We start from the raw sequence: 230,686 nt of genomic DNA, 5'->3' as shown, positions 1-230,686 counted from the left end.
CTGCGCCAGCGTACGGAACAGAGACTCAGTCAATTCGATCAGGTCTTTGTAGTCCGCATACGCCATATAGAGTTCCATCATGGTGAACTCAGGATTATGGCGCACGGAGATGCCTTCGTTACGGAAGTTACGGTTAATTTCGAATACGCGTTCGAAGCCGCCAACCACCAGACGCTTGAGGTACAGTTCCGGTGCGATACGCAGGTACATGTCCAGATCCAGCGCGTTGTGATGGGTGATAAACGGACGGGCAGACGCGCCGCCTGGGATCACCTGCATCATCGGCGTTTCGACTTCCATAAAGCCGCGAGCAACCATAAACTGGCGAATACCGGCCAGGATCTTCGAACGGGTTTTGAAGGTGTTACGGGATTCATCGTTAGAGATGAGATCCAGATAACGCTGGCGATAGCGCGCTTCCTGGTCCTGCAGGCCGTGGAATTTATCCGGCAACGGACGCAGCGCTTTCGTCAGCAGGCGCAGTTCGGTGCAGTGGATAGACAGCTCGCCGGTTTTGGTTTTGAACAGCTTACCTTTCGCGCCGAGGATATCGCCAAGATCCCACTTCTTGAACTGCTCGTTGTAAACGCCTTCCGGCAGATCATCGCGCGCCACATACAGCTGAATGCGGCCGCCTACGTCTTGCAGGGTAACAAAAGAGGCCTTACCCATAATACGGCGAGTCATCATACGGCCCGCGACGGACACTTCAATATTCAGCGCTTCCAGTTCTTCAGCTTCTTTCGCGTCAAACTCTGCGTGCAGTTGGTCTGAGGTACGGTCACGACGGAAATCGTTCGGGAACGGGATACCCTGCTCACGCAGTGCAGCCAGCTTCTCGCGACGTGCCTTCATTTCATTGTTAAGATCGACTACCTCGTCAGCGCCCTGTGCGTTTTGTTCAGACATGTTGATTCCTCATAGCCCTGCTTTCAAACTTGCTTCGATAAATTGATCCAGACTACCGTCCAGTACCGCCTGTGTATTGCGGGTTTCCACCCCAGTACGCAGGTCTTTAATGCGGGAATCGTCCAGGACATAGGAACGAATCTGGCTTCCCCAGCCGATATCGGACTTAGTGTCTTCCATCGCCTGTTTTTCAGCGTTCTTTTTCTGCATCTCCAGTTCATAAAGCTTCGCTTTCATCTGCTTCATGGCCTGGTCTTTGTTTTTGTGCTGCGAACGGTCGTTCTGGCACTGCGTCACAATCCCGGTGGGAATATGGGTGATACGCACTGCGGATTCCGTACGGTTAACGTGCTGACCGCCTGCGCCAGACGCGCGATAGACGTCGATACGCAGATCCGCCGGGTTAATGTCGATATCGATATCGTCGTCCACTTCCGGGTACACAAACGCGGAGCTAAACGAGGTATGACGGCGACCGCCGGAGTCAAACGGGCTTTTACGCACCAGACGATGTACGCCGGTTTCAGTGCGCAGCCAGCCATAGGCATATTCGCCGGAGATTTTGATAGTCGCGGACTTAATGCCGGCGACTTCCCCTTCCGACTCTTCAATGACTTCCGTCTTGAAGCCGCGCGCTTCCGCCCAACGCAGATACATACGCAGCAACATGCTGGCCCAGTCCTGCGCTTCAGTACCACCAGAACCGGCCTGAATATCGAGATAGCAATCGGCGCTATCGTACTCGCCGGAGAACATCCGGCGGAATTCCAACTGCGCTAGTTTCTCTTCCAGCGTATTCAGCTCCGCGACGGCTTCGTTAAACGTCTCTTCGTCGTCAGCTTCTACCGCCAGTTCCAGCAGCCCGGAAACGTCGTCCAGCCCCTGAGTCATTTGATCAAGCGTATCGACGATCGCTTCGAGCGATGAACGCTCTTTTCCTAGCGCCTGCGCGCGCTCAGGTTCGTTCCAGACATCCGGCTGTTCCAGCTCGGCGTTTACTTCTTCCAGACGCTCTTTCTTAGCATCGTAGTCAAAGATACCCCCTAAGAACGTTGGTGCGTTCCGTGAGGTCCTGAATGCGGTTATTCACCGGGTTAATTTCAAACATGGTCTGATTTCTTTTATTTGACTTGTCAAAATGCGGTTATAAGGGCGAAATATTAGCGGATTTCGCCCCTTAATTACAGCGAAAGTGTTGTTAAATCGCCCCGATCATAGCGGCCAAATATCATCGATAATAATCTGTAAACTACGGTTGCCGCGAAACTCGTTAATGTCCAGTTTATAAGCCAGTTCTACCTCCCGCACGCCGTTATCCGGCCAACAGGTCGTATCAATATTAAATGCGATGCCATCCAACAGCGGGCCGCCGCCGATGGGCTCCACCATCACCTTGAGGTGGCGCTCGCCCACCAGACGCTGTTGTAGCAGACGGAAACGACCATCGAATAACGGTTCCGGGAACATTTGCCCCCACGGTCCGGCATCCCGCAACAGTTGCGCCACTTCCATAGACATCTCCGCCGCGCTTAATGGACCATCGGAGATCACTTCGCCTTGCAACAGGGCAGGATCGAGCCATTCCGTTACTAGCTCGCCAAAACGTTGCTGAAACTGCTCGAATTTATGCTCTTCCAGCGACAATCCCGCCGCCATCGCATGACCGCCGAACTTGATCATCAGATCAGGGTAAAGCGTATCCAGCCTTTCCAGCGCATCGCGCATATGCAACCCCTGAATCGAACGGCCTGAGCCTTTTAGCGTGCCGTCGCCCGCAGGCGCAAAGGCGATCACCGGGCGGTGAAAACGCTCTTTAATGCGCGACGCCAGAATTCCGACCACGCCCTGATGCCATTCAGGATGATACATCGCCAGACCGCCCGGAAGCGTTTCACTACTGCGCTCAAGCTTTTCGCACAGGATAAGCGCTTCCGCCTGCATCCCCTGCTCTATTTCTTTGCGCGTCTGGTTAAGCGCATCCAGCTCGCTGGCCAGAACACGCGCTTCGCCGAGGTTGTCGCACAACAGTAACGCCACGCCAACGGACATATCATCCAGCCTGCCGGCGGCATTCAGGCGAGGCCCCAACGCGAAGCCTAAATCACTGGCGGCAAGCTGCTGCGGATCGCGATTCGATATCTCCAGCAACGCTTTAATTCCCGGACGGCATTTCCCGGCACGAATACGACTTAGCCCTTGCCAGGTCAGAATACGGTTGTTAGCGTCCAGCGGCACAACGTCTGCTACCGTTCCCAACGCCACTAAATCCAGCAGCTCCGCCAGATTCGGCGGCGCGATGTTGCGCTCGTCGAACCATCCTTTGTCGCGCAAAAATGTTCGCAACGCCAGCATCAAGTAAAACGCCACGCCGACGCCCGCCAGCGACTTAGACGGGAATTCGCAGTCGCGCAGATTGGGATTAATAATCGCTTCGGCATCCGGCAACGTGTCGCCAGGCAGGTGGTGATCGGTCACGATCACCGGAATCCCCAACGTCTTTGCATGCGCTACGCCGGCGTGGGATGAAATGCCGTTGTCTACGGTGACGATAAGCTGTGCGCCGCGCGCCTTCGCCTGATCGACCACTTCCGGGCTTAAACCGTAGCCATCTTCAAAGCGATTAGGCACCAGATAACTGATGTTGTCACATCCCAACGCACGCATTCCCAATACGCTTAGCGCAGTACTGGTCGCGCCGTCGGCGTCAAAATCGCCAACAACAATAATGCGGGTACCTTCGCGAAAGGCGTTGTAGAGGATCTCCACCGCGTTATCTATGCCGCTAAGCTGTTGCCAGGGCAGCATTCCTTTCACGCTGCGCTCCAGTTCGTGGGCGCTACGAACGCCCCGGCTGGCATATAGACGTCGTAGTAATGGAGGAAGATCGGCGGGGAGTTCCGCCGTCTCATCAGCCTCACGCCGACGAAGTTGTCTCTGTTGTTTCACGCGTATTATTTACCACTGGTCTGTTTTTGATGCTCATCAAGAAACGCTTTCATCTCTTTCGGTCCCTGATAGCCAGGCACCACATAGCCGTTACTCAATACAATGGCTGGCGTACCGCTAACGCCCAACTGCACGCCCAACGCATAATGATCAGCAATATTCACGTCACAGCTTGCCGGTTTCACGCCCTTACCTGCCATGGCGTCATCAAACGCTTTGTTTTTGTCTTTGGCGCACCAGATAGATTTCATATCCTGCTCCGCCTGGCTTTCCAGCCCCTGGCGCGGGAAGGCCAGATAACGTACCGTGATCCCCAGCGCGTTATAATCTTTCATCTCTTCATGTAGCTTATGACAATAGCCGCAGGTGATATCGGTAAAAACAGTAATGACATGTTTCTCATCCGGCGCTTTATAGACGATCATCTCTTTTTCCAGCGCATTTAGCTGGCTCATCAGCAGTTTGTTCGTCACGTTTACCGGATGCGCGCCGCTCACGTCATACATCGGCCCTTGAATAATATGTTTGCCGTCATCAGTGACGTACAGTACGCCGCTGTGAGTGAGGACGGTTTTCATCCCTGCCACTGGCGAGGCCTGAATTTCCGTACTCTGAACGCCCAGCTTAGCCAGCGACTGACGGATAGCCGCATCATCCGCATGGGCCACGCCTGAAAACGCCGCCGCCAGTAAAGTGAACATCATAAAACGCTTTTTCATAAACTATCCTTTCCTGTCAGCACTCATGCCCGCGGATGGTGCTGTTGATGAAGTTGACGCAAACGCTCCGTTGCGACATGCGTATAAATTTGTGTCGTCGAAAGATCGCTATGCCCAAGTAGCATTTGTACAACGCGCAAGTCGGCGCCGTGATTCAGCAAATGCGTGGCGAAAGCGTGACGTAAAACATGCGGCGATAGTTTTTCGCTATCGATTCCAGCCAGTACCGCATAATGTTTAATACGGTGCCAGAAGGTCTGCCGCGTCATCTGCTGCGCACGCTGGCTGGGGAATAATACGTCAATTGATACGCCATTGAGTAACCAGGGACGCCCATGCTCCAGATACGTTTCCAGCCAATATACCGCCTCTTCACCTAACGGCACCAACCGCTCTTTATTGCCTTTACCGATAACCCGCACCACGCCCTGCCGCAGACTGATATCGCTCATTGTCAGCCCCACCAGTTCCGACACGCGCAAACCGGTGGCATACAGCACTTCCAGCATAGCTTTATCGCGCAACTCCAAAGGTTGATCAATAAGCGGTGCCTGCAAGAGCCGTTCAACCTGCGCCTCGCTAAGGTCTTTCGGTAAACGCTGCGGAAGCTTAGGCGAGGCCAACTGCGCGCTCGGATCATCCTCACGATACTTTTCACGGTACAGATGCTGGAAAAAGCGCCGCATAGCGCTTAACAGGCGTGCGGAGCTGGTCGCTTTGTATCCGCCCTCCACCCGTTCAGCCAGCAGCGTTTGTAAATCATCAGCCTGCGCCGTCGCAAGCGTTTTTCCACGATGATGCAACCACGCAACGACCATCGATAAATCGCGACGATACGCGCTTAATGTATTTTCCGCCAGATTTCGTTCCAGCCACAGGGCATCCAGAAACTGCTCAATACGCGCTAAATCCTGTTCCATTCGCGCTCCCTACTTCACGCTTACTTTTGGTGCATTATGCCTCATTGTGCCGTGAATGCAGCGATTCTGTTACACTACCCGCAACGCTATAGCAGAATCGAGATGTAACGTAATGAACATGGGTCTTTTTTACGGTTCCAGCACGTGCTACACCGAGATGGCCGCAGAGAAAATTCGCGATATCCTCGGCCCGGAGCTGGTGACATTACATAACCTCAAGGATGACGCCCCCGCCTTAATGGAGCAGTACGACGTGCTCATTTTAGGCATCCCCACCTGGGATTTTGGCGAAATTCAGGAGGACTGGGAAGCCGTCTGGGAGCAACTGGACGATCTCAATCTGGAAGGCAAAATCGTTGCGCTTTACGGTATGGGCGACCAGCTCGGCTACGGTGAGTGGTTCCTGGATGCGCTGGGTATGTTGCATGACAAACTTGCCCTCAAAGGCGTTAAATTTGTCGGCTACTGGCCCACAGAAGGCTACGAATTTACCAGCAATAAACCGGTCATTGCGGATGGGCAACTGTTTGTCGGCCTGGCGCTGGATGAAACGAACCAGTACGATCTCAGCGATGAGCGTATACAGACCTGGTGTGAACAAATTCTCGGCGAAATGGCCGAACACTACGCCTGAAGCCTTACTCGCTGTATTTCCCTCTCGACGGAACCGCGTTTACGCCGTTCCGTCAGTGTTGGCGCGATATCGGCTGCTGTAACAGTATCCGACGCAACTCACGCCATTCCGCTTCTTCCATGCTATCCGCCGCCAGCCATAAATGCTGATGACGTCCAGACTCTGCGCGTAAACGCAACACCATCCCGCTCTTCAGTAACCAGGGCGGACGCAAGAGCGTCCAGTCATGCCCCTGCCAGCGTAAGCGCCCGTCCATGAGTAGCTTGATCTCTCCCTGGCAGGTATTAATCCTGCGCTGGCTACGTACACAGTCAAACACGACCAGCGACAGTAGTATCATCCATAACGGGGTATAACTCAGCGGCCAGGGCATCAATAAAATCACCGCGGCAACCAGCCCATGAATGAGCAATGAGATCCACTGAGCGCGCCATGAGACGCGTAAATCAGATTGCCACAGGACCACGTTCCCGATTCCGTGTCTGAATGAGTCGGACCATCTGTTCCAGTTCAGCGTCAGCCGGTTTACCGTGATTCATTAACCAGTTAAATAAATCCGGGTCATCACTCTGCAACAAACGGACAAAAATACGCTTTTCTTCATCACTTAAACTATCGTACTCATGTTCAAAAAACGGCATGATGGAAATATCAAGTTCGCGCATACCGCGACGACATGCCCAGTGAATACGTGCTTTATTGTGAATATCCATGTTCTTCCTGCCTCGCGAAAATGAAGTACCGGGCTATTGTAACGTGTTTTTGGCGTTGTTTTACGGGAATCTCAGTAATCTGGAACGCGATCGCGAAATAAAAGGCTGGGAATCAATATGTTCATCCATTTTGGATACCGCCTCGCAAAACGATCAATCCGCTCTCAATGGGCTATTTAAAGCACTTGCAATGACCGATGGCTCTTTTACCATTAACCATTATTGTTGCAGCTAACCAGGACATTATTTATGGCTTTTATCTCCTTTCCGCCACGTCATCCTTCATCGTCAGCCCGCCTGCCGCTGACGCTGATCGCGCTTGACGACTGGGCGCTGTCGACCATTACCGGCGTAGACAGTGAAAAGTATATTCAGGGCCAGGTCACCGCTGACGTAAGCCAGATGACTGAACAGCAACACCTTCTCGCCGCCCACTGCGATGCTAAAGGTAAGATGTGGAGCACTCTGCGCCTGTTCCGTGAGCGCGACGGTTTCGCCTGGATTGAACGCCGTAGCGTGCGTGAAGCACAATTAACGGAGCTGAAAAAGTACGCCGTATTTTCCAAAGTGGTCATCGCGCCGGATGACGAACGCGTATTGCTTGGCGTGGCAGGTTTTCAGGCCCGCGCGGCGCTGGCTAATGTCTTTAGCGAACTGCCCAATAGCGAAAATCAGGTGGTCAGAGACGGCGCCTCCACGCTGCTATGGTTTGAACATCCTGCGGAACGATTCCTGCTTGTCACCGATGTCGCGACGGCCAACATGTTAACAGAGAAGTTGCATGGCGAAGCCGAACTGAATAACAGCCAACAGTGGCTGGCATTGGATATTGAAGCAGGCATTCCGGTGATTGACGCGGCGAACAGCGGTCAGTTTATCCCCCAGGCGACTAACCTACAGGCGCTGGGCGGCATCAGCTTCAAGAAAGGCTGCTACACCGGACAGGAGATGGTCGCACGGGCAAAATTCCGCGGTGCCAATAAACGCGCGCTTTGGTTGCTGGCGGGCAAAGCCAGCCGGGTACCGGAAGCAGGAGAAGATCTGGAGCTACAGATGGGCGAGAACTGGCGTCGTACCGGCGCTATTCTGGCGGCGACACAGTTGGACGATGGTCAGTTACTGGTTCAGGCCGTCATGAATAACGATTTAGAAGCCGAAAGCGTCTTCCGTGTTCGCGACGATGCCAACACCCTGCATATCGTCCCGCTGCCTTACTCGTTGGAAGAGTGATATCACGTTAAAAGTCGGATAGCCTGATAGCGCAACGCCATCAGGCTCGCACGTGCTGCTCTCGTAGGCCGGATAAGGTACGACAGCGCCGCCATCCGGCACGGGCATCCGGGAATTACGCCTGTCCCACATACAAATAGATGGCCAGGAAGTGGCACACGCTGCCGCCCAGCACAAAGCCATGCCAGATGGCGTGGTTATAAGGTATGCGTTTGCAAACATAGAAAATTACGCCCAGCGAGTAAACGACGCCACCTACCGCCAGCAGCGTCACGCCGCCTATCGCCAGCTTAATCGCCAACTGATAAACCACTATCAGCGACAGCCAGCCCATTGCCAGATACGTAACCAGTGAAAGCACTTTAAATCGGTGCGCAATCGTCAACTTGAAGAGGATACCGAATAGCGCCAGGCTCCAGATCACAATCATTAGTCCGCGCGCCAGCGGCGAATCCAGACCTACCAGCAGAAATGGCGTATAGGTTCCGGCAATGAGCAGATAGATAGCGCAGTGATCAAATTTCTTTAACCAGATTTTTGCCCGCTGATGAGGAATGGCATGATAAAGCGTTGAGGCAAGAAAAAGCAGGATCATGCTCCCGCCATATAAACTGTAGCTGGCGATAGCCGTCATACCCGCATTCGCCTCTACCGCCTGAACCAACAACAGCACCAGGCCGACAATACCAAATACCAATCCAATGCCGTGGCTAATACTGTTGGCGATTTCCTCAGCCAGCGAATATCCCTGCGTCATTAATGGTTTTTGCACCATAACTTACTCCGGAGAAACGTTCATAACGATGAACTGCGCCTCTAGCGTAACTGAGAATGGTTCCAGTGAACACATGTTAGCTAAAATAAATTCGCAAAATTAAATTTTGTTTATTATTCAATAAGTTAATTACAAAAACTCAACTAACACGCGTTCATGTTTATCAAAGGCATTTAAAATCAATCACATAAAATTGCGTCTGGTTGGGATAGATTTCAGCAATGACCCGTTTCAGCTCATCAAGCGACATATTTTCCTGTTGCGCATGTTTTTCGTTCAGCGTATCCAGCGTCACAGTTGACGTTCCTGTCACTTCGATTGTGCAAAAATAGCCATCATCTTCGAACCGCCCCACGCGTAGCACATCGCCTGCTTTAAAGTGGGACTCGGAGGCATCACGAATAGTGATGGTTTTACGCCCTGCCAGAATGTCATTCTGGAAACGTTGAAAGAAAGTAATGTCATTTGGCTGCATGTGGTTATCCCCCTGAATATGGCCCCTTGAAGTGGATGTTACGATCTGAATGTGTTCTTGCCCCGACACGCGAGCACCCTGGAATTTTGCGTACGCTTTACATGTCATTTGGTGCAGAATGAATGATAACAGACTAAATAAATTGAGATTATGCAACAATGAGAAAACTCACCCTGCCAAAAGATTTTTTATGGGGCGGCGCGGTTGCTGCACACCAGGTTGAAGGCGGCTGGAATAAAGGCGGTAAAGGCCCCAGCATCTGCGACGTGCTAACCGGCGGCGCACACGGCGTGCCACGCGAAATTACCCAGAATGTCGTTGCTGGCAAATACTATCCGAACCACGAGGCGGTGGATTTTTACGGACATTACAAAGAAGACATCCGTCTTTTCGCCGAAATGGGGTTCAAATGCTTCCGTACCTCTATTGCCTGGACGCGTATCTTCCCGAATGGCGACGAATCCCAGCCAAACGAGGCCGGTCTGAAATTCTACGACGACATGTTTGATGAATTGCTCAAATACAACATCGAACCGGTCATCACCCTTTCCCACTTTGAAATGCCGTTACATCTGGTCCAGCACTACGGCGGCTGGACCAATCGTAAAGTCGTTGATTTCTTTGTCCGTTTTGCTGAAGTCGTGTTTGAACGCTACAAGCATAAGGTCAAATACTGGATGACCTTCAACGAAATTAACAACCAGCGAAACTGGCGCGCGCCGCTGTTTGGCTACTGCTGTTCCGGCGTGGTGTATACCGAGCATGAGAATCCAGAAGAAACCATGTATCAGGTCTTACATCATCAGTTTGTCGCCAGCGCCCTGGCGGTGAAAGCGGCACGTCGTATTAATCCACAGATGAAAGTTGGCTGTATGCTGGCGATGGTCGCGCTGTATCCCTTCTCCTGCAAACCAGAAGATGTGATGTTTGCTCAGGAATCGATGCGTGAACGCTACGTCTTTACCGATGTACAGCTGCGCGGCTATTACCCGTCCTATGTGTTGAACGAGTGGGAGCGCCGCGGATTTAACATCAAAATAGAAGATGGCGATCTTGAAGTGCTGCGCGAAGGCACCTGCGACTATCTTGGTTTCAGTTATTACATGACCAACGCGGTCAAAGCCGAAGGCGGTAGCGGCGATGCTATTTCCGGTTTTGAAGGCAGCGTACCGAACCCCTATGTTAAAGCCTCTGACTGGGGCTGGCAGATTGACCCGGTGGGCCTGCGTTATTCATTGTGTGAACTGTACGAACGCTATCAAAAGCCGCTGTTTATTGTCGAAAACGGTTTTGGTGCTTACGACAAAGTAGAAGAAGATGGCAGCATCAACGACGACTATCGCATTGACTACCTGCGCGCCCATATTGAAGAGATGAAAAAAGCGGTGACTTACGATGGTGTCGACCTGATGGGCTACACGCCGTGGGGCTGCATCGACTGCGTGTCGTTCACCACCGGGCAGTACAGCAAGCGCTACGGCTTCATCTACGTGAACAAGCACGATGACGGTACGGGCGATATGTCGCGTTCGCGTAAGAAGAGCTTCAACTGGTACAAAGAGGTGATTGCCAGCAACGGCGAGAAGCTTTAACTCCTGCACGTTACCCGCCAGTCGGCGGGTAACACTTTGAACGAGTCTTACCAGGTCTTACCTATTTTAAATTCCCAGCGTACATCTTCCATTTTGGTTGGCGACTTCGCTTCCTGCATTACCGGGAAGAAGGCTCCGGCACCAAACCATAATTTCAGTGAATCGACGGCAATATTAAATGACGGACCAACAACCCATTCGGTAGTTCCAGAATGGTTATTAATTACGCTGCCATTAGACAGTTTTTTCGTTCCAGAGGCATTATTGCTGTAGGCACTTTCCAGACCAAGATCCAGCGGTAAATCGCTAAACATATACCGCACCTGGGTATTCCACTGGAATTCGTTACCTCGTTTCACGTCCTGGTTACCGCGCTCAAATGGTCCCTGATATACAAAACCCATATCCCCTTTAATGTTAGGAGTAAATAATTTTGTTAAAGTGAGTGTTACTCTTCCTCCCCAGGCGCTATTCCCAGGCAAATGATTATCTCCATCTTGCCCGGTGGGTAGTAATAATGCCCCACCTACCGTAACCCAAAACGGATCACCTCTTCGCTGGCTCATTAAAGCATAATTGACCCCCACCGATTGGTCGCCCATTCCCTCTATGTGCTCAGGAGACAGATTGTCTCGTTTGTTATTGATATACGACCCCACAGTTGATAATTCCAGTCTGTCGGTCAAACCGTAACGAATCTTCAATAACCATATCTGGGAGTAAACATCCGGACTTCCGTGCCCCTCGATTTGATGATCTTTATCGCGAAATGAGCTATTCACGGCGGTTAATAACTTTCCTTCCGGCAATACTGAACCACCAGAAATAGCGGTATTAACTGGTGCACCTAATAGATTACTGGGATTATTTTCTCCGTTAGCTGCCATTGCATTCATTAATAGAAAATATGTCATTAATGGCAGAAATATAAATCGTTTCATTATTCCCTCCAGGTATAAAAAACAAAGCGCTAAGTTAATAAATATTTACGTTATTTATGTTTATTTTTAATTTATAATTTAAATTAATAACTTGATGAATTTAATATACGGAAATTTTTGTAACTATATTGAGAGGTAAATAACGATTCCGGAGAGAAACTATTTGTAACTACATGTAAATACACCGTGTTATTTTGATTAAATAACAGCAAGGTAAAAATGATGCACAATGAATCATTAGACTCTAAAAAAGCGGTAATTTAATTCTGGCTAATACACTGATACAAACGCCAGGTTGCCTGACAGGAGCCAACGATTTACTGTAATATATTGAATTAGTAACACTTTGTAGCCTGAATAAGGCACTCACACTGCATCCGACATCAACAAAGCGCACTTTATTAACAAGCTGAAAAGGCGCCGAAGCGCCTTTAGAAGACAGTCGAATCAGTAAATTACTGGTAGTCGCTAATCGGTACGCAGGAGCAGAACAGGTTACGGTCGCCATAAACATCATCCAGACGTTTCACCGTCGGCCAGTATTTGTCTGCCACGCCTGCCGGGAATACGGCAACTTCACGGCTGTACGGATGCGCCCACTCGGCGACCAGTTCGTTCTGAATGTGCGGCGCGTTCACCAGCGGGTTATCTTCCAGCGGCCAGACACCGGCTTTCACCTGGTCAATCTCTGCGCGGATAGCCAGCATCGCATCGATAAAGCGATCCAGCTCGGCCTTACCTTCAGATTCCGTCGGCTCTACCATCAGCGTGCCCGCCACCGGGAACGACATGGTTGGCGCATGGAAACCGTAGTCGATCAGACGCTTGGCAATATCCAGCTCGCTGATGCCGGTTTCTTCTTTCAATGGGCGAATATCAAGAATACATTCGTGCGCCACACAGCCATCGCGACCGGTATACAGTACCGGATAGGCATCTTTCAGACGGCTGGCAATGTAGTTAGCGTTAAGAATCGCGACCTGGCTTGCCTGCTTCAGGCCTTCTGCACCCATCATGCGGATGTACATCCAGCTGATTGGCAGGATAGAGGCACTACCGAACGGCGCCGCAGACACCGCGCCCTGACGGGTTAACATGCCTTCGATTTGCACCACGCTATGACCCGGTACGAACGGTGCCAGATGCGCTTTCACGCCGATCGGTCCCATGCCTGGGCCGCCGCCGCCGTGCGGAATGCAGAAAGTTTTATGCAAATTGAGGTGCGAAACGTCTGCGCCAATAAAGCCCGGTGAGGTGATGCCGACCTGGGCGTTCATGTTCGCGCCGTCAAGGTAAACCTGACCGCCGAACTGGTGCACAACTTCACACACTTCACGGATCGTTTCTTCATAGACGCCGTGGGTGGACGGATAGGTCACCATGATGCAAGAGAGGTTCGCAGCATGTTGTTCTGCTTTTGCTCGCAGATCGTCCAGGTCGATGTTGCCGTTCTTATCACACGCCACAACCACCACCTGCATTCCTGCCATATGTGCAGAAGCAGGGTTAGTGCCGTGAGCAGAGGCCGGAATCAGGCAGATATCGCGATGCCCTTCGTTGCGGCTTTCGTGATAGTGACGAATCGCCAGCAGCCCCGCGTATTCCCCCTGTGCGCCGGAGTTAGGCTGCATACAGACGGCGTCGTACCCGGTGAGTTTCACCAGCCAGTCAGAAAGCTGGCTAATCATCTGATGATATCCTTCGGCCTGTTCCGGCGGGCAGAACGGGTGCAGTTCAGCGAATTCCGGCCAGGTGATAGGAATCATCTCGGCGGCGGCGTTCAGCTTCATGGTGCAGGAACCCAGCGGGATCATCGCCTGATTCAGCGCCAGATCTTTACGCTCCAGCGAGTGCATGTAGCGCATCATCTCGGTTTCGCTGTGGTAACGGTTAAATACCGGATGCGTCAGAATCGCATCGTCACGCAGCATACTTTGCTGAATGGAACGGCTATCAAGCGCCACGTCTTTATCCAGTGTTTCAATGTTCAGACCGTGGCTGGCGCCCAGCAAAACATTGAACAACTGCGCCACATTCTCACGGGTGGTGGTTTCATCGAGCGTAATACCAACCGCGTTATGAATATCGCTGCGCAGATTGATCTCCGCCGCTTCCGCACGCGCCAGTACCGCAGCTTTATCAGCCACTTCCACACACAGCGTGTCAAAGTAATGCGCATGACGCAGCTTTAAGCCTTTCTGCTGCAGACCTGCCGCCAGAATATCGGTCAGGCGGTGGATACGATTAGCGATGCGCTTCAGACCGACCGGACCATGATAAACGGCATACAGACTGGCGATGTTAGCCAGCAGTACCTGCGAGGTACAAATATTGGAGTTCGCTTTCTCACGACGGATATGCTGCTCGCGAGTCTGCATCGCCATGCGCAGTGCGGTATTGCCCGCCGCATCTTTTGAGACGCCGATAATACGGCCTGGCATGGAGCGTTTAAATTCGTCTTTAGCGGCAAAGAACGCCGCGTGCGGGCCACCGTACCCCATCGGTACGCCGAAGCGTTGCGCAGAGCCGAAAACAATGTCCGCGCCCTGTTTGCCCGGAGCCGTCAGCAGCACCAGCGCCATAAAATCGGCGGCGACGCTGACCACAACTTTACGGGATTTCAGCTCAGTAATCAGTGCGCTGTAGTCGTGAATTTCACCTGTGGTGCCTACCTGTTGTAACAGCACGCCAAACACATCCTGGTGATCCAGTGCTTTCGCCGCGTCATCTACAATGACGTCAAAGCCAAAGGTTTCGGCACGCGTACGCACGACGTCCAGAGTTTGCGGATGGACATCAGAGGCGACAAAGAAACGGTTGGCATTTTTCAGTTTGCTGACGCGCTTTGCCATCGCCATCGCTTCAGCGGCGGCGGTCGCTTCATCCAGCAGCGAGGCGGAAGCCATGTCCAGCCCCGTCAGGTCCAGCGTCACCTGTTGGAAGTTGAGCAGCGCTTCCAGACGCCCCTGAGAGACTTCCGGCTGATAAGGAGTGTAGGCGGTATACCAGCCTGGATTTTCCAGCATGTTGCGCAGGATAACCGGCGGTAGCTGCACGGCTGTGTAGCCCATGCCAATGTAGGACGTGAAGCGCTTGTTACGCCCGGCGATGGCTTTTAATTCCGCCAGTGCGGCATATTCGGTTGCCGCCTCGCCAACCTGCGGCGGAGTCGCGAGCTGAATGTCTTTCGGCACAATCTGACCTGTCAGCGCGTTTAACGACTCGGCACCAACCGCATTCAGCATCTCTTGCTGCTGCGCGGCGTCCGGTCCGATGTGGCGTTCAATGAAAGCGCCGCGGTTTTCAAGCTGGCTTAACGTCTGTGTCATGGGCGATGGTTCCTGAAACGTGCAGTGAATCGTAGGTGTCTCTAACTCAATTGCCCGGTGGCGCTGACGCTTACCGGGCCTACGCGTGCGAAAACGAATACGCAAAATCATTCGCGTTGCAGTGAGTAGGCCGGATAAGCATTAGCGCCATCCGGCACAACATTATTCGTCTTCTAACAATGCCTCATACGCGGTGGCATCCAGCAGCGATTCAAGTTCGCTTTCATCGCTGGCTTTGATTTTAAAGATCCAGCCACCGGCATACGGTTCGCTGTTCACCAGCTCCGGGGAGTCGCTCAGCGCATCGTTTACCGCCACGATCTCGCCGCTTACCGGCGCATAAATGTCGGACGCCGCTTTTACGGACTCCGCCACGGCGCAGTCGTCGCCCGCGCTTACGGTCGCGCCGACTTCCGGCAGATCAACAAAAACCATATCGCCCAACAGCTCCTGAGCGTGTTCAGTAATGCCAACGGTGTAAGTGCCATCCGCTTCTTTACGCAGCCATTCGTGTTCTTTGCTGTATTTCAGTTCTGCGGGTACGTTGCTCATCAATTAATCTCCAAAAAAGGATGAATCACGCGACGGCTTTGCCGTTACGCACAAAAACAGGTTTAGTCACTTTTACCGGCATTTCACGGTTACGAATTTGTACAATCGCCGTCTCGCCGATGCCCGCCGGAACGCGCGCCAGCGCAATGCTGTAGCCCAACGTTGGGGAAAACGTCCCGCTGGTGATAATGCCTTCTTGCTGATTGCCCTGCGCATCGGTAAAACGCACCGGCAGTTCATTACGCAATACGCCTTTCTCGGTCATCACCAGACCGACAAGCTGCTCATGGCCTTTTTCACGCTGCATCTCCAGCGCCTCACGGCCAATAAAGTCGCGGTCAACAGGTTCCCAGGCGATAGTCCATCCCATATTAGCCGCCAGCGGAGAGATACCTTCATCCATCTCCTGACCGTACAGGTTCATGCCTGCTTCCAGACGCAGCGTGTCGCGCGCGCCAAGACCGCACGGCTTCACGCCCGCCTCCACCAGCGCACGCCAGAAATCCGCCGCTTTTTCATTCGGCATGGCGATTTCATAGCCTGCTTCGCCGGTATAACCGGTGGTGGCGATAAACAAATCGCCCGCCTGAACGCCGAAGAACGGCTTCATACCTTCTACTGCATGTCGCTGTTCGTCAGTAAACAGAGTCGCCGCTTTTTCCTGCGCATTCGGCCCCTGTACCGCAATCAGCGACAGGTCGTCACGAACGGTGATGTCGATGGCATAAGGTTCAGCGTGTTGGGTAATCCAGGAGAGGTCTTTTTCGCGGGTGGCGGAGTTAACAACGAGACGGAAGAAATCTTCAGTGAAGTAGTAGACGATAAGGTCATCAATCACGCCGCCCGATGCGTTAAGCATACCGGAGTAGAGGGCTTTACCCGTCTTCGTTAGCTTCGCGACGTCGTTTGCCAGCAGATAACGCAAGAACTCCCGGGTGCGGCTGCCATGAAGATCGACAATGGTCATATGCGATACATCAAACATCCCGGCATCGGTGCGCACAGCGTGGTGTTCATCAAGCTGAGAGCCGTAATGCAGGGGCATCATCCAGCCATGAAAATCGACCATGCGGGCGCCGCATAGCGTGTGTTGTTCGTACAAAGGCGTCTGTTGGGCCATCTTTTCCTCGTTGAATTAGCGGGGGCTAACAACCATTTTCATGGGAAATCTTCGCCACGAAACCTGGCATCGACGCCCTTTTTCCTGCGCCGACGCAAACGTTCTCTTGCTCCTGAACTTACCACCGAACCAGGCGCTAAACCATAAGGCTGAATTTACCATCACATTAGCTTATGACTAAAAAACGCTAAAATCCCATCAGCACAAAAAACCACTATTACGCTAAATAACCGTCATAAAAAGGAAGCTGATACGATTTACCACAACATAAATTAATATTAAATGCGGAAAAAATGTCGAAAATCGCGTTCGCCAAAAATAGTGGCATTAGAAAATATAATGCGAAATAAGCGGTGAAATTAGATTATTTCAAACGAGGAAAGCCCCCCAGCGCGATAGCCGGGAAAGCAAAGTGTGACGGGTTTCAAACTCTTGCTGGCGTGCAGTCAGACACTTAACGAAGCCATTGCGGAAGGTCGTTTAGCCCCATTGCCTGGCGAAGCAGTTGGGGTTTGACGCCGGGGAGCGTATCCGCCAGTTTCAGCCCGATGTCGCGCAGCAATTTTTTTGCCGGGTTTTCGCCGGCAAACAGGTCACGAAAACCTTGCATCCCGGCAAGCATCATCGCCGCGCTATGTTTACGGCTACGCTCATAACGACGAAGATAAAGATGTTGACCAATGTCTTTGCCCTGGCGCTGAAGCCGGCGCAGATCGTCCACCAGTTCGGCCGCGTCCATAAAGCCGAGGTTGACGCCTTGCCCTGCCAGCGGGTGGATGGTGTGCGCGGCATCGCCGACCAACGCCAGACGATGCGCGGCAAACTGGCGAGCATAGCGGCCCGTCAGCGGAAAAACCTGCCGTTCGCTTTCCAGGCGGCATAAGCCCAGCCGATTATCGAAGGCGATAGTCAACGCCTGGTTAAACGCCTCGTCGCCGCTCTGTTGCATACGCTCCGCATCCTGCGGAGAAAGCGACCAGACAATGGAACACAGATGCGGATCGCTTAACGGCAAAAACGCCAGAATACCTTCACCATGAAACACCTGGCGAGCAACCGCGCCGTGCGGCTCTTCGGTGCGGATAGTCGCTACCAGCGCATGGTGACGGTAGTCCCAGAAAGTTAAGGGAATATCCGCTTTGTTACGCAGCCAGGAGTTGGCGCCATCCGCGGCAATCACCAGACGCGCGGTTAACATCGCGCCGTCTTTTAAAGTCAGGAAGGCGTCGTTCTCCCCCCAGGCGACCTGCTGTAACTCCGCTGGCGCCATTAAGGTGATATCCGCCGCTTGCTGCGCTTTTTGCCACAGTGCATAGTGAATGACGCTGTTTTCAACAATATGCCCCAGATGGCTATATCCCATGCTTGCGTCATCAAACGTAATACGGCCAAAGCTGTCTTTATCCCAGACTTCCATACCGTGGTAGCAACTTGCCCGTCGCGCCACAATGTTTGACCATACGCCAAGACGGGTAAGCAGTTTTTCGCTGGCGGCATTAATCGCCGACACCCGAAGCTGAGGCGGCGCATCGTTCGCCAACGGCTGGGGAACAACGTGATCCAGTACCGCAACGCGCAAACCGCTCCCCTGCAAGCCGCAGGCGACAGCCAGTCCCACCATGCCTCCGCCAACTATTGCTACATCAACACTTTGCACTATTTACTCCTGGAAACCGGAACAATCAAACCGTAGGCCGGATAAGGCGAAGCTGCCATCCGGTATTTTTATGAACACGATGCCGGATGGCGGCGTAAATGCCTTATCCGGCCTACAGATCTGCTTAACGCGCAACCCAACCTAAGGTCCGCTGTGCCAGCGCATCGCGCGCAGGCGGTAATAATTCCATCGCCATTAAACCGATATTGCGCCCAATAACCAGCGGCGCCCAACGATTTGCAAACAGATGGACCAGACCGTTCGTTACGCCAATCGTCGTATCCCGGTCAACCTGACGACGCTGCTGATAGAGCGATAATACGTGCCAGGCGCCAATATCCTCGCCCGCGTCCTGTGCCGCGACCAGCGTTTCCGCCAGGCTCATGACATCGCGCAGACCGAGATTAAACCCTTGTCCGGCGATAGGATGCAACGTCTGCGCCGCATTGCCGACCACGACAGTCCGGTGAGTAAACACTTTCGCCGCCGTAGTCAGGGCAAGCGGATACGCGCTGCGCTTCCCCGCCTGAGTAATTCGCCCCAGCCGCCAGCCGAACGCGGCCTGCAACGCATGACAGAACTGCGCGTCGGACCAGCTCAGCACCTCATCGCGCTGGTCGAGCGGGTGACACCAAACCAGCGAACATCGGCCATGCGACATCGGCAACATCGCCAGCGGGCCATTGGGAGTAAAACGTTCAAAGGCGCGTCCCTGATGCGGGATAGCGGTCGCGACATTCGCTATCACCGCTAACTGTTCGTAAGGCTCCTGATGCCAGTCAACGCCGCAGGCTGACGCGAGCGCGGAGTGGGTACCGTTAGCCGCCACCAGCACGCTGCCAGCTATCACATTGCCGTTTTCCAGAGTGACGTTAACCTGCTGTTGGGTACGCGACACGCTGGCTACGCGCTCCGGGCAGTGCAGCGTAACGCCTGGCGCTTTACGCAAGAGCGCAAACAGACGCAGCCCGATATCATGCAGCTCCGCAACGTGCCCCAACGCTGCCAGACTGTAGTCCTGCGCGTCGAGAGTCACAAATCCGGCATGGCCGCGATCGCTGACGTGTACGGTGTTGATTGCCGTTGCGCAATCGGAAATCGCCTGCCAGACGCCAATTCGCGCCAGTTGCTGGCAAGTGCCCGCCGCCAGCGCAATCGCTCTGGCGTCAAAGCCGGGATGACCGTCGGCTTCAGGCGCTTTCGCTTCAATCAGGTGTACCGGCAACGTCCCATGACTGAACTGAGAGATGGCTAGCGCCAGCGTTGCGCCTGCCATGCCGCCGCCAACGATAATGACGCTCATTGCTGCCGCGCCGCCGCCATTAATGCCTCAATGTCATCCGCCTTCTTCACAACACTAGCGGTCAGGTTTTCATTACCGGTTTCGGTAATGACAATGTCATCTTCAATTCGAACGCCAATGCCGCGATACGCTTCCGGCACGTCGGCATCCGGCGCGATATAGAGGCCTGGCTCTACGGTCAGCACCATGCCCGGCTCCAGGATGCGGGAGCGATCCGGCCCATAAACGCCGACATCATGAACATCCAGCCCCAGCCAGTGGCTCAAGCCATGCATAAAGAAAGGACGATGCGCATTTTCGGCAATCAGTTGATCAACCTCTCCTTGCAAAATCCCCAGCTTCACCAGCCCGGTTATCATGATGCGCACGACTTCGCCGGTCACCTCCTGAATAGAGGTACCAGGACGGAACAGTCGCAGGCTGGTCTCCAGCGATTCCAGAACGATGTCATAAATTTCACGCTGGGCTGGCGTAAATTTCCCGTTCACCGGGAAAGTACGCGTGATGTCGCCCGCGTAACCTTTATATTCACAACCTGCGTCGATAAGCACTAAATCGCCGTCGCGCATTTCACTTTCGTTTTCAGTGTAATGCAGGATACAGCCATTTTCGCCGCTGCCGACAATGGTGTTATAGGAGGGATAGCGCGCGCCGTGGCGATTAAATTCGTGGTGAATTTCCCCCTCCAGCTGATACTCAAACATCCCCGGACGGCATTTTTCCATCGCGCGGATATGCGCCAGCGCGCTAATTTCCCCGGCGCGGCGCAGGACAGCAATCTCTTCCGGCGATTTGAACAGGCGCATCTCATGGACGATCGGTCGCCAGTCAGTCATGGTGGCCGGCGCGGTCAGATTCTGGCGGGAGCCTTTACGCAGCTTCTCCAGCGCAGCCAGAACAATCTCGTCGGCATACGCATATTCGCCCTGCGCGTGGTACACCACATCCAGACCATTAAGCAACTGAAAGAGTTGCTGGTTGATTTCGCTAAACGCCAGCGCCCGGTCAACGCCCAGTTTTTCCGGCGCGGCATCCTGTCCTAAACGGCGACCAAACCAGATTTCCGCCGTCAGGTCGCGAACGCGGTTGAACAAAACGCTGTGGTTGTGGGTGTCATCACTCTTAATCAGTACCAGCACGGCTTCCGGTTCGTTAAAACCGGTGAAATACCAGAAGTCGCTACTCTGGCGATACGGATATTCACTGTCTGCGCTGCGCGTCGCCTCCGGCGCGGCAAAGATCAGCGCGGCGCTGCCGGGCTGCATTTGCGCCAGTAATGCCTGGCGACGGCGTTGGTATTCCTGCTGAGTCATGACATGGCCTCCATTTCGTTTTTTCTTAGTGTAGCGTCGGTTTACGCACTTCCGGCGCGGTCGGCTGTTGGCGCGTGAAAGTGTCATGACATAACAGCGCCGCAACACGGACATATTCGATGATCTCTTCGAGCGACATCTCCAGCTCTTCCTGATCTTCGCTCTCATCATAACCAAGCTGCGCAATATTACGCAGGTCGTCAATCGCTTCACCCGTTTCGCCGGTGACTTTATCAAGTTTAGGCTGCGTTACGCCGAGGCCAAGCAAAAAGTGGTTAACCCACCCGGCTAAGGCATCTGCGCGATCGAATACGCTGACATCGTCGCCTTCAGGCAGATAAAGCTGAAAAAGAAAGCCGTCGTCTTCCAGCGCGTCGCTGGTCGCCGCGTGCATTTTGCGCAGCGCCTGAGCAAGCTCATGCCCGAAGGCCAGACCTTCGTTCGTCAGGTCGTGCAACAGCGGCTGCCATGAGCTGTCGTTGTTGCCGCCGCAAATCATCCCGCTGATTAAACCATGCATTTCAGCCGGGGTCAGACCGGCCCCTTGTTGATTCAAAAACCGGTTCATTTCGTTGTAACCAGGCATTTCGTTCTGTATAGACATAAGCATTCGTCATCAAAGGGAGGATATTCATGATATGCTACCACTTTGGACCCTGGTGAACCAGAAAAGGGCTTGTATCTTCACACCAGGGTAGCTATAGTGTCGCCCCTTCGCGGACCCTGGGTCTGTAGACGAAGGCAGCGCAGTCAATCAGCAGGAAGGTGGCATGTCTGCACAACCCGTCGATATCCAAATATTTGGCCGTTCACTGCGAGTGAATTGCCCGCCTGACCAAAGGGATGCGTTGAATCAGGCTGCGGACGATCTGAATCAGCGGTTGCAAGATCTGAAAGTTCGCACTAGAGTCACAAATACTGAGCAGTTGGTTTTCATTGCCGCATTGAATATCAGCTATGAGTTAACTCAGGAAAAAGCGAAGACCCGCGATTACGCGGCGAGCATGGAACAACGTATTCGGATGCTACAACAGACCATCGAACAGGCGTTGCTTGATCAAGGTCGCATAACCGAAAAAACGGGCCAAAACTTTGAATAACACTTTTCGCTTTACTATGGTAAAGTGATTGTGAAAACAGAATTTCTCTGAGATGTTTGCAAGCGGGCCAGTCCCCTGAGCCGATATTTCATACCACAAGAATGTGGCGCTCCGCGGTTGGTGAGCATGCTCGGTTCGTCCGAGAAGCCTTAAAACTGTGACGACACATTCACCTTGAACCAAGGGTTCAAGGGTTACAGCCTGCGGCGGCATCTCGGAGATTCCCCTTCTGACTGGCGACAGCCATGACGCAACTTCCCGAACTCTCTTTATCACGACAAGAAATCCGCCGAATGATTCGGCAACGTCGCCGTGTGCTAACGCCAGAGCAGCAACGCCGTTTTGGTCAACAGGCCGCCGCCCGAATGCTCAGCTTTCCTCCCGTCGTGATGGCGCACACTGTCGCCGTGTTTCTCTCCTTTGATGGCGAACTCGACACCCAGCCGCTGATTGAACAGCTATGGCAAGCGGGCAAGCGCGTCTACCTTCCGGTTCTTCATCCCTTCAGCCCTGGCAACCTCCTGTTCCTGCACTATCATCCGCAGAGTGCGCTGGTGACCAACCGCTTAAAGATCCGGGAGCCACGGCTTGATGTCCGCGACGTATTACCGCTGGCAAAGCTGGATGTGCTGGTAACGCCGTTAGTGGCGTTTGACGAAGACGGGCAGCGCCTGGGGATGGGCGGCGGATTTTATGACCGTACGTTGCAAAACTGGCAGCAGCATAAGATCCAGCCCGTGGGCTACGCGCATGATTGCCAGTTAGTAGAAAAGCTGCCGGTTGAAGAGTGGGATATCCCGCTGCCTGCGGTGGTGACGCCGTCCAAAATTTGGGAGTGGTAGCCGTGTTTTGCCGATTGACAGCGTCGCTTTTTTGACCTAAATTTCTCGGTGAAGGGTGAGGGAGGCGAACCTCCCTCCTGCGTACTCTCTGTTAATATGCTGGCGTAGCGATGATTAACAGGATCAGCAGCATGATGACGTATCTCATCATCGTCCCTTTCCTTTTTAGAGCCCCTGCTTCGGTAGGGGCTTTCCCGTTTCAGCGCTATGCTGAGCCCTTATCGTAAATTCCTTTTATTGCTGTACAACACGCAACGCTGCCTTTAATTACCAATTGCGGCAAGGCTCGAAAACAGAATGTATGCGTTACACGAAGAGATGTTGAGGCAGGGAAACCAGAAGAAAGGATGGGCAGGTCATCTCCTGCCCATTTAGAGGAAATTAGTACAGCAGACGGGCGCGAATGGTGCCCGGAATCGCCTTCATCGCCAGCAGCGCTTTCTCCGCCACATCGCCATCGGCTTCTATATCAATTACCACATACCCCATTCGGGCGGAGGTTTGCAGATACTGTGCGGCAATGTTAACGCCCTGCTCGGCAAAGATCTGGTTAAGCGCGGTCAATACGCCCGGGCGGTTTTCGTGGATGTGCATCAGGCGACGACCGCCGTGCAGCGGCAGCGACACTTCCGGGAAGTTCACGGCGGACAGCGTCGAGCCGTTATCCGAGTACTTAATCAGTTTTCCTGCGACTTCCAGACCGATGTTTTCTTGCGCCTCCTGCGTCGAGCCGCCGATATGCGGCGTCAGGATCACGTTATCGAATTCGCACAGCGGAGAGGTAAACGGATCGCTATTAGTGGCCGGTTCCGTCGGGAAGACGTCGATAGCCGCCCCCGCCAGATGTTTCGTCGCCAGCGCGTCGCACAAAGCTGGGATATCCACCACCGTACCGCGCGCGGCGTTAATCAGCAACGAACCCGGCTTCATCAGGGCTATCTCTTTTGCGCCCATCATGTTTTTGGTGGAGGCGTTTTCAGGTACGTGCAGACTGACCACATCGCTCATATTCAGCAATTCAGACAGGTGCTGCACCTGAGTTGCATTACCGAGCGGCAGTTTATTTTCAATATCATAGAAATAGACATGCATCCCCAGCGATTCCGCCAGAATGCCCAACTGCGTTCCTATATGGCCGTAACCGATAATGCCAAGCTTTTTACCGCGCGCTTCGAACGATCCCGCCGCCAGTTTATTCCATACGCCGCGGTGCGCTTTGGCGTTCGCTTCTGGCACGCCGCGCAGCAGCAGCAATAGCTCGCCAATCACCAACTCCGCCACGGAACGGGTATTCGAGAATGGCGCGTTAAAGACCGGAATACCGCGTTTTGCCGCCGCATTTAAATCCACCTGGTTGGTGCCGATGCAAAAACAGCCAATCGCCACCAGCTTCTCTGCGGCGTTAATCACTTCTTCTGTCAGATGAGTACGGGATCGCAGACCGATGAAGTGGGCATCGCGGATGGACGCTTTCAACTGTTCAGCGTCCAGCGCGCCCTTGTGATATTCAATGTTGGTGTAACCTGCCGCACGAAGGCTTTCCAGCGCCTTTTGATGCACCCCTTCAACCAGCAGAAATTTAATTTTATCTTTCTCCAGCGATACCTTTGCCATTTCCCCGATCCTGTCTTTTTTTGCCATCTGATGTTGTGTGTGGATTTGCATCCGTCCTTCAACATATCAAAAAAAATTATCACGGCAATATGAACGTTTGCGCCAGCGTCGTGAAGGAATCGCATACAGCGGGAAATAGCAGATGAAAATACCGGGAATAACTTTTTCTTTGGAGGGATCGGCAGGGCAAACGATTAAACGTGATACATGTCACCAAATTTGCCCTGACCGAATTTTTTACGCGGCAGGAAATACGCCTGGCGGGATCATTTTACGATGGTTTTCACCCCGTCCGGCGTGCCGATCAGTGCGACATCGGCGCCACGGTTGGCGAACAACCCTACGGTCACGACGCCCGGAATCGCGTTAATGGCGTTTTCCAGCGCGATGGGATCAAGGATTTCCATACCATAAACATCCAGAATCACGTTGCCGTTATCCGTGACCACGTTCTGACGGTACTCCGGACGCCCGCCCAGCTTCACCAGTTGACGAGCGACCGCGCTGCGCGCCATCGGAATCACTTCGACCGGCAACGGGAATTTGCCAAGAATATCCACCTGTTTAGAGGCATCCGCAATACAGATAAATTTCTCCGCCACGGAAGCAATAATTTTCTCACGGGTTAATGCCGCGCCGCCGCCTTTGATCATCTGCATATGACCGTTGATTTCGTCCGCGCCATCGACATAGATACCCAGGCTATCCACTTCGTTGAGGTCAAACACATGAATACCGAGGCCTTTGAGTTTTTCAGTCGAGGCGTCCGAGCTGGAGACCGCGCCTTCAATCTGGCCTTTCATTGTGCCCAGCGCATCAATAAAGTGTGCGGCCGTTGAGCCTGTACCAACGCCCACAATGGTGCCGGGCTGTACATACTGAAGTGCCGCCCATCCTACCGCTTTTTTCAGTTCATCCTGCGTCATAGATCGTTTCGCCTGTGGTGTGAAAATACAGCCGCATTATAGAACATTGTCGGGAAAAATCTCCGTGTCCGTACACAGGCTACGGATTTCATCTGTACCGACGGCAAATTTATGTCATAGTGCGGAAAAAAATAACAGGAGCATGACACAACAATGAAACGTCCGGACTACAGAACACTACAGGCGCTGGATGCCGTTATACGTGAGCGAGGATTCGAGCGCGCCGCCCAGAAGCTGTGCATCACGCAATCCGCCGTCTCACAGCGCATAAAACAGCTTGAGAATATGTTCGGACAACCTTTGTTGGTGCGTACCGTTCCTCCTCGCCCCACGGAGCAAGGGCAAAAATTACTGGCTCTGCTGCGTCAGGTTGAACTGCTGGAAGAAGAGTGGCTGGGCGATGAACAAACCGGCTCTACGCCGTTGCTGCTGTCGCTGGCGGTTAACGCCGACAGTCTGGCGACCTGGCTGCTTCCAGCGCTGGCGCCGGTGCTGGCGGACTCCCCTATCCGTCTCAATTTACAGGTGGAAGATGAAACGCGCACGCAAGAACGTCTGCGGCGCGGCGAGGTGGTGGGCGCGGTGAGTATTCAGCATCAGGCGCTGCCCAGCTGCCTGGTAGACAAACTGGGCGCACTCGACTATCTGTTTGTCGCGTCAAAGCCGTTTGCCGAGCGCTATTTCCCCAATGGCGTTACCCGGTCGTCGCTGCTGAAAGCGCCCGCCGTCGCGTTCGACCATCTGGATGATATGCATCAGGCCTTTTTACAACAGAATTTCGATCTACCGCCCGGCAGCGTGCCGTGCCATATCGTTAATTCATCCGAAGCGTTTGTACAGCTTGCGCGTCAGGGCACGACCTGCTGCATGATCCCTCACCTGCAGATTGAGAAAGAGCTGGAAAGCGGCGAGTTGATCAACTTAACGCCTGGTTTGCTACAACGCCGGATGCTTTACTGGCACCGCTTTGCCCCGGAAAGCCGGATGATGCGCAAAGTGACCGATGCGCTGCTGGAGTACGGGCACAAGGTGCTGCGTCAGGATTAGCCTCTCTATGAATGCCGGATGGCGGTGTGAACGTCTTATCCGGCCTGCATGACCCATTATTCCCTCGTCACTTCTTTGAAATTCATCACAAAATCATTGCGTTCAGGCGGCAAAAAACGACACGCCATTGGCTATTTTTTGCTGGCGGCAAGGCGATTCAAAACGCTCACCGTATTAGCAAATCTTCATTTCATTGCGTAATACGGAGTAAAAAACGCGAACATCGGGAGAAAACTCGGCCTGGAAGCGCCCAGGCCGGGCGAGATTACTGCGTGCTGGCGGCCGTGGTCGACGTCTGCCCTGTTCCAGGTTCAAGCTGGAATACCACATCGACCTGATCGTCGAACTGAATGGTCGGCTGCTCGTAAGTTTCCTGCGCGGATACCGGCGCAGCATCTGCGGCTTTCATCATTCGCACCACCGGACTCGGCTGATAATTAGAGACATGGTAACGAACGCTGTAAACCGGCCCCAATTTGCTGTTAAAACCGGCTGCCAGCGCTTGCGCCTGATGAATCGCGTCATCAATGGCGGCTTTGCGGGCCTTGTCTTTATAGGCGTCCGGTTGCGCTACGCCCAGCGACACCGAACGAATCTCGTTCAGACCCGCCTTCAGCGCGCCATCCAGCAGCGAATTAAGTTTATCTAACTGACGCAGCGTCACCTCAACGGTTCGCACCGCGCGATATCCTTTCAGAATGCTTTTACCGTTTTGGTAATCATAATCCGGCTGCGTGCGCAGATTCGCCGCGCTAATGTCTTTTTTCGCAATCTGATTTTGCTCAAGGAAGGAAAGATATTGCGCCACGCGCTCATCGGCCTGCTTCTTCGCCGTCGCCGCATCCTTCGCCGCGACGTTCACTTCAATCGCTAAGGTGGCGATATCAGGCACAGCATCGACGCTTGCCGTACCGGAAGTCACGATGTGCGGGCCTTCCGGCAATTCGCTTGCCTGCGCCGACATTGCACTTAAACCCACTAATGCCGCCAGGGCCATCACTTTGAACTTCACAGTCTCTCCTCCATATTGCAGTCATTGCCCTGATATACAGGGCGCATGCAGGCAAGCTTAGCGGATATCGGCCTGTTGTCCATCAGACAACGCTTAGTTGAAAAGCGCGTGCATATGCGCGACGCCTTCCCGCGCCAGTTGGAAGGCGATAAGCCACATCACCACCCCTACCAGAATGTTGATAATGCGTTGAGCTTTCGCCGTACGCAGTCGAGGCGCAAGCCAGGCCGCCAGTAGCGCTAACCCAAAAAACCACAAGAACGATGCGCTAATCGTGCCGAGGGCGAACCAGCGCTTTGGCTCCATAGCCAGTTGCCCGCCGAGACTGCCCAACACGACAAACGTATCCAGATAAACGTGCGGATTCAGCCACGTTACCGCCAGCATCGTAGCAATAATTTTCCAGCGCCCCTGCTTCATAACCTCGGCGCTGGCCAGCTCCAGATTACTGCTCATTGCCGTTTTCAGCGCGCCAAAACCGTACCATAACAAGAACGCGACCCCGCCCCATGTGACCAGCGCCAGCAGCCACGGCGACTGCATCAGCAACGCGCTGCCGCCAAAAATACCGGCGCTAATCAGGACTAAATCACTTAACGCGCAAAGCAGCGCTATCATGAGGTGGTACTGGCGGCGAATTCCCTGATTCATCACAAACGCATTTTGCGGGCCAAGCGGAAGGATCATGGCGGCGCCAAGGGCAAGCCCTTGAAAATAATAAGATATCACGTTAACTACCCTGAGCTGTTTTTCTTAAAGGCAGACTATAGCGCGGGAATATTATTAGCGGAAATTGATAATTTTAATCACTAATAAGAAAAGCTAATGAAGAGACTGAATAACGGATGGCGGCTACGCTTATCCGCTCAATAACCAGAGAATACTGGAGGCGGATAAGCGCAGCGCCGGCAGGCAGCACGGGAGGAAAATTACTCCGCGGCGTTATCTTTCACGCGTTTAAAATTGACGTCCATCTGCGGGTACGGGAAGCTAATACCAGCGGCGTCGAATTCACGTTTAATACGTTCCAGCACGTCCCAATAGACATTTTGCAGGTCGCTGCTTTTACTCCAGACACGCACCACAAAATTAATTGATGAGGCGCCCAGCTCATTCAAACGCACCGTCATTTCGCGATCTTTTAAAATACGATCGTCGGACTCGATAATCGTCGTTAGCAGCTGTTTCACCTGATCGATATCCGAATCGTAGGCCACCCCAATAATGAATTCGTTACGGCGAACCGGCTCACGAGAATAGTTGATGATATTTCCCGCGATAATTTTGCCATTCGGAATCACAATAATTTTGCCGTCTACCGCGCGCATTGTCGTGGAAAAGATTTGCACGTTCAGTACCGTACCGGCAACGCCGCCCAAATCGACATACTCACCGGCGCGGAACGGACGGAACATAACCAGCAATACCCCAGCCGCAAGGTTAGAAAGCGATCCCTGTAATGCCAGGCCAACGGCTAAACCAGCGGCGCCCAGTACGGCAATAACCGAGGCGGTTTGAACCCCCACGCGACCCAGAGCCGCAATCAGCGTAAAAGCGATAACCCCATAGCGCACCAGCGCAGAAAGAAAGTCGGCTACTGTCGCATCAATATGACGCGCACGCATCAGACGATTTACCGTATTGGAGATCACGCGCGCTACAATCAAGCCGATGATGATAATAGCGATAGCCGCAACAATATTCACAGCATAGCTGAGCAATAACGCCTGGTTGCGTACCAGCCAGGTGCCCGCACCATTTATGCTGTCGACAACATTCAAATCTTCCATTCAATATTCCTTGGTCATAGCAAAACAAGCAAATGAGATCATTCTCACGAAAAGAACTTTTTAAAGGTAAACAAAAACAGAGGAATATGCCATTTTTCGGCATCATCCCAAAACCAAAAAAGGCAGGTACATTGTGAGTTGGCCGGATGAAAGCGCTAACTAACGCCGCTCTCCGGAAATAACGATAAAAAAATGGCTTCCCGAGGGAAGCCATTTCAATCAGCAGACTATATTACAGAACGTCAATCGCGTTCAGTTCTTTAAATGCTTTTTCCAGACGAGCGATCATCGAAGTCTGGCCAGCACGCAGCCATACGCGCGGGTCATAGTATTTCTTGTTCGGCTGATCTTCGCCTTTCGGGTTGCCCAGCTGACCTTGCAGATACGCTTCGTTTTCTTTGTAGTAGTTCAGAACACCTTCCCAGGTTGCCCATTGGGTATCGGTATCGATGTTCATTTTCACTACGCCGTAGCTTACGGAGTCTTTGATTTCCTGAGCAGTAGAACCGGAACCGCCGTGGAAAACGAAGTTCAGGCTGTTGTGCGGCAGGTTGTGTTTCTTAGAAACATAGTCCTGAGAATCACGCAGAATGGTCGGGGTCAGAACCACGTTACCCGGCTTGTAAACGCCGTGTACGTTACCGAAGGAAGCGGCAATGGTGAAACGCGGGCTGATTTTGCTCAGCTCAGTGTACGCGTAATCAACGTCTTCCGGCTGGGTGTACAGGGCAGAAGCGTCCATGTGGCTGTTGTCCACGCCGTCTTCTTCGCCACCGGTGCAACCCAGTTCGATTTCCAGAGTCATGCCAATTTTGGACATGCGCGCCAGGTATTTGGAGCAGATTTCGATGTTTTCGTGCAGAGACTCTTCAGACAGGTCAATCATGTGAGAAGAGAACAGCGGTTTACCGGTAGCCGCGAAGTGTTTTTCACCCGCGTCCAGCAGACCGTCGATCCACGGCAGCAGTTTCTTCGCGCAGTGGTCAGTGTGCAGGATAACCGGAACGCCATAATGTTCAGCCATCTGATGAACGTGATGCGCGCCAGAGATAGCGCCCAGGATTGCCGCGCCCTGAGGTACGTCAGTTTTCACGCCTTTACCCGCGATGAAGGACGCGCCGCCGTTGGAGAACTGAACGATGACCGGTGCTTTAACTTTTGCAGCGGTTTCCAGAACAGCGTTGATGGAATCAGTGCCCACGCAGTTAACTGCCGGCAGAGCAAAATTGTTTTCTTTTGCTACCTGGAACACTTTCTGTACGTCATCACCAGTGATCACGCCTGGTTTTACGAAATCAAAAATTTTAGACATGTTTCGTTGTCCTGTATCGTCGGGCTTTGGGAAAAAACACGGGCCGCCCTGAATGTCAGATCGGCGATAAATCAACGGGCAGGAATCCCTGCCCGTAACGATTACTTCTTAGCGCGCTCTTCGAGCATCGCTACGGCTGGCAGAACTTTACCTTCCACGAATTCGAGGAATGCGCCGCCGCCAGTAGAAATGTAGGAAATTTTGTCAGCAATGCCGAACAGGTCGATTGCCGCCAGGGTGTCGCCGCCGCCAGCGATGGAAAACGCTTCGCTATCAGCGATGGCATTCGCCACGATTTCAGTCCCTTTACGGAAGTTCGGGAACTCAAACACGCCAACCGGGCCGTTCCACAGAATGGTTTTGGCATTCTTGAGGATTTCAGCCAGCTGCTGAGCGGAAGCATCGCCGATATCCAGGATCTGCTCGTCTTCTTTCACGTCGTTAACGGATTTCAGAGTCGCCGGTGCGGTTTCGGAGAACTCGGTGGCAACGCGAACATCGGTCGGAACCGGGATATCGCAAGTGGTCAGCAGACGTTTTGCTTCGTCAACCAGGTCAGCTTCGTACAGGGATTTACCGACGCTGTGGCCCTGAGCGGCAACGAAGGTGTTGGCGATACCGCCGCCGACAATCAGCTGGTCAGCGATTTTAGACAGGGAATCCAGAACGGTCAGTTTGGTAGATACTTTAGAACCACCAACGATAGCCACCATCGGACGAGCCGGTTCTTTCAGCGCTTTACCCAGCGCATCCAGTTCAGCGGCCAGCAGCGGGCCTGCGCACGCAACATCAGCAAATTTGCCGATACCGTGGGTAGAAGCCTGCGCGCGGTGCGCGGTACCAAAGGCGTCCATCACGAATACGTCACACAGGGCGGCGTATTTTTTAGACAGCGCTTCGTCGTCTTTCTTTTCGCCTTTGTTAAAGCGAACGTTTTCCAGAACCACCAGCTCACCTTCGGCCACGTCAACGCCGTCCAGGTAATCTTTGACCAGGCGAACCGGATTAGACAGTTTGTCTTTCAGGTAGTTAACAACCGGCAGCAGAGAGAATTCTTCGTTGTACTCGCCTTCGGTAGGACGACCCAGGTGGGAAGTTACCATCACTTTCGCGCCCTGTTTCAGAGCCAGTTCAATGGTCGGCAGAGAAGCGCGGATACGCGCGTCGCTGGTCACTTTCCCTTCTTTAACAGGTACGTTCAGATCCGCACGGATAAAAACGCGTTTCCCGGCCAGATCCAGATCGGTCATCTTAATTACAGACATGGTGAATCCTCTCAATGATGCTTAAAGTTTTGTCGACGCTGACGCGTCGAGCCTGAAACCAACTGCGGCCATCGCTAACGTGGTGTCGAGCATCCGGTTAGCAAAGCCCCATTCATTATCGCACCAGACCAGCGTCTTGATCAGGTGGGCGCCACTGACCCGGGTTTGCGTGCCATCAACAATGGCGCTGTGCGGGTCGTGGTTAAAATCTATCGAGACCAACGGTGATTCCGTATAGTCAACTATACCATGAAATGCACCTTGTGCTGCTTTTTGCAGCAACTGGTTGACTTCACTGGCTTTTACTGGTTTTTTCACCGTCACGCTTAAATCGATCGCCGTCACATTAATGGTTGGAACGCGCACCGCAATCGCCTCAAAACGATCGTTAAACTGCGGGAATATACGCGTAATGCCTGCCGCCAGTTTTGTATCTACCGGGATAATCGACTGGCTGGCCGCGCGCGTGCGCCGCAGATCGGAGTGATACGCGTCGATCACCTGCTGATCGTTCATCGCGGAGTGGATCGTCGTGACGGTACCAGACTCGATGCCGTAAGCATCATCCAACAATTTAATGACGGGAATTATGCAATTCGTGGTACAGGACGCGTTTGAGACAATACGATGTTCCGCACGCAGTTGGTTCTGGTTCACGCCAAAAACGACGGTGGCGTCAAGATCGTTGCTGCCCGGATGAGAAAAGAGCACTTTCTTCGCGCCTGCGGCAATATGCGCCTCACCATGCTCCCGGTTGCCATATACGCCCGTACAATCCAACACGACATCCACGCCCAGTTCGCGCCACGGCAGATCCGCCAGTGTTCTTTCATGCAGAATACGAATGACGTCGTCACCGACAAAAAGCTGCTCGCGCTCGTGGCGAACCTCCCATGCAAAACGCCCGTGGCTGGTATCGTATTTCAACAAATGCGCCATGCCTGCGGCATCCGCCAGCTCGTTGATGGCCACCACGGTAATTTCCGCCCGACGTCCGGATTCATACAAAGCACGAACCACGTTACGCCCGATGCGACCAAAGCCATTAATCGCTATGCGTACGGTCATAGGTCTCCTGCAAGGCTATCCCGATTCAGATGAGGCTGACAGAGTAATGCAGCTCATCGTCGAGTAAAACCTCACCTGTCGCAAACTGCGACTGATTGGTTAATTGTCGAACATTTAATTAACTGAAACGCTTCAGCTAGAATAAGCGAAACGGGGAATAAAAGGAATGTTTGTCCAGTCGAAGAAGACAGTTATCTGACCTGCATCACATTTCATGGCCGCTTACGCTGCAATTTATTCCATATTTAAGAATCACCAGTTCATCCGTCAGATCTTTTCATCGTCGCGTCACAAATACTGATTTATATCAGAAAGCGCTGTCGCCAGCGTCTATATTATCAGCGCCACGTCCGAGTCTCGGAGTCCTGTAACGATGACTGTATCTCACCACAATGCCTCTACAGCGCGCTTTTACGCGCTTCGTCTGCTTCCCGGCCAGGAAGTGTTTTCCCAATTACACGCCTTTGTGCAACAGAACCAATTACATGCCGCCTGGATAGCAGGGTGTACCGGCAGTCTGACCGATGTTGCGCTGCGTTATGCCGGGCAAGAGGCGACCACATCGCTCACCGGCACGTTTGAAGTTATCTCGCTAAACGGCACGCTTGAATTGACCGGCGAGCATCTGCATCTCGCGGTATCGGATCCCTACGGGGCCATGCTCGGCGGCCATATGATGCCAGGGTGTACCGTGCGTACCACGCTGGAACTGGTTATCGGCGAGCTGCCAGCGCTGACGTTCAGCCGTCAACCGTGCGCCATTTCCGGTTATGACGAACTGCATATTTCTTCCCGTTAATTGACGACTCTTTAAGAGGTACTTTATGGCGCGTCGCCCGTTTTCCAGCCAGTCTCTGGTGCTGATTGTCATCGCTATTGCCATCAATATGATTGGCGGACAGCTTATTAGCATGTTGAAGCTGCCTATTTTTCTCGACTCGATCGGCACCTTAATTAGTGCGGTGCTGTTAGGGCCGTTCATCGGCATGTTGACTGGGCTTCTGACCAACTTGCTGTGGGGGCTACTTACCGACCCTATCGCTGCCGCGTTTGCCCCGGTAGCGATGGTTATCGGTCTGGTCGCCGGGTGGCTGGCGCGCGCAGGCTGGTTTCGTACCCTGCCCAAAGTGATCGTCAGCGGCGTCGTCATTACGTTAGCGGTGACGCTGGTCGCCGTACCGCTTCGTACCGCGCTTTTTGGCGGCGTTACCGGCAGCGGCGCTGATTTATTCGTCGCCTGGATGCATTCAATGGGCCAAAACCTGGTGGAGTCGGTCGCGATTACCGTCATAGGCGCTAATCTGGTCGATAAAATTCTGACGGCGATCATCGTTTGGGTGCTGCTGCGTCAGCTACCGTTACGTACGACACGGCATTTTCCTGCGATGTCAGCCGTACGCTAAATGCATCCGTTTACCTCGTTAACCTTATGGGCGTTGGCGGCCTGCACCACGCTGCTACTCCCTGCGCAGACCGTGCTCCCGGTTTATAGCGCGGCGGCCTTCCTCTGTCTGCTGGCGCTGAAATCAACGCGGCGGCGGGCGAAGTATGTCGCCTGGCTGATGCTGTCTTTAGGGTTTGGGCTATGGCTGGTACATGGCGGTTGGCTAACGGAATGGATAAGCGGGCAGCCTCGCGATCCGCAGCGCTGGGTATATGCCGTTACGCTATGGCTACGTCTGCTGGCGATCGTGTCGACGTCGCAGCTATGGATGCAGTATGTGCCGGTTCAGCGATTTATTCGCGCCCTGTTCGCTTCACGTCTGCCGCCCGGCATCGCTTACCTGTTCGCTGGCCCGCTGCTGGTCGTCGAACAGCTCAAACGACAACTGACGATCGTTCATGAAGCCCAGCGCGCGCGCGGCGTACCGCTGGATGAAGGCTGGTATCAGCGGCTACGGGCTATGCCTGCGCTGATCGTGCCGCTTACGCAAAATGCGCTTAACGATCTGACAATACGCGGCGCGGCGTTGGATATGCGGGGGTTTCGGCTGCATCGAGCCCGAACCACGCTGTGGGCGCCGAAAGATAGCATGTTACAACGGGTTGCGCGGTATGGCATGGTACTGCTAATACTGGCGGAAGCGGGAGTGTGGATATGGTTACGTTAGAGCAGTTTCGTTATCTTCCGTCCGATGCGACACGCCCGCCGGCATGTTTTGATTTCCACTATTCAACACCCGGAATAGTGGCGATAGTCGGCGATAACGGCAGCGGAAAAAGTACGCTGGCGCAACTGATGGCTGGCTGGTATCCGGATTATCTTCCCGGTGATATTGACGGCACAGGCTTACTGCTTGGCGTCCCTATCGGGCGGCTACCGCTGGTAGAACAGTCGCCCACCATCCAGTTGGTGCAGCAATCGCCATATTTACAGCTTTCCGGCTGTACCTTTAGCGTAGAGGAAGAAGTGGCGTTTGGCCCGGAGAATCTCGGCCTCCATGAAGCAGAAATTCTACGGCGCATTGACGAGGCGCTGACTCTGACAAACTGCCAGTCGTTACGCCATCGCCATCCCGGCACGCTCTCCGGCGGCGAAACGCAGCGGGTAGTGATTGCCAGCGCGCTTGCCATGCAGCCCAGACTATTAGTTCTTGATGAAGCCTTCAGTCGGCTGACGTCAGCGGCCACCGGGACACTGCTGGAACGGTTACAACAGTGGGCGCTGGAACGTCATTCTCTCATTGTGCTTTTTGAACGTAATCACTTTCCTTTTCTGACGCGATGCCAGCGGGTATGGCAATTGCGCGACGGAGCGCTAACCCCATTATGTTGACGTTAAATCAGGTCGCTTATCGTTGGCCGGATGCCGCAGCCGACTGTCTGCACGCCATCTCGCTTGAACTTCGTGACGGCGAATGGCTGGCGTTGACCGGCGATAACGGCGCGGGAAAATCAACGCTGTTACGGATTATGGCCGGCCTGCTTTCCCCCACTTCCGGCTCGGTAACGCTTAATGGAGAGCCGATTGCGCAGCTTAAAAATCGTCAACGCGCCGCCGCTATCGGCGTACTCTTTCAGGAAGCGGAAAACCAGATTTTCCACAGCAATGTCGCACAAGAGGTCGCTTTTGGGCTGAAACTACAACGCTTATCGGCGGAGGAAATTTCACGGCGCACGCAGGCCGCGCTGCGGTTATGCCAGCTAACGGACGTCGCCGAGGCGCACCCGCTTGATCTGCACGCCGCGCAGCGCCGGATGGTGGCGGTCGCCAGTCTGGAGGCGATGGCGCCGCCGGTGTTATTGCTGGATGAACCCAGCCGGGATTTTGACGCCCACTGGCTAACCGTATTTGAACACTGGCTGGCGACATGCCGGGCACGGGGAGCCAGCGTCGTGGCGATTAGCCATGACGCTGCGTTTGCCCGGCGTCATTTTTCACGGGTGGTACGGCTGGAAAACGGCAGGTTGTCAAAGGGGGAATAAAAAACGGGTCGCCGAAGCGACCCGTTTTATGCCGTATTAAGGATTACAGCAGCGCTTTCGCTTTGGCGATCACGTTGTCCACCGTGAAGCCAAACTCTTCAAACAGCAGCTCTGCCGGGGCGGATTCACCGAAGGTGGTCATCCCGACAATAGCGCCGTTCAGGCCGACGTATTTGAACCAGTAGTCAGCGATACCCGCTTCAATCGCCACACGCGCAGAGACCGCTTTCGGCAGCACGGATTCACGGTAGGCCGCATCCTGCTTGTCGAATGCGTCGGTGGACGGCATGGAAACCACGCGCGCCTTCACGCCTTCGGCAGTCAGTTTTTCGTAAGCGGCAACCGCCAGCTCAACCTCAGAACCGGTCGCAATGAAGATAATCTGCGGCTGGCCCGCACAATCTTTCAGTACGTAACCACCGCGGGCGATATTCGCCAGTTGCTCTTCAGTACGTTCCTGCTGCGCCAGGTTCTGACGGGAGAGGATCAGCGCGGTTGGGCCATCCTGACGCTCTACGCCATATTTCCACGCCACCGCGGATTCCACCTGGTCGCACGGACGCCATGTGGACATGTTCGGCGTTACGCGCAGGCTTGCCACCTGCTCGACCGGCTGGTGCGTCGGGCCATCTTCGCCCAGACCGATGGAGTCGTGGGTGTAAACCATCACCTGACGCTGTTTCATCAACGCTGCCATACGCACTGCGTTACGGGCATATTCGACGAACATCAGGAAGGTGGAGGTGTACGGCAGGAAACCGCCGTGCAGGGCGATACCGTTGGCGATAGCGGTCATACCGAATTCGCGCACACCGTAGTGAATATAGTTACCCGCTGCGTCTTCGTTGATAGCCTTAGAACCGGACCACAGGGTCAGGTTAGACGGTGCCAGGTCAGCGGAGCCGCCGAGGAATTCCGGCAACAGCGGACCGAAGGCTTCGATGGCATTCTGGGACGCTTTGCGGCTGGCGATTTTCGCCGGGTTAGCCTGCAGTTTAGCGATGAATTCATTCGCTTTCGCATCGAAGTCAGCCGGCATGTCGCCTTTCATACGACGAGTGAATTCAGCAGCTTCCTGCGGGAAGGCTTTCTCATAAGCCGCGAATTTCTCATTCCATGCAGACTCTTTCGCCTGGCCGGCTTCTTTCGCATCCCATTGGGCGTAGATTTCAGACGGGATTTCGAACGGCGCGTATTTCCAGCCCAACTGTTCGCGGGTCAGCGCGATTTCCGCGTCGCCCAGCGGCGCGCCATGGGAATCGTGGGTACCCTGTTTGTTCGGCGAACCGAAACCGATGATGGTTTTGCACATCAGCAGAGACGGTTTGTCAGTCACGGCGCGAGCTTCTTCCGTGGCGCGTTTAATGGCGTCGGCATCGTGACCGTCAATGCCACGGATAACGTGCCAGCCGTAGGCTTCAAAACGTTTCGCGGTGTCATCGGTGAACCAGCCTTCAACGTGACCGTCGATAGAGATACCGTTGTCATCATAGAACGCGATCAGTTTGCCCAGTTTCAGAGTACCAGCCAGAGAGCACACTTCGTGAGAAATGCCTTCCATCATGCAGCCGTCGCCCATAAAGACGTAGGTGAAGTGGTCAACGATATCGTGGCCAGGACGGTTAAACTGCGCCGCCAGAGTTTTCTCGGCAATCGCCATCCCGACGGCGTTGGCAATACCCTGACCCAGCGGGCCAGTAGTGGTTTCAACGCCAGCGGTGTAGCCCACTTCCGGGTGACCAGGGGTTTTTGAATGTAGCTGACGGAAATTCTGCAGTTCGGACATCGGCAGGTCATAGCCGGTGAGGTGCAGCAGGCTGTAAATCAGCATTGAGCCGTGGCCATTGGACAGCACGAAGCGGTCGCGGTCGGCCCAGGACGGGTTGGTCGGGTTGTGGTTCAGGAAATCACGCCACAGGACTTCGGCAATGTCAGCCATACCCATCGGGGCACCCGGGTGACCGGATTTGGCTTTCTGTACTGCGTCCATGCTCAGCGCACGAATAGCATTGGCAAGCTCTTTACGTGAGGACATTTTGACTCCAGATCGGATGTTGAAAGGCCATGCCCGTAACGACTTGACGACAGCGCGTTTTGGGCTACGCCGGAAAATTTGCCAACAATTTACCCCAAGCCGCGCGTCATGTACATGGAACATCCTTTTACCGCTTCAGAAATCTCCGGATCGTGCTCGCATGTTGCGCAATTAGCTAACTTGCCTGCCACGCTTTTCTTTATACTTAACCCAGGCGCTAATTCATCTGCAACGGGCGCATTTCAAAATAATATTAATTCGTATGGAAGAGAAAAATGAAAATTCGCGCTTTACTGCTTGCTTTGGGCATGGCGACGGTGCTGACCGGTTGCCAGAATATGGACTCTAATGGACTGCTTTCTTCGGGTGCTGAAGCTTTTCAGGCCTATACGTTAAGCGATGCGCAGGTAAAAGCGCTGAGCGATCAATCCTGTCAAGAGCTCGACAGCAAAGCGAAAATCGCGCCGGCGAGCAGCGAATACGCTAAACGACTGGCAAAAATTGCCGCTGCGCTGGGGGATAACATTAACGGCCAGCCGGTGAACTATAAGGTTTACGAGACGAAAGACGTCAACGCGTTTGCCATGGCGAACGGTTGTATTCGCGTCTACAGCGGACTAATGGATATGATGACCGACAACGAAGTTGAAGCCGTGATCGGCCATGAAATGGGCCATGTCGCGCTGGGTCATGTAAAGAAAGGGATGCAGGTCGCGCTGGGCACTAACGCCGTGCGCGTCGCGGCGGCATCGGCAGGAGGCGTTGTCGGCAGCCTGTCGCAATCACAGCTTGGCGATCTTGGCGAAAAACTGGTGAACTCGCAGTTCTCCCAGCGTCAGGAGTCCGAAGCGGATGATTATTCTTACGATCTGTTGCGCAAACGCGGTATCAGTCCGGCAGGACTCGCCACCAGCTTTGAGAAACTGGCAAAACTGGAAGCGGGTCGTCAAAGCTCGATGTTCGACGATCACCCGGCGTCCGCCGCACGCGCACAGCATGTGCGCGATCGTATGAGCGCAGACGGGATCAAATAACCCCCGAACAGTGCCGGATGACGGCGTGAACGCCTTATCCGGCCTACACAGGCCCGGTAAGCGTAGGCCGGATAAGCGCAGTGCCATCCGGCAAAACAACTTACTCGCCCTTCTTCGCCGCCTGGATATAGAGCATTTCTAATGCCAGCGTCGCGGCCGCCAGAGCGGTGATCTCCGACTGATCGTAAGCCGGCGCGACTTCCACTACATCCATACCGACAATGTTCAGATCTTTCAGACCGCGTACCAGTTTAATGGCGCGATCGGAGGTCAGGCCGCCGATCACCGGCGTACCGGTACCAGGCGCAAACGCCGGGTCCAGACAGTCGATATCAAAGGTCAGATAGACCGGCATATCGCCGACGATCTGTTTCACCTGAGCGAGAATATCATCCACGCCGCGATCGTTGACCTGGCAGGCATCCAGCACGGTAAAGCCATTGTCTTTGTCAAACTCAGTGCGAATACCGATCTGTACCGAATGATGCGGATCGATCAGGCCTTCTTTCGGCGCGGTGTAGAACATCGTGCCGTGATCGAATTCGCAGCCGTTAGCGTAGGTATCGGTATGCGCGTCAAAATGTACCAGCGCCATTTTGCCAAAATGTTTCGCGTGGGCGCGCAGCAGCGGCAGCGTGACGAAGTGGTCGCCGCCGAAAGAGAGCATACGCTTGCCTGCAGACAGCAGTTTTTCAGCGTGCGCCTGTAATTTTTCGCTCATTTCACGGGCATCGCCAAACGCATACACCAAATCGCCGCAGTCCACGACGTTCAGGCGCTCGCGCATGTCAAAATTCCACGGGAAACGGTGATGTTCCCAGGCGAGGTTGGTCGACACCTGACGGATCGCCGCCGGGCCATGACGGCCGCCAGCGCGACCGGACGTTGCCATATCAAACGGTACGCCAGTGATCACCCAGTCGGCATCGCTGTCATACGGCTGGAAGTTCATTGGCAGACGTAAAAAACCAAACGCATTAGAAACCAGTGAGTTATCGTACTGATGACCTAAGGTGCTCATGGCAAAAACCTCTTCTTAGTCAATATAAAAAAACCCTCCCGCGTCGTTAGGCCCGACGAGGAAGGGTTTGAATTTGTTTACGGCTCAAAGTTTACTCTGACAGACCGCATTATTGAAGTCAGTTTAGCCAGGTACTGTAGACAACGCCCGAAAAAAATATATATCCAGCGCAAATCAGTAGGCTCATACGTCCATCGCGGTCAGTTAAGAGGCCTTAGGGATTTGCCGCTGTAAAAACTCAAGCACTAATGCGTAAAACAGCGGTGTTTTTCCTGGCGTCTGGAAAATGGCGTGACCGCTACCGGGAATGAGGGTCATCTCCGCCTGAGGCATTCCTTTACCATAAAAAATTTCCATCCCCTGCATGTAATGGGCCGTAGCAAAGCGATGCGTTGCGCCGCCGACGATAGCAACGCGCGCTAGATCTGGGTATCGGCTGGTTAACTTCAGAACGACCATGCCGCCATCGCTGTAACCCATCACCAGCGGTTTTTCCAGCTTCAGCGCTTTAACAAAAGCCGCCATATCTTCCGCCATCAGATCATAGCTAAACGTTCCTTGCGAGTTATTGGTTAATCCATGTCCACGACTGTCCGGCATGATGACGCGAAAATATCGAGATGCCTCTTTCGCTAATCCCTGCCAGCTTTTCGCCGTCAGACCACCACCGTGAATCAACAGCAGCGGAGGCCCCTCGCCCTCTTCAACGTAATGAATTTTGATACCATTCGCTTCCACAAATTTATCTTTGTCCATCGTTGTTGCTGAAGCATTTATTAAAAATATAGTATTGATAATAAAAATAAATGCGAATTTAAAAATATGATTCATAACACCTCGCCAATCACTTTCCGTGTAAAAGACCATATTATTCAGATTGAACAAAAATAATATCAAAATCGATTTGTATCATTTTCACTTATTTACCGTGGAGACCCCGCATCATCTTTTTACAGAACGTAAAAAGCCTTTCCGCGATTAGCCTCAACGCGAAAAGGCTCTGAAGTCAGAAAAGTGCCACCTTATTCATTCTGGCTGCAATTCAGGATGACTTGAAGGTCTCTTCCTGAATTGCATTTGGCGCTTTCTTTATTCCTTCGTCTGACAGGGCAAGCTTGACTCGCTAAATGCCGTGGCCGGAATTTTCACAATCGCTTTTTTAACCGGCGCAGGTTTACCACGCGTACAAAGCGGACGGTGGATCTGGTTGGGATAAAAAAGCGCGAAATCGCCAGGATTTAATGTAACGAACTGCTCATTAGCGACACATTCAGGAAAGATGATGTCATCAGGAAGATGCTCAAGCTCCTTTATCCTGGTATCAATTTTGTTGGAATAGCCAATCTCCTCATAACCGCTTAGTAAAATCTGAACATCGATATATTTTTTATGAAGTTCAGCTTTGCGGTTTAACGAAGAGTGTGTTTCTCCTTCGCTTATCATAAGAAATGACTCCGGGAAAGAAAGTTCATATCTACCAGCAGGCTGGTCTTCAGCTATCTTCACCGCTTCGATGATAAGTTTTTTAATAATGTGGTTAACGTAAGGTAATAAAGTAAGCTGCTCTATATTTCCATATAGCATACTATAGTTATCCTAAATAATGGTCGTGATTATAATTATCAGCCAATCAGGTACTGGTAAATACCCTCAGCCACAGGAATACCTTCTTTTAAACATTTTTCTTTATAGGCGATTTGCGGATCGTTTGGCGCCAGCACTTTATCAACACCGGGCATCGGTTTTACAGCCCTTAGCTCATTGACCATTGTGCTCATTATTGAGGAAAACAGCGGATTGCCCAACATCTGCGGATCAATAACGATAACCAGACTCGCTAACTTGCGCATCTTGTCATAGTCGCCATACATCCGAACAATATGGTTGCTAAAGTTTGCCCCCATCAGGACGCCCGTGAGCGCATCAATCGCCAGGGCAATACCAGAACCTTTGTGTCCGCCAAAGGGCAGCAGATTTTCAATTTTATGCGGATCGATAGTGATATGTCCCTCTTTATCCAGCGCCAGGCCATGACCTATTGGTTTCCCGGTTTCTTTGGCGTGCAGAATTTTACCAAACGCAATAGCGCTGGTCGCCATATCGACGATCATCGGATGGCTGTCTTTAACGGGGAAGCCGAAGGCGATTGGGTTAGTCCCCAGAAAGCGCTCCGCGCCGCCATACGGCGCAACGCAGGTATCCGTTTGCGTCATGGCGATAGCCACCATTCCCTGGCTTGTCGCCTGCTCAATGAACCACGAGAGCGCGCCGCAGTGGGACGTATTTTTGACGCTGACGAAGCCCAGCCCCGTCTCTCTTGCCAGACTAATAGCGTGGTCTGTCGCCTTTATCAGCGCGCAGTGTCCCATTCCATCATCAGAGTCCAGAATAGCGACTGAAGGCGAAATCTGTTCGATGCTGAATGTTGCTTTTGGATTGAGCCCGCCTGCGTTCAGGCGGGTACAATAGTGCTCTACGCGAATAACGCCGTGGGAGTGAACGCCGGTAATATCGGCATGAACCAAAACGTCGGCTACCTGCTGCGCCGTTTGCGCGTCAAGACCCGCCTGGGTGAGTTTATTAAACGCCAGCGCTTTCAATTCATTTTCTTTGACTAATATTGTTGACATAACTATCCCGCTATTAAAATTTGATAACGCCTTTAACCAATTTTTTGTTTTCTACCACGTTCTTCTGGTACTGGTTGCCGAACGTATAGAAATCGAATTCCTGGTTTTTCATCATTGTTTCGCTAATAGCGCCCTGAGCCATTAGCTCAATGACACATTCGAAGTCTTCCCGCGTCGCGTTACGGCTGCTCAATAGCGTGGTCTCTTTTTTATGGAAGGTCGGATCGTCAATGACGAGCTCGCCGATATACAGCCCGATGAAGACGATTTTTCCGCCGTGACGAATCAGATCGACAGCGCGGCTCATGGAGGATTTATTGCCGGTGGCATCAAGCACAGTGCCGGCTAATTCACCGGAGAAACAGGCTTTCAGCGCATCAATATAGTCGTCTGACGACGGATCGAGCGTTGCAACGCCTACCTTTTCGGCTACCAGACGACGGCGTTCGGCGTCAATATCAGCTACCGCGACGCGAGCGCCTTTGGCTTTTGCTATCGCGGCGGCGGCCAGCCCAATCGGCCCGGCGCCGACCACCACAATGTTTTGCTGCGGCTTCACGTCAGCGCGGCGTACTGCGTGGGCGCTGATGGCGAAACACTCAACCAGCGCGCCCGCGCTGTCGGTGAGGTTATCCGACAGTTCAACCAGATTTTGTTCACGAACGGCCAGATATTCGCTAAAGCCGCCGTCCTGGTGAACGCCATACAGCGAGACGTTCTCACAGCAGTTGGTTTTTCCTTCCCGGCAGGCTGCGCAAGCGCCGCAAGGAATACAGGGAATAACGCTATAGCGTTGGCCGACCTTCGCCGTGCTGCACGATTTACCCAACATTTCCGCCACGCCGCAAATTTCATGACCCAGCACGCGCGGATAGGCAAAAAAGGGCTGGCGGCCAGCAAACGCATGGATATCGGTGCCGCAAATACCAACCGCTTTAATTTTTAACAGTACTTCATCGTCTTTTAAATGAGGAATATCCCTTTCAATGTATTCGATATTTCCCGGATTATTACAGATAAGCGTTTTCATACTTAACCCTTTGAAGATAAACGGTGAATGGTGGCCGTGACGCCATGTAATTCAATATGGTTAAAGGCCTGCTGAATGTTGTTTAAAAAATCTGCGTTGTCGCCGGCCAGCGTTCCAAAGATGCTATTTATCTGCAGCAAAGACAGCGCTTGTTCCCATCGCGTGTTTTTATTTTTAATAGCCGCATTGAAGGTATCATTGAGCGGGTCGGCCACGCTCTGCCCCTGAGAGAGCGTATTAATGACGTAATGGAGCCAGCCCGCAATCAGCGTCGCCAACGCCCTGCCCTTAACGCCGCGCGCCTGGAGCGTCAGATAAGGATCGACGGCCCGCTGAGGCAACTTCTGAGAACCGTCCATCGCAATCTGTCCGGTCTTATGTTTAATGTTCGGGTTGCTGAATCGCTCAATGAGCAACTGCGCATATTGATGTACATCTACCGCCAAATTCGGGCGCAGCGATTTTGCCTGCTCTTCCGTCATTAAATGATGTACGGCGGTTTTAAAAGCGTCGTCTTCCATGCACTGATAGATAAACTCATATCCAGCCAGGCTGCCGTTATAGGCGAGAAACGAATGGCTGCCATTCAGCATACGAAGTTTCATTTCTTCATAGGGAAGCACGTCCGAGACGAACATCGCCCCTGCTTTATCCCAGTCAGGACGACCGGCAACGAAATTATCTTCGATAACCCACTGACGGAAATCCTCGCATACGATGCCGCAGGGATCGGCAAAACCGATCTGGTCTTTAATCATGTCAAATTGCTCTGGCGTCATTGCCGGCACGATGCGATCGACCATGGTGCCAGGAAAGGTGACATGCTTCGCTATCCAGGCCGCCAGTTGCGGATCAAGATTATCGGCAAACGTAACGATCGCCGTTTTGGTCAAATGACCGTTTTCCGGAATGTTATCGCACGACAGTACACTAAACGGGAGAAGCCCTTGCTGGCGGCGTATCCGTAGCGCTTCGACGATCAGTCCGAGTGCTGACCGGGGATGTTCAGGATCGGCAAGATCGTGTTTGATAAGCGGATGGCTGAGATCGAGCGTTCTGGACCGCGGATCGGTGCAGTAACCTTTTTCCGTTATCGTCAACGAAACAATTTTTACCTGCGGCTCAGTTAGCTTCTCGATCGCCGCCTGAATACCTGACTTCGGCGTATGCAACGCGCCGGTGACGGTACGAACCAGGCGACTATTGATGGCGCTGGCTGACGTTTCCACCACTGAAAACAGCCCCTGTTGCGCATTTAGCGCATCCACCAGCTCCGCATCGCCGAACAGATTCAGTTCAAAAATCCCCCAGCGGTTGCCGGTTATCTCATTCGTGAGATCGTTATAAACAGCCTGATGACCACGGTGAAAGGCGCCAAATCCAATATGTACGATGTTGGCTTCCATTCCCTGACGTGAATAAGTCGTTTTGAATTGGTGCCTTGCGGCGTCTAACTGGCGAGCTATGGTGTCCATGAATTTTTCCCACTCCTGTTTTGTTTACCAATTCTGCTTAAACAACATACCAAAATCCGTGAATATGATCACACTCACGGCACCATATTCTTTACCCTGGTATGCTGACTAATAGCCAATAAATAAAAATAATTTATTTATCAATTAGTTATAAAACGCGCTTGTCAGGATAAATTTTACGATTCACAAAAGCGTGAGTTTGATTAGAAAAATCGGCCACGAATTGGCATACCACCCATACAACTACCAATCATTAAACACCATAAAAAACAATAACTTATTGAATAACACGCCCGCTGCGAGCGTATATGTCACGCATGATTGGTTCAATAATTACCCGAAATACAGCAAACCAAATCTGATAATTTGTCTAGTGAATTAATGAACTCAATTTATTATCAGCATCAACGTTAACCTAAGAACATCAGTTACGGTTTTGATCATCCGGGTCGCTGCTAAAGCGATGGGGAGTGAGCCGCCTTTAGACGTAATTGGCAAATTAATCCATTGATTAAAAACAGGAAAAAATTAATGAAGACGCAGATTAGGCACGTTGAAACAAAGCTTTCAAAGCCCCTCTGGCCGAGGTCTTAGTTAACGCGAAACATGGCATAATAGCCATTTCGAACTGGTAACCACGACGATTACGCTGGAAGACGGTTCAACTGGCACCGGATATTCCTATACCGGCGGAAAGGGAGGGTATGCAATTAAAGCGATGATCGATCACGATCTTGCCCCGGTACTGTCAGGGAAAGAGGCGCTGCGATTGACGATATCTATGACTTTATGGAATAGCATATTCACTATATGGGTTGCGGAGGCATCGCGTCGTTTGCGATGTCTGCGGTGGATATCGCCCTTTGGGATTTGAAAGGCAAACGTGAAAAACTGCCGCTGTGGAAAATGGCTGGTTGAAGGCGGCGCGTCTGTCGACGAATAGCGGTCGTTTGGTATGCTCGCTCGGTATGCAGGAATTACACGTCAGACTGGTTTCCGCATTCGAGACTGGCTGACTGGAGGTTCACAGTTTCCCGATCGATCAATATACCAAACATCCGCTGGTGGTCGACAATTATCGCGCCGTGGCACCGGACACCTACGGCATTGGCGTAGAGTTTGACTGGGATAAGCTGAGCGTTTACGAAGCCTGATTCCCTCTCTCCGGGCTTGTTTTTGGCGGCAGGCCCGGTTAATCGCTGACAAAAATGTCATCCGCCTGAAAATAGCCGTCAGGTGGCGAAGAAAAAATCATCAAAATCTTCCAGCGAATCATCCTGTTGGAAGATTTTTACCAGCTCATTTTTACTGTTTTCAAGATGGTTCCACGAGGCCTGTCTGGCCTGCTCAGCATCGCGTTTTTGCAATGCAAGGAAGATACTACGGTGATCTTCCACCCATTTCATTCTTAACTCTTTCTTATGTAAATACTTATAGTTTAACTGCTTCCAGCGCGGATTTTCGGTCCTGACAGCCCGCCACAGCTCGGCAGATTGTTTCATTAATACACGATTTTGCGTGGATTCCGCGATGATATTGTGGAACTGGCGATCCAGTTCTTCAAATTTGTCGCTGTCGCCGCCAATCTGCTTTTCCTGCTGCTCAATAATACGTTTAAGCTGCTTAAGTTCATTAAATCTTATTTGCGTAGCGGCAAAACCGGTGATGTTGCTTTCGATGACCTGCCGGGCCTGTAGCAATTCAAAGGGGCCAATGTCTGAGTAAGGCAAGAGCGCTTTTTGATTGATTTTCTCCAGACTATCAATAAAGTAAGTGCCTGCGCCTTGCTTAACCTCTACCACTCCCTTCAGCTCAAGCATAATAATCGCCTCACGAATCGTCGTGCGGCTGGTTTGAAAACGCTCGCTGAGTTCTCTCTCCGCCGGAAGTCGCTCGCCAGCTTTAAATACCCCTGAATAGAGTAGTTCTTCTATTTGCAGCCCTATATCAAAATAGCGCCGCTTGGTTAAAATTTGTTCCATGCACATACCTATGTAGACAGCAATTGCTCCACTTGAGGGTAGTGTAAACAAATCCTAATGTTTATGGTAAACAATTTCCCTGCCAGAGAGTGGTCGTTTCTTTCCCGCAACCTACGGCTATGCGCGTCACACAGTCCTTCCCCACCAGACTCGGCAGGAAAGGCGCTGATTCCCATAACGCATATTTGACGTTTGATGCCGGGTTTATTTGCGGCAGGGCGGCGGCGCATACCCGTTGTTGTCTGCCGGGAAAGCCTGCGAGGAACAAGGCGGTAGCGTATTTGTTGCTTTACCCTGCAATGCAAAGGCGGCAAAGCCGATGACACCGATGTTGCGTACATCGCCCTGCGCGGAGTGGGCCGCATAAGCGTCAGCTACGTCGGCGAACTGGAATGCCGCCTCAGTGTGTTTATCTTTGCGAAACCCTTTAATCGCCAGTGAATCGCCGGCGTTAACAATATAGCCATGATGATTCAGCGAGCCTGCTTTTCCGTTCAACACGTCCAGGCCATCAACCGTTGCGACGATTTCGTAATTGGTATCATGACTGTAATTACGGATATATAACTGATAGTTCATCCCTGATCTTGCAGGAATACTATATTGCCATTGTCCCATTGATGCGTTGTAGCGACGAGTAATTGGAATCGAATTAAAATTAGCGTCGCGCACAGCATATTCAAGATCGCTGATACGTATACTATAAACTTTATCGTAACCTGACGGATATTGAGTGGAGTAATTTATTACCACCATTTCGGCAGGTTCTCGATCGGCACGTTCTACCGAAACGCTTTGTACCGATGAATGCACGTCGCCGCCCCAGGCGGTGCCGACGTCGGATGAAGAGCCATTATTAGATTGCATTCCGCTGGAACAGCCGCCTAACAGCAAAAACAAGCCAACAATGACGGCATTAAATTTAAATTTGCTCATACTCATACCCCTTTTTAATTATTAGGGGGATTGTAGGCCCATAAAATCACATAGAGAAGCGGCACCGCTGATAATTAAGAATTTATAAAATATAAAAGGGTCGACTTAAATAATTAAATCGACCCACAAGCGGAATACTCTTAATTACTCATCTTCAAGATAAGTATAACCGTACAGTCCCGCTTCAAATTCCTCAAGGAACTGCTGCTGCAACGCATCGTCCAGATCCGTCTGTTTTACCTGGTCGCGGAAATGCGTTAACAGCGTTTTCGGATCCAGTTGCACATATTGCAGCATATCCGCAACGGTATCGCCTTCGTCCGACAGTTCAACCTCGACGCTACCATCCGGGAAGACAAACACGTCAACCGCTTCAGTATCGCCAAACAGGTTGTGCATGTTACCGAGGATCTCCTGATAGGCGCCGACCATAAAGAAGCCGAGCATCGGCGGATTCTCTGGATCGTATTCCGGCATCGGCATCGTCGTGGCGATACCGTCGCCATCGATATAGTGGTCGATAGCGCCATCGGAATCACAGGTTATATCCAGCAGCACGGCACGACGTTCCGGTACCTGATCTAACCCTTCCAGCGGCAGTACCGGAAAGAGCTGATCGATTCCCCACGCGTCCGGCATCGACTGGAACAGCGAGAAGTTGACGTACATTTTGTCCGCCATCCGCTCTTGCAGTTCGTCGATAATTGGACGATGCGCACGGTTTTGCGGGTCCAGTTGCTTCTGCACTTCATGGCACATGCTGAGATAAAGTTGCTCCGCCCAGGCGCGCTCCTGCAAACTAAACGCGCCGGAAGAGTAGCCGATATGAATATCGTGCAGATCCATTTGGCTATCATGCAGCCATTCACGCAGCGAGCGGCGGGTGCCAGGCTTATGCATCTCCTGCCAGGTTTCCCACAGATTTTGCAGCGCGCGCGGCGCATCTTCAGCAGGGGCAGTCGGATCCGTGTATTCGTTACGCTCCACGCCGATAATGTTAGAGACCAGTACCGTATGGTGCGCAGTGACGGCGCGGCCAGACTCGGTAATCACCGTCGGATGCGGTAAACCATGCTCTTCGCAGGCATCGCCAATCGCCCAGATGATGTTATTGGCATATTCGTTCAGGCCATAGTTCACCGAACAGTCGGACTGCGAACGAGTACCTTCATAATCCACGCCCAGACCGCCGCCCACGTCGAAGCACTGGATATTAACGCCCAGCTTATGCAGCTCAACATAGAAACGCGCGGACTCGCGCACGCCGGTCGCGATATCGCGAATGTTCGCCATCTGCGATCCCAGGTGGAAGTGCAACAGTTGCAGACTGTCCAGACGCCCGGCGTCACGCAGGGTCTCCACCAGTTGCAGCACCTGGGTCGCCGCCAGGCCGAATTTTGATTTTTCGCCGCCGGAGGATTGCCACTTACCGGACCCCTGAGAGGCCAGACGCGCACGCACGCCCAGGCGAGGAACCACGTTCAGGCGCTCGGCCTCTTCCAGCACAATCGCGATTTCAGACATCTTTTCGATGACCAGATAAACCTTATGGCCCATCTTCTCGCCAATCAACGCCAGCCGAATGTATTCACGGTCTTTATAACCATTACAGACGATCACGCTACGGGTCATGCCGGCATGCGCCAGCACCGCCATCAATTCCGCTTTTGACCCCGCTTCCAGCCCCAACGGTTCACCGGAATGGATAAGGGACTCGATCACGCGGCGATGCTGATTGACCTTAATCGGGTAAACGAGGAAGTAGTCGCCGTTATAACCGTAAGATTCACGCGCACGCTTAAACGCCGCGTTAATTGAACGCAAACGGTGTTGCAGGATCTGCGGGAAGCAGAACAGCGCCGGCAGACGCTGACCTTGCGCTTCGCGCGCTTTCACCAGTTTGGCAAGATCGACACGCGCTTCCGGTACGTCGGGATCGGGGCATACGCTAATATGGCCCAGCTCGTTGACGTCGTAGTAGTTATTGCCCCACCAGGCAATATTGTAAGTGCGCAGCATCTTGCTGGCTTCCTGGGAGCTCATTGCAACCTCCTGCATGGAGCGTAGTACACCCTGTTCGCCTGCTGACGAAGGCGAACCCATAGACATGTCGTCAGACATAGCGAACCTCAATTTTTATTAGCAAGTGTAAAACAGTTGACTACTATCGCAATCCGAAGACGCGATAACAACCCATAGACAAGCGGATTTTCCAGCAGATAGCGCTGATGCTCCGCCTGCGCGACCGGTTTCTTTTTCATATCATTGTAAACACGTAACCGAACTCACAGATAACGGTTCGGCGAAACCACGAGAAAACTCTTGCGTTAACAAGAGCGCCCTTGTTCAGTCTTCAGCGCCATTGCCGGCTCTGGAATCCTGAGAAGCGCCGAGATGGGTATAACATCGGCAGGTATGCAAAGCAGAGATGCAGATTGCGGGGGACATGCGCGCACCAGAACGATGCGACAGATTCAGCAGAATACAACGGTTCATTATCTCGTATCACCTCCACGGCCGCCTCGTAAGACGAACCCACAAGCCAAAGCAACGTTTTAACCCGGCTGGAAGTGGCGACACGAAGAAAACGTCGTGTGCTTTTGTATGAGCCGCGCGTCGCGTTTTATACCCAGAACGCAGAAAAAAAGCAAAGCATAAATGCGCATAATGTCAGCATTATCAGAAACGTTTACCGCCTGATTTTGACCGACATTGCGACGGCCTTCAAAAAAAGCTGGAAATTGGGCGAAGAAGTGACCTAAAATAGCCGTCCAGATGTTAATCCATCCATACTGATTAACACTCAGACTGCCAGTGTCAGTAACCTTCAGACTCATGGTAGAATCTTCTGTCATGACTATTCCGCACAACAGTTTGAGCTAACTAAATTCTCCTTAGGTGAAATTAAATATGGCAAAACACCTTTTTACGTCTGAGTCCGTATCAGAAGGGCATCCTGACAAAATCGCAGACCAAATCTCTGATGCCGTGTTGGACGCTATCCTGCAACAGGATCCGAAAGCACGCGTCGCCTGTGAAACCTACGTTAAAACCGGCATGGTTTTAGTTGGCGGTGAGATCACCACCAGCGCCTGGGTCGATATCGAAGAGATTACCCGTAATACGGTGCGCGAAATTGGCTATGTGCATTCCGACATGGGCTTTGACGCCAACTCTTGCGCGGTACTGAGCGCAATTGGCAAACAGTCTCCGGATATCAACCAGGGCGTTGACCGCGCAGACCCGCTGGAACAAGGCGCGGGCGACCAGGGCCTGATGTTTGGCTACGCGACAAATGAAACCGACGTACTGATGCCTGCGCCAATCACCTACGCGCACCGTCTGGTACAGCGTCAGGCTGAAGTGCGTAAAAATGGCACCCTGCCATGGTTGCGTCCGGATGCAAAAAGCCAGGTCACTTTCCAGTATGACGACGGCAAAATCGTCGGTATCGACGCCGTGGTTCTCTCTACGCAGCACGCAGAAGATATCGACCAAAAATCGCTGCAAGAAGCGGTGATGGAAGAGATCATCAAACCCATTCTGCCGTCTGAATGGTTAAATACGTCCACTAAGTTTTTTATCAACCCAACCGGGCGTTTTGTTATCGGCGGCCCGATGGGCGATTGTGGTCTGACCGGTCGTAAGATCATCGTTGATACCTACGGCGGTATGGCGCGTCACGGCGGCGGCGCCTTCTCCGGTAAAGATCCGTCTAAAGTTGACCGTTCTGCAGCTTACGCTGCGCGTTATGTCGCGAAAAACATCGTGGCGGCAGGTCTGGCGGATCGCTGTGAAATCCAGGTCTCCTACGCTATCGGCGTAGCGGAGCCGACGTCCATCATGGTGGAAACGTTCGGTACTGAAAAAGTGCCTGCTGAACAGTTGATTCTGCTGGTACGCGAATTCTTCGATCTGCGCCCGTACGGCTTGATTCAGATGCTGGATCTGCTGCACCCGATCTACAAAGAAACTGCGGCTTACGGCCACTTCGGTCGCGAAAACTTCCCATGGGAAAAAACCGACAAAGCGCAACTGCTGCGCGATGCTGCCGGTCTGAAATAATCGCCCGCGCCTGACGCTGTTTTTCAGTCAGGTAAACCATACCGTACTTATCAAGGCCAGCGCCCTGCTGGCCTTTATCATTGCTGATACACGCAACGTTATCAGATATTCCAGCGTGAATTTATACTGACCTTTTTGTGATGCGCAGCACAATCCACTCTCCCCTTTCGTTTCTTCGACTACACTTTTTATCATTCAGTTTCAGTCATCATGAAAGCGGTTACATTCATTTTCATTAAGAACTGACCGCATCACTATCGGTATGCTAATTCTGCGATGAAAATATTACATAATTTTTCAACTTTGTCTGAATACCAGGCGATTGATATGGTTATAAGATTATTAAAACTATTATTTTTCAGATAATTAAATAATCACCGAGATAAATAGTAGTGTAAACGATTACACCATTGTGATTAGCCTCACATCTTTTTACGGCGTACTCACCTACTCTTAACATCGATAAAATTGCTAACCCAACCGGAGGGCATAATGCCTGACAATAAAAAACAAGGGCGTTCCAACAAGGCCATGACATTTTTTGTCTGCTTTCTTGCAGCCCTGGCAGGATTACTTTTTGGCCTGGATATCGGCGTTATCGCCGGTGCTTTACCCTTCATTACCGACGAGTTTCAGATTACCGCACACACTCAGGAATGGGTGGTCAGCTCCATGATGTTTGGCGCTGCCGTCGGCGCTGTCGGCAGCGGCTGGCTCTCCTTTAAGCTGGGTCGTAAAAAAAGCCTGATGATCGGCGCTATCCTGTTCGTCGCCGGTTCGCTGTTCTCCGCTGCGGCGCCTAACGTTGAAGTCCTGATTATTTCTCGCGTGCTGCTGGGTCTGGCCGTCGGCGTCGCTTCCTACACTGCACCGTTGTACCTGTCCGAGATCGCGCCGGAAAAAATTCGCGGCAGTATGATCTCAATGTACCAACTCATGATCACCATCGGGATTCTGGGCGCTTATCTGTCCGATACCGCGTTCAGCTACAGCGGCGCATGGCGCTGGATGCTCGGCGTGATCATCATCCCGGCCATTCTGCTGCTGATCGGCGTCTTCTTCCTGCCGGACAGCCCGCGCTGGTTTGCGGCGAAACGCCGTTTCCATGATGCTGAACGCGTCCTGTTGCGCCTGCGTGACACCAGTGCGGAAGCAAAACGTGAGCTCGATGAAATTCGCGAAAGTTTGCAGGTTAAACAGAGCGGTTGGGCGCTGTTCAAAGAGAACAGCAACTTCCGCCGCGCCGTGTTTCTTGGCATTTTGTTGCAGGTCATGCAGCAATTTACCGGGATGAACGTCATCATGTATTACGCGCCGAAAATCTTCGAACTGGCGGGGTACACGAATACCACGGAGCAGATGTGGGGCACCGTTATTGTTGGTCTGACTAACGTGCTGGCAACCTTCATCGCTATCGGCCTGGTTGACCGCTGGGGTCGCAAACCTACCCTGACGCTGGGCTTCCTGGTCATGGCGATTGGTATGGGGATTCTGGGTACGATGATGCACATCGGCATCCATTCGCCGTCTGCGCAATACTTCGCTATCGCTATGCTGCTGATGTTCATCATTGGATTTGCGATGAGCGCTGGTCCGCTGATTTGGGTACTGTGCTCCGAAATCCAACCGCTGAAAGGCCGCGATTTCGGCATCACCTGCTCCACCGCGACCAACTGGATCGCCAATATGATCGTCGGCGCAACGTTCCTGACCATGCTGAACAATCTGGGTAACGCCAACACCTTCTGGGTCTACGCTGGCCTGAACGTGCTGTTTATCCTGCTGACCCTGTGGCTGGTACCGGAAACCAAACACGTTTCGCTGGAACACATTGAACGTAACCTGATGAAAGGTCGTAAACTGCGCGAAATCGGCGCCCACGACTAATCCCTCCACGCTTCCTCCTGCCACAGGAGGAAGCGTTTTTCTTGCAGTCCCTCTTCCGTCGCACTATTCTCTGCCGCTATGAAAACCCCTCGTCTCCCTATCGCTATCCAGCAGGCCGTGATGCGCCGTCTGCGGGAAAATCTCGCCCAGGCGAACCTCAAGCTCGATAGACATTATCCGGAGCCGAAACTGGTGTATACGCAACGCGGCACCTCGGCGGGCACCGCCTGGCTGGAGAGCTACGAAATCCGCCTCAACCCGGTGTTACTGCTGGAAAACATCGACACCTTTATAGCAGAGGTCGTGCCGCATGAACTGGCGCATCTGTTGGTGTGGAAGCACTTCGGACGCAAGGCTCCGCATGGCAAGGAATGGAAGTGGATGATGGAAAGCGTGCTGGGCGTTCCGGCCAGACGTACTCATCAATTTGCGCTGCAATCCGTACGGCGCAATACCTTTCCCTACCATTGCCAATGCCAGCAACATCAACTCACCGTCCGCCGTCATAATCGGGTAGTACGCGGCGAAGCGGTTTATCGTTGCGTTCACTGCGGCGAACCACTGGTCGCCGGGTAGTTTCCCGAAACGTCCGGGAACTTTCCTGAGCGGACTGATTGCATACAGACACAACTTTCGTTACGTTGCGGGCTCGTTTTGCTATGGAGTGTGCAATGTACCGTAATTTCTCTTTTGCCGCTGTGTTGCTGGCCGCAGCGTTTTCAGGCCAGGCCCTGGCCGATGGCATTAACAATTTTTCTCAGGCCAAAGCGGCGAGCGTCAAAGTCAATGCCGACGCGCCCGGCAGCTTTTACTGCGGGTGCCAAATCCGCTGGCAGGGTAAAAAAGGCGTCGTAGACCTGGAGTCCTGCGGCTATAAGGTGCGTAAAAACGAGAATCGCGCCAGACGCATTGAGTGGGAGCACGTTGTCCCCGCCTGGCAATTCGGTCATCAGCGCCAGTGCTGGCAGGACGGCGGGCGAAAAAACTGCGCTAAAGACCCGGTCTACCGCAAAATGGAAAGCGATATGCATAACCTGCAACCCGCGATTGGCGAAGTGAATGGCGATCGCGGCAACTTTATGTATAGCCAGTGGAACGGCGGCGAAGGTCAGTACGGGCAGTGCGCCATGAAAGTGGATTTCAAAGCGAAGCTCGCCGAGCCGCCCGCCCGCGCCCGTGGCGCAATCGCCCGCACTTATTTTTATATGCGCGACCAATACCAACTGAAACTTTCCCGCCAACAAACGCAGCTTTTTAACGTCTGGGATAAGCAGTACCCCGTTACCGCCTGGGAGTGCGAGCGCGATGCGCGTATCGCGAAGGTCCAGGGTAATCATAATCCCTATGTGCAACGCGCTTGCCAGGCGCGAAAGAGCTAACCTACACTAGCGGGATTCTTGTTAACCCATGCCCTGGATAGCCAAACGCCGGGGCCATGACGCGGATTTTTTTATTATGCGTATTCCCCGCATTTATCACCCTGAATTGTTGACGTCCGGTACGCAGATTTCGTTATGCGAAGATGCGGCCAACCATATTGGTCGTGTACTGCGCATGGGACCGGGACAAGCGTTACAGCTGTTTGACGGCAGCAATCAGGTATTCGATGCTGAAATCATTAGCGCCACTAAGAAAAGCGTTGAAGTGCAAGTGATGAAAGGCGAAATCGACGATCGTGAATCGCCGCTACATATCCATCTGGGCCAGGTGATGTCGCGCGGTGAAAAAATGGAATTTACTATCCAGAAATCGATCGAACTAGGTGTAAGCCTCATTACGCCACTGTTCTCTGAGCGCTGCGGCGTTAAACTGGATAATGAACGTCTGAACAAAAAGCGCCAGCAGTGGCAAAAGATCGCCATCGCCGCCTGCGAACAATGCGGGCGTAACCGGGTGCCGGAAATTCGCCCGCCGATGGCGCTGGAAGCCTGGTGCGCCGAGCAAGATTCCGGGCTGAAGCTCAATCTTCATCCGCGCGCCCATGCCAGCATCAACACTCTGCCGCTGCCGGTTGAACGCGTCCGACTGCTGATCGGCCCGGAAGGCGGGCTGTCGGCGGACGAAATCGCGATGACCGCGCGCTATCAGTTTACTGATATTCTGTTAGGACCTCGCGTTCTGCGTACTGAGACAACCGCGCTCACCGCCATTACCGCGCTACAGGTGCGTTTTGGCGACTTAGGATGAAGCGTTAACGGAGAAAATAATGATCAAGCTCGGCATCGTGATGGACCCCATCGCACACATCAACATCAAGAAAGACACCAGTTTCGCTATGCTGCTGGAAGCCCAACGTCGTGGTTATGAACTTCATTATATGGAGATGGCCGACCTTTATCTGATTAACGGCGAAGCCCGCGCCCGCACGCGAACGTTGAGCGTGGAGCAAAATTACGATAAATGGTACGAGTTCGGCAGCGAGCAGGAGATTAAACTCGCCGACCTCGACGTTATCCTGATGCGTAAAGATCCGCCGTTTGATACCGAGTTTATTTATGCGACCTATATTCTGGAACGCGCTGAAGAGGAAGGGACGCTTATCGTCAACAAACCGCAAAGCCTGCGCGACTGTAATGAAAAACTGTATACTGCCTGGTTTGCCGATCTGACGCCGGAAACGCTGGTAACGCGCAATAAAGCGCAGCTCAAAGCGTTTTGGGAAAAGCACGGCGATATCATTATGAAACCGCTGGACGGTATGGGCGGCGCGTCCATTTTCCGCGTTAAGGAAGGCGATCCTAACATAGGCGTTATTGCCGAAACGCTGACCGAGCTGGGCAACCGCTACTGCATGGCGCAGAACTATTTGCCCGCGATCAAAGATGGCGATAAGCGCGTCCTGGTCGTCGACGGCGAGCCGGTGCCTTACTGCCTGGCGCGTATTCCGCAGGGCGGCGAAACCCGCGGCAACCTGGCGGCAGGTGGTCGCGGCGAACCCCGTCCGTTGAGCGAAAGCGACTGGGAAATCGCCCGCCGCGTTGGGCCGACGCTTAAAGCCAAAGGGCTTATTTTCGTCGGTCTGGATATTATCGGCGACCGCTTAACGGAAATTAACGTGACCAGCCCAACCTGCGTGCGTGAAATTGAAGCGGAATACCCGATCTCTATCACCGGGATGTTGATGGACGCCATCGAAGCGCGTCTGGCGAAGTAAAGGTTTATTGCCCGGTGGCGTGCGCTTACCGGGCCTGAGCAATCACGCCGCCCCGGTCGGATAAGGCGGCGCATCAGCGTCGCTATCCGGCAATCTATTGCCCGATAAGGCCGCCGTCCTTTGGCAAAAGACGGCTTATATGAGTGACAACCGTCCGCTTTCCCCACATACTGAACGCTGTCGTTTTTTTGAACCAGGAAACAGAACCTCTGACAATGAATTTACAGCATCACTTTCTTATTGCCATGCCTGCGCTCCAGGACCCGATTTTCCGCCGTTCCGTGGTGTATATTTGCGAGCACAACCAGGACGGCGCTATGGGGATTATTGTTAATAAGCCTTTGGAAAATCTGCAAATTGAAGGGATTCTGGAAAAACTAAAAATTACGCCGGAACCGCGCGATTCGGCAATTCGTCTTGATAAAGCCGTGATGCTCGGCGGCCCGCTGGCGGAAGATCGCGGATTTATTCTCCATACTCCGCCGTCACGTTTCGCCTCCAGCATTCGTATCTCAGACAATACCGTGATTACCACCTCCCGCGATGTGCTGGAAACGTTAGGAACCCAACAACAGCCTTCCGATGTGCTGGTCGCGCTGGGCTACGCCTCCTGGGATAAAGGCCAGCTTGAACAAGAGTTGCTTGATAACGCCTGGCTTACCGCGCCCGCCGATCTCAATATTTTGTTCAAAACGCCCATTGCCGAGCGCTGGCGCGAAGCGGCAAAACTTATTGGCATTGATATTCTGACCATGCCTGGCGTTGCGGGGCACGCCTGATGAGCGGCACCTTACTGGCCTTTGACTTCGGCACAAAAAGCATCGGCGTTGCAATAGGACAACGCATTACCGGCACCGCCCGTCCGCTTCCGGCAATCAAAGCACAGGACGGCACGCCCGACTGGACGCTCATTGAACGTTTGCTGAAAGAGTGGCAGCCGGACGAAATTATTGTCGGGCTACCGCTCAATATGGATGGCACTGAACAGCCGCTGACGGCGCGCGCACGTAAATTCGCCAACCGTATTCATGGGCGTTTCGGGGTAACTGTCACGCTGCACGATGAACGACTCAGCACCGTTGAAGCACGCTCCGGTCTGTTTGAACGAGGTGGGTATCGCGCACTGAACAAAGGCAAAGTGGACTCGGCCTCCGCCGTGATTATCCTCGAAAGCTATTTTGAACAGGGGTATTAAAGCCGTTTTTGTCAGCAGGCGGATAACGCGGTCACGGTTGCCAGGCTTACTGGGCAATAAGCTGGTTTAATGCCTTCAACGCCTGTAAACGCGCAGCCGCCTCCGCCTCATCAATCCGCCACATTCCCGCAAAGGCCAGCGCTGCGGCGTGCTTGTCTAGCGGTTGCGCCATAGAAACTTCACCATCAGCGTGATGCCACAGCACGTATCCCCGCTGGCGCTGCTGCGCCACATGCGGCGCCAGATTACGCCACTGCTCCGGAGTAAAACGCTGCATTAGCGCCTCATCGCTTTCTGCCGCCAGTAACGCCACTCCTGTTACCGACTGCCAGGCCGGGCACATGCGAAACCCCGCCAGCGCCTGACTTCCCTGCGAACCCGGCGTAGAGTGATAAATATAGATAATCTGGTCTTCCCATAGCACGCCTAATGCCACCACGATGTCTTTGGGCGCATGGCGTTCAAGGATAGGCAACGCATGGGAGAACAGCGCTGAACCACGAATCGCCTGCGCCGCCAAAGCATGAATGCCTGGCCCGGGTAAATAGCGTCGGTGCTCATCCTGCATCGTGAGTCCAATAGAGGCCATCGTCATTAACAGGCGATTAACGCGCGTGGTATTAATATCCATCAGCCGGGCAAGCTCGCGACATCCGATAGCACGGTCGCTGGAAACCAGATATTGCAGACAGCGAATGCCATCTATCAGGCTTTGATTCGGTTGTGATGACATCGTTAAATGGCTTCGCTGTGGTTTTAACAAAGCTGCGATTTTAACGCCGGTTCGCCAGGATACAAGCCTGCATGCCGTTCAATCCACCGCGCCAGTCAACACTTTCCTCCCCCCTCTACGCCGCCATCTTCGCTACAGTCGTCCCTGCGCCTGACGCCATTGCGCGCTCTGGGCGAATGTCATCATCCCCTGCTGCTGCCCGGTTTGTATCACGTGGGCCAACTGATGGAGTTTGCCTTCACGGATCAAATTCCCTGTGGCTGGCGTATTAATCAGTAATTCAAACAACGCCACGCGCCCCTCCTGCCTGTCGACCTCCAGTTTTTGCGATAGTACAGCGCGCAGACTACCCGCCAGTTGACTGCGTACCGGTTCTTTTTCCTGCGCCGGAAAACTATCCACTAATCTTTCCACCGCCTGCGCCGCACCGCGAGTATGCAGGGTTGCCAGTACCAGATGCCCCGTTTCCGCCGCCGTCAGCGCCAGGCGAATGGTCTCGCTGTCACGCAGCTCTCCCAGCAAAATGACATCGGGATCTTCACGTAACGCCGCGCGCAGCCCGGCGGCAAAAGTGGCGCAATGCTGGCCGATTTCCCGCTGCTGTATCAGGCAACGCTTGCTGGTGTAACGGTACTCAATAGGATCTTCCAGCGTCAGGATGTGTTTATCGGCATGTTGATTAAGATGTCCCACCATCGCCGCCAGCGTGGTGGATTTCCCGCAGCCAGTAGCGCCAGTGACCAGAATCAGTCCGTTCTCGCTGGCAAGCAGTGCGGGTACTATCGGCGGCGTCTGGATTTCCGCCAGATCAGGACAACGCTCGGGCAATAGCCGTAGCGCCAGCGACGTTCCCTGTTGATGTGTGAACGCACTGGCGCGCAGGCGCCGCGTGCCAGACAGCGAGACGGCGAAATCAAGCTGGCCGTGCGTTCGCCACTGATATTGTTGCGCATCATTAAGCCAATCAAGCAGAAGCCTGTCGACATCAGGCGCGGTAAAAGGCGCGTTCTCCATGCGTCCTTGTTTGCGCCATCGCGCAGGCCAGGCGTTACACAGGTGTAGATCCGAGACGTTATGCTTTACACTAAGCGTCACAATTTCTTCCATATTCATATAAACATCCTCGGAAAATGAACGATATCGCGCATAACCTGGCACACATCCGGGACAAAATCTCCGCTGCGGCGACGCGTTGCGGCCGCTCTTCAGAAGAAGTTACGTTGCTTGCAGTGAGTAAAACCAAACCTGCGAGCGACATCGCAGAAGCCATTGCCGCCGGACAACGGGCATTTGGTGAAAATTATGTACAAGAGGGGGTGGAAAAAATCCGCCACTTTCAGGAAGCGAAAGTGGAAGGCCTGCACTGGCACTTTATTGGCCCTTTACAGTCCAACAAAAGTCGGCTGGTGGCCGAGCATTTTGACTGGTGTCATACCATCGATCGCCTGCGTATCGCCTCGCGTCTGAGCGAACAGCGTCCGGATAATCTGCCGGCGCTGAATGTTCTGATCCAAATTAATATCAGCGATGAAAACAGCAAATCAGGCATTCCGCTGGCGGAACTGGATGAGCTGGCCGCGGCGGTGGCAACACTGCCGCGTCTGCGGCTTCGCGGACTGATGGCGATCCCGGCGCCAGAGTCAGATTATGTAAGGCAGTTTGAAGTCGCACGTCAAATGGCTGTAGCATTTGCCGGGCTGAAAGCGCGCTACCCTGACGTTGATACCTTATCTCTGGGTATGAGCGACGATATGGAAGCCGCGATTGCGGCAGGTAGCACAATGGTGCGCATCGGCACCGCTATCTTTGGTGCTCGTGATTACACAAAAAATTAAGGAAAACTGAGGAACGCCATGAATACGTTGACCTTCCTGCTCTCAACGGTAATTGAGCTGTATACCATGGTGCTATTATTGCGCGTGTGGATGCAGTGGGCCCGCTGTGACTTTTACAACCCTTTCTCCCAGTTCGTGGTGAAAATTACGCAGCCCATCATCGGACCGCTGCGTCGTATTATCCCAGCAATGGGGCCGATTGACAGCGCTTCCCTGCTGGTGGCGTTTATTCTTAGCGTTATTAAGGCGATAGTGCTGTTTAAGGTCATTACGTTTCAGGCGATTATCTGGATTGCCGCGGTGCTTATCTTGCTTAAAACAATCGGCCTGCTGATCTTCTGGGTGCTGCTGGTCATGGCTATCATGAGCTGGGTGAGCCAGGGTCGTAGCCCGATTGAATATGTATTGATTCAGCTTGCCGAGCCGCTGCTCAGCCCGATTCGCCGTATACTGCCTGCGATGGGCGGCATCGACTTCTCGCCGATGGTTCTGGTGCTGCTGCTGTATGTCGTTAATATGGGGATCGCTGAAGTCTTACAAGCGACAGGCAACATGTTGCTGCCGGGGCTGTGGATGGCGTTATGAGTGCTGTGACTCGCTGCGAAGACGGTCTGGTGTTACGGCTTTATATTCAGCCGAAAGCCAGCCGCGACAGTATTGTGGGCTTACATGGCGACGAGGTGAAAGTCGCCATTACCGCCCCGCCGGTTGACGGTCAGGCAAACAGCCATCTGATCAAGTTTCTCGGTAAACAGTTTCGCGTGGCGAAAAGTCAGATCGTCATCGAAAAAGGCGAGCTGGGCCGTCACAAACAGGTAAAAATTATTCACCCGCAACAGATCCCGCCGGAAATTACGGCGTTAACTGAGTAGGTATTCCATGCAAAAAGTTGTTCTCGCAACCGGCAACGCCGGTAAAGTGCGCGAGCTCGCGTCGCTGTTAAGCGATTTTGGGCTTGATGTGGTAGCGCAAACGGAACTGGGCGTTGACTCCGCGGAAGAAACCGGCCTGACGTTTATTGAAAACGCGATTCTCAAAGCGCGCCATGCCGCTAAAATGACCGGTCTGCCCGCCATTGCCGATGACTCCGGTCTGGCCGTTGACGTTTTAGGCGGCGCGCCGGGTATCTATTCCGCGCGCTATTCTGGCGAAAACGCGACAGATCAGCAAAATCTGGAAAAACTGCTGCATACTCTACGGGATGTTCCGGACGACAAACGCCAGGCGCGATTCCATTGTGTACTGGTTTATTTGCGTCATGCCGAAGATCCCACACCGATAGTCTGTCACGGTAGTTGGCCTGGCGTCATTACTCGCCAGGCGGCCGGAAATGGCGGATTTGGCTATGATCCCATTTTCTTCGTACCGTCTGAAGGCAAAACCGCCGCAGAACTGACCCGTGAAGAAAAAAGCGCGATTTCCCACCGTGGACAAGCGCTCAAGCTGCTGCTGGATGCGTTACGCAATGGCTAAACTACCGCCGCTCAGTCTTTATATTCATATTCCCTGGTGTGTACAAAAATGTCCATATTGCGACTTCAATTCCCATGCGTTGAAGGGCGAGGTGCCGCATGACGACTACGTCCAGCATCTGTTAAGCGATCTGGATGCCGACGTCGCCTGGGCGCAAGGGCGTGAAGTAAAGACCATTTTTATTGGCGGCGGTACGCCAAGCCTGCTTTCCGGGCCGGCGATGCAAACGCTGCTGGACGGCGTGCGTGCGCGCCTGAATCTGGCGGCGGATGCGGAAATTACTATGGAAGCGAACCCCGGCACGGTCGAAACCGACCGCTTCATCGACTATCAGCGCGCCGGCGTAAACCGGATCTCCATTGGCGTGCAGAGCTTTAGTGAGCCTAAGCTGAAACGTCTTGGCCGTATTCACGGTCCACAAGAGGCGATGCGGGCAGCAAGACTGGCAAATGGGCTTGGACTACGCAGCTTTAACCTCGACTTGATGCATGGATTGCCGGATCAAACGCTGGAAGAGGCGCTGAATGATTTGCGACAGGCGATTGCGCTTAATCCGCCGCATCTCTCATGGTATCAATTGACGATTGAACCCAACACTCTGTTCGGTTCGCGTCCGCCGGTTTTACCGGACGATGACGCACTGTGGGATATCTTTGAGCAGGGCCACCAGTTATTAACCGCCGCGGGCTATCAGCAATACGAAACGTCGGCCTATGCCAAACCCGGTTATCAGTGCCAGCATAATCTGAACTACTGGCGCTTTGGCGACTATCTGGGTATTGGCTGCGGTGCCCACGGTAAAGTCACCTTCCCGGGCGGCAGGATCCTGCGCACCACCAAAACCCGTCACCCACGCGGTTATATGCAGGGACGTTACCTGGAAAGCCAGCGTGACGTGAGTGATGACGATAAACCCTTTGAGTTCTTTATGAATCGTTTTCGGTTGCTGGAGCGCGCGCCTCGCGCCGAATTTGTCGACTACACCGGGCTTACGGAAGCGGTTATTCGTCAGCCAATCGACGAGGCTATTGCCCAGGGCTACCTGACCGAATGCGAGCAATACTGGCAGATTACCCGTCACGGTAAACTGTTTTTAAACTCTCTTCTTGAGTTATTTCTCGCGGAATAACAAGGAATAAGCCTGTCGCGCCAGCGGGTAAAATACCTGATAGCGCGACGCTTACCGACCTGTGGCGGTTAATGCGCCGCCGGCAAGCGCATTATTTAATAACGCCTTTACGACGTAAATCGTCCGTATCTTTTTTCCAGCGCTCGTAACCGTCATTAATATCCATGATTTTCATGCGGATATCACTCTGTTGCATCTGAAGTTTCTGTACCGCTATATTCAGCGGATATTGTCCTTTCTCTAACGTTATCCAGTCATTCTGCGCTTTTCGACGCAGCTCTTCTGATTTCAAAAATACCTGCCGCCGTTGCTCGTGTATGTCTAAATCTCTTTTCTGCTGAATAGCCGCTTCATTGCACGGCTCACTCTGCTTACGGCACGCGTCTAATGCCGGTTGATAGACCTCTTTTTCGTATTTCTCGGCATATACGCTGCTATCGTTGGCTTTTACATAATCATCGCGCTCTTTTAACGTCTTTTTAAACGCCTCGGCGCGGGTCAACGGTTTCCCATCAGCGCCTTTTCCCCAATACGCGTCCGCTTCTTTTTTAGCTACCGCTATTTTCTTATCCAGGGCAGAGAGTTGTTCTTCAAGACCGGGGATCGACGCTTTCTGCGCACGCCAGGAGGCTTCAATGTTGCCAAACCGATAATTAAAGTCATCACTGTTGACGATCAGGTATTTATCATTCGTTTTAATGTCGTCAATAGCCCGGCCCTGATCGCTGGCTGCCATTTGTAATGAGTAATAGTTCACCGTCCAGCCAGAGGCTGGCGTCCCTTTACTGGTTAACATGGCAGAAAATTTAACGGGACGATCTTTGGTCCAGGTTTTTTCAACAAAATAATAATCCGCCGCCATACCAACGCCGGTATACATATCTTCACGGGAAGAAATATCCCCTTCGGCAGACCAGGTGGCCTGATTGCCCGTCGAATCAAGATTTTTTAAGGTAATGGAATCCAGTTTAAGTATGCCGTGGTACTGCTTACTAAACTGTTCTTTTAAGATGTTATCGGAGGGTTGAGCAACCTCTGCCCAACTATAGCCTGAAATCAGGGCAAACAGCGCTGCGCCAGCAATCCATTGTCGAACCACTTGTGGACCTCCCGTCCAGAGACATGACGCCCACGATTATCATAACCAGGATGATAATTAGCAAGATAATAGTGTTGGTTGTGCGAGAGGTCTTCCAAAGATAGCCCCGGCCTTCCGACCGGGGCATTATCTTTAATACTGATTGAACATCGTCTGGATCTGTTTTGGATCTTTAGTCTGGGTTAACGCCAGTTGCAGTAAGACACGCGCTTTTTGCGGGTTCAGCGTGCCGGAAGCGACAAAGCCGTATTTTGCATCGTCAACTTCCGCATCCTGCGTGGTTGCGCCAGTCGGCACACGTGAAGAACGCACCACTACCGTACCGTTGTGCGCGGCGGTCGCCAGGGTATCAAAGACCGTTTTATACAGGTTGCCGTTACCCACGCCTGCGCTCACGATCCCGTCATAACCCGCGTCTACCAGCGCTTTTGCCGGCAGATCGGACGCATTCGCATAGTTATAAACGATACCGACTTTCGGCAACGCGGTCAGCTTCGACACGTCGAACGGGGTGGAGGTGGTATGTTTACGCTCTGGCGTACGCTGGTAGTCAATTTTACCGTTGTGGATATAACCCAGCGGGCCGTAGTTAACCGCTTTAAACGTCGCCACGTCAGTCGTATTGGTCTTAGTGACGTCGCGTCCGTCCATGACGGTATCATTCATTACCACCAGCACGCCGCGGTTGGCAGACTGTTTATCAGCCGCTGTTACTACCGCATTATAGAGGTTGAACGGGCCATCTGCGCTCATTGACGTGGAAGGACGCATCGCGCCGACCAGTACCACCGGTTTATTGCATTTCACGGTCAGATCGAGGAAATAAGCGGTCTCTTCCATCGTATCAGTACCGTGGGTGATCACGAAACCGTCGGTGCTGTCGCACTCGGTATTGATTTTTTTCGCCAGCGTGAGCCAGACTTCATCGTTCATATCCTGCGAGCCAATGTTAACGACCTGCTCGCCTTTCACTACCGCAATGTCCTTCAATTGAGGAACGGCATCCACCAGATTTTCGACGCCGACTTTACCTGCCGTATAATTTGATTTTGTTGCTGAATCACCGCCACCAGCGATCGTTCCGCCGGTCGCTAAGATGGTGATATTCGGTAAAGCGAACGCTGCGCCGCTGAAACCCATTACCAGAGCAGCTAATGCCGTTTTCCTGAAAAACTCCATGTTATATCTCCAGTTATGTCAACTGGTCGCATTATCTCTATATTGCAGACGAATAATGTGACGCCATACGATTAACCAGCGATATATATCCGACAGAGAGTATTTTTTAGAGATGGATAACAAAATGTAGGAAAAAACAGAATAAAAAGGCGCAGATACGATCTGCGCCATTGTTTAAAAAGGAAAGATTACTTCAGGCTGCCAACCAGCGCTTTGCGGCTATCTTCTAAGGTCACTACGCGGCTACAGACATCTTTGCCAAACTGCTGGAAATCTTTCTCCTGGTTTTTCCATTCGTTCTGGATAGCGGTTTGCAAACCACCGAGACTGCCCATCACGCCCTGTAAAGGATTGCCGCCGCCTTTAAGCACCGCTTTGGCGCCCATTTCGTTAATGCTGTCCTGCAAAATACCGCCCATCGCCTGATTCACCAACTGCTGACCGTCGGCACGCACCTGGTCGATAGCCTTATAGTGGAACGTCAGGCCGTCCGTACGATGTTCGATAATGCGGTTCATTTGCGCTTTTAATTGCGCATCAAGCTTCGTCAGACGGCTACGCATGTTGCTGCTTTCGCCCACCTCTTTAGCGATGATTTTATCCAGCGCCACGCGGCCTTTTTCGACGCGCGATCGGGCGCCCTCATCAATCCACGGCAGCGCGCTTCGCAGCTCCGCCTGGTAATCTTTCGCTTGCTCGCGCTGCGCGGCGCTAAGGGTGTACTGCTTACCGTTGTACATCACATTGCCGTCCGGCGTGATCACCAGGTTGCCGTTTTCACCTTTCACCTGCACCGTTTGTGGACTCAGGATCACATCGTCACGCGGCGTGACGCTGCATTTGTAATCTGCATGAGCGGCCATCGCCGTCAACGTTAGCACTGCCGCCAGCAGCGTTTTGCGCATCATAACTTTCCCTCAAGACAAAGCGGGCCGGCATTTGCCGACCCTGTACTTATTAGTCCCACCAAACGTCGAAAAGTTCGCTGGTTCGGACTTCTTCAAGGTTGCGCGCTTCCAGCCATTTACGCACAATCGCCTGATGTTCTTCGGTACATTTACCAATTTCCTGCATACAAATCAGCCCTTCCCAGGCCAGGTAGCCGCTGCCGTCAAACGCCAGTTTATTAGGCTCAATAACGTCATTAATAAAGTCATCGACAGTCTTATCGACCTGCTCTTCAGATGTACCTTCCGGAAAACGCCATGCCACCGAAAATCCTAATTCCTGGAATTCGTCAATGTGCATTTTTTTACGCAGACGACGACTACGGTTCTTTGCCATTATTTCACCCTCTCGAACATTAAGTCCCATACGCCATGACCAAGACGATGGCCACGTTGTTCAAATTTCGTTACCGGGCGCGATTCCGGGCGCGGTACATAATCATTGCTCTCTGACAGATTTTTGTACCCGTCGATAGAAGACATGACTTCAAGCATGTGTTCCGCATACGCTTCCCAGTCGGTCGCCATATGGAAAACGCCGCCCAATTTCAGCTTGCTCAATACCAGTTCAGCAAACGGCACCTGAACGATACGGCGTTTATTATGACGCGCTTTATGCCACGGGTCAGGGAAAAAGAGCTGAACCATCGATAAAGAATTGTCAGGAATCATTGTATGCAACACTTCTACCGCGTCGTGGCACATGACGCGCAGGTTTTCAACGCCCTCTTCATGAGCGGACGCCAGACACGCGCCGACACCGGGCGAATGTACTTCAATGCCGAGGAAATTCTGCTCCGGGCGCGCTTTCGCCATCGCCACGAGAGACGCCCCCATGCCAAAACCAATCTCCAGCGTCACCGGCGCTTCGCGACCAAACAACGTGGCGAAATCTACCGGCGCTTCGCTGAACTCGACGCCCATCACCGGCCAGTAGTTTTCCAGCGCGTGCTCTTGCCCCTTTGTCAGTCGCCCCTGGCGACGAACAAAACTACGAATACGGCGCAGCGGGCGACCGTTTTCATCAAATTCCGGTGAAATGACGTCGTTTTTCATAAAAGTGTAGTCTGCTGTGTTTGAGTTCTGAAAACGGGCATTATCCAAAGTTAGTTGCCGGATGCAAGCATGAAGCGCACTGCGGAAAGTTCCGGTTTACACCCTGCGGCCTCTGTGCTGCAATCTTGCCCCCGGCAATAATGAATGAGTTTCCATGCAAGCGTCTCAATTTTCAGCCCAGGTTCTGGACTGGTACGACAAATACGGGCGGAAAACGCTGCCCTGGCAAATTAACAAGACGCCTTACAAAGTATGGCTCTCGGAAGTCATGTTGCAACAAACGCAGGTGACGACGGTGATTCCTTACTTTGAGCGATTTATGGCGCGCTTTCCGACGGTGACGGATTTAGCGAATGCGCCGCTGGATGAAGTGCTCCATTTATGGACCGGGCTCGGCTATTACGCCCGCGCGCGTAATTTGCATAAAGCGGCGCAACAGGTGGCGACGCTTCACGGTGGAGAATTCCCGCAAACTTTTGCCGAAATCGCCGCGCTACCCGGCGTCGGGCGTTCAACCGCCGGCGCAATTCTCTCCCTCGCGTTAGGTAAACATTATCCGATTCTTGATGGAAACGTTAAACGTGTGCTGGCTCGCTGTTATGCTGTTAGCGGCTGGCCTGGAAAAAAAGAGGTGGAGAATACGCTGTGGACGCTGAGCGAGCAAGTGACGCCCGCACACGGCGTGGAGCGTTTTAATCAGGCGATGATGGATCTGGGCGCGATGGTTTGTACGCGTTCAAAGCCAAAGTGCACCCTGTGTCCGCTGCAAAACGGTTGTATCGCCGCTGCGCATGAAAGCTGGTCATGCTATCCGGGTAAGAAACCGAAACAGACGTTGCCGGAGCGGACGGGTTACTTTTTATTGTTACAGCATAATCAGGAGATTTTCCTGGCGCAGCGCCCTCCCAGCGGTTTATGGGGCGGACTCTACTGCTTCCCGCAGTTCGCCAGCGAAGATGAATTACGTGAATGGCTGGCGCAACGGCATGTTAACGCTGATAATTTGACCCAGCTTAACGCGTTTCGCCACACATTTAGCCATTTCCACCTGGATATTGTGCCTATGTGGCTTCCCGTGTCGTCACTGGACGCCTGCATGGATGAAGGCAGCGCGCTCTGGTATAACTTAGCGCAACCGCCGTCAGTCGGACTGGCGGCCCCCGTGGAGCGCTTGTTACAGCAGTTACGTACCGGAGCGCCAGTTTAACGCCCCGGTCGATGAAGAGGATGACTTATGAGCAGAACGATTTTTTGTACTTACCTGCAACGCGACGCTGAAGGGCAAGATTTTCAGCTCTACCCTGGCGAACTGGGAAAACGTATCTATAACGAGATCTCTAAGGACGCGTGGGCGCAGTGGCAGCATAAGCAGACCATGTTGATTAACGAGAAAAAGCTCAACATGATGAACGCCGAGCACCGTAAACTGCTGGAACAGGAGATGGTGAGCTTCCTGTTCGAAGGCAAAGACGTTCATATCGAAGGTTATACGCCGGAAGATAAAAAATAGGCCCGTTGCTGAATGAGGCTGCGCTTATTCGGCCTGTGAGTTATGCCGGATAAGCCCTTAGCGCCGCTGCCCGGCAACATGGCATAACGACAACACAACATGCACTCCCGGAATGATGAAAAAATTACTCGCGCTTGCTGTTATTGCGCCGTTGCTCATCTCCTGCTCCAGTTCGACCAAAAAAGGCGAGACGTATAATGAAGCCTGGGTCAAGGATACCAACGGCTTTGATATTTTGATGGGGCAATTTGCCAACAATATTGAAAATCTGTGGGGATATAAGGAAGTCCTGATCGCCGGGCCGAAAGACTACGTCAAATATACCGATCAGTTCCAGACCCGTAGCCACATCAACTTTGATGATGGGACCATTACCGTTGAAACCATCGCCGGGACGGAACCTACCGCACATCTGCGCCGGGCCATTATTAAAACGTTGCTCATGGGTGACGACCCAACCTCCGTCGATCTTTACTCCGATGTCGATGACATAAAAATTTCTAAAGAACCCTTCCTGTATGGTCAGGTCCTCGACAATACCGGCCAGCCTATTCGCTGGGAAGGCCGCGCCACGACATTCGCGGATTACTTGCTGAAAACGCGGCTCAAAAGCCGCAGTAACGGCCTGCGTATTATTTACAGCGTCACCATTAATCTGGTGCCGAACCACCTTGATAAACGCGCGCATAAATACATTGGCATGGTACGCCAGGCCTCCCGTAAATACGGCGTTGACGAGTCGCTGATTCTGGCGATTATGCAAACGGAGTCCTCGTTCAACCCGTATGCGGTCAGCCACGCGGATGCGCTGGGCCTGATGCAGGTGGTGCAACACAGCGCCGGGAAAGATGTTTTCCGTTCTCAGGGTAAGTCCGGCACGCCAAGCCGTAACTTCCTGTTCGACCCCGCCAGCAATATCGATACCGGCACAGCGTATCTGGCGATGTTGAATAATGTCTATCTGAGCGGTATTGAGAATCCGACGTCGCGGCGCTATGCGGTCATTACTGCCTATAATGGCGGCGCAGGCAGCGTATTACGCGTATTCTCGAACGATAAGATTCAGGCCGCGAATATGATTAACCGCATGTCGCCGGGGGATGTGTACCAGATATTAACCACCCGACATCCATCTGCGGAGTCGCGCCGCTATCTGTATAAGGTGAATTCCGCCCAGCGATCGTATCGCCGCCGATAAACCATCGCATCCCGCCTCTGGCTGGCAAATGACAGAGGCGGGAAAGGCAAAAGTGTTAACTCCGTCACTCTTTTGCTTTGCAATCAGAAATTGTTTGCAAATATTTGTCACAGGTAACAAAAAAAGCCCGCCTCTCATTGATAGAATCACACCAAATCACAACGGCAAATGTGCCTTTTAAAACATTCATCCGCTCTCAGGTGTGAGGAAATTAACATGAATCTTAAGCTGCAGCTTAAAATACTCTCTTTTCTGCAGTTCTGTCTGTGGGGAAGCTGGCTCACTACCCTGGGCTCGTATATGTTCGTCACCTTAAAATTTGACGGCGCATCTATTGGCGCAGTTTATAGTTCACTGGGGATTGCCGCCGTCTTTATGCCGACCTTGTTAGGCATTGTGGCTGACAAATGGCTGAGCGCGAAATGGGTCTATGCCCTGTGTCATGTCGTCGGCGCCATCACGCTATTCATGGCCGCGGAAGTCACTACGCCTGGGGCGATGTTCTTTGTGATCCTGCTTAACTCGTTGGCCTATATGCCGACGTTGGGCTTGATCAATACCATATCGTATTACCGCCTGCAGTCTGCCGGCATGGATATTGTGACTGACTTTCCGCCTATCCGTATCTGGGGCACCATTGGCTTTATTCTGGCGATGTGGGGCGTGAGTTTCTCCGGTTTCGAGCTGAGCCATATGCAGCTTTATATCGGCGCGACGCTTTCCGTTCTGCTGGTACTGTTTACCTTTACCCTGCCGCACATTCCGGTGGCGAACCAACAGAAAAACCAGAGCTGGACATCAATGCTGGGCCTTGACGCTTTTGCGCTGTTTAAAAATAAGCGGATGGCGATTTTCTTCATCTTCTCCATGATGCTGGGCGCGGAACTGCAGATCACCAACATGTTTGGCAACACCTTCCTGCATAGCTTTGATAAAGATCCGCTATTCGCCAGTAGCTTTATCGTGCAGCACGCCTCGGTGATGATGTCGATTTCGCAGATTTCTGAGACGTTATTCATCCTGACCATTCCGTTCTTCCTGAGCCGTTATGGTATTAAGAACGTTATGCTTATCAGTATTGTGGCGTGGATGCTGCGTTTCGGCCTGTTCGCTTATGGCGACCCGACGCCGTTCGGTACCGTTCTGCTGGTATTGTCGATGATTGTGTACGGCTGCGCCTTCGACTTCTTCAACATTTCTGGCTCGGTGTTTGTCGAAAAAGAAGTACGCCCGGAAATCCGCGCCAGCGCGCAGGGGATGTTCCTGATGATGACCAATGGCTTCGGCTGTATCCTGGGCGGCATTGTGAGCGGTAAAGTGGTGGAGTATTACACTCAAAACGGCATTACCGACTGGCAGACCGTGTGGCTCATCTTCGCAGGCTACTCGCTGGTGCTGGCCTTCGCGTTCGTAGCCTTGTTCAAATACAAACACGTTCGCGTTCCGGCAAGTTCGCAACCCGTTGCACATTAATCCTTGCCCTGTTTCGCAGGCCGGATAAGGCGTAAATGCCTTATCCGGCCTGCAGGCAACGTTACTTTAAAACATATCCATACAAGCGTTGAATTCCATCGGCATCGGTCTCGCTATACACTCCCTGCAATTCCGGCGAAAAACCGGGCAACAGATTGATGCCCTCTTCCAGCGCCAAAAAATAACGCTGCGCCGCGCCGCCCCAAATCTCCCCCGGCACCACGCACAGTACGCCCGGCGGGTATGGCAATGCCCCCTCGGCAGCAATACGCCCGCCCGCCTCGCTGATACGCACCAGTTCTACATCGCCGCGAATAAAGGCGCTGTTGGCGTCCTGTGGGTTCATCGCCACATGCGGCAGGCTTTCTTTGCGGAACATCGCTTTTTGCAGATCCTTAACGTCAAAGCTAACGTACAGATTGTGCATCTCCTGACATAGCTCACGCAGGGTGTAATCGCGGTAGCGCACCGGGTATTTCTGAAAAACCGTCGGCAATACATCCGCAAGCGGCGTATCGTCTTCAATGTGTCGTTCAAATTGCGCCAGCATCGCGACCAGCCGCGCCAGTTTCTCTTCGCTCTCGGCAGGTGTCAGCAAGAATAGAATCGAGTTGAGATCGCACTTCTCAGGCACAATACCGTTCTCACGCAGATAGTGGGCGAGAATGGTCGCCGGGATACCGAATTCGGTGTACCGCCCACTATCGGCATCAATACCTGGCGTGGTCAGTAACAGTTTACAGGGGTCGACAAAATACTGGTCATCCGCATAACCCTCAAAGCCATGCCATTTCGCCCCGGGCTCAAAACTGAAGAAACGACGATTGCTGGCAATGGTCTCCGTCGGATATGCCTGCCACGGCTTGCCGTCAACCACCAGTGGGATAAAGGGCTGAAGCAGTTTGCAACGGGCGAGAATGGCTTTACGCGCGTCAATGCCCAGCGCAACGCACTCCGCCCACAGGCGGCGACCGCTCTCCCCTTCGTGGATTTTGGCATTGATATCCAGCGCCGCAAACAGCGGGTAGAACGGGCTGGTCGAGGCGTGCAACATGAAGGCGTTGTTCAGGCGTTTGTGCGGGCAAAAACGCGCCTGGCCGCGAATATGGTTATCTTTTTTGTGGATCTGCGAGGTTTGTGAGAACCCCGCCTGTTGCTTATGTACCGATTGGGTCACAAAGATCCCAGGGTCGTTTTCATTAAGCTCCAGCCGCAACGGCGAGGTATCCGCCATCATATTGATAAACTGCTCATAGCCTACCCACGCGGAGTCAAACAGAATGTAATCGCAGAGATGCCCGATTTTATCCACCACCTGACGGGCGTTGTAAATAGTGCCGTCATAGGTACCCAGCTGAATGATCGCCAGGCGGAACGGACGCGACGCATCGGCGCTTTCCGGCATCACGTCACGAATCTGGTCGCGCAGGTACGTTTCATCAAAACAGTGCGCATCAATACCACCGATAAAACCAAACGGGTTACGCGCCGCTTCAAGATAGACCGGCGTCGCCCCGGCCTGAATCAGGGCGCCGTGGTGGTTGGATTTGTGATTATTACGATCAAACAGCACCAGATCGCCGCGCGTCAGCAAGGCGTTGGTGACCACTTTATTCGCCGCCGAAGTTCCATTCAGCACAAAGTAGGTTTTATCCGCATTAAACACTTTTGCCGCAAATTTCTGCGCGTGTTTGGCAGAACCTTCATGTATTAGCAGATCGCCAAGTTTCACATCGGCGTTACACATATCCGCACGAAACAGGTTTTCACCAAAAAAGTCATAAAAATGGCGGCCTGCGGGATGTTTTCTAAAAAACTCGCCATGCTGGTGCCCCGGGCAAGCAAAGGTACTATTCCCCATGTCGACATACTGGGTCAGGGTGCCATAAAAGGGCGGCAGAAGTTCCGCTTCGTAGCGACAGGCTGCGTTTTCCAGCTCCAGCCATTCCTGCGCGTTCCCGCCTATTACCGCCGTAACGCCGACAGGCGCGCTGACGGGTTCATCCGCAAGCATAAACACCGGCAGGTGAAAACCGGTGCGTTTAAGCAACGCCAGAATACCGCTACGGCTGTCGGCAGTGGTAATGACGACTGCGGCCACATCGGTAAAGTCGGTACTGTCCAGCGCCACTACGTTTCGGTGGGTGGAGAGACGGGGGATGAGTTCACCGCTGGCGGCAATATTCATTGATTTCATAAGCGCAAATACCCGTTTCGGGAGTAGAGTAACCCCGGACAAGGCCGATGCCTTGCCCAACGAGATGCCGGGTCAAACTGGATACCAGCTCCGACCGCCAGACATCAGTAAAAACAGACTGTTTCTGATTTTACTGTTGTCCTGCAGTGAGCGTGCGCTGCCCTCACCGCATAGCGGGGATGACAAAAAAAAGGAAAGAAAGGGGCAAACCTCGCGCAGTCAGGCGACAGTGAAGACAATATAAAGGCGCTATGTTCATCCCGGCGAGCCCCATGCTGGCAGGAGAAATTTCGCGCAATCATGGCACCTTTCACCAGACGGCGCAAGGTAAAATCAGCGCTCTATACGTCACAGATAATCAAGCTATTAACAGCTTAATCGCGTGATAATAAGGCAATTTGAAAGACAAATAACAGGAGTCATTGTGGTAATTGGACCTTTTATTAACGCTGGCGCAATTTTATTCGGCGGCGTTATTGGCGCGCTGTTAAGTCAGCGTCTGCCAGAACGGATTCGCGTCTCAATGACGTCTATTTTTGGTCTGTGCTCTCTGGGAATTGGCATTCTGCTGGTGATGAAGTGCGCTAATCTTCCGGTGATGGTGCTGGCGACGCTGGTCGGCGCGCTTATCGGCGAGTTTTGTTTGCTGGAAAAAGGCATTAATGGCGCAGTCGCGAAAATCCAACAATTATTTATGGCATCGGGTAAGAAGCCAACGCACGACTCATTTATTCAAAGTTACGTCGCTATCATTGTACTTTTTTGCGCCAGCGGCACCGGTATTTTCGGCGCGATGCATGAAGGGATGACCGGCGATCCAAACATTTTGATCGCTAAATCTTTTCTGGATTTTTTCACTGCCATTATTTTCGCCTGTTCGCTTGGCATCGCCGTTTCGGCGATTTGCGCACCGATGTTGATTATCCAGTTAACGCTTGCCGCCTGCGCCACTCTCATTCTTCCACTGACTACGCCGGCAATGATGGGCGACTTTAGCGCTGTGGGCGGACTGCTGCTGGTGGCAACCGGCTTGCGTGTATGTGGAATCAAAATGTTTCCGGTAGTGAACATGCTCCCGGCGCTGTTGCTGGCGATGCCGATCTCCGCCGCATGGGCGATGTTTTTTGCCTGACTCTGCGTGCAATAACAACAAAGTGGTGATAGATTGTGCAGTCTACGTTGATTTGAAGAAATTTCGTTGACGAAGCGAGGCGATTACGGTTTAATGCGCCTCGTTGCCCGGATAGCTCAGTCGGTAGAGCAGGGGATTGAAAATCCCCGTGTCCTTGGTTCGATTCCGAGTCCGGGCACCACCTTTCCTTTTTATGCTTCCTGATAAATCCCCTTGTCTTTTTAATTCAATGAGTTAGCGTGAAAATCTTTTCAGGTGCGTTTTGATTTATCCCTACGTATCCGGAAAATTGTGGGTCAGATTAAGGGTTCATTCAGTTCGAGGAACGGAGAAACCCTCATATTAACTGATAGCAAGATCTGCGCCGCGCCTCCTCGAAAAACCCTACAAAAATCACCGATTCACAAATTCTGTACCTGACGGCTCTAAGCTATGGTATTTCCGCTATCGCTTCGGCGGTAAAGAAAATCGTCTGACTTTCGGCCCCTATCCGCAGGTTACGCTTGCAAAAGCCCGCGAAAAGCGCAATGCCGCGCGTAAGCTGCTGGTATCCGGTATTTGCCCTTCCCTGCCCCGCAAAGCGGAAAAAGCCGCCGTTGACGGCACACGCACCTTTCAGTACATCGCCACCGCATGGCACACCAGTTGCCTGAAACTCTGGTCGGCTGACCACGCCGATAAAATCCTCACCTGCCTGAAGCGCTATGTCTTTCCCGATATCGGCACAATGGACATTACGAAGGTTGAAACCCACCATCTGGCGCAGCTTGTAAAATCCATCGATGATAAGGGCGTGCATGACGTTGCCGGGCGGGTGCGCCAGCATCTGACCAAAATCATGCGTCACGCCGTACAGCAGGGAACGATTAAATATAATCCGGCTTACGATCTGGATGGCGTCGTGACCCCGGTTGTGACCCAACATCACCCCGCCCTGCCCCTGAAACGCCTGCCGGAGCTGCTGGACAAGATTAATGGCTACAAGGGTCGGGAGCTGACCCGTCTGGCGCTGGAGCTGAATCTGCACGTTTTCCTGCGCTCTAGTGAGCTACGTCTCGCCCGCTGGGATGAGTTCAACCTGAAAGCCCATATCTGGACGGTGCCAGCAAAGCGCGAAGCGGTTAAAGGTGTAAGATTTTCATCGCGTGGCGCAAAGATGAAGGATGAGCATCTGGTGCCGTTATCCGCGCAGGCCGTTGCCCTGCTGGAGCAGATAAAGGAAATTACCGGGGAGTCTGTTTTCGTGTTTGCGGGGGCGCACTCCATGAACAAGCCGATGAGTGAAAACACTATCAACAAGGCGCTGCGCGTTATCGGTTATGACACCAAAACCGAGGTCTGCGGTCATGGCTTCCGCACAATGGCCTGTAGCGCCCTGAACGAGTCTGCGCTGTGGTCTAAAGACGCCATAGAGCGCCAGATGAGCCACAAGGAGCGCAACGGCGTGCGTGCGGCGTATGTGCATAAAGCGGAGCATCTGGAAGCGCGTATGGAGATGATGCAATGGTGGTCGGATTATCTCGATGTAAGCCGCGAGGGGTACGTTGCGCCGTACATTTATGCGCGGCGGCATAAGGCGGCCTGAACCAGCGGCAATATAATTTTTTAATAATGAAAAAGCAGATCCTGATTGAATCCGGATCTGCTTTTTGTATTAAAAGGTACGGACTTCGTTTATTCGGTTATTCATCGGAAAATGCCCGAATTTATATGGGCCCGTATAAATTCGGGCATTCTTCTATTAATTCCTCACCAATTAATAGGTAAATATAGAAAATTATTTGAGGAGAATAATTTCAGGCGAGAACAGCCAGACAATCTGCACCAGAAACTGATTTGCCGATACGCCATAACTGCACCAGATCAAAATCACCGTTTATCTGCACCAGCCTGCCTATGTCAGGATTGCGCCAGATATAATCGGATAAACATCAAACTGCGCCAGTGTTAAGGCCCTTTCAGCCTTTTGGCCTTTTCCGGTCTGGCGCTGTTACCCTTGGCCGCCCCTTACCCTTTCCGGCCTTTTTCCTTTTGCTGGCGCAATCATCAAAAAAATACCGTAATGCTGCACCAGAATCCTGTTACCAGGCTATACCGTTCGTAAGTACCGTTATTAAGAGGAAACCGTACAAAAAATTTCTACGTAGAAATTTTTTCGGTGGATAACGATGAATAAAGGGTATTTTATAATATGATGGCTATCAAAAATCGACCACCCAAACATAATTCATTGATTTATAATTAATAATCATAATTTTAATAGCCGATGATTATTGTTCTTGTCAGTATTGATAGGAAAGTATACAAAAAATTTTGGCCCCAAAATTTTTTGTACGAAAACCAATGAATAGCGCGAGATTAATAGGAAACTACCCAAAATTATTTGGAGCAAATAATTTTGCCCGAAGACCGATGGATAACTCGATCTTTTCAAGGCAACGGCTATCAGTAAGTATCCCTTCGCCCGTAAACCTGCGCCACATACCGCCCGCGCCCGTCGCCGTGGCCCAAATCCATCGCCGTCATTGCCAGCGCTTCCTTCTCACAAAACCCCTGCGCCAGATAATGACGGATCGCATCCTGTGCCCATGCATAGCGCAACGAGTGCGGAGAATATGCCCCTGTTAAACCGAGACGTGCCGCCTGGCTGTGCCAGTATTTCATCGCGCTTTTCAGATCCGGCTTATCTATCAGCCTGCCGTGGCGATCTTCGGCCACAACCAGCGCATTATCCAGCGCTTTTCTGACAGCGCCAGTATCAAGAATAATCGTCTCACGGGGTCGCCCGCCTTTGGTGCCAAAGACCACGGTTAAACGGGTATCACCACGATCCAGCGCCTGCCGCCACGTTTTCAGCGACTGTACGCTCTGCACCGTCTCCTGCGAACGCAATCCCATCAGCCTTGAGAGTTCCAGCGCTGCCGCCAGTCCCGGATCTTTTGCACGGGCCATCTCCAGCACATCACGATAGTGCTCCGGCGTGATAGCCAGCTTTGTACCGTTACGGGATGCGCCAGACAGACCAAGAGAACGGTTGTTCAGTCGCTCACTCTGCGCCAGCCTGTCACGCCCGGCCTGTTTCAGAATGCAGCGCACCGCCGCCATCTCATTTTGCAGGGAACGTTTTGTAATGCCCTGCGCGAGTCGTTCACGGATATAACCCTCTATATGCCGCGCCTTAAGCTGTTCCACCCGGCGGATCTGCACATTCTGCGCCAGCACCAGACGCTCACAAAACCGCTGCGCCAGCTTAATGCGATCGTGAACGGTCTTGTGACTGCCGCCTGCCTGCTGCGCCAGTCGCTTCATTTCCTGCTCCAGTATTCCCATACATTCCCCTTTTCATGAATGCCGCAAACTCATCCCAAAAAACCAACACTGATACAGCTTTCCCCGGCGCACAGGCCGATAGCCCCTGTTTTTTTGTCGGGGCTGCGAACGATACCTGAGCGCCGGGGCGGTCGCCGTTGAGGTGTGGTGGGGCTTCGGTTGTGCTCTCTGAGCAGCCGCCCGCGTTAGCGGGTTATCCCCCGGATCGTCCTGATCCCCCTCTGGTATCGGTTCATGTTCTCCTTATGAGTAAATGGCCTGAAAAGGCAGTGTCAGGATCCAGCCGTGAGCTGGCGCAGTTGAGTTTTCTGGTGCAGGTCGAAAAGGCTGCGTGCGTCACTTTCCCGCTCTGCGCGGTTAAAGTGACGCACTGGACTGGTGCAGTGTCTGAAAATTTATCGTTGGTGCAGATTCAGACCAGCAGGCTGGCGCAGTAAAAGGACGTATCGTGTCAAAACTCAGGCCTCCGTCGCGATGTTCTGCGACCCGATGTTTGCAGAGGTCTGCACCGGTAAACGGATCAACCGTCCTGATAACAGGCGCTTCTTTCAGGTTGCGAAGCGTTGGGCGCTGTCAACGACAGCATGGAGCAGGAGGGAGACTATGCCAGTACCGCTGGCGCAGAAAGGAAAAACTGTTTTTGCATCAAAAAGGTTATTTGCGAACCTGAACTGCCGCGCTTCGCTTGCCTTCTCCCGATCTTCTGACAGCAAAGCCATCAGAAGATCGGGAGAGATGATTTAGCCATTTTCAGGCTTACGGTAGCGGGAAGGCCAGATTTGCTCTGGCGCAACGCCCAACGCTTCGGCGATCAGCCTTTCACCTTTAGGCCAGTGGCGGTTTAGGGCGTTTGCCAGTGTGGAGGAAGCCAGCCCGGCCTGACGGGACAGCGCCGCCAGCGAAGTGCCCCGTTTTCTCAGCCCGGCGATAATGTCGGCGGAGTGCCAGTCCTGCGGCATCATGCGGTCACCTCATCGATAAACCTTACGCCGTCGGCGGTACGCAGCCAGCGCGGAGCCTTGAGTTCAGCAGCAAAGCACCAGACCAGCTCACACAGTAATCCGGTCAGCGTCCGCTCCATTGTCGGCAGTAGCGCCCGCCCCGTCAGAAGCTGCGCCAGCGTGAGTGAGTAGTCGCAAAGTAATTCGGAACCGGGTTCAAAGTAGGTGGAGCTGGAGGGAAGGGTATTGGTGGTCAGACTTTCGATCAGGTGGGGCGGAATGGGGTCGTTCAGCGTGGGACGCAGCAGGGAGAGGCAGGCGGCAAGCCGTCCGCAAAGTGCCAGCCGTAACGCCGGATCGTCGCTTTCAATGAGGGTGTCGGCGAAGTTTTCGCAGTGGCTGGCGAGGACGGTGAAGTCCGTGGCGGCGTTGAAGGGAATAGCAAGTAACGGGTGTGTTTGAGTGGGGATCGTAGCCATAGTGGCAGCCTCCAGTAAGTGATTAATTGAACCACCACCGAAGAGACCAATCTTGCGGGTGGTGGAACCGGACGGAGTTGGTCTTACCGGCCTTACTGGACACCGGCGCGTCTTGCGACGCCTCCGCCCGGCCCACCATTGAAATGTAGCCGGATGAACGACATAAAAAAGACGCAAAGCGCGTCATATGTCGCCAGTAAGGAATATCTTCAGGAGACCAATCCCGGCACCTGAATTTGCAGGTGCGAATGAAGGATACTGCGATTAGTTAACAGTGGCAAGAGGCTACATAGCCTCTTTTGGTATCGTCTACGCCAAAAAATGAAGCCCCGTCACTAAAAGCTTAAATGTATTTTTAAAAACAAATGCATTCACGAAATTATTATTTCAACAGAGTTTTCGATTAAATTCTCAATCTGATTTTTTACTGTTGTATAAAGATCAACATCAGCTTGTGGTGCATGTATCGAAATAATTAAACTGTATTTAGCTTCGGAATCATAACGTTCCAACGCACCTCGCGTTCTCCACCATCCCTGAGCTGGGTAGACTGCCAGATAACCACAACTGGCCAATTCTGCTGCGGTACCTTGCCAAATATCCTGATGCAATGAGCCTTTATGCCTCTGCGTGGCGCCTAATGCCCAGCAGTCATCATTACCTGTCGCGCTATGGTCGCTCTCTTCTGATTCGGCAGCCGCATTGATTCGGGTAGTGAATTCCTCTAATGACTCAGTTTGCCGTTTCATTGCAAACCGAAGACGGTGTGAAGGATAGTAAAACTTAGAGGCCGCCCCCCGAGCTGATGGATTCGGCTCAATGAAATAAGACAGCGTAACGCGCAACTCAACATTGACGTTTTGCAGCTCCTGAAGCTGCTCCAGAGGCCAGGGCAGAGTGTGTAAATTAAGATCCCGCGTTTTAATCCCCTTCGAGGTTTTGCGATAGGGGTGCAACACGTCTTCCGCAATCAGTATAAGGCTGTTTTTGACGCTCCATAGTGCCCGTTCAATATCAGGAACGCCCCAACCACAGTGACGAATAAGCTGCGCATATCCACTTTTATTCCGTGGCGGATACATATCCAGCATGGCTGGTGTCCATCGGGCTGAATGGGTGATCAATGCGCGAATAGTTTCGGGACGCAAAGAAGGATATTGCGCCATTAATTGAGCAGCCATTCGGGAACACTGCGCAGATGCCGCACTGGTCGCATTAGTTGTCCAGAACAGGCGGCGTTGTGGAGCAGAATTCGTTGTCAGTAGTTCCAGGCTGGCAAAGTTGTCAACAAACGCCGTATTTGATGCTGCATTTCCGCCTTCAAAAACGACATCAGGTTTCAAGGGCCAAACTGGATCCCATCCACTTGATGTTGTTGTAAATGGACTTAATGCTCCTTGTCTGGCAACAGGGGTAAAGCCAGCCTCATTAACGTCAATCTTATTGGTAAATGCGCCTACCGTTATGGCATTCCATGCCTGTCCTGGATCATGGATTTGATTCACTGAAAGGCTTCCGGGGTAAGTGGCCCAATGAGCGGGGTCGATAGTATTTCCCGCTGAAAGCACAAACAGACGAGGAAAGGGATCATCCGCCAGAGCATCAACAGCAAGCGAATCAACCATCGATGACCACGCAGAGGGGCGACCAAAATCACGATAATCCGTAGCCGTTACGGCAGAGCTAAAAATACGCCGACGCTGACCGTTTAAAATTTCCGGGCGAGTTACGGCAGTACTAAACAAATAAGCATGCTGTTTAGCATCACCAACATTCGCACCTTGATTAGGCGTGAGCTTTACCGACTCAAGACGATGACCAATATTAATAGCATCAACAGATGTTAATGTTTCAAACATATCACCATAAGCAGCAACCCCCGCTAAACCTGTCCCATGATTGGCGGTATCATTCGAACCCCAGGCATCATTGACTGTATGAACATCCTGATGGCTCAAGACGGGCGCAAGCATTGGATGCCCTCGATTAACACCTGAATCGAGCAGACAGATATAAGGAACATCGCTATTGTTCACAGGACACTGTAGCCGTTCAAGCGCTTCATCAGACCAAAGTTGCTGTTCAGTGACTTGAGAACCGACAAAAAATTCTGCGGTATCTTTTGCGCGCCTCAGCTCTGCTACACAATTTAAAACCATTTCGGCCTGAGAGAACTGACGCAGAGAACCAAACATCCAAGTAACTGTTCGTTCAGGAAAATCAACCTTATGTTCACTTACACGGCATTCTGTTAAATGACTTATCCGATGAAAGTCAGCAACAACTGCATTCCTATTCCCTCTGACGGGAAGCCAGACTTCCCACCAAAACTCTTCATCTAAGTCGGCAGGCAGAAGATTCAAATCATCAGTCCATAACGACTTGATTCCAGCAAGGCGTATAACTGAAAGCGTATTTATTAATGACTTGTGATCTGCCGCGACACCATCTACACGGTGCTTTTCTGTTAAATAGTCCTGGATGTAACCTTCAAAATGGGCGATTTTTCCTTCAGGGATGAACACGTTTGCCGAAGTAACATTTCCGGCTGTATGGACACTAAGCACTTCGATATGCTTAGCTTCATTCTTGCCCCTCTCATTCCCTAAGCTTTCAAATGCAAGAGCGACATCAGGCTGACCAACAAACTCAACCTGCACACCAATACCGCTTCTTAATGCGAGTAGGGTTTGTTCTTCATGTAAGCGAGCAGCAATGGCTTTTACCTGCTGTAATTGTACACTTAGTGCCTGCCCGTGCGCCTGACGATCCAGCTCAGGAACAGTTGGTGATGAGCCACCGCCACTAGAGTGTGCTTTATATAATTGGGAAGTGGACGTTTTTGGAAGGGTAAGATGCTGTCTTTTATCGTTCGTTTGTTCCGTCATGGTTTGACTTATTTTTTTCGTTAATGGATAGCTTACGACTGATTAAACGACGCTCTTCTAAAGCTTGTTTTAAAAGAGCAGGATCGACCTGAGAATGCTCGTTCATAATGGCATCTTTTATCGATTCATCAACCGCTCTGCAAATTTCGGCATAACTTAAACCAGACACATATTTTTCTAAACCACTTTTACGGAACGGTTTCGGTGAAAAAGACCCTAAACGCGATTTAATTAAATCCAGTGCTTGCTCTAATGTTGGCAAGTGATACTCAATAACATCGTCGAAACGCCTGAACAAGGCATAATCTAATATTTCTGGATGGTTTGTCGCAGCAATAATTATGCTATTTGAGGTGTCCTGCTCAATCATTTGCAAAAAGCTGTTCAATACGCGACGAATTTCACCAACATCGTTGGCAAGACTACGCTGAGAACCTATCGCATCAAATTCATCAAAAAAATACACCCCACGAATATCAGCAATAGCATCAAATACTTGCCTTAGTTTGGCCGCTGTTTCACCCATGAATTTTGTAATCAATGCATCAAAACGAACCTGGAATAATGGTATACCCAGCTCACCAGCAAGTGCCGACGCCGTCATGGTTTTTCCTGTTCCTGGCGGGCCTACAAGCAACACTTTTCGTCGAGGTGATAAGCCATGCTCCTTAATGCGAGACACCATTCGTTGTTCCCGAACAAGTCTTTGAAGCTGTGCAAAGGCAGAATCATCCAGTACAACATCAGACAGACGATATGCAGGTTGGCTAACATTCAGTAAGTTACCAAGATCGGTGCGGTTTTTAGCAGCATTTGCTAACGGAACTAACTTACCACTTTTATCATTAGCCAATTTTGCCTTAGCTTTATCCAAAAGATTCAGCAGCTCTTCCGCTAATCGACCGTGGCCTTGTTTAGCTTCGTGCGCAGCAACCTGCATAGCCACCGAGAAAAAATGGCTATCATCGCGACTAATGTGCGATTTGATAAGTGCTTTGAGCTGCTCTGCGCTTGCCACGTTAGTAATCCTGTCTTTTACATGCCTGAATTTGACTTACACCTATGCACCAGTTTAGCAAGTAAGGTGATGGAGAGTAAATGTAATCCGCGTTTTAGCGCTCTTCAAGCGCCATGGATGAAGGTAAGGATTATGCTGTGCCCTTATTACCGCCTGCTGTGTGTGAGTATTTTATCCCCGCCACGTCCTACAACAAACTGTCCGACAGATAGATCTGCTGACATTGCTGGCCGCCTTCATCATGCACAAGATGAAATCAATCGTTTTATGCGTGATTCACAGGTATAAACTGGTCCTGCCAATTGTTCCCCCAGCCATATGGCATAATCCTTTTAAATAACAGGGTTTTTATGCTTGTACTCCAGCCCATTCGCGGTATCATTTTACGATCTCTCTTCCAGTTTTATGCTTACCGCCTTTGCCGCACGTAGAACAATGCCGGGAAGCATTATCAGTGATTAAGGGCACGGAATGGGCTTCTGGATATTCGTTATTGCACTGGCTGTTATCTGGCTTCTGTTTTCCAAAAAGAAAAAGTCGCCGCCTCCCAAAGTAAACAGCAAAATCATCACCAAAATAAATCATTCATCTCAACACAAATCTCTCAATCAACCAGCCAGCAGCGTGACAAATATGCATTCTCAGTCATCCGATGATGACGAACTGGCAACCTTCAGTTTTGTTAGTGGACAGGCGGTTGAATACAGCACCAGCCGCCAGCCATCGCGAGAAAGCGCCGCCCGTAGCAATACCACGCCAGCGCGATGGGTCAAACCGGGAGAAAGCATCACCATTCAAAACGTCGTCATTAATCACGGTTATTTTTATTTCGGCGGGCGGTTAAAAACACATTCATCAGGAGAATATGGCTATCTTTATAACGATGGCTCTGACGCTTCGCTGGTTAATGACGCTTTTCCCATCGAGCCTGGTTCACGGCATTATTATGATGAATCGCTGGGATACTGGCCCAGCTTTGCCACACTCACCCCTCGCTGCCGTGGTGCCTATCTTGACTGGCTGGCAAGCGATCGCAGCGATGCGAACTGCCCCGTTGGCTATGTTTTTATCTATTTTTACGGTCTGGAACGCCGCATACTAGCGGATGGCACACAAGAGGCTATTTCTGACGATGAATTCAAAGCATTATTCGAAGAGATATCACGCCTGAGAACCGTATTTCAGGCCAGCGGTTCCTTCCGGCATTATGCAACGCAGTTGCTGGAAATGATGATCATTCTCAGACCGAAGTTACTTTCTATACATACCGAAAACGAATATTTCTCGTCAAGGAGTTCATTACTGTTCAGACTGAATCTGGCGACGGTGGTTGAGAAAGGACAACCTGTTTGTGCCGATCTGGCACTGGCATGGATACACTATTTTCCTGATTATACCCTGCGTACGCCTGCCCGTCGATGTCATGCTGAATTTTCCGCGTTATTCAAACAGCGTTATACCCAAAAATACGGTGACGGTATTGTCGTCAAACCCAATAAAACACGGTTGCATCTAAGCTATACCCCCGCCAGTGGTACGCTTCGGGAACTTCAGGTAAAAAAACAGATGGATCTTCCCGATCCCAGCGTTTTAAAAGCCCCAGTTCAGAAATTAATTTCTGTTGCAGAATCCTGTATCAATGCGCTGGATGCCTACAGTCGCTATCTCGGTAAAAAAGATGCCTCAGCAAGTGATGTCGCCGCCATCATGCTGCTTCCCGATGAAATACTGACCGAAGATGCAGAACGTCTGTTTGCTGAATTTAAACACTGGGCAGATGAGAAAATCCGTGAACATTCAGGACTGGCGGCAGTGGCTGATTTCTGGGCCAGACTGGGTATGCCTGTACCGGATAAGATTAATAAGAAAGAAGCCGAGCTGATGCAAAATTTCGCCAGGCGAGCAGGCTACGGCATTGCGCCGGATATGCGCTATCACCTTGTCCGGCCAGAACCAGAAGGACATATTGTTTTATTTCCCGAAGGACATGCGGAATTCTACGTACCGTCGGCGGAATTTACATCAGTCTCTGTGGCGCTTCGGCTGGGCGCCATGATTGCACAAATGGACAAGCGCGTGGACGTTGCTGAACAGGCTGCGCTGGAGAGAACGATTAATCATAACGACGCGTTGTCACCAACAGAAAAACGTTCGCTGCACGCCTACCTCACCTGGCGGCTCAATACGCCTGCAAATCAGGCCGGCTTGAAAGGTAAAATTGAGCAGCTCAGCGATAAAGATAAGTCCACTATTGGCAACGTGATTATCAGCGTCGCCTGCGCGGATGGAAAAATCGATCCGGCTGAAATTAAGCAACTGGAAAAAATCTATACCAGCCTCGGCCTGGACAGCAGTACCGTCACCAGCGATATCCACCGTCTGTCAACCGCAGAAACAACGCCGACGGCTACGTTACAAACCCCATCAGCGACGAGCGGCGCGTTTTCTCTTGATGAACGGATCCTTGCCCGTCATGAGTCTGATACCACGGACGTACGCCAGTTACTGAACACCATCTTCACCGAAGATGAACCCGCAGATGAATCCCCGGCGGAGATCCCACCACATACTGGCGCAGGTCTTGATGAGGCACATCACCAGCTTTACCAACGTTTGCTGGAAAAAGAGCGCTGGGCGCGAAACGAAGTCACTGAGCTATGCCAGCAGTTTAATTTGATGCTAAGCGGCGCGATTGAAGCAATTAATGACTGGTCTTTCGAACAGGTTGACGCCCCGGTGCTTGATGATGACGATGATATTTACGTTGACCTGGAAATTGCACAAGAGCTCAAAGGATAATTTATGTCTGGCATTCGTATTCGTCTCAAAGAAAGAGACGCTATTATTCAGTCACTGAAGTCAGGCGTTACGCCTAAAATTGGCATTCAGCATATTCAGGTTGGCCGGGTTAACGAGATAAAAGCGCTGTATCAGGATATTGAGCGTATCGCGGATGGCGGTGCAGGATTCCGGCTGATTATCGGGGAATACGGCTCAGGTAAGACATTCTTTTTAAGCGTTGTGCGCTCAATTGCGCTAGAGAAAAAGCTGGTGACAATCAGTGCCGATTTATCCCCAGACAGGCGTATCCACGCGACGGGTGGACAGGCGCGTAATCTCTATTCCGAGCTAATGAAAAATCTGTCCACGCGCAATAAGCCGGATGGAAACGCATTATTAAGTGTGGTTGAGCGCTTTATCACGGAAGCCAGAAAAGAAGCAGAAAATACAAATGTGCCGGTACCGACGATTATTCACCAAAAGCTCGCTGACCTGTCTGATATGGTTGGCGGTTACGATTTTGCCAAAGTCATTGAATGTTACTGGCAGGGCCACGAGCAGGATAATGAGACATTGAAATCAAATGCCATCCGCTGGCTAAGAGGTGAATACACCACGAAAACCGACGCCCGTAACGATCTGGGTGTGCGTACCATTATTTCTGATGCCTCTTTCTACGATTCGCTAAAGCTGATGAGCCTGTTTGTCCGTCAGGCCGGTTACGCCGGTCTGCTGGTAAATCTGGATGAAATGGTCAATCTTTATAAGCTCAGTAATACGCAGGCGAGGGTTGCGAACTATGAACAAATACTGCGTATTCTGAATGACTGCCTGCAAGGGACGGCTGAATATATCGGCTTTTTACTCGGCGGTACGCCAGAGTTCCTGTTCGATCCACGCAAGGGGCTATACAGCTACGAAGCGCTCCAGTCACGGCTGGCGGAAAACAGCTTCGCCCAGCGTGCCGGGGTGATTGATTATTCGTCCCCTTCCCTGCATTTAGCCAGCCTGACGCCGGAAGAGCTCTATATTCTGTTGAAAAACCTTCGTCACGTTTATTCCGGCGGCGATGCGGATAACTATCTGGTTCCTGATGATGCGCTGACGGCATTTTTACGCCACTGTAGCAACACTATTGGCGATGCCTATTTCCGTACGCCACGAAACACGATTAAAGCCTTCCTGGATATGCTGGCCGTGCTGGAACAAAACCCGTCCATTCAGTGGTCGCAGTTAATTGCCGGTGTTGCGATCGCGGAAGAAAAACCCAGCGATATGGATGAAATAACGTCGGCAGAAGATACTGACGAGGACGGTCTGGCTGATTTCCGATTATGACGAACGAATACCAGCGGCTGGATCCACGCATACAGAAGTGGATATACCGGCAGGGATGGGCTGATCTCCGGGAACTGCAAAAAAAAGCCGTTCCACCGATATTAGCGGGCGATCGGGATGTCCTGATCAGCGCCGCGACTGCCGCGGGTAAAACAGAAGCTTTTTTCCTGCCCGCCTGTTCTGCCATTGCGGATATTCAGGGCGGTTTTGGCATTTTATACATTAGCCCACTTAAGGCCCTGATTAACGATCAGTATCGACGGCTGGAAAGCCTCGGCGATGCACTGGAGATACCGGTCACCCCCTGGCATGGCGATGTTGCGCAGAGCAAAAAGCTGAAAGCGAAGAAACACCCTGCCGGTATTTTGCTTATCACTCCGGAGTCGCTGGAAGCAATGCTGATCCGCAATGCGGGATGGTTAAAGCAGGCTTTCGCCCCACTGGCGTATATCGCCATTGATGAATTCCATGCTTTCATCGGTTCTGAGCGGGGTATGCAGCTTCTCTCTCTGTTAAATCGAATCGATCACCTGCTCGGAAGAATCGACAATCCAGTTCCTCGGGTCGCACTCAGCGCAACGCTGGGAGAACTGGAGCGAGTACCGTTATCTCTGCGGCCAAATCAATGTCTGCCCTGCGACATTATTACTGACAGCCAGACTCACGCTACGCTAAAAGTGCAGGTGAAAGGTTATCTGGAACCGCTGACCACCTCGGGCCAGCAACCGCCGCCGTCGGCAGAGACGCAAATCTGCCATGATATCTTTCGCCTCTGTCGTGGTGATTCCCATCTGGTGTTCGCTAACAGTCGCAAACGGACCGAAAGCATTGCCGCTACGCTTAGCGATCTGAGTGAAGCGAGCATCGTTCCCAACGAGTTCTTCCCTCATCACGGATCGCTGTCCAGAGATCTGCGTGAAACGTTGGAACAGCGGCTTCAACAAGGCAACTTACCTACCACCGCCATCTGTACGATGACGTTAGAGCTTGGCATCGACATCGGTAAAGTCAGCTCCGTCGTGCAGGTTACCGCCCCCCATTCCGTAGCCAGCCTGCGCCAGCGAATGGGGCGTTCCGGTCGGCGCGACTCGCCTGCCGTATTGAGAATGCTGATTGCCGAACATGAACTGACGCCAACATCAGGTATTGTCGACCAGCTCAGGCTTCAGCTTGTTCAGTCGCTGGCCATGATCCGCTTACTTATTGGCAGCAAATGGTTTGAGCCAGCCGATACCCGGCAGATGCACTATTCCACCCTGTTCCATCAGATCCTGGCGATCGTGGCGCAGTGGGGAGGCGTACGAGCCGATCAGATCTGGTCACAGCTATGCCAACAAGGTCCATTTCAGAAAGTCCGGATCGATGACTTCAAAACGTTATTGAAACATATGGGGGAGCACCAGTTTCTGACCCAGCTATCAAGCGGCGAACTGGTTCTGGGCGTCGAGGGCGAACGTCAGGTAAATCAATACACCTTCTACGCCGTGTTCAGCACGCCGGAAGAGTTTCGCATTGTGGCGGGGAGCAAAACACTGGGCTCCATTCCCGTTGATTCCCCACTGATGCCTGACCAACACATTATTTTCGGCGGTCGACGCTGGAAGGTAACCGATATCGATAGTGATAAAAAAGTTATTTATGTCGAGGCGACAAAGGGCGGGCAGCCGCCGTTATTTGGCGGACAAGGGATGTCAATTCATGACGTCGTCCGCCAGGAAATGCTTACCATTTATCGGGAGGGAGACTACCGCATCACCGTTGGCGATCGCAAAGCCGATTTTGCCGATACCACGGCCAGAAACCTGTTTGATGAAGGGCTGCACTGTTTTCGCAACAATAATCTGGCTTCGGAATGTTTTATTCAGCAGGGGCAGCATGTCTACATTCTTCCCTGGCTTGGCGATCAAACCGTAAATACGCTGTCGGCATTACTTATCCAGCGCGGTTTCAAGGCGGGCTCGTTTGCTGGTGTGGTTGAAGTAGAGAAAACTACGGTCTCGGAGGTTAAACAGGCGTTATTCAGCGCACTTCAGGAAGGGCTACCTTCCGAATCCCGTCTTGCCGAAAGCATCGTTGAAAAGTGCCTCGAAAAATATGATGAGTATTTACCGGAGGCGTTGCTGACGCAGGAGTATGGGTTACGCGCTTTTGATGTTGAGCGCGTGGAGGAGTGGTTGCAGGGGCATTTGTAGGCGAGCAAACCCAATACTCTCCGACAAAATCAACGAACGATAAATGAATCAAAAAGCAACTGATAATAAGACCGGGATATTCGACTAAACGCTCTGGCTCCCAGAATATAAGGACAAGGTAAAATACAATGTCAAAAAGAGAAATTTTACGGTTGCCTGATGCTATTCATCAGGAAATTACGAAAGCAAGGAGCAATGCAGGTAAGTTCTATGCTTTTAGCGAATCCGAAACCCCATTATTAATTCAGTCGCAAGATGGTACATCCAGCGGAAAAACCTATAATGTTTTTTATCAATACATACAAGGTGTAAATTCCGCAACGTTACCCGGAAATGGGCATCGTAACCTGGTTTTTATCACCCCTTTAAAATCGCAAATTGATATTCCCTCAGAACTTGTCGAGTTGGCCAGTTCGAAGCAAATTTTGATACTCCCCTATCTCTCGCTACGCGATGTTGCGGACTTAAGTTTTACCACTTGGGTGAAACAAACGGATGGAGACGAAAAAGATAACCAGCAACGTTATCTCGACTGGATACACACTGGCTGTAACATACTAAAAGACAATACTCAGTTGATTTTTGAACGTCTGAGATCCGATGTACAGGCAAGAGTTACACTTGAACTACGGCTTAAAGCGGAAGTAAGAGCCGGAGCCACCGACGAACAGGTTAAAATAGAAGAAGAATTACTCACCAGCGGCTATAAGCTCACAGGACGCCTACAGGAAGCGGCCATCGCATTACTTAATACCCTCAATACCGATTTCGAAACATTGCTGGAGAGAGCTGGCCAAGACAAACTCGCGGGTTTAGCAGTAGAAATGGTGAAACATCTTTTCCCATTTCATATCGCACTGTACAGGCGATGTATTCTGTTAGCGACAACTAAAAAATTTGACGGCAGCGTACTTCTTCTGAAACGAGATAATGAAGGAATTTATCATAAAAGCAGCCAGTCACTTGATCATGTTCTTGGGCAAAAAAAACACCAAGATAAAAATCCTCTGGAAGAATTAACCTCAGTTACATCGGCAGAACGTCTTGAAAAATTAAAACAGGAATACTGGGTTCATGATAGCGACTCGCCTTATGCACAGCGAGATATTCGGTTTACTTTAGTACTTGATGAAGAACACGAAGCCTACAAAATTTTCCAACAAACAGTATGCAAAATATTACTTAATGACGATCTGCAATTACCATCAATTCTTGCAACATTACATCGCGTTCTCGAATATATAGACGAGTGTAGAGGGAATGAACGAGCTCCTGGGTATGAGCCATTAGATGAATATGTTTGTGAAATAAATAACGCACTCTTGCGGTGTGATTTACGCCCCGGTTTTGATCTAAAAAAAATGACTCAATTGTTTAGCAATAATATGCTTGATGTCGTTGTTGATAGCCGGAATACAGAACAAGTGATAGCGCTTATAGGTAATGTTTTCAGCTATCAAATCCAACGCTTCTACAGAGAAGATGATCTTCGCCATATACGACTTCGTAGCCACGGACGACAATCCTATACGGAAATTTACGTAAGCGCCGAGGACGATGAAGATGCTGGAAATGATTTTAGCCTCTATGAATTATACCAAACAATCACCGCAATCCTTGCTGCTTCGGCAAAGCTTAAAAATCCATCGCGAGTTCAGCAAATGCTGTCGCAACAAGATCAGGCTAACCAAAACAATCCACTATCATTATTTATAGGTAAAGCACAGCAAATTAAGGGGGAAGCTTCATATCTTTTATCAGGAAGCTCAACGGACGAACAGTTGATTGATGATTTTTTTACTTACTTTCAACCTAAGACGCTTTTTTCATTAGCCCCTAGGGAAAAGGTTATTATTGAATCCAGCCAACTAAAGGGTTGGGTTTTACTCAAATTCCGTATGGAACTTATCAAGGAACTTCCTGAAGTCGCTCTGCTTCGTGTTCTGTATCAAACACATAATACGGTGATCCTGCTATCAGCTACCGCAGGCTTCCCTGGTACTTACAATGGGCAATATAGCCGCCCCTTTCTTGCCGACTATGCACGCCATCTCGGCTACCAGATTAGGTGCAGAGATATGGAGTCAGCCGCTCCGTTAGCAACTATCCGTGAATTAAGAAATATTCATCGTCCTGTTAATATTGAAATATTCGACGATCAAAAAAGCGAGCTTTCTCCATTAATTAATGACCCCATATTCAAAAAAGTGCTGAAGATATGGGAAGGTCATCTTGAACACTATTTAACGTATATACAACGTCATCGCTATCGTAAACGCGAATTTCATCGCGAGCTACAAGCAATGTTACTCGCAGCCTATACCACCCGGCATACTTTGTGTATTGGCCTCAGTGCTCGCTTTTTCACAGTCTTAGGTAAATTTCTGCAAGCGACGCTCAATAGCTCTACTCCTATGAACGGATTGAAAATTTTAGACACTGATAATCGGCGTGGAAATGATACACCTCGTGTATTTGAAATAACACCTTTCGACAACCTGCATACCCTACGAGTCGTCATGTTTGACTCAAAACTTAACCGTGAGGATCCCGTCCGGGACTACTTGCGTATTAATCAGCCTAATTTGACTTTTTTTATGATTTCACACTTCAAAGGGGCAGGAACCGGTCTCAACTACTACATTGCCTATCCGGAAACGGATGCTGGAGGAAAATCGCTAGAAGTTGATTTTGATGAACTTGCGATGGTATGCGATAGCTTCTGGAGCCAGGTTAACACCGCAGGCACACGCAACACACTGGAAAACTATGTAACATTACTTAAGCACTACGCTCACGGAAGTATGCTTCGTCGCGCAAATGACTTTGAAACCGACCTAGTAGATTCAGATGCAGCACGAATGCTTGATGATGAACATATAGTAGAACTTCATAAAGTAGCCATGCAGACCATTGGCCGGACTGAACGTCGCGATGCAAAAATGCAGGGGACTATCAGGTTACCTTCTGGTGTACATTTAAATGCGATACGCGTCTTCCGCGATCTGGCGCGGCATCCCGATGCCAGATCTCTGCTCGCATCACTCAGCCTCCATAACAATCGTTGGTTTGAAGAAGCGCGAAACGATTTAGAAAAAGCCAGTTTCAATACGGATAAACAGCGTACTGATTTCGAACAACGCGTGCTAAATGCCAACGCAATGTATAATGATTTTGAAATTGAGTTTGTCGAAGTAATTTTAAAAAACGCCAGAGCCGGTGACAAAAATGCTATCCAGCTTAACGAAGACTTACGCCATTCAGATAGTTTTCAAAACCCTCAAAAATATATCAAACGAATAAAACGCAATCCTATAATTAAAAACAGCGATTATATGAAATTATGCATTGAGAATTTCTTTCTAGAACGCACCGCCGATTTGGAAAATATTATTTTAGCAAGAACAATGCAATCAGATGGCCTTACAGATATTTCTGCTGGTAGTTCACCTTATGAGCCTGAACACTGTTTACCTCAATATCATGAGGGTATGAGTGAAGAGTATGATGAACTCGAAAAACGCGTATTCCCAAGCCTATTAAGATTAGAATCCGAGCCATTAAAGAGGTTTATTCCTATCCCAGCATTAATCCCATTGCTCATTGGAAATATTGGAGAGTGGCAATTTCATCAAGTATTAAAAGCGGCAGGAATAAAACCCTTAACACCTGAACAGATAATTTTACAGTTAGGTAGCGAGTGCTATGAACTTTTTGATATCTACTTAATCAAAAAAGATCATCTATTCGCTATAGACGTTAAAAACTGGATGATGGGAAAGAATAATCGTGATATTTCGAAAAAATTGCACTCAAGTGCTTTAAACAAAGTAGAAATATTAAATAAGGTTGTCAGCGCCAGCTCTTCTCTGAATAAAGTTTCTGCTGTCTACCTTAATACACGGCATGGACTCAACTGCCTAAATGATCGCGCGGAGAAATTTAAATCCACACAAATCTTTTACTTTAATCTTTTAAAAGTTGTTTCTTATTATGAAAAAGACATTAGTTCAAATCGGTACGAATCAAAAATAAGTAGAAAGATACTAATTAACCGTACACTTATGAATATGTTAGGATATGAAAATGAGTGAAATAATGGAATTAAATCAAACCAGAAATGCAGTTATAACAATGTCCTCTGAATGGGACATTCACCCTTCTCCCTATGCACCGCTAGCCAGAACACAATTGTTCGACATTGCTGAGCAAATAGAGAGTGTATTGGAAAAAGTTCTTAAGTTACCTTCATCAGATGGATGGGGTATCGATGTAGCATATATTAGAAAACCTAAACCACTTGAAATTAGCTATGATGAATACATCAGCGGGGTTCATCGAGACATTAAGAAACTCTTAAGCGAGAAATTACATTTAGACGCCCCTAAAAAATTACGCTATCACTCCTTTTCATTGAAAGATTACCATCTGGCTTTATTTCTCACTCCCAATCCAAGACCCTACAGCCAATGGGCTACTGAAATAATAAAGTTAGGTTTTGATCACTATAGAATAGCTCAGGAGGTTATTGCGCTACGTCTTAAGTTAATACTACTAAAGAACGCCGCCCAATATTTCTCTTTATCGCCAATTTCTTATAATAGTGATTTGTATTTTTCAGCAAGCTTACAAAGTGATAAGCCAAACAAGAATAATGAATATTACATTGATGCTTTAAAATTTTCCATTTTTTATTCAAAGCATAATGATGTGACATTTGAGCTGAAGGCTGTTTGCTTTCGAGCTCAAGCAGAAGCATCAGGAATTAGTACAGAGCTTGGCCGATTGCTCATTAATGATAACAAAAATATTGACCTTATAGAAATAGTGAATGCTAAGCAATTTGGCAATTTGCCTTATATGCGCTTTGCAAACAAACCCTACTCTGGATGCCAGAACCACGCAGAAAATCTAATACAAAAATTAATCACTGAAATTCTGGCCTCAGCAAACATTGCATTCACTCCGCGTGTTTTTCAAGCATCCCATCGACAATTAGAGTTTTTAGAAACGCCACATACTGCGCTTCACCGTCCTCTTATTATCATTGATAATCTAAAAAACAATGAAGATGAAGAAACACACCAAAATTATCTACATTACCTCCAACAAGAATTAAATGCGGAGTCCGTAGTTGATGCTCAGGATATAATCCACCTTAATAAGGATAAAAACTATTTAGTTCTCAATAGCTCGCAGCAAAAGAATGGATCAAGTATTACAATAGAAATCATTGATGATGACGGTGAGGTTAGAAACAATAGCTTCAACACGACCTGGCAGGCTCTCGACCTTGCAAAACAGGGTAAATATGAACAACTGGATTACTACTCTAAGCTTAAAGTCGACTTCATATTAGATTTTAGTAATAATTATCAACGCGTCATTCAAGGATGTAATGTTGATTCAATACTACGCTCCCAAAAAGATCCTGAAACAGGAATTACTCGGAAAATATTAAAAAAAATAGAACCGTCCAAGTTAGCAATGCTCCGCAGCGAACTTTGGCTCAAAGAAGCAATACGAGGAATGGGTAAGATATCGGGACTCCAAGTAGCTGATGGCTATTTTACGTTAGTAGCAACCCGTTGTCCGTGGGAAAAACGGCGTAGACAAAAAGCCTTTTATGCTGCTGTTACGCCCATAGAAATTAAAAATTGCACACTGACGATCCAAATGCCTAAGCTTTATGAACGGGAACAGGAACTACGCCACGCCGTCTCTGGTATGACGCAGGCATGTGTAGAGCAAATCAGAGACAACGACTTTTTTCTTATCGATCATCAACGTAATGTTGTCCTGTGGCGCTATAACACAAGCCGCGTTCCACGCTTAATAGGTGCAGCGGATCGCTGTTCCCTACAGGCAGCAGAGTTCAATAATGGTGTGTTAAATAAGCGAGGCGCCGCTGATGAGACATACCTTCCTTACTACCTTACTCCCAAGCCAAAAGGTCACCGCCCAAATCAGTACCAGCAACTGTTTATTGAAGATAATGGCTATAGCGCAAATTTGTTTTGTACTCGTAGCAATCAGCCAAATCAAAACATGGACAAAGCAGTACTGGTGTACAATCTGATGGCAAAAGATTTTGAAGGTTCTGCCATAAAAGTCATGGCAGAACCTGCTACAGAATTATTGTTGCGCACGTTTACTTATGACCTGATACGCCGCCATGAAGTCAGTCAAAGCTCTCTGCTAGAAAAGATCGCTCGTATGATGTTACACAATTAAGATTATGTAATCAGGAGCAAAGCCTTCCAACATGGATTGTATCTCCTCAGTTTAAGTTGGACAGGTTTTCCCCTGATAAATATGAATACAGAAAATAAACATACTGCATCCTTAATTCGCAGCATAATCAACATCACAATGCTACTGAAGGAATCGAACTAAAGGATCGAACCAACCCGTACCTCCACACTCTGGTACAGTATTTTGATTTACAAGAAGAAATGAGGGTCGACCTCTGGGTCTTGACAATGGATAGCAGAAGAATTTATGATGAAAATCAAATTGGTAAGTAACTGAATGTTCCCGAGTCCGGGCACCACCTTTCCTTTTTATGCTTCCTGATAAATCCCCTTATTTTTTAATTCAATGAGTTAGTGGAAAAACTCTTCCCAGCGAATTTCTATTTATCCGCCCAAATCAGGGGCTTTTGGTGGTCAACTCGGTGCTCAGTCCGGTTCGATAAAGGTGTGACACCCCAAATGGCATTAACCGACAAACAAGCCCGTAGTGCAAAGCCTTCTGATAAACCCTACAAACTCGCTGATACACTCAGCCTGTATCTTCTGGTAAAACCCAACGATTTTCGTATCTGGTATTTCAAATATCGTTTTGAGAGAAAAGAGTCCAGGGTATCATTCGGTTCTTATCCCGAAACTTCACTCGCCCTTGCCCGCGAAAAACGCGATGCCACCCGGTGCGTACTAAAATCCGGCTTTACCCCTTCTCAGCAGCGCCGGGACGAAAAAAGGTTGTCAATGAATTAGAACGTTCCAGTACATCGCTAGATTGTGGCATACCGGCTGCCTGAAACTCTGGTCAGAAAGTCACGCCAATAAAATTCCTGTCTGCCTCCAACACTACGTTTTCCCTGATATCGGCGCAATGGGTATTTCGGCGACTTAAACCCTACATCTCGCACGACTGTCAGAGACATTGATGATAAAGGTGTGCATGTTGTTGCCGGACGTATACGCCAGTATCTGACCAAAATTATGCGCCACGCCGTACAGCAGGGAACGATTAAATATAATCCGGCATTCGATCTGGATGGCGTTGTAACTCCTGTTATAACCCAGCATCACCCCGCCCTTCCCCTGAAACGCCTGCCTGAATTGCTGGGCTATATCGACACCTACAACAAGGCCGGATACCGGCTATCGACACTTTCCGGTATGCCGCACTGCCAGGACAACACCAAACGTGAGTTCACACATCTGGTTAGAGTTTCTCTGGCTTACCGCAAAATTGAGTGGGAACACGTTTCAGCAGGCACTTCAGGTGCTGATGACTGGCGTGCGCCGCTGGAAGCATAAGAGTAAATCCACAGCATTCCGCCTTAATGGTGGGATGCTGTTTTTGTCCGGGAACGGAGACAAAAAGCCCGTGCCAGCAATGAATTACGTCTGTTACGTTTCATATATGGGAGATGGTGGATGCCGGAAACTTTGGCGGTAGCGTGCCTGAAGCGGCTGTCCTCCCCCCATTGCCACTGCCACGGGCGGACCGTGGTTCCTTTTTCGCCAATAAATCCAGAATAAGGTTATGTCACAAAATGGCCTGCGTTTTACGCTGGATGTGGACGGATTAACGCCGACGGCAACCACTGTCGTCAGCTTCATCCTCCAGAGGTATCAACAGTTCAACAGGTGCAAGCTGGAATAAGAATGAAAGACTAAAAACACCAGATGATGCATCCAATGATAGCATTAAATCAGGCCATGGTTCACAGGAGGAAATATTACCATCTTACCTTTACTTAATAAGATCATTTTTAATGAAAATAGGTTTATCAATAAAACAAAAAATATTCTTGACAGCGAAATTACATCTTTTCTTGCATCTTCAAGTCAGGAAGGATTTGATTTAGTGGATGATAACAATAATTATCTTTTTGATCGCACAGTTAAAAAATTAGGCGCATTAGCTGATAATGAAATGTTTGGTTTGGAACCTGCATACATTTTGGGCGGGGAAATAAAAAAGTTTTCTTTATTCAAAAAATTGAATTTTCTGATGGGAAGATTATCATTGATAATGAATCCGTGTCATGGTCACTAAAAAAATTTAGTACACAAACAGAATACTCATGTTATATCCAAATTCATAAAAAAAGAAAGAAAAGCTTTATTTAATAACAAATTTTAAAAAAATCAGCAGTGCATTGAGAAAACCAATACATACATTCCCAGATGGAATTATGCCATCAAATCGAAGAGAAAATGAATTAATTAATATCCTGGATTCGCATAAAAAAGATTCAGAGTTTAGATTTTTATCAAAAGAATTAATTATTTCTATTGGAGTTGCAGTAAGTACAATGATCCTATCACTTATTAACTTCTAATAAATAATTGTTCTTATTTTCCAGGATAATCTCACAACTTATTATTTAGTAATGAAGCTATGGAGAAAAATGCCCACAACCGCCCGACTCAACGATAAAGGCACCCAGTACGACGATTATTACGAGACCGTGATTATAGCGGGTCTCCCCACGGTATTTATTGACGGCCTGCCCGTTGCCAGAATGAGTGATGCGGTGGACTGTGGCGGGGTGGTTATATGACTCGAGTGAAATCAGGTAAGGCATCAAAGGTTAGAAAAGTTGACAGAGTCGGAAAACGGAGGTTCGAGCTTCATCATATAGATGAAGTTGCAAATAGAGGCGATGTTTACAATGTAGACAATCCCCGTGTGAACACCATATTGACATACACAGGCGATTTATGAAATTAAAAGAAAATATTAGTGATTATACGGAAAGTGAGTTCATTGATTTCTTGAGAGTGATATTTTCTGAAAACGAGTCGGATACAGATGAAACATTAGATCCATTACTTGAGTATTTTGAGAAGATCACTGAATACCCAGATGGAACAGATCTTATCTATTATCCTGAAACGGAAAGTGATGGAACACCTGAGGGCATTCTGAACATAATTAAAGAATGGAGAGAATCTCAAGGTTTGCCTTGTTTTAAGAAAAGTAAATGAAAATCAGGTGTAGGGAAATGCCCAGAGTTACTGGCGTAGTTTAGTAAATCGAATCAAACTTTGATAAAAAGAGGTCGAGCGCCGTACACCTTGATAAGGCAACAAGTCGGAGGTAGGTGGGCTTATGAAATTTACCACGTTGGAAAGATCCAGTATGGAGGAATGGTGTTTGATGTTGATAACCTTAGGATAAACACCCCTAAAAATCATATACGATTGCATAAGTAAGGTTTGAGGTGAAAATGGAACTAAAAAATAACCTTGAAGATTATACAGAAGATGAGTTTATCGAGTTTTTAAATAATTTTTTTGAGCCTCCTGAAGAGTTGACTGGAGATGAATTATCGAAGTTTATTGATAATCTTCTACGCCATTTTAATAAAATTACTCAACACCCTGATGGCGGGGATTTGATATTTTATCCATCAGAGGAACGAGAAGATAGTCCTGAAGGAGTTATTGAAGAGCTAAAACGCTGGCGGAAGTCTCAGAGACTCCCCTGTTTTAAGGAAAATAAGTAGCGATCAGTGGTGAGGAGTTTGTCAACCGGAACCGGGATGATAATGCAGTGACCGTTAAAAGGCAAAAATATGTCAGTTAAGGGAGTAACTATCAAAGGCATAATTCTGAGTGTTTTTACACTGAACCGTAGTGCCAGAGGATATATTTATCTGACGCGAATCGTATGAAGTGAGAGCTTTACGTACGGTTTGTGAGAGGCTGTAGGGAAAGATCCTACGGCCTACTCACTAAGTAATCTATTTTTGCACTAAATAATTCACATTTTTTTGCACGATAATCAAGATTGTCTTTTAGGTAATATATATGGAGGAATGGTATTTCCAAAAATACCATGAATATTTATGAAATTATGTTTTTTAACTCTGATTTGCATTGTGTTTCCCATGATTGTTTCATGTTCCGGAAACACGATAAAGTATCAACCTGACGAACTCTCACCCGCTAAATTTGGCACAACTTACAGCAAACAAGTTGAGCTAACGGGTGGACTTGTCAGTAGATTGTATTATATTATTCATCCAAGTTATGCTGGGGTATTTAGGACAGAAGAATTTTCACCTGCGTTGGAGAACCCTCGAGATATAAAAGAAAATTGGGATGGTATTTATATAAAATGTATTGGAGGCGACGAGCATAGATGTAATACTATCGAAATTAAAGGTAATATTAATGTTGAGGAAGATATCGTTATCGAGCTTGATGGTTACACGATGGGATCGGGATGGTCTTCTGGAAAAGAAAGCCACAAGACATTCACAATACATGTTGAAAAATAATCGGTTACGGGAGATTTTTTATTAATTCTTCCTTGGGGAAATACTTCCAGGCCACGCAAAGTCTTGGTTTCGAGAGAGAATAGCGGTTATGCCTCCAAAGGAAAGATATCGATGAGATATTAACATGGGATTATTTATTTAACAAAGCCTAAGGATACCTCGTATAACCGATTTATGGAAAGGTAAGACAGAATATTAGCGAATAACCATAATGAAGCGAATGTAATTATCATTGATGACAATAAGGATCTAAAATATACCCACAGCAGCCCGACTCAACGATAAAGGCACCCAGCACGACAGTTATTACGAAACCGTGATTATTACGAGCTCCCTCATGATATTTATCGACAGATTACCCGTCGCCCGGATGGGCGACCCGCTGACGCCACACTCCAAACCGGAGCATCCGCCCCATCCGCGTAAAATTGCGGGTGGCTCCTCCACGGCATTTATCGACGACCTTCCCGCTGCCAGAACGGGTGATGGGATGGACTGTGACGGGGTGGTTATCGGCGGCGGCACGGTAAATACAGGCTGAACATTCAGGGAGGGCAGACATGTCCCGGGAAGGTCTTCGTTCCACGCTGGAGGCTGACGGCCAGGAGTCGGACACCTTTGCGGTGGCGAATTTACATCCGTTCAAAAAAATCTAATGTAAGAGATAGATGATATGGCTAAATATATATTCCTCTTTATCTGGATTGTGACATTTTCTGTCAGCGCTGGTGAGCGAGGATATTATTTATTCGTATGGGGTAACCCTGAAGGGAAGGAATATTTTAAAGAATATAGAGCTGATGAAAGGATATATGCGGTCAATAAATCCTGTTGGAATGAAAGAGCGGGGAACTCTATACGAATAGTATATGTTGATACTTATCCTCATGGAATAACCGATTCTTTAATTAATTCCTTTTTGGCTGGGAATAATAAATCCATAATAAATATTAGAGTATCATTGATTAATTTTAGTGACGATCAAATACTTCATGGTTTTGATGGCATGTTAATAATAAATAAAAAAAATGAAGAGATTGAGATTTTTACTATTCCAGTAGTTGGTGCTCATTACTCATATAAAGATAAATTTTTAGTAAACGTCCATGATTTTGAATTATTTGATGGAAAGATCTGTAACGCTTTGATGCCTATAGATAATTATTTTTCACCATAATAAGGGTTGTTGAATAAATCAAATTACCCTGTACCGTCAAATGTACCTACAGTCGACACGGGTAACGGTTCTACATCTTCTGGGAAGCAAAAGGCAACAACAAAAGATACGGAACAATTGCCGATAGTGGGAAATAAAATCGTGGAGGGCCTATAGCTACGGACTGAGATTATCTGTTCATGATATGTATGCCACACACGTTACCATAATATCATTGAATGTATCAAAAATGCCTACGCAGCAAACGGGCATTACAGGATGCAGGATCATTTTAGTCTTGACAGTAATGATATAACACATTGGCTTTATAGCCATTGGGATGTCTTTAAAATTTAGTTTGTACTTCAACATTATGAGAAAGAGGGGTATGAGTTTAAGCCATTTATACACAAAATCATTCTAGATGCATCGCGGCGGCAAGGGAAGAAATCCCCGGGAGCATAGATAACTATGTGACCGGGGTTTCTGAGCGCAGCCAACAAAGAGGCAGCTTAAAGGATGAAGTGTATATTACAGAAATAAATACCACCGTAAAAATCTCAGGTGTCAGAGGATATTACTCCTGATTTGGTATGTATTGTCGGCAAGGTATTTGTTTGTATTGTTAACATAGCATAGTCCGATATTTTACATAAGGAATGTGATTGTGTCATGGGTAATAACGAAAAAATTCATTTATATTGTGACAATCGCCATATTATTTTGTTCTGTTGTTATATACTTATGGTCAGGCAGACCAGTAGAAATCGTGGATGTCCATTATTATTCAGGTAAAGACATTAACATTCTTGCCAGGCATTTCCCCATTACGGACAGGGGGAAACTGAATTGGTGGAGAGAAAATGAAAGAAAAATTCTGGAAAAATATAATCTCCCTGGAAATGATTTTTCGGTATATATATGGGATTTTGGTGACGGTTATCAAAAATTATCGCCCTATGATGCCGAGGATGAATTTTATTGTTTTCCTGATATAAAATCAGAATCAAAATGTATCAAAAAAGATATATATATGTCTGCTGAATCTGGTGGTAATTATTATCGGATGTTTTTATTTTCTGGTTCTGGTTATTTTTATCAACCGAAAAAAGATGATGATAAGCTTATCGAATCAAATAACTCCACCAGGCTCAACCAGGATAAAGGCCATGAAAAAAATCACTATCATTAGTTTGTTTCTTATCTTACCTTTGAAAGCAAATATTATTCCATCTATATCATTACCAGACAAATTAAGTGAGTCGAAATATTCTGTAAGAATGCTTCGCATTGATGCAAGGATTGACTATCGCGTGGAAACCCCTGAGTGTAAGAACGTAAAATTTAATGATTACTTTTTCTTAAATAAAAATATTAAAGATCTCAATGATAAAAACCATGTTTATGATCCTGAGTTTTATCCAATTACATTATGGAGTTGTTCATATAGCAGAGAGGTGTATGATGTTGGTGAGTATGGCTCACATATACAGCACATCGTTTTTGATAAAAATAAAAACATATGGGTGTTAGATGATGATGCAACAAAAACAAATAATAAATTTAAACCATCAGTTTTATATAATATAAGTTCAGTGAATGCACAGGGTTTCTTAATCATTGATGAGAATATTTCGGAGATGGATAAAACAATATACGAAGATGATAACATAAAAAAGAAATTTTATTTTTGTATGATTGATGGCTCACATGCTTTATGCGGCGCAGGCAGTTTAATCAGAAAAATAGATAATCAGTTGATTGATTTTACGCCATACATATTAAAGTCACTGGAAAGTATGGAGATTGGCGTTAATTAAAAAAGAATATCCGATATTAATATACTCTAAATAATTTGAGTTACAGGAATGCAGTAAATTTCCAGGAGTCTGGATGTTGGATACTGAGATGAGCGTATCATTAATGACGAGGTTACTCTGCGTTATTTAAGTGGTTCATGCCGCTTTAGTTCTGTCTTTGACACAGACGAGTAGCTTGAAATTCCAGGTGAGAGCAATTATCATTTTTCTGTTCCACTTGATAATATGTATCATTTTTATCAGGTCAGCATCGTTATAGTATACGTACAGTGGATTATTTAATCGTTGATAGAAACTGGCCTTCAAAACAAGAAAATTACTATCATGCGCTACGCCTGTTGACGTTTACGCCTAATAAGATATGCCAGAAAACAGATAATGGCAGGGTTATTCTTCAGCATAAAATTAACTGTCATAATAATGGTAATGGCGACACAAAAAGAAAAACCATGAAATATAATGAAGGTACTTTTAAATATATGCTCAAAAAAATCATTGGCGCTCTCGCGTCAATTATTGGTGGGCTACTTGTTTTTTTATGTGTCTATTGGTTATTTCGTCTGGATACCTGGACAGAACGAGGGATTTATATAGGCGCCTCTATATTTTTGTCTCTTATTCTCATAAAAATACTATCATTCTTCAATGACGAATAGACGGCAGAAAAAACCGTGAGTGTCTCACACCGATTCTTACTGGGTGTCAAATTTCGAAAGCCTGCCCTGCTGATACCCTATACAGAAGAACTGGTTCAACAATTATCAGACAGTAGCAGGAATCAAACCCACACCGGGAAAATCATGTAGATAATTCTGTAATGGTTAGTTTTGTAGTGGTCTTGATAAACGGTCAAAAATAGCTTTAACAGTCCATTAGCCCAAAGGACTTCTCCAAGTCCGGGCACCAACCCTTCAGATGTGGATGCCCTAAATTGTCCGCTTACCCTCATAAAATCAACATGTTACCACATCCTTCATATTCACTACTGTTCATTAAAATATACTGGCAGCCACCGCTTTTTGTGGGTAAAAACGCCGGTTTTCTGCATAGCGCATGACGCTATTGAAACGTTATTTAGCAAATCCTGTCTGAACCAGAAATTAAGTCTCTGTTAACCTGCGCTATTACAGAAAATCATAGAACAGTCATCTCAAAAGAATATCGTCCTGAAGGACGAGAACCCACGGCATTTTCAGGAGATGAGTCAACCGCGACAGAAAAAAAATTATATTAATAATTTTTAATTATTTTTTAGAAAGCCAGACAAGATTTAAATTAAAAACATTTATTTTCAATCGGTTATAAAAAATATCGCAACACACGTCACATTATTAACATGTGAATGATTGTGTTAATCGAATGTAAATTGTATGTTTCAACATACCACTATTTTACTGCGTCCCGACGCGCTCATCCGGATGGAAGGAGATAACATGTCAGCCTTATCAACTACTGGCCATAATGACGGGATCACTCTCCATTGCTTACAGAGCATTGCGCAACTCATTCCTCTGTCGTCGGCGGTTTTTTATCGTGTTAATGCTTATTTAAAGCCAGAAACCTATGTTTTACATAACATTTCTAATAGCACACACCAACAATATCTGGAGCATTTTCAACCATTAGACCCGCTATCGCCTTCCCGGTTCGGCCAACAGGTTGTTACCGTAGCGACGATGACGCCCGGTATCTGTGCCCGACATCGCCATTATTATCATGAATTTATGCTACCTAATCATGTGTGCGACATGATTGAGATCTTTATTCGTCGGGGCCATCGTATTATCGCGGGCATTTCATTAATGCGCGATATACCTTTTTCCAGCGAAGAGCGTTTGCGAGCCCAGGCAGTACAACCATTACTGGGACTGGCGATTCATGATTCTCTTCAGGAAGACAACGATCTGGCGTCAATATTGACCGCCAAAGAGCGTGAAATTGTGGGAATGGTCTGCGAAGGGGCCAGCAACAAATTGATTGCCCGTCAGTTGAATATTTCTCTCTCAACAGTGAAAACACATTTACGTAATATTTTTGCTAAAACAGAAGTGATAAATCGCACGGAACTGGTTTCCCGAACCAGAATGTCCTCGGTACAACATTCACTGAATATGTGAAAGCGTTCTTTTTAACCCGCGTCAATTGCGGGTCTTTTCCCCATATGTCATATATGCCTGAATTAATACCACCCTCTGAGCTGATGCCGCAATAAAATGTCATATTATCTGGCGTCGGTATCCTGTTGCAGCCATTGATTCATGGCCTGATTGATCATATTTATCACACTAAGCAGAAGAACACGCTGGTGCCGCTCAAGCCGCAGATAACGGCGCAGCGGCGGCATTTTACAAACCACTTCGCTAGCAGCCCATAGCTCAATGCCGCAATACCATTCCTTATGATGTAAAACCAGCGTAAACCGACGATAATCCAGTTCACTCAGTGCCTGTTGTAAATTGGGGAAACAATTAAGATAGTTAATCAGCCCGGCGGTACTTTTGCTGCCAGTAAAAATGACGGGATAACGTTTCAGCCATCCGGGCTGATGAACGCGAATTTTGCCCTGCAAAGGATAATTGATTGTGCCTTTCACCCTGAATTCACAACTGTGAATACTGGCCATGAATAACCGTTTTTGCTGAACATGGCAGATAACCTGGGTAAATGCATTCAGATGCAGCACGGCGCTATGTTCGGTCAATTTTTCACAACGCCAGCCGCTCAAATCACGTAACACCATATTCATTAATGCGTTCTTAAACCAGGGGACGGAGGACATCTGGCGTCATCTCTTCATTGTTTCGCTTTTCATAATTGCCCATAGCCCGTTCCACGACCTCTTCTACCGGAAGCGGGAGGAAAGGATTAACCCGTTGCACACATAATGTCCAGAATAAGGCATAGGCGGCAGTCAATCCAAGCATAATACCGAATGGTATAAGTACATCCCGACTGTTCATTCCTGGAGGCGCGATATTAATAATGGCGATAATAATACCCACGCTCGAAATAATCTGAGGTAAGGGAAACCAGGGGGCCCGGTAAGCGCGTGGTAAATCGGGGCGCCGAATACGTAAGATAACGACCGATAACGTTACCAGCAGATAAGCTACTCCCCAGGCGCAGACCGCAGCGAGGATCAGCGGAACAATGTGGTCGATATCACCGTTCAGATACCAGGCATGTAAACAGGGAATCGCAACACCGAATGCGATGGCGATGACCGGTGTTTTAAAGCGGGGGTGCAACCAGGTCAGAAACCGCGGCAAAGCGCCGTCCAGCGCCATGCCGTATATAATACGCGGTACTGCCGCCATTAGCGTATTAATCGTCGCACATCCCGCTAACAACAACCCCACGCCCAGCCAGTATTGCCCGACATGTCCCATGACACGATTGGCAAAGGCGGGAATAGCCATCGGCGTATCCAGTAAAAAGATATGGTTTGCCGCATCGACAACCACATTATTTACTTGCCGGTTAATCGCAGCGCCATAGAGGAACATACAACCTGCCACCGCTAAAAGGCCAAGCGCCATCGCTCTGGGAATCGTACGATGCGCTTTTTTAATTTCCGGCGCCATTGGCGTGACCAGTTCACAACCGACGAACATAAACATCGCCATGCCAATATAACCAAACAGACCAGAAAGATTACTGACATCAAGCGGTGCGCCAAACCACCCGGAATGATGAGTGACCGGGGATAACAGGATCCCGCATAAACCGAAGATGGTCAGGGTAGTCCACATACCGAAAGTAAGAAATACCTCCACCTTGCCAAATACTTCAACACCAATGGCATTCAGTATCCCGAAAACCACTACCATGCCGACACCAACCATCCAGGTATTGTGCTGCATGGCCACGTGTTCGCTAACAGACTCAAAGTTCACCAGCGCCATGACGCCAGCGAGAATCGTTTCTGCCGTGCCGGCAAAAATGTGTACGATCAGGTAAGCGCAAAGCGCACCGGTGATAGCGAAAAAACGCCCCATTCCGCAGGAGATATAGTCGTAGACGGAGCCAGTCGTGGGAATAAGCGTTGCCGCTTCGGCAAAGGTGGTAATCTGCGCTTGCATCATAATAAATGCCAGTAATACCGCAAGGGCAAAGGTATCTCCCCCTGAGCCAAAACCACTGGTCACGGTCAGGATCACCGGGCTTGCCATAATCAGCCCGACGGAGCTGGCAAGCGTCGTGGGGAAACCAATAACGCCACGTTCAAGATGGCTGGCAAGTCTGTTTTTAAACATGGTCAACCTCTTCACTATTATTACAACAATAAATTACCGCTCCGGAATAACGTTTATTTATGGCAGGCAGCGCATCTAACAGGTATCGTCCTGAAGAGGGATAACGGTAAATAACGTTGTGACGCCGTCCCCGCATGCGCTAATAGCAAGTGGGGAGCGCGTTATTCTCCCCACTGATGCCAACGCTACTGACGAACAATTAAAGGATTCAACCCTGTTTGTGGCTTTCGACGTTTGCCAGATAATGTTTTACAAAACGGGGCGTTAAAACTTTCCATGCCACTTCGGTTCCCTGTTCAACAAACCAACTATCGCCTGGTGAAAAACGTATCGGTTCCTGACCCGCAACAGTGAGTTCCACTTCCCCTTCCAGCACGGTTGCGTGCTCGGTAAAGGGATAAATCATCGTGAAACCGCCGCGGGTCGATGAAAACAGTCCACAGGTAAATACGTCCTCAGGTTTACCGTAAATCATCGCAACGGCGACCTGGGGATCGCCTTCTGTTGGCAACGCCCCCAACAGGCTGACACTCCCGATTGGCTGTAATTCAGGAACAGGTTGATTGAGTTTAAAAGCGTGCATTAATGTTCTCCTGGTTAATTCCGGCCTTTCCAGAAACCGGCTGTTTGATGTATCAGTTTTCCCGCACTGACCAGCAATAGACGTAGACTGTCGCGACCATAAATTGTCGCGTGGGGAATGCTACTCATCAGACGATACCGCTCGGAACCGCCATTTATTCCTTCGGCCAGGATTTTGCATACAATATGGGAAGGCGTGACGCCAAATCCGGAATAACCCTGAACATAAAAAACATTATTGTGTTCACGAAGCGTGCCAATCTGCGGAAACAGATTCGCGCTACAGGCCATCGGTCCGCCCCAGGCAAAATCGATTTTAACGTCTTTCAAATAAGGAAAGACCTCCGTCAACAGAGTGCGGTTCCAGGCAGCAAAATCGTGCGGGGTATATTCAAGAAACCTTGTGGCGCTGCCAAAAAGCAGACGGTTTTCTTTTGTGAGACGGTAGTAATTTATCACCGGGCGGATATCACTAAAAGCCCCGCGCAAGGGACTGATCCGCTCAACAAGCTCGCTGGAGAGAGGTTCTGTAGAGACCTGATAAGAATAAGTAACCAGCGTTTTCTTATAAATTTCTGGTTCCAGATTATTGAGAAAACTATCACAGGCCCACAGCAATTTGGCCGCTTTTACGCTGCCCATCGCAGTACGTACCCGCACTGTCTTACCGTAACTGACCTCAACCACTGGTGAATATTCGAATATCTTCACCCCCAGCGAATTTGCAGCCTGAGCGGAGCCCAGCAATAAATTCAGCGAGTGGACATGCCCTCCCCCCATATGCTTGAGAACACCGCAGTAGACGTCGGAACCAATAACCTGCTGCACGTCTTTACCGGTATAGAGTTCAATATCATCTTCCGGCGTGGCGGCTTTGAATTCTTTTTCCCATTGTTGCAGCGTTTTTAACTGCCGCTGGTTGTAGGCCAGATAACCATATCCGGGAACAAAATCAGCATCAATATGGTATTTACGAATTCGCTCCCGAATAATACCCGCGCCGAGGTTCGAGATTTTAAACAGCGTCTCCATTCCCGCTGCGCCTACATATTTTTTAACGGCTTCGATGTCGTGACCTATACCGGCCATCACCTGACCGCCGTTTCGTCCGGTGCCGCCATACCCAAGATGGCGGGCTTCCAGAACGACAACATTAGTGATCCCCTGCTCCGCCAGTTCCAGCGCGGTATTGATGCCTGAAAAGCCACCGCCAATGATCACCACATCGGCATCAATATCGTCTTGCAGAGCAGGAAAATGCAACGGGTATTTTTTCGTCGCGCCGTAGTAATTCAACGCATCGATTTTTGTATTCATCGCGTTACCTTGTCATCACGCTTGACTAAGACCGCTATCACAGCACGGTAACGTTTTACAAAATATCGTCCGGAAGAATGACGTTCTTTGGAACGATATTCAGCCCCGAAAAAGTATGTTGGGATGAAAAAACGTACATTCCTGACCTACAGGCACTTCTGATGAGCGATGTGACATTACTTGCCGAAGTAACCACTTTTTTACGCCAACGACACGGACAATTTATTGCAGGTGAACGTCAGGCCGGAAACGGCACGAACTTTTCGGTCACTAACCCAGCCACCGGCAAAATTATCGCCGACGTTGTGTCGGCAACCCCTGCGCAGGCAGAAGAGGCCATGCAGAGCGCCAGACGGGCGTTTGATGTCTGGCGTAAAATGCCAACGTTACAACGCGGCGCATTACTGCTGAAACTGGCTGATACTCTTGCCGCTCATCGTGAAGAGTTAGCTCAACTGGAAAGCGTCTGTTCAGGTAAAACGATTACGCTGTCGCGCGGTCTTGAACTCGATCAGTCAGTGGCCTTCCTGCGTTACTTTGCCGGTTGGGCAGGAAAAATAACCGGTGAAACGCTGAATGTCTCCCTGCCATCAATGGGAGAAGAGAGATACACAGCGTTTACCCAACGCCAACCCATTGGTGTGGTCGTCGGTATTGTGCCGTGGAATTTCTCAATTATGATTGCTATCTGGAAACTGGCCGCAGCGCTGGTATGTGGCTGCACCATCGTCATTAAACCAAGTGAATATACCCCGCTGACACTGCTGCGAGTCGCTGAGCTGGCTAAAGAGGCAGGTTTCCCTGATGGCGTAATTAACGTGGTAAACGGTGCTGGCGGTGAGATAGCGCAACAGCTGATCGCGCATCCAGATTGCGCCAAAGTGAGTTTCACCGGGTCAGTTGCGACAGGTGAGAAAGTCCGGCGTTCGGCAACATCGTCAGGAAAACGCGTTACCCTCGAACTGGGAGGGAAAAATGCGGCGCTGTTTCTCAATGATCTCACGGCACAAGCCATGGTCAACGGTATTCTTGAAGCCGGTTATCTGAATCAAGGACAGATTTGTGCTGCCGCAGAGCGTTTTTATCTGCCCCAGGAAAAACTGGATACGGTCATGACGCTCCTCAGGCAACGGTTATCGGAGATCGTGCCCGGCTCGCCTTTAGATGAAAAAACGGTGATGGGCCCGCTGGCGAATCAGGTTCAGCTTGAAAAAGTGCTGCGTCTGATTCAACGCGCACGGGAAGAAGGGGATACCATTGTTTACGGCGGTGAAACTTTACCCGGCGAAGGGTACTTTTTACAGCCGACAGCAGTAAAAGTGCGTAGTAAAAACAGTACGCTGATGCACGAGGAGACCTTTGGCCCTGTCTGTAGCTTTATCGGTTATCAGAATGAAAAAGAGGCGCTTTCGCATATCAACGCTTCGCCATTCGGCCTTGCTGCAAGTGTGTGGTCGGAAAATATGTCTAAGGCATTACGCTACGCTGAAGATATTGATGCTGGCATGGTGTGGATCAATATGCATACCTTCCTCGATCCCGCGGTACCCTTTGGAGGGATGAAAGGATCGGGTAGTGGTCGTGAATTTGGCAGCGCGTTTATTGATGACTATACCGAACTTAAATCGGTCATGGTCCGTTATTAACCATCCTGAAAATGATGCAGGCAGATCAACCATACCGAAAGGTGGACTGTCTGCCTGATTATCAGGTTCGTTCGCTGCGTTTTATTGCTTGTGGGTAATGTTAAACGCCCGGCCCGGCGTTCCTTCCTGCATTACTAGCGCCATCTACCGTTAGAGTAGGCTATCTCCAGTCTTAACGGTTCAGACTCATCCTGTAACATCGCTTCCAAAGACAACGCCAGCGTCTGATGATAGGCATCTTTTACACTGACTTTCAGCATGTTGATGCTCGGTTCATAACGTAAAATAGCAGCGCGAAGCTCACGGCAAAACCAGTTGAGAACCCGTTTGTCACCCACATTCACCTCGTGCCATTCCGGCATACCCCGAGTGAGCAGCGGCGGTAATGTCTCGCCACCTGGCACGGCGCAAGAGTTGAATAAACACATTAACTTGCAGCGTACCAATTCATGTGGGCTTATCCCCTCAACCAAGAGCCTGTCGAATAGCGCGACCGGAATGGTTGGCGTCATCATCATTTCCCTATCTGGTCCATCGCCAGATCCCATACTGACGCTCTGGACTCCTGTTGAGCGCCGTCTGATTTCTCGGCAGTGATTTGCCATTTGATTTTCGTGAAGTTCAGCGACATCGTTTCCACCGGCTTACCGCCGGCGCCGCCGCTAACACTGAGTTGTGATATCAGCACGTTTGTCAGGGTATAAACGATAAGCGACCGCATTTTGCCGTCGTCATTGCGGCACAACGTCAGCACCGCGGTTCTAATTAGCCTCCCGCTACAGCAGTACTCATTGAGCACAGGCGTGGCGAGGTCGACAAATTTGGTGAGCGACATTTCACCAACATGCGCACGCCCGGAAGTCCGCTCGGTGAGGCTAATATCGTTATTTACCTGCATTGCCACATTGTGGCTATAAGACATGATCTCTATCTGATCTTCAAAGCCTTCAACCTGGCTTTCGCCTTTGATATTGTCGAGCTTTAAAAAAATCGCATCCATGATTTATCTCCTTGTTGATCAAGTGGCAGTTCAGCAGCCAGACGAATACCAGCGGCCAACGCTTGTGACTCTTATTAAAAGCGCAACTACCAAAAAACACAGCGTGAAAAACGCCAGGTTTGCAGGGATTTTGCCAACGTTTACCCACGTCTGATGAACGTTATTCCGCTGGTTGCAATGCAATAGAAGGTTTTGGCCCGCTGTGGCCAAATACAATTGAGGTTATACTGAACGCTCTCTGCCATATTCAATCCCTTTTATCGCAAAGTATCCCTGGTGCCGGTATCACAGCGTCGTTATTCAAAAATTGACATTTCAGAATAATAATTAGCTATATATAAAAAACACATCAAAAAGCAAATATCAACTTAATTTTTACTTATTTAATAAAAAAATCCAAATTGATTTACATCAATTAACACATACAAAAACATTAAAAATCAAAGCGTTAAATAAAAATTAATCACTATGGAAATTTTATTTTTCTTAATACTCACATTATAAATGTTATTTGCTTATTTTCCTGTGAACACTAAAAAATGATTTAAATCAAAAAACAAACTATTCTCGTTGATTAACGTTTTGACCGAAATAAAAAAGATTTTATACGTCCCGGGATAGTCTCCCTTTCTGATGGACAATATGCATTAACGAGCGGGCAAACAGGTAACTTCTGCCCGGGTAATCCGTTACCCGACTGATATTAACATTGTCATGAGGTGATATCATTTGCCTGGCCAGCCATAATCATCCGGAACCGGCGCTACGCCACGAACATCAGGACGGAGCATTTTTTGTCGATCCTCTTCGTCATCCACCCAGACACTGGCTATCTCTTCACAGGTTGCAAACCATACGCCATCATGCCCTTTAATATGTTCAATCAAACGTGACAACATCATCATATGATGCCCATGACCGATTATCTGCGGATGAAGAGCCATCGCATATAAACCGTTTTCCTGATGGTTATAAGCATAGGTAAAAATATCCTTCCAGCGTCGCAGAACACCGTCAGTATCGCTCATCCCCTCCTGGTTGCCGGTATACGCCAGTGCGGGAAAATCATCCAGATACCAGCTAACAGGAATTTCCAGAATCGCGCTGGCCGGGCCTGCGATATTTCCCGTTTCCCAATTCACCTGCCAACGTTGAGGATGGTAAGGCACAAGATCTCTCGCCATCAGGCTACTGTCATAGAGAAAACCGGCTTCCTCCAGAAGATCCAGCGTATTCTCGCTATAATCCCAATAGGGAGAACGGTATCCCACAGGGCGTATGCCGAAATGTCTTTTATAACAGGCGAACGCCAAATCCATTAGTCGGCGTTCTGTATCACGATTCACCAGCGTCGGATTTTCATGATAGTAGCCATGGTGAGCGATTTCATGCCCGGCATCAAAAATCGCTTTACTGATTTCCGGGAAGGTGTCTACAGTGTGTCCGGGAATAAAAAAGGTGGTTTTGATATTATTTTCTTTGAACAATTTCAGAAGCCTTGGTACGCCAACTTGTGCACCAAACTCTCCCCGTGACATAAAGGATGGCGACGGTCGATTAAATCCGCCCAGCCATAAAGACTGAGCATCTACATCGACACCAAGATTGACCGCAATCCTTTTACCCTCAGGTAATTTTAAATATCCCATAACGACCTCCAGCTAATACATAGAAGGGACACATTCTGTTATTTAATGTGTGATGGCCAGATATTATATATGCCTGCTTTTCTGCGTCTGTCCTTGAACGTTGTTGCTGCCCCCCCAAGTCTATTTTCATATAGAACATCGAGGTTAATTTCTCCTGAAATGACATCCTCTTGATTGACGTGCGCCTCTGCGATAATACCTTGTGGATTTTTCCACACGACATCACAGGGGCTTAAAATTGAACTTCGGGCCCAGCAGCCTGGCAGTGGCCCGCCCGGGTTTCCGCCCAGGCAACAGTGAACAAGATAAATTTGATTTTCAATACAACGTGCGTGGCAACAATGCCTGACTCGCCAAAATCCCTGTTCAGTAAACGTAGCGGAAGGCGTTAAAATTAACTCTACACCCTGTTCCGCCAGCGTCGCGGCACACTCCGGTATTTCTGCTTCATAACAAATATTAAAACCCACCTTTGCAAATGGCAGTTGAAAAACAGCCATTTTATCGCCTTCCTGAGTATACCAACCCCGTTCAGCCGGGAAGATATGCGTCTTACTGTGAGCATAATGTTCGCCATCGGGTCCCCATATATGCGCAACATTCTCATAGCGATCTGCTCCAGTCTGCTCCAGATGAGAGCCAGCAATAATGAACTGTCCTCTTTCTTTCGCTTCCTGTTGAAAAAGCTGCTTATAGGCATCCGTAAACTGATCAATTAAAGTTAGGTGTGAAATGGGTCTTTCTTGCCATTTTTTCAATAGTGTAAATAACTCAATGGTAAATAGCTCCGGGAAGATAACGACATCAGCCCCCTGACTTTTATTAAGAAGTATCCTTACCTTTGTTATGAAATCTTCAAAAGTGTTTATTTCAGTAACAATATACTGACAGGCTGAAACAGTAAAATTACGTGACATCGTGATATCCCCGGCATGAAATTTAAACTTAAATTAACGTATAGCGCATGGAGAATATTAGGGAGCGGACATTACGACATCAGGTTATTTTTTGTGAAGCTGCGCAAAATATATGGAGAAAAGAGTAGAAGCATTGAACCTTTATTTACATAAAGGGGACTTTATCGATGATCGCAGCGAGACAGAGAGTCGATAAAAATCCAGGCGAAAAACAATAACCCTTACCACAATATTATTTTCAGCATCTGAAAATAATCAGGCAAACTAAATGATAACGCGCTGGTATAAAACCAACGCGTATTTTTACCGATAAGGGTAATGAAGACGGCCACCCGAAGGTGGCCGTTAGAACCCGGTAGCGCTTCGCTTATCAGGCCAGTGAAACCGAGACAGCTTTAGCGGTGAGACGCCAGCGGCTGTTCCGTCATTGGCGGGTGGTGCTTTTCCGGATCTTTAATCAGTACCCACAGGATGATGGCGCCGATAATATCGAACAGACTGAGTGCAATGAAGAACGGGCCGTAACCGATAATAGCGACCAATGCCCCCATAAACAGGTTGAAGCTTAACTGTCCCATCCATGCCGCAGATCCTGCCAGACCGGCAACCGTCGCGACCTCATTTTTCTTGAACAGGTCAGCGCTCATGGTAATCACGACGGTAGACAGCGTCTGGTGCGCAAAACCGCCAATACTCATCAATGCAATGGCGACATACGGGTTAGTCGTAATGCTGACAAAACCGATCGAAATCATCAAAACAGCGCCGATGGTAAAGCTACAACGACGCGCATTGATCGTGGTCATGTGCATCTTTTCCATGAAGAACTTCGCCAGGAAACCGCCTGCAACGCAGCCAAAGTCCGCCGCCAGGAACGGCAGCCAGGCAAACATGGCGATCTCTTTTAACGGCAGATGCATCACGTTAATCAGATACAGCGGCATCCAGAAACTCAGCGTTCCCCATGCCGGGTCAGCCAGAAAACGGGTAATCGCCAACGCCCAGAAGTTACGCTTTTTAACGATCTCTTTAACGGCCGGTTTTTTATTATCGTCCTGGAGATAGCTTTCCTGGCCGTCTTCGATATAACGCAGCTCTTTGTGGGTGATCCACGGGTGTTTATTTGGCGAGTTATAAATCAGGAACCAGGTGATGGCGAACAGCACGCCGATCCCACCGGTAATCACAAACGCCATTTCAGTACCGATGCCGCTATCAGCAAAGGTCAGCATCGCCCAGACCACCAGCGGCGGCGCCAGCATCGCGCCAATTGAAGTACCGATATTAAACAGGCCCCCCGCAATACCGCGTTCTTTCGTCGGGAACCATTCGGCGCTGGCTTTAATCCCGGCCGGAATCGCTGACGCTTCGGTTAGCCCCATCAGACCACGCAGAAATGCCAGACTTATCCAGCCGCCGGCCAGCGCGTGCGCCATGTTGATCAGCGACCATAACAAGGCAAAGATAAAGAAGCCGATTTTCAGTCCGATGACATCCATCAAATAGCCGGTGATCGGCTGCGCAATGGTGTAACAAAGCTGGAAGGCGCTCACCACCCAGGAATATTGTTGCTCATCAAAATGGAGTTCTTTCATCATCGCTGGCGCCGCAACGCTAAGCGAGCTACGGGACAGGTAGTTTACGATGGTCCCTACGCAGACCAGGCCGATAATCCACCATCTTAATTTTGTCATCTTCATGATAAAGCCTCGTTAAAAAACATTAGCTCCGCGCCGTCTGACCTGTAGCGGGAAAACTGAAATCACAAAAATTGGTTGACCAATCAATATTTTCTCATCCGGACCGGTCAAAATCTGGCGGCAACTCCCGCCCTTAATATTCTTGAAATAAATACATCAACTCATTTCAAGTTGAATGGTGAATGCTTTTCACCCAGCAAAAATTGACACAGATCAAATAAATAAAATTGGCAGACCGTGAATGATGATATTTGTGATTTGGTTAGCCAATTTAGACAATAAGGTTGACATGAGAAAAATTTTGGTTGAATTTAGGGGTCAGAACGGGTTTACAAAGCACGTTTCGATGTTGGCTGGCAATGGGTCAACCACGAAAACGTTATCGCAAGAAGAGGAAACGAGATATGAAACAAACCTGGCGCTGGTACGGACCTAACGACCCGGTAACGCTGTCAGATGTACGCCAGGCTGGCGCAACCGGCGTGGTAACGGCGTTACACCATATCCCGAATGGAGAAATTTGGTCGGTAGACGAGATCCAGAAACGTAAAGCAATCGTTGAAGAGGCGGGTCTGGAGTGGTCTGTGGTAGAGAGCGTACCTATCCACGAAGACATCAAAACCCACACCGGTCAGTACGATTTATGGATCAAAAACTACCAGCAAACGCTGCGTAACCTGGCGCAATGCGGTATCTATACGGTTTGCTATAACTTTATGCCGGTGCTGGACTGGACACGTACGGATCTGGAATACGTATTACCAGATGGTTCAAAAGCGTTGCGTTTTGACCAGATTGAATTCGCCGCGTTCGAACTGCATATCCTGAAGCGTCCGGGAGCAGAAGCCGACTATACGGCAGAAGAGATTGCTCAGGCAGAGCGGCGTTTCGCCACCATGAGCGAGGAAGACAAAGCACGTCTGACCCGCAACATTATTGCCGGTTTACCTGGCGCGGAAGAAGGCTATACGCTGGATCAGTTCCGTCAACACCTGGCGACGTATAAAGATATCGATAAAGCAAAACTGCGTGAACATTTTGCCTATTTCCTGAAAGCCATTATTCCGGTTGCCGACGAGGTTGGCGTGCGTATGGCCGTTCATCCTGACGATCCACCGCGCCCTATTCTCGGCCTGCCGCGCATTGTCTCTACCATTGAAGACATGCAATGGATGGTGGAAACCGTTAATAGCATGGCGAACGGCTTCACCATGTGTACCGGATCTTACGGCGTGCGCGCCGACAACGATCTGGTTGATATGATCAAACAGTTTGGTCCGCGCATCTACTTTACGCATCTGCGCTCTACGCTGCGCGAAGAGAATCCGAAGACCTTCCACGAGGCCGCCCATTTGCACGGCGATGTGGATATGTATGAAGTCGTTAAAGCGATTGTGGAAGAAGAGCACCGTCGTAAAGCCGAAGGTAGCGACGATCTGATCCCAATGCGCCCGGACCACGGTCATCAGATGCTGGACGATCTGAAGAAGAAAACGAATCCGGGTTATTCCGCCATTGGCCGTCTGAAAGGGCTTGCGGAAGTCCGCGGCGTCGAACTGGCTATCCAGCGCGCTTTCTTTAGCAAATAACCTTCTTTCGCATGGCGCGACGCGTCATGCGATTTCCCCTACTCAATGCAATAGCAACATGCCTCGCCCCGGAGATCGCGGGCGAAGACGTCGAATGACAGGAGTTTGCAATGGAACAGAATATCGCCACCGCCCAGGTTTCCGTCGCCCGCCCAAACTGGGACAAATCACGTCTGGTATCCCGTATTGTGCATCTGGGCTGCGGGGCGTTTCACCGCGCGCACCAGGCGCTCTTTACCCATCATCTACTGGAAAAGAGCGACAGCGACTGGGGCATTTGTGAAGTGAACCTGATGCCGGGTAACGACGCGCGGCTGATCGCGAACCTGAAAGCGCAAAATCTGCTGTACACCGTTGCAGAACGCGGCGCAGAAAGCACCGAACTGAAAATTATCGGTTCAATGAAAGAAGCGCTGCACCCTGAATTCGACGGCCATGCAGGGATTCTGGCGGCAATGGCGCGCCCGGAAACCGCCATCGTCTCCTTAACCGTGACCGAAAAAGGCTACTGCACCGACCCCGCCAGCGGCGAGCTTGATGTCAATAACCCGCTGATCCAAAACGATCTTGCCCATCCACAGCAGCCTAAATCCGCCATTGGCTATATTGTCGAAGCGCTAAACATGCGCCGGGAGCAAGGACTGAAAGCTTTTACCGTGCTGTCGTGTGATAACGTACGCGAGAATGGTCACGTCGCGAAGGCTGCCGTCCTCGGCCTGGCGAAAGCTCGCGATGCCGCCCTCGCCGCATGGATTGCCGACAATGTGACCTTCCCCTGCACCATGGTTGACCGCATTGTTCCGGCGGCGACCGAAGAGACGCTACAGCTGGTTGCCGACCAGTTAGGAGTTTATGATCCTTGCGCTATCGCCTGCGAACCCTTCCGCCAGTGGGTCATCGAAGATAACTTTGTGAATGGTCGCCCGGACTGGGACACCGTCGGCGCGCAATTCGTTGCAGACGTCGTACCGTTTGAGATGATGAAGCTGCGTATGCTTAACGGCAGCCACTCTTTCCTCGCCTATCTGGGTTATCTCGGCGGGTATGACACTATCGCCGATACCATGACCAACCCGGCTTACCGGCGCGCGGCGCTGGCGCTGATGCTTGATGAACAAGCGCCGACGTTATCAATGCCGGAAGGCACCGATCTGGAAGGGTATGCGAATTTGTTGATCGCGCGTTTCACTAACCCCTCGTTGAAACACCGCACCTGGCAGATCGCGATGGATGGCAGTCAGAAACTGCCGCAGCGTTTGTTGGACCCGGTGCGTCTGCACTTGCAACAGGGCGATGACTATCGCCGCCTGACGCTGGGCGTCGCCGGATGGATGCGTTACGTCGGCGGTATCGATGAACAAGGTAAAACCATTGATGTCGTCGATCCGCTGCTAGCGCAGTATCAGGCGATTCATCAGCAATATCAGACGCCGGAAGAACGCGTTCGCGGGCTACTGGCCATCGAGTCTATCTTTGGCAACGACCTGCCGAAGAACCACGAATTTGTGCAAGCCGTTACCGACGCTTACCAACAGCTATTGCAGAATGGCGCGAAAGCCACGGTAGAAGCGCTGGCTAAGTAAGGAGATAAATCATGGCTACGTTTATGACTGAAGATTTTCTACTGAAAAACGACATTGCCCGCACGCTGTACCATAAATACGCCGCGCCCATGCCGATTTATGACTTCCACTGCCATTTAAGTCCGCAGGAAATCGCCGACGATCGCCGTTTCGATAACCTCGGTCAGATCTGGCTGGAAGGCGACCACTATAAATGGCGAGCGCTACGAAGCGCAGGCGTGGATGAGTCGCTGATCACCGGCAAAGAGACCAGCGATTATGAAAAATATATGGCCTGGGCCAATACCGTACCAAAAACGCTGGGCAATCCGCTGTATCACTGGACGCACCTTGAACTACGCCGTCCATTTGGCATTACAGGTACGCTGTTCGGACCGGATACCGCGGAAAGTATCTGGACGCAGTGTAATGAGAAACTGGCGACGCCGGCCTTTTCCGCGCGCGGTATTATGCAGCAGATGAATGTGCGGATGGTCGGAACCACCGACGACCCGATAGATTCTCTGGAATATCACCGCCAGATAGCCGCCGACGACAGCATTGATATTGAAGTCGCGCCAAGCTGGCGCCCCGACAAAGTTTTCAAAATCGAACTGGACGGCTTTGTCGATTACCTGAGGAAACTGGAAGCGGCGGCAGATGTCAGCATTACCCGTTTCGACGATTTACGTCAGGCGCTCACTCGCCGTCTCGACCATTTCGCCGCCTGCGGCTGCCGCGCGTCCGATCATGGCATTGAAACGCTGCGATTTGCGCCGGTGCCCGACGACGCGCAGCTTGACGCCATTCTGGGCAAACGTCTGGCTGGCGAAACGCTGAGCGAACTTGAGATCGCCCAGTTTACCACGGCGGTGCTGGTCTGGCTGGGCCGTCAGTACGCCGCGCGCGGCTGGGTGATGCAGCTACATATTGGCGCGATCCGTAATAATAATACCCGGATGTTCCGCCTGCTGGGGCCGGATACCGGCTTTGACTCCATTGGCGATAATAACATTAGCTGGGCGCTCTCCCGTTTGCTCGACAGTATGGATGTGACCAATGAACTGCCCAAGACTATCCTCTATTGCCTGAACCCACGTGATAACGAAGTCCTGGCGACCATGATCGGTAACTTCCAGGGGCCGGGAATTGCCGGAAAAGTGCAGTTTGGTTCCGGCTGGTGGTTTAACGATCAGAAAGACGGGATGCTGCGCCAACTGGAGCAACTGTCGCAAATGGGACTGTTAAGTCAGTTTGTCGGGATGCTGACCGACTCCCGCAGTTTCCTTTCTTATACGCGACATGAATATTTCCGTCGTATTCTCTGTAACCTGCTGGGACAGTGGGCGCAGGACGGAGAGATTCCTGATGATGAAGCGATGCTAAGCCGTATGGTTCAGGATATCTGCTTCAATAATGCCCAGCGTTATTTCACGATTAAATAATCGCTATTAATCTGTGAGCACAGGTCTCAGGTATTTCGAGGGGCAGGAAGGCGGTAAGAGAGTGAGAAATTTAGCAGTAACGCACTTTTCCAGCCAAAGTCTGGCCGCCGATAAAAAGCAAAGATGTTGCTGATTAATCCCGAATCACTTACTAAGGTAAGTGATTCGGGTAAACAAACACAGCCATCTTTTGCGTCATGCTTTTTTTCTCTGTCCGGAATAACTCCAGTGCAGAAAGTGTGATACATCAGTCCTGTTGATGATGGCTCCTGTTGGTTATACGGTAATAACTCATGACTTCACACTGTGGTTTCCTTTAATAAATCGACAGCCAGCATTTCCAGCTGGTTAACCACCTCATTACTGGATCGCTCCATTCTGTCGAGTTCTTGCGACATCGCATTCATATCGCCTGCGGCAAAATAGTTCAGCGCAGAGTGACCAGCGGTATGCACCTCTTTATGCGGCGCTTCCAGACTACGGAAACTGTAGTAGTTGCTAAACTGCTGCCCTTCAAAACCGTAGTACCATTTCCCCAGCCGACACTGATCGTGCATCGTTATTTTACTGTTTATGTCTTTATTTAAGAGTAATTTGTAGACTTCCATTTTCCAGATAACATGGTCAACTTTGACAATATTCAAAAACTGCACCGTAGAGATGTACTGCATGACCGATTTCATGCTCAGCGATTTATCGATGACGATGCCAATAGACTCCACAATTTGATTTATGTTAGTCGTAATATTATCAATAACCGGCTGTTGGTTATCCAGCACCTCACTCACTCTGGCCGTATTATCTTTGATTACAGAGGTTAACGTACTGACGCTTTTCGAACTGTGTTTAACATCTTCGGACAGGTTTTTCACCTCTTTCGAAATAACGCTAAAACCACGCCCGGCATCCCCTACGCGCGCGGCCTCGATCGCGGAGTTAATCGCTATCAAATTGGTCTGGTTAGCGATCTTCTGTATCTCTTTAATACACGCATTAATTTGCGTTAAGGAGGTATTTAAGTCGCCCATACGACAGCCAATATCCGACGAAGTCGTGCCAATTTCGGTGATAAATTCCACGAGCGATTTTAATGAACTTCTGGCTTTATCATTCTGTTCGTTAAGTTCATTAATGCGTTCTTTTTCAATGTTGAGCTGCTCACAGGACTTAATGATGGCATTACGAATGATATCGATCGTCGAGATCCCCATCAGAATTTTTTGACACAGTATCCGCTCATAAGGCTCAGGAGTATCCACCACCACGTCAGACGCATTAGCGCCAGATTCTGCTGCTGGCGGCGGTATTTTTACAACATTATTATTCCAGTGGCGCAAGCCTAATACTTTTTTAAACATATACCATTCTCCTTATTATATGTGGACATCCTGATCTATGCCTGGATAAAGTATTATCAACTCATGCTAACATAATGAAAAATCGGCTGTCATCTGCCATAACCATACGCTCACCAGAATAAGACAAAACGTCCACCAAACTTAAATAATTACAAAGTAAACTATTCAACAATACCATTAACAGTCATGATGGAAGTCGCTTCGCTTTATACGGAAATATTATTTACAAGGCTGACAACAATAGCTGAATAATAATTAACTGCATTTACTTAGGTGTAGCTATATCTCGCCACGAAGATTGCAGACAGGGTTTAAACGCAAACTTTTGCAATAGAAAAATAACCTAACGTAAACTTTTTATATGACCAATAATATCATTTGGACTCATCAATATATTATGCTGTCCGTTTACCAGCCAAACAGGCATGACCTAAATCCAAAGGAATGGGCGCAGCGTAACCAGCCGCAAAAAGTATCGAGTAGTCGAAAATCAGGAAACGGATGCGCCAACGCGGCGAGCGTCACCGCCTGTGTCAGAAAAGTTAAGAATAATTTGTGATATTATTTCTCATATGTTACCAGTAAATGGCAGGCTGATAGCCGTTCGCTGGTAAACACAACAGGCGGGATATCGGCACACACGCCGATATCCCGACGAGAATGCCCCCGTTACGCTTTGATGACGATTAACGGTTCAATATCGCTCTCTTTTTTAATGACTAATGAATCATCGCCGCGCAGGCACGTACCGCCGTAGTTACCGCCCACGGTAAACGTACAGACCTGAATATACTTCCCGGCGACCTTCGGCAGGCACCACAACTGCTGATAGATATTTTTCTGCGTGGCGAACTTGCCGCTGGTTTTATCCAGGAGCTCTTCCTGATGGCTCACCAAATCAATATTACTACCGCAACGTCCGGCAATCGGTTTTACCGCATAGCCGGTCTGCACCAGCTCATCGTTAACGGTAAAATCCGTGTCGAGCAAATAGCGATGATGCGGGAAGAGCGACCACAGGATGGGCAGGATCGCTTTGTTACCCGGGATCACCGTCCACAGCGGTTCAAACACCAACACTTCCGGGCGCAGTAATACATCAATCAGCCGGACTTCATTTTCCGGGTGCCCGGTACGAATAGGCACTGCGGCATACTCCGTCTCGCTGACTTCGCGTATCTGCTCCATCGCCGTTTCCCACGCCCAGGTTTTCCAGACACAATTCACCAGCCGTCCGTCGCCATCGATCAACTGCCCGGCGTCATCCCAGCGCAACTCGCCCAGCCCGCGGAGAATTTTGCTCGCGAAACCGGCCTGATGCAGCGCCTGCTGCATAAACTGCGCGTGATAGTCCTCCTCGATATCATCATCCTGCATGATATGGACGAAAGGACGCGCTTTACTGTGTTTCCAGGCGCCTGCCAGCTCGTTAATTAAGCCCTCCGCCGGGTTATGCCCTTTACCGGTATAGCCCTGCTCAGCCCATTTTTCGAGAATTAATCCCGCTTCGGTATGGCATGATGCGGAATCGGCATTGTATTCATAGACTTTCAGCCCGCGTTCATCCATGCAGAAATCCATACGACCGGTGATCATATGGTGACGACGGCGCTGCCAGGAGAGACGCAGGCGCGGCCAAAGAATTTTGGGGATATCGAATAGCGCCAGCAGATTATCGTCTTTTAAAACTTTGTCCGTGGCGTGCAGGTACATCAAATGCAACTCATTGGTCGCTTTGATAAGCTCCTGTTCAGCGCTCTCGGTGATGGTAAAATACTGGTACGGGTCCTGATTGATAACGTGCCCGTTCGCCTGTACATAGGCTTTTTGTAACGGATCGCGCTCATCCAGCCACTGACCGTCAAACTGACCTTTCTCTGGCAGTCTTGCGCCGCGAATCGCCAGCGACTGATTCGCGATGTCAGGCTGTGACAAACTGTATTGCGTGTCGTCGGTCTGGATCATCCAGCCTAAAATCGTCGTGTCATCAAAGGTGTCGCGCAGGGTGTAACACCCGTTTTCTACGACCATTTCCAGTTCGCGAGTCCACTGCTGCCCTGGCGGCAATGGCGTGTGGATAACGTTTTGCTCAGCAATACGAATTTTGTTATCCAGGAGTTGGGTGATAATCGCGACGTGCCCGGTTTCGTTAAACTCGCCGCCCTTTTGCCAGATGAGCAGCGCCCCAGCCTCCGGCGCGCGCGGCGAACCGTTCGGGAAGGCCTGCAAAGGCAAAATATTGTCATTCACCACCTCGCGCAGAAAACGTAGCGAGAAGATTTCCCAGGCCATGCCGACGTCAGTAAAAACAACGCCATAATTCAGAAAGAGAAAACGGCGGGCAAATTCCACGCACTGCCATTTATGCCCCATGTATTCATCGTCGATGTAGCTACGAAAAGCTGCGTCGTCGTCGTCCCACGGATCGAGGGAATTGTAATCTGAAGAGTAGATCGCTACGCCGCCGGGGGCGTAACCCAATAATGTCCCGAAGGGGGCATCCTGACTGGTGGTTCCTTTGCTCATGCACTTACCTCAAAACAAGACCGCCTGAGCAGCCTGGCGTGATTTCGCTCTGATTGTCTGCTCTGTGACACTAACCGGACAGAGGTCGACATAATCATACACCTCAATAAGGCACACTGAGGCCAGAAGGTTAAAATTTCACTCGCCGGAATGTCCCAATCGGTTAAATGTCCGACTAGCAAGCTGCTACACTGCTTCAACACCACCACTGTGAAGGCAGGTCAATATGGCAGATAATACTTATCAACCCGCAAAAGTCTGGACGTGGGATAAATCCGGCGGCGGCGCGTTCGCTAACATTAATCGCCCGGTTTCCGGCCCGACGCACGACAAAACGCTGCCCGTCGGCAAACATCCGTTACAGCTTTATTCGCTGGGGACGCCTAACGGCCAGAAAGTGACCATTATGCTGGAAGAACTCCTGGCGCTGGGCGTGACCGGCGCCGAATATGACGCCTGGTTGATTCGCATCGGCGAGGGCGATCAGTTCTCCAGCGGCTTTGTTGACATCAATCCGAACTCAAAAATTCCGGCGCTGCGCGATAACTCACACAACCCGCCGATTCGGGTTTTTGAGTCGGGCGCAATTCTTGTTTATCTGGCGGATAAGTTTGGCCATTTCCTGCCGCAGGATCTGGCTAAGCGCACAGAAACCCTTAACTGGTTGTTCTGGCTACAGGGCGCGGCGCCGTTCCTCGGTGGCGGTTTCGGTCATTTCTATCATTATGCGCCGGTAAAAATTGAGTACGCCATTAATCGCTTCACCATGGAAGCCAAGCGTCTGCTGGACGTGCTGGATAAGCAGTTAGCTCACCACCCGTATGTCGCGGGAGAAGAGTACACTATTGCCGATATGGCCATCTGGCCGTGGTTCGGCAACGTGGTGCTGGGGAATGTCTATGATGCAGCGGAGTTTCTGGATGCCGGAAGTTATCAAAACGTACAACGCTGGGCGAAACAGGTAGCCGAACGTCCGGCGGTAAAGCGGGGGCGCATTGTCAACCGGACCAACGGCCCATTGAACGAACAGCTTCACGAACGCCATGACGCCAGCGACTTCGAAAACCATACCGAAGATAAACGTCAAAGTTAAACCATAATGCCGGATGAGGTAGTAATGTCGTCATCCGGCATGGTATTCCCTGCTGACGCTTCGCTTATCAGTTCTGCGAGTGTGTCATATTCGCCGCTTCACTAAACCCATGTTGCATGAGAATCAACCTCGCCCGTGCTGATAGTAAAAAGTCGGCAAGCGTTTTTCCCTGCTCGCTCAGGCAGGCAAAGCCATATTCAGCCACGGGATTATAAGGTTCCGGGATATCAACCACTCGCAGCGAATTAACCTGCCGTAGCCTGGGAGCATAGCTGGCATAGCCGATAAAGATATCGGTGTAATCATGATTGATGAGCCATTCCGCCGCCAGCCGGCCCGCCGGTAACGGCAAAGTCTGTCTGCCGCCAACCAGCGCTACCGCGCGTTTTCGGACCGCTTCGCCCTCCTTGCCCATCCGCGAAAAAAGCTGCTGCGTATAATCGCCGGAAGGATCGCAACCTGCTGTTGAGGTGCCGATCCGCAGATCCCGCCGGGTTAATAGCGACAGCCAGTCCTCGCCTTCACGCATCGCCTGTGCCCGCACGCTCAGACACAAACGGTTCGTCGTAAAAGGCGCGACCCGCAGCGCCCGCCCGCTTTCCAGCAGCGCCTGCGGATGCGCCAGGTTCGCCGAAGCAAAAAAGTCGCACGCTTCGCCCGCTTCGATGCGTTCACGTAACAGCCCCGCCGGACCGAAATCACATACCGCATCCGCCTGAAATGCCGCCATTAGTTGCGGCCAGACGACGCGCAAGCTCCCCGCAGCCAGTATTCGCATTACTGTACACCCTGATAGTCAGTACGGTAAAAACGTTGATACCAGTCGTTAGCGGCCTTTTGCATGTCAATATCGTGGAATTTTTCCGGATAGAGTTTTTTCGCCATCCACAGTTCGCCGATTCCCACCGCCTCCGGCATCGGATATCCCCAGGCTTTGGCATAATCCGGCATCAGGTAAACCCGATGATGCTTCACCGCGTCAATGACCTGCCACTGGGGATTGTGCAGGATCTCATTGACGACCTTTGGATAGCGATTCTGGACAAAGATTACCTGTGGATCCCAGGCGATCACCTGCTCCATTGTCACCTGCTTAAAGCCTTTCACCGAGGATGCCGCTACATTCAGCGCCCCCGCATGGGCCATCATCAGACCGGTGTATTTACCGGAACCGTAGGTGGTCAGCTCCGGATTCGCCATATAGGCGCGAACTCGCTCATTTTCAGGAACCGACTGCAAACGGTCGCTGACCATCTTGCGACCTTTATCCATCGCCTCAATCAGCGCTTTCGCCTCCTGCGGTTTATTGACGATATCGCCAATCAGCGTTATTCCTTCACGCAGCCCACGATTATAAGCCTGCTCGTCATCGGCCAGGGTCGGGTTCATTTTAGCCTGCTCGCCAGCAACATCATGGCGCAGCGAAATCGCCACCACCGGAATGCCAAGACGGCTGATCTTGTCGATCATCTCCTGCGGAGCGTAATTCGTGACAAACACCACCTGCGGGCGCAGCGCCACCAGTTTTTCAGGATCAACGTGCGTTAGATCGCCCAGCGAGGCTTTTTGCGCCAGTTCCGGCGCCAGACGCGCATAGCCGTCGCCTAATTGCTGTTTCCAGTTCGCCATGACCCCAACGATTTTGTCAGTGGCATTCATCTGTACAAGGAGATTGAGCGTTTGATGCTGGAGCACCACCACTCTGTCGACGGTGTCGGGAACCGTGACCTGGCGGCCAAGTTGATCGGTAAAAGTACGCGCCGCCTGTGACATTAACGGCCAGCAAAAAAGCAACGCCAGCAGAGAGAGCTGGCGCAAAAATTTATTCATAGGTTTCGCCTCACAATCGATATATAAATAATTATACAACGATTATAGAGCGATATAATAGAGGTGATTAAGGGATCACGCGCTGGTGATGTCGTACTCCATGCGGCGCAGCGCATCTAACGTGGCTTTCGCTTCGTCTTCATCAATGATGCTCATCGCAAAACCAACGTGTACCAATACCCATTGCCCTATCAGCTCGGCTGGCTTACCTTCACAAATCAGAGCAATATTGACATCACGTTTGATGCCACACACTTCCACCTGCGCAAGCTGGTGAATATCATCTCCGACGGCCAGCACCTGACCGGGGACGCCAATACACATAATTAACCACCTGAAATAAAATGCGGGTTATTCGACCTCAATACTTTTTACTTTCAACGAATCGCCGGTATCCACCCGCAGGCGATCGCCATGACAATGCGGACATTGCGCGTCATGCCTGAGAATTTCCACCACCTGACTGCAATCCCAGCACCAGGCCTGGGCCGGTCTGTAGTCGATGTGCAATTCGCACCCTTGCGCTAAAGTCCCCTGGCAGGCGATGTCAAAGCTGAAACGAACCGCGCGCTCTTCAACGCACGAAAGCGCGCCTATCTCCAGCCATACGCCGGTGACGCGCGCCACGCCGTGCTGTTCTGCCTGCTGCTGAATAATTTCAACGGCGCTTTGGCAAAGAGACAGCTCATGCATTCTCACAGCTCCGACGGCCAAACAGCAACGCACGCCGGCTTGTCTGCGGCGCATCAGGATTGCTTACCGGCAGGGATAACAGCATCCGCGCGCAGTCATCCGCCAGCCGGACGCCCTCTTCCGGCGACAGGCTACGGGAAAGCGGCGACATCAACGAGCAGGCAAGATATTGCGAAACGCCTTCCAGTTCACCAACGGTAAAGGTCATCGTGCCATAAGGCAGTTGCAGACCGAGTTTTTCACCGACGGTACGCCCGGGCCAGATCTGGTCCGGGCCAGGGAAGATTAATGCGCTTAACATCCACGGCGTAATGACCGTGCCCGTCCATTGTCCTTCAAACAACGTAAAATCAGAGACATGCACCGGCATAGTCGGATGCAGAAACGAAAGATCGTGCATCGAACGATGGGCTATCTCTTCAAATGCCGCCTGAACCCGGGCGACGGGCGCCGTGTCGAATCCGGAAAACGTTTCAGACATGCGCCGTCTCCTTAGGAATTGCTTCGACGCCGGATTCACGCAGCGCAGCAAGAACCTGCTCAAGCGCAGGTTCAATCATCGCCTCGACGGTTGGCGTTAAGCCGATGTGCGGTTCCAGCGACTGTGGAATAACGCCGACCAGGGTCAGTTTCTTCGGAAACTCGCCGGTAAAGCGGAGGGCCGACAATACGTCGGCCAGTCCAAGCTGATGGGGGGAGATTTTGTTGGTGAACAGCGCCGGAACTTCATCGTCGCGCAGTACCATAATGGTTCCCGGCGCGTTCTTTTTCGACACGATGGCGTCGGCAATGATCAAATGATCCCGATTCGCCATATCGCCAAGAAGTTCCATTCCCGCCGTACCGCCATCCAGAATCTCAACGAAATCCGGCAGGGTGTATCGTTGCTCTAACGCTTCAACAATACGCACCCCGATGGCTTCATCGGTCAGCAAAATATTGCCGACCCCTAAGACTAATATCCGCATTACAAAACCTTCACCGAGACCACTTCATTGCCATCGGCGTCCACCACGTGCACCGCGCACGCCATGCAAGGGTCGAAGGAGTGGATGGTACGTACCACTTCCAGCGGCTTCGCCGGATCGGCGATCGGCGTACCGACCAGCGACTGTTCGTACGGCCCCACGTCATCGTTGAAGTTACGCGGACCTGAGTTCCAGGTCGATGGCACCACTGCCTGATAGTTACTGATAATACCGTCTTTAATCACCATCCAGTGAGACAGCATACCGCGCGGCGCCTCCAGGAAGCCCACGCCTTTGAACTCGCCCGTCGCCGGAATGTTCGGCTTCACAAACGTGGTGTAATCGCCTTTGCCGATATTTACAATCAGCGCGTTGTATTGATCCTGCAATATGTTTTGCAGTTCACAACAGTGAACGGTACGCCCGATGATACGACCCAGCGTAGAGTGAAGTTGCGCCATTTCCAGCGTTTTGCCGGTCAGCTTCTGATAAAGCGCAATGATTTCATTGAGCTTGGTCTGGGTGGATTCACGACCTGCAGCCAGTTTACACAGCATGTTCGCCAGCGGCCCGACTTCGACGGTTTTGCCGTAGAATGTCGGCGACTTGACCCATGAGTATTTACCGTCATCCGACCAACCGTCGTAAGCCGGGATCGTAGTGCCTTCCCACGGCGCCTGCGGCGCTTCATCTTTGTACCAGGCGTGCTTCGCGCTCTCCTGAATACCTTTAATCAGGAATTCGTCGGAGTGAGAGGTGATCGGACGGTATGTCGACAGATCGGCATTGGTAATGTAACCGCCCGGGAACAGGAAACTGCCGTTTTTACCGTCGGTCGGGAATTCCGGCGCGCTCAGGTAGTTCACCGCGCCTTTGCCGCGCTCCAGCCATTCCGGATAGTAGGCCGCGATGACTGCGGTATCCACTTTATACACCTGCTCGACAAAATCGCTCAGCTTATCGATAAACGATTTGATGTACATCAGGCGTTCAAGGTTCAACGTACCGATACTGTCGAGATTGATCGGGTTCGCCACCCCACCGACCGCCAGGTTCTGGATATGCGGCGATTTACCGCCCAGCAACGCCACCACGCGGTTAGCGTCACGCTGACATTCCAGCGCCTGCAGATAGTGGGCGACCGCAATCAGGTTGACCTCCGGCGGTAACTGCATTGCCGGGTGCCCCCAGTAGCCATTGGCGAAAATACCTAACTGACCGCTGGCGACAAGATCCTTGATCTTGTTCTGAACTTTCGTGAACTCTTGCGCGCTGTTCAGGTGCCAGCTCGACACGCCATCCAGCATCGCGGAGGCTTTTTCCGGATCGGCTTTCAACGCAGAGGTAATGTCCACCCAGTCCAGCGCAGAGAGCTGGTAGAAATGGACAATGTGGTCATGGGTGGTATGCGCCGCCAGAATAATATTACGGATATACTGCGCGTTGACGGGAACATCAATATTCAGCGCGCTTTCTGCCGCACGAACGGAAGAGATCGCGTGAGTTGTCGTACAAACGCCGCAAATACGCTGCACAATCATCCACGCATCGCGCGGATCGCGGTTCTTCACAATCTCTTCCATACCGCGCCACATGGTGCCGGACGCCCATGCTTTGGATACGACGCCGTTCTCAATTTCGCAGTCAATGCGTAAATGACCCTCAATACGGGTTACCGGATCAATAGTAATTCTCTGGCTCATGCTTTGCTCGCCTCATGACGATTATGATCGTTTTGTTTTAAAGGAGGAAGTATCGGCAGTAGACGAATGAGTACGATGTATGCACAAATCTCAATAGCCACAAAACCAATAGAAATCAACAATTCTTCCCAGGTTGGGAAGTAGTGGTAGCCGCCACCCGGGTTGAATGCCACCAGCGAATAGGTCAGACGCCACGTCGCGCAACCCAACAGCGCGCTCAGCGCCGACAGGTACAGCATACGAGAGTCATTACGCAGTTTCGCCACACGCAGCACCACTAACGGGAAGACCATCAGGACGACTTCAATCCAGAACATAGCGGAGTAAAAATCGCCGGCAAACGCATAGGACAGCTTGTCGCGATAAATCAGTTCGCCAAAGCGCAGGACGACGAAAATCGCCAGCAGCACGCTGATGGTATTCGTCAGCTTAACAAACAAATTTTTCTCATCCGGACCGTTTCCTTTCAGGCCTGCCTGAACCAGCGAACCCTCAAATATGACAATAGAGAAGCCCATGATAAACGCGGTCAGAACCGAGAACAGCGGCAGCATTTCATAGCTTTGCCATAGCGGATGCACTTTATAGCCCGCCGAGATCATCAATGACCCCATTGAGGACTGGTGCATCGTCGGCAGCAGCGCGCCCAGCGCGATAATAAAGAACATCACCTTATTCAGACGCTTGAGCGACACTTTCCAGCCCAGACGTTCAAACAGGGCAGGCGCAAACTCCAGCGCCATCACGCCGATGTAGATTGTCATACAGACCGCCGTCTCAAACAGTACCGAGTTCACGTTGAAGTGACCTGGAATGTAGAAGTACGGCAGGTTCCAGTAACGACCGACGTCGATAGTGATCGACAGGCCGCCCAGCGAGTAACCAAACAAGCTTGCCAGCAACGCCGGGCGCACCAACGGATGGTATTGCCCACGGTTAAAGACATACACCGCCCATGCCAACGCCCAACCGCCGCAGGCAAAGCCGGTGCCGATCAACAGGTCAAAGGCAATCCAGACGCCCCACGGGAAACCGCCGTTCAGGTCGGAAACGGAGCCCAACCCGAAGACCAGACGCTTCACGATAAGGAGCATACACAGGACGATTAACGGTCCAAAAATAATGACCGGTTTACTGATGATTTTTCCGCCCAGCGGTTTTGGATCATGACTCATGATCGTCTCCTCCATCGTGATGGTCGTTTTTGCTATTACGACGAACCAGCACGGTTAAGCCCGCCAGCGCAGCCAGGGGTAGTATCATGCCTTTATAAAGCGTGTGTTGAACATGCTCGGAGCGCGCTCCGGTTGAAAGGTCATCCAGCTTCGGCAGATCCAGATCTTCATAAGGAACGCCTGTCAGCACCAGCACCTGAGTACCACCGCCCTCTTTTTCACCGTAGAGGTGTGGGTAGTATTTAGGCACCGTGTGCAGATAGGTGTCGTCCGTTTTCAACGTCTGGCGCGGATAGTGATATTCACTGCCTGGTTTGAGGGCCAGACGTTTTTTCGCTTCCGCCATCAGCTCTTCACGAGTACCGAAAATGACGGCCCCTGCCGGACAAACTTCCACACACCCAGGCAAACCGCCTTTATCCAGACGCTCAACGCCTTTCTGGTTACACAACTCACACTTGTGAAGCGCGCCAAACGGGTTGTTGTAGTCGTACTTAGGTACGTTGTACGGGCAGGCAACCATACAGTAACGGCAGCCGGTGCAGACATCTTTGTCATAGTGGACGATGCCGGTTTTCGGATCTTTTTTCAACGCCGACACCGGGCAAACGGAAACGCAGTTAGGATCGACGCAGTGCATACACTGTTTCTTGATGTAGGCATAGCCGTTCTCTTCCTGATCTTTGTTCACGCCCGTACCGCTACGCCATACCTGAATAATGTTATTGGTATACGGCGACAGCTTGTCGTTGTTCGACCAGGTCTGCTCCCCTTCCGGGTTACGCGCCGGGAAGTTGATATCCTGACACTTTGTGACGCAGGCCTGACAGCCCACGCACAGAGTGGAGTCATACAGCATACCCAGCGAACCTGGAATCGGCGGACGGTTTTCTGCAGCCGCATGGCTGACAGACGGCGCGGCGCCCAACAGCAATGCTCCACCGGAGGCTGCTTTAATAAAGTCACGTCTGTTCACGGTTATTCTCCCCGTGAGTCAGCGTTATCTTTCTTTTGCTGACGCCCCAGTTCACGTACCGCCATCACGCTGACGCCGGCAACCAGACCGACTACGCCGCCAAGCAGACCGACAGCGCCCGCAGAGATATTGCCGCCTTCTTTCATATTGACGTCAGGTTTCTCTGAACGCGGAGTTTGGTTTTCGACATGAGCAAGCTGGTGAATGCCCTTATGGAAGCCGATACCTTCTTCGTTACAGCCATAGCAAGGATGGCCGATCGCCACCGGCCAGACGCCGCCAACGTCACAGAACTGTAACGTAGAACAGTTGCCCCAGGTTTCCGGCCCTTTACAGCCAAGATGGTAGAGACACCAGCCCTGACGGTGGCCTTCGTCGCCAAATTCTTTGGCAAAACGGCCTGCGTCGAAGTGTGGACGACGTTCGCAATGCTCATGAATCAGACGGCCATAGGCAAAGGTTGGACGATTTTTCGCATCCAGCTTCGGCGGCGTGCCGTAAGTGATGATATGCGCGACGGTCGCCAGGAAGTTATGCGGGTTTGGCGGACAACCTGGAATATTGATAACCGTTTTGCCCGGTAAGACTTCCTGCAGACTGACAGCGCCGGTTGGGTTTACGCCAGCCGCAGCAACGCCGCCCCATGCCGAGCAGGAACCGATAGCGATAATCGCGGCTGCGCCGTCAGCGGCTTTGCGGATGTGATCCACGATCGGCTCGCCGGCAACCATGCAGTAGATACCGTTATCTTTTAGTGGGATAGAACCATCCACCACCAGAACATATTGCCCTTTATACTTCTCCAGAGCGTTATGTTTGTTTTCTTCGACCTGGTGACCGAATGCGGCGGAAAGCACCTCGTGGTATTCCAGAGAGATAGTCTCCAGAACGAGGTTTTCAACGGTTGGGTGTGTAGCACGAAGCAGTGATTCGGTACAACCGGTACACTCCTGAGCGCCAATCCAGATAACGGGCGGACGCTGTGGATTGGATACCGATTCTGCCATTTCTGCGGCGGCTTTGCTACTGAGCCCCATAGTAGCGGCCAGTGCTGCACAAAGCTTCATGAAATCACGACGGTTAATGCCGTGAGAAGTGATGAGAGTATTATCTCCAGTCATTTTATAGTTATTCCGTTACGAAGACCTGGCTTTTATTTTGCACTGTTCGCGAAGAAGTTATTGCGATCGGTACGCCATTTACCACACTTTTTTTATGGTTATGTGCGCCATAATACTTCGACGGAACAGTAAAACGAAGGGAAGAGGCGATAGTGTAATTAATTAAAGCAAGATAATACCCCTGTTGGATCAACCTTCGAGTCGATAACCGGCCATAAAGAAGCGAACCGCCATCCCGGAATGATTCTCTTTAAAGAAATCCATCACCATTTCTTTATCCAGACCATAGCGACGCGTCAGAATTCCGGCCTCCCACGCGCTAAGTTGACGATCGCCGGTCTTTTCGAACATACGGTGTGTAAAACCCAATACAAAGCCACGTTTATACTCAGAACAGAAATTCACCGCATGATGCGCGCTATATGCATATGGCGCGTGCAACCCAGCCATTAACCCTTTCCCAAAATGATTATTCATCTGACCTCCTTAGTCGCTATATAATAAATTATATAGCGACTAGTTAAATGAAGGCCAGCGCATTACGCGCTTTTTTGCTTCACATCAGAAGGAAACCCATTCATCAGTAGACTGTGCGGGAGCCGACGCCATTCTCTGAACGCCAGGCGCCGCTTTCGCCGTTACGCGTTGTTGCGGCTCACTAGCGGAAAGCCGGAACTGCTGTACGGAGCGTTGCAAATCCTCCGTCTGCCGTTCCAGCGCCGCCGCCGCCGCGGAAACCTGCTCAACCAGCGCGGCGTTTTGTTGCGTAACGCTATCCATTTGCGTAATCGCCACGCCAACCTGAGAAATACCTTTACTCTGTTCTTCGGAGGCGGACGCGATCTGTTTCATAATCGTCGTCACTTCCGTGACGCCGCGCAGGATGGCGTCCATCGTTGCGCCGGTCTCCTGGACCAACTGCGCGCCCTGCGCTACGCGACGTACCGATTCGCCAATTAAGGCTTCAATTTCTTTCGCCGCCCCCGCGCTGCGGCTGGCCAGGTTACGTACCTCACCGGCGACCACCGCGAAGCCGCGTCCCTGCTCGCCCGCTCTGGCCGCTTCTACCGCTGCGTTCAAGGCCAGAATATTGGTCTGGAAAGCAATACTATTAATCACGGTAGTAATTTCGGCGATCTGCTGCGAACTGGCGGAAATACCGTTCATTGTTTCTACCACATCGGAAACCAGTTCACCGCCTTTTCCTGCCGTTAGCGAGGCGGCATCCGCAAGCTGACTCGCCTGGCGGGCGTGTTCGGCGTTCATTTTCACCGTTGCGGTAAGCTGTTCCATGCTGGCGGCAGTTTCTTCCAGCGCGGCGGCCTGTTCTTCCGTTCGGGAAGAGAGATCGTTATTACCGGTAGAAATTTCCGTCGCGCCGCGCCAGATATTGTCGCTTCCGGCGCGGATCGTACTCACGGCTTCGCGTAAACTGTCCTGCATCGCGCGCAGTAGCGGCACCAACCGGCCTACGCAGTTACGCCCCAACGCTTCAATCGGCTGGCTAAGATCGCCTTGCGCGATGCGCTGAAATTGCTGACGGATGCGCTCCAGCGGTTTCACCATCATTGCAACCAGATAGCGATCGGTAAAAATCAGGATAGCAATGCCCAGAATCACCGCCGTGATAAGCAGGATGCGGATGGTATAGGTTTTACCATCGACCATCACACGTGTGTTATCCAGCATGGCGCCAGCTTCATGACTAAACCGTTCCGCGCTGGCGCCGAACGCGCGACTGAGTGCGGGCGTGACCGTACTGGCATGTTCGCTCCAGGCGGTTAGCGATCCTTGCTGCGCCAGTTGCATTTGAGGAACGACGCCTTTCTCCAGCAAGGCCTGCCAGTTGGACAAGACCTCCCTTGAGATATCAGGGTTCATCGGCCCTGGCGATAGCGCTTTCATCTCCTCCAGCTTCTGACGCATATTCTCGAGCGACTGCCGGGCGGGCGCAAAATCGGGCGTGCCGCCGCCGATTTTTACATCCATCGCGCGGCTAAGGCGGGTAACAAAGCGGAAATATTGATCGTTACCCTGGCTTAGCACCGTCATTTGCCGCACAAGATGCCGGTCAATATCATTTCCTTCCGAAACTTCGGATAAAGCATGGACGCTGTATAACCCCACCCCCGACCAGAGTAGACAAAAAAGTCCCAGTATCGTCAGCATGACCATACGAATAGTAAAGTTTTGCAGCAAACGCATATGAATTTCCTTGCTGAATATAAGAGATTAGTCATCTGATGATGACGCACTCTCGTTATCGGCAAGGCGCGGAGAATATATAATGCATTCTCCATTTTTTTACAGTTATCGCCGTTTACGTACCCGCAGATGTTATATATCTGTGAACGCAGAGAAAATCTTTTAGTCTTATTACTGGGTAAATGAATAGATGTAGTAAAAATATTGCGTAAGGCTGCAGGGAGACGGTTATCCGCCGTTAAAGAAGCGCTGTTTTACAGCCGGGCTCAGCATCCTTTGCCCGACTGCCCCGCCGTGGACGGCGGCTCAATGGTTATGTCGCGTCAATCTGTCCAGATAGCCCATCACGAACGCCGACAGGACAAAGGTCAGATGGATGATGACATACCACATTAATTTGTTATCCGGGACGTTTTTCGCATCCATAAACACGCGTAACAGGTGAATGGAAGAGATAGCGACTATCGATGCCGCCACCTTATTTTTTAGCGAAGTCGCATCCATTTTCCCCAGCCAGTTCAGCTTCTCCTTGCCCGCAGAGATATCCAGCTGAGAGACAAAGTTTTCATACCCGGAGAACATGACCATTACCAGCAATCCGCCAACCAGCGTCATATCAACCAGCGATAACAGCACCAGAATCAGATCGGCCTCCGCCAGGGCAAAAACGTTCGGCAGAACGTGTAGAATTTCCTGGAAAAATTTTAGCGCTAAAGCGATCAGCGCCAAAGAGAGGCCAAAATACACCGGCGCGAGCAGCCAGCGAGACGCATACATTACATTTTCAAGAAAGCGTTCCATAGGGACCTGTCAGGTAACTAAAACCAGCAACAGTATATCTCAACCATGCAACATCAGATCAACATGCCAGTTAAATCTCATCCGGTTTAACCTGTGGGCGCTGATATTCCGGCCATACCAGCGCGACCAACGCCGGGTAGGCTTCAAGACTGAACTCACGAAAACACTGGCGTAAATTAAGGACGTCCAAATCCGAATACGGCACCTTTTCTCCGTTCAGACAACGCTTCTTAATATTGTCGTAATACTTATAAACGGCAGAGTTAAGGTCGCTGCAACGACGCTGTGCGTCAAATAATCCTGGCGTTTCATTCAACTCAGTCATTGTCATTCGTTTTATCGTTGCATGAAGGAAATCGATATATTCATGGTTAACGCGCCAGTACCATACCGGCGTTATCGAATTCATTAATACTGAGAAATGATCTTCGCCCTCTTCCTTTGTCATGGGTTCAGTTTGATTTAAATTTACGACTTTTCCACCAGGACGTTTTTTATTAACCTCCCACATCAGGAAGAGTATCGCGCCGGTCAGTAATAGCAATATAATAACAGAATAAAAAATACTGTTCATAGCAGGCTCCATTTTTTTTGATTTTAAAATTACACCATGTTATTGTCAACGAAACCTACACTATTAAAAATAGTATACCACTGATCGTAAAGGATATTTAGTCATGCTTCCTGAGCATCTGGTTTCCTCTCATTTTCGCCTGTCATCGCCGCCCCCTGAAGCCACAGAAAACAGTAAAAATTTGCCTAAGGGAAAGACAAAACTCAGCGATTACGAGCCCGATATTTTAATTAGCGCTAACGCTGCCGGGCAACACAGAAACGTATTATTTGAAGAACGCGACCGTCATATTAAAGAACGTCTGTATTGTGTGGCTAAAATTGAAACGTTTGCCCGCCTGATAAACGCACTACAGGCAGAAGGCGATATTGATGCCCAAACGCTAAGTAAAATACTGGCGGATAAAACCGCAATGATAAATGAAAAAGGCAATGCCATTTGGCTTAATTTAATCACTCGCGAAACCAATATGCCGCTATTTTATTCACTGGAAGATAAAGATGAAAGAAGTTGAAGACAATAACGTTTATTTGGCTTTAGACAACCATAAAAGTGATGAATTTATCTTAAAGCAAAATCTTGCAGCGCTAATCGCCAGTAAAAATGCCACCCTGGAAAAGGTAACGCAGGAGGTGGTATCCATACCGGCGGCGTTAGTACGCCTGAAGTGGCAAAACCGACGGGAGATGTATGCGTTACAGGTCAAAGAGGAGATTTATGGCGCGACCATCAATGCCATTATCGAGCAGCATCCTGAATTACGAGACAAAATTATGTCTCGTCTTGAAAGTGACTGGCAGCATCTGCTGGCTCGCGAGACGGCAACCTTACGTCTGACGCGTAAGCTTTCCGATGGCGACTACCGGACGCGCAACGTCACCACCGTCGCACGGCAAGAAAAATAACCTTCATGGCTAGTTAACTCTGTTGTGAATACGGGCGAAGCATAAGGATCGTTCTGATTCTCCCTCTTACGGTAGTAAAAGTGTCTACGCTTAAAGGGTGTTCAACCTGAAGGGAGAAGCTCAATGTCTCATCTATACGACCCTACCACGCAGTATTACACCGGCGAGTATCCTAAGCAAAAACAGCCGGCGCCCGGCGTCCAGGCGAAAATGACGCCTGTTCCTGACTGTGGTGAAAAAAGTTATGTCGGCAGTGGTCGCCTTAAAGATCGTAAGGCGCTGGTGACAGGGGGCGACTCCGGGATTGGGCGCGCTGCCGCTATCGCTTACGCGCGTGAAGGCGCAGATGTCGCGATCAACTATCTGCCAGCGGAAGAAGAGGACGCCCAGCAGGTTAAAGCGCTGATTGAGGAGTGCGGCCGTAAAGCGGTGTTATTGCCAGGCGATCTTAGCGACGAATCTTTCGCCCGTTCGCTGGTCCATAAGGCGCGTGAAGCGCTAGGCGGGCTGGACATTCTGGCGCTGGTGGCCGGTAAACAGACGGCAATCCCGGAGATAAAAGATCTGACCAGCGAGCAATTTCAGCAAACCTTCGCCGTTAACGTTTTTGCCCTGTTCTGGATAACCCAGGAAGCGATTCCGCTGCTGCCAAAAGGCGCCAGTATTATCACGACGTCGTCTATCCAGGCGTATCAGCCCAGTCCGCACCTGCTGGATTATGCGGCAACCAAGGCGGCAATCCTCAATTACAGCCGTGGCCTGGCGAAACAGGTGGCGGAAAAAGGAATCCGTGTGAATATTGTCGCGCCTGGTCCTATCTGGACAGCGCTGCAAATTTCCGGCGGTCAAACCCAGGATAAAATTCCGCAGTTTGGTCAGCAGACGCCAATGAAGCGGGCCGGCCAACCGGCAGAGCTGGCGCCGGTGTATGTCTATCTGGCAAGCCAGGAATCCAGTTACGTTACCGCAGAAGTGCACGGCGTGTGCGGCGGGGAACATTTAGGCTAACGCATGAAGTCGATTACGATGGCGCACTTCTGTTACGCAAGGCGCCATCTTAGGCAATAAAAAAGCCGGGTGGCGACTTCGCCTTACCCGGCCTACAGCATCAGCAGAATACTTATTTCGCTTTCGCGGTCTCTTCGCCGACCAGACCAATCTTGAGATAGCCCGCCTGATGCAGCATATCCATCACTTTCATCAGGGTTTCATACTCTACGGTTTTATCCGCGCGGAAGAAAATCGTAGTATCCTTTTTCCCTTCCGTCAGGGCCGTTAGCTCGGCAATCATCGTATCATCCGTCACCGGATCGTTACCGATAAACATGCTGTTATCCGCTTTCACCGACAGATAAACCGGTTTTTCCGGACGCGGCTGTGGCGTACTGGTAGAAGCGGGCAGATTCACCTTGACGTCCACCGTCGCCAGCGGCGCAGCCACCATAAAGATAATCAGCAGAACCAACATGACATCGATAAACGGCGTCACGTTGATTTCATGCATTTCGCCGTTGTCATCCAGGTTCTCGTTAAGACGCATTGCCATGACGCATTACCCTACCCGTAATTTCTGCGCGGCGCGTACCGGCTGCGCACTGGCGCTCGCATTCAGATCGAGATCGCGGCTTTGCAGCAGCAATACCTGCGCCGCCACGTCGCCCAGCGTTGCTTTGTAACTGCCTATCTGACGTGCGAAGATGTTGTAAATGACGACCGCCGGGATCGCGGCTACCAGCCCAATCGCCGTCGCCAGCAGCGCTTCCGCAATACCAGGAGCAACCACCGCCAGGTTGGTGGTCTGCGTTTGCGCAATACCGATGAAGCTATTCATAATGCCCCATACGGTGCCAAACAACCCGACGAAGGGGGAAATGGCGCCGATCGTCGCCAGATAACCGTTGCCTCGTCCCATGTAGCGGCCAACTGCCGCGACGCGACGTTCCAGACGGAAGCCGGTACGTTCTTTAATCCCTTCGTTATCTTCGCTGCCCTGAGAGAGTTCCAGTTCATTCTGCGCTTCATTGATGAGCTGTGCGCTGAGGCTTTTTGCGCTGAAACCTGCCGCAATGTCGGAAGCCTGATCTAAAGAGCGCGCATCGGCTAATTGCAGTTGTTCGCGCTTTAAGCGGCGCTTTTGAGTGAAAAATTCAACGCTTTTACTGAAGAAGATAGCCCAGGTGACGACTGACGCCAGAATCAGACCAATCATCACGCACTTCACGACAATATCGGCGTGCTGATACATACCCCAGACGGAGAGATCCGTCTGCATCAAATTATTACCCACTCTGTATCTCCAGGACGCAAATCACAAAATCTGAGCATAATAATATCAAAACGGCGTCGAATTGATAGTCGTTCTCATTACTATTTACATACTGCCGCACCTTTACTGCTTTTTCTTTGCGCTTACGCATTAAAAAAGCCACCTGTTTTTATTTTGGCAAAATTTTCATCTGTATCACACGTCGCCAGGGTGCAGATGGTTATATTCATGCTAGTTTAGACATCCAGACGGTTAAAATCAGGAAACGCAACATGACGGATAAACAGTTGGATACCAAACTGGTAAACGCAGGACGCAGCAAAAAATACACGCTTGGCTCAGTGAATAGTGTGATTCAACGCGCTTCTTCACTGGTGTTTGACACCGTCGAGGCCAAAAAACACGCTACCCGCAATCGCGCCAACGGCGAATTATTTTACGGACGCCGGGGAACGCTGACTCACTTTTCGCTCCAGGAAGCCATGTGTGAACTGGAAGGCGGCGCCGGATGCGCGCTCTTCCCGTGCGGCGCGGCGGCGGTCGCCAACACCATTCTGGCATTCGTTGAGCAGGGCGACCACATCCTGATGACCAACACAGCCTATGAACCCAGCCAGGATTTCTGCAGCAAAATTCTCGGCAAACTGGGCGTGACGACAAGCTGGTTCGACCCGCTCATTGGCGCTGATATCACGCAACATATTCAGCCGAACACGAAAGTCGTTTTTCTGGAATCCCCCGGTTCTATTACCATGGAAGTACATGATATTCCGACCATTGTCAGTGCGGTCAGACGCGTCGCGCCAGAAGCCGTCATCATGATTGATAATACCTGGGCGGCTGGCGTTCTGTTCAAAGCTCTGGAATTCGATATTGATATCTCTATCCAGGCGGGCACTAAATATCTGATTGGTCATTCTGATGCGATGGTCGGGACTGCCGTTGCAAATGCGCGCTGCTGGGAACAATTGCGGGAAAACGCCTATCTGATGGGGCAAATGCTCGACGCCGACACGGCTTATATGACCAGCCGCGGTCTGCGCACGCTCGGCGTCCGACTGCGCCAGCATCAAGAAAGCAGCCTCAAAATCGCCGCATGGCTGGCGAACCATCCTCAGGTCGCACGCGTTAATCATCCGGCCCTGCCGGGTAGCAAAGGTCATGCGTTCTGGAAACGAGACTTTACAGGCAGCAGCGGCCTGTTCTCCTTTGTGCTCAATAAAAAGCTGACCGAGGCAGAATTATCAGCCTATCTGGATAACTTTTCGCTGTTCAGTATGGCCTACTCCTGGGGAGGCTACGAATCGCTGATTATTGCTAATCAGCCGGAACAGATCGCCGCGATTCGTCCCGCAGGTGGCGTAGATTTTACCGGTACGCTGGTCCGGGTGCATATTGGTTTAGAGAGTGTTGATGATTTGATCGCTGATTTAGCCGCCGGCTTCGCCAGAATTGTGTAAAGTTGCCGGGGATGGACATATATGCAGACAATTTCCGTGGAAAAGTCTGCGTTTGTTGCGTCCGGGATCAAGGCATCCCGGACGATTCAGGAGTACAATAGGCGAATAAAAGCATAAATGCTGTTCCACAGGAAAGTTCATGGCTGTCATTCAAGATATTATCGCTGCGCTCTGGCAACATGATTTTGCCGCGCTGGCGAATCCACACGTTGTTAGCGTCGTCTACTTTGTCATGTTCGCCACGCTATTTTTAGAAAACGGTCTGCTGCCAGCGTCATTCTTACCTGGCGATAGTCTGCTGCTACTGGCAGGCGCGTTGATCGCCCAGGATGTGATGCATTTTTTGCCGACGATTGGCATTCTCACCACCGCGGCCAGTCTCGGCTGCTGGCTAAGTTATATCCAGGGACGCTGGCTCGGTAATACGCGTACCGTCAAAGGCTGGCTGGCGCAGCTTCCGGCAAAATATCATCAGCGCGCCACCTGCATGTTTGACCGCCACGGTTTGTTAGCGTTACTTGCCGGGCGCTTTCTGGCGTTTGTCCGCACTCTGCTGCCAACAATGGCGGGTATTTCCGGCCTGTCCAACCGCCGGTTTCAGTTTTTTAACTGGTTAAGCGGCCTGCTGTGGGTGACTGTCGTGACCAGCTTCGGCTACGCGCTCAGTATGATCCCGTTTGTTAAGCGCCATGAAGACCAGGTAATGACATTTTTAATGATCCTTCCCGTCGCGCTACTGGTCGCCGGACTGTTAGGTACGCTGGTCGTGGTGATTAAAAAGAAATACTGTAACGCCTGACGTATCCATAATCGGCCAGGATGGCCCGGTTACGCTTCGTTGACCCGTGGCGGGATGCCCCACTTAGCTCCCTTGCATTGTCCGCATTCTTGCCGCATCTTCGCCCGGCGTAACGCCAAAATAACGTTTAAACTCCCGGCTAAACTGCGATGCGCTCTCATAGCCGACCCGCATCGCCGCGGCGCTGGCCTTCATACCGTCGTGAATCATCATCATCCGCGCTTTATGCAGTCGGTAGCTTTTTAAATACTGCAACGGCGAGGTGCTGGTGACCGCCTTAAAATTATGGTGAAACGCCGACACGCTCATGTTCGCTTCTGCCGCCAGTTGCTCAACATTCAGGTTCTCGGTGTATTTCATTTCGATCTGTTTAAGTACGCGACTGATCAGGCTAAAGTGCGTCTGGCGACTAACCAGCGCAAGCAGCGCCCCGCCGCGCGGCCCCATCAGCACATGATAAAGAATTTCGCGAATAATCTGTTTTCCCAGAATCCGCGCATCCAGCGGGCGCTCCATCACATCCAGCAATCTTTCCACCGCACATAAAATCTCGTCCGACAGCGTGGCGGAGTTAATCCCACTGGCCGCCATCGGCAACTGGAAACGCTCATCTTCGCCAATGTCCATGAGCAACTCTTGCAGTTGCAGCACATCAATATCGAGCCGAATACCGGCCAGCGGTACCTCCGGCGTTGCCCAGGTCTCGCATTCAAAAGGGAGCGGCACGGTCAGTAAGAGATATTCATTAGCGTCATAACGAAACTTGCGCTTGTTAATATAGCCAATTTTATGGCCGGAAAAGAGAAATATGATGCCAGGCTGATACATGACCGGCGTGCGCGGCCCCGGTTCAACACCATACAACAGACGAATGCCCGCCAGCCGCTCGCTGATTATTTTATCATTATTTTTTAAATGATTAATTTTATCCGCCAACTGTAAGCAAATTGCTTCACGATTCATAACGCGCCATTTTTTCATCAAATCCACTCCGCTGGATTGTGCGCATTTTTAGCGATTTTCTCCAGCATTCTGGAGAAATAGGCAAAACATTGGCAGAAATGTGCATTGAGAGACATCCCTCACAAGACCACAATGATGACCATCAGGCAGACAGCCGCCTGCCCTCTTTTTACCCACATAAGGGAATGAGCAATGAACAATTTCAAATTACATACCCCTACCCGCATTCTGTTTGGTAAAGGCGCTATCGTCGATCTTCGCGATCAGATCCCGCAGGACGCCCGCGTGCTGATTACCTATGGCGGCGGTAGCGTGAAAAAGACCGGCGTACTGGCGCAAGTTCAGGAAGCGTTAAAAGGACTGGATGTTCGGGAGTTTGGCGGTATTGAACCGAACCCGTCCTATGAAACGCTGATGAAGGCCGTGCAGCTTGTGCGCGACGAAAATATTACCTTCCTGCTGGCCGTTGGCGGCGGTTCCGTACTGGACGGCACCAAATTTATCGCCGCAGCGGCGCAGTATACGGACGGCGTCGATCCGTGGCACATTCTGGAAACCGGCGGTACTGAGATTCGTAGCGCAATCCCGATGGGGTCTGTGCTAACCCTACCGGCAACCGGCTCAGAATCGAACGCCGGCGCAGTCATTTCCCGTAAAACCACTGGCGACAAACAGGCCTTCCACTCCTCGTTCGTGCAACCGGTGTTTGCCGTACTGGATCCGGTCTACACCTATACATTGCCGCCACGCCAGGTTGCGAACGGCGTCGTGGATGCTTTCGTCCATACCGTTGAGCAGTACGTCACTTACCCGGTTAACGGCAAAATTCAGGATCGTTTCGCCGAAGGCATTTTACTCACACTGATCGAAGAAGGTCCCAAAGCGCTGCAAGAGCCTGAAAACTATGACGTCCGCGCTAACGTGATGTGGGCCGCTACTCAGGCGTTAAATGGCCTGATTGGCGCTGGTGTTCCGCAGGACTGGGCGACGCATATGCTGGGCCACGAGCTTACCGCGATGCACGGTCTCGATCATGCCCAGACGCTGGCTATCATTCTGCCTGCGCTATGGAACGAAAAACGAGACGTTAAACGTGCAAAACTCCTGCAATATGCTGAACGTGTATGGAATATCACCGACGGCTCCGACGACGAGCGTATTGATGCCGCCATTGCCGCCACCCGCCGTTTCTTTGAACAGATGGGCGTGCCTACCCACTTGTCCGATTACGGTCTGGATGGCAGCACTATTCCGGCGCTACTGGATAAACTTGAGGCGCATGGATGCACAAATTTAGGTGAAAATCAGGATATTACGCTGGATGTCAGCCGTCGGATTTATGAAGCGGCGCGCTAAGGTTTTTTCGCCTCTGACTTTCGTTTTTGGCCATTTCGTCCAGACTTAAGTCACTTAGTCTCGCCGGACCCGACTCCGGCGAGCCAATTAAAAGAGGAACACATCATGGCTAATCCAACCATTATCAGGCTACAGGATGGCAACGTAATGCCACAACTTGGGCTGGGAGTCTGGAAAGCAAGCAATGAAGAGGTGATCGCGGCGATTCATAAAGCGCTGGAGGTGGGCTATCGATCGATTGATACCGCCACAGCATATCAGAATGAAGAAGGCGTCGGCAAAGCGCTAAAAGCAGCGAGCGTAGCGCGGGAAGAGCTGTTTATCACCACCAAGTTGTGGAATGACGATCAAAAACGTCCCCGCGAAGCCCTGCAGGAGAGTCTGAAAAAACTGCAGCTTGATTATCTCGATCTCTATCTGATGCACTGGCCCGTACCGGCTATCGATCACTATGTCGACGCCTGGAAAGGCATGATCGCGCTGCAAAAAGAGGGGCTGGTAAAGAGTATCGGGGTCTGTAACTTTCAGATCCATCACCTCCAGCGTCTGATCGATGAAACCGGCGTTACCCCTGTGATCAACCAGATCGAGCTTCACCCCTTGATGCAACAGCGCCAGCTACATGCGTGGAATGCGACGCATAAAATCCAGACCGAGTCCTGGAGCCCGCTGGCGCAGGGCGGCGAAGGCGTATTCGATCAGAAAGTGATTCGCGAACTGGCGGATAAATACGGCAAAACGCCCGCCCAGATTGTTATTCGCTGGCACCTGGACTGCGGGCTGGTCGTCATTCCGAAATCCGTCACCCCTTCCCGTATCGCGGAAAACTTTGCTGTCTGGGATTTCCGTCTCGATAAAGATGAATTAGGCGAGATCGCAAAACTGGATCAAGGAAAACGCCTCGGCCCCGATCCGGATCAGTTCGGCGGTTAAGCCGGATTTATCGCACGCCATGCCCGACGATGTCGTCGGGCTTTTTTTCATTTCGAAATATTAAGAAACAATTACGCGCATTTAACAGTATATTTCCCCCACACACAAGCGCAGAATTATTCTGATTTTATGAATATTTATTCATGATTATTATCAATTTACTTAATGTATATAAAATATTTATGGATGTGTGATTGTGGCGGAAAAAAAATCTCAGGGCGTCAAATGGCTCCCATTAATTCTTATTCTGGTTATCGCCGCCGGACTGTGGCAGCTAACGCCCCCTTCCGGATTAAGCGCGCCGGCCTGGCATTCCGCGATTATTTTTGTCGCGACGATCGCCTCTATCGTGGCGAAAGTGCTGCCTATTGGCGCGGTCGGTATTATTGGCATCACCGTCTTTGCGCTCGCCTATGCTGCCGGCGACAAAACGGCCAGCGGCGCGATTACCACGGCCTTGAGCGAGCTGAACAGTTCGCTGATCTGGCTTATCGTCGTCGCCTTTATGATTGCCCGTGGGTTTATCAAAACCGGGCTGGGTCGGCGTATCGCCCTACAAATGATCCGTCTGTTAGGTAAACGAACGCTGGGTCTGGCTTATGGTCTGGCGTTTGCCGATCTGATCCTCTCCCCCGCGATGCCCAGTAACACCGCGCGCTGCGGCGGCGTGATTTACCCGATCGCCGACTCGCTGGCGCGCAGCTTTGATTCACATCCGGAAGATGAGTCTCGCAGCAAAATCGGCACCTTTCTGATCACCTGTATTGGCAATGTTAACGACGTCACCGCCGCACTGTTTATGACCGGTTATACGGGTAACCTGCTGGCGGTAAAACTGGCGGCGAACGCCGGCGTTACGTTGAGCTGGGGAAGCTGGTTTATCGCCGCGCTCCTGCCTTGCCTGGTCTCTTTTCTTATCGTCCCGCTGCTGGTCTACTGGCTGACGCGTCCGGAAATTAAACATACGCCGGATGCGCCGGATTTGGCGCGCAAAGAGCTGGCGCAAATGGGCAGTATGACGCGCGGCGAGTGGCTCATGCTGGCGACCGTCGGCGTGTTGCTGGTGCTATGGATTTTTGGCAGCTCGCTTGGCGTGGATGCCACGACGGCCTCTTTTGTCGGTCTCTCGATTTTATTACTGAGCGGCGTGCTCACCTGGGAAGACGTTAAAAGCGAAAAAGGCGCCTGGGATACGTTGATTTGGTTTGCCGCGCTGCTGATGATGGCTAACCAGTTGAAGAAACTAGGATTCACCAGCTGGTTTGGCAACCTGATTGGCGACAGCATCGGCAGTACGATGCATGGAACCAGTTGGATAATCATCCTGCTGCTGCTTAACGCAGCCTATTTTTATACCCACTATTTTTTCGCCAGCGGCAACGCGCAAATCGCCGCGCTGTATGCGGTGTTTCTGGGTGTCGGTCTGCATCTGAATATACCGGCAGCGCCGATGGCGCTTATGCTGGCGTTTACCAGCAGCCTGTACTGCTCTCTTACGCAGTATACCCACGCACGCGGCCCCATTCTTTTTGGCGCCGGCTATGTACCGACGGGCGTCTGGTGGCGAACGGGATTTATTATCAGCCTCTTTAATCAGGCGGTCTTTTTGACAGTCGGCCTCGCATGGTGGAAAGTGTTAGGGTTGTATTAAACGCTTAACGCATCGATAAGCCCCTCGGTTAACGGAGAAATGGAATGACCTGCATTTTCTGTCAAATAGTTGAAGGTAAAGCACCTTGTCATAAAGTTTGGGAAGATGAGCATCACCTGGCTTTTTTGTCGATTTTTCCTAATACCGATGGGTTTACCGTAGTGATCCCGAAAAAACATTACCCCAGCTACGCGTTCGATCTACCGCCGCAGGCGTTAGCGGACCTGATGCTGGCGACCCAAAAAGTGGCTAAGAAACTGGATAAAGCTTTCCCGGATGTCAGTCGTACGGGAATGTTCTTCGAAGGTTTCGGCGTAGACCATGTGCACAGTAAATTAAGCCCCATGCACGGTACTGGCGATTTAACCCACTGGAAACCGATTGAATCGCGGCAGAATAAATTTTTCGAACAGTATGAAGGATATCTGTCGTCACACGATCATAAACGGGCTGATGATGAAAAACTGGCCGCGCTGGCGGCCAGAATTCGTGAGGCATAAATACGGAGCACTTCTGCCGGATGGCGGTGTAAGCACCTTATCCGGCCTACAAAACTGTGCTATTCATAGACCTGATAAGCGCAGCGCCATCAGGCATTATACCTTAGATTATATACTTCTTATCTATTTTAATATATCAACCCTGGTAGGTTAAATATTACGGCGCGTGGCTAAATATTTCGTACAAAAACCATCCAGGAATAGCGGCAATAACACCCATTAAAATTATCCCTGCAAGAGTCATTTGCCTGTCTTCACGTTTTTCCATACTACATGCTTTAATAGCCATTATGAATATAACAACAGCTATTATAGCAATTACGATAAAACAGGGAATAATAATCATACCCATGATATCCCCTCCTCTGGGGCTGTATAAAAGCATCATGCCTTAATCATTAAGGTAATATATAATTAATTTATACAATCAATAATATTTAAATAAAATATAAAGCTCCCCGTAATTTAGCAATTACTAAAGACCGACACAATATATTTAGATGTCTGTTACTTCCAAAAACATTAGCTTCCAGAAGCAACAGATTCAAAGGTAATTAACGCCCTGCGCTTTTCCCGCGCTTCTTATTCGCAGCAAGCCCCTGCCGCTGATGTTCCACCGGCGTATGCTTGGTCAACGCCGGGCGCGTGTTGCGGTTCTGGCGACGCGCTTCGCGCATCTCTTCAATGGTCGGCGCAGGCACCAGACACTCACGGCGACCGCCAATCAAATGCTTTTTCCCCATCGCTTCCAGCGCCTGGCGAATCAGCGGCCAGTTCGCCGGATCGTGATAACGCAGCAGCGCCTTATGCAGGCGACGTTGCCTGTCTCCCTTCGGCACCACCACATCTTCACTCTTATAACCAATTTTACCCAGCGGGTTTTTGCCGGTGTAATACATGGTGGTCGAATTCGCCAACGGCGACGGGTAGAAGTTCTGCACCTGATCCAAACGGAAGCGGTGACGCTTGAGCCACAGCGCCAGATTCACCATATCCTCGTCCCGCGTGCCCGGATGCGCGGAGATAAAATACGGGATCAGATACTGCTCTTTTCCGGCCTGTTTAGAGTAAAGGTCAAATAACTCTTTAAAGCGATCGTAGCTACCCATACCCGGCTTCATCATTTTCGACAGCGGACCTTCTTCAGTATGCTCCGGCGCAATCTTCAGATAGCCGCCCACATGATGGCTTGCCAGCTCTTTAATATAGCGAGGATCTTCTACGGCGATGTCGTAGCGCACGCCGGAGGCAATTAAGATTTTCTTAATGCCTTTCAGCTCACGGGCGCGGCGATAAAGATTGATCGTCGGCGTATGGTCAGTATCCATATGCGGACAGATATCCGGATAGACGCATGACAGTCGACGACAGGTCTGCTCCGCACGCGGCGACTTACAGCGCAGCATATACATGTTCGCGGTAGGACCGCCCAGATCGGAGATCACGCCGGTAAACCCCGGCACCGTGTCGCGGATCGCTTCGATCTCGTTGATAATAGAGTCTTCCGAGCGGCTCTGAATGATGCGCCCTTCATGTTCAGTGATCGAGCAGAAAGAGCAGCCGCCAAAGCAGCCGCGCATGATATTGATCGAAAAGCGGATCATCTCATAGGCCGGAATACGGGCATTGCCGTAAGCCGGGTGCGGCACACGCTGATACGGCAGCGCAAACACGCTATCCATCTCTTCAGTGGAGAGCGGTATGGCGGGCGGGTTGATCCAGACATAGCGGTCGCCGTGTTTTTGCATCAGCGCCCGCGCGCAGCCAGGGTTAGTTTCGTGATGCAGAATACGCGACGCATGGGCGTACAGCACCTTGTCGCCTTTCACCTTTTCAAAGGATGGCAGCAGGATATAGGTTTTTTCCCACGGCTTCGGACGCGGCGGCTGCACGGTAATCGCCTTAGCTTCTTGCTTTTTCGGCGCGACCGGCTTGTTATCCGCGCACGGCAGATCCTCACCATAGGGATGGGGAATTGGATCGATTTTACCCGGCGTGTCCAGACGAGTGGAGTCGACGCCGCTCCAGCCAGGCAGCGCTTCTTTAACCATAATCGCAGTGTTACGCACGTCGCGAATCTGATCGATGGTTTCGCCCATTGCCAGACGGTGCGCCACTTCCACCAGCGGACGCTCGCCGTTGCCAAACATCAGCATGTCGGCTTTGGAATCGACTAACACTGAACGACGCACAGTATCAGACCAGTAGTCGTAATGCGCGGTACGGCGCAGACTGGCCTCAATGCCGCCGAGGATCACCGGGACATCTTTCCACGCTTCTTTGCAACGCTGGGTATAGACCAGCGTGGCGCGGTCCGGGCGTTTGCCCGCGACGTTATCTGGGGTGTAGGCGTCATCGTGGCGCAGCTTACGGTCAGCGGTGTAACGGTTGATCATCGAGTCCATGTTGCCGGCGGTGACGCCGAAGAACAGGTTCGGTTTTCCCAGACGCATAAAGTCGTCTTTGCTGTTCCAGTCCGGCTGGGCGATGATCCCCACGCGGAAGCCCTGCGCTTCCAGCATACGACCGCAAATCGCCATGCCGAAGCTCGGATGGTCGACGTAGGCGTCGCCGGTTACCAGAATAATGTCGCAGCTATCCCAGCCAAGTTGATCCATCTCGTCACGTGACATCGGCAAAAACGGCGCCGGCCCAAAGCAGGCGGCCCAGTACTGCGGCCAGGAGAAAAGGTCGCGATCCGGTTGGATCAGGGAGATAGCGCTCATATTGCTTCCAAAACGATTGGCAAAAAAATAATCAAAGGTCGGGGATTATAAGCCGTATCTATAGCGAAAATGAAGGAGATTATCGCCTTATATGCAGGGCTGGCGCGAAATAGAAACAACTTTCAACGGCCTGGCCTGAGGTGTTTGAAATTGGTCTTATGAATATCTTCAAATTGGTATGCAATTAATTATACCCACGTCTAAAAACGCAGTATCGTCATAACAACAAAAAGTAAAAAAACATCACATTATCAGCAATATATAAAAAATCTTCGCCGAATTTCTCACGACACTGTTTTTACCATGACTTTCTTCTGTGAACCAGATCTCTTTCTTTGGTCTATTGATTAAATTAAATTGGCTGACAGAATTCAGGGGATAAAGAACACCATCAACACGCCTTTCCCCTACGCAATACCTTACGTATCAGCAGGTTATTAATTAATCAACGATAACCACAGGAATCCCAACCTATAAGGAAGCAGATATGAAAAACACACGTTCATTCACAACATCAGCGGTATTACTGGCCGGCTGTTTGCTACTGGCATTTCCAGCGCTCGCCAAAACCACGCTGAAACTGAGCCACAATCAGGATAAAAGCCACGCCGTTCACAAAGCGATGAGCTATCTGGCCGACAAAGCGAAAGCCTATTCGGACGGCGAATTAAATATTCGTATTTACCCCAACGCCACGCTGGGCAACGAACGTGAATCGCTGGAATTGATGAACTCCGGCGCTCTGCAAATGGTAAAAGTCAATGCGGCATCGCTGGAGTCTTTTGCGCCGGAATATAGCGTGTTTAGCCTGCCGTTTTTATTCCGCGACCGCGATCACTACTACAACGTACTGAAAAGCGACTTAGGGAAACGCATTCTCGCCTCCTCCGAAAGCAAAGGCTTCGTCGGCTTAACCTGGTACGACGGCGGCGCCCGCAGTTTTTACGCTGGTAAGCCCATCACACAACCCGACGATTTAGCCGGTATGAAAATCAGAGTGCAGCAAAGCCCCAGCGCTATCGCGATGGTGAAAGCGCTCGGCGGCGTGCCGACGCCGATGGCGCAAGGCGAACTCTATACCGCGCTCCAGCAAGGCGTGGTCGATGGCGGCGAAAACAACCCCGTGGTTTATGCCGATATGCGTCATGCGGAGGTGGCGAAATTCTATTCCCGCGACGAGCACACGATGGTGCCGGATGTCCTGGTCATCAGTACCAAAGTACTTAACAAATTGAGCGATAAAGAGCGGAAAGCGTTATATAAAGCCGCAGATGAATCCATGCAGCAAATGAAAGACGTCATCTGGCCCGCCGCGGAAAAAGAGGCTTATGAGAGCATGAAGGCCATGAACGCGACCGTTGTTGATATTGATAAATCCGCGTTCAAACAGCGTGTTAAGCCCTTGTTTGATGAGTTCCGCGCGAAAGATGCTCAGTCAGCGAAGGATCTGGAATACATCGAGAATATGTAAATCTGCCGGGCAGGGTTCTCCTGCCCTTTACAGGATGTAATATGCGAATACTCACCAATGCACTGAACAAAATACTGGCCGGGTGCTGCTGTATTATTCTGGCGGTCATGGTTGCCTGCGTATCCTGGCAGGTGGCGGCGCGCTTTATATTCAACGCGCCAAGCAGCACGCTCGACGAATTCACCCAGATTCTTTTTATGTGGATGATTCTGTTAGGCGGCGTCTATACCGCCGGATTAAAAAAACATTTAGCTATCGATTTGTTAGCGCAAAAACTCTCCCGAACGCCCGCCCTCGTGCTCGACAGTATCATTCAGGTGATTATTACCGTGTTCGCGCTGATTTTTATGGTGTACGGCGGTGATATTATTGTTGAAAAAGCGGCGCACGTCAGCCAAATGTCCCCGGTATTAAAATGGCCTATGGATAAAGTCTATTGGGTCATGCCGATTAGCGGCGTCATCCTGGTGTACTACACCATTGTGAACGTTATTGATAATTATCATCAGCGCCATCTTCGCTAACGAGGGATATATGGACTTTGAATATATTTACCCAATAATTGTTTTATTTGGCAGCTTTGCCATTATGCTGGCGGTCGGCGTTCCTATTACATTCGCTATCGGGCTGTCGTCCTTATTCTCAATCCTGATAGCCCTTCCCCCGGATGCGGCAATCTCGGTTATTTCGCAAAAAATGACCGTCGGTCTCGATGGCTTTACGCTGCTGGCGATCCCCTTTTTTGTGTTAGCCGGCAATATCATGAATACCGGGGGAATCGCCCGGCGCCTGGTGAATCTGGCTCAGGCGTTAGTTGGCCGCCTTCCCGGTTCGCTGGCGCACTGCAATATTCTGGCGAACACCCTGTTTGGCGCGATATCCGGCTCGGCTGTCGCTTCTGCGGCCGCGGTGGGCGGCATCATGTCGCCATTACAGGAAAAAGAGGGCTACTCTCCGGCATTCTCTACGGCGATCAACGTTGCTTCGGCGCCGATTGGCCTGATGATCCCGCCCAGCAATGTGCTAATTGTCTATTCGCTGGCTAGCGGCGGCACCTCTGTCGCCGCCCTGTTTTTGGCGGGCTACCTGCCCGGCATCTTAACCGCGCTGGCTTTAATGACGGTAGCGGCGCTGTATGCCCATCGCCACCATTACCCGGTTGCCGAACGCATCAACCTGCGGCAGTTTCTGTCGGTATTCCGCGATTCATTGCCCAGCCTGTTGCTGATATTTATTATTATCGGCGGCATTATCGGCGGCGTATTTACGCCAACAGAGGCCTCTGCGATCGCGGTAATCTATAGCCTGGCGCTGGCGGCCATTTATCGAGAAATTAATGTGAGTAAGTTGCGCGATATTCTGCTGGATTCGGTAGTAACCAGCTCTATTGTTCTCTTACTGGTCGGCTGCTCAATGGGAATGTCATGGGCGATGACCAATGCCGATGTTCCTGAACTGATTAATGAAATGATTACCAGCGTGTCCGAAAATAAATGGGTCATCTTGCTGATTATCAATCTCATTTTGTTATTCGTCGGGACGTTTATGGATATTACCCCGGCTATTCTGATCTTTACGCCTATTTTCCTTCCCATTGCTCAACATCTGGGAATCGACCCTGTCCATTTTGGCATTATTATGGTTTTCAATTTAACCATCGGACTGTGTACGCCCCCGGTAGGCACTATTTTGTTCGTCGGTTGCAGTATCGGCAAAATCAGTATTGATAAAGTCGTCAAACCGCTATTACCGATGTTTCTGGCACTCTTTGTGGTCATGGCGATGATTTGCTACTTCCCGCAGTTGAGTCTGCTGCTTCCCACGCTGTTTGCCCCTTCCTGAAAACCCTGACGGGTCTGCGCTATTCAGACCCGTACTCGGACGCCTTTACAACGCCGGATTCACCAGCATTTGCCCAATCGAGCCGCGGTCAGCCATTTCCAGCGTCTGGCTGTTGAAATAGAACGGGAAGTGCGGCCAGGACGGCTGACCGTAGTAGACCAGCAGTTCGACTTGCCCATCCACCCAGACGGTATCTTTCCAGCCTCTATCTTCCGGGAACGGCATAGCGCCGTTGACGTTACGAATCAGGAAAGAGACGCCCTCAATATGGAACGACTGCGGCATATCGGCGCGTACCGTCCAGCGCTCCCAGGTGCCTTGTTGGGCGGTAATATCAATGCGATTCACATCCCACAGTTGGCCGTTAATCCCCGGATCGTCGCCAAGACTGATGTCCCGACTGCGGACAGGCGCGCCGCTCATGATCTCCGTCGGCAACAGACGCATCGGCAGATTATCGGTCACCAGCGGCAGCAATCCGGTTGGCCGTAACGTCAGCACCAGGGTCGAAACCAGAATACTGGAAGGCTCAAAGAAACCGCGAATCCGATCGACTATGCTGGCCGCTTCCCCGCAGGTGATCGAGACTTCGTCGCCGTTGGTCATATCAACCAGGATTTCACGTCGCTCGCCGGGCGCCAGTGACAACTGTTTGACGGAAACCGGCGCAGGTAAAAAGCCCTGATCGCCTGAAATCACATGCAGCGCCCGGCCATCGCTCATCTGAAGCTGATAGCGCCGCGAGTTAGAGGCGTTCAACAACCGTAACCGCACCCAGCCGCGGGACACTTCGACATAGGGGCTTTGCGCGCCGTTCACCAGCAGCGTATCGCCGACAAAACCACCGCTTCCCGGTTCGCTGTACTCCGGCGTCCCAAAGTTATCCAGCCGTTTATCCTGGATAATGACGGGAAAATCATCCACGCCGTAATGGTTCGGAATGGGCAGCGTTTTACTGATGTCGTCTTCGACCAGCCACATTCCGGCCAGGCCGTTATACACCTGCTGCGCAGTGCGGTTAGGCGTGTTAGCGTGATACCACAGCGTGGCGGCGCTCTGACGAATCGGCAACACCGGCGCCCAGTCCGCGTTCGGCGACATCATACGCGCCGGGCCACCCATCAGCGGCCCCGGCACCAGTAAACCAGCAACCGTCATGGAGACATTTTCCGCCAGGCGGTTGCTATAGATGAGTTTAACGTCATCGCCTTTCCAGACGCGGATTGTCGGCCCCAGATAACGACCGTTCACTCCCCAGACCGGCGCGCGCGTGCCTTGCGTAAAGGACCAGTGCGCTCGCTGTAGCGTCATAAACAACGGCTGCCCGCGACGGGACTCCAGCAACGGCGGAACAGGCAACGGCTGTTGCTGACCGGCAGCATTCGCCCTGAGGGGAATCGCGCCTGCACATAGTGCGATTCCCGATGCCTGAAGAAACTGACGCCGACTGAATGACATATAAGCTCCATGTAAAACAGGCTAAAGAGTTGTGCCTGAAAAAATGATTTCTACAATAACAGAGTAAGGCTGCTTAAACCTTACCGGTCGCTTCACGTTCCGCAACCTCTTTATCAAGTTCCGCGATTTTTTGCTCCATTAACGCACGGCAGTGGGCCGCCAGCTCGCGAACCTGATCTTTACCATATTCGCTGACGTCGACTGGCGGCAGCATTTCCACAATAACCAGTCCGTTGTTCAGGCGGTTTAGATTGACTTTGTTAGAGGTGTTGGAAACGCAGACAGGAATGATCGGCACACCAGCCGCGATAGCCGCATGAAACGCGCCGGTTTTAAACGGCAGCAGACCGCGTCCCCGGCTACGCGTACCTTCAGGGAACATCCAGATAGAAATACGGCGCTTTTTAAAATGGTTAACCACTGCCGCAATGGTGCTATGCGCTTTGGCGCGGTTATTACGGTCAATCAACAGATTGCCGGTCAGCCAGTACAGTTGCCCAAAAAACGGGATCCAAAGCAGGCTTTTTTTCCCCACCGTCACCGTTGGCGGCTGCACAATATTCGCCGCCGTGACCATATCATAATTATTCTGGTGGTTAGCAATATAGATAGCATTGCCATAGTTTTCCGCGTCGGCGGGTTTGCGGCACTCCACTTTCAGGCCAAACAGCGGGGCCAGACGGCCGAACATATGTCCAAACGTCGCCACGTGTTTTGGGTTACGTGGGCTGAAAAGGCAGTAAATAGAACCGAAAACACAGACCAGAATGGAGTAAATAACGGTAACAATAAGACGAAAAATATATAGCATAACAACCTCTGAAGGCCTAAGAGCCCGGCATTCTACGTCACCTGAAATTCAGGTTAGGATTTTGGTAAGTGTGGCTCTCTGGAAAAACGTATTGTTAATCGCAATGCACGAATAAACAACGGTTTTACGGGAAATTTTAATGTTAATCCGATCTGAAACCGTAGGCCGGATAAGACGCTACTGCGTCGTCATCCGGCAACGGCAGAGCGCCGGATGGCGGCTTAAATGCCTTGTCCGGCTTACGGGTGCCCTGTCTTACTCTTCGCTGTCGCCATGACTTACGCGATGCGGTGAATCAATCTCAATGCGATCGATACGCTGCAGGCCGCGCATTAATGTGCCACGGCGTCCGCGTTCGCCGACCACCTTCTGTAACTCTTCAGGGCGCAGTTTGATTTTGCGCTTCCCGACATGGATAGTCAGAGTGCTTTGTGGCGGCAGCACGTACAGGTGCGCCAGTCCATCATCGCCTTTCGCCGCTTCTGCAGAGGGGATATTAATGATCTTATTCCCTTTGCCTTTCGACAGCTGCGGCAGAGAGTCTACCGGGAACATCAACATCCGTCCGGCCTGGGTAATCGCCAGCAGCATATCGTGCTCGTCTTCAATCACCAGCGGCGGCATGACGTGCGCATTTTCCGGCAGTGTAATCAACGCCTTACCGGCACGGTTACGGGCAACCAGATCGTTAAACGTACAAACGAAGCCATAGCCCGCATCCGACGCCATCAGCAGTTTCTGGTCATCGCCTTCCATCAGCATATGCTCTACGGTCGCCCCCGGCGGCAGCGTGAGTTTGCCGGTCAGCGGCTCGCCCTGCCCACGCGCCGAGGGAAGCGTAATGGGATCAATAGCATAGCTGCGCCCGGTGGTATCAATAAACACCACCGGTTGATTACTCTTACCTTTCACCGCGGCTTTAAAGCTGTCGCCCGCTTTATAGTTAAGCCCCGGCGCATCAATATCATGACCTTTGGCGCTGCGCACCCAGCCCATCTGCGACAGCACGATAGTCACCGGTTCGGACGGCAGCATGTCGTGTTCGCTCATCGCTTTAGCTTCTTCGCGCTCACGCAGCGGAGAACGGCGATCGTCGCCATAGGCATCGGAATCTGCCTGTAGCTCTTTTTTCAGCAAGGTATTCATTTTGCGTTCAGACGCGAGAATGCCCTGCAACTGGTCACGCTCTTTTTCCAGCTCGTCCTGCTCGCCGCGAATTTTCATCTCTTCCAGTTTGGCGAGATGGCGCAGTTTCAGTTCGAGAATCGCTTCCGCCTGGGTTTCGCTGATGCCGAAACGCGACATCAGCGCGGGTTTCGGCTCGTCTTCGCTACGGATAATCTCAATCACTTCGTCGATGTTGAGAAACGCCACCAGCAGACCTTCGAGGATATGCAGGCGTTTAAGCACTTTCTCCAGACGATAGTTCAGACGACGGCGTACCGTGTCGCGACGGAACGCCAGCCACTCGGTGAGGATCTCCAGCAGGTTTTTCACCGCCGGACGACCATCCAGACCGATCATGTTCAGGTTAATACGGTAGCTTTTTTCCAGATCGGTGGTGGCGAACAGATGGTTCATCACCTGCTCCATATCCACACGGTTGGAGCGCGGGACAATCACTAAACGCGTCGGGTTTTCGTGATCCGATTCATCGCGCAGATCGTCCACCATCGGCAGTTTTTTATTACGCATCTGCGCAGCAATCTGTTCCAGCACTTTCGCGCCAGAGACCTGATGCGGCAGCGCGGAAATTACCACGGCACCGTCTTCTTTGGTCCATACCGCGCGCATACGCACGGAGCCCCGCCCGTTTTCGTAAATTTTACGAATTTCCGCACGTGGGGTAATGATCTCCGCTTCGGTCGGGTAATCCGGCCCCTGGACGATATCCAGCAACTGATCCAGCGTCGTTTTCGGCTGCTCAATCAGCGTAATCGCCGCTTTCGCCACTTCGCGCAGGTTGTGCGGCGGGATATCTGTTGCCATGCCCACCGCAATACCGGTGGTGCCGTTCAGCAGGATGTTCGGCAGACGCGCCGGTAACATTTTCGGTTCCTGCATCGTGCCGTCGAAGTTTGGCACCCAGTCCGCCGTCCCCTGGCCGAGTTCGCTTAACAGCAGCTCGGCATATTTGGACAGGCGAGATTCGGTATAACGCATTGCCGCGAATGACTTCGGATCATCCGGCGCGCCCCAGTTTCCCTGGCCATCGACCAGCGGGTAACGGTAAGAGAACGGCTGCGCCATCAGCACCATGGCTTCATAGCAGGCGCTGTCGCCGTGCGGATGATACTTACCCAGTACGTCACCGACGGTACGGGCGGATTTTTTAAATTTAGCGCTGGCGTTCAGCCCCAGCTCTGACATCGCATAGACGATGCGGCGCTGTACCGGCTTCAGGCCGTCGCCAATAAACGGCAACGCACGATCCATGATCACGTACATGGAGTAGTTTAAGTAGGCGTTTTCCGTAAATTCATGTAGCGCAAGGCGCTCTGCCATATCGCTCATTAACAGGGGATCCTCAATCTGCATGCTGACCGTTCGGACGGCAATATTGCCGCAGATAATACCCTATCTCACGGTCTGAGTCACAAACCGTGAGCCAGGTGACGAGGAAGTTAACGAAGCGGCAGATAGATATCCGTCAGCAGCTCATGTTCCGCCACCTCATTGACGAAATTCAGGTACTGGAAGAAGACCGGAAAATCGCGCAGCGTCTCGCCGCTGGCCGGTAGCCATTCACGGAATAAATACCACACGCTCTCCGGGAGGCTGTCGAGCGATCCCTGATGGCGTACCACCGCGCAGCGCCCGCCAGGAATCTCGCTATTCACCACGCCAACGTCATTTTCGGCTATCGGCTGGTGGACGCTGCCGCAGATATCAAAGCGGAATTGATCCGGCGGCGTCGTCTGCGGGTCGTGCCAGGCAATACCAAAAGTTTGACTGCTGGCAATCGGCGACTGGCCCGTTTCGCGCCGCCATGCAATAAATTTCGCCGCGCTGGCGTTGACCTTATCCGGATGCCCCAGATGCGTCAGCATCGCGACGCGGGTAGGTGGAAATTCAACAATTTTTACGTCCATGACATGCTGCTCCTGTAACGCAAGTTTAGGAACGCGTTGGTGCCAGGCCAGCCAGTCCGGCGATTGCCGAAACCGGCACGGGCTTTGACCAAACGCGGTTTTGAAAGCACGTGTGAACGACTCCGGATTCTGAAATCCAGCATCCAGCGCGATATCGATAACTTTATCTTGCGGATTAAACGCCAGCCGCCATGACGCCCGGCGCAAACGCAGCCACTGGATATAGCGATAGAGCGGAAGCCCGCTCCAGACGGTAAACTGCCGGTGAAAATGAAACGGCGAGCTGTGCGCCATCCGGCTTAACGCCTCAAGCGACAGAGGCTCATCCAGATGACGCTCAATGTGGTCGCAAACGCGCCGCAGACGTTCGGAATAAGCCGCGCTGATCAGGTCATTCATCACTGCCTCCTTGTGGCCTATTCTGCCCACCGGGCGGCTGTGAATCCTGACCGATCTTGCGCAATGTGGGATTACGGATTCACTTTACGAATCTGTTTTACGTCGATTTCGACAGAGTTCCAGTCTTTATCCACTTCGCCCTGAATTTCAACGGTATCCTGCGGGGTTACGGTCAGGCCGTTCCAACGCTTGTGGTCAATATCCACATTGATAGTACCGGTCGCATCTTTAAACACATACAGGTCGTCGGAAATGCGCTCGACGATATTCCCGCGCAGCGTTACCCACGCATCGTCACGCAGCGATTTAGCGCTCTCTACCGTCGTGCTGCTGCCGTTCGGGCCGACAAATCCGCCGCCTTGCGTTTGCGTCGCCGACGGGCCGGAGAAACCGCCCTGCTGAGCCGCCAGAACCGGGGTAGAACACAGTGCCATAACGGCAACGATTGCAGCTAATTTTTTCATGATTACTTTTCCCTTTCATGTCGTTTCAGATCCATTTAATAAGGTAATCCTTAACAACTTCTTAAGGCAAAAAAAGAATCTTTTTTTCTGTACATCGCCTGCGGCGACAAGGTTAACTGACGGCAACGCGAGTTACCGCAAGGAAGAACAGATGCGAATTTTACTGGTAGAAGATGACACACTTATTGGCGATGGCATAAAAGCGGGCCTGAGTAAAATGGGTTTCAGCGTCGACTGGTTTACCGAGGGACGTCCGGGCAAAGAGGCGCTTTACAGCGCGCCTTATGATGCGGTTATTTTAGATTTGACGCTGCCAGGCATGGACGGACGGGATATTTTGCGCGAATGGCGCGAAAAGGGTAAACAGGAACCGGTACTGATCCTGACGGCGCGCGACGCGTTAGCAGAGCGCGTCGAGGGGCTACGTCTGGGCGCCGATGACTATTTATGTAAACCTTTCGCGCTCATTGAGGTCGCCGCCCGTCTGGAGGCGCTGGTACGCCGCGCCAGCGGTCAGGCCAGTAGCGAATTGCGCCACGGCCAGGTGACGCTCAATCCAGGCAATCTCGTCGCGACGCTTGCCGGCGAACCGCTGGCCTTAAAACCAAAAGAGTTCGCGTTGCTGGAACTCTTACTGCGCAACAAAGGTCGCGTGCTGCCGCGCAAGCTTATTGAAGAGAAGCTGTATAACTGGGATGACGACGTGTCCAGCAATGCAGTGGAAGTCCATGTTCATCATTTACGCCGCAAGCTCGGCAGCGAATTTATTCGCACCGTACACGGCATCGGCTACACCCTGGGTGACGCATGAAATTGACGCAACGTCTCAGCCTGCGCGTCAGGCTGACGCTTATTTTCCTGATTCTGGTCTCCATCACCTGGGCAATCTCCAGTTTTGTGGCCTGGAGAAAGACGACGGATAATGTCGACGAGCTGTTTGACACACAATTGATGTTGTTCGCCAGACGGCTTAGCACCCTCGATCTTAACGAGATCAACGCCCCGCAGCGCATGGCGCATACGCCAAAGAAATTAAAACATGGGCATATCGATGACGATGCGCTGGCGTTCGCCATCTTTTCCGCTGACGGCAAAATGTTGCTGCATGATGGCGACAACGGCCAGGATATTCCGTATCGCTATCGCCGGGAAGGTTTCGACAATGGCTATCTGAAGGATGACAACGACCTCTGGCGTTTTTTGTGGTTGAACTCGGCGGACGGCAAGTATCGTATCGTCGTCGGTCAGGAGTGGGATTACCGCGAAGATATGGCGCTGGCGATCGTAGCGGCGCAATTAACGCCGTGGCTGATCGCCCTTCCCTTCATGCTGCTGATTTTATTGCTCCTGCTTCACCGCGAGCTCAGACCGTTGAAAAAACTGGCGCAGGCGCTACGCTTCCGGTCGCCGGAATCGGAAACGCCGCTCGACGCCAAAGGCGTACCGAGCGAGGTTCGCCCACTGGTCGAAGCGCTTAATCAGCTTTTTAGCCGCATCCACTCCATGATGGTGCGCGAACGGCGATTTACCTCCGACGCCGCCCATGAATTGCGCAGCCCGCTGGCCGCGCTGAAAGTACAAACCGAGGTGGCGCAGCTCTCGGGCGACGATCCGCTATCGCGTGATAAAGCGCTGACCCAGCTCCATGCGGGGATCGATCGCGCCACGCGGCTGGTCGATCAGCTACTGACGTTATCACGTCTCGACTCGCTCAATAATTTGCAGGATGTAGCGGAGATTTCGCTGGAAGAGCTGCTGCAGTCCGCGGTAATGGATATTTATCATCCGGCGCAGCAGGCGAATATCGACGTGCGTTTACAGCTTAACGCCCATGACGTCATACGTACCGGCCAGCCGCTACTCTTAAGCCTGTTAGTGCGTAACCTGCTGGATAATGCGATTCGCTACAGTCCGCAGGGCAGCGTCGTCGACGTTACCTTACATGCCCGCAGCTTCACCGTCAGAGATAATGGCCCCGGCGTAGCGCCAGAGATTCTGACGCATATCGGCGAGCGTTTTTACCGCCCGCCAGGCCAAAGTGTGACCGGCAGCGGTCTGGGATTATCAATCGTCCGCCGCATCGCTACGCTGCACGGCATGACGGTGTCGTTTGGCAACGCCGCGGAAGGTGGATTTGAGGCCGTAGTACGCTGGTAGCAGAGATTTTTGCCAAAAACGCAAAAGACTTTGCACATTTTGCTAATTTCACCGCACCGCCCGTCAGCGTAGAATCAGCAGCAAACGCATTTCTTGAGGACACAAAATGAGTAACATCCTGATTATCAACGGGGCGAAAAAATTCGCGCACTCCAACGGCCAGTTGAATGACACCCTGACCGAAGTTGCCGATGGGCTGCTGCGCGATCTGGGTCATCAGGTTAAGATCGTCCGCGCCGACAGCGACTATGACATTAAAGAAGAGGTGCAGAATTTCGTCTGGGCTGACGTGGTGATTTGGCAGATGCCAGGCTGGTGGATGGGCGCGCCATGGACAGTAAAAAAATATATGGATGATGTCTTTACCGAAGGTCACGGTACGCTCTATGCCAGCGATGGCCGCACGCGTTCCGATGCCGCTAAAAAGTACGGTTCCGGCGGTCTGGTGCAGGGGAAAAAATATATGCTGTCACTGACGTGGAACGCGCCGATGGAAGCATTTACCGAAAAAGATCAATTTTTCCACGGCGTAGGCGTAGATGGCGTCTATCTGCCATTCCATAAAGCCAACCAGTTCCTGGGCATGGACGCGCTGCCAACGTTTATTGCCAACGACGTGATTAAAATGCCGGATGTTCCGCGCTATACCGCAGAATATCGCAAGCATCTGAGCGAAATTTTTGCTTAACTGGTCATCCTGGAATTAGAAGGAGTTAACCATGCTTACCGTCATTGCCGAAATTCGCACGCGTCCGGGCCAACATCACCGTCAGGCCGTCCTCGACCAGTTTGCGAAAATTATTCCAACCGTTCTTAAAGAAGAGGGGTGCCACGGTTACGCGCCGATGGTGGATCATGCCGCGGGCGTGAGTTTTCAGACTCTGGCGCCTGACTCGATCGTGATGATTGAACAGTGGGAAAGCGTTGCGCACCTTGAGGCGCATCTGCAAACCCCGCATATGAAAGCCTATAGCGACGCGGTAAAAGACGATGTGCTGGAAATGAATATTCGTATTCTGGAATCCGGCGTTTAAGTTATTACCCTCGTCTGACGTCGCCCTGATGCGATGCGCAAGTGTCGCCATCAGGCTGCGGCGTCATGTCGAATTCGCTTATCCGGCCTGCGGCGCGCAGACCGGATAAAGCGTGCAACAACCGTTACACGTCGAGATCCGCGAGATCGCCTTTTTCCTGTAGCCAGTTGCGTCGATCTTCAGAACGTTTCTTCGCCAGCAGCATATCCATCATCGCGTTAGTACGCTGATCGTCTTCATCGCTAATGGTGAGCTGCACCAGGCGGCGAGTATTTGGATCAAGCGTGGTTTCGCGTAACTGCATCGGGTTCATTTCACCCAGGCCTTTGAAACGCTGTACGTTCGGCTTGCCTTTCTTACGCTTCAGTTGTTCCAGTACGCCTGCCTTCTCTTCTTCCGTCAGCGCGTAATAGACCTCTTTACCCAAATCGATACGGTACAGCGGCGGTAGCGCGACGTAGACATGACCATTCTTCACCAGCGCGCGGAAATGTCTGACAAACAGCGCGCAAAGCAGCGTAGCGATATGCAAACCATCGGAGTCCGCATCCGCCAGGATACAGATCTTGCCGTAGCGCAGCTGACTCAGATCGTCGCTGTCCGGATCGATACCGATCGCCACGGAAATATCATGCACCTCTTGCGAGGCAAGCACTTCATCGGAAGAGACTTCCCAGGTGTTAAGGATCTTACCTTTGAGCGGCATGATCGCCTGATATTCGCGATCGCGCGCCTGCTTGGCGGAACCGCCTGCCGAATCCCCTTCCACAAGGAACAGCTCGGTTCGATTAAGATCCTGCGCGGTACAGTCCGCCAGTTTCCCCGGCAACGCCGGACCGCTGGTGAGCTTTTTGCGTACCACTTTTTTTGCGGCGCGCAGTCGCCGCTGCGCGCTGGCAATCGCCATCTCTGCCAGTTGTTCCGCCGCCTGCACGTTCTGGTTCAGCCACAGGCTGAAGGCATCTTTCACCACGCCGGAAACAAATGCCGCACATTGACGCGACGACAGACGCTCTTTGGTCTGCCCGGCAAATTGCGGGTCCTGCATTTTCACGGAGAGCACATAAGCGCAGCGATCCCAGATATCTTCCGCCGACAGTTTGACGCCGCGCGGCAGAATATTGCGGTATTCGCAAAATTCGCGCATCGCGTCGAGCAGGCCCTGGCGCAGACCGTTGACGTGCGTCCCCCCCTGCATGGTCGGGATCAGGTTGACGTAGCTTTCCGTCAGTAATTCGCCGCCTTCCGGCAGCCACAATAGCGCCCAGTCAACAGCTTCCGTTTCACCGTTAAAATTACCGATAAACGGCTTTTCCGGCAGCGTCGGCAGGCCGTTTACCGCTTCGCCCAGATAGTCGTTCAGACCATCCTGGTAGCACCAGCGCTGCTCGCTGTTATTCACTTCATCTTTAAAAGTGATTTCCACGCCGGGACACAGCACCGCTTTTGCTTTCAGAACGTGCATTAAGCGAGAGACAGAAAAACGCGGGCTGTCGAAGAAACTTTCGTCCGGCCAGAAATGGACGCTGGTGCCAGTATTACGTTTACCGCAGGTGCCGACAACCTGCAAATCCTGCACTTTTTCGCCGTTTTCAAACGCGATGTTATAGACCTGACCGTCGCGGCGCACGGTCACTTCCACGCGCTTTGACAGGGCATTTACTACCGAAATCCCCACCCCATGCAGACCACCAGAGAACTGATAGTTCTTATTGGAGAATTTACCGCCGGCATGAAGCCGACAGAGGATCAGTTCTACCGCCGGAACCCCCTCTTCCGGATGGATATCCACCGGCATCCCGCGTCCGTCATCAATCACTTCCAGCGATTGATCGGCATGTAAAATGACATCCACGCGTTTGGCGTGACCTGCCAGTGCTTCATCCACACTATTATCAATCACTTCCTGACCCAAATGGTTGGGGCGGGTCGTATCGGTGTACATCCCCGGGCGGCGGCGTACCGGCTCAAGCCCAGTGAGTACCTCAATGGCATCAGCGTTATAAGTTTGCGTCATGGTTTAATTAGCAATTCGAATTGATTGTCAGCAACTGTGCAGTCCAAGAAAATCGACAATCTGGTTGAAATAATCTTCGAAGCCCGTGAATGCGTGATTACCCCCCTCGGTCACTGTCTGACGGCAGGAGGCGTAATATGCCACCGCCTGGCGGTAATCCAGCACTTCATCGCCCGTCTGTTGCAGTAGCCAGATCAGGTCCGGCGCTTCCAGCGGGTCAATCTGCATGACTTTAAGATCATAAATATGGCGAGACTCTAGCACATATTGCTGCCCGGTGTAGGGGTTCTCGTTCTGACCGAGATAGTCGGTCAGTAATTCAAAGGGCCGTACGGCGGGATTCACCACCACAGCCGGCAGCATAAAACATTGCGACAGCCAGGTGGCGTAATAACCACCCAGCGACGATCCTACCAGCCCTAATGGCGCACCGCCATGCTCAAGCACGAGAGATTCCAGCAACTCCGCCGCATCGGCAGGATACGGCGGTAGTTGAGGGACGATCATCTCAACATGCGGATGACGCTCCGCCAGCCAGTTTTTTAGCTGGCACGCTTTTGCCGAGCGAGGGGAACTGTTGAATCCGTGCAAATAGAGAAGCGTAGACATCAGTATCCTTCCGAAGCGGTATCGGGTCGGAACCGGGTATCCTGCAGGCGATGCACTTCCGTCTCCAGGACGCCGTTCGCCCGGAGCTCCAGCGTACGCCAGCCCGGCGCGATAGTATCCAGCGTAAAGTTCGCGCAGTGCGGTTTGAACTGTACGCAGGTTGACGGCGACGCCAGCAGACGGCGACCGTTCCAGTCAAGATCCAGCTCCTGGTGAATATGTCCGCATAACAGATATTTTACACGCGGGAAATTCGCCAGCACGCTATCCAGCTCACCGGCATTACGCAAGCTGTGCTGATCCAACCAACTGCACCCTGCCGGCAACGGATGGTGGTGCAAAAGGAGCAATGTCTGTCTCTCTGGCGCATCGGCGAGCTTACGCTCAAGCCATTCCAGTTGGAACTCGCTCAGTTCGCCATGCGGGACGCCAAACACCTGGCTATCCAGCAACAAAATCTGCCATTGTTCACCGATTAACACGCGTTTAGCCGGGGAAATCCCCGCCTCTTGCAGCGCGCTGTACATTGCCGGCTGAAAATCATGATTGCCCGGTAGCCAAACGCAAGGCGCGCGAAAGCTTGCGATACCCTCAGCAAAATGCTGATAAGCCGCAGCGGATTGATCCTGCGCCAGATCGCCGGTCGCCACGATCAGATCATATTCATACTGTTGCGCCCGAATAGCCTCCAGCACGGCCTGGTAACTTTCCCAGGTATTGACGCCTAACAGCGTTTCATGCTTTTCGGCAAACAGGTGAGTATCTGTAATTTGTAAAATCCTGACTCGGGCCTCACCAGCCAGAGGTAGGGTTAACAGGCTTTCCAAATGGTGTCCTTAGGTTTCACGACGCTAATAAACCGGAATCGCCATCGCTCCATGTGCTAAACAGAATCGTAGCCAGTCGGCCAGAAACTGATTAATTTGATGCTTTTCGTCGCGTTGATGCAACTTTTTATTTGGATAATCATACCGCGCTTTGAAGCGAAAGATCTGCTGGCTTGAACACACTTCAGCCACCATCGCATCATGGTAGAGGCGCACCGTCAGCGACGGCAGGCTCCAGTAGGTGATGGCTGGCGCCGTTTGCTCGATCGTTACAAGCGTAGTGTATCGGGTCGATTCCACAATCGTTAACCGATATTGTACGTTGCCCACCTGATAGCTCACCGTTTCACCGGGGGCGTCATTGCGCGGCAGCAGGCGGCGCAATTGCGAAAAATTGGTTTCGCACAAACGCATCATTTCTGGGAAGTCAGGTGTATAACGCTTCATTTTTTCCACTCGTTTTTTAACTCTTGATGATGCAACTGAAGCCATTGCAAAGCGATGACTGCGGCTGCGTTGTCGATTTTCCCCTCTTCTACCCACTGGTATGCCTGTTCCCGGCTTACCACATGAACCCGAATATCTTCGTTTTCATCCGCCAGACCATGAATACCTGCCGCGGTCGTGGCGTCCACTTCACCCACCAGAATAGATGAGCGCTCGCTGGTTCCTCCTGGACTCGCCAGGTAACTGATGACCGGTCGGGTGCGGCCCACGGTCAGCCCCGCTTCTTCCATCGCCTCCCGCCGGGCGACCGCCTCAATGGTTTCGCCTTCTTCTATCATGCCGGCGACCATCTCCAGCAGCCACGGCGTAACGCTTGTGTCATACGCGGCAATACGAATCTGTTCGACCAGCACCACCTCGTCGCGTTCAGGGTCAAAGGGTAGCAAGACGGCGGCGTGCCCGCGCTCAAAAATTTCGCGCTTTACCTCGCCACTCATTTCTCCGTTGAATAAACGATGGCGGAATCGATACACATCCAATGAAAAAAAACCGCGATAGCGCGTTTCCCGTGCAATAATTTCTACATCGCTTTTGGTGAAAGTAACTGGCAAGTTGTCTGATTTACGCATTGTGCTGCCCTGCTAGCAATAATGATTAAATGATGAATTTCAAGGGTGGTTGACTGCTGTTTTATCACCCTTGTGGTAAATTGGTGCCAATTAAGGCTCGTATGGCACGTAACGCCAACTTTTTGCAGTGGCGGATTCTGCTAGAATCAGCAATTATTTTTACAAATTGATCAGCGCTAAATACTGCTTCACAACAAGGAATGCAAATGAAGAAATTGCTCCCCATCCTTATCGGCCTGAGCCTGTCGGGGTTCAGCACACTAAGCCAGGCAGAGAACCTGATGCAAGTTTATCAGCAAGCACGCCTGAGCAACCCGGAATTGCGTAAATCCGCTGCCGATCGCGATGCTGCATTCGAAAAAATTAACGAAGCGCGTAGTCCTTTACTGCCGCAACTGGGTTTAGGTGCCGACTACACCTACAGCAACGGTTATCGCGATGCGAACGGTATCAACTCCAATGAAACCAGCGCTTCTCTGCAATTAACGCAGACGCTATTTGATATGTCGAAATGGCGTGGGCTCACCCTGCAAGAAAAAGCAGCAGGCATTCAGGATGTCACCTATCAGACCGATCAGCAGACGCTGATCCTCAATACCGCGAACGCGTATTTTAAGGTATTGAACGCTATTGATGTGCTTTCCTATACCCAGGCGCAAAAAGAGGCTATCTACCGTCAGTTAGATCAAACGACGCAACGTTTTAACGTGGGTCTGGTCGCCATTACCGACGTGCAAAACGCCCGTGCGCAATATGATACCGTACTGGCGAATGAAGTGACCGCCCGCAACAACCTGGATAACGCGGTAGAAGAGCTGCGCCAGGTAACCGGCAATTATTACCCGGAGCTGGCGTCGCTTAACGTCGAGCATTTTAAAACCGACAAACCCAAAGCTGTTAATGCGCTGCTGAAGGAAGCGGAAAACCGTAACCTGTCGCTGTTGCAGGCGCGTTTAAGTCAGGATCTGGCGCGCGAGCAAATCCGTCAGGCGCAGGATGGCCATCTGCCGACGCTGAATTTAACGGCCTCAACCGGCATTTCTGATACCTCTTATAGCGGTTCTAAAACCAACTCCGCCCAGTACGACGATAGCAACATGGGGCAGAATAAAATCGGCCTGAACTTCTCCCTGCCGCTGTATCAAGGCGGGATGGTTAACTCGCAGGTAAAACAGGCGCAGTATAACTTCGTCGGCGCAAGCGAACAGCTGGAAAGCGCGCACCGTAGCGTGGTGCAGACCGTACGTTCTTCCTTTAACAATATTAACGCCTCCATCAGCAGCATCAACGCGTATAAACAGGCAGTCGTTTCCGCGCAAAGTTCTTTGGATGCAATGGAAGCCGGTTACTCGGTCGGTACACGTACCATTGTTGACGTACTGGATGCCACCACCACTCTGTATGATGCCAAGCAGCAACTGGCCAACGCGCGTTATACCTATTTGATTAATCAGTTAAATATCAAATATGCGCTCGGTACGCTGAACGAGCAGGATCTGCTCGCGCTTAACAGTACGTTGGGTAAACCTATCCCGACGTCGCCGGAAAGCGTAGCGCCGGAAACGCCAGAGCAGGATGCTGCCGCAGACGGTTATAATGCCCATAGCGCCGCGCCGGCAGTACAGCCGACCGCCGCTCGCGCTAACAGCAATAACGGCAATCCATTCCGGCATTGATAAGTTATTCGCTGGCGCTGCGCTTATCAGACCTGTGCCCTTGTAGGTCTGGTAAGCGCGGCGCTACCTGTCATGAAGCCGCGCCTGAACGTAAGACAACGTAAAGATCCTGCTATTCCGCCGCATTCTCGCCTTTTCTCGCTTCAATTTCGACCAGTCATCCTCTATTCTGAAGGCATGTTGTATTTACCACTGGGTCCTGGAAGACAAATATGAAACGGACAAAATCCATCCATCACGCATCATTTCGCAAAAGCTGGAGCGCGCGGCATTTAACGCCGGTCGCCCTGGCGGTTACGGCTGTTTTTATGCTGGCTGGCTGTGAAAAAAGCGATGAAACCGTATCGCTGTATCAAAACGCTGATGACTGTTCAGCGGCGAATCCGGGCAAAAGCGCGGAGTGTACAACCGCGTATAACAATGCGCTGAAAGAGGCCGAACGTACTGCGCCTAAGTACGCTACACGCGAAGATTGCGTCGCTGAGTTTGGCGAAGGCCAGTGCCAGCAAGCGCCCGCACAGGCTGGCATGGCGCCGGAAAATCAGGCGCAGGCCCAACAATCCAGCGGCAGTTTCTGGATGCCGCTTATGGCAGGTTACATGATGGGGCGTCTGATGGGCGGCGGCGCAGGCTTTGCGCAACAGCCGCTGTTTAGCTCGAAAAACCCGGCCAGCCCTGCATACGGCAAATATACCGATGCGGCAGGTAAAAACTACGGCGCGGCGCAACCGGGCCGGACAATGACCGTACCGAAAACCGCGATGGCGCCGAAACCGGCCACCACAACAACCGTTACCCGCGGCGGTTTTGGCGAATCCGTCGCCAAACAGAGCACCATGCAGCGTAGCGCTGCCGGTACTTCAACACGTTCGATGGGCGGCTGATACGCATGGAAAGAGTCAGTATTACCGAGCGCCCGGACTGGCGCGATAAAGCGACTGAATACGGGTTTAATTTTCACACTATGTATGGTGAACCGTACTGGTGTGAAGACGCTTATTACAAGTTAACGCTCGCCCAGGTGGAAAAACTGGAAGACGTTACCGCCGAGTTGCACCAGATGTGCCTCAAGGTAGTAGAACGCGTCATCGCCAGCGATGAGCTGATGACGAAGTTTCGTATTCCAAAACATACCTGGGGTTTTGTTCGTCAGTCCTGGCAAACGCAACAACCGTCGCTCTATTCCCGCCTCGATCTGGCCTGGGACGGCATCGGCGAGCCTAAGCTGCTCGAAAATAATGCCGACACGCCAACGTCGCTGTATGAAGCGGCGTTTTTCCAGTGGATTTGGCTGGAAGATCAGATCAACGCGGGCAATCTGCCGGAAGGCAGCGATCAGTTTAATAGCCTGCAGGAAAAGCTGATTGAACGCTTTGCTGAACTTCGCGAACAGTACGGTTTTCAGTTGCTGCATCTCACCTGCTGTCGCGATACGGTTGAGGATCGCGGCACCATTCAGTATTTACAGGACTGCGCGGCCGAAGCGGAAATCGCCACCGAATTTCTCTATATCGACGATATTGGTCTGGGGGAAAAAGGCCAATTTACGGATCTGCAGGATCAGGTCATTGCGAACCTGTTCAAGCTCTATCCGTGGGAATTTATGCTGCGCGAGATGTTTTCCACCAAGCTGGAAGATGCCGGCGTGCGCTGGCTGGAACCGGCCTGGAAAAGCATTATCTCCAATAAAGCGTTATTGCCGCTGTTGTGGGAGATGTTCCCGGACCATCCGAATCTGTTGCCTGCGTATTTCGCCGAAGACGAACATCCACAAATGGATAAATATGTCGTGAAACCGATCTTCTCCCGCGAAGGGGCGAACGTATCGATTATTGAGAACGGTAAAACGATCGAATCCGTGGAAGGCCCGTATGGCGAAGAGGGTATGATCGTGCAACAGTTCTATCCGCTGCCAAAATTCGGCGACAGTTACACCCTGATTGGTAGCTGGCTGATTAACGATCAACCCGCCGGAATTGGTATCCGTGAAGATCGGGCGCTGATCACCCAGGATCTCTCCCGCTTCTATCCGCATATTTTTGTCGAAGGATAGATTTTCCTGTAAGCCCGATGCGCGTCGCGCCATCGGGCAATCATTCAGCGCCTTATCCGGCCTACCCCACCTGCACCGACAACATACTTATACTGCCCATCTCAATACCGTCGACCGGGATGGTGATAGGTTCCTTGCCGTCCCAGGCGCCAAGTACATACAGCAAAGGCAAAAAGTGCTCCGGCGTCGGGTTCGATAAGGCCCCCCCTTCATGTTGCAGATAATTCACCAGCGGGTGCTGTTCTACCGGCCCCTGCCACGTCAGATTGGCTTTCACAAAGTCATTAAATGACGCCGCCCAGGGATACGGTTTATTGTCACCGTGCCAACGCACAGTCCGCAGGTTATGAACCACATTCCCGCTGGCCACCAGCATCACGCCTTCGTCACGCAGCGTCGCCAGCTTACGACCCACCTCAAAATGCCATGCCGCCGGTTTGGTACTATCAACACTAAGCTGCACCATCGGGATATCCGCATTCGGGTACATCTTGATCAATACGCCCCAGGAGCCGTGATCAAATCCCCACGCCTCTTTATCGAGCGCGACGGGAACAGGAGCCAACAGTTCAACCAGACGCTGCGCCAGCGCAGGCGATCCCGGGGCCGGATAATGCGTGTCATACAGCGCCTGCGGAAAACCGCCAAAATCATGGAGAGTTTGCGGCCTTTCCATCGCTGTAACGCCCGTCCCACGGGTATACCAGTGCGCCGACACCACCACTATCGCCTGTGGTCGCGGTAGGGCTTCCCCCAATCGCCGCCAGGCGCGGGTATAATCGTTATCGTCCAGCACGTTCATCGGGCTGCCATGCCCCAAAAACAATGCTGGCATACACGTTAAAGACATGATGTTATCCTTACAGGAAAGACATTTTGTTAACATCACCATACGCTTTCTTCACAGAGGAAGAACTCAGATAACTATGATGAAGATCATCAGTTATTTTGAAGGTCAGGTTCGGACGGCAAATTGATAAGGAGTAATGGATGTCAGTACCACTTATTCTGACCTTACTGGCGGGCGCCGCCACCTTTATTGGCGCGTTTCTTGGCGTTCTCGGCCAAAAACCGTCTAACCGCGTGCTGGCTTTTTCGCTGGGCTTCGCCGCAGGGATCATGCTGCTTATCTCGCTGATGGAGATGCTGCCCGCCGCGCTTGATACCGAGGGGATGTCGCCTGTACTGGGCTACGGAATGTTTATTATCGGCCTGTTGGGCTACTTCGGGCTGGACCGCCTGCTTCCTCACGCTCATCCGCAGGATCTGGTGCAAAAGAGGCAGCAGCCGCTTCCCGGCTCGATAAAACGCACTGCGATTTTATTGACGCTCGGCATTAGCCTGCATAACTTTCCGGAAGGGATCGCCACCTTTGTCACTGCCAGCAGCAATCTTGAACTGGGTTTCGGCATCGCACTGGCGGTGGCGTTGCACAATATTCCTGAAGGTCTGGCGGTTGCCGGTCCGGTTTATGCCGCGACGGGCTCAAAACGTACCGCGATTTTTTGGGCCGGTATCTCCGGCATGGCGGAAATTCTTGGCGGCGTGCTGGCGTGGCTGATTTTGGGCAGTCTGGTTTCGCCAATCGTTATGGCGGCTATCATGGCGGCAGTCGCCGGTATTATGGTGGCGCTCTCCGTCGATGAACTGATGCCGCTGGCAAAAGAGATCGATCCTAACAATAACCCCAGCTATGGCGTGCTTTGCGGTATGTCCATCATGGGGCTCAGTCTCGTCATTTTGCAGACTATAGGTATCGGTTAAGAGAAACGTCGCGCCGGATGCAGGCCTTTAGCCAGGCAACATCCGGCTTCCCGTCAAGGATATGCGCTATTTCTGCTCATTCATCACGCTGTCGCCTTCGCTCGTCTGGCGAAAACGTTTCGTTCGCGCTTCAAGTAATGCATCTCTGTCCTGCCGAAACGCTCTGCAATAACGCTTCATATGGCAAATATACCCTACTACCACCAGAACGATTAATATTATCCAATACCAGGCAATAAACATCCTTTTTACCCTTAAAATTTAACATCACTAAACATTTAACGTTAAAATTTTACATACCCTTATTTTGACGTATTCATATACTGGCATATTTGTGGAACAAATAAATGATTTTGATCATATAAATCAGTGGTGAAACACAATAATGAAAGAGGTATTAAGCAGAAAACAATGTCGATAAGATCACACTTCGTACTAATTTATATTGTTCTTAAAATATCACACTCCTACTATCGACTCACTCAGGCAATTAAAAAATATTGATACAGAATATACTTTAAAATAAGTAACAGCATCATGACTTATATTTAAAGACCAATCATTTACCTCATTTATTATTCATAAAAACATAGTATATTCAGAAGTATTATATTTAGAAGTTGTATATAAGGAGATATATCCATGTTTGACCAATACCGGAAAACAATACTTGCCGGCGCCGTCGCACTGACATGCGGACTCACCGCAGCCAGTACGTTTGCCGCAGGTTTTCAACCGGCGCAGCCCGCAGGGAAATTAGGCGCAGTCGTTGTCGATCCTTACGGTAATGCCCCTCTCACCGCACTGGTGGAATTAGATAGCCATGTTATTTCAGACGTTAAAGTTACTGTACATGGCAAAGGGGAAAAAGGCGTTCCCGTTACTTATACCGTTGGGAAAGAGTCTTTAGAAACCTATGACGGTATTCCTATTTTTGGCCTTTATCAGAAATTTGCCAACAACGTCACGGTAGAATATAAAGAAAACGGCAAAGCCATGAAGGATGACTATGTGGTGCAGACGTCCGCCATTGTCAACCATTATATGGATAACCGTTCTATTTCAGATCTCCAGCAAACGAAAGTTATTAAAGTCGCGCCAGGATTTGAAGATCGTCTTTATCTGGTAAATACCCATACCTTTACGCCGCAGGGCGCTGAATTTCACTGGCACGGCGAAAAAGATAAAAATGCGGGCATTCTTGATGCCGGTCCGGCGGGCGGTGCTTTGCCTTTCGATATCGCCCCTTATACGTTTGTGGTCGACACCCAGGGTGAATACCGCTGGTGGCTGGATCAAGATACCTTCTACGACGGCCACGATATGAATATCAACAAACGCGGCTATCTGATGGGTATTCGTGAAACGCCTCGCGGCACCTTTACCGCGGTGCAGGGCCAACACTGGTACGAGTTTGACATGATGGGGCAAATTCTTGCCGATCATAAACTGCCGCGCGGGTTCCTGGATGCGTCTCATGAATCCATCGAAACCGTGAACGGCACCGTACTGCTGCGCGTCGGCAAACGCGATTACCGCAAAGAAGACGGCATACATGTTCATACTATTCGTGACCAAATCATTGAGGTCGATAAGTCTGGCCGCGTAGTAGACGTTTGGGATTTAACCAAAATCCTCGACCCTATGCGTGATGCGCTGCTCGGCGCGCTGGATGCGGGCGCAGTATGCGTGAACGTCGATCTGGCCCATGCCGGACAGCAGGCGAAACTTGAACCGGATACGCCGTATGGCGATGCACTTGGCGTTGGTGCCGGTCGTAACTGGGCGCACGTCAACTCTATCGCTTATGACGCGAAAGACGACTCCATCATCCTTTCTTCCCGCCATCAGGGTATTGTAAAAATTGGTCGCGATAAGCAGGTGAAATGGATACTGGCACCGTCTAAAGGCTGGAATAAGCAGCTAGCCAGTAAATTGCTGAAACCGGTAGACGATCATGGTAAGCCGTTGACCTGTGACGAAAACGGCAAGTGTAAGGACACCGATTTCGATTTCACCTATACCCAACATACGGCATGGCTTTCCAGCAAAGGCACGTTAACGGTCTTTGATAACGGCGATGGTCGCGGCCTGGAGCAACCGGCTCTACCGACCATGAAATATTCCCGTTTTGTCGAATATAAGATCGATGAGAAGAAAGGCACCGTACAACAAGTTTGGGAATACGGTAAAGAACGTGGATATGATTTCTATAGTCCTATTACCTCGGTTGTTGAATATCAAAAAGACCGCGACACCATGTTCGGCTTTGGCGGTTCTATTAACCTGTTCGACGTTGGTAAACCCACAGTCGGCAAACTGAATGAGATTGACTATAAAACGAAAGAAGTGAAAGTTGAAATTGATGTGCTGTCGGATAAGCCCAACCAGACGCACTATCGTGCGTTACTGGTTCATCCAACGCAAATGTTTAAATAAATCACGGGAAGGAATTAATATGTCATCTAAATGGATTACCTCTTTATTTAAAAGCGTAGTATTAACCGCGGCATTGGTCACTCCTTTTGCGGCATCGGCTTTTACCGAGGGCACAGATTATATGGTTCTGGAGAAACCGATTCCTAATGCGGATAAAACGCTGATTAAGGTATTTAGCTACGCCTGCCCTTTCTGCTACAAATATGACAAAGCCGTAACAGGTCCGGTTTCTGATAAAGTAGCCGATCTCGTTACGTTCACTCCGTTCCACCTGGAAACAAAAGGCGAATATGGCAAACAGGCCAGCGAAGTATTTGCAGTCCTGATCGCCAAAGATAAAGCTGCCGGGATTTCGTTATTTGATGCTAAATCACAATTCAAAAAAGCGAAGTTCGCCTGGTATACGGCTTACCATGATAAGAAAGAGCGCTGGTCAGATGGGAAAGATCCGGCGGCATTTATTAAAACCGGGCTGGACGCCGCAGGCATGAGCCAGGCTGATTTTGAAGCGGCGCTGAAAGATCCTGCCGTTCAGGAGACGCTGGAAAAATGGAAAGCCGCCTATGACGTTGCCAAAATTCAGGGTGTTCCGGCTTACGTCGTCAACGGCAAGTACCTTATCTATACCAAAAACATCAAATCCATCGATTCTATGGCTGAACTCGTTCGGGAACTGGCCACTAAAAAATAAGCAGGGAAACGATTATGGATTTTATTAAGGGATTATGGCGAGACCTACGCGCAAGACCAGTGGATACGCTGGTGAGATGGCAGGAACAGCGCTTTCTGTGGCTGTTAATGGCCATCGCGATGGGAGGGTTAATTATCCTGGCGCACTCGTTCTTCCAAATCTATCTCTACATGGCGCCGTGCGAACAGTGTGTTTACATTCGTTACGCGATGTTTGTGATGGTAATTGGCGGGGTGATTGCGGCGATAAATCCCAAAAATATCGTGCTGAAGCTGATTGGCTGCATCGCGGCGTTTTATGGCAGCATTATGGGCATTAAGTTTTCTATTAAGCTTAATGGTATCCATCATGCGGTACATAATGCGGACCCCGATTCACTTTTTGGCGTGCAAGGATGTTCGACTGACCCGACCTTTCCTTTCAACTTACCGTTGGCGGAATGGGCACCGGAGTGGTTTAAACCTACCGGAGACTGCGGTTATGACGCGCCTATCGTCCCTGATGGCGTAACGCTCAGTAGCGTACAGCAGTGGTTTGTCGATCTCTACCAGCAGTCCGAAGGCTGGTATCTGCTTCCGCCCTGGCACTTTATGAACATGGCGCAGGCATGTATGTTGGCCTTTGGGTTGTGCCTGATTCTGCTGCTGGTGATGAGCGGCGCCTGGGCATTGAAACTGGCCAGAGGCAAATAACCTGAATAGATAAACCAAAGCAGAGGTCTGCATTCAGGCCTCTGCTTTTCTCACAATAATTTTACCATTCAGCTTATTCGTCGTTCTTTGAAACTGAACAATATGGCACCGAAGGAATACAAAAAAGCCGATGACATCTCATCGGCTTTTTTCAACCATGATCCGTTCGATCAGCTGGCTTTGCGCTCATGCGCCTGGCGGTAAGCCACCAGATCTTCAATCGTGACTACCGCCATATTATGCTGGCCTGCAAACGCGATACACTCCGGCGCGCGCGCCATCGTCCCATCGTCGTTAGTCAACTCGCACAGTACACCTGCAGGTTTAAAACCGGCCAGCGTCATCAGATCGATGGTCGCCTCCGTATGACCGCCGCGCGTCAGCACGCCGCCCGCCTGAGCGCGCAGTGGGAAAACGTGCCCCGGACGGTTAAGATCGGACGGTTTTGCGCCATCCTTAATTGCCGCACGCACCGTAGTGACACGGTCAGCGGCGGAAACGCCGGTGGTCACGCCTTCTGCGGCTTCAATGGTCACGGTAAAACCGGTGCCGTAGGCGCTGGTGTTGTTTTCCACCATCATTGGTAAGTCGAGCTGCTTACGACGGTCTTCAGTAATACACAGGCAAACAATACCGCTACCGTGACGAATGGTTAACGCCATCTGTTCTACGGTCATCGTCTCTGCGGGGAAAATCATATCGCCTTCGTTTTCACGATCTTCATCATCAAGCACCATCACACCGCGTCCTTCACGCAGCGCATCCAGTGCAAGTTCAACACGTTCAAAAGGCGTACCAAAAGAGGAAAGTAGCGTCTGATTCATGGTAAAAAAACCTCATTAACATTATGGTTACCAGAATCAGGGCAGTCTTAGGAGTGCCGACAAGCGGCAAAAAAATAACGTGAGCGGGTCCATGCCCGACTGGATCGTTACCCTCTCCCATCCGGACTTTAACCGTCGGCCCCGGAATTACACCGGATCTGCTGACCTTTTCGCTATGGCAAAAAGCGCTCGCGGGCTTTCAACCTGCTCTCCGCGTTCCGTCACGGCGCACCGTGATGAGAAATGCGTTAAACATCGCTGATTTACCGCCGGTGGGGAATTTCGCCCCGCCCTGAGAATAAGCGGGTTAACTATAACGCTATTGATTACCTTCATCAACGCCTTTACTCCGTATGACGTCACACAATTCTGGTTTATGGCGTCCACATATCGCACTACAATAAGAGCTAACACTTACCAGTTCAGGGAAACCACAATGATTGACCCGAAAAAAATTGAGCAAATCGCACGCCAGGTTCATGAGTCAATGCCGAAAGGTATTCGCGAGTTCGGGGAAGATATCGAGAAAAAAATCCGTCAAACGCTGCAATCTCAGCTGACGCGTCTCGATCTGGTGAGCCGCGAAGAGTTTGATGTCCAGACTCAGGTCTTGCTGCGCACCCGGGAAAAACTGGCGCTGCTGGAGCAACGCCTCAGCGAACTGGAAGCTCGCGACAAGCCTGAAGAAGTAAAACCTGCGCCCGCCATCCCGCCAGTCGATCCACAAGAGTAAAAACGTGAACGGGCCTGACGGCCCGCTCATATAATATCTGAATAATGCCCTGCACCTGTAAAGGGAGCCTGCATTAGTGTTCTAATTCTAACCTTTTCGCCTGAGTCGCCTGCTGGCAGTAAAGCGCGTAACGCTTGCAAAACCAGTCGCGGTGCTCCTCGTCCATATTGCCGGTTACCGCCTGAATATCAACAGGACGCCCCTCCGCCTGCATTCTGGCAAAACTGCGCGCCAGAAAATCGAAATTATTTAATGAATAGACGTTATTGTTGTTCATCAGCATACCCTCCAGTTATTGAATTCTGTTAAGGCTATATGCTTTTTCTAATTTCAGTATTTCCCTATATGTACGGCGGTTTTATACATAACGTGCGCAAATTTAATGCGCAAAATCACAATATTCACCAAAGATAACGACGGATAAATCGCTTTTCGGACTTAAGGAGATATGGGTCACATGATATTGTAACGCAATGAAATAACAAGCATGAAAATTATCACGCGAACACCCTTCTGAAGGCGGCGACAAGGATAGAAAATATGACCTTATTTGCGGAGTATAACAGCCCCTATCTGTTTGCCATCGCGTTCGTTTTCTTTATCGGCGTGCTGGAGATGATTTCGCTGATTTTTGGCCACTTTCTTTCAGGCGCGCTCGACGCCCATCTCGATCATTATGATGCCCTGTCATCCGGCCCTGCGGGCCAGGCGCTTCATTATCTGAATATTGGACGCGTTCCCGCCCTGGTCGTCCTCTGTCTATTGGCCGGCTATTTCGGCCTCTTCGGTATCCTCATCCAGCATGGCGGGATCATGCTCTGGCAGGCGCCGCTCAGCAATCTGCTGCTGGTCCCGTTAAGCATTGTCCTGTCGGTCTTTGCCGTGCATTACAGCGGAAAAATCCTCGCGCCCTGGCTACCCAGAGATGAAAGCTCCGCCCTCCGGGAAGAGGAATTTATCGGCGGCATGGCGATTATTACCGGCCACGCCGCCGTCGCCGGAACACCTTGCGAAGGAAAATTTACCGATAAGTTCGGCCAGATTCACTATTTACTGCTGGAACCCGAAAAGGGAAAAGAATTTAAAAAAGGAGACAAGGTGCTGATTGTCTGCCGACTTTCCGCAACGCGTTATTTGGCTGAGCGTACCTTCTATGTTTAATTGAGAGGAACTTACATAATGGATGATGTTTTTGGCATATTGCCATCATGGATGTTTACCGCCATCGTGGCGGTTATCGTCTTACTAATTATCGGGATCATTTTTGCTCGCCTTTATCGCCGCGCATCTGCGGAACAGGCGTTTGTCCGTACCGGGCTTGGCGGGCAAAAAGTGGTGATGAGCGGCGGCGCTATTGTGATGCCAATCTTTCACGAAATTATTCCGATCAATATGAATACCCTAAAACTTGAAGTCAGCCGTGCTACCGTCGACAGCCTGATCACCAAAGATCGTATGCGCGTTGACGTGGTCGTCGCTTTCTTCGTACGTGTAAAACCCTCTGTTGAAGGTATTGCCACCGCCGCACAAACGCTTGGCCAGCGAACGCTGTCGCCGGAAGATCTGCGTATGCTGGTTGAGGATAAATTCGTTGACGCCTTACGCGCTACCGCGGCCCAGATGACGATGCATGAGCTACAGGATACGCGTGAAAACTTCGTTCAGGGCGTACAAAACACCGTTGCGGAAGATTTGTCGAAAAACGGCCTGGAACTGGAAAGCGTCTCATTAACCAACTTTAACCAAACGTCCAAAGAGCATTTCAACCCAAACAACGCCTTTGATGCCGAAGGTCTGACGAAACTGACGCAGGAAACCGAACGCCGCCGTCGTGAACGTAATGAAGTGGAACAGGATGTGGAAGTGGCGGTGCGCGAAAAGAACCGCGACGCGCTTGAACGCAAGCTGGAAATCGAGCAACAAGAAGCCTTTATGACTCTGGAGCAGGAGCAACAGGTTAAAACCCGCACCGCCGAACAAAACGCTAAAATTGCCGCTTTTGAGGCCGAGCGCCATCGTGAAGCAGAACAGACGCGCATTCTTGCTGAGCGGCAGATCCAGGAGACGGAGATCGAACGTGAGCAAGCAGTACGGTCCAGGAAAGTTGAGGCCGAGCGTGAAGTACGTATTAAAGAGATCGAACAGCAACAGGTGACAGAAATCGCCAACCAGACGAAATCTATCGCCATTGCCGCCAAATCCGAGCAGCAATCGCAAGCGGAAGCGCGCGCCAACGACGCGCTGGCCGATGCGGTTCGCGCTCAGCAAAACGTAGAAACCACCCGCCAGACCGCCGAAGCGGATCGCGCCAAGCAGGTCGCTCTGATCGCCGCGGCGCAGGATGCGGAAACCAAAGCGGTCGAACTGACCGTTCGGGCAAAAGCAGAGAAAGAAGCGGCAGAATTGCAAGCCGCCGCCATCATCGAACTGGCGGAAGCAACGCGTAAAAAAGGTCTGGCGGAAGCCGAAGCGCAACGGGCGCTGAATGACGCTATCAACGTGCTTTCTGACGAACAAACCAGCCTCAAATTTAAACTAGCGCTCTTACAATCGTTGCCTGCTGTTATTGAGAAGTCTGTTGAACCGATGAAATCCATCGACGGCATTAAGATTATTCAGGTCGATGGCCTCAATCGCGGCGCGACGGCGGGCGACGTCGCCGCTGGCGGCGCTAACGGGGGAAACCTGGCGGAACAAGCGTTATCTGCCGCGCTCACCTATCGTACCCAGGCGCCGCTGATCGATTCGCTGTTAAACGAGATTGGCATCGCCGGCGGCTCGCTAAAGGCGCTGACCACGCCGTTGGTTTCATCGGCAACGGATGAGATTAATCACGAAGCAACGGTAAAAGAGCAATAACCCCCCGCCATATCTCCTGTCCCTGGCCATAAGGCCGGGGATTTTTTTATCTTTTTTCCACCTTGTCTGTACAAAGCGTTATGACCAGCAGGCCATTTTGCGTGGGCGATCCAGTAACGCAAAATCGGCGGGAGAAAGCCCTTGCGCCAGACAGGCCACTCACCAACAATCGCGATGTCAGCAAGGGGCTGAAACGGGAAAGCCCCTCCCGAGGAAGGGGCTTTAATAAGGAAAGGGTTATGATGCACCAGGTCATCATACTGATTGTTCTGTTACTGATAAGTTTCCCAGCTTACTAACAGCCAATCAGAGGGGGGAGAGATCCCCTCTCACCCTTATTCCTTTACTTTAGGTCGAAAAAAAAGCAGCGTCAACCGCGAGATACGCGTCGAAACAAAATGTCCGACGCGCCTTCAAAATCAGCGCCCGCAGCGTCTGTAACGCCTGATGACGCGGTTTTACTTCTCGCTCTCGGTCTGGATCTTTTTGATGATATTGGTCGTGGAACAACCATCTTCGAAGTTCAGCACCATGACTTCGCCGCCGTTGGCCCAGACCTCTTCGCTGCCCGCGATCTCTTCCGGCTTATAGTCGCCGCCTTTTACCAGCAGATCCGGCAGAATACCGGCAATCAGTCGTTGCGGCGTATCCTCTTCAAAAGAGACAACCCAGTCGACTGACTCCAGCGCGCCCAGCACGATCATACGCTGTTCGAGCGGATTAACCGGACGGCTTTCGCCTTTCAGGCGTTTAGTCGAGGCGTCACTATTGACCGCAACAATCAGGCGGTCGCCCAGTTTGCGCGCGTTCGCCAGATAAGAGACGTGGCCCGCGTGCAGAATATCGAAAACGCCGTTGGTCATAACCACTTTCTCGCCACGCTTACGCGCGCTGGCGACGGCCTGTCTCAACTCCTCTTCGGTCATGACGCCGAAGCCGGTATCCGCGCGTCCGCGCACTGCGTTTTCCAGCTCAATAGGGGAAACCGTTGACGTCCCGAGTTTACCTACCACTACGCCCGCCGCCGCATTGGCGAAATAACACGCCTCTTCCAGAGTATTTCCCGCCGCCAGCGTCGCCGCCAGCACGCCGATCACCGTATCGCCCGCACCGGTAACATCATAAACTTCCTGCGCCTGCGTCGGCATATGTAGCGGCGCTTTATTCGGTTGCAGCAGCGTCATTCCCTGTTCGGAACGCGTGACCAACAGCGCGGAAAGGTCGTAATCGGCAATGAGTTTCATGCCACGTTCAACCAGTTCGTCTTCGCTTTTACATTTCCCCGCGACCGCCTCGAATTCAGAAAGGTTTGGCGTCAGCAGCGTGGCGCCGCGGTAACGTTCAAAATCCGTTCCTTTCGGATCGATGAGCACCGGCACGCCCGCCTGGCGCGCCAGGGAAATCATAGTCTGCACGCTGGTCAGAGCGCCTTTGGCATAATCGGACAATACCAGCGCGCCGATCGATCCCAGCGCCTGGTTGATACGCTCATGCAACGGCTGCGGGTCCACCCCCTCAAAGCCTTCTTCAAAATCAAGACGAATGAGCTGCTGATTACGTGATAGCACGCGCAGTTTGGTAATCGTCGGATGCGTCGGCACAGAAACGAAGTCGCACTTCACATTGACCTCTGCCAGCGTTTTGCTCAGCGCGCGCGCGGCGTCATCAATACCCGTCAGGCCGACCAGACGGGCGTTCGCTCCCAGAGACGCAATGTTCATCGCCACGTTCGCCGCGCCGCCCGGGCGTTCCTCAACGGTATTTACCTTAACCACGGGCACCGGCGCTTCCGGTGAAATACGGCAAGTGGGGCCATACCAATAGCGATCCAGCATTACATCACCCACAACCATGACGCCTGCACGTTCAAACGCTGGCAGATTTACTTTCATTCCTGTCTCCTGAGAGATTCAAAATTTGCGCGCGATAATAGCATAATTCAAACGGCTACCAGCCACTTCCGCCAGCTTGCCTGCACCAGCGCGCGCTCTTTGCTAAAACACGTCTGCGCCACATGACCGGGAAGCTCCTGCAACGCCAGGTGGTGCAGTTCATCACGCAGTGTGGTGTAGGCTACCGTCAGCGCCTGCGCTTCGTGTTCATCCATAATGCCGTTTTGCGCCAGAAGCTCCAGGATGCGCACGTTATCAGACCAGCGCGTTAATTTAGGTTTTTCATGAGCGTAGCGCAGTACCAGATATTGCGCGATAAACTCAATATCCGTAATACCGCCTTCATCAGCTTTAATATCAAAACGATCGCGATGCTTATTGCCGAGATGCGCCCGCATTTTCTCGCGCATTTCACGCACTTCAGTCTGCAATGTCTTGCCGTCGCGCGCCGTCGTCATGATAGTGCGGCGTACCGCATCAAACTGTGAGGTAAGCTGCGGGTCGCCATATACCACGCGAGCGCGTACCAACGCCTGATGTTCCCAGGTCCAGGCTTCATGCTGCTGATAATCGGCAAACGCGTCCGCTGAAGTCACCAGCATTCCCGCCGCGCCAGAGGGGCGTAGACGCGCATCCACCTCATACAAAATGCCGGAGGAGGTGCGCGTACTGAACAGATGCATAATGCGCTGCGCCAGGCGCAGATAAAACTGCCGCCCGTCGATTTCGCGTTCGCCGTTGGTCATGACGTCCATCGGACAGTCATGCAGGAAGATGAGATCCAGATCGGAACTGTAGCCCAGCTCCCATCCGCCTAACTTGCCATAACCGACAACCGCAAACCCCCGCCCCTGGCGCTCGTCCAGATGCGCTGGCTGACCATAACGCGCAACCATTTGCGTCCACGCCTGCTGCACCACAGCATCAATCATCGCCTCCGCCAGCCATGTGAGGTGATCGCTCACTTTCATCACCGGCAGCGTACCGGCAATATCCGCCGCCGCAATCCGCAAAAGCTGTGCCTGTTTAAACTGGCGTAATGCCTCCAGTTGTTGTTCTTCGTCTTCTTCCGGCACGCGCAGTAAATATTGACGTAATTCGTCGCGGTAAGCGTCGGTAGCCGTCGGCTGATAAAGCGTGCCGGGGTCGAGCAGTTCATCAAGCAACAACGGATAACGCGCCAGTTGGCTCGCTATCATTGGCGAAGCGGCGCAGAGCATAATCAGGTGTTTCAGCGCGCCAGGAAATTCGCTCAGCAGCTCCAGATAGGTGGTGCGAGTGACAATCCCCGCCAGCAACGGCGTTATCCGCGATAGCGTAACAGCGGCGTCTTCGCGAGAGCAGACATCAGCAAGCAGGTGCGGCATCAGTTGGTCCAGCACTTGCCGCCCGCGCGGGCCGATAGGGCGTTTATCCAGTTCCTTACGGAAGTCAGCGATGAGGGTCAGAACTTGTCGCCGATCCTCATCGGCTAAATGCGCCAGCACTGGCGTCGAATCATCCTCCTGTAGCGCATCCTGCCATACTTCACGCCACGGCTCTGAACGTTCTTCCTCCTGCGGGGTATCGGCTTCATCATCGCCAATTAATTCGTTGAATACGCGGCGTACATTAGCCATATGATCCGTCAGTTCGCCAACAAGCTGCGGCCAGTTCTCAGCCTTCATTCCCCAGGCCAGCCGCGCCCGATTCAGATCGTCGGCAGGCAACGTTTGCGTCTGTTCGTCATTGATGCTTTGCAGCAGATTCTCCAGACGACGTAGAAAAAGATAGGCCACGCGCAGTTGCGCCACGTCATTCTCAGGCAGCAAATGCAGCGCAGCGATAGCATCCAGCGTTGGCAGTAACGAACGCGACTGTAGCGACGGCTCGCGCCCGCCGCGGATGAGCTGGAATACCTGCACGATAAACTCAATTTCCCGAATACCGCCCGCGCCAAGTTTAATGTTGTCCTTCAAACCGCGGCGTCGCACTTCGCGGGCGATCATCCCTTTCATATTACGTAGCGACTGGATGACGCTGAAATCGATATAGCGGCGGAAAACGAAAGGCCGCAGCATGGCGCGTAATTCACGAGACCAGGCGTCGTCGTTATCGCCCATTAGCCGCGCTTTCACCATGGCGTAGCGTTCCCAGTCGCGTCCTTGCTCCTGATAGTAATCCTCCAGCGCGGCAAAACTCAGTACCAGCGGGCCGCTGTCGCCAAACGGTCGCAGGCGCATGTCCACCCGATAGACAAAACCATCCATTGTGGGCTGATCCAGCGCTTTGATCAGCCGCTGCCCGAGACGCGTAAAAAACTGGGCGTTATCGAGTTCACGACGCCCGCCCCGGGTCTCGCCATGTTCCGGCCAGGCGAAAATCAGATCGATATCAGACGAAAAATTCAGCTCGCCGCCTCCCAGCTTGCCCATGCCTAAAATCAACAGCGGCTGCGGAACGCCCTGCGGGTTACAGGGGGTTCCCCATTCGCGGCAACAGGCGGCATACAGCCAGTCGCGCGCCCCCACAATGAGCGTCTCCGCCAGATGGCTCAACTGTTGTAAAATAGTCTCATCGTCCACCAGCGACAGCGTCTGCGCCCAGGCGATGCGTACCATGATGCGACGACGAAAAAGCCTCAGTTCACGCATCAGCGAGGCGTCGTCACAGACACCTGCCAACGCCTCCTGTAACCAGCCAGCATAATGTCGCCATTCATCAGCCTGCGGCGATGCGGATTCCAGTTCGGCAAGCCACTCCGGATGCGCTATCACGCTATCCAGCGCAAAATCGCTAAATGTAAGTACTGACTTCGCCTGCACGCTAAGCGATGTCTCAGTAAATCCTTCTGGTAGGCGCTCAACAACGGTCTGCCAGTACTGCGATAAGGGTGAAGAGAGCGGCGTCATTTAGGGGATATCCTTTAAATAATGCCGGATGGCGGCGTTTCGCCTGATCCGGCCTACAAGTCCGCATACCGTAAGCCTGATAAGCGCAGCGTCATCAGGCGCTTTCTACGGTTCTGATTATCGTTTTCCGCTGTGCAACCAGAACGGCTGCTGGTTAATGGCCTCATTACGGAAATGTTCAATTTCAATACGTTGTCCGGTAATAATGGCGTGACGCAATCCCTGCCAGTTCTCCAGCCATGCCTGCGCGACCATCGCATCATAATACCCGGCCAGCAGTAAAACGCTGTCAATATCGCGAGTCAAACGCGGCAACTGGTCGCGATACTTATCACCCAGCGGTTGTCCAAAAACTTTTTTTAATTCAGCAGCATGACGAGAAAGATGAATGTCGGCGAAACGCTTAAAAGAATCGGCCATTTTGGCCTGCGCCTTCGCGTCCAGAAATGGCTGCCAGGCTTTCGTCACCAGCCATTCCGTCAATGCCAGTTTCGCCATCGCCGTTTGCGTACTATAAACGGCTGTGACGGCGGACACCGCGGATGTCATCGTCGCTTCCGCCTGGGTAAGTAGATCACGTAAGTGAGCGCTCGCTTTACGTGGAACAATGCCCCCAAAGAGCATTAAGGCATGGCGCACTAATCCCATAGCATCCAGCACGTGTTCTTTCGCCGACTCGTCGCCGCGCAGCCAGAGCTCTTCATGGTACTGCCACTGTGACAACGCCAGATCCAGCGAGGCCTCCAGCCCTTGCTCTACCGTGGCTTTCGCGGCGGTCCGCAGAATTGCCGTTGGTGTATTCTCTCGCGGCGCATTCCCCTGCGCCAGGTGATAACCTCGCGCCGCCTTACTCAGACTGCCCTGACGTAAACCGGTTTGCGACAGCAGTTGCTTCGCCAGTTTTAACACGGCGCGCGTATCGCCGCGAAGCAACTCAAGCTCCAGCTCACAAATCGGTTCGGCAAACTCGCCCGCTTTTACGTCGCCGAGATCGAGCGCAATTTCAATCCTGCTGCCGTCAACGTCCAGACACCATTTTTCCCGGTAAAAATCGGTACTGAACAGCGGCTGTACGCTTGATGCCAGGCCAGCGGGCAGTTTGCCATCCGGCCAGACCTCCGCCGGAAGTTGCGTCAGATCCAGCACGGGTTCGCTTAGCGCGACATTGTATTCGGGTCGCTGGTGCAGCCCGCCCGTTACCCGGCCGGCAATTTTCATGGTCATTTCATAGCGCCCATTTTCACCACGAATACGCAGCCCCATATCATGGCGGCGTAGCCAGTTATCAGGCGTTTCGAAGTAGATATTCAGCAACTGGCTGGGCGCATGATGCTCGCCGCCGAGCGTATGAAGATGATTTCGCAGCGCATCTACGGCGTCGTGATTGACGATAAACTTTAATTCGATTTCCTGAGCCATGGCCTTGTACTTATGGGTTATGTCACATCTGGGAAGATTCTTGGCGAACTTACCCGCATTATTTTTGTCAGTAGATAGTATTTTGCGCCAAATTGCCATGCAACGAGCAATTTGACGGGCGTAAAAGTTTGACGTAGCGGCAAAGGCGACACAGATGATTCCGATTGATGTCGACTACTTTGCGTAGCGACACTGATGCCGTTACTATCGTTCCACTTTCTCTGACAATAACGACAGCCTGATGCCAAAATTACGCCTGATTGGACTAACTTTACTTGCGCTTAGCGCCACCGCCGTCTCTCATGCTGAAGAGACGCGTTACGTTTCTGATGAACTGAATACCTGGGTCCGCAGCGGTCCGGGAGATAATTATCGCCTTGTGGGTACCGTCAACGCCGGCGAGGAAGTCACGCTCTTACAGAGCGATGCCAACTATGGTCAAATTAAAGACAGTTCTGGTCGTACTGCCTGGATACCGTTAAAAGAACTGAATACCACGCCAAGCCTGCGTACCCGCGTGCCGGATCTGGAAAATCAGGTCAAAACGTTGACCGATAAACTCAACAATATTGATACCACGTGGAATCAGCGCACCGCCGATATGCAGCAGAAAGTGGCGCAAAGCGACAGCATCATCAACGGGCTAAAAGAAGAGAACCAGAAGCTGAAAAACGAGCTGATTGTCGCGCAGAAAAAAGTCAGCGCCGCGAATCTGCAACTGGATGACAAACAGCGCACCATTATTATGCAGTGGTTTATGTATGGCGGCGGCGTATTGGGTATTGGCTTGCTGTTAGGGCTGGTGCTGCCGCATATGATCCCAAGCCGTAAACGCAAAGACCGCTGGATGAACTAAATCGCCTTCTCTGCGGCACTGTCTTATCATTAGAGGATGATCGTTTTTAAAAGGAAAGTGGCGTGAAGATTTATCTGGTCGGTGGTGCGGTTCGGGATGCGTTGTTAGGGCTACCGGTTAAAGATAAAGATTGGGTCGTTGTCGGCGCCACGCCGCAGGAGATGCTTGATGCGGGCTACCAGCAGGTAGGCCGTGATTTTCCTGTGTTTCTCCATCCGCAAACTCACGAAGAATACGCGCTGGCGCGTACTGAGCGTAAATCCGGTTCCGGCTACACGGGCTTCACCTGTTATGCCGCGCCGGACGTTACCCTGGAAGCCGATCTCCAGCGTCGCGATCTGACCATTAATGCTCTGGCGCGCGACGATGACGGCCAGATTATCGACCCTTACCACGGGCGCCGGGATCTGGAGGCGCGTCTACTGCGCCATGTCTCTCCCGCGTTTGGCGAAGATCCCTTGCGCGTATTGCGCGTGGCGCGTTTTGCCGCCCGTTACGCTCATCTGAGTTTCCGTATCGCCGATGAAACACTGGCGCTAATGCGCGAAATGACCGCGGCAGGCGAGCTGGAACATCTGACGCCGGAACGGGTATGGAAAGAGACGGAAAATGCGCTTACCACCCGCAATCCGCAGGTTTACTTCCAGGTATTGCGCGACTGCGGCGCCCTGCGCGTCCTGTTTCCGGAAATCGACGCCCTGTTTGGCGTGCCCGCGCCGGCAAAGTGGCATCCGGAAATTGATACCGGAGTTCATACGCTGATGACGCTGTCGATGGCCGCCATGCTCAGTCCGCAGCTTGATGTCCGTTTCGCCACGCTTTGTCATGATCTGGGCAAAGGCTTAACGCCGAAAAACCTCTGGCCGCGCCATCATGGCCACGGCCCGGCGGGCGTGAAACTGGTCGAACAGTTATGCCAGCGTTTGCGCGTCCCCAATGACCTGCGTGATTTAGCTAAACTGGTCGCCGAATACCATGATCTGATCCACACCTTTCCGATACTCCAGCCGAAAACGATCGTTAAGCTGTTTGACGCCATTGATGCATGGCGTAAACCGCAGCGCGTCGAGCAGATTGCGCTGACCAGCGAGGCCGATGTCCGTGGACGTACCGGATTTGAAGCGTCGGATTACCCGCAGGGGCGCTGGCTGCGCGAAGCCTGGCAGGTGGCCCAAGCGGTACCGACGAAAGAGGTGGTGGAGGCCGGATTTAAGGGCATTGAGATTCGCGAGGAGCTGACCAAGCGACGAATTGCAGCGGTCGCCAGCTGGAAAGAGAAGCGCTGCCCGAACCCCGCCAGCTAACGCCATCCGGCACGATAAATTGCCTGATGGCGCTGCGCTTATCAGACCGACAAAACAGTTAGGCCGGACAAAGCGGTACGCCGCCATCCGGCACGGTCAATCATCAGAAGAAGACAACGTAAACGGCAGCCGCCACCACAAAGCGGTAAATCGCAAACGGAATAAACGAGATACGCTTAATCAGTTGCAGGAAGGTCTTGATAGCGATCAGCGCCACCACAAACGCCGTCACAAAGCCCACCGCGAACATTGGAATATCCGCTGCGGTCAGGAATGACCAACTTTTGTAGAGATCCAGAACCGTTGCGCCCATCATCATCGGCACAGCCAGTAAGAACGAGAACTCAGAGGCGGCGTAACGGCTAACGCCCATCAGCATCCCACCGGAAATGGTCGCTCCGGAACGCGAGAAGCCCGGCCACAGCGCCAGACACTGGAAACAGCCAATCATAAACGCCTGACGATACGTCATATCATCCAGCCCCGGCGCGCGCGGTTCTTTCGGCTTCAGGCACTCGGCGGCAATCAGCAACAGACCGCCTACCACCAGCGCGTACATCACGTTAATCGGGTTAAATAGCGACTTGATCGTGTCATGAAAGACTAACCCCAGCACCACCGCCGGAATCATGCCCAGCAGGATGTGAATCAACGTTAATCGACCTTTACTTTCACCTTCACGCTGTAGCGGGCGGCCAAAGTGAATACCGATGAGACCAAACAACCGCCGCCAGAACATCACCACGACCGCCAGAATAGATCCAAGTTGAATCACCACTTCGAATGTCTTGGCCGTATCGCCTTCAAACCCCAGCAGATGACCCACAATAATCATATGGCCCGTGCTGGATACCGGCAAAAACTCCGTCAATCCTTCGACCACACCCAAAATTGCCGCTATCAGCAGCGAGTGCATATCGCTCATCAATAAACCCCTAAAATGAAAAACACTGCAAAAATGGATCTCGCGTTAAGACCCCATATATAACCGTTTGGTTTAAAAAATATAAAATTATTTATTTTTATTTCAGATTATTGCCACGCTCAATAATTACCCCTACGTTCGCCGCGCGCGCGACGGCGCCAGGCTTGCTCAGTTTGATGCGAACCCACGGAGAATTAAATCGGCTAAGCAGCAGATCCGCCACCTCTTCCGCCACGCGCTCGACCAGAGCAAAACGCCCGCCTTCGACATGATTTATCACCGTGTCGGCGATATCCGCATAACTTAGACAATCTGCGACATCATCGCTTTTCGCCGACTTACGGTTATCCCACGCCATTTCGATATCGAACACCAGTTTTTGCTCGATAGTCTGTTCCCAGTCGTAAACACCGATAGTGGTGATTACCGAAAGTTGCTCTATAAATACAATATCCATCACGACCTGCCTGCTTTTTGGCTAACCCGGATACCACTTCCGGCGAAATGTGCGTATTATCCACAGAAATAGTAAATAAAACGACACTTTCAATACGGAACAGCTTATGAGTGCAATCGCGCCTGGAATGATCCTCTTCGCGTACCTCTGCGGCTCAATTTCCAGTGCCATTCTGGTTTGCCGCATCGCCGGGCTGCCCGATCCGCGAGAAAGCGGCTCCGGCAACCCGGGCGCGACGAACGTATTACGAATCGGTGGCAAGGGAGCGGCTGTCGCGGTACTTATTTTTGACATCCTTAAAGGCATGTTGCCCGTCTGGGGCGCGTATGCGTTAGGCGTTACCCCTTTCTGGCTGGGGCTTATCGCTATCGCCGCCTGTCTGGGGCATATCTGGCCGGTCTTTTTTGGCTTTAAAGGTGGGAAAGGCGTAGCAACCGCATTTGGCGCCATTGCGCCCATCGGCTGGGATTTAACCGGCGTTATGGCTGGCACCTGGCTGCTGACGGTCCTGTTAAGCGGTTATTCATCGTTAGGGGCGATTGTCAGCGCCTTGATTGCGCCGTTTTACGTCTGGTGGTTTAAACCGCAGTTCACCTTCCCGGTGTCGATGCTGTCATGTCTCATTTTGCTGCGCCATCATGACAACATCCAGCGTCTGTGGCGTCGCCAGGAGACGAAAATCTGGACGAAGCTGAAAAAGAAACGCCAGAAAGATTGAGCTGGAACTGCGTCTGGAAGAGGGCCTCAACCGTCTGGGGATCGGCCCACAAGGGTTGACCGGCAATAGCTCGGTGATGGGCGTACATATCGAATCCGCCGCGCGTCACCCTTCCACCATTGGCGTGGTTAGGCGCGATTTTCGGCCTGATCTTCCTGGTGCTGCTGATCGTCTCCAGGCAGTTGTGGATGCCCATCGTTTTGCTGTAAATCCGTTGGGGCGGCATGATGTCGCCCCCTTTTTCCGCTTTTACGCCGCCGGCAGCTCGGCCAGCGGCCAGCGCGGACGTACCGTTACGCCAAGATCCGCCGTAACGCCCGCCTTAAACCGCACCATTCCGGCATAGGCGATCATCGCCCCGTTGTCGGTACAAAATTCCGGGCGCGCATAGAACACTTCGCCGCGGCGTTTTTGCATCATTTCGGCAAGCTTCGCGCGCAGCGTGCGGTTAGCGCTGACGCCGCCCGCCATGACCAGACGCTTAAAACCGGTGCTTTCCAGCGCGCGCTTGCACTTGATCATCAGCGTATCCACGACCGCATCTTCAAAAGCGCGCGCGATATCAGCGCGAGTTTGTTCGTCGTCGCCATTACTACGAATGGTGTTAGCGGCAAAGGTTTTCAGACCGGAAAAACTAAAATCCAGCCCCGGGCGATCGGTCATCGGGCGCGGAAAGACAAAACGCCCCGCCGTCCCCTGCGACGCCATTTTCGACAGCATCGGGCCGCCAGGATAATCCAGCCCCAACAATTTGGCGGTTTTATCAAACGCTTCACCGGCGGCATCGTCAATCGACTCTCCCAGCAGTTCGTACTGACCGATTCCGGTCACGCTAATGAGCTGCGTATGTCCGCCGGAGACCAGTAGCGCCACAAACGGGAAATCCGGGGGATTATCTTCCAGCATCGGCGCCAGCAGATGCCCTTCCATATGGTGTACAGGAATGGCCGGCACATTCCAGGCAAATGCCAGCGAACGCCCGACGGTTGCGCCGACCAGCAGCGCGCCGACCAGGCCCGGGCCTGCGGTATAGGCCACCGCGTCGATATCGCTCGCCGTCAGACCGGCTTCTTTTAATGCCGCCTGAATCAGCGGCACGGTTTTACGCACATGATCGCGGGAAGCCAGTTCAGGCACTACGCCGCCGTAGTCAGCATGTAATTTCACCTGACTATACAATTGGTTGGCTAACAGACCTTTTTTGTCGTCGTAAATAGCGATGCCGGTTTCATCGCAGGATGTTTCAATACCCAGTACACGCATGACTTGTTTTACCTCGCTCTAATACCGCGCAGTGTAGGTCGAATGCGGGTGGATGTATACCCTCAGTCCCGACTTCGTGTATACTCCCTCACCTTATAAAAGTCCCTTTCAAAAAAGGCCGCGGTGCTTTACAAAGCAGCAGCAATTGCAGTAAAATTCCGCACCATTTTGAAATAAGCTGGCGTTGATGCCAGCGGCAAACCGAATTAATCAAAGGTGAGAGGCACATGCCGGTAATTAAAGTACGTGAAAACGAGCCGTTCGACGTAGCTCTGCGTCGCTTCAAGCGTTCCTGCGAAAAAGCAGGTGTTCTGGCGGAAGTTCGTCGTCGTGAGTTCTATGAAAAACCGACGACCGAACGTAAGCGCGCTAAAGCTTCTGCAGTGAAACGTCACGCGAAGAAACTGGCTCGCGAAAACGCACGCCGTACTCGTCTGTACTAATCTTTTGAGAGCGGGCTGCTCTCAATTCAGATCGAGTTGTAGTTGTAAGGCCGTGCTTCCGAAAGGAATGCGCGGCTTGTTTTCGTTTATGCATTAGCATATACACAAAATCATTCATGCTGCGTCCAGGCGGCAAGAGAGCAAGTCCCCGGCGCTTACGCAAGTCAGCGACAGGGGTGAGCGAACGTAGCCAACACTACGGCAGCCTGAAGAATGACGTGTATAAAAGGGGCATATGGCTGGACGAATCCCACGCGTATTCATTAATGACCTGCTGGCGAGAACCGATATCGTCGATCTGATCGACGTGCGCGTAAAACTCAAGAAACAGGGCAAGAACTATCACGCGTGTTGTCCATTCCATAATGAGAAAACCCCTTCTTTCACCGTAAACGGTGAAAAACAGTTTTATCACTGCTTTGGATGCGGCGCGCATGGCAATGCGATCGACTTTTTGATGAATTACGACAAGCTCGAATTTGTCGAAACCGTCGAAGAATTAGCGGCCATGCATAACCTGGAAATTCCCTATGAAGCAGGCACCGGGCTTAGCCAGATAGAGCGCCATCAACGGCAAAACCTCTATCAGTTGATGAATGGTCTGAATGACTTTTATCAGCAGTCGCTTACCCATCCTGCGGCAAAACCTGCGCGTGACTATCTGCAAAAGCGCGGTCTGAGCGCTGAAATTATTCAGCGTTTCGCCATTGGCTTCGCGCCGCCAGGTTGGGATAACGCGTTAAAGCGCTTCGGTAATAACAGCGATAACAAGGCATTGTTGCTGGATGCCGGGATGCTGGTCAATAACGAGCAGGGCAGCACTTACGATCGTTTCCGTAATCGGGTCATGTTCCCTATTCGGGACAAACGCGGCAGGGTGATTGGTTTTGGCGGTCGAGTTCTGGGGAACGACACGCCGAAATACCTTAACTCTCCGGAAACGGACATTTTCCATAAAGGCCGCCAGCTATATGGTCTTTATGAGGCTCAGCAATATAGTGCTGAACCGCAACGCTTGCTTGTGGTCGAAGGTTATATGGATGTCGTCGCACTAGCGCAATACGACATTAACTATGCGGTCGCTTCGCTGGGTACCTCAACCACGGCAGACCATATGCATATGTTATTCCGGGCAACGAACAACGTAATTTGCTGTTACGACGGCGACCGGGCTGGCCGTGATGCCGCCTGGAGAGCGCTGGAAACAGCAATGCCTTATATGACCGACGGTCGGCAGGTACGCTTTATGTTTTTACCTGACGGCGAAGACCCGGATACGCTGGTGCGTAAAGAAGGCAAGGCGGCTTTTGAAGCGCGGATGGAGCAGGCACAGCCGCTCTCTACGTTTCTGTTTAATAGCCTCCTGCCGCAGGTGGATTTAAGCTCGCCGGATGGCAGCACGCAGTTAGCCGCACTGGCGCTGCCGCTCATTAATCAGGTGCCTGGCGACGCGCACCGTATTCAGTTGCGCCAGACGTTGGGGCTGAAGTTAGGCATTTTCGATGATAGTCAGCTTGATCGTTTAGTGCCAAAACAGGCGGAAAGCGGCGTTTCCCGCCCGGCTCCGCAGCTAAAACGCACGACCATGCGTATACTGATAGGATTACTGGTGCAAAACCCGGATCTCGCGCCGTTAGTGCCGCCATTAGACGCGCTGGATCAGAATAAGCTGCCTGGACTTGGCTTATTTAAAGAATTGGTCAAAACTTGTTTGGCTCAGCCAGGTCTTACTACCGGACAACTTCTGGAACTCTACCGTGGCACAAATGATGCTGCGACCCTTGAAAAATTATCGATGTGGGACGATATAGCAGATAAGGCGATTGCCGAAAAAACCTTTACCGACTCACTCAACCATATGTTTGATTCGCTGCTGCAACTGCGACAAGAAGAGCTGATCGCTCGCGATCGCACTCATGGTTTAAGCAGCGAAGAACGCCGAGAGCTCTGGACGTTAAACCAGGAGCTGGCCAGAAAATGAATTTAACGGCTTAAATGCCGCATATCGATCGGGAAGCCCCCGACAGCCGCAGTGAGAGGCAGCGGCCAAAATATAAGTATGCCCTCGCTTTAAATGTCGACAGCTATACCGTCGACACCAATCAAACGAATAAGTGTGGATACCGTCTTATGGAGCAAAACCCGCAGTCACAGCTGAAACTTCTTGTCACCCGTGGTAAGGAGCAAGGCTATCTGACCTATGCTGAGGTCAATGACCATCTGCCGGAAGATATCGTCGATTCAGATCAAATTGAAGATATCATCCAAATGATCAACGACATGGGTATTCAGGTAATGGAAGAAGCGCCTGATGCCGATGATCTGCTGCTGGCTGAAAATACCACCAGCACCGATGAAGATGCGGAAGAAGCTGCTGCACAAGTTCTGTCCAGTGTTGAGTCTGAAATCGGTCGTACGACTGACCCGGTACGCATGTATATGCGTGAAATGGGCACTGTTGAACTGTTGACCCGGGAAGGCGAAATCGACATCGCTAAACGTATCGAAGACGGGATCAACCAGGTTCAATGCTCCGTTGCCGAATACCCGGAAGCCATTACCTATCTGCTGGAACAGTACGATCGCGTTGAGGCTGAAGAGGCTCGTTTGTCCGATCTTATCACCGGCTTTGTCGATCCGAACGCGGAAGAAGAGATGGCGCCGACCGCAACTCACGTCGGTTCTGAACTCTCCCAGGAAGACCTGGATGATGACGAAGACGAAGATGAAGAAGACGGCGACGATGACGCAGCCGATGACGACAACAGCATTGACCCTGAACTGGCACGCGAAAAATTCGCTGAACTGCGCGCGCAATACGTCGTTACGCGCGACACCATCAAAGCGAAAGGCCGCAGCCATGCTGCCGCGCAGGAAGAGATTCTGAAGCTGTCTGAAGTGTTCAAACAGTTCCGTCTGGTACCGAAGCAATTCGACTATCTGGTCAACAGTATGCGCGTGATGATGGATCGCGTGCGTACCCAGGAACGTCTGATCATGAAGCTCTGCGTCGAGCAGTGCAAAATGCCGAAGAAGAACTTTATCACGCTGTTTACCGGTAACGAAACCAGCGAAACCTGGTTCAACGCCGCTATCGCGATGAACAAACCGTGGTCGGAAAAACTGCACGATGTCGCGGAAGAAGTGCAACGCTGCCTGCAAAAACTGCGGCAGATTGAAGAAGAGACCGGTCTGACCATCGAACAGGTGAAAGACATCAACCGTCGCATGTCTATCGGGGAAGCGAAAGCCCGCCGTGCGAAGAAAGAGATGGTTGAAGCGAACTTGCGTCTGGTTATTTCTATCGCTAAGAAATACACCAACCGTGGCTTGCAGTTCCTTGACCTGATTCAGGAAGGCAACATCGGTCTGATGAAAGCGGTAGATAAGTTCGAATACCGTCGCGGCTACAAGTTCTCCACCTACGCTACCTGGTGGATTCGTCAGGCGATCACCCGCTCTATCGCGGATCAGGCGCGCACCATCCGTATTCCGGTGCATATGATTGAGACCATCAACAAGCTCAACCGTATTTCTCGCCAGATGCTGCAAGAGATGGGCCGCGAGCCAACGCCGGAAGAGCTGGCTGAACGGATGCTGATGCCGGAAGATAAAATTCGTAAGGTGCTGAAGATTGCCAAAGAGCCTATCTCCATGGAAACGCCGATCGGCGACGATGAAGATTCGCATCTGGGTGATTTCATCGAGGATACCACCCTCGAGCTGCCGCTGGACTCTGCCACTACCGAGAGCCTGCGTGCCGCCACTCACGACGTTTTGGCTGGCCTGACCGCTCGTGAAGCGAAAGTGCTGCGTATGCGTTTCGGTATCGATATGAACACCGACCACACGCTGGAAGAAGTGGGTAAACAGTTCGATGTTACCCGCGAACGTATCCGTCAGATCGAAGCGAAGGCGCTGCGTAAACTGCGCCACCCGAGCCGTTCTGAAGTGCTGCGCAGCTTCCTCGACGATTAATTCGCCGCACACGTATAAACGCCGCCGCAAGGCGGCGTTTTTTTATCAGGCCATGCGCAAGCGCCCTATTTGGCCTGCAGAATTTCTACACAGCGCGAGTATTCGCGCCCTCATTCCCCATTGCTATAGCCCACGCATAATGAGCGCTTGATCCAGTTCGCGATAGGCCTCGACCAGTTTTTCCGTTTTAATTCGGTTTAAGCCACTGGGATTCGGCAACACCCACACCATCGTCGCGCCAATGGCGATCTTTTGTTTACCCCAGGCGATACCGCGCTGGCTGAATCCCTGTTCAAAAGCCTGTTTACCAAGCACCGCCAGCGCCGCGGGCTGGTAGTCCTCTATCTTTTCAATCAGGTTGCGTCCGCCGCTACGTAATTCATGCAACTTCACCTCAGTCGCTTGTACCGTCGGCCGATCGACGAGTTTCGTTACCCCGCAGCGAAAATCCAGTAATTTTTCCGCCTCTTCCGGTTTCAACTGTCGATCGGTGAAACCGGCCAAATGAATAACTTTCCAAAAACGATTCGCGGGATGTGCAAACGGAAAGCCGGTATTCGCCGAGGAGAGTCCCGGATTGATGCCGCAAAAAACCACCCGTAGCCCTGGCGCCAGTATGTCCTTAACCATTATTACTCCTGAGCAATACAACGTTCTTTAAGTATAACGGGTTGAAAACACATTGTTTATAAAAACAGCACCCGCACGGTTACGGCTGGATTACAGCGTAAAGTTACATTATAATCCACCGCCACGGCCCCTTAGCTCAGTGGTTAGAGCAGGCGACTCATAATCGCTTGGTCGCTGGTTCAAGTCCAGCAGGGGCCACCAAATTTTAGCTTTAAAATCATATAATTAAGCCACTCTAAAGAGTGGCTTTTTTGTTTCTGACAGGGCTCGCCCCATACCGCTATTTACGATGCCAATAGGCTGCCGCACGTACCAGGTGTGGATCAAACCCCTTTTCAAAGCACTGACTTAAACGTTTTACCGTTTTGCCTTCGCCAGTAATCCAGATGAAATAGTCTGATTCTGGTATTGTCAGCTGCGACAGGCGCGTTTGCATTGCCTGTTCATCGCCGCCAACAACATATTCCACAGTAATGTCCGTCAAATGGGCGAGATAATCGCAGTATGCCGCATCCTGAATGCTCACCAGCGCGGTTACCGCAGGGCGCGCAGGCAGACGACTAAGCGATTCCAGACGACGACGTAGCGCAGGCATACCGGACTCATCGCAGACATAAACCTGACAGGCATAATCTTCCGGCACCACCAGCGAACCGCGCGGCCCGCCGATCGTCAGTGTATCGCCTTCACGGGCTTCCATTGCCCAACGGCTGGCTACGCCGCCATCGTGGATAAAGAAATCCAGCGCCAGCTCGCGACGCGCCTCATCATACAGCGGCGTGTAATCCCTGGAGACCGGACGAACGCCCTCCCCCCAGATAATGCCTTCCTCAGTGACTGTCGGGGGCGTAAAGCGACAGCCTGACTCAGGGAAAAAAACTTTCGTGTGATCGTCAAAGCCCAGGGAGGTGAAACCGTCCAGCGCCTCGCCGCCAAGTACGATCCGCTGAAATCCTGCGCTAATACGTTCTACCCGCAGAACGGTCAGCTCGCGAAAACGCAGTTCATTACGAACACGCTGTGGATAGCGTGCGGATGATGTCGTCATTTTTTGCCTTCGTGAAGTAATACGATATATCTAAATTAAAGTTTTAAATGATAATGATTGTTAATCAGTAAAAATGCAACTGTTTTTTGATAGTGTTCTGGCAACGCGTCGCTAACTATAACCTTAGAATAAAATGTTATAAATTAATAGATTATAGCAAAAATCGCTTTTACCCTTGCTAAAAAGCATCATTTAGATATAAATTAGATATATCTAAATAAGTAGGAGGCAATGATGCAAAATCAACATGAAGGGTGTTGCAAAAACCGGGATCATAAGCACGACGGTTGCTGCAAAGATCGAGAACATCAGCATGAAGGCTGCCATAGCGCGCATCAGCATGAGAACGCCAGTTGCGGCGGCGAACACCGTCACGGACACGGCTGTGGTCGTCATGGACAGGGCGGTGGTCGACGCCAGCGATTTTTTGGCCACGGGGAACTTCGGCTGGTCATTCTTGATATCCTGACCCGGGACGCCAGCCACGGCTATGAACTGATTAAAGCGATAGAAAACCTGACGGGGGGCGGCTATACGCCAAGCGCTGGCGTGATCTACCCTACGCTGGATTTTTTACAGGATCAGCAATTTATCACGATTAGCGACGAAGAAGGCGGGCGGAAAAAAATCGCGATTACCGCGAACGGCGCGCAATGGCTTGATGAAAATCGCGAACACCTGACGCATATTCAGGCGCGGCTAAAAGCCCGTTGTGTGGGCATGGAGTTACGTAAAAATCCGCAGATGAAGCGGGCGCTGGATAACTTCAAGGCCGTGCTGGATCTGCGGATAAACCACAGCGATATCAACGACGCGCAAATCAAACGCATTATCGGCGTGATTGATCGCGCGGCGCTGGAAATCGCCGAACTGGATTAAGCGGGCTGCGTGTCCTCTTCGCGGACGCGGAACACGTTAACCAGCTCTTTTAAATGTAACGCCTGTTCGTTCAGCGACGCCGCGGCGGCAACAGACTCTTCCACAAGGCAGGAGTTTTGTTGCGTGGCGGCGTCAATCAGGCCAATCGCGCTGTTAATCTGCGAAATACCGTCAGTTTGCTCGCGGCTGGCCTGCCCAATCTCACGTAATATCACATCCATCTCTTCGACGTTATCCACCATGCCATTAATCAGGGCGCTGGCTTTCTCCACCAGGTGCATCCCTTCCTGAGTCTGACTGGTTGAATCTTCAATCAAATTACGGATTTCACTGGCTGACGAGGCGCTCTTTTGCGCCAACTGGCGAACCTCTCCGGCGACAACGGCAAAACCACGCCCATGTTCGCCCGCGCGCGCCGCTTCAACCGCCGCGTTCAGCGCCAGAATATTGGTCTGAAAGGCAATAGAATCAATGATATTGATGATATCCGACATACGATTTGCCGTATCGTTAATGACGCGCATTTTCTGCGTCACTTGATTCATCATCTCCCCATTGTTTTTCACCACGCTGGCGGCGCCGGCAGAGAGTTTGGTCGCTTCACTGGTATGATCGGCTGTGTTTTTAACCGTGGCGGTAATCTGTTCCATCGACGCCGCCGTTTCTTCAACCGAGCTGGCCTGCTCTTCCGTACGCGCCGCCAAATCCTGGTTACCGGCGACAATTTGCGCCGCCGCCGTGGAGATACTCTCCGAACCGTTTTGCACTTCCTGTACGATATCCAGCAGACGCGTTTTCATCGCCATTAATGCTTGCAGTAGTACGCCTGTTTCATCTTTATAGTCGGTGGTGATATGACGAGTCAGATCGCCATCGGCAATCGCCTCGGCAAAGCGTACTGCGTCATCAAGCGGCCGGGTAATAGAACGCACAATATACCATCCCATTACGCCTCCGGCGGCGATGCTTATCAGCGCCAAAGTGATTAACAGCGTCCGATTATTTTTAAAATCCTCTTTGACCTGCACGCTCGCTTCATGCATCTGCGCGTCCTGAACAGCGATAAGTTCCTGGACTTTGTCCTTATAGACTTTTTGCACCTGCACCGTTCTGGTCATCATCTCCTGAATGGCCGCCTGACGATTATTGCTTTGAATATCTTTCAAAATACGGAATCTGGACTCCAGGTATTGCTGGCGCGCTTCACGGATCTCATTAATGATTTTCTGTGAATCCGCATCGTGACTATTTTCCCTGGAAAGCTCATCCAGTAGCGCCGAAATGCGCTGGCTTATCTCACTGAGTTCTTTCTGCGAGCTCTGGCTCCAGCGCCCCTCTTCATCCAGTAACATGAGCTGCTGCGCGATGATGAAATCATTAAAATTATCGATTAACAGATTGGCTTTTACCGTGGTGGGATAATCATTGGTAATAATGTCCTGCATACCCGTATTAGCCCGATCAAGGCTAAACAAAGACAGAGCGGAACTCACCACCATGAGAACAATGAATAAGCCAAAGGCCATAAATAATTTTGAACGTATTTTAATGTTATGCAAAAACATATTTTCTCCCTGGGATTGCATATCCTCATACAGGAAGATTTATCGGCAATAATGTTACTAACTTTATGATATTGATCGCTTTTTATTTCGGAACATTATTAGTAAGTAATTTTTATTGTTCACAGAAAGATGAACCAAAAGTGACATAAATTGGCACTAATAATGAAAGAAATACGCTAAAAGGTTAACCATTTCTTATTTATTAACTGAGTTTATACCTATTAATAGGTAGGTAGGAAGAAGGAATAAATATCACATTATTTTTAACATCACAGGCCACTGGTACTCTCTATGATGGCAGGCACCGCCTTCTATCAGAGCGCATCCGCCCGGTAAGCTTATTGCTACCGGGCGGATGTCATTACCGTTGCGACCTACAAATAAACTTAATGCAGTACCGTGACCGCATCCTCCAGCCGGCTGGCACGGTGTTTTACCATTGCGGAGACTTGTGCGCTCTCTTCCACCAGCGCCGCATTCTTCTGGGTTATGCGGTTCAACTCGTCCACGGCGCGAGTCAGGCTGGAAAGCCCATCTGTCTGTTCCTGCGTCGACTGGCTGATCCGTGCGATAAGCAGGGTGACATTTTGCACCTGGGCTACAATGTCATCCATGGTACGGCCTGCGGCGTGAACCTGCTCGGAGCCTGACTGCACCTTTGTTGCGCTGGCGTCAATTAATTTACGAATATCGTTCGCCGCATTAGCGCTACGGCTGGCAAGATGACGTACCTCGCCAGCAACCACGGCAAACCCTTTCCCCTGCTCACCCGCTCTCGCCGCTTCTACCGCCGCATTCAGCGCCAGGATATTCGTCTGAAAAGCGATATCGTTAATTAGCGTGGTGATCGTCCCGATACGTTGCGTACTGTGAGCGATATCATCCATCGTTTTAATCACCGTATCCATCGCCTCACCTCCCTGAGTCGCCGCGCTACTGGCCGCCATGGAAAGCTTATCCGCAGCGGAAGCCGTCTCGGAATTGAGCTTCACGGACTCCGCCATCTGGTTCATGGTCGTTACCGTTTCCTGAACATTCTCCACGGTCTGACGGGTGTGTTCGTTCAGATCATTGTTACCCTTCGCCAGCCTTTCACTGCCGTTTCTGACGCTGGAAACCTGACTTGATACGTCATTGATCAGCCAGCGGCACATCAAGCCAAGCTGCCCCACGGCCCTCAGCGTCAGCCCCAACTCATCGCTACGATTAAGATGTTGTACGCTGTTGCGTTCGCCGGTCGCCACTTTCAGCGCCTGCGTCGCCACATTTTCAATGGGACGCACAATTTGCCATTCCAATAGCGCCGTACCTGCCAGCATCGCCAACGCGCCCAAAAACAACGCCTGCCATGAGGCATCCGTACCGAACAGCGCCAACGCCAGCATTACGGCCATTAGCCCCATAATGCTGCGCACTCGCCAGCGAACAGGCATAGCGGGCAGTTTGCCCAGCAAGCCCTGACGAACCACCAGGCCTTTATGAATACGTTTACTACACCGCCCTTCATTTAGCGCCTGATATAAAGGCTCGACGGCGGCAATCTCATCATCCGTGGCGCGGGTACGGATCGACATATATCCCGTCACACGCCCTTCACGTATCATCGGTACCGCGTTGGCCCGCACCCAATAATGGTCGCCGTTTTTACGCCGGTTTTTCACAATGCCGCTCCACGGTTCGCCCTGTTTTAGGGTGTACCACATATCTGCGAAGGCAGCTTTCGGCATATCCGGATGACGCACCAGATTATGTGGCTGCGCCAGTAACTCGTTTAACTGATAGCCGCTCACCTGGACAAAAGTGTCATTGGCGTGAGTGATATAGCTTTCCAGGTCGGTCGTAGACATCAGAGTGGTATCATCATCCAGCGGGGTATTTAGCTGGCTGACGTAGGGATGAGAAGACATGATAGCGTCCTGTGCAGGTTATCTGGATGTTAATTTTTCGCTCAGATGTTATTTCGGCGCTAATCTATTTATCTTTAGTTGTTAAAATTGCTCTGGATCGCAATTTGCGATTAATCCTTAATATTTGTACGATTTTTACCTCATCCTGCGCCTTATTTTCATTATGAAATTGTTTAGCGTGGACAACCTTTTTCTTTAAAATCTGCCCTGGCTCACCTTTTTCTCACGCCGCCGCTACCGCAACACACCGTAAACCGTAAAACAAGATCTGCTCAAAATGCATCCAATTGTTAACGCATGACATTAAATGTTGTGTAAATGTGATTATTCCTGGTGTTTATCCCGATTTTCACTATGGGCTTAGACCCCCGCTAATCCCTGCAATACTTAATTCAGTATCATGTGATACACGGCCCTCTGGAGCTCATTTTGAACAGGTTACCTTCCAGCGCATCGGCTTTGGCCTGTAGCGCGCACGCACTGAATCTCATCGAGAAGCGAACGCTAAACCATGAGGAAATGAAAGCACTAAACCGAGAGGTCATTGACTACTTTAAAGAGCATGTAAATCCAGGATTTCTGGAATACCGGAAATCTGTTACCGCCGGCGGGGATTACGGAGCCGTAGAGTGGCAAGCGGGCAGTTTGAATACGCTTGTCGACACCCAGGGGCAGGAGTTTATCGACTGTCTTGGGGGGTTTGGCATCTTTAACGTGGGGCACCGTAATCCTGTTGTGGTATCCGCCGTCCAGAATCAACTCGCAAAACAACCTCTCCACAGCCAGGAGTTACTTGATCCCTTGCGGGCGATGCTGGCAAAAACGCTGGCGGCGCTGACACCGGGGAAACTCAAGTACAGCTTTTTCTGTAACAGCGGCACCGAATCCGTCGAAGCGGCGCTAAAACTGGCAAAAGCGTATCAGTCGCCGCGCGGCAAGTTTACCTTTATCGCCACCAGCGGCGCATTTCATGGCAAATCATTGGGCGCGCTCTCCGCCACGGCCAAATCCACCTTCCGCAGACCCTTTATGCCTTTACTGCCGGGCTTCCGCCATGTGCCGTTTGGCAATATCGACGCGATGAGCATGGCATTTAGCGAAGGCAAAAAAACGGGCGACGAGATAGCAGCCGTGATTCTGGAGCCTATTCAGGGTGAAGGCGGCGTGATCCTGCCGCCGCAGGGATACCTGACAGAGGTACGTAAGCTCTGTGATGAATTCGGCGCGCTGATGATTCTGGATGAAGTACAAACCGGCATGGGGCGTACCGGCAAGATGTTTGCCTGTGAGCACGAAAATGTGCAGCCTGATATTCTGTGTCTGGCGAAAGCCCTGGGCGGCGGCGTGATGCCGATTGGCGCCACCATCGCGACTGAAGAGGTGTTTTCGGTTCTGTTCGACAACCCCTTCCTGCATACCACCACTTTTGGCGGTAATCCGCTGGCTTGTGCTGCCGCGCTGGCGACCATTAACGTCCTGCTGGAGCAAAATCTCCCGGCCCAGGCGGAACAAAAAGGCGATACGCTCCTGGATGGTTTTCGACAACTTGCGCGTGAATATCCCAATCTGGTACACGATGCGCGCGGCAAAGGTATGTTGATGGCCATTGAATTTGTCGATAACGAAACGGGCTACCGTTTTGCCAGTGAGATGTTCCGTCAACGCGTGCTGGTCGCTGGTACGCTGAATAATGCGAAAACAATTCGTATTGAGCCACCGCTCACGCTAACCATTGAACTGTGCGAACAGGTATTGAAATCAGCGCGTAATGCGCTGGCGGCGATGCAGGTGAGCGTTGAAGAGGTTTAAAAACGATGCCGGATGGCGCTATGCTTATCCGGCCTGTTTTCCCCGGGTCGCGGCCTCTTTTTTGAATCCCATCACAATCACCACATTCCCCTTTTCCCTTTTACCTCGCGACGGCTACAGTAGTAACTCATCCGACCACATAACAATAATTTTACATACTGGATACGCTTATGAGCTACCCATCGCTGTTCGCCCCGCTCGATCTGGGCTTTACTACTCTCAGAAACCGCGTGCTGATGGGATCGATGCACACGGGTCTGGAAGAACATCCTGATGGCGCCGAGCGCCTGGCGGCATTTTATGCCGAGCGCGCGCGACACGGCGTAGCGTTAATCGTCACCGGCGGTATTGCGCCCGTTCCCTCCGGGGTCGTGATGACCGGCGGCGCGATGCTGAACGATGCCAGCCAGTTAACGCCTCACCGCGTGGTGACCGATGCCGTACATGCGCAAGGCGGTAAAATCGCGCTGCAAATTCTGCACACCGGACGTTACAGCTATCAGCCGCACCTGGTCGCGCCGTCGGCAATTCAGGCGCCAATCAACCGCTTTATGCCGCATGAACTGACGCATGATGAAATCTTGCAGTTAATCGACGACTTCGCGCATTGCGCGCAACTGGCGCGGGAAGCAGGCTACGATGGCGTAGAGGTGATGGGATCAGAGGGCTATCTGATTAATGAATTTCTCACGCGGCGAACTAACCATCGCGATGACGAATGGGGCGGCGACTATGTCAGCCGTATGCGCTTCGCGGTTGAGGTAGTACGCGCGGTACGCCAGCGGGTAGGGAACGACTTTATTATTATCTATCGCCTGTCGATGCTCGATCTGGTGGAAAATGGCGGCACGTTCGACGAAACGGTACAACTGGCGCAAGCCATTGAAGCCGCAGGCGCAAGCCTAATTAATACCGGCATTGGCTGGCATGAGGCGCGAATCCCGACCATCGCCACGCCAGTACCGCGTGGCGCCTTTAGCTGGGTGACGCGGAAACTCAAAGGTCATGTGTCGGTTCCGCTGATCGCGACCAATCGCATTAACGATCCGCAGGTCGCCGAGACGATCCTGACGCGCGGCGATGCTGATATGGTGTCGATGGCGCGTCCCTTCCTTGCCGATGCCGAATTCCTGACTAAAGCGCAATCCGGACGCGCAGATGAGATCAACACCTGTATCGGCTGTAATCAGGCCTGTCTGGATCGGATCTTCATCGGCAAAGTGACCTCCTGTCTGGTGAACCCACGCGCCTGTCACGAAACCCACATGCCGATAACGCCGGCCATACGCAAAAAGAACCTGGCCGTTGTCGGCGCAGGCCCGGCGGGGCTGGCTTTCGCGATTAACGCCGCGTCGCGCGGCCATCATGTCACGCTGTTTGACGCCCAGAGTGAAATTGGCGGTCAGTTTACTATCGCCAGGCAGATCCCGGGTAAAGAGGAGTTTTACGAAACGCTGCGCTACTACCGTCGAATGATCGATGTTACTGGCGTTACGCTGAAACTGAACCAACGGGTGAACGCAGAGGATCTTCAGCCGTTTGACGAAGCGATCCTCGCCTGCGGAATAGTACCGCGCCGCCCGCCGATAGACGGTATTGATCATCCAAAGGCATTGACCTACCTGGAGGTATTGCGCGATAAGGCGCCGGTTGGTAAACGAGTGGCGATCATCGGCTGCGGCGGGATCGGTTTTGACACGGCCATGTATCTGAGCCAGCACGGCGAATCCACCAGCCAAAATATTGCTGAATTTTGTACGGAATGGGGAATTGATACCAGCCTGCAACAGGCAGGCGGTCTGCGCCCGGAAGGCCCACGCCTGGCACGTAGTCCACGGCAAATCGTCATGCTGCAACGCAAAGCCAGCAAGCCGGGCGAAGGATTAGGTAAAACCACCGGCTGGATCCATCGCGCGACGTTACTGGCGCGCGGCGTGAAGATGATCCCGGCGGTCAGTTACCAGAAGATCGACGACGACGGATTACATCTCTTGATCGGCGGCGAACCGCAGTTGCTGGAAGTGGATCATGTGGTGATCTGCGCCGGACAGGAACCTCGCCGCGAGCTGGCGGACCCGTTACGCGCCGCAGGTAAAACGGTACATCTTATCGGCGGATGCGATGTCGCGATGGAGCTGGATGCCCGACGGGCGATTGCCCAGGGCACCCGACTGGCGCTGGAGATTTAACGACTTTGCCTGATGGCGCTGCGCTTATCGGGCTTACGCCGTCATACCGGTTTTATAGGCCGGTATGACGCTTGAGCGCCTTATCGACGGCGTCCCTGCTTCACCGCTTTCAAAATAACAAATTTATTGTTGGTTGCTATCGTCGCGCAATTACCGAAAATCTTCTTCAGCTTGTGGAAATAGTCCAGATGGCGGTTCGCCACAATATACAGTTCGCCGTTGATTTTCAGGCAGCGGCGGGCATGATGGAACATCTCCCAGGCGATATTATCCGTTAGCGCATGTTTCTGGTGGAACGGCGGGTTGCAGAACACAGCGTTAAAACGGAACGGCTCCACGCCGGAGAGCGCATTGTTGATCATAAATTCGCAGCGTTCGAACGCTTCCGGCAGGTTCGTTTCTACATTCAAACGACTGGAATCTACCGCCATCGGCGATTCATCGACAAATACCACGTTCGCCTGCGGATTTTTCGCCAGTAAGCTCAGGCCAATCACCCCATTGCCGCAGCCGAGATCGACAATCTCCCCGTCGAGGTTTTCCGGCAAATGCTGCATAAAGAAGCGCGCGCCGATATCCAATCCGGTACGAGAAAACACATTCGCGTGGTTGTGAATCGTCCAGCCTGTATCTTCCAGTTTCCAGCTTAGCGTTTGCGGCGCGTCGGCCAGTTGCGGATGACTGAAGGTACAGTTAATCAGGCGCGCTTTCTTCCACGCCAGCGTCGTCGTGGTTGGGCCCAGCACTTTTTCAAACAGTTCCAGCGTAGAGGTATGAATATCACGCGCTTTCGCGCCGGCGATAATACGCGTTTGCGCCGTAACGACTTTACGCAAAGCGCGTAACTGCTGTTCCAGCAACGCCAGTGTTTTCGGTACCTTAATCAATACCACGCCCGGCGCCTGCGGGTAGTCAGCGGTACTGTCGAGAAACGTTACGCTGGACTCCGCGATGCCGTTATGGCGTAAATTCTCTCGCGTACCCAGTTCGCTTAAATACGAATCGCCAATACTGTATGGCGAATGCTCCGCCAGCGCACAGCTTAGCGCGCCAAACGTATCATTCAGGATCAGCACCGGGCCGCGAATTTCCGTCTCATCCAACTGTTGCAGCAGATACTCATCGGCCGCCTCCCACGCCAGAAGCGGGTTAACATCATCCGTTTGCGGAAAACGTTTCAGCGTCAGTGAACGGAAACCGTCGTCTACGTGGCTCATTAGGCCTCCTGAATGGTAAAATTGCGGCGTTATCCCTGAAAAGGGTGCGTGAGTATACACTTTTTATCAGCAACATGGAGCTTTGATGACCTCACTAACTTACCTTCAGGGGTATCCGGAACATCTCCTTGCCCAGGTGCGCGCCTTAATCGCCGAGCAGCGCCTGGGAGCGGTGCTGGAAAAACGTTATCCCGGCGCGCATGATTACGCCACTGACAAAGCGCTATATCACTATACTCAGGAACTGAAAAGTCAGTTTCTGCGCAATGCGCCGCCCATCAATAAAGTGATGTATGACAGCAAGATCCATGTGCTGAAAAATGCGCTGGGACTGCATACCGCTGTCTCGCGCGTTCAGGGCGGCAAGCTCAAGGCAAAGGCGGAGATCCGCGTCGCTACCGTGTTTCGCAACGCTCCGGAGCCATTCTTACGGATGATTGTGGTTCACGAGCTGGCGCACCTGAAAGAGAAAGATCATAACAAAGCGTTTTATCAGCTCTGCTGCCATATGGAACCGCAGTACCATCAACTGGAGTTTGATACGCGACTGTGGCTGACGCATCAGGCGCTGTCGGCACAATAAATTCTGAAAATGCCCCTTCCCCCGTATCTTTTTAACGGCGTGGGCATAAAATCGGCGCGTTCACATTTCGCTCATTGCCTGCCGCCACGTCAAGGATGACGATCTGTAGAGGGTATTTTTTATCCACCGCCAACGGAACCGCGCAACAACCATGCTCTCACAATGTGCCCGTTTTATCCGCCGCCTCTGTTTTACACGCCGGGCGTTAACAGTGGCGTGTTTTCTGCTTGTCGCGGCAGGCGTCGCGCTTTTCTATTCCAACTGGCTTATCGTCAACGCCTCGCAGCATCTGACATGGAATGACATTCAGACCGTTCCCGCCCGCAACGTCGGGCTGGTGTTAGGCGCTAAACCCGGCAATCGGTATTTTACCCGGCGGATTAATACTGCCGCCGCGTTGTATCACGCCGGTAAAGTGAAGTGGCTGTTAGTCAGCGGCGATAATGGCAAAAAAGAGTACGATGAACCTTCGGCGATGCAGCAGGCGCTGATAGCGAAAGGTGTGCCGGAAGCGGCCATTTTTTGTGATTATGCCGGATTCTCCACGCTGGACTCCGTAGTTCGCGCCCGGAAAGTGTTTGGCGAAAGCCGCATTACGATTATCTCGCAAGCATTCCATAATCAACGGGCGATCTGGCTGGCGCAACAATATGGCATTGACGCTATCGGCGTTAACGCGCCGGATCTGAATAAAAGGCACGGAACCTACACACGACTTCGGGAAAAGCTGGCGCGGGTTAGCGCAGTGCTGGATGCCAAAATTTTGCATCGTCAGCCTAAATATCTGGGCGCTGGCGTCACTATTGGGGCTGATAGCGCACACGGGTGCCCTTCTCGCCAGTAAAATGCCAGAGTGCGTCGCAGCGCACTGGCAAGGGCGGAAAGGCGTGCTACATTGACGAAAAATCCCTTTCTGGAGTCCGCTGACGTTTATGATACGTTTCGCTGTAATTGGGACTAACTGGATCACGCGCCAGTTTGTCGACGCCGCCCATGAAACCGGCAAATTCAGGCTCGCCGCCGTTTACTCCCGTAGTCTTGAACAGGCGCAGTCTTTCGCAAATGATTATCCCGTCGAGCATCTGTTTACCTCGCTGGAAGCGATGGCGCAAAGCGACGCGATTGAGGCGGTTTATATCGCCAGCCCGAATTCCCTGCATTTCTCCCAGACGCAGCACTTTTTGCAGCATAAAAAACATGTCATGTGCGAAAAGCCGCTGGCTTCTAACCTGGCGGAGGTTGATGCCGCTATCGCCTGCGCGCGCGATAATCAGCGGATACTGTTTGAAGCCTTTAAAACCGCCTGCCTGCCCAATTTCCTGCTGCTGCGGGAATCGTTGCCGAAAATCGGCAGAATGCATAAAGCATTCCTAAATTACTGCCAGTACTCTTCACGTTATCAGCGCTATCTGAACGGTGAAAATCCGAATACGTTTAATCCGGCCTTCTCCAATGGTTCGATTATGGATATCGGGTATTACTGTCTGGCGTCGGCGATCGCACTATGGGGCGAGCCGCGCAGCGTTCAGGCGTCGGCGAATTTATTGGAAAGCGGAGTAGATGCACACGGCGTCGTGGTTATGGATTACGGCGATTTTAGCGTCACGCTACAGCATTCCAAAGTCAGCGACTCGGTACTGGCCAGTGAAATTCAGGGCGAGAGGGGATCGCTGGTCATTGAAAAGCTGTCGGAATGCCAGAAAGTGTGTTTTGCGCCGCGCGGCGCGCTGATGCAGGATCTGACCCAGCCTCAGCATATTAATACCATGCTGTATGAAGCCGGGGCGTTTGCCCAGCTTATTGAAAACCACGCCGTGGAACATCCGGGGTTGTCGCTAAGTCGCGCCACGGCAAAATGGCTGACAGAAATACGCCGTCAAACCGGGGTCATCTTCCCGGCGGACGATCTGACCCATCCCCTTACTGCGTAAAATTATGTAAATCATATGTTACAGGTCATTGACTCTACGCGTGGCCTGTCATACTTTGTTACGCGCAAAGGGGAGTAACTTCATTGCCGGTCGATCGTCATTACGATGTGTGCAAAACCACATCCGGTCACCGGGCAGCCATAAAGGAATGCGTCAGCGTATTCCTTTATTGTTGTAAGTGAGACCTTGCCGAATGGCAAGGTCTATGCATAAAAGCAGCGGCTAATGCCATTCGGCGTTAGCCGTTTTTTTTGCATGGGGAGAAATAATGAATACTGTTGGTACGCCATTATTATGGGGTGGATTCGCGGTTGTTGTGGTGATAATGCTATCCATCGACCTGTTGTTGCAGGGACGCCGTGGCGCACATGCTATGTCGATGAAACAAGCGGCAGGATGGTCAATCCTGTGGGTAACGCTCTCGCTACTGTTTAACGCCGCTTTCTGGTGGTATCTGGCTGAAACGCAAGGGCGCGAAGTTGCTGACCCGCAGGCATTGGCGTTCCTTACCGGCTATCTGATTGAGAAGTCGCTGGCCGTAGATAACGTCTTTGTCTGGCTGATGCTGTTTAGCTATTTCTCCGTCCCTCCGGCTCTGCAACGCCGGGTGCTGGTGTATGGAGTTCTTGGCGCGATCGTGTTGCGTACTATCATGATTTTCGCCGGTACCTGGCTTATCACTCAGTTCGAATGGCTGCTGTATGTGTTCGGCGCCTTCCTGCTGTTTACCGGCGTAAAAATGGCGCTGGCGAAGGAAGATGAATCCGGCATTGGCGAAAAACCGATGGTGCGTTGGCTGCGCGGGCATCTGCGCATGACCGATACGATCGAGAACGAGCACTTTTTCGTACGTAAAAACGGCCTGCTGTATGCCACGCCGCTGCTGCTGGTGCTGATTATGGTTGAGTTCAGCGATGTGATCTTCGCCGTTGACAGTATTCCGGCGATCTTTGCGGTCACCACCGACCCGTTCATCGTACTGACCTCTAACCTGTTTGCCATCTTAGGACTGCGCGCGATGTACTTCCTGCTGTCCGGCGTGGCGGAACGCTTCTCGATGCTGAAATATGGTCTGGCGGTCATTCTGGTCTTTATCGGCATTAAGATGCTGATCGTCGACTTCTACCATATTCCTATCGCGATTTCGCTGGGCGTAGTGTTTGGCATTCTGACCATTACGCTGGTGATTAACGCCTGGGTTAACCATCAGCGCGATAAGAAACTACGAGCGCAATAATCTTTTATCGGGGTAAACCTGCCCCGTCAAAAACGCCCGGCAGCGCACACCTGTCGGGCGTTTTTGTTTAACATGTCACAATACTGTTAATATAAAGTTATAAAACATGATCGCAGCAAAAAATCCAGGATATTTCGCTTCCCGAACCTTCAACTTTCCTTATACTCAACCAGGCAAACACTTTGTTACATCCTGAAAGATGCGCCGTAAGAGCGTGCAGGGGATGACCAGCAACACAATACAAGGAACATGAAATGGCTACGCAACGAGCATCAGGGCTACTGCAGCGTTTAGCGCAAGGCAGTCTGGTTAAACAAATTTTAGTGGGTCTGGTACTGGGGATTTTACTGGCATGGATTTCTAAGCCTGCGGCAGAAGCGGTTGGCTTGCTTGGCACCCTGTTCGTCGGCGCCTTAAAAGCGGTCGCCCCCGTTCTGGTGCTGATGCTGGTAATGGCCTCGATCGCCAACCACCAGCACGGCCAAAAAACCAATATTCGCCCTATTCTCTTTCTTTACCTGCTAGGCACCTTTTCAGCCGCGCTGGCGGCCGTTGTGTTCAGCTTCGCCTTCCCTTCAACCCTGCATCTGTCCAGTAGCGCCCAGGATATCGTGCCGCCGTCCGGCATTGTAGAAGTCCTGCGCGGTCTGCTGATGAGCATGGTGTCGAACCCCATCGACGCGCTGCTGAACGCTAACTATATCGGGATTCTGGTATGGGCCGTCGGTCTGGGATTTGCCCTGCGTCATGGTAATGAAACCACCAAAAACCTCGTGAACGATATGTCTAACGCCGTGACCTTTATGGTGAAACTGGTGATCCGTTTCGCGCCAGTCGGTATTTTTGGTCTGGTTTCATCAACGCTTGCAACCACCGGCTTCTCCACCCTGTGGGGCTATGCGCACCTGCTGGTCGTCTTGATTGGCTGTATGCTGCTGGTCGCGCTGGTGGTCAACCCGCTGTTGGTATTCTGGAAAATTCGTCGCAACCCTTATCCGCTGGTGTTCGCCTGCCTGCGTGAAAGCGGCGTTTATGCCTTCTTTACCCGCAGCTCTGCCGCCAATATTCCAGTGAATATGGCGCTGTGCGAAAAGCTGAATCTGGACAGGGATACTTACTCCGTTTCCATTCCGCTGGGCGCCACTATCAATATGGCCGGCGCGGCAATTACCATTACGGTTCTGACGTTGGCGGCAGTCCATACGTTAGGCGTCCCGGTGGATCTGCCTACAGCGTTGCTGCTGAGCGTGGTGGCCTCGCTGTGTGCTTGCGGCGCCTCCGGCGTGGCAGGCGGTTCATTGCTGCTGATCCCGCTGGCGTGCAACATGTTTGGCATCCCGAACGATATCGCGATGCAGGTAGTAGCGGTCGGCTTTATTATCGGCGTATTGCAGGATTCGTGTGAAACGGCGCTGAACTCATCTACCGATGTTCTGTTCACTGCGGCAGCCTGCCAGGCAGAGGACGAACGTCTGGCGAATAACGCCTTGCGTAGCTAAGTGATTATCGATGCCGGATGGCGTATGCCATCCGGCGTAACGATAGATCTGAATCTCCCAATCCGTAGGCTGTGACGTAAAGCGAATTTATATCCACACGCAATATCCTCGCGTAACGTTATATGTAGATGGCGTCTGCCGCGGCGCTCGGTCAGCGTAAAGTATAAAGTGTCAGCCTGTGTAAATCCTCTCGCCACCCTCCCTTGCGATAAGCAAAATCAAAGCTCAACGACGCGTAATTTCTATAACGGACTTCGTTGACCTTTGTTACAATTAGATGCATTTTGAATTTTTGTGTGTTAGTGCTTGCTTACTTCACAACTTGACAAGGAATAGTTCAGGCCGCGAATTTGCCGTTTCCGCAACGCTGATAAAAACTCCAACTCTGTTGCGGCAGTGCAAACCTCAGATCACCGGCGTGACGTTAACCGATTCTCCAGGAATACTGAATGGAACTACTGACTCAATTGCTGAATGCCCTGTGGGCTCAGGACTTTGAAACACTGGCCAATCCTTCCATGATTGGCATGTTATATTTTGTGTTATTTATGATTTTGTTTCTGGAAAATGGGCTGCTCCCTGCCGCCTTTTTGCCTGGCGACAGCCTGTTGATCCTGGTCGGCGTGCTGATCGCCAAAGGCGCGATGGGTTTTCCACAAACCATTTTGCTGCTTACCGTCGCGGCCAGCCTGGGTTGCTGGGTGAGCTATATTCAGGGCCGCTGGCTGGGGAATACCCGCACCGTGCAAAACTGGCTCTCTCATCTCCCCGCACATTATCATCAACGCGCCCATCACCTTTTCCATAAACACGGCCTGTCGGCACTATTGATAGGCCGTTTTATCGCGTTTGTCAGAACGCTGCTGCCCACCATTGCCGGCATATCCGGCCTGAATAACGCGCGCTTTCAGTTCTTCAACTGGATGAGCGGCTTGTTGTGGGTGCTTATCCTGACGTCGCTGGGCTATCTGCTGGGCAAAACGCCCGTCTTTATGAAGTATGAAGATCAGTTAATGTCATGCCTGATGCTGCTGCCCGTGGTGCTGCTCTTTTTTGGCCTGGCGGGTTCACTGGTCATGCTGTGGAAAAAGAAGTATGGGAGCCGGGGATAACTTATGCTTAAACCACGCATAACTGCCCGACAACTTATTTGGATCAGCGCTTTTCTACTGATGCTGACCATACTCATGATGACGTGGTCAACGCTGCGTCAGCAAGAGTCGACGCTGGCCATTCGCGCGGTTAACCAGGGCGCCAGTATGCCAGACGGCTTCTCAGTTCTGCATCATCTGGATGCGAACGGCATTCATTTTAAAAGCATTACGCCTAAAAATGACATGTTGCTCATTACCTTCGATTCCCCTGCGCAAAGCGCCGCAGCAAAAACAGTGCTTGATCAAACGTTACCACACGGTTATGTCGTCGCTCAGCAGGACGATGACAACGAAACGGTACAGTGGCTGTCCCGCTTACGGGAAAGCTCACACCGCTTTGGCTAATCTCCAGGAATCCGAATCATATCACTCACTTTGGTGATTTCATTGTTTAATGACTATGATTAATAAAGCGGTGTTTAACCCACCGCGTTATTATCGGGATCACCGCCCCGGACAACGGGTCCGAACATAAGGGAAAGTTCAGGAATGAAATACCGCATCGCTTTGGCTATCACGCTTTTTACACTTAGCGCCGGTAGCTACGCTAATTCGCTTTGTCAGGAAAAAGAGCAGGATATACAAAAGGAAATTAGCTACGCTGAAAAGCACAACAATCAGCGCCGTATTGAGGGTCTGAACAAGGCGCTCAGCGAAGTACGCGCCAATTGTACTGACAGCAAGCTGCGCGCCGAGCATCAGAAAAAGATCGCTGAGCAAAAAGAAGAGGTAGCCGAACGCCAACGTGATTTAGCCGAGGCAAAAGCAAAAGGCGATGCGGATAAAATAGACAAACGTGAACGTAAGCTGGCCGAGGCTCAGGATGAGCTAAAAAAACTTGAGGCCAGAGACTACTAAATTAACGCCGAATGTAAATACTCACTCACCTGGAGAAAACTATGTCGAAAGATAACACTACGGAACATCTGCGCGCTGAGTTGAAATCCCTGACCGATACGCTTGAAGAAGTGCTGAGCTCTTCGGGCGAAAAGTCGAAAGAAGAGTTGAGTAAGATTCGTAGCAAAGCCGAGCGCGCGCTGAAAGAGAGCCGTTACCGCCTGGGCGAAACGGGTGATGTGATTGCCAAACAGACTCGCGTCGCCGCCGCCCGTGCCGATGATTATGTGCGCGAAAATCCCTGGACAGGCGTAGGCATTGGCGCCGCTGTCGGTCTGGTGTTGGGCGTACTGCTGACGCGTCGTTAATTATGGCGGACTCTCGACAGGCACAAGGACCAGGCAAAAGCGTACTGGGTATCGGGCAGCGGATTGTCACCATTATCGTTGAGATGGTGGAAACCCGGCTGCGACTGGCGGTAGTAGAACTGGAAGAAGAGAAAGCGAACCTCTTTCAGCTTTTGCTGATGGTAGGCCTTACCATGCTCTTCGCGGCGTTTGGCTTAATGAGCCTGATGGTTTTGGTCATCTGGGCTATCGATCCTCAGTACCGTTTGAACGCGATGATCGCTACCACTGTTGTGCTGTTAGTGCTTGCGCTAATCGGCGGCATCTGGACTTTGCGCAAAGCGCGTCAGTCCACGCTATTGCGCCATACGCGGCACGAACTGGCTAACGATCGGCAAATTCTGGAGGACGATCAGTCGTGAGCAGCAAAGGCGAACGCGAAAAACGTAAAGCGCTGCTTCTCAGTCAGATCCAGCAGCAACGGCTGGATCTGTCCGCCAGCCGTCGCGACTGGCTGGAGACCACCGGTGCGTACGATCGCGGCTGGAATACGGTGTTAAGCCTGCGCTCCTGGGCGCTGGTCGGTAGCAGCGTAATGGCCATCTGGACCATCCGTCATCCTAATATGTTGGTACGCTGGGCGAAACGCGGCCTGGGTATCTGGAGCGCCTGGCGCCTGGTAAAAACTACCCTCCGTCAACAACAGCTCCGCGGTTAATATCTTTTCTTTTATAGCATCGCGCCATCAGGTTATCGCCCGATTACACCTGGTGGCGCGATACTTTTATGCATATCGTCTCTTTATCAATCACTCAAATTTTTTGAAAAAATCTGGCAATTTTCCTTGCTAACAATTCCTGTACGCCACGTTTATGATTCTCTCCAGCGATAACAATGACGCGCTAAACCGCGCCATTGCTCATGAAAATAGCAGCAGCAGCCGAATCGGCCTCCTGGAGAATAAAATGAAAAAATTAGAAGATGTTGGTGTACTGATAGCGCGTATTTTAATGCCAGTTCTGTTTATTACCGCAGGATGGGGAAAAATTAGCGGCTATGCGGGCACACAACAGTATATGGAAGCGATGGGCGTACCAGGATTCCTGCTGCCGCTCACCATACTGCTTGAGTTCGGCGGCGGTCTGGCGATTCTGCTGGGGTTCCTCACCCGCACCACTGCGATTTTTACCGCTGGTTTTACGTTGCTGACGGCATTGATCTTCCATAGCAATTTTGCAGAAGGTGTAAACTCGCTGATGTTTATGAAAAACCTGACCATTGCCGGCGGATTCTTATTACTGGCGTTAACCGGGCCTGGCGCGTTCAGCCTTGACCGTCTGCTGAATAAAAAGTGGTAAGCAATCTATACTCAATTAAAAAAGCGAGGGAATAGCGCCTCGCTTTTGTCATCTGAAGGAGAGAGACATGGGACAACTGATCGATGGCGTCTGGCACGACACCTGGTATGACACCAAATCTTCCGGGGGGAAATTTCAGCGTTCAGCGTCGGCTTTCCGCAACTGGCTTACCGCTGACGGCGCGCCCGGACCTTCCGGCGAAGGCGGATTCGCCGCAGAAAAAGATCGTTACCATCTGTACGTTTCCCTTGCCTGCCCCTGGGCGCATCGCACGCTCATTTTCCGTAAACTGAAAGGTCTGGAGCCGTTTATTCCGGTTTCCGTCGTGAATCCATTGATGCTGGAAAACGGCTGGACGTTTGATGATACTTTTCCGGCGGCCACCGGCGATACCCTCTATCAGCATGAATTTCTCTACCAGTTGTATCTGCACGCCGATCCACACTACAGCGGCCGCGTCACCGTACCGGTCTTATGGGATAAAAAAAATCATACTATCGTCAGCAACGAGTCCGCCGAAATCATTCGTATGTTTAACTCCGCCTTCGATGGGCTGGGCGCTAAAGCCGGGGATTACTATCCCCCCGCGCTGCAAAGCAAAATTGACGAGTTAAACGGCTGGATTTATGACAACGTTAATAACGGCGTTTATAAAGCAGGCTTCGCCACCAGCCAGCAAGCGTATGATGAAGCGGTAGAAAAGGTATTTACTGCGCTGGCGCGCCTGGAACAGATTCTCGGACAGCACCGCTATCTGACGGGCGACCAGTTGACCGAGGCGGATATCCGCTTATGGACGACCCTGGTACGCTTTGATCCGGTTTACGTGACTCATTTCAAATGCGACAAATACCGAATCAGCGACTACCTGAATCTGTACGGTTTCCTGCGCGATATCTATCAAATACCGGGCATTGCTGAAACCGTTAATATGGACCATATTCGTCACCACTATTTCCGTAGCCATAAAACGATTAACCCCACGGGTATCATTTCCATCGGACCGTGGCAGGATCTGCTCGAACCTCACGGGCGCGACGTACGCTTTGGCTAATTTCAGGCGTCCTCCGGGACGCCTTATTAATAAATACCACAAATATTTACCAACATTTCATTCGCGGCTATTCTTAGTTTGATTACTTTAAAAACAAGTGATTGAACCATTATTGAGGCGAAAATGGATTGGTATTTAAAGGTTTTAAAAAATTATCTGGGATTTGGCGGCCGCGCGCGACGCAAAGAGTACTGGATGTTTATTCTGGTCAATATCATCTTTACCTTTGTGTTGGGCCTGCTGGACGCCATGCTTGGCTGGCAACGCGCCGGGGGTGAAGGCGTTCTGACCACCATTTACGGCGTTCTGATCTTTTTACCGTGGTGGGCCGTGCAGTTCCGTCGTCTGCATGACACTGACCGCTCCGCATGGTGGCTACTGTTGCTACTTATCCCCATTATCGGCTGGCTTATCATCATCGCGTTCAACTGCCAGAATGGTACGCCGGGCGACAACCGCTTCGGCCCCGATCCGAAACGTTTTTCCTGATGGCGGCGCGGCGCCGCTTTTAAAGCGCCGCGCGCTATTTATTTTCCGGCGAATAGCTTAGGTATTTCCCGCAGGCACCAGGCTTTTGCCTCCCCCATACTGTCGCGCCGCCAGGCCATAATAATATCGATTTCGCTGGTCGATTCCGGGCTGACCACGCGTAGCCGCCCTTCGGCAATATCCTGTTCCACCATCGAATATGGCATAGTCGCGACGCCAAGCCCGGCCAACAGCGCCTGACGTTTATCTTCAATCGTGCTTACCGTCAGACGTGGCTGCTTATCCAGCAGTTGCACCGTTAATACCGGCCGCTCGCGCGCGGTATCCGCTACCGCTACGCCGCGGTATTTAACCCGCGTCACTTCCGAAAGCGGCTCCGGCTCCTGATGAATAGGGTGGTCAGGCGCGGCGACATACACATTCATTAACGTATACAACTTACGGGAGTTAATTTCCGACGACGATCGAAAATGCATATCCGGGGCGATAACGATATCCGCCCGTCCCTGCTCAAGCCGCTCCCATGCGCCAGCCAGTACTTCGGTAATCAATGAAAGCTGCGTATTGGCTTTAGCGGCCAGCCGGTCGATCAGCGGAAAAAAAGCAGGCGTCGGTACCAGAGCTTCAGTGACCAGCGTCAGATGCGTTTCCCAACCGCGGGCCAACGCTTCAGCATCCGTCGTTAACTTGTCTGCCGCTTCCAGCAATACCCGCCCGCGTTCCAGCAGCATACGTCCGACGTTGGTGAATTTTGTACGATGGCCGGAGCGATCGAACAGTACAACGTCCAACTCTTCTTCCAGCTTCTGCATGGTGTAACTCAGCGCAGAGGGCACCCGCCCCAACTCATCAGCCGCTGCGGCAAAACTGCCCCGGCGGTCAATGGCGTCCATCACACGCAATGCTTCAAGCGTCAGCGCTCTCTCTTTAGCCATAACGTTCTCATTCAGGAAATTTGAACATACCGGGCAGAATATCTGGCTAACAATGCAGCGTCCAGCCCCTTAACATAAAAGGAAGTAAAGAGAGGTTAATAACGATGATTACGACCCGAACCGCCAAACAATGTGGACAGGCAGACTACGGATGGCTACAGGCCCGCTATACCTTCTCCTTTGGACACTATTTCGACCCTACACTGCTGGGCTACGCGTCGTTGCGCGTACTGAACCAGGAAGTGCTGGCGCCGGGCGCCTCTTTTCAGCCTCGAACTTATCCAAAGGTGGATATTTTAAACCTGATTCTGGACGGCGAAGCGGAATACCGCGACAGCGACGGCAACCATGTACAGGCTAAAGCGGGCGAAGCGTTACTGCTTGCCGCGCAGCCGGGCATTAGCTACAGCGAACATAATCTCAGCAAAGTTAAGCCGTTAACCCGAATGCAACTGTGGCTTGACGCCTGTCCTGAACGGGAAAACACGCTGGTACAAAAAATCCCACTCCTGGCGGCGCAACAACAGCTTCTTGCCTCGCCCGACGGTGAGCAAAACAGCTTACAACTGCGCCAACAGGTCTGGGTACATCATATTACGCTGGAGAAAGGCGAATCGCTTAATTTCCAGCTTCACGGGCCGCGCGCCTATTTGCAGTCGATTCACGGTACGTTCCACGCGATGACGCACAACGAAGAACGCGAGGCGTTAACCTGCGGAGATGGCGCATTTATTCGTGATGAACCTAACATTACGCTGGTTGCCGATACGCCGCTGCGCGCATTACTGGTAGATTTACCGGTGTAGTCAGCCAGAAAAGGAGTCACAAGATGAGCAAAAAATCGGCGAAGAAACGTCAGCCCGTGGTAAAACCTGCCGTACAGGAGGCGATGAGCGCCGCTGTGCCGCTGGGCTATGAAGAGATGCTAACCGAACTGGAAGCCATCGTGGCGGACGCCGAAGCCCGGCTGGCAGAAGAAGAGGCCGCAGCCTGAAATCATGCCGGATGGCGACGCAAGCGCCCGATCCGGCTGATAACAGATAGACCCGATAAGCGCAGCGCCATCGGGCAACACGCTGCCCCGACGACATGCCGGGGCGTGATTATTAATGCGCTTTACTGGCCATAATCTCGATGATCTGCTTGTCTGTCTGCTGCATTGAGCGACACGCCAGCGAACACAAATTCGCAATAGATTGTTCGACATTGTGCGCCACAATCCCTTCGTTTCCGGTCACCGCCGTATCATCCAACGCCATCAGTACGGCTTTCCACGCCGCCGACGCGCTGGTAGAGACTTTCATCGCACAGCTATTCGACGCGCCATCGCAAATCATCCCGCTGACATCACCAATCATACTGCTGATAGCCATTGCGATAGTGTCGTAACGACCATCTATCAGCCACGCCATACCCGCTGCCGCGCCCATCGCCGCCGTAGTTGCCGCGCACAGCGCCGACAAACGCGGAAGCTGATGGTGAATATAGATAGCGCTCAAATGCGATAACATTAGCGCGCGCGCCAGGCGCTCGTCATCGGCGCCGACATGTTCAGCAACCACCATGACTGGCACCGTGGCGGTAATCCCCTGGTTGCCGGAGCCGGAGTTGCTCATCGCGGGCAACGTGGCGCCGCCCATTCTGGCGTCTGACGCCGCGCTGGTACGGATCAAAATCGCCGTGGAGAGATCTTTCGCCAGCAGACCGCGATCGCACTGTTTGGCCAGCGTCGAACCAATATGCAGCCCCCAGGAACCACGCAAGCCCTCCTGCGACAACGCGCCGTTTAGCCTGGCCGCATCCAGAATAAAGCGGATAGCGTCAAAGGGCACCGCATTCACAAACGCCAGGATCTCTTCCAGCGAGGTATGAGACAGCACTCCCAGTGGCGAGGTTTTTTCTTCTTCCTGCGCATTATCGGCCTGGGTAAATACCACGCCCTTGTCGGTTTCTATCCGCACAATATTTGTATGATCGCCGACGATCGTGACACATGCCCAGCTATCGCCGCTATACACTTTCGCCCGTGAAAACAGGATATCGTTACATGGCTCCTGCAACATCACTGCAACATGTCCGGCGGCCAGCATCGCTTTTGCATCGGCAACGGCTTTAGCGGAAGCGTCTTTTAACACCTCCAACCCGGCTTTCGCATCACCACCCAACGCACCAAGCGCCGCGGCGATCGGTAGCCCTACCATTCCCGTTCCTGGAACGGTAACGCCCATACCATTTTTCATCAGATTAGGCGAAACCCACGCGTCAATGCGTTCAACTGTGCCGTCAAGTTCAGCCGCCGCCGCCGCTGCTGCCAGCGCCAGTGAAATTGGCTCAGTACACCCCAGCGCCGGTTTTACTTCTTCCTGTACGGCCAGGATAAAACTTTGCCACAATGGATTTATTTTAGATTCAAACATAACAACAACCTTAATCTCAGGTATATCAAGAGAATGCCAGGAACGGAGAAACGCATAGCAGCAGACCGGTAATAATAATCAGGTACAACGAAGCGCCTTTATATTTGTGCAATGCGGGAACCTTGTAGACCAACCATGCCGGAATTAAACAGCCCACCATACCGAAGATAGGGCTACAAATAGAGGTGAAGCTCAGTACCGGCGCGTTGAGCACAATGGCGCTCCAGGCCAGCAAAATAGCGAAAATCATAATGCCGCGCTGTACCAGATTTTCCTTAATCTTCTCGGCGGGCATTTTGCGGCGCAGGATATTCATCACAATGCCTTGCGTCGCTTCGCGGAATCCTAAGTAAACGCCAAAGAAGGCGGTCATGACGGCAAAGATGTTCAGAATTACGCTAACCACTTTGACCCAGCCAGCGCCATCGCCGCTAATAAATTGCGCGGCGATCGCCAGGGCGGAAATATTCTGCTCATAGGCTTTCACCGCTTCGTCATGCCCCATCGCCAGGGTGAAGGAAACCGCATAGAAAAAGACGGTAACGAACAGGACGCCAAACGCGATATTCATGGCGCGCAGCGCTTTATGACGTGCGACCTCAATAGATTTTTCGCGTGAACGGTAAGAGATCACCATTGGGCTTAACGTCTGGATAAACAAAATCGAGGTCAGCGTAAATGGCAGGGTAATAATGGCGTTTTTAATCAGCAGGGCCATCGGCGGCAGCGCGCCAATGTTATACAGATGCCACATACCCACCATAGAGACGCCCAGCGCCGCCACTACCAGTAGCTTGGTCAGCACCATGCCGGTGGAGATTTTGAACAGTAATTTTTCACCGCGTGAGGAAATCGCCACCAGGATGCAGATCAGCACCAGACCATAAAATGGACTATCGGAAAGTAATCCTTCCGTTACGCCGAAAGTATGCAGATAAGAGGCGCTGTCGTTAGTAATCGCCGTAGAATAGACGAACATCCAGATGACGAGCATCACAAAGTACAGCGCGCCTAATAAAATACCCCAGTTTTTGCCCAGATAGCCGCTGATCACGCTGGGGTAGTCTTTACATTCCGGGGATTCCGCCAGCGTATTAATAAACAGCCGCTGGAACAGGTACATGGCCGGATAACCAATAATAGAAGAGAGTAAAAAGACCCAAAGTCCCATCAGGCCAACCTGGACAGGAAGAAAAACGATCCCTGCGCCGATCGCCATCCCGATACTCATAATGACCCAGCCGGTGTCGGTACTATCAAATTTGATGGCTTCACGCCATTCGCTTTCTGTCATCCCTGCCCGACGCGCCGGGGCTGATGCGTCGAGGATTACGCTGGTATTACTAGCCGATTCCATAAAATTCTCGCTCAATGTGTAGGTAGAGGTTTTTTTATTTTTCGTGCCGCAGCAAGGCGATATGCAGAACGTGAGGTGCAGGTACTTTCTTGTAATAAGAAAATCATACGCGCACGATAAGAGAAAAACTTACCAATAAAACACCTGTATTTCTTGTGGGTTAAGAATTCTTTTCTATTTACTATTGGTTTAATGTTGTTATTTTCTCTATTTGACGCACATCACAACAAAAAAGGGCGCACTTTAGTGCGCCCTTTTCTCAGCTTCTGTCTTCTGCGTTATCCCATAGCCTGCTCACTCTGCGCCTGTCGGGCCTATCCACAAACGACTTTAATCGCCAGACCGCCGCGCGACGTCTCGCGATATTTGTCGTTCATGTCTTTACCCGTTTCGTACATGGTTTCGATCACTTTATCGAGCGAAACCCGCGGTTCAGAGGTACGGCGTAGCGCCATTCGCGCCGCATTTACCGCTTTAACGGCGTTAATCGCATTACGTTCAATACAAGGGATTTGTACCTGACCCGCCACCGGGTCACAGGTGAGGCCAAGGTTATGCTCCATCGCAATTTCCGCCGCAATACAGACCTGCGCCGGGCTGCCGCCCAGCAGTTCTGTCAGCCCCGCCGCCGCCATCGAACACGCGACGCCAACCTCACCCTGACACCCCACTTCCGCGCCGGATATCGAGGCGTTCATCTTGTACAGCATGCCAATCGCCCCCGCCGACAGCAGATAGCGGGCGATAGAGTTGGCATTGACCGGACGACGGAATTTGTCGTAATAGGCCAGCACCGCAGGAATAATGCCGCACGCGCCGTTGGTCGGCGCGGTGACCACTCGCCCGCCCGCCGCGTTCTCTTCGCTCACGGCCAGGGCGAACATGTTAATCCAGTCGATGACGTTCATCGGATCGCGGGAGAGATTATCGCTGGAGACCAGCAGACGCCGTAACGCTACCGCGCGGCGTGGAACGTTCAGCGGCCCCGGCAGCACGCCCTCAGTATTCATGCCACGTTCAATTCCGGTCGCCATCACCTGCCAGATGCGGGCAAAGCCAGCGTCAATCTGCTCTTTGCTCCGCAACGCCAGTTCATTTTGCATCATCAGGCCGGAAACCGAGAGCCCCTGCCTTTCACACAGCGTCAACAGTTCGCTGGCGGAATGAAAATCATACGGCACCGATTTTTCTACGTCGTGCGACTGGCCAAAGCGTTCCTCTTCGACAATAAAGCCGCCGCCAATAGAGTAATACGTTTTGTGTAAAAGCGGCGTTTGCCCGTGCCAGGCGGTAATTCGCATACCGTTTTCATGGCGCGCCAGGGTTTCAGCGTGAAAGAGAATACTGTCGGCGACGGGAAAATCCACCACATGCGCGCCACCCGCCACCGATAAACGGCTGCTGCGGGCAACCTCCTGGATAAACGCCGGAATGCTATCAATATTGACATCCTGCGGCGTATTGCCCGCCAGGCCCATAATGATGGCGGTATCGGTCGCGTGGCCTTTGCCCGTCAGCGATAGCGATCCGTAAAGATCAACCGTGATGCGCGTCGTTCGCGGCAGGTCGCCGCTGTCGATCAGCCGATCGATAAAACATATTCCTGCATTCATTGGCCCTACGGTATGGGAGCTTGAAGGTCCAATGCCAATCTTAAAAATATCAAATGCGCTAATCATATCTCCCCCTAAGATTACCGTTCAGTGAAGATCCGTCGCGGGGCGATCCACACGATCGCCCCGTTCACGTTACATCGCCTGAGTAAAGGTGCGCGAAATAACGTCCTGTTGCTGCTCACGAGTCAGCGCATTGAAGCGCACAGCATAGCCGGAAACGCGGATCGTCAGGTTCGGGTAGTTTTCCGGATGTTCAATCGCATCCAGCAACATTTCACGGTTCATGACATTGACGTTCAGATGCTGCCCGCCTTCTACCTGTGCTTCATGATGGAAATAGCCGTCCAGCAGGCCGACCAGATTGGTTTTCCGCACCGCATCTTCTTTCCCGAGCGCCGCAGGCACAATCGAGAAGGTGTACGAAATACCGTCTTTGGCGTAGGTAAACGGCAGTTTCGCCACCGACGTCAGCGAGGCTACCGCTCCTTTGCGGTCACGACCGTGCATCGGGTTCGCCCCCGGCGCGAACGGCGTTCCGGCGCGGCGTCCATCCGGCGTATTGCCAGTCTTCTGCCCGTACACGACGTTCGAGGTGATGGTCAAAATGGACTGCGTCGGCACCGCATTGCGATACGTCGGCAACACGCTAATTTTTTGCATAAAGCGTTTCACCAGGTCGCAGGCGATGCTGTCCACGCGCTCATCGTTGTTGCCGTACTGCGGATACTCGCCTTCAATAGCAAAGTCGATGGCAAGGCCGTTTTCGTCGCGGATCGGCTTCACCTGAGCGTACCTGATGGCGGACAGGGAATCCGCCGCCACCGACAGTCCGGCGATGCCGCACGCCATCGTCCGATACACATCACGGTCGTGCAGCGCCATCAGCGAAGCTTCATAGCTGTACTTATCGTGCATGTAGTGAATGATGTTCAGCGCGCTAATGTACTGCACCGCCAGCCAGTCCATAAAATGGTCGAGGCTCTCCATTACCGTGTCGTAATCCAGCACCTCATCCGTTAACGGCGCGGTTTTCGGCCCAACCTGGATTTTCAGTTTCTCATCAACGCCGCCATTGATAGCGTACAGCAACGTTTTGGCAAGGTTGGCGCGCGCTCCGAAGAACTGCATCTGCTTACCGATGACCATCGGGCTGACGCAACAAGCGATGGCGTAATCGTCGCTGTTAAAGTCGGTACGCATTAAATCGTCGTTTTCATACTGCAAAGATGAGGTCACGATGGAGACCTGCGCAGCATATTTTTTGAATGCCACCGGCAACGCTTCAGACCACAGTATGGTCAGGTTCGGCTCCGGCGCTGGCCCCATCGTGTGCAGGGTATGCAGATAACGGAAGGAGTTCTTCGTCACCAGCGTGCGGCCATCGAACCCCATCCCGCCAATAACTTCGGTGGCCCAGATCGGATCGCCGGAAAAGAGCGAATCAAATTCCGGCGTGCGCAGGAAGCGCACCATGCGGATCTTCATGATGAAATGGTCGATCAGTTCCTGCGCCTGCTGCTCTGTCAGAAGGCCCGCGTTGAAATCGCGCTCAATGTAGATATCAAGGAACGAGGCGGTTCTTCCCAGCGACATTGCACCGCCATTTTGCGATTTTACCGCCGCCAGATAAGCGAAGTAGAGCCACTGTACCGCTTCCTGCGCGTTCCGCGCCGGGCGGGAGATATCATAGCCGTATTTCGCCGCCATCTCCTGCATTTGCAGCAGCGCGCGACGATGCTCCGCCAACTCCTCACGCAGGCGAATCGTCGCCTCAAGATTCTGTCCCTGCTCCAGATTCGACTGCAGATCGGCGAATTGCAGCTCGCGTTCGCGCACCAGATAACGGATGCCATACAGCGCGACACGACGATAATCGCCAATAATGCGCCCGCGACCATAACCATCCGGCAAACCGGTTAATACGCCGGATTTACGGCAGCGCAGCATATCCGGCGAGTAAACATCGAATACGCCCTGATTATGGGTTTTCCGCAGGTCGGTAAAGGTATATTCAAAATCGGCGTCCATTTCGCGGCCATAAGCGTGGAATGAACTTTTGATCATGTTAACGCCGCCAAACGGATGCAAAGCGCGTTTAAGCGGCTTATCCGTTTGTAAACCGACGATTTTTTCCAGCTCTTTTTCAATATACCCCGCATCGTGCGCGGTAATCGTCGTCGCGATGTTGGTATCGAAATCCACCGGCGCATGGGTCGCGTTCTCGATACGTATTCCCGCCATCACCTTTTCCCACAACGCCGTGGTCGCTGGCGTCGCGTCGGCGAGAAAAGATTCATCCCCCTCATAGGGCGTATAGTTATGCTGAATAAAATCACGGACATTAATTTCTTCTTTCCAGTCCGTACCTTTAAAATCACGCCATGCTTCGGCATACAGCATATCGCTGGTATCGATATTTACCTTCATGAAAAATAATCTCTCTACAGAACAGCCGTTAAGTTATGCAAATTCCACTGGTGCTTTCACGTTGCCTAAATGAATGGCATCAAGGGCAATCATTTTCTCTTCATTCGTGGGAATAACAGCGCAAATAACCTGAGAAGGGTTAGCGGAAATAATGCGCTCGCCGTGAGAATTCGGCTGCTTATTCATTTCAACGTCTAACGTAAGCCCCAGCACGCCCAGATGTTCAATGACCAACTGGCGAATTAATACTGAATTTTCACCAATACCGCCGGTAAAAATAATGCCATCCAGCCGATGTAACGATGCCGCGTGTCCGGCAATGTGACGGGCGATACGGTGGACAAACGTTTTTATCGCTAACCGGGCGCGCTCATGTCCTTCGTGCCAGGCTTTTTCCAGGACTCTAAGGTCGGATGACA

220 protein-coding genes, 2 tRNA genes, 1 other RNA gene, 4 pseudogenes and 1 riboswitch (2 of these 228 running past the window's edge) are annotated in these 230,686 nt (G+C 51.5%); of the genes and pseudogenes, 115 read left to right on the top strand and 112 right to left on the bottom strand.

The features are described 5' to 3' along the window. The 5 genes from lysS to xerD all read right to left on the bottom strand — a co-directional run. Positions 1–909, bottom strand: the 5' portion of a protein-coding gene (gene lysS / locus QEN32_RS04145) for a lysine--tRNA ligase (protein WP_000003339.1). It extends 609 nt beyond the left edge of the window; only the first 909 of its 1,518 coding nucleotides appear in the window; it begins with the start codon at positions 907–909; the stop codon falls past the left edge of the window. A gap of 9 nt (positions 910–918) precedes the next feature. After that, positions 919–2,017 (bottom strand): peptide chain release factor 2 gene (gene prfB / locus QEN32_RS04140; protein WP_010989230.1). Its coding sequence is split into 2 segments (ribosomal slippage): positions 919–1,941 and positions 1,943–2,017, totalling 1,098 coding nucleotides; the frame shifts between segments, so codons are not numbered across the junction. Between the two features lie 104 nt (positions 2,018–2,121). Further along, positions 2,122–3,855, bottom strand: coding sequence for a single-stranded-DNA-specific exonuclease RecJ (recJ, locus tag QEN32_RS04135; RefSeq protein ID WP_000813380.1), 1,734 nt, complete (start codon positions 3,853–3,855; stop codon positions 2,122–2,124). 5 nt (positions 3,856–3,860) lie between these two features. Further along, on the bottom strand, positions 3,861–4,574 hold the full coding sequence (gene dsbC, locus QEN32_RS04130) for a bifunctional protein-disulfide isomerase/oxidoreductase DsbC (protein WP_000745614.1): 714 nt from the start codon (positions 4,572–4,574) through the stop codon (positions 3,861–3,863). 23 nt (positions 4,575–4,597) lie between these two features. Then, on the bottom strand, positions 4,598–5,494 hold the full coding sequence (gene xerD / locus QEN32_RS04125) for a site-specific tyrosine recombinase XerD (protein ID WP_000434302.1): 897 nt from the start codon (positions 5,492–5,494) through the stop codon (positions 4,598–4,600). Positions 5,495–5,606: 112 nt separating this feature from the next. On the opposite strand from xerD, the gene fldB reads away from it, so the two are divergent. Further along, a complete protein-coding gene (gene fldB / locus QEN32_RS04120; protein ID WP_001055885.1) occupies positions 5,607–6,128 on the top strand; it encodes a flavodoxin FldB in 522 nt (173 codons plus the stop codon). 52 nt (positions 6,129–6,180) lie between these two features. Here fldB and QEN32_RS04115 read toward each other — a convergent pair whose 3' ends face one another. Both QEN32_RS04115 and sdhE read right to left on the bottom strand, forming a co-directional pair. Continuing rightward, complete coding sequence (locus QEN32_RS04115; protein WP_061377829.1) at positions 6,181–6,594, bottom strand: protein YgfX; 414 nt, start codon at positions 6,592–6,594, stop codon at positions 6,181–6,183. Next, positions 6,575–6,841: an FAD assembly factor SdhE gene (gene sdhE, locus QEN32_RS04110; RefSeq protein ID WP_000351186.1), complete on the bottom strand. Its 267-nt coding sequence runs from the start codon at positions 6,839–6,841 to the stop codon at positions 6,575–6,577. The genes QEN32_RS04115 and sdhE overlap by 20 nt, the downstream gene beginning before the upstream one ends. A gap of 249 nt (positions 6,842–7,090) precedes the next feature. Between sdhE and ygfZ the strand changes: the two genes are divergently transcribed. Continuing rightward, positions 7,091–8,071: a tRNA-modifying protein YgfZ gene (gene ygfZ / locus QEN32_RS04105; protein WP_000874176.1), complete on the top strand. Its 981-nt coding sequence runs from the start codon at positions 7,091–7,093 to the stop codon at positions 8,069–8,071. Between the two features lie 115 nt (positions 8,072–8,186). Here ygfZ and QEN32_RS04100 read toward each other — a convergent pair whose 3' ends face one another. After that, positions 8,187–8,846, bottom strand: a complete 660-nt coding sequence (locus QEN32_RS04100) for a hemolysin III family protein (protein WP_000250289.1) — start codon at positions 8,844–8,846, stop codon at positions 8,187–8,189. Positions 8,847–9,009: 163 nt separating this feature from the next. Next, positions 9,010–9,321, bottom strand: a complete 312-nt coding sequence (gene yqfB, locus QEN32_RS04095) for a N(4)-acetylcytidine aminohydrolase (RefSeq protein ID WP_001182976.1) — start codon at positions 9,319–9,321, stop codon at positions 9,010–9,012. A gap of 158 nt (positions 9,322–9,479) precedes the next feature. On the opposite strand from yqfB, the gene bglA reads away from it, so the two are divergent. Then, entirely contained in the window at positions 9,480–10,913 is a 1,434-nt protein-coding gene (bglA, locus tag QEN32_RS04090) for a 6-phospho-beta-glucosidase BglA (RefSeq protein ID WP_001230152.1), read from the top strand. A 47-nt stretch (positions 10,914–10,960) separates the two neighbouring features. Here the strand turns inward: bglA and QEN32_RS04085 are convergent, their stop codons facing one another. The 8 genes from QEN32_RS04085 to QEN32_RS04050 all read right to left on the bottom strand — a co-directional run bounded on the left by QEN32_RS04085 (position 10,961) and on the right by QEN32_RS04050 (position 21,732). Continuing rightward, a complete protein-coding gene (locus QEN32_RS04085; protein ID WP_000819373.1) occupies positions 10,961–11,854 on the bottom strand; it encodes a transporter in 894 nt (297 codons plus the stop codon). 455 nt (positions 11,855–12,309) lie between these two features. Beyond that, a complete protein-coding gene (gene gcvP, locus QEN32_RS04080; protein WP_000194973.1) occupies positions 12,310–15,183 on the bottom strand; it encodes an aminomethyl-transferring glycine dehydrogenase in 2,874 nt (957 codons plus the stop codon). Between the two features lie 162 nt (positions 15,184–15,345). Then, positions 15,346–15,735 carry a glycine cleavage system protein GcvH gene (gene gcvH / locus QEN32_RS04075; protein ID WP_001295377.1) on the bottom strand — a complete coding sequence of 130 codons (390 nt, stop codon included), beginning with the start codon at positions 15,733–15,735 and terminating at the stop codon, positions 15,346–15,348. 25 nt (positions 15,736–15,760) lie between these two features. After that, positions 15,761–16,855: a glycine cleavage system aminomethyltransferase GcvT gene (gcvT, locus tag QEN32_RS04070; protein ID WP_265321958.1), complete on the bottom strand. Its 1,095-nt coding sequence runs from the start codon at positions 16,853–16,855 to the stop codon at positions 15,761–15,763. A gap of 454 nt (positions 16,856–17,309) precedes the next feature. Further along, the gene (gene ubiI / locus QEN32_RS04065; RefSeq protein ID WP_001192144.1) at positions 17,310–18,512 is read right to left on the bottom strand and encodes an FAD-dependent 2-octaprenylphenol hydroxylase; all 1,203 of its coding nucleotides are present in this window, start codon (positions 18,510–18,512) and stop codon (positions 17,310–17,312) included. A 124-nt stretch (positions 18,513–18,636) separates the two neighbouring features. Beyond that, on the bottom strand, positions 18,637–19,815 hold the full coding sequence (gene ubiH / locus QEN32_RS04060) for a 2-octaprenyl-6-methoxyphenyl hydroxylase (RefSeq protein WP_265321957.1): 1,179 nt from the start codon (positions 19,813–19,815) through the stop codon (positions 18,637–18,639). After that, complete coding sequence (gene pepP, locus QEN32_RS04055) at positions 19,812–21,128, bottom strand: Xaa-Pro aminopeptidase (RefSeq protein ID WP_265321956.1); 1,317 nt, start codon at positions 21,126–21,128, stop codon at positions 19,812–19,814. Before pepP ends, ubiH begins: the two co-directional genes overlap by 4 nt. Positions 21,129–21,153: 25 nt before the next feature. Next, positions 21,154–21,732, bottom strand: coding sequence for a YecA family protein (locus QEN32_RS04050; RefSeq protein ID WP_000027236.1), 579 nt, complete (start codon positions 21,730–21,732; stop codon positions 21,154–21,156). A gap of 166 nt (positions 21,733–21,898) precedes the next feature. On the opposite strand from QEN32_RS04050, the gene zapA reads away from it, so the two are divergent. From zapA to QEN32_RS04035, 3 genes are all read left to right on the top strand, one after another. After that, on the top strand, positions 21,899–22,228 hold the full coding sequence (gene zapA, locus QEN32_RS04045; RefSeq protein WP_001276011.1) for a cell division protein ZapA: 330 nt from the start codon (positions 21,899–21,901) through the stop codon (positions 22,226–22,228). Between the two features lie 41 nt (positions 22,229–22,269). Continuing rightward, positions 22,270–22,453: non-coding RNA, 6S RNA (gene ssrS / locus QEN32_RS04040), on the top strand. Positions 22,454–22,473: 20 nt separating this feature from the next. Then, a complete protein-coding gene (locus tag QEN32_RS04035; RefSeq protein WP_006493293.1) occupies positions 22,474–23,070 on the top strand; it encodes a 5-formyltetrahydrofolate cyclo-ligase in 597 nt (198 codons plus the stop codon). Between the two features lie 381 nt (positions 23,071–23,451). Here QEN32_RS04035 and serA read toward each other — a convergent pair whose 3' ends face one another. Together serA and rpiA are read right to left on the bottom strand one after the other, a co-directional pair. After that, positions 23,452–24,684: a phosphoglycerate dehydrogenase gene (serA, locus tag QEN32_RS04030; RefSeq protein WP_001151627.1), complete on the bottom strand. Its 1,233-nt coding sequence runs from the start codon at positions 24,682–24,684 to the stop codon at positions 23,452–23,454. Positions 24,685–24,950: 266 nt separating this feature from the next. Further along, positions 24,951–25,610, bottom strand: a complete 660-nt coding sequence (gene rpiA / locus QEN32_RS04025; protein ID WP_000189741.1) for a ribose-5-phosphate isomerase RpiA — start codon at positions 25,608–25,610, stop codon at positions 24,951–24,953. 153 nt (positions 25,611–25,763) lie between these two features. On the opposite strand from rpiA, the gene argP reads away from it, so the two are divergent. Continuing rightward, positions 25,764–26,657: a DNA-binding transcriptional regulator ArgP gene (gene argP / locus QEN32_RS04020; RefSeq protein WP_000828345.1), complete on the top strand. Its 894-nt coding sequence runs from the start codon at positions 25,764–25,766 to the stop codon at positions 26,655–26,657. A gap of 265 nt (positions 26,658–26,922) precedes the next feature. Here argP and QEN32_RS04015 read toward each other — a convergent pair whose 3' ends face one another. The 6 genes from QEN32_RS04015 to epd all read right to left on the bottom strand — a co-directional run bounded on the left by QEN32_RS04015 (position 26,923) and on the right by epd (position 33,104). Further along, positions 26,923–27,669, bottom strand: coding sequence for an oxidative stress defense protein (locus QEN32_RS04015; protein ID WP_000669854.1), 747 nt, complete (start codon positions 27,667–27,669; stop codon positions 26,923–26,925). A gap of 93 nt (positions 27,670–27,762) precedes the next feature. Further along, positions 27,763–28,398, bottom strand: a complete 636-nt coding sequence (gene argO, locus QEN32_RS04010; RefSeq protein WP_000626876.1) for an arginine exporter ArgO — start codon at positions 28,396–28,398, stop codon at positions 27,763–27,765. A gap of 200 nt (positions 28,399–28,598) precedes the next feature. Continuing rightward, positions 28,599–29,459 carry a small-conductance mechanosensitive channel MscS gene (locus QEN32_RS04005; RefSeq protein WP_000389833.1) on the bottom strand — a complete coding sequence of 287 codons (861 nt, stop codon included), beginning with the start codon at positions 29,457–29,459 and terminating at the stop codon, positions 28,599–28,601. 232 nt (positions 29,460–29,691) lie between these two features. Then, positions 29,692–30,771 (bottom strand): class II fructose-bisphosphate aldolase, encoded by a 1,080-nt coding sequence (gene fbaA / locus QEN32_RS04000; RefSeq protein WP_000034386.1) that lies wholly within the window; start codon positions 30,769–30,771, stop codon positions 29,692–29,694. Positions 30,772–30,872: 101 nt separating this feature from the next. Then, the gene (gene pgk, locus QEN32_RS03995; protein WP_000111274.1) at positions 30,873–32,036 is read right to left on the bottom strand and encodes a phosphoglycerate kinase; all 1,164 of its coding nucleotides are present in this window, start codon (positions 32,034–32,036) and stop codon (positions 30,873–30,875) included. A 21-nt stretch (positions 32,037–32,057) separates the two neighbouring features. Further along, positions 32,058–33,104, bottom strand: a complete 1,047-nt coding sequence (epd, locus tag QEN32_RS03990) for an erythrose-4-phosphate dehydrogenase (RefSeq protein ID WP_000218338.1) — start codon at positions 33,102–33,104, stop codon at positions 32,058–32,060. Positions 33,105–33,477: 373 nt separating this feature from the next. Here epd and QEN32_RS03985 point away from each other — a divergent pair, with 373 nt between their 5' ends. Genes QEN32_RS03985 through QEN32_RS03965 form a run of 5 tightly spaced genes read left to right on the top strand, consistent with a single transcriptional unit; the run spans position 33,478 to position 36,530 of the window. After that, positions 33,478–33,903, top strand: a complete 426-nt coding sequence (locus QEN32_RS03985; RefSeq protein ID WP_000218564.1) for a PPC domain-containing DNA-binding protein — start codon at positions 33,478–33,480, stop codon at positions 33,901–33,903. 25 nt (positions 33,904–33,928) lie between these two features. Then, positions 33,929–34,507, top strand: coding sequence for an ECF transporter S component (locus tag QEN32_RS03980; RefSeq protein WP_000124001.1), 579 nt, complete (start codon positions 33,929–33,931; stop codon positions 34,505–34,507). After that, entirely contained in the window at positions 34,508–35,215 is a 708-nt protein-coding gene (locus QEN32_RS03975) for an energy-coupling factor transporter transmembrane component T (protein WP_000553270.1), read from the top strand. After that, a complete protein-coding gene (locus tag QEN32_RS03970) occupies positions 35,203–35,880 on the top strand; it encodes an energy-coupling factor ABC transporter ATP-binding protein (protein ID WP_001517914.1) in 678 nt (225 codons plus the stop codon). Before QEN32_RS03975 ends, QEN32_RS03970 begins: the two co-directional genes overlap by 13 nt. Next, positions 35,874–36,530, top strand: a complete 657-nt coding sequence (locus QEN32_RS03965) for an ATP-binding cassette domain-containing protein (RefSeq protein ID WP_023202168.1) — start codon at positions 35,874–35,876, stop codon at positions 36,528–36,530. The genes QEN32_RS03970 and QEN32_RS03965 overlap by 7 nt, the downstream gene beginning before the upstream one ends. Positions 36,531–36,573: 43 nt before the next feature. On the opposite strand, the gene tkt is transcribed toward QEN32_RS03965, so the two are convergent. Continuing rightward, entirely contained in the window at positions 36,574–38,565 is a 1,992-nt protein-coding gene (gene tkt, locus QEN32_RS03960) for a transketolase (protein WP_000098648.1), read from the bottom strand. A 275-nt stretch (positions 38,566–38,840) separates the two neighbouring features. Between tkt and QEN32_RS03955 the strand changes: the two genes are divergently transcribed. Further along, a complete protein-coding gene (locus tag QEN32_RS03955; RefSeq protein ID WP_000701824.1) occupies positions 38,841–39,599 on the top strand; it encodes a M48 family metallopeptidase in 759 nt (252 codons plus the stop codon). A 100-nt stretch (positions 39,600–39,699) separates the two neighbouring features. Here the strand turns inward: QEN32_RS03955 and speB are convergent, their stop codons facing one another. From speB to QEN32_RS03925, 6 genes are all read right to left on the bottom strand, one after another. Then, a complete protein-coding gene (gene speB / locus QEN32_RS03950) occupies positions 39,700–40,620 on the bottom strand; it encodes an agmatinase (protein ID WP_000105550.1) in 921 nt (306 codons plus the stop codon). Positions 40,621–40,824: 204 nt separating this feature from the next. Then, the gene (locus QEN32_RS03945; RefSeq protein WP_078056615.1) at positions 40,825–41,517 is read right to left on the bottom strand and encodes an alpha/beta hydrolase; all 693 of its coding nucleotides are present in this window, start codon (positions 41,515–41,517) and stop codon (positions 40,825–40,827) included. 192 nt (positions 41,518–41,709) lie between these two features. Then, positions 41,710–42,204 (bottom strand): YhcH/YjgK/YiaL family protein, encoded by a 495-nt coding sequence (locus QEN32_RS03940; RefSeq protein WP_000965537.1) that lies wholly within the window; start codon positions 42,202–42,204, stop codon positions 41,710–41,712. A 38-nt stretch (positions 42,205–42,242) separates the two neighbouring features. Next, the gene (locus QEN32_RS03935; protein ID WP_080184788.1) at positions 42,243–43,250 is read right to left on the bottom strand and encodes an Ldh family oxidoreductase; all 1,008 of its coding nucleotides are present in this window, start codon (positions 43,248–43,250) and stop codon (positions 42,243–42,245) included. Positions 43,251–43,263: 13 nt separating this feature from the next. Then, entirely contained in the window at positions 43,264–44,280 is a 1,017-nt protein-coding gene (locus tag QEN32_RS03930) for a zinc-binding alcohol dehydrogenase family protein (protein ID WP_000853913.1), read from the bottom strand. A gap of 2 nt (positions 44,281–44,282) precedes the next feature. Continuing rightward, positions 44,283–45,755 carry a mannitol dehydrogenase family protein gene (locus tag QEN32_RS03925; RefSeq protein WP_265321955.1) on the bottom strand — a complete coding sequence of 491 codons (1,473 nt, stop codon included), beginning with the start codon at positions 45,753–45,755 and terminating at the stop codon, positions 44,283–44,285. An 810-nt stretch (positions 45,756–46,565) separates the two neighbouring features. Here QEN32_RS03925 and QEN32_RS22665 point away from each other — a divergent pair. Continuing rightward, entirely contained in the window at positions 46,566–46,673 is a 108-nt protein-coding gene (locus tag QEN32_RS22665; protein ID WP_001667677.1) for a racemase, read from the top strand. A gap of 314 nt (positions 46,674–46,987) precedes the next feature. Here the strand turns inward: QEN32_RS22665 and QEN32_RS03915 are convergent, their stop codons facing one another. The 6 genes from QEN32_RS03915 to QEN32_RS03890 form a co-directional block, all read right to left on the bottom strand. Next, entirely contained in the window at positions 46,988–47,788 is an 801-nt protein-coding gene (locus QEN32_RS03915) for a FadR/GntR family transcriptional regulator (RefSeq protein WP_265321954.1), read from the bottom strand. Positions 47,789–47,941: 153 nt separating this feature from the next. Continuing rightward, a complete protein-coding gene (locus tag QEN32_RS03910; RefSeq protein ID WP_000032796.1) occupies positions 47,942–48,673 on the bottom strand; it encodes a hypothetical protein in 732 nt (243 codons plus the stop codon). 144 nt (positions 48,674–48,817) lie between these two features. Continuing rightward, positions 48,818–50,794: a biosynthetic arginine decarboxylase gene (gene speA / locus QEN32_RS03905; protein WP_001278580.1), complete on the bottom strand. Its 1,977-nt coding sequence runs from the start codon at positions 50,792–50,794 to the stop codon at positions 48,818–48,820. A gap of 8 nt (positions 50,795–50,802) precedes the next feature. Beyond that, positions 50,803–50,934, bottom strand: coding sequence for an acid stress response protein YqgB (yqgB, locus tag QEN32_RS03900; protein WP_000729109.1), 132 nt, complete (start codon positions 50,932–50,934; stop codon positions 50,803–50,805). Between the two features lie 85 nt (positions 50,935–51,019). Further along, entirely contained in the window at positions 51,020–51,169 is a 150-nt protein-coding gene (locus QEN32_RS03895; protein WP_001751809.1) for a hypothetical protein, read from the bottom strand. 59 nt (positions 51,170–51,228) lie between these two features. Then, positions 51,229–51,528 (bottom strand): hypothetical protein, encoded by a 300-nt coding sequence (locus QEN32_RS03890; protein WP_001543499.1) that lies wholly within the window; start codon positions 51,526–51,528, stop codon positions 51,229–51,231. A gap of 55 nt (positions 51,529–51,583) precedes the next feature. On the opposite strand from QEN32_RS03890, the gene metK reads away from it, so the two are divergent. From metK to ruvX, 8 genes are all read left to right on the top strand, one after another. Next, positions 51,584–52,738 (top strand): methionine adenosyltransferase, encoded by a 1,155-nt coding sequence (gene metK / locus QEN32_RS03885; RefSeq protein WP_001062140.1) that lies wholly within the window; start codon positions 51,584–51,586, stop codon positions 52,736–52,738. A 492-nt stretch (positions 52,739–53,230) separates the two neighbouring features. Next, positions 53,231–54,625: a galactose/proton symporter gene (gene galP, locus QEN32_RS03880; protein WP_001113171.1), complete on the top strand. Its 1,395-nt coding sequence runs from the start codon at positions 53,231–53,233 to the stop codon at positions 54,623–54,625. A 78-nt stretch (positions 54,626–54,703) separates the two neighbouring features. After that, positions 54,704–55,201, top strand: a complete 498-nt coding sequence (locus tag QEN32_RS03875) for a SprT family zinc-dependent metalloprotease (RefSeq protein WP_000856775.1) — start codon at positions 54,704–54,706, stop codon at positions 55,199–55,201. Positions 55,202–55,296: 95 nt separating this feature from the next. Beyond that, positions 55,297–56,004, top strand: a complete 708-nt coding sequence (gene endA / locus QEN32_RS03870) for a deoxyribonuclease I (RefSeq protein WP_000286133.1) — start codon at positions 55,297–55,299, stop codon at positions 56,002–56,004. A 76-nt stretch (positions 56,005–56,080) separates the two neighbouring features. Further along, positions 56,081–56,812, top strand: a complete 732-nt coding sequence (gene rsmE, locus QEN32_RS03865; RefSeq protein WP_265321953.1) for a 16S rRNA (uracil(1498)-N(3))-methyltransferase — start codon at positions 56,081–56,083, stop codon at positions 56,810–56,812. 19 nt (positions 56,813–56,831) lie between these two features. After that, entirely contained in the window at positions 56,832–57,779 is a 948-nt protein-coding gene (gene gshB, locus QEN32_RS03860; RefSeq protein WP_000593248.1) for a glutathione synthase, read from the top strand. Between the two features lie 215 nt (positions 57,780–57,994). Continuing rightward, a complete protein-coding gene (locus QEN32_RS03855) occupies positions 57,995–58,558 on the top strand; it encodes a YqgE/AlgH family protein (protein ID WP_001053171.1) in 564 nt (187 codons plus the stop codon). Then, positions 58,558–58,974: a Holliday junction resolvase RuvX gene (gene ruvX, locus QEN32_RS03850; protein ID WP_000017096.1), complete on the top strand. Its 417-nt coding sequence runs from the start codon at positions 58,558–58,560 to the stop codon at positions 58,972–58,974. The genes QEN32_RS03855 and ruvX overlap by 1 nt, the downstream gene beginning before the upstream one ends. Positions 58,975–59,020: 46 nt before the next feature. On the opposite strand, the gene QEN32_RS03845 is transcribed toward ruvX, so the two are convergent. Both QEN32_RS03845 and QEN32_RS03840 read right to left on the bottom strand, forming a co-directional pair. Beyond that, positions 59,021–59,707, bottom strand: coding sequence for an IclR family transcriptional regulator (locus QEN32_RS03845; RefSeq protein ID WP_000098324.1), 687 nt, complete (start codon positions 59,705–59,707; stop codon positions 59,021–59,023). 132 nt (positions 59,708–59,839) lie between these two features. Further along, the gene (locus tag QEN32_RS03840) at positions 59,840–60,820 is read right to left on the bottom strand and encodes a type IV pilus twitching motility protein PilT (protein ID WP_001055644.1); all 981 of its coding nucleotides are present in this window, start codon (positions 60,818–60,820) and stop codon (positions 59,840–59,842) included. 17 nt (positions 60,821–60,837) lie between these two features. Here QEN32_RS03840 and QEN32_RS03835 point away from each other — a divergent pair, with 17 nt between their 5' ends. From QEN32_RS03835 to hemW, 5 genes are read left to right on the top strand one after another with little or no spacing between them, the layout of a single operon-like run. Beyond that, a complete protein-coding gene (locus tag QEN32_RS03835) occupies positions 60,838–61,542 on the top strand; it encodes a YggS family pyridoxal phosphate-dependent enzyme (RefSeq protein WP_000997790.1) in 705 nt (234 codons plus the stop codon). An 18-nt stretch (positions 61,543–61,560) separates the two neighbouring features. Beyond that, a complete protein-coding gene (locus tag QEN32_RS03830) occupies positions 61,561–62,127 on the top strand; it encodes a YggT family protein (RefSeq protein WP_001094842.1) in 567 nt (188 codons plus the stop codon). Beyond that, positions 62,124–62,414 (top strand): DUF167 family protein YggU, encoded by a 291-nt coding sequence (yggU, locus tag QEN32_RS03825; protein ID WP_001277204.1) that lies wholly within the window; start codon positions 62,124–62,126, stop codon positions 62,412–62,414. The genes QEN32_RS03830 and yggU overlap by 4 nt, the downstream gene beginning before the upstream one ends. A 7-nt stretch (positions 62,415–62,421) precedes the next feature. Then, the gene (locus tag QEN32_RS03820) at positions 62,422–63,015 is read left to right on the top strand and encodes an XTP/dITP diphosphatase (RefSeq protein WP_001174769.1); all 594 of its coding nucleotides are present in this window, start codon (positions 62,422–62,424) and stop codon (positions 63,013–63,015) included. After that, a complete protein-coding gene (gene hemW, locus QEN32_RS03815) occupies positions 63,008–64,144 on the top strand; it encodes a radical SAM family heme chaperone HemW (RefSeq protein WP_265321952.1) in 1,137 nt (378 codons plus the stop codon). The genes QEN32_RS03820 and hemW overlap by 8 nt, the downstream gene beginning before the upstream one ends. Positions 64,145–64,235: 91 nt before the next feature. On the opposite strand, the gene QEN32_RS03810 is transcribed toward hemW, so the two are convergent. From QEN32_RS03810 to trmB, 5 genes are all read right to left on the bottom strand, one after another. Then, on the bottom strand, positions 64,236–65,243 hold the full coding sequence (locus tag QEN32_RS03810) for a DUF1202 domain-containing protein (protein ID WP_000252196.1): 1,008 nt from the start codon (positions 65,241–65,243) through the stop codon (positions 64,236–64,238). A gap of 132 nt (positions 65,244–65,375) precedes the next feature. Then, positions 65,376–66,422, bottom strand: coding sequence for an L-asparaginase 2 (ansB, locus tag QEN32_RS03805; protein ID WP_000394189.1), 1,047 nt, complete (start codon positions 66,420–66,422; stop codon positions 65,376–65,378). A 188-nt stretch (positions 66,423–66,610) separates the two neighbouring features. After that, positions 66,611–67,330 carry a DUF2884 domain-containing protein gene (locus QEN32_RS03800; RefSeq protein ID WP_000984835.1) on the bottom strand — a complete coding sequence of 240 codons (720 nt, stop codon included), beginning with the start codon at positions 67,328–67,330 and terminating at the stop codon, positions 66,611–66,613. A 49-nt stretch (positions 67,331–67,379) separates the two neighbouring features. Further along, positions 67,380–67,706, bottom strand: coding sequence for a YggL family protein (locus QEN32_RS03795; RefSeq protein WP_001107574.1), 327 nt, complete (start codon positions 67,704–67,706; stop codon positions 67,380–67,382). Continuing rightward, positions 67,706–68,425, bottom strand: a complete 720-nt coding sequence (gene trmB / locus QEN32_RS03790) for a tRNA (guanosine(46)-N7)-methyltransferase TrmB (RefSeq protein WP_000786893.1) — start codon at positions 68,423–68,425, stop codon at positions 67,706–67,708. Before trmB ends, QEN32_RS03795 begins: the two co-directional genes overlap by 1 nt. 154 nt (positions 68,426–68,579) lie before the next feature. On the opposite strand from trmB, the gene mutY reads away from it, so the two are divergent. The 4 genes from mutY (at position 68,580) to QEN32_RS03770 (ending at position 72,606) form a co-directional block, all read left to right on the top strand. Further along, positions 68,580–69,632 (top strand): A/G-specific adenine glycosylase, encoded by a 1,053-nt coding sequence (mutY, locus tag QEN32_RS03785; protein ID WP_023238624.1) that lies wholly within the window; start codon positions 68,580–68,582, stop codon positions 69,630–69,632. 27 nt (positions 69,633–69,659) lie between these two features. Beyond that, a complete protein-coding gene (locus QEN32_RS03780; protein ID WP_000091706.1) occupies positions 69,660–69,935 on the top strand; it encodes an oxidative damage protection protein in 276 nt (91 codons plus the stop codon). 112 nt (positions 69,936–70,047) lie between these two features. Next, entirely contained in the window at positions 70,048–71,133 is a 1,086-nt protein-coding gene (gene mltC / locus QEN32_RS03775; RefSeq protein WP_000976289.1) for a membrane-bound lytic murein transglycosylase MltC, read from the top strand. A gap of 216 nt (positions 71,134–71,349) precedes the next feature. Beyond that, positions 71,350–72,606, top strand: coding sequence for a nucleoside permease (locus QEN32_RS03770; protein ID WP_001049804.1), 1,257 nt, complete (start codon positions 71,350–71,352; stop codon positions 72,604–72,606). Between the two features lie 61 nt (positions 72,607–72,667). Here QEN32_RS03770 and QEN32_RS03765 read toward each other — a convergent pair whose 3' ends face one another. Continuing rightward, complete coding sequence (locus QEN32_RS03765) at positions 72,668–74,803, bottom strand: ornithine decarboxylase (protein WP_079820606.1); 2,136 nt, start codon at positions 74,801–74,803, stop codon at positions 72,668–72,670. A 424-nt stretch (positions 74,804–75,227) separates the two neighbouring features. On the opposite strand from QEN32_RS03765, the gene QEN32_RS03760 reads away from it, so the two are divergent. The 3 genes and pseudogenes from QEN32_RS03760 (at position 75,228) to QEN32_RS03750 (ending at position 77,520) form a co-directional block, all read left to right on the top strand. Beyond that, positions 75,228–75,935 carry a DUF554 domain-containing protein gene (locus QEN32_RS03760; RefSeq protein WP_000234466.1) on the top strand — a complete coding sequence of 236 codons (708 nt, stop codon included), beginning with the start codon at positions 75,228–75,230 and terminating at the stop codon, positions 75,933–75,935. Positions 75,936–76,040: 105 nt separating this feature from the next. After that, positions 76,041–76,116, top strand: a tRNA-Phe gene (locus QEN32_RS03755). 158 nt (positions 76,117–76,274) lie between these two features. Continuing rightward, positions 76,275–77,520, top strand: a pseudogene (locus QEN32_RS03750) (tyrosine-type recombinase/integrase). 860 nt (positions 77,521–78,380) lie between these two features. Here the strand turns inward: QEN32_RS03750 and QEN32_RS03745 are convergent. After that, positions 78,381–79,265: an integrase domain-containing protein gene (locus QEN32_RS03745; RefSeq protein ID WP_265321950.1), complete on the bottom strand. Its 885-nt coding sequence runs from the start codon at positions 79,263–79,265 to the stop codon at positions 78,381–78,383. 245 nt (positions 79,266–79,510) lie between these two features. On the opposite strand from QEN32_RS03745, the gene QEN32_RS03740 reads away from it, so the two are divergent. Together QEN32_RS03740 and QEN32_RS03735 are read left to right on the top strand one after the other, a co-directional pair. After that, positions 79,511–79,702 carry a hypothetical protein gene (locus QEN32_RS03740; RefSeq protein ID WP_265321949.1) on the top strand — a complete coding sequence of 64 codons (192 nt, stop codon included), beginning with the start codon at positions 79,511–79,513 and terminating at the stop codon, positions 79,700–79,702. Positions 79,703–79,868: 166 nt separating this feature from the next. Continuing rightward, positions 79,869–80,009, top strand: a complete 141-nt coding sequence (locus QEN32_RS03735; RefSeq protein ID WP_265321948.1) for a hypothetical protein — start codon at positions 79,869–79,871, stop codon at positions 80,007–80,009. On the opposite strand, the gene QEN32_RS03730 is transcribed toward QEN32_RS03735, so the two are convergent. From QEN32_RS03730 to QEN32_RS03715, 4 genes are all read right to left on the bottom strand, one after another. Then, positions 80,006–80,227 carry a helix-turn-helix transcriptional regulator gene (locus QEN32_RS03730; protein ID WP_265321947.1) on the bottom strand — a complete coding sequence of 74 codons (222 nt, stop codon included), beginning with the start codon at positions 80,225–80,227 and terminating at the stop codon, positions 80,006–80,008. The genes QEN32_RS03735 and QEN32_RS03730 overlap by 4 nt on opposite strands. Next, positions 80,224–80,685: a hypothetical protein gene (locus QEN32_RS03725; protein ID WP_265321946.1), complete on the bottom strand. Its 462-nt coding sequence runs from the start codon at positions 80,683–80,685 to the stop codon at positions 80,224–80,226. The genes QEN32_RS03730 and QEN32_RS03725 overlap by 4 nt, the downstream gene beginning before the upstream one ends. A 371-nt stretch (positions 80,686–81,056) precedes the next feature. Continuing rightward, on the bottom strand, positions 81,057–83,573 hold the full coding sequence (locus tag QEN32_RS03720) for a S8 family peptidase (protein WP_265321945.1): 2,517 nt from the start codon (positions 83,571–83,573) through the stop codon (positions 81,057–81,059). Continuing rightward, positions 83,551–84,591, bottom strand: a complete 1,041-nt coding sequence (locus QEN32_RS03715; protein ID WP_213892522.1) for an ATP-binding protein — start codon at positions 84,589–84,591, stop codon at positions 83,551–83,553. The genes QEN32_RS03720 and QEN32_RS03715 overlap by 23 nt, the downstream gene beginning before the upstream one ends. Before the next feature lie 471 nt (positions 84,592–85,062). Between QEN32_RS03715 and QEN32_RS03710 the strand changes: the two genes are divergently transcribed. The 20 genes and pseudogenes from QEN32_RS03710 (at position 85,063) to QEN32_RS03625 (ending at position 106,520) form a co-directional block, all read left to right on the top strand. After that, positions 85,063–87,390, top strand: a complete 2,328-nt coding sequence (locus tag QEN32_RS03710; protein WP_250299895.1) for a TerB N-terminal domain-containing protein — start codon at positions 85,063–85,065, stop codon at positions 87,388–87,390. 3 nt (positions 87,391–87,393) lie between these two features. Beyond that, a complete protein-coding gene (locus tag QEN32_RS03705) occupies positions 87,394–88,710 on the top strand; it encodes an ATP-binding protein (protein WP_213892526.1) in 1,317 nt (438 codons plus the stop codon). Then, positions 88,707–90,902, top strand: a complete 2,196-nt coding sequence (locus QEN32_RS03700; RefSeq protein ID WP_265321944.1) for a DEAD/DEAH box helicase — start codon at positions 88,707–88,709, stop codon at positions 90,900–90,902. Before QEN32_RS03705 ends, QEN32_RS03700 begins: the two co-directional genes overlap by 4 nt. A gap of 128 nt (positions 90,903–91,030) precedes the next feature. After that, a complete protein-coding gene (locus QEN32_RS03695) occupies positions 91,031–94,996 on the top strand; it encodes a hypothetical protein (RefSeq protein WP_265321943.1) in 3,966 nt (1,321 codons plus the stop codon). Next, positions 94,989–97,136, top strand: a complete 2,148-nt coding sequence (locus QEN32_RS03690) for a hypothetical protein (protein WP_265321942.1) — start codon at positions 94,989–94,991, stop codon at positions 97,134–97,136. Before QEN32_RS03695 ends, QEN32_RS03690 begins: the two co-directional genes overlap by 8 nt. Before the next feature lie 479 nt (positions 97,137–97,615). Next, entirely contained in the window at positions 97,616–97,900 is a 285-nt protein-coding gene (locus QEN32_RS22660; RefSeq protein ID WP_346659516.1) for an Arm DNA-binding domain-containing protein, read from the top strand. A 408-nt stretch (positions 97,901–98,308) separates the two neighbouring features. After that, a pseudogene (locus QEN32_RS03680) lies at positions 98,309–98,449 on the top strand (type VI secretion system tube protein Hcp); the annotation flags it as partial. A gap of 553 nt (positions 98,450–99,002) precedes the next feature. Next, positions 99,003–99,194, top strand: a complete 192-nt coding sequence (locus QEN32_RS03675) for a T6SS immunity protein Tdi1 domain-containing protein (RefSeq protein WP_000342571.1) — start codon at positions 99,003–99,005, stop codon at positions 99,192–99,194. A gap of 355 nt (positions 99,195–99,549) precedes the next feature. Beyond that, complete coding sequence (locus tag QEN32_RS03670) at positions 99,550–99,702, top strand: PAAR domain-containing protein (RefSeq protein WP_001537584.1); 153 nt, start codon at positions 99,550–99,552, stop codon at positions 99,700–99,702. Then, the gene (locus QEN32_RS22655) at positions 99,699–99,866 is read left to right on the top strand and encodes a hypothetical protein (RefSeq protein ID WP_322968935.1); all 168 of its coding nucleotides are present in this window, start codon (positions 99,699–99,701) and stop codon (positions 99,864–99,866) included. The genes QEN32_RS03670 and QEN32_RS22655 overlap by 4 nt, the downstream gene beginning before the upstream one ends. Then, positions 99,863–100,129: a bacteriocin immunity protein gene (locus QEN32_RS03665; RefSeq protein WP_000768133.1), complete on the top strand. Its 267-nt coding sequence runs from the start codon at positions 99,863–99,865 to the stop codon at positions 100,127–100,129. The genes QEN32_RS22655 and QEN32_RS03665 overlap by 4 nt, the downstream gene beginning before the upstream one ends. Positions 100,130–100,189: 60 nt before the next feature. After that, complete coding sequence (locus QEN32_RS22650; protein WP_323131605.1) at positions 100,190–100,357, top strand: hypothetical protein; 168 nt, start codon at positions 100,190–100,192, stop codon at positions 100,355–100,357. Positions 100,358–100,371: 14 nt separating this feature from the next. Next, positions 100,372–100,650 (top strand): bacteriocin immunity protein, encoded by a 279-nt coding sequence (locus tag QEN32_RS03660; protein ID WP_000421096.1) that lies wholly within the window; start codon positions 100,372–100,374, stop codon positions 100,648–100,650. A gap of 342 nt (positions 100,651–100,992) precedes the next feature. After that, on the top strand, positions 100,993–101,427 hold the full coding sequence (locus QEN32_RS03655) for a hypothetical protein (RefSeq protein WP_000762309.1): 435 nt from the start codon (positions 100,993–100,995) through the stop codon (positions 101,425–101,427). Positions 101,428–101,683: 256 nt separating this feature from the next. Beyond that, positions 101,684–101,968 carry a type VI secretion system PAAR protein gene (locus QEN32_RS03650; protein ID WP_024134298.1) on the top strand — a complete coding sequence of 95 codons (285 nt, stop codon included), beginning with the start codon at positions 101,684–101,686 and terminating at the stop codon, positions 101,966–101,968. 132 nt (positions 101,969–102,100) lie between these two features. Beyond that, positions 102,101–102,604 carry a hypothetical protein gene (locus tag QEN32_RS03645; RefSeq protein WP_265321941.1) on the top strand — a complete coding sequence of 168 codons (504 nt, stop codon included), beginning with the start codon at positions 102,101–102,103 and terminating at the stop codon, positions 102,602–102,604. A gap of 258 nt (positions 102,605–102,862) precedes the next feature. After that, positions 102,863–102,940: a hypothetical protein gene (locus QEN32_RS03640; RefSeq protein ID WP_233339908.1), complete on the top strand. Its 78-nt coding sequence runs from the start codon at positions 102,863–102,865 to the stop codon at positions 102,938–102,940. Between the two features lie 310 nt (positions 102,941–103,250). Beyond that, positions 103,251–103,775 (top strand): DUF943 family protein, encoded by a 525-nt coding sequence (locus QEN32_RS03635; protein WP_265321940.1) that lies wholly within the window; start codon positions 103,251–103,253, stop codon positions 103,773–103,775. Next, positions 103,753–104,403, top strand: coding sequence for a hypothetical protein (locus QEN32_RS03630; protein ID WP_265321939.1), 651 nt, complete (start codon positions 103,753–103,755; stop codon positions 104,401–104,403). Before QEN32_RS03635 ends, QEN32_RS03630 begins: the two co-directional genes overlap by 23 nt. Positions 104,404–105,836: 1,433 nt before the next feature. After that, positions 105,837–106,520: a LuxR family transcriptional regulator gene (locus tag QEN32_RS03625; RefSeq protein WP_265321938.1), complete on the top strand. Its 684-nt coding sequence runs from the start codon at positions 105,837–105,839 to the stop codon at positions 106,518–106,520. A gap of 104 nt (positions 106,521–106,624) precedes the next feature. On the opposite strand, the gene QEN32_RS03620 is transcribed toward QEN32_RS03625, so the two are convergent. The 4 genes from QEN32_RS03620 to QEN32_RS03605 all read right to left on the bottom strand — a co-directional run bounded on the left by QEN32_RS03620 (position 106,625) and on the right by QEN32_RS03605 (position 110,558). Beyond that, positions 106,625–107,182 carry a DUF3156 family protein gene (locus tag QEN32_RS03620; RefSeq protein WP_000100099.1) on the bottom strand — a complete coding sequence of 186 codons (558 nt, stop codon included), beginning with the start codon at positions 107,180–107,182 and terminating at the stop codon, positions 106,625–106,627. Next, complete coding sequence (locus QEN32_RS03615) at positions 107,160–108,659, bottom strand: APC family permease (RefSeq protein ID WP_000475953.1); 1,500 nt, start codon at positions 108,657–108,659, stop codon at positions 107,160–107,162. Before QEN32_RS03615 ends, QEN32_RS03620 begins: the two co-directional genes overlap by 23 nt. A gap of 208 nt (positions 108,660–108,867) precedes the next feature. Further along, entirely contained in the window at positions 108,868–109,242 is a 375-nt protein-coding gene (locus QEN32_RS03610) for a cupin domain-containing protein (protein WP_000542980.1), read from the bottom strand. A 14-nt stretch (positions 109,243–109,256) separates the two neighbouring features. Then, positions 109,257–110,558, bottom strand: a complete 1,302-nt coding sequence (locus QEN32_RS03605; protein ID WP_001092814.1) for an FAD-binding oxidoreductase — start codon at positions 110,556–110,558, stop codon at positions 109,257–109,259. A gap of 161 nt (positions 110,559–110,719) precedes the next feature. On the opposite strand from QEN32_RS03605, the gene QEN32_RS03600 reads away from it, so the two are divergent. Further along, positions 110,720–112,204, top strand: coding sequence for an NAD-dependent phenylacetaldehyde dehydrogenase (locus tag QEN32_RS03600; protein ID WP_242105698.1), 1,485 nt, complete (start codon positions 110,720–110,722; stop codon positions 112,202–112,204). Positions 112,205–112,338: 134 nt separating this feature from the next. Here QEN32_RS03600 and iraD read toward each other — a convergent pair whose 3' ends face one another. From iraD to QEN32_RS03575, 5 genes are all read right to left on the bottom strand, one after another. Then, entirely contained in the window at positions 112,339–112,719 is a 381-nt protein-coding gene (iraD, locus tag QEN32_RS03595) for an anti-adapter protein IraD (protein WP_015633129.1), read from the bottom strand. After that, positions 112,719–113,204 carry an Hcp family type VI secretion system effector gene (locus QEN32_RS03590; RefSeq protein WP_023202721.1) on the bottom strand — a complete coding sequence of 162 codons (486 nt, stop codon included), beginning with the start codon at positions 113,202–113,204 and terminating at the stop codon, positions 112,719–112,721. The genes iraD and QEN32_RS03590 overlap by 1 nt, the downstream gene beginning before the upstream one ends. A 725-nt stretch (positions 113,205–113,929) precedes the next feature. Continuing rightward, entirely contained in the window at positions 113,930–114,853 is a 924-nt protein-coding gene (locus QEN32_RS03585; RefSeq protein ID WP_000540892.1) for a polysaccharide deacetylase, read from the bottom strand. Between the two features lie 38 nt (positions 114,854–114,891). Further along, a complete protein-coding gene (locus tag QEN32_RS03580) occupies positions 114,892–115,770 on the bottom strand; it encodes a carbon-nitrogen hydrolase family protein (RefSeq protein WP_000089255.1) in 879 nt (292 codons plus the stop codon). A gap of 395 nt (positions 115,771–116,165) precedes the next feature. Continuing rightward, positions 116,166–117,470, bottom strand: coding sequence for an MFS transporter (locus QEN32_RS03575; protein WP_000784371.1), 1,305 nt, complete (start codon positions 117,468–117,470; stop codon positions 116,166–116,168). 404 nt (positions 117,471–117,874) lie between these two features. On the opposite strand from QEN32_RS03575, the gene uxuA reads away from it, so the two are divergent. The 3 genes from uxuA (at position 117,875) to uxaC (ending at position 122,066) form a co-directional block, all read left to right on the top strand. Beyond that, positions 117,875–119,059: a mannonate dehydratase gene (gene uxuA / locus QEN32_RS03570; protein ID WP_000815487.1), complete on the top strand. Its 1,185-nt coding sequence runs from the start codon at positions 117,875–117,877 to the stop codon at positions 119,057–119,059. A 110-nt stretch (positions 119,060–119,169) separates the two neighbouring features. Then, entirely contained in the window at positions 119,170–120,642 is a 1,473-nt protein-coding gene (locus QEN32_RS03565; RefSeq protein WP_001620029.1) for a fructuronate reductase, read from the top strand. 11 nt (positions 120,643–120,653) lie between these two features. Next, positions 120,654–122,066 (top strand): glucuronate isomerase, encoded by a 1,413-nt coding sequence (gene uxaC, locus QEN32_RS03560; protein ID WP_000190182.1) that lies wholly within the window; start codon positions 120,654–120,656, stop codon positions 122,064–122,066. Positions 122,067–122,365: 299 nt separating this feature from the next. Here uxaC and QEN32_RS03555 read toward each other — a convergent pair whose 3' ends face one another. Both QEN32_RS03555 and gss read right to left on the bottom strand, forming a co-directional pair. Then, positions 122,366–123,424, bottom strand: coding sequence for a methyl-accepting chemotaxis protein (locus tag QEN32_RS03555; protein ID WP_000475247.1), 1,059 nt, complete (start codon positions 123,422–123,424; stop codon positions 122,366–122,368). A 669-nt stretch (positions 123,425–124,093) separates the two neighbouring features. Beyond that, positions 124,094–125,950, bottom strand: a complete 1,857-nt coding sequence (gss, locus tag QEN32_RS03550; RefSeq protein ID WP_000033690.1) for a bifunctional glutathionylspermidine amidase/synthase — start codon at positions 125,948–125,950, stop codon at positions 124,094–124,096. A gap of 226 nt (positions 125,951–126,176) precedes the next feature. Here gss and yghU point away from each other — a divergent pair, with 226 nt between their 5' ends. After that, on the top strand, positions 126,177–127,043 hold the full coding sequence (gene yghU / locus QEN32_RS03545; protein ID WP_000774852.1) for a glutathione-dependent disulfide-bond oxidoreductase: 867 nt from the start codon (positions 126,177–126,179) through the stop codon (positions 127,041–127,043). A gap of 67 nt (positions 127,044–127,110) precedes the next feature. Here the strand turns inward: yghU and QEN32_RS03540 are convergent, their stop codons facing one another. From QEN32_RS03540 to QEN32_RS03475, 14 genes are all read right to left on the bottom strand, one after another. After that, the gene (locus tag QEN32_RS03540; protein ID WP_265321937.1) at positions 127,111–127,821 is read right to left on the bottom strand and encodes a molybdate ABC transporter substrate-binding protein; all 711 of its coding nucleotides are present in this window, start codon (positions 127,819–127,821) and stop codon (positions 127,111–127,113) included. Then, the gene (locus QEN32_RS03535) at positions 127,821–128,873 is read right to left on the bottom strand and encodes an ABC transporter substrate-binding protein (protein ID WP_080184798.1); all 1,053 of its coding nucleotides are present in this window, start codon (positions 128,871–128,873) and stop codon (positions 127,821–127,823) included. Before QEN32_RS03535 ends, QEN32_RS03540 begins: the two co-directional genes overlap by 1 nt. Positions 128,874–128,948: 75 nt before the next feature. Continuing rightward, positions 128,949–129,197, bottom strand: a complete 249-nt coding sequence (gene hybG / locus QEN32_RS03530; RefSeq protein WP_000334890.1) for a hydrogenase maturation factor HybG — start codon at positions 129,195–129,197, stop codon at positions 128,949–128,951. 27 nt (positions 129,198–129,224) lie between these two features. Then, positions 129,225–129,566: a hydrogenase maturation nickel metallochaperone HypA gene (gene hypA / locus QEN32_RS03525; protein WP_000544945.1), complete on the bottom strand. Its 342-nt coding sequence runs from the start codon at positions 129,564–129,566 to the stop codon at positions 129,225–129,227. Beyond that, positions 129,559–130,047 (bottom strand): hydrogenase-2 assembly chaperone, encoded by a 489-nt coding sequence (hybE, locus tag QEN32_RS03520; RefSeq protein WP_000004951.1) that lies wholly within the window; start codon positions 130,045–130,047, stop codon positions 129,559–129,561. The genes hypA and hybE overlap by 8 nt, the downstream gene beginning before the upstream one ends. Beyond that, positions 130,040–130,534, bottom strand: coding sequence for a HyaD/HybD family hydrogenase maturation endopeptidase (locus QEN32_RS03515; protein ID WP_001221960.1), 495 nt, complete (start codon positions 130,532–130,534; stop codon positions 130,040–130,042). The genes hybE and QEN32_RS03515 overlap by 8 nt, the downstream gene beginning before the upstream one ends. Further along, the gene (gene hybC, locus QEN32_RS03510; RefSeq protein WP_000083044.1) at positions 130,534–132,237 is read right to left on the bottom strand and encodes a hydrogenase 2 large subunit; all 1,704 of its coding nucleotides are present in this window, start codon (positions 132,235–132,237) and stop codon (positions 130,534–130,536) included. The genes QEN32_RS03515 and hybC overlap by 1 nt, the downstream gene beginning before the upstream one ends. Further along, complete coding sequence (hybB, locus tag QEN32_RS03505) at positions 132,234–133,412, bottom strand: Ni/Fe-hydrogenase cytochrome b subunit (RefSeq protein WP_000017678.1); 1,179 nt, start codon at positions 133,410–133,412, stop codon at positions 132,234–132,236. Before hybB ends, hybC begins: the two co-directional genes overlap by 4 nt. After that, the gene (gene hybA / locus QEN32_RS03500) at positions 133,402–134,388 is read right to left on the bottom strand and encodes a hydrogenase 2 operon protein HybA (RefSeq protein ID WP_001081721.1); all 987 of its coding nucleotides are present in this window, start codon (positions 134,386–134,388) and stop codon (positions 133,402–133,404) included. The genes hybB and hybA overlap by 11 nt, the downstream gene beginning before the upstream one ends. Positions 134,389–134,390: 2 nt before the next feature. Next, entirely contained in the window at positions 134,391–135,509 is a 1,119-nt protein-coding gene (hybO, locus tag QEN32_RS03495) for a hydrogenase 2 small subunit (RefSeq protein ID WP_000145429.1), read from the bottom strand. A 189-nt stretch (positions 135,510–135,698) separates the two neighbouring features. Beyond that, positions 135,699–135,986 (bottom strand): DUF2623 family protein, encoded by a 288-nt coding sequence (locus tag QEN32_RS03490; RefSeq protein WP_001059119.1) that lies wholly within the window; start codon positions 135,984–135,986, stop codon positions 135,699–135,701. A gap of 84 nt (positions 135,987–136,070) precedes the next feature. After that, positions 136,071–137,714: a methyl-accepting chemotaxis protein gene (locus QEN32_RS03485; protein WP_001238434.1), complete on the bottom strand. Its 1,644-nt coding sequence runs from the start codon at positions 137,712–137,714 to the stop codon at positions 136,071–136,073. Positions 137,715–138,020: 306 nt separating this feature from the next. Next, positions 138,021–138,515 carry a TIGR00645 family protein gene (locus QEN32_RS03480; RefSeq protein ID WP_000439335.1) on the bottom strand — a complete coding sequence of 165 codons (495 nt, stop codon included), beginning with the start codon at positions 138,513–138,515 and terminating at the stop codon, positions 138,021–138,023. A 70-nt stretch (positions 138,516–138,585) separates the two neighbouring features. After that, the gene (locus tag QEN32_RS03475) at positions 138,586–139,089 is read right to left on the bottom strand and encodes a hypothetical protein (RefSeq protein ID WP_001534190.1); all 504 of its coding nucleotides are present in this window, start codon (positions 139,087–139,089) and stop codon (positions 138,586–138,588) included. 103 nt (positions 139,090–139,192) lie between these two features. Here QEN32_RS03475 and QEN32_RS03470 point away from each other — a divergent pair, with 103 nt between their 5' ends. The 3 genes from QEN32_RS03470 to QEN32_RS03460 all read left to right on the top strand — a co-directional run bounded on the left by QEN32_RS03470 (position 139,193) and on the right by QEN32_RS03460 (position 141,002). Beyond that, positions 139,193–139,603, top strand: coding sequence for a hypothetical protein (locus tag QEN32_RS03470; RefSeq protein ID WP_000936446.1), 411 nt, complete (start codon positions 139,193–139,195; stop codon positions 139,601–139,603). Beyond that, the gene (locus QEN32_RS03465) at positions 139,590–139,994 is read left to right on the top strand and encodes a hypothetical protein (protein ID WP_000665657.1); all 405 of its coding nucleotides are present in this window, start codon (positions 139,590–139,592) and stop codon (positions 139,992–139,994) included. Before QEN32_RS03470 ends, QEN32_RS03465 begins: the two co-directional genes overlap by 14 nt. 123 nt (positions 139,995–140,117) lie before the next feature. Continuing rightward, positions 140,118–141,002 carry an SDR family oxidoreductase gene (locus QEN32_RS03460; protein ID WP_000019032.1) on the top strand — a complete coding sequence of 295 codons (885 nt, stop codon included), beginning with the start codon at positions 140,118–140,120 and terminating at the stop codon, positions 141,000–141,002. Between the two features lie 112 nt (positions 141,003–141,114). Here QEN32_RS03460 and exbD read toward each other — a convergent pair whose 3' ends face one another. Both exbD and exbB read right to left on the bottom strand, forming a co-directional pair. After that, positions 141,115–141,540 (bottom strand): TonB system transport protein ExbD, encoded by a 426-nt coding sequence (gene exbD / locus QEN32_RS03455; protein WP_023233772.1) that lies wholly within the window; start codon positions 141,538–141,540, stop codon positions 141,115–141,117. Between the two features lie 6 nt (positions 141,541–141,546). Further along, entirely contained in the window at positions 141,547–142,281 is a 735-nt protein-coding gene (gene exbB / locus QEN32_RS03450) for a tol-pal system-associated acyl-CoA thioesterase (RefSeq protein WP_000527859.1), read from the bottom strand. A gap of 251 nt (positions 142,282–142,532) precedes the next feature. Here exbB and metC point away from each other — a divergent pair, with 251 nt between their 5' ends. Then, positions 142,533–143,720: a cystathionine beta-lyase gene (metC, locus tag QEN32_RS03445; RefSeq protein ID WP_000130270.1), complete on the top strand. Its 1,188-nt coding sequence runs from the start codon at positions 142,533–142,535 to the stop codon at positions 143,718–143,720. Positions 143,721–143,859: 139 nt separating this feature from the next. Further along, a complete protein-coding gene (gene yghB, locus QEN32_RS03440) occupies positions 143,860–144,519 on the top strand; it encodes a DedA family general envelope maintenance protein YghB (RefSeq protein ID WP_000268444.1) in 660 nt (219 codons plus the stop codon). 63 nt (positions 144,520–144,582) lie between these two features. Here the strand turns inward: yghB and QEN32_RS03435 are convergent, their stop codons facing one another. Beyond that, on the bottom strand, positions 144,583–145,482 hold the full coding sequence (locus QEN32_RS03435) for an AraC family transcriptional regulator (protein WP_001078198.1): 900 nt from the start codon (positions 145,480–145,482) through the stop codon (positions 144,583–144,585). Between the two features lie 192 nt (positions 145,483–145,674). Between QEN32_RS03435 and yqhD the strand changes: the two genes are divergently transcribed. From yqhD to QEN32_RS03415, 4 genes and pseudogenes are all read left to right on the top strand, one after another. Continuing rightward, on the top strand, positions 145,675–146,838 hold the full coding sequence (gene yqhD, locus QEN32_RS03430; protein ID WP_080232039.1) for an alcohol dehydrogenase: 1,164 nt from the start codon (positions 145,675–145,677) through the stop codon (positions 146,836–146,838). Positions 146,839–146,943: 105 nt separating this feature from the next. Next, on the top strand, positions 146,944–147,771 hold the full coding sequence (dkgA, locus tag QEN32_RS03425; protein ID WP_000013100.1) for a 2,5-didehydrogluconate reductase DkgA: 828 nt from the start codon (positions 146,944–146,946) through the stop codon (positions 147,769–147,771). A gap of 165 nt (positions 147,772–147,936) precedes the next feature. Next, positions 147,937–149,422 (top strand): annotated as a pseudogene (locus QEN32_RS03420) (DASS family sodium-coupled anion symporter). 44 nt (positions 149,423–149,466) lie between these two features. Then, positions 149,467–149,922, top strand: a complete 456-nt coding sequence (locus QEN32_RS03415) for an HIT family protein (RefSeq protein WP_000128244.1) — start codon at positions 149,467–149,469, stop codon at positions 149,920–149,922. A gap of 157 nt (positions 149,923–150,079) precedes the next feature. On the opposite strand, the gene QEN32_RS03410 is transcribed toward QEN32_RS03415, so the two are convergent. Together QEN32_RS03410 and QEN32_RS03405 are read right to left on the bottom strand one after the other, a co-directional pair. Beyond that, positions 150,080–150,274, bottom strand: coding sequence for a hypothetical protein (locus tag QEN32_RS03410; RefSeq protein ID WP_000525384.1), 195 nt, complete (start codon positions 150,272–150,274; stop codon positions 150,080–150,082). Positions 150,275–150,476: 202 nt separating this feature from the next. Continuing rightward, entirely contained in the window at positions 150,477–152,648 is a 2,172-nt protein-coding gene (locus QEN32_RS03405) for a YgiQ family radical SAM protein (protein ID WP_001274459.1), read from the bottom strand. Between the two features lie 487 nt (positions 152,649–153,135). On the opposite strand from QEN32_RS03405, the gene QEN32_RS03400 reads away from it, so the two are divergent. Genes QEN32_RS03400 through QEN32_RS03390 form a run of 3 tightly spaced genes read left to right on the top strand, consistent with a single transcriptional unit; the run spans position 153,136 to position 155,961 of the window. Further along, positions 153,136–154,119 carry a TRAP transporter substrate-binding protein gene (locus QEN32_RS03400; protein WP_000799367.1) on the top strand — a complete coding sequence of 328 codons (984 nt, stop codon included), beginning with the start codon at positions 153,136–153,138 and terminating at the stop codon, positions 154,117–154,119. 41 nt (positions 154,120–154,160) lie between these two features. Further along, positions 154,161–154,643 (top strand): TRAP transporter small permease, encoded by a 483-nt coding sequence (locus QEN32_RS03395; RefSeq protein WP_001221828.1) that lies wholly within the window; start codon positions 154,161–154,163, stop codon positions 154,641–154,643. 10 nt (positions 154,644–154,653) lie between these two features. Further along, on the top strand, positions 154,654–155,961 hold the full coding sequence (locus QEN32_RS03390; protein WP_000345259.1) for a TRAP transporter large permease subunit: 1,308 nt from the start codon (positions 154,654–154,656) through the stop codon (positions 155,959–155,961). A 45-nt stretch (positions 155,962–156,006) separates the two neighbouring features. On the opposite strand, the gene ftsP is transcribed toward QEN32_RS03390, so the two are convergent. The 5 genes from ftsP to QEN32_RS03365 all read right to left on the bottom strand — a co-directional run bounded on the left by ftsP (position 156,007) and on the right by QEN32_RS03365 (position 162,185). Further along, a complete protein-coding gene (ftsP, locus tag QEN32_RS03385; protein WP_265321936.1) occupies positions 156,007–157,419 on the bottom strand; it encodes a cell division protein FtsP in 1,413 nt (470 codons plus the stop codon). A 73-nt stretch (positions 157,420–157,492) separates the two neighbouring features. Further along, on the bottom strand, positions 157,493–158,230 hold the full coding sequence (plsC, locus tag QEN32_RS03380) for a 1-acylglycerol-3-phosphate O-acyltransferase (protein WP_000965730.1): 738 nt from the start codon (positions 158,228–158,230) through the stop codon (positions 157,493–157,495). Positions 158,231–158,485: 255 nt separating this feature from the next. Beyond that, the gene (parC, locus tag QEN32_RS03375; RefSeq protein WP_001281856.1) at positions 158,486–160,744 is read right to left on the bottom strand and encodes a DNA topoisomerase IV subunit A; all 2,259 of its coding nucleotides are present in this window, start codon (positions 160,742–160,744) and stop codon (positions 158,486–158,488) included. A 110-nt stretch (positions 160,745–160,854) separates the two neighbouring features. After that, complete coding sequence (locus QEN32_RS03370) at positions 160,855–161,721, bottom strand: AraC family transcriptional regulator (protein WP_265321935.1); 867 nt, start codon at positions 161,719–161,721, stop codon at positions 160,855–160,857. 71 nt (positions 161,722–161,792) lie between these two features. After that, entirely contained in the window at positions 161,793–162,185 is a 393-nt protein-coding gene (locus tag QEN32_RS03365) for a YgiW/YdeI family stress tolerance OB fold protein (protein WP_000731552.1), read from the bottom strand. Positions 162,186–162,336: 151 nt separating this feature from the next. Here QEN32_RS03365 and qseB point away from each other — a divergent pair, with 151 nt between their 5' ends. From qseB to QEN32_RS03345, 4 genes are all read left to right on the top strand, one after another. After that, complete coding sequence (qseB, locus tag QEN32_RS03360) at positions 162,337–162,996, top strand: quorum sensing response regulator transcription factor QseB (RefSeq protein WP_001221574.1); 660 nt, start codon at positions 162,337–162,339, stop codon at positions 162,994–162,996. Beyond that, positions 162,993–164,342: a quorum sensing histidine kinase QseC gene (gene qseC, locus QEN32_RS03355; protein WP_000779327.1), complete on the top strand. Its 1,350-nt coding sequence runs from the start codon at positions 162,993–162,995 to the stop codon at positions 164,340–164,342. Before qseB ends, qseC begins: the two co-directional genes overlap by 4 nt. A 106-nt stretch (positions 164,343–164,448) precedes the next feature. After that, positions 164,449–165,030 (top strand): NAD(P)H-dependent oxidoreductase, encoded by a 582-nt coding sequence (locus QEN32_RS03350; protein WP_000065416.1) that lies wholly within the window; start codon positions 164,449–164,451, stop codon positions 165,028–165,030. Between the two features lie 31 nt (positions 165,031–165,061). Beyond that, entirely contained in the window at positions 165,062–165,376 is a 315-nt protein-coding gene (locus QEN32_RS03345) for a putative quinol monooxygenase (protein ID WP_000958587.1), read from the top strand. 124 nt (positions 165,377–165,500) lie between these two features. Here QEN32_RS03345 and parE read toward each other — a convergent pair whose 3' ends face one another. The 5 genes from parE to nudF are packed head-to-tail and all read right to left on the bottom strand — an operon-like array spanning position 165,501 to position 169,905. Then, the gene (parE, locus tag QEN32_RS03340) at positions 165,501–167,393 is read right to left on the bottom strand and encodes a DNA topoisomerase IV subunit B (protein WP_000195318.1); all 1,893 of its coding nucleotides are present in this window, start codon (positions 167,391–167,393) and stop codon (positions 165,501–165,503) included. A 27-nt stretch (positions 167,394–167,420) separates the two neighbouring features. Continuing rightward, the gene (yqiA, locus tag QEN32_RS03335) at positions 167,421–168,002 is read right to left on the bottom strand and encodes an esterase YqiA (RefSeq protein WP_000105725.1); all 582 of its coding nucleotides are present in this window, start codon (positions 168,000–168,002) and stop codon (positions 167,421–167,423) included. Further along, positions 168,002–168,829 (bottom strand): 3',5'-cyclic-AMP phosphodiesterase, encoded by an 828-nt coding sequence (gene cpdA / locus QEN32_RS03330; protein WP_000444735.1) that lies wholly within the window; start codon positions 168,827–168,829, stop codon positions 168,002–168,004. The genes yqiA and cpdA overlap by 1 nt, the downstream gene beginning before the upstream one ends. Before the next feature lie 24 nt (positions 168,830–168,853). Continuing rightward, the gene (locus tag QEN32_RS03325; RefSeq protein ID WP_000833404.1) at positions 168,854–169,276 is read right to left on the bottom strand and encodes a DUF1249 family protein; all 423 of its coding nucleotides are present in this window, start codon (positions 169,274–169,276) and stop codon (positions 168,854–168,856) included. Next, entirely contained in the window at positions 169,273–169,905 is a 633-nt protein-coding gene (gene nudF / locus QEN32_RS03320; RefSeq protein WP_001231950.1) for an ADP-ribose diphosphatase, read from the bottom strand. Before nudF ends, QEN32_RS03325 begins: the two co-directional genes overlap by 4 nt. A 200-nt stretch (positions 169,906–170,105) precedes the next feature. Here nudF and tolC point away from each other — a divergent pair, with 200 nt between their 5' ends. From tolC to QEN32_RS03305, 3 genes are all read left to right on the top strand, one after another. Continuing rightward, positions 170,106–171,581, top strand: a complete 1,476-nt coding sequence (gene tolC / locus QEN32_RS03315; protein WP_001663008.1) for an outer membrane channel protein TolC — start codon at positions 170,106–170,108, stop codon at positions 171,579–171,581. 212 nt (positions 171,582–171,793) lie between these two features. Continuing rightward, on the top strand, positions 171,794–172,465 hold the full coding sequence (locus QEN32_RS03310; protein WP_000831528.1) for a DUF1190 family protein: 672 nt from the start codon (positions 171,794–171,796) through the stop codon (positions 172,463–172,465). Positions 172,466–172,470: 5 nt separating this feature from the next. Further along, on the top strand, positions 172,471–173,634 hold the full coding sequence (locus tag QEN32_RS03305; RefSeq protein WP_000442834.1) for a glutathionylspermidine synthase family protein: 1,164 nt from the start codon (positions 172,471–172,473) through the stop codon (positions 173,632–173,634). A gap of 61 nt (positions 173,635–173,695) precedes the next feature. Here QEN32_RS03305 and ygiD read toward each other — a convergent pair whose 3' ends face one another. Then, positions 173,696–174,484 carry a 4,5-DOPA dioxygenase extradiol gene (gene ygiD / locus QEN32_RS03300; protein ID WP_001728640.1) on the bottom strand — a complete coding sequence of 263 codons (789 nt, stop codon included), beginning with the start codon at positions 174,482–174,484 and terminating at the stop codon, positions 173,696–173,698. A gap of 140 nt (positions 174,485–174,624) precedes the next feature. Between ygiD and zupT the strand changes: the two genes are divergently transcribed. Beyond that, a complete protein-coding gene (zupT, locus tag QEN32_RS03295) occupies positions 174,625–175,398 on the top strand; it encodes a zinc transporter ZupT (protein WP_000115874.1) in 774 nt (257 codons plus the stop codon). Positions 175,399–175,464: 66 nt separating this feature from the next. On the opposite strand, the gene QEN32_RS03290 is transcribed toward zupT, so the two are convergent. Next, complete coding sequence (locus QEN32_RS03290; RefSeq protein ID WP_000469259.1) at positions 175,465–175,641, bottom strand: hypothetical protein; 177 nt, start codon at positions 175,639–175,641, stop codon at positions 175,465–175,467. 399 nt (positions 175,642–176,040) lie between these two features. On the opposite strand from QEN32_RS03290, the gene QEN32_RS03285 reads away from it, so the two are divergent. From QEN32_RS03285 to dsbI, 3 genes are read left to right on the top strand one after another with little or no spacing between them, the layout of a single operon-like run. After that, positions 176,041–177,837, top strand: coding sequence for an aryl-sulfate sulfotransferase (locus QEN32_RS03285; RefSeq protein ID WP_000460265.1), 1,797 nt, complete (start codon positions 176,041–176,043; stop codon positions 177,835–177,837). A 19-nt stretch (positions 177,838–177,856) separates the two neighbouring features. After that, positions 177,857–178,528: a thiol:disulfide interchange protein DsbA/DsbL gene (locus QEN32_RS03280; protein ID WP_000096232.1), complete on the top strand. Its 672-nt coding sequence runs from the start codon at positions 177,857–177,859 to the stop codon at positions 178,526–178,528. A gap of 14 nt (positions 178,529–178,542) precedes the next feature. After that, on the top strand, positions 178,543–179,220 hold the full coding sequence (gene dsbI / locus QEN32_RS03275) for a protein-disulfide oxidoreductase DsbI (protein WP_000345576.1): 678 nt from the start codon (positions 178,543–178,545) through the stop codon (positions 179,218–179,220). 170 nt (positions 179,221–179,390) lie between these two features. Here the strand turns inward: dsbI and ribB are convergent, their stop codons facing one another. Further along, a complete protein-coding gene (gene ribB / locus QEN32_RS03270) occupies positions 179,391–180,044 on the bottom strand; it encodes a 3,4-dihydroxy-2-butanone-4-phosphate synthase (RefSeq protein WP_001076978.1) in 654 nt (217 codons plus the stop codon). A 105-nt stretch (positions 180,045–180,149) separates the two neighbouring features. Further along, positions 180,150–180,348: riboswitch (FMN riboswitch) on the bottom strand. A 132-nt stretch (positions 180,349–180,480) separates the two neighbouring features. Between ribB and ubiK the strand changes: the two genes are divergently transcribed. Further along, on the top strand, positions 180,481–180,777 hold the full coding sequence (gene ubiK, locus QEN32_RS03265; RefSeq protein WP_000566824.1) for a ubiquinone biosynthesis accessory factor UbiK: 297 nt from the start codon (positions 180,481–180,483) through the stop codon (positions 180,775–180,777). Positions 180,778–180,850: 73 nt separating this feature from the next. Here ubiK and glgS read toward each other — a convergent pair whose 3' ends face one another. Then, the gene (glgS, locus tag QEN32_RS03260) at positions 180,851–181,060 is read right to left on the bottom strand and encodes a cell surface composition regulator GlgS (RefSeq protein ID WP_000928927.1); all 210 of its coding nucleotides are present in this window, start codon (positions 181,058–181,060) and stop codon (positions 180,851–180,853) included. Between the two features lie 257 nt (positions 181,061–181,317). Between glgS and QEN32_RS03255 the strand changes: the two genes are divergently transcribed. From QEN32_RS03255 to QEN32_RS03245, 3 genes are all read left to right on the top strand, one after another. Then, complete coding sequence (locus QEN32_RS03255) at positions 181,318–181,938, top strand: OB-fold-containig protein (protein ID WP_000171739.1); 621 nt, start codon at positions 181,318–181,320, stop codon at positions 181,936–181,938. An 18-nt stretch (positions 181,939–181,956) separates the two neighbouring features. Continuing rightward, entirely contained in the window at positions 181,957–183,636 is a 1,680-nt protein-coding gene (locus QEN32_RS03250) for a flotillin family protein (protein ID WP_001748644.1), read from the top strand. Positions 183,637–183,875: 239 nt separating this feature from the next. Continuing rightward, positions 183,876–183,935 (top strand): type I toxin-antitoxin system Ibs family toxin, encoded by a 60-nt coding sequence (locus QEN32_RS03245; RefSeq protein ID WP_192936148.1) that lies wholly within the window; start codon positions 183,876–183,878, stop codon positions 183,933–183,935. Between the two features lie 159 nt (positions 183,936–184,094). Here the strand turns inward: QEN32_RS03245 and hldE are convergent, their stop codons facing one another. The 3 genes from hldE to QEN32_RS03230 form a co-directional block, all read right to left on the bottom strand. Then, a complete protein-coding gene (gene hldE, locus QEN32_RS03240) occupies positions 184,095–185,528 on the bottom strand; it encodes a bifunctional D-glycero-beta-D-manno-heptose-7-phosphate kinase/D-glycero-beta-D-manno-heptose 1-phosphate adenylyltransferase HldE (protein ID WP_000867682.1) in 1,434 nt (477 codons plus the stop codon). A 47-nt stretch (positions 185,529–185,575) separates the two neighbouring features. After that, entirely contained in the window at positions 185,576–188,419 is a 2,844-nt protein-coding gene (gene glnE, locus QEN32_RS03235) for a bifunctional [glutamate--ammonia ligase]-adenylyl-L-tyrosine phosphorylase/[glutamate--ammonia-ligase] adenylyltransferase (protein ID WP_000188315.1), read from the bottom strand. A 117-nt stretch (positions 188,420–188,536) separates the two neighbouring features. Beyond that, entirely contained in the window at positions 188,537–189,838 is a 1,302-nt protein-coding gene (locus tag QEN32_RS03230; RefSeq protein ID WP_000046211.1) for an inorganic triphosphatase, read from the bottom strand. A gap of 241 nt (positions 189,839–190,079) precedes the next feature. Here QEN32_RS03230 and QEN32_RS03225 point away from each other — a divergent pair, with 241 nt between their 5' ends. Both QEN32_RS03225 and QEN32_RS03220 read left to right on the top strand, forming a co-directional pair. Further along, positions 190,080–190,694 carry a TIGR04211 family SH3 domain-containing protein gene (locus tag QEN32_RS03225; RefSeq protein WP_001125341.1) on the top strand — a complete coding sequence of 205 codons (615 nt, stop codon included), beginning with the start codon at positions 190,080–190,082 and terminating at the stop codon, positions 190,692–190,694. A 62-nt stretch (positions 190,695–190,756) separates the two neighbouring features. Next, positions 190,757–191,998 (top strand): multifunctional CCA addition/repair protein, encoded by a 1,242-nt coding sequence (locus QEN32_RS03220; protein WP_000708449.1) that lies wholly within the window; start codon positions 190,757–190,759, stop codon positions 191,996–191,998. 103 nt (positions 191,999–192,101) lie between these two features. On the opposite strand, the gene bacA is transcribed toward QEN32_RS03220, so the two are convergent. Both bacA and folB read right to left on the bottom strand, forming a co-directional pair. Beyond that, positions 192,102–192,923 carry an undecaprenyl-diphosphate phosphatase gene (gene bacA / locus QEN32_RS03215; RefSeq protein ID WP_001281933.1) on the bottom strand — a complete coding sequence of 274 codons (822 nt, stop codon included), beginning with the start codon at positions 192,921–192,923 and terminating at the stop codon, positions 192,102–192,104. Between the two features lie 97 nt (positions 192,924–193,020). Then, positions 193,021–193,380, bottom strand: coding sequence for a bifunctional dihydroneopterin aldolase/7,8-dihydroneopterin epimerase (gene folB, locus QEN32_RS03210; RefSeq protein ID WP_000355776.1), 360 nt, complete (start codon positions 193,378–193,380; stop codon positions 193,021–193,023). Between the two features lie 106 nt (positions 193,381–193,486). Between folB and plsY the strand changes: the two genes are divergently transcribed. After that, entirely contained in the window at positions 193,487–194,098 is a 612-nt protein-coding gene (plsY, locus tag QEN32_RS03205) for a glycerol-3-phosphate 1-O-acyltransferase PlsY (protein ID WP_001272784.1), read from the top strand. Further along, positions 194,097–194,225, top strand: a pseudogene (locus QEN32_RS03200) (fumarate hydratase); the annotation flags it as partial. The gene plsY and the pseudogene QEN32_RS03200, both read left to right, overlap by 2 nt. Positions 194,226–194,347: 122 nt before the next feature. Here QEN32_RS03200 and tsaD read toward each other — a convergent pair. Beyond that, complete coding sequence (gene tsaD / locus QEN32_RS03195; RefSeq protein WP_001264389.1) at positions 194,348–195,361, bottom strand: tRNA (adenosine(37)-N6)-threonylcarbamoyltransferase complex transferase subunit TsaD; 1,014 nt, start codon at positions 195,359–195,361, stop codon at positions 194,348–194,350. 227 nt (positions 195,362–195,588) lie between these two features. Here tsaD and rpsU point away from each other — a divergent pair, with 227 nt between their 5' ends. The 3 genes from rpsU (at position 195,589) to rpoD (ending at position 199,782) form a co-directional block, all read left to right on the top strand. Then, positions 195,589–195,804 carry a 30S ribosomal protein S21 gene (gene rpsU, locus QEN32_RS03190; RefSeq protein ID WP_001144069.1) on the top strand — a complete coding sequence of 72 codons (216 nt, stop codon included), beginning with the start codon at positions 195,589–195,591 and terminating at the stop codon, positions 195,802–195,804. A 235-nt stretch (positions 195,805–196,039) separates the two neighbouring features. Beyond that, complete coding sequence (gene dnaG / locus QEN32_RS03185; RefSeq protein ID WP_000918865.1) at positions 196,040–197,785, top strand: DNA primase; 1,746 nt, start codon at positions 196,040–196,042, stop codon at positions 197,783–197,785. 149 nt (positions 197,786–197,934) lie between these two features. Then, on the top strand, positions 197,935–199,782 hold the full coding sequence (gene rpoD / locus QEN32_RS03180; RefSeq protein WP_001519776.1) for an RNA polymerase sigma factor RpoD: 1,848 nt from the start codon (positions 197,935–197,937) through the stop codon (positions 199,780–199,782). A 123-nt stretch (positions 199,783–199,905) separates the two neighbouring features. Here rpoD and mug read toward each other — a convergent pair whose 3' ends face one another. Beyond that, the gene (gene mug, locus QEN32_RS03175) at positions 199,906–200,412 is read right to left on the bottom strand and encodes a G/U mismatch-specific DNA glycosylase (RefSeq protein ID WP_000237776.1); all 507 of its coding nucleotides are present in this window, start codon (positions 200,410–200,412) and stop codon (positions 199,906–199,908) included. 125 nt (positions 200,413–200,537) lie between these two features. On the opposite strand from mug, the gene QEN32_RS03170 reads away from it, so the two are divergent. After that, a tRNA-Ile gene (locus tag QEN32_RS03170) sits at positions 200,538–200,613 on the top strand. Positions 200,614–200,692: 79 nt separating this feature from the next. On the opposite strand, the gene QEN32_RS03165 is transcribed toward QEN32_RS03170, so the two are convergent. Further along, positions 200,693–201,460, bottom strand: a complete 768-nt coding sequence (locus QEN32_RS03165) for a siderophore-interacting protein (RefSeq protein ID WP_061423685.1) — start codon at positions 201,458–201,460, stop codon at positions 200,693–200,695. A 231-nt stretch (positions 201,461–201,691) separates the two neighbouring features. Here QEN32_RS03165 and QEN32_RS03160 point away from each other — a divergent pair, with 231 nt between their 5' ends. Further along, a complete protein-coding gene (locus tag QEN32_RS03160; protein ID WP_000983434.1) occupies positions 201,692–202,339 on the top strand; it encodes a PadR family transcriptional regulator in 648 nt (215 codons plus the stop codon). Here the strand turns inward: QEN32_RS03160 and QEN32_RS03155 are convergent. Together QEN32_RS03155 and QEN32_RS03150 are read right to left on the bottom strand one after the other, a co-directional pair. Further along, positions 202,336–203,904, bottom strand: a complete 1,569-nt coding sequence (locus QEN32_RS03155) for a methyl-accepting chemotaxis protein (RefSeq protein WP_000478462.1) — start codon at positions 203,902–203,904, stop codon at positions 202,336–202,338. The genes QEN32_RS03160 and QEN32_RS03155 overlap by 4 nt on opposite strands. Positions 203,905–204,290: 386 nt before the next feature. Continuing rightward, positions 204,291–205,811, bottom strand: coding sequence for a PAS domain-containing methyl-accepting chemotaxis protein (locus QEN32_RS03150; protein WP_000094639.1), 1,521 nt, complete (start codon positions 205,809–205,811; stop codon positions 204,291–204,293). A 429-nt stretch (positions 205,812–206,240) separates the two neighbouring features. Here QEN32_RS03150 and ygjG point away from each other — a divergent pair, with 429 nt between their 5' ends. Continuing rightward, on the top strand, positions 206,241–207,620 hold the full coding sequence (ygjG, locus tag QEN32_RS03145) for a putrescine aminotransferase (RefSeq protein WP_001520281.1): 1,380 nt from the start codon (positions 206,241–206,243) through the stop codon (positions 207,618–207,620). A gap of 170 nt (positions 207,621–207,790) precedes the next feature. Continuing rightward, the gene (locus QEN32_RS03140; protein WP_001728593.1) at positions 207,791–209,809 is read left to right on the top strand and encodes an NADPH-dependent 2,4-dienoyl-CoA reductase; all 2,019 of its coding nucleotides are present in this window, start codon (positions 207,791–207,793) and stop codon (positions 209,807–209,809) included. A gap of 80 nt (positions 209,810–209,889) precedes the next feature. On the opposite strand, the gene rlmG is transcribed toward QEN32_RS03140, so the two are convergent. Then, positions 209,890–211,026, bottom strand: a complete 1,137-nt coding sequence (gene rlmG / locus QEN32_RS03135; protein ID WP_000019989.1) for a 23S rRNA (guanine(1835)-N(2))-methyltransferase RlmG — start codon at positions 211,024–211,026, stop codon at positions 209,890–209,892. 85 nt (positions 211,027–211,111) lie between these two features. Here rlmG and QEN32_RS03130 point away from each other — a divergent pair, with 85 nt between their 5' ends. The 14 genes from QEN32_RS03130 to QEN32_RS03065 all read left to right on the top strand — a co-directional run bounded on the left by QEN32_RS03130 (position 211,112) and on the right by QEN32_RS03065 (position 221,515). Next, on the top strand, positions 211,112–211,609 hold the full coding sequence (locus QEN32_RS03130; RefSeq protein ID WP_000202966.1) for a M48 family metallopeptidase: 498 nt from the start codon (positions 211,112–211,114) through the stop codon (positions 211,607–211,609). A 151-nt stretch (positions 211,610–211,760) separates the two neighbouring features. Continuing rightward, positions 211,761–212,453 (top strand): vancomycin high temperature exclusion protein, encoded by a 693-nt coding sequence (locus QEN32_RS03125; protein WP_000951045.1) that lies wholly within the window; start codon positions 211,761–211,763, stop codon positions 212,451–212,453. Between the two features lie 88 nt (positions 212,454–212,541). Beyond that, positions 212,542–213,540, top strand: a complete 999-nt coding sequence (locus QEN32_RS03120; RefSeq protein ID WP_127175193.1) for a Gfo/Idh/MocA family oxidoreductase — start codon at positions 212,542–212,544, stop codon at positions 213,538–213,540. Between the two features lie 268 nt (positions 213,541–213,808). After that, positions 213,809–214,777, top strand: a complete 969-nt coding sequence (locus QEN32_RS03115) for a TerC family protein (protein WP_001098833.1) — start codon at positions 213,809–213,811, stop codon at positions 214,775–214,777. Between the two features lie 254 nt (positions 214,778–215,031). After that, entirely contained in the window at positions 215,032–216,276 is a 1,245-nt protein-coding gene (gene sstT / locus QEN32_RS03110) for a serine/threonine transporter SstT (RefSeq protein ID WP_000235363.1), read from the top strand. Positions 216,277–216,725: 449 nt separating this feature from the next. Then, positions 216,726–217,388, top strand: a complete 663-nt coding sequence (yqjA, locus tag QEN32_RS03105) for a DedA family general envelope maintenance protein YqjA (protein WP_000422141.1) — start codon at positions 216,726–216,728, stop codon at positions 217,386–217,388. 3 nt (positions 217,389–217,391) lie between these two features. Next, positions 217,392–217,775 (top strand): EnvZ/OmpR regulon moderator MzrA, encoded by a 384-nt coding sequence (mzrA, locus tag QEN32_RS03100; RefSeq protein WP_000917516.1) that lies wholly within the window; start codon positions 217,392–217,394, stop codon positions 217,773–217,775. A 144-nt stretch (positions 217,776–217,919) separates the two neighbouring features. Further along, the gene (locus tag QEN32_RS03095) at positions 217,920–218,288 is read left to right on the top strand and encodes a DUF1090 domain-containing protein (protein ID WP_000877297.1); all 369 of its coding nucleotides are present in this window, start codon (positions 217,920–217,922) and stop codon (positions 218,286–218,288) included. A 41-nt stretch (positions 218,289–218,329) separates the two neighbouring features. Further along, positions 218,330–218,635: a YqjD family protein gene (locus QEN32_RS03090; RefSeq protein ID WP_000031219.1), complete on the top strand. Its 306-nt coding sequence runs from the start codon at positions 218,330–218,332 to the stop codon at positions 218,633–218,635. Positions 218,636–218,637: 2 nt separating this feature from the next. Then, a complete protein-coding gene (locus QEN32_RS03085; RefSeq protein WP_000785626.1) occupies positions 218,638–219,036 on the top strand; it encodes a phage holin family protein in 399 nt (132 codons plus the stop codon). Continuing rightward, a complete protein-coding gene (locus QEN32_RS03080) occupies positions 219,033–219,332 on the top strand; it encodes a YqjK family protein (protein WP_000095496.1) in 300 nt (99 codons plus the stop codon). Before QEN32_RS03085 ends, QEN32_RS03080 begins: the two co-directional genes overlap by 4 nt. Positions 219,333–219,579: 247 nt before the next feature. Then, positions 219,580–219,972 (top strand): DoxX family protein, encoded by a 393-nt coding sequence (locus QEN32_RS03075; RefSeq protein ID WP_197400319.1) that lies wholly within the window; start codon positions 219,580–219,582, stop codon positions 219,970–219,972. 67 nt (positions 219,973–220,039) lie between these two features. Beyond that, positions 220,040–221,026 carry a glutathione S-transferase family protein gene (locus QEN32_RS03070; protein WP_023217464.1) on the top strand — a complete coding sequence of 329 codons (987 nt, stop codon included), beginning with the start codon at positions 220,040–220,042 and terminating at the stop codon, positions 221,024–221,026. Between the two features lie 123 nt (positions 221,027–221,149). Beyond that, a complete protein-coding gene (locus QEN32_RS03065) occupies positions 221,150–221,515 on the top strand; it encodes a DUF805 domain-containing protein (protein ID WP_000384139.1) in 366 nt (121 codons plus the stop codon). Between the two features lie 38 nt (positions 221,516–221,553). On the opposite strand, the gene yhaJ is transcribed toward QEN32_RS03065, so the two are convergent. Continuing rightward, positions 221,554–222,450 carry a DNA-binding transcriptional regulator YhaJ gene (gene yhaJ / locus QEN32_RS03060; protein WP_001041026.1) on the bottom strand — a complete coding sequence of 299 codons (897 nt, stop codon included), beginning with the start codon at positions 222,448–222,450 and terminating at the stop codon, positions 221,554–221,556. A 104-nt stretch (positions 222,451–222,554) separates the two neighbouring features. Here yhaJ and QEN32_RS03055 point away from each other — a divergent pair, with 104 nt between their 5' ends. Both QEN32_RS03055 and QEN32_RS03050 read left to right on the top strand, forming a co-directional pair. Continuing rightward, positions 222,555–223,256 (top strand): pirin family protein, encoded by a 702-nt coding sequence (locus tag QEN32_RS03055; RefSeq protein WP_000633554.1) that lies wholly within the window; start codon positions 222,555–222,557, stop codon positions 223,254–223,256. A 23-nt stretch (positions 223,257–223,279) separates the two neighbouring features. Then, on the top strand, positions 223,280–223,444 hold the full coding sequence (locus QEN32_RS03050; RefSeq protein WP_000039324.1) for a hypothetical protein: 165 nt from the start codon (positions 223,280–223,282) through the stop codon (positions 223,442–223,444). A 112-nt stretch (positions 223,445–223,556) separates the two neighbouring features. On the opposite strand, the gene QEN32_RS03045 is transcribed toward QEN32_RS03050, so the two are convergent. The 5 genes from QEN32_RS03045 to tdcD all read right to left on the bottom strand — a co-directional run. After that, positions 223,557–224,867, bottom strand: a complete 1,311-nt coding sequence (locus tag QEN32_RS03045) for a serine dehydratase subunit alpha family protein (protein WP_000463070.1) — start codon at positions 224,865–224,867, stop codon at positions 223,557–223,559. Positions 224,868–224,892: 25 nt separating this feature from the next. Next, positions 224,893–226,224, bottom strand: coding sequence for an amino acid permease (locus QEN32_RS03040; RefSeq protein WP_000443189.1), 1,332 nt, complete (start codon positions 226,222–226,224; stop codon positions 224,893–224,895). 314 nt (positions 226,225–226,538) lie between these two features. Beyond that, entirely contained in the window at positions 226,539–227,903 is a 1,365-nt protein-coding gene (tdcG, locus tag QEN32_RS03035; RefSeq protein WP_265321933.1) for an L-serine ammonia-lyase, read from the bottom strand. A gap of 69 nt (positions 227,904–227,972) precedes the next feature. Then, positions 227,973–230,267 carry a formate C-acetyltransferase gene (gene pflB, locus QEN32_RS03030; protein ID WP_265321932.1) on the bottom strand — a complete coding sequence of 765 codons (2,295 nt, stop codon included), beginning with the start codon at positions 230,265–230,267 and terminating at the stop codon, positions 227,973–227,975. Positions 230,268–230,300: 33 nt separating this feature from the next. Further along, positions 230,301–230,686, bottom strand: partial view of a propionate kinase gene (tdcD, locus tag QEN32_RS03025; protein ID WP_023205496.1) — the 3' end only. Its footprint extends 823 nt past the window's final position; the window shows 386 of its 1,209 coding nt (coding positions 824–1,209); its start codon lies off the right edge, out of view; its stop codon occupies positions 230,301–230,303.

It is taken from the genome of Salmonella sp. SA14318, assembly GCF_029866905.1.
GTDB classification, from domain to species: domain Bacteria; phylum Pseudomonadota; class Gammaproteobacteria; order Enterobacterales; family Enterobacteriaceae; genus Salmonella; species Salmonella enterica.
The sequence above is the reverse complement of the archived record's forward strand: the minus strand, read 5'-3'. Positions and strand labels throughout refer to the sequence as shown.

Bases quoted from the DNA above. Each gene is read 5' to 3' on its own strand.
- yqhD (WP_080232039.1), top strand. From the start codon at position 145,675: ATGAACAATTTCAAATTACATACCCCTACCCGCATTCTGTTTGGTAAA.
- yqjA (WP_000422141.1), top strand. From the start codon at position 216,726: ATGGAACTACTGACTCAATTGCTGAATGCCCTGTGGGCTCAGGACTTT.
- argP (WP_000828345.1), top strand. From the start codon at position 25,764: ATGAAACGTCCGGACTACAGAACACTACAGGCGCTGGATGCCGTTATA.
- QEN32_RS03820 (WP_001174769.1), top strand. From the start codon at position 62,422: ATGCAAAAAGTTGTTCTCGCAACCGGCAACGCCGGTAAAGTGCGCGAG.
- QEN32_RS03325 (WP_000833404.1), bottom strand. From the start codon at position 169,276: ATGAAGCGTTATACACCTGACTTCCCAGAAATGATGCGTTTGTGCGAA.
- QEN32_RS03780 (WP_000091706.1), top strand. From the start codon at position 69,660: ATGAGCAGAACGATTTTTTGTACTTACCTGCAACGCGACGCTGAAGGG.
- tsaD (WP_001264389.1), bottom strand. From the start codon at position 195,361: ATGCGTGTACTGGGTATTGAAACATCCTGCGATGAAACCGGCATCGCT.
- plsC (WP_000965730.1), bottom strand. From the start codon at position 158,230: ATGCTATATATTTTTCGTCTTATTGTTACCGTTATTTACTCCATTCTG.
- QEN32_RS22665 (WP_001667677.1), top strand. From the start codon at position 46,566: ATGGGTTGCGGAGGCATCGCGTCGTTTGCGATGTCTGCGGTGGATATC.
- QEN32_RS03400 (WP_000799367.1), top strand. From the start codon at position 153,136: ATGAAAAACACACGTTCATTCACAACATCAGCGGTATTACTGGCCGGC.
- yghU (WP_000774852.1), top strand. From the start codon at position 126,177: ATGGCAGATAATACTTATCAACCCGCAAAAGTCTGGACGTGGGATAAA.
- QEN32_RS03065 (WP_000384139.1), top strand. From the start codon at position 221,150: ATGGATTGGTATTTAAAGGTTTTAAAAAATTATCTGGGATTTGGCGGC.
- QEN32_RS03125 (WP_000951045.1), top strand. From the start codon at position 211,761: ATGCTCTCACAATGTGCCCGTTTTATCCGCCGCCTCTGTTTTACACGC.
- QEN32_RS03165 (WP_061423685.1), bottom strand. From the start codon at position 201,460: ATGACGACATCATCCGCACGCTATCCACAGCGTGTTCGTAATGAACTG.
- QEN32_RS22660 (WP_346659516.1), top strand. From the start codon at position 97,616: ATGGCATTAACCGACAAACAAGCCCGTAGTGCAAAGCCTTCTGATAAA.
- QEN32_RS03045 (WP_000463070.1), bottom strand. From the start codon at position 224,867: ATGTTTGAATCTAAAATAAATCCATTGTGGCAAAGTTTTATCCTGGCC.
- hybG (WP_000334890.1), bottom strand. From the start codon at position 129,197: ATGTGTATTGGCGTCCCCGGTCAGGTGCTGGCCGTCGGAGATGATATT.
- QEN32_RS03700 (WP_265321944.1), top strand. From the start codon at position 88,707: ATGACGAACGAATACCAGCGGCTGGATCCACGCATACAGAAGTGGATA.
- fbaA (WP_000034386.1), bottom strand. From the start codon at position 30,771: ATGTCTAAAATTTTTGATTTCGTAAAACCAGGCGTGATCACTGGTGAT.
- QEN32_RS03365 (WP_000731552.1), bottom strand. From the start codon at position 162,185: ATGAAAAAATTAGCTGCAATCGTTGCCGTTATGGCACTGTGTTCTACC.
- dsbI (WP_000345576.1), top strand. From the start codon at position 178,543: ATGGATTTTATTAAGGGATTATGGCGAGACCTACGCGCAAGACCAGTG.
- metK (WP_001062140.1), top strand. From the start codon at position 51,584: ATGGCAAAACACCTTTTTACGTCTGAGTCCGTATCAGAAGGGCATCCT.
- tdcG (WP_265321933.1), bottom strand. From the start codon at position 227,903: ATGATTAGCGCATTTGATATTTTTAAGATTGGCATTGGACCTTCAAGC.
- uxuA (WP_000815487.1), top strand. From the start codon at position 117,875: ATGAAACAAACCTGGCGCTGGTACGGACCTAACGACCCGGTAACGCTG.
- sstT (WP_000235363.1), top strand. From the start codon at position 215,032: ATGGCTACGCAACGAGCATCAGGGCTACTGCAGCGTTTAGCGCAAGGC.
- gshB (WP_000593248.1), top strand. From the start codon at position 56,832: ATGATCAAGCTCGGCATCGTGATGGACCCCATCGCACACATCAACATC.
- QEN32_RS03540 (WP_265321937.1), bottom strand. From the start codon at position 127,821: ATGCGAATACTGGCTGCGGGGAGCTTGCGCGTCGTCTGGCCGCAACTA.
- ftsP (WP_265321936.1), bottom strand. From the start codon at position 157,419: ATGTCATTCAGTCGGCGTCAGTTTCTTCAGGCATCGGGAATCGCACTA.
- hybB (WP_000017678.1), bottom strand. From the start codon at position 133,412: ATGAGTCATGATCCAAAACCGCTGGGCGGAAAAATCATCAGTAAACCG.
- pflB (WP_265321932.1), bottom strand. From the start codon at position 230,267: ATGAAGGTAAATATCGATACCAGCGATATGCTGTATGCCGAAGCATGG.
- QEN32_RS03610 (WP_000542980.1), bottom strand. From the start codon at position 109,242: ATGCACGCTTTTAAACTCAATCAACCTGTTCCTGAATTACAGCCAATC.
- yqiA (WP_000105725.1), bottom strand. From the start codon at position 168,002: ATGTCTACGCTTCTCTATTTGCACGGATTCAACAGTTCCCCTCGCTCG.
- QEN32_RS03480 (WP_000439335.1), bottom strand. From the start codon at position 138,515: ATGGAACGCTTTCTTGAAAATGTAATGTATGCGTCTCGCTGGCTGCTC.
- rpiA (WP_000189741.1), bottom strand. From the start codon at position 25,610: ATGACGCAGGATGAACTGAAAAAAGCGGTAGGATGGGCGGCACTTCAG.
- QEN32_RS03410 (WP_000525384.1), bottom strand. From the start codon at position 150,274: ATGGGTATGATTATTATTCCCTGTTTTATCGTAATTGCTATAATAGCT.
- QEN32_RS03720 (WP_265321945.1), bottom strand. From the start codon at position 83,573: ATGACGGAACAAACGAACGATAAAAGACAGCATCTTACCCTTCCAAAA.
- uxaC (WP_000190182.1), top strand. From the start codon at position 120,654: ATGGCTACGTTTATGACTGAAGATTTTCTACTGAAAAACGACATTGCC.
- QEN32_RS03515 (WP_001221960.1), bottom strand. From the start codon at position 130,534: ATGCGGATATTAGTCTTAGGGGTCGGCAATATTTTGCTGACCGATGAA.
- trmB (WP_000786893.1), bottom strand. From the start codon at position 68,425: ATGAAAAACGACGTCATTTCACCGGAATTTGATGAAAACGGTCGCCCG.
- QEN32_RS03930 (WP_000853913.1), bottom strand. From the start codon at position 44,280: ATGAAAACGCTTATCTGTAATAATCCGGGAAATATCGAATACATTGAA.
- QEN32_RS03555 (WP_000475247.1), bottom strand. From the start codon at position 123,424: ATGTTTAAAAAAGTATTAGGCTTGCGCCACTGGAATAATAATGTTGTA.
- QEN32_RS03855 (WP_001053171.1), top strand. From the start codon at position 57,995: ATGAATTTACAGCATCACTTTCTTATTGCCATGCCTGCGCTCCAGGAC.
- QEN32_RS03665 (WP_000768133.1), top strand. From the start codon at position 99,863: ATGAAATTAAAAGAAAATATTAGTGATTATACGGAAAGTGAGTTCATT.
- QEN32_RS03940 (WP_000965537.1), bottom strand. From the start codon at position 42,204: ATGCTATATGGAAATATAGAGCAGCTTACTTTATTACCTTACGTTAAC.
- rsmE (WP_265321953.1), top strand. From the start codon at position 56,081: ATGCGTATTCCCCGCATTTATCACCCTGAATTGTTGACGTCCGGTACG.
- ubiH (WP_265321957.1), bottom strand. From the start codon at position 19,815: ATGAGCGTCATTATCGTTGGCGGCGGCATGGCAGGCGCAACGCTGGCG.
- epd (WP_000218338.1), bottom strand. From the start codon at position 33,104: ATGACCGTACGCATAGCGATTAATGGCTTTGGTCGCATCGGGCGTAAC.
- QEN32_RS03075 (WP_197400319.1), top strand. From the start codon at position 219,580: ATGAAAAAATTAGAAGATGTTGGTGTACTGATAGCGCGTATTTTAATG.
- QEN32_RS03830 (WP_001094842.1), top strand. From the start codon at position 61,561: ATGAATACGTTGACCTTCCTGCTCTCAACGGTAATTGAGCTGTATACC.
- dkgA (WP_000013100.1), top strand. From the start codon at position 146,944: ATGGCTAATCCAACCATTATCAGGCTACAGGATGGCAACGTAATGCCA.
- hybE (WP_000004951.1), bottom strand. From the start codon at position 130,047: ATGTCTGAAACGTTTTCCGGATTCGACACGGCGCCCGTCGCCCGGGTT.
- QEN32_RS04035 (WP_006493293.1), top strand. From the start codon at position 22,474: ATGACGCAACTTCCCGAACTCTCTTTATCACGACAAGAAATCCGCCGA.
- mug (WP_000237776.1), bottom strand. From the start codon at position 200,412: ATGGTTAAGGACATACTGGCGCCAGGGCTACGGGTGGTTTTTTGCGGC.
- QEN32_RS03465 (WP_000665657.1), top strand. From the start codon at position 139,590: ATGAAAGAAGTTGAAGACAATAACGTTTATTTGGCTTTAGACAACCAT.
- QEN32_RS03460 (WP_000019032.1), top strand. From the start codon at position 140,118: ATGTCTCATCTATACGACCCTACCACGCAGTATTACACCGGCGAGTAT.
- QEN32_RS03875 (WP_000856775.1), top strand. From the start codon at position 54,704: ATGAAAACCCCTCGTCTCCCTATCGCTATCCAGCAGGCCGTGATGCGC.
- QEN32_RS03725 (WP_265321946.1), bottom strand. From the start codon at position 80,685: ATGGCTACGATCCCCACTCAAACACACCCGTTACTTGCTATTCCCTTC.
- QEN32_RS03730 (WP_265321947.1), bottom strand. From the start codon at position 80,227: ATGATGCCGCAGGACTGGCACTCCGCCGACATTATCGCCGGGCTGAGA.
- ygiD (WP_001728640.1), bottom strand. From the start codon at position 174,484: ATGTCTTTAACGTGTATGCCAGCATTGTTTTTGGGGCATGGCAGCCCG.
- pgk (WP_000111274.1), bottom strand. From the start codon at position 32,036: ATGTCTGTAATTAAGATGACCGATCTGGATCTGGCCGGGAAACGCGTT.
- QEN32_RS03625 (WP_265321938.1), top strand. From the start codon at position 105,837: ATGTCAGCCTTATCAACTACTGGCCATAATGACGGGATCACTCTCCAT.
- QEN32_RS03600 (WP_242105698.1), top strand. From the start codon at position 110,720: ATGAGCGATGTGACATTACTTGCCGAAGTAACCACTTTTTTACGCCAA.
- QEN32_RS03795 (WP_001107574.1), bottom strand. From the start codon at position 67,706: ATGGCAAAGAACCGTAGTCGTCGTCTGCGTAAAAAAATGCACATTGAC.
- QEN32_RS03150 (WP_000094639.1), bottom strand. From the start codon at position 205,811: ATGTCTTCTCATCCCTACGTCAGCCAGCTAAATACCCCGCTGGATGAT.
- QEN32_RS03305 (WP_000442834.1), top strand. From the start codon at position 172,471: ATGGAAAGAGTCAGTATTACCGAGCGCCCGGACTGGCGCGATAAAGCG.
- yqgB (WP_000729109.1), bottom strand. From the start codon at position 50,934: ATGAAAAAGAAACCGGTCGCGCAGGCGGAGCATCAGCGCTATCTGCTG.
- QEN32_RS03620 (WP_000100099.1), bottom strand. From the start codon at position 107,182: ATGTCCTCCGTCCCCTGGTTTAAGAACGCATTAATGAATATGGTGTTA.
- QEN32_RS03390 (WP_000345259.1), top strand. From the start codon at position 154,654: ATGGACTTTGAATATATTTACCCAATAATTGTTTTATTTGGCAGCTTT.
- QEN32_RS03230 (WP_000046211.1), bottom strand. From the start codon at position 189,838: ATGGCTCAGGAAATCGAATTAAAGTTTATCGTCAATCACGACGCCGTA.
- plsY (WP_001272784.1), top strand. From the start codon at position 193,487: ATGAGTGCAATCGCGCCTGGAATGATCCTCTTCGCGTACCTCTGCGGC.
- QEN32_RS03350 (WP_000065416.1), top strand. From the start codon at position 164,449: ATGAGTAACATCCTGATTATCAACGGGGCGAAAAAATTCGCGCACTCC.
- hybC (WP_000083044.1), bottom strand. From the start codon at position 132,237: ATGAGCCAGAGAATTACTATTGATCCGGTAACCCGTATTGAGGGTCAT.
- yggU (WP_001277204.1), top strand. From the start codon at position 62,124: ATGAGTGCTGTGACTCGCTGCGAAGACGGTCTGGTGTTACGGCTTTAT.
- speB (WP_000105550.1), bottom strand. From the start codon at position 40,620: ATGAGCACCTTAGGTCATCAGTACGATAACTCACTGGTTTCTAATGCG.
- mutY (WP_023238624.1), top strand. From the start codon at position 68,580: ATGCAAGCGTCTCAATTTTCAGCCCAGGTTCTGGACTGGTACGACAAA.
- QEN32_RS03645 (WP_265321941.1), top strand. From the start codon at position 102,101: ATGGCTAAATATATATTCCTCTTTATCTGGATTGTGACATTTTCTGTC.
- qseC (WP_000779327.1), top strand. From the start codon at position 162,993: ATGAAATTGACGCAACGTCTCAGCCTGCGCGTCAGGCTGACGCTTATT.
- QEN32_RS03140 (WP_001728593.1), top strand. From the start codon at position 207,791: ATGAGCTACCCATCGCTGTTCGCCCCGCTCGATCTGGGCTTTACTACT.
- QEN32_RS03405 (WP_001274459.1), bottom strand. From the start codon at position 152,648: ATGAGCGCTATCTCCCTGATCCAACCGGATCGCGACCTTTTCTCCTGG.
- QEN32_RS03845 (WP_000098324.1), bottom strand. From the start codon at position 59,707: ATGTCATCACAACCGAATCAAAGCCTGATAGATGGCATTCGCTGTCTG.
- mltC (WP_000976289.1), top strand. From the start codon at position 70,048: ATGATGAAAAAATTACTCGCGCTTGCTGTTATTGCGCCGTTGCTCATC.
- QEN32_RS03895 (WP_001751809.1), bottom strand. From the start codon at position 51,169: ATGAACCGTTGTATTCTGCTGAATCTGTCGCATCGTTCTGGTGCGCGC.
- QEN32_RS03470 (WP_000936446.1), top strand. From the start codon at position 139,193: ATGCTTCCTGAGCATCTGGTTTCCTCTCATTTTCGCCTGTCATCGCCG.
- ansB (WP_000394189.1), bottom strand. From the start codon at position 66,422: ATGGAGTTTTTCAGGAAAACGGCATTAGCTGCTCTGGTAATGGGTTTC.
- QEN32_RS03050 (WP_000039324.1), top strand. From the start codon at position 223,280: ATGAGCAAAAAATCGGCGAAGAAACGTCAGCCCGTGGTAAAACCTGCC.
- QEN32_RS03535 (WP_080184798.1), bottom strand. From the start codon at position 128,873: ATGAATAAATTTTTGCGCCAGCTCTCTCTGCTGGCGTTGCTTTTTTGC.
- serA (WP_001151627.1), bottom strand. From the start codon at position 24,684: ATGGCAAAGGTATCGCTGGAGAAAGATAAAATTAAATTTCTGCTGGTT.
- ubiK (WP_000566824.1), top strand. From the start codon at position 180,481: ATGATTGACCCGAAAAAAATTGAGCAAATCGCACGCCAGGTTCATGAG.
- QEN32_RS03770 (WP_001049804.1), top strand. From the start codon at position 71,350: ATGAATCTTAAGCTGCAGCTTAAAATACTCTCTTTTCTGCAGTTCTGT.
- zupT (WP_000115874.1), top strand. From the start codon at position 174,625: ATGTCAGTACCACTTATTCTGACCTTACTGGCGGGCGCCGCCACCTTT.
- QEN32_RS03130 (WP_000202966.1), top strand. From the start codon at position 211,112: ATGACCTCACTAACTTACCTTCAGGGGTATCCGGAACATCTCCTTGCC.
- QEN32_RS03095 (WP_000877297.1), top strand. From the start codon at position 217,920: ATGAAATACCGCATCGCTTTGGCTATCACGCTTTTTACACTTAGCGCC.
- QEN32_RS03120 (WP_127175193.1), top strand. From the start codon at position 212,542: ATGATACGTTTCGCTGTAATTGGGACTAACTGGATCACGCGCCAGTTT.
- yghB (WP_000268444.1), top strand. From the start codon at position 143,860: ATGGCTGTCATTCAAGATATTATCGCTGCGCTCTGGCAACATGATTTT.
- QEN32_RS03290 (WP_000469259.1), bottom strand. From the start codon at position 175,641: ATGTTTATTGCCTGGTATTGGATAATATTAATCGTTCTGGTGGTAGTA.
- glgS (WP_000928927.1), bottom strand. From the start codon at position 181,060: ATGCTGATGAACAACAATAACGTCTATTCATTAAATAATTTCGATTTT.
- QEN32_RS03975 (WP_000553270.1), top strand. From the start codon at position 34,508: ATGCATCCGTTTACCTCGTTAACCTTATGGGCGTTGGCGGCCTGCACC.
- tolC (WP_001663008.1), top strand. From the start codon at position 170,106: ATGCAAATGAAGAAATTGCTCCCCATCCTTATCGGCCTGAGCCTGTCG.
- QEN32_RS03835 (WP_000997790.1), top strand. From the start codon at position 60,838: ATGAACGATATCGCGCATAACCTGGCACACATCCGGGACAAAATCTCC.
- QEN32_RS03285 (WP_000460265.1), top strand. From the start codon at position 176,041: ATGTTTGACCAATACCGGAAAACAATACTTGCCGGCGCCGTCGCACTG.
- QEN32_RS03435 (WP_001078198.1), bottom strand. From the start codon at position 145,482: ATGAATCGTGAAGCAATTTGCTTACAGTTGGCGGATAAAATTAATCAT.
- nudF (WP_001231950.1), bottom strand. From the start codon at position 169,905: ATGCGTAAATCAGACAACTTGCCAGTTACTTTCACCAAAAGCGATGTA.
- hemW (WP_265321952.1), top strand. From the start codon at position 63,008: ATGGCTAAACTACCGCCGCTCAGTCTTTATATTCATATTCCCTGGTGT.
- QEN32_RS03370 (WP_265321935.1), bottom strand. From the start codon at position 161,721: ATGAATGACCTGATCAGCGCGGCTTATTCCGAACGTCTGCGGCGCGTT.
- QEN32_RS04100 (WP_000250289.1), bottom strand. From the start codon at position 8,846: ATGGTGCAAAAACCATTAATGACGCAGGGATATTCGCTGGCTGAGGAA.
- gcvT (WP_265321958.1), bottom strand. From the start codon at position 16,855: ATGGCCCAACAGACGCCTTTGTACGAACAACACACGCTATGCGGCGCC.
- QEN32_RS04005 (WP_000389833.1), bottom strand. From the start codon at position 29,459: ATGGAAGATTTGAATGTTGTCGACAGCATAAATGGTGCGGGCACCTGG.
- ygfZ (WP_000874176.1), top strand. From the start codon at position 7,091: ATGGCTTTTATCTCCTTTCCGCCACGTCATCCTTCATCGTCAGCCCGC.
- metC (WP_000130270.1), top strand. From the start codon at position 142,533: ATGACGGATAAACAGTTGGATACCAAACTGGTAAACGCAGGACGCAGC.
- sdhE (WP_000351186.1), bottom strand. From the start codon at position 6,841: ATGGATATTCACAATAAAGCACGTATTCACTGGGCATGTCGTCGCGGT.
- QEN32_RS03345 (WP_000958587.1), top strand. From the start codon at position 165,062: ATGCTTACCGTCATTGCCGAAATTCGCACGCGTCCGGGCCAACATCAC.
- gcvP (WP_000194973.1), bottom strand. From the start codon at position 15,183: ATGACACAGACGTTAAGCCAGCTTGAAAACCGCGGCGCTTTCATTGAA.
- ruvX (WP_000017096.1), top strand. From the start codon at position 58,558: ATGAGCGGCACCTTACTGGCCTTTGACTTCGGCACAAAAAGCATCGGC.
- QEN32_RS03705 (WP_213892526.1), top strand. From the start codon at position 87,394: ATGTCTGGCATTCGTATTCGTCTCAAAGAAAGAGACGCTATTATTCAG.
- exbD (WP_023233772.1), bottom strand. From the start codon at position 141,540: ATGGCAATGCGTCTTAACGAGAACCTGGATGACAACGGCGAAATGCAT.
- QEN32_RS03310 (WP_000831528.1), top strand. From the start codon at position 171,794: ATGAAACGGACAAAATCCATCCATCACGCATCATTTCGCAAAAGCTGG.
- yhaJ (WP_001041026.1), bottom strand. From the start codon at position 222,450: ATGGCTAAAGAGAGAGCGCTGACGCTTGAAGCATTGCGTGTGATGGAC.
- ribB (WP_001076978.1), bottom strand. From the start codon at position 180,044: ATGAATCAGACGCTACTTTCCTCTTTTGGTACGCCTTTTGAACGTGTT.
- xerD (WP_000434302.1), bottom strand. From the start codon at position 5,494: ATGGAACAGGATTTAGCGCGTATTGAGCAGTTTCTGGATGCCCTGTGG.
- QEN32_RS03965 (WP_023202168.1), top strand. From the start codon at position 35,874: ATGTTGACGTTAAATCAGGTCGCTTATCGTTGGCCGGATGCCGCAGCC.
- QEN32_RS03040 (WP_000443189.1), bottom strand. From the start codon at position 226,224: ATGGAATCGGCTAGTAATACCAGCGTAATCCTCGACGCATCAGCCCCG.
- QEN32_RS03485 (WP_001238434.1), bottom strand. From the start codon at position 137,714: ATGCGTTTGCTGCAAAACTTTACTATTCGTATGGTCATGCTGACGATA.
- QEN32_RS03690 (WP_265321942.1), top strand. From the start codon at position 94,989: ATGAGTGAAATAATGGAATTAAATCAAACCAGAAATGCAGTTATAACA.
- QEN32_RS03615 (WP_000475953.1), bottom strand. From the start codon at position 108,659: ATGTTTAAAAACAGACTTGCCAGCCATCTTGAACGTGGCGTTATTGGT.
- mzrA (WP_000917516.1), top strand. From the start codon at position 217,392: ATGCTTAAACCACGCATAACTGCCCGACAACTTATTTGGATCAGCGCT.
- gcvH (WP_001295377.1), bottom strand. From the start codon at position 15,735: ATGAGCAACGTACCCGCAGAACTGAAATACAGCAAAGAACACGAATGG.
- QEN32_RS03925 (WP_265321955.1), bottom strand. From the start codon at position 45,755: ATGGACACCATAGCTCGCCAGTTAGACGCCGCAAGGCACCAATTCAAA.
- QEN32_RS03710 (WP_250299895.1), top strand. From the start codon at position 85,063: ATGGGCTTCTGGATATTCGTTATTGCACTGGCTGTTATCTGGCTTCTG.
- QEN32_RS03575 (WP_000784371.1), bottom strand. From the start codon at position 117,470: ATGAAGATGACAAAATTAAGATGGTGGATTATCGGCCTGGTCTGCGTA.
- QEN32_RS03225 (WP_001125341.1), top strand. From the start codon at position 190,080: ATGCCAAAATTACGCCTGATTGGACTAACTTTACTTGCGCTTAGCGCC.
- QEN32_RS03735 (WP_265321948.1), top strand. From the start codon at position 79,869: ATGCCAGTACCGCTGGCGCAGAAAGGAAAAACTGTTTTTGCATCAAAA.
- QEN32_RS03280 (WP_000096232.1), top strand. From the start codon at position 177,857: ATGTCATCTAAATGGATTACCTCTTTATTTAAAAGCGTAGTATTAACC.
- endA (WP_000286133.1), top strand. From the start codon at position 55,297: ATGTACCGTAATTTCTCTTTTGCCGCTGTGTTGCTGGCCGCAGCGTTT.
- rpsU (WP_001144069.1), top strand. From the start codon at position 195,589: ATGCCGGTAATTAAAGTACGTGAAAACGAGCCGTTCGACGTAGCTCTG.
- QEN32_RS03980 (WP_000124001.1), top strand. From the start codon at position 33,929: ATGGCGCGTCGCCCGTTTTCCAGCCAGTCTCTGGTGCTGATTGTCATC.
- QEN32_RS03055 (WP_000633554.1), top strand. From the start codon at position 222,555: ATGATTACGACCCGAACCGCCAAACAATGTGGACAGGCAGACTACGGA.
- hypA (WP_000544945.1), bottom strand. From the start codon at position 129,566: ATGCATGAGCTGTCTCTTTGCCAAAGCGCCGTTGAAATTATTCAGCAG.
- zapA (WP_001276011.1), top strand. From the start codon at position 21,899: ATGTCTGCACAACCCGTCGATATCCAAATATTTGGCCGTTCACTGCGA.
- QEN32_RS03605 (WP_001092814.1), bottom strand. From the start codon at position 110,558: ATGAATACAAAAATCGATGCGTTGAATTACTACGGCGCGACGAAAAAA.
- QEN32_RS03890 (WP_001543499.1), bottom strand. From the start codon at position 51,528: ATGACAGAAGATTCTACCATGAGTCTGAAGGTTACTGACACTGGCAGT.
- bacA (WP_001281933.1), bottom strand. From the start codon at position 192,923: ATGAGCGATATGCACTCGCTGCTGATAGCGGCAATTTTGGGTGTGGTC.
- QEN32_RS03800 (WP_000984835.1), bottom strand. From the start codon at position 67,330: ATGATGCGCAAAACGCTGCTGGCGGCAGTGCTAACGTTGACGGCGATG.
- fldB (WP_001055885.1), top strand. From the start codon at position 5,607: ATGAACATGGGTCTTTTTTACGGTTCCAGCACGTGCTACACCGAGATG.
- QEN32_RS03640 (WP_233339908.1), top strand. From the start codon at position 102,863: ATGCAGGATCATTTTAGTCTTGACAGTAATGATATAACACATTGGCTT.
- hybO (WP_000145429.1), bottom strand. From the start codon at position 135,509: ATGACTGGAGATAATACTCTCATCACTTCTCACGGCATTAACCGTCGT.
- QEN32_RS03695 (WP_265321943.1), top strand. From the start codon at position 91,031: ATGTCAAAAAGAGAAATTTTACGGTTGCCTGATGCTATTCATCAGGAA.
- gss (WP_000033690.1), bottom strand. From the start codon at position 125,950: ATGAGCAAAGGAACCACCAGTCAGGATGCCCCCTTCGGGACATTATTG.
- pepP (WP_265321956.1), bottom strand. From the start codon at position 21,128: ATGACTCAGCAGGAATACCAACGCCGTCGCCAGGCATTACTGGCGCAA.
- QEN32_RS03590 (WP_023202721.1), bottom strand. From the start codon at position 113,204: ATGGATGCGATTTTTTTAAAGCTCGACAATATCAAAGGCGAAAGCCAG.
- QEN32_RS03985 (WP_000218564.1), top strand. From the start codon at position 33,478: ATGACTGTATCTCACCACAATGCCTCTACAGCGCGCTTTTACGCGCTT.
- QEN32_RS03395 (WP_001221828.1), top strand. From the start codon at position 154,161: ATGCGAATACTCACCAATGCACTGAACAAAATACTGGCCGGGTGCTGC.
- QEN32_RS03580 (WP_000089255.1), bottom strand. From the start codon at position 115,770: ATGTCACGTAATTTTACTGTTTCAGCCTGTCAGTATATTGTTACTGAA.
- glnE (WP_000188315.1), bottom strand. From the start codon at position 188,419: ATGACGCCGCTCTCTTCACCCTTATCGCAGTACTGGCAGACCGTTGTT.
- parE (WP_000195318.1), bottom strand. From the start codon at position 167,393: ATGACGCAAACTTATAACGCTGATGCCATTGAGGTACTCACTGGGCTT.
- QEN32_RS03415 (WP_000128244.1), top strand. From the start codon at position 149,467: ATGACCTGCATTTTCTGTCAAATAGTTGAAGGTAAAGCACCTTGTCAT.
- iraD (WP_015633129.1), bottom strand. From the start codon at position 112,719: ATGATGACGCCAACCATTCCGGTCGCGCTATTCGACAGGCTCTTGGTT.
- QEN32_RS03970 (WP_001517914.1), top strand. From the start codon at position 35,203: ATGGTTACGTTAGAGCAGTTTCGTTATCTTCCGTCCGATGCGACACGC.
- galP (WP_001113171.1), top strand. From the start codon at position 53,231: ATGCCTGACAATAAAAAACAAGGGCGTTCCAACAAGGCCATGACATTT.
- QEN32_RS03160 (WP_000983434.1), top strand. From the start codon at position 201,692: ATGATGCAAAATCAACATGAAGGGTGTTGCAAAAACCGGGATCATAAG.
- QEN32_RS03475 (WP_001534190.1), bottom strand. From the start codon at position 139,089: ATGAACAGTATTTTTTATTCTGTTATTATATTGCTATTACTGACCGGC.
- hldE (WP_000867682.1), bottom strand. From the start codon at position 185,528: ATGAAAGTAAATCTGCCAGCGTTTGAACGTGCAGGCGTCATGGTTGTG.
- QEN32_RS03070 (WP_023217464.1), top strand. From the start codon at position 220,040: ATGGGACAACTGATCGATGGCGTCTGGCACGACACCTGGTATGACACC.
- QEN32_RS22655 (WP_322968935.1), top strand. From the start codon at position 99,699: ATGACTCGAGTGAAATCAGGTAAGGCATCAAAGGTTAGAAAAGTTGAC.
- QEN32_RS03935 (WP_080184788.1), bottom strand. From the start codon at position 43,250: ATGTCAACAATATTAGTCAAAGAAAATGAATTGAAAGCGCTGGCGTTT.
- QEN32_RS03955 (WP_000701824.1), top strand. From the start codon at position 38,841: ATGAAAATTCGCGCTTTACTGCTTGCTTTGGGCATGGCGACGGTGCTG.
- QEN32_RS04085 (WP_000819373.1), bottom strand. From the start codon at position 11,854: ATGAAACGATTTATATTTCTGCCATTAATGACATATTTTCTATTAATG.
- QEN32_RS03840 (WP_001055644.1), bottom strand. From the start codon at position 60,820: ATGAATATGGAAGAAATTGTGACGCTTAGTGTAAAGCATAACGTCTCG.
- QEN32_RS03250 (WP_001748644.1), top strand. From the start codon at position 181,957: ATGGATGATGTTTTTGGCATATTGCCATCATGGATGTTTACCGCCATC.
- qseB (WP_001221574.1), top strand. From the start codon at position 162,337: ATGCGAATTTTACTGGTAGAAGATGACACACTTATTGGCGATGGCATA.
- folB (WP_000355776.1), bottom strand. From the start codon at position 193,380: ATGGATATTGTATTTATAGAGCAACTTTCGGTAATCACCACTATCGGT.
- QEN32_RS03745 (WP_265321950.1), bottom strand. From the start codon at position 79,265: ATGGGAATACTGGAGCAGGAAATGAAGCGACTGGCGCAGCAGGCAGGC.
- QEN32_RS03565 (WP_001620029.1), top strand. From the start codon at position 119,170: ATGGAACAGAATATCGCCACCGCCCAGGTTTCCGTCGCCCGCCCAAAC.
- QEN32_RS03155 (WP_000478462.1), bottom strand. From the start codon at position 203,904: ATGTTTTTGCATAACATTAAAATACGTTCAAAATTATTTATGGCCTTT.
- QEN32_RS03670 (WP_001537584.1), top strand. From the start codon at position 99,550: ATGCCCACAACCGCCCGACTCAACGATAAAGGCACCCAGTACGACGAT.
- QEN32_RS03660 (WP_000421096.1), top strand. From the start codon at position 100,372: ATGGAACTAAAAAATAACCTTGAAGATTATACAGAAGATGAGTTTATC.
- tkt (WP_000098648.1), bottom strand. From the start codon at position 38,565: ATGTCCTCACGTAAAGAGCTTGCCAATGCTATTCGTGCGCTGAGCATG.
- QEN32_RS03655 (WP_000762309.1), top strand. From the start codon at position 100,993: ATGAAATTATGTTTTTTAACTCTGATTTGCATTGTGTTTCCCATGATT.
- QEN32_RS04050 (WP_000027236.1), bottom strand. From the start codon at position 21,732: ATGTCTATACAGAACGAAATGCCTGGTTACAACGAAATGAACCGGTTT.
- QEN32_RS03085 (WP_000785626.1), top strand. From the start codon at position 218,638: ATGGCGGACTCTCGACAGGCACAAGGACCAGGCAAAAGCGTACTGGGT.
- dsbC (WP_000745614.1), bottom strand. From the start codon at position 4,574: ATGAAAAAGCGTTTTATGATGTTCACTTTACTGGCGGCGGCGTTTTCA.
- dnaG (WP_000918865.1), top strand. From the start codon at position 196,040: ATGGCTGGACGAATCCCACGCGTATTCATTAATGACCTGCTGGCGAGA.
- yqfB (WP_001182976.1), bottom strand. From the start codon at position 9,321: ATGCAGCCAAATGACATTACTTTCTTTCAACGTTTCCAGAATGACATT.
- QEN32_RS03740 (WP_265321949.1), top strand. From the start codon at position 79,511: ATGAGTAAATGGCCTGAAAAGGCAGTGTCAGGATCCAGCCGTGAGCTG.
- QEN32_RS03490 (WP_001059119.1), bottom strand. From the start codon at position 135,986: ATGAATAATCATTTTGGGAAAGGGTTAATGGCTGGGTTGCACGCGCCA.
- rlmG (WP_000019989.1), bottom strand. From the start codon at position 211,026: ATGAGCCACGTAGACGACGGTTTCCGTTCACTGACGCTGAAACGTTTT.
- QEN32_RS03910 (WP_000032796.1), bottom strand. From the start codon at position 48,673: ATGAGCAAATTTAAATTTAATGCCGTCATTGTTGGCTTGTTTTTGCTG.
- QEN32_RS03585 (WP_000540892.1), bottom strand. From the start codon at position 114,853: ATGGGATATTTAAAATTACCTGAGGGTAAAAGGATTGCGGTCAATCTT.
- bglA (WP_001230152.1), top strand. From the start codon at position 9,480: ATGAGAAAACTCACCCTGCCAAAAGATTTTTTATGGGGCGGCGCGGTT.
- rpoD (WP_001519776.1), top strand. From the start codon at position 197,935: ATGGAGCAAAACCCGCAGTCACAGCTGAAACTTCTTGTCACCCGTGGT.
- parC (WP_001281856.1), bottom strand. From the start codon at position 160,744: ATGAGCGATATGGCAGAGCGCCTTGCGCTACATGAATTTACGGAAAAC.
- QEN32_RS03090 (WP_000031219.1), top strand. From the start codon at position 218,330: ATGTCGAAAGATAACACTACGGAACATCTGCGCGCTGAGTTGAAATCC.
- speA (WP_001278580.1), bottom strand. From the start codon at position 50,794: ATGTCTGACGACATGTCTATGGGTTCGCCTTCGTCAGCAGGCGAACAG.
- QEN32_RS03255 (WP_000171739.1), top strand. From the start codon at position 181,318: ATGACCTTATTTGCGGAGTATAACAGCCCCTATCTGTTTGCCATCGCG.
- QEN32_RS03115 (WP_001098833.1), top strand. From the start codon at position 213,809: ATGAATACTGTTGGTACGCCATTATTATGGGGTGGATTCGCGGTTGTT.
- QEN32_RS03765 (WP_079820606.1), bottom strand. From the start codon at position 74,803: ATGAAATCAATGAATATTGCCGCCAGCGGTGAACTCATCCCCCGTCTC.
- QEN32_RS03630 (WP_265321939.1), top strand. From the start codon at position 103,753: ATGAAAAAAATCACTATCATTAGTTTGTTTCTTATCTTACCTTTGAAA.